Consider the following 230,686-nt stretch of genomic DNA (forward strand, 5'->3'; position numbering starts at 1 on the left):
CGCGACCGGGCCGAAAAACTCCTCCTCGTAGGCCGGCATGCCCGGGGCAACATGATCGAGGATGGTGGCCGGATAGCCTGCATGCGACCCGGGCACCGGTTCGCCGCCCAGCAACACCTTGGCGCCCTTTTCCACGCTGTGTTGCACCTGCTTGTGCAGCTCGTCGCGCAGATCCGCGCGGGCCATGGGCGCCAGTGTGGTGCCCTCCTGCTGCGGGTCGCCGAGCACGCGCTGGGAGGCAGCGGCAACGAAGCGTTCGATGAAGCGATCGGCGATGGCGTCCACCACGATGAAGCGCTTGGCGGCGATGCAGGTCTGCCCGCTGTTGTCGAACCGCGACTGCACGGCGGAGGCGACGGTGTGCTCCAGGTCGGCGTCTTCCAGCACCACGAACGCGTCGCTGCCGCCGAGTTCCATCACGCACTTCTTCAACTGATCGCCCGCATTTGCAGCCAGCGAACGTCCGGCACGTTCGCTGCCGGTCAGCGTCACCGCGGCGATGCGCTCGTCACGCAACACATCTGCAGCCTGGTCGTTGTCGATATGCAGCACATCGAACACGCCGGGCGGAATGCCGGCGGCATCCAGCACCTCCTTCATCGCATCGGCGCAGCGCGGCACATTGCTGGCGTGCTTGAGCAGCGCCACATTGCCGGCCATCAGACCTGGAGCGAGGAAACGGAACGCCTGCCACAACGGAAAATTCCATGGCATCACCGCAAACACGCAGCCCAGTGGCTCGTAGCGCACATAGCTGGACTGCGCCTCGGTCGGGATATCGCGCGGTGCCAGGTAGTCGGCTGCATGTTCGGCGTAATAGGCGCAGCCCTGCGCGCACTTGTCCACCTCGGCCAGCGCCTCGTGGCGCAGCTTGCCCATCTCGGCGGTCATGATGCGCTGCAGGTCGTCGCGCCGCCGGGTCAGCTCTTCGCCGACCCGGCGCAGCAGCGCGCCGCGCTCGGCCAGCGGCAGCGCCGCCCACTGCGGAAATGCCTTGGCGGAAGCAGCCAGACGCGCCTCGATGGCGGCGGCGTCCAGGGTGTGCTGGGTATGTTCGACCTGGCCAGTGGCCGGGTTGACGGTGTCGTAGGACATGACGGTCTCCTGTTACAGGCCCGCCATGCTAGTCGTCGGCAAGTTGCAGCCGCGTCACAACCGCGGCAAATCGCTGCAACGCTGTGTTTACCCACGCCGCGACGCAATGCCGCACCTCCATCGCACCGCTCGCGGATCACTGGCAACCGGAACAACGCTCCCAGCCACGCGAACGAAAGCGTCCCTGCCCTGTCCCGACCGTCCCACCGCACAAAAATGCTCTAGCATTCGGCACTTGGCAGCTTCATCCATTCACGGAAGACCACCACGATGCGCCGGGATCTGATTGTTCTAGTTGTACTTGGCATCGGCGCCTGCCTGCCGGGATGCGCCGTCCTGCAGGACATGCTGCACGGCCCGCGTCCCGGCCCGAACGGATTTGTCACCGTGAGCTGCACCAACACGCTGCCCAATCCCAGCCAACCCTGCGAGGAACAGGCACTGCGGGCCTGCTCGGACACTGCCATCCGCCAATTCGTTACTGCGCACTCGTCGCCGAACATGGTCACGATCTATCCGAGCAAGCAGAAATCCAAGGACGACGGCGACAAGAACGGCAAGAACAGGGACAAGGATCGCGCCGACGAACAACCCAGAGTCGAGCAACAGGGCTACGACATCAGCGCCGAGTATCAGTGCTACCTGACCAAGCCGCAGCCCTGGGACAGCGGGTACACGCCTCCGGCCAGGTAACAGCGGCCCAACCAACTGCCGTGCCCGGCGTCCGGTGGCCGAATCAGGCGTCCGCAATCGGCGTGCAGCCATCGTGGATGTCTGTGGCGTCGGCGTTCGCAGCCGTCTGGCCGCCGCTGGTGGCGATGCATTCGCCCCCCCCCCCATGTTGGTGCCTGCTCAGGAAGCAGCTTGCAGCGCCAGTTGCGCATCGCGCTGGCGGCGTCTTTCGCCACGCGCCAGCAGCCACCAGCCGATCACTGCGGCGATCGACACCGCCAGCACCATCAGCGTGGCAAGTGCGTTGATCTTGGGGCTGATGCCCAGCCGCACCGACGCAAACACCTTGATCGGCAAGGTGGTCGAACTGGGCCCGGCCAGAAAGCTGGCGATCACCACGTCGTCCAGCGACAGCGTGAACGCGAGCAGCCAGCCCGATACCAATGCCGGAGCGATGATCGGCAAGGTGATCAGGAAGAACACCTTCAGCGGTGTCGCGCCCAGATCCATCGCCGCCTCTTCCAGCGAGCGATCCAGTTCCTGCAGGCGCGAGGAAATCACCACCGTGACGAACGAGACGGTGAAGGTGACATGCGCCGCCCAGATCGCCACCGCGCCACGCGGTGCGATCCCGAGGACACCGCCCATCGAAACCAGCAACAACAGGATCGACAGGCCGATGATCACTTCCGGCATCACCAGCGGTGCGGTGATCAATGCACCGAACAGGGTCTTGCCGGGAAAACGCCGCATGCGCACCATCGCCAGCGCCGCCATCGTCCCCAGCACCGTCGATGCACAGGCGGTCCAGAACGCGACTTGCAGGCTGACCCAGGCCGCTTCCAGCAACTGGCGATCGCGCAGCAATTCGCCGTACCAACGCGTGGAAAAGCCACCCCACACCATCGCCAGACGCGAGGCGTTGAACGAGTAGACCATCAGCAACAGGATCGGCAGATACAGAAAGCCGAAGCCCAGCGCGAGCACGCCAGCGCCCAGCAGGCGCGTGCCGGGAGAGGCGCGCATCATGTCAGCCGCCCTTCCAGCTCGCGCTGCTGATAACGGTGGAACAGCACGATCGGCACCAGCAACAGCAGCAACATCACCGTAGCCACCGCCGCGGCCACCGGCCAGTCGCGATTATTGAAGAACTCGCCCCACAGCACGCGGCCGATCATCAAGGTGTCCGGCCCGCCCAGCATTTCCGGAATCACGAATTCGCCCACCGCCGGGATCATCACCAGCATGCAGCCGGCAACGATCCCGTTGCGCGACAGCGGCAAGGTGATGCGCACGAAGGCCTGCCACGGCCGCGCGCCCAGATCGTAGGCGGCTTCGAGCAATCGCTGGTCGTGCTTGACCAGATTGGCGTACAACGGCAACACCATGAACGGCAGATAGCAATACACGATGCCGATGTAGGCGGCCAGCGGCGTGTACAGCAACTGCAAGGGCTGGCGGATCACTCCCAGCGCCAGCAGCGCCTGATTGAGCAGGCCGTTGCCGTCGAGGATGCCGATCCAGGCGTAGACGCGGATCAGGAACGAGGTCCACGACGGCAGCACCACCAGCATCATCGCCACATTGCGCGTGGCCAGTGGCAGACGCGCAATGACATAGGCCATCGGGTAGCCGATCAACAGCGCAAACACGGTCGACAGCGCGGCGATCCTGATCGAACTCGCATACGCCGCCACGTACTGGCTGTCGCGCAGCATGACCAGATAATTGCCCAGATGCAGCTTGAGGCTCACCGCCCCATCGGCCGCAACGGCGAACAGCGGCGTGTACGGCGGCATCGCGGTGGCGCGCTCGGCGAAGGAGATCTTCAGCACGATCAGGAACGGGATCGCAAAGAACACCAGCAGCCACAGATACGGTGCGGCGATCACACCCCAGCGCGCGCCCGGCAATGCGCGAATCAGGCGCCTCATGCGGTGAGTACCACGCCGTCGTCCTCGCCCCAGCTCAGCCAGACGGTGTCGCCCCAGGTCAGCGCTTCGCTGGCCCAACGCTGACGGTTGGCAAAGTTGGCCATCAGCTTGAAACCGCCAGGCAGGCGCACGTGATAGACCGAATGGCTGCCGAAATAGGCGATGTCCTCGATCACGCCCTGCGCCTTGTTGCAGGCCTGGGCCGGCTCGTCCTTGCCGATGACGAGTTTTTCCGGGCGCAGCGCGAACGCCACCGACTGCCCTTCGAAACCGGTGATGCCGTGACCGATCCGGATATTGGCGTCGAAGGCCGGCGCCTTCAGGCCGACGTAGTCGGGTTTGTCCTCGACGATCACGGCGTCGATCAGATTGACCGAGCCGATGAAGTCGGCAGCGAAGCGGTTGGCCGGTTGTTCGTAGATTTCGTCCGGGGTGCCGACCTGCTGGATCCAGCCCTGGTCCATCAACGCGATGCGGGTGGCCATGCTCATGGCCTCTTCCTGATCATGGGTGACCATGACGCAGGTGACGCCGGAGGTCTCGATGATGTTGACCAGTTCCAGCTGCATCTGCGCGCGCAGCTTCTTGTCCAGCGCGCCCATCGGTTCGTCCAGCAGCAGCAGCTTGGGCCGCTTGGCCAGCGAGCGCGCCAACGCCACACGTTGCTGCTGCCCGCCGGACAATTGATGCGGCTTGCGCCTGGCCAGGTTGCCAAGCTGCACCAGCTCCAGCATCTCGCCCACGCGCGCCGCGATCGCCGGCTTGGACAGGGCTTCCTGCTTCAGCCCAAAGGCGATGTTCTGCTCCACGCTCATGTGCGGGAACAGCGCATACGACTGGAACATCATGTTGATCGGACGCTCGTACGGCGGCAACCCGTCGATCGGCTGGCCATCGAGCACGATGCGGCCTTTGGTCGGCCGCTCGAAGCCGGCCAGGCAGCGCAGCAGGGTGGACTTGCCGCTGCCCGAGCCGCCCAGCAGCGCGAAGATCTCGCCCTTGCGGATCTGCAGGCTGACCTCGTCGACCGCGACGACGCCATCGAATTCCTTGCGGACCTCGTTGATGCTCAGATAAGCGTTGTCGCCAGGGGAAAGCGGCGCCACTGCGGCCTCGGTAACTGCCATGGATCCTCTCGATTGCGAAGCGTGGCCTGGCACCGACTGTGCACCTCAGGACGCCGGCGCCGCCAGTGCTTGGTGCGACATCGGCACTCTTCCGTTTGCGCCCAGGCGTATCGTCTGCAGCGAGCTGACGACGACCTGCTACATCGGGTGACCGCCTGCCGGCGCGGGCGCTGCAGCAACACTCTGCCTGCAACGGCAGAGCGACACCCTACCGCGACCGGAGCGCCGACGCCCGCCGCGACGGCTATCGATCAGCGCGGCTCCGGCACCGGCGCGCTCCAGCCCAGACCCAGGCTCTTCTGCAACGCGACGTAGTTCACCAGCAACTGCACCTGTGCCTGTGCGGCGGCGTCCTGCGCGGACAGCTGCTGGCGCTGCACGTCGAGCAGATCGATCGACGAGGTGGCACCGGCATCGCGCCGTTGCTGCATCAAGCCGGCCGAACGCGTGGCCGAGGCTTCGGCCTGCCGCGCCACCACCAGCTGCTTGCGCGCCGAGCCGAAGCGCGCCAATGCCGAATTGGCATCCTGCAACGCAGCCAGCACCGCGCCCTCGTACGCCGCCTCGCGCCCGGCGTTGCCGGCACGCGCCTGCTCCACCTGTGCCTTGGTGCGGCCGAAGTCGAAGATCGACCAGCGCAGCATCGGCACCGCCAGCGTGGTCAAGGCATCGGAATTGAAATCGCTGGGCGAGCCGGCGACCCAGCTCAGGCCGCCCAGCAGGCTCACCTGCGGAAAATACCCGTTCAACGCCTCGCCGATCTGCGCGCTGGAGGCAGCCAGTTCGCGCTCGGCCTTGCGCACATCGGGGCGGCGACGGATCAGGGCGCCGGCATCGTCCACGCGCACCTGGGTGGGCAGCATCGGCAATGGCTGCGGCGCGCTCAACTGCGCGTCCAGCGCGCCGGGCTCGCGCCCCACCATCAGCGCCAGTTGATCCAGCGCTTCCTGCGATTGCATTTCCAGCGGCAGGCGCTGCGCCTGTTGCTGCTGCACTTGCGTGGCGATCTGTTCGACCTGCAGGTCCGAGGCCGCGCCGCGCTCGCGGCGCTGCTGGGTCAGGCGCAGGGTCTGCCCGATCTTGTCCAGGTTCGCATCGGCGATCGCCAGCCGCGCCTGCAAGCCGCGGTAGTTCAGGTACACCTGCCCCACTTCGGCTGCCAGCTGCACCTGCGCATCGGCCAGCTCGGCTTCCGAGGCCTGCGCCTGTGCCAGCGCGCCTTCGGCGGCGCGACGGCGGCGGCCGAAGAAATCCAGCTCCCAGCTGGCGTCGAAACCGGCGCTGTAGATCTGGGTCTTTTCCAGATCCAGCGCCTCGCTACCCTGTGCCGGTGGCTGGCCGTTCTGGCCGTTCTGCAAGCCGCCCAGCGTATCGACGATGGTCTGCGGCGGCTCGGCATACGCATACACCGCGCTGGCGTTGAGCTTGGGCAGACGTTCGGCACGGCGCTGGCTGGCCAGTGCACGGTTGGCACGCAGCCGCGCCTGCGCCGCACGCAGGTTGGGACTGTCGGCCAGGGCCTGGGTGACCAGTTGGGTGAGGGTCGGGTCCTGCAGCTGCTCCCACCAATGATTCAACGGCGCGGCAGCGACCACGTCGGCGCCAGCGGCGCGATGCAGGGCCGGCGCCTGCACCGCCGTGTCGGCCACTGCCGGGGGCTTGGTGTAGTTGGGGCCGAGCATGCAACCGCCGAGCAGGACCACACTCAACGCCGCAGCCAGGGGCATGCGGATCAGGCGCATGGAATCAGTGCATTGCAAGGTGCGCCCCCTTGGGTAATGGCTTGAGCAAAAAGGCCAGCGGAATCGTGCAGACCACGATCACGCCGAAGATCCAGAACAGATCGCTATAGGTCATCACCAGGGCCTGCTGCTGCACCAGGCGCGCCAGCTGCGCGACCGAGCGAATGGCCGCCTCGCCGCCGGCACTGCCCTGCATCTGCGCAGTCAGCCCGGAAAGAAAGTCCTGCGCGCGCGAGGAATTGGCGGTGATCGCGCTGCCGATGGTTTCGGTATGGAAGGTCATGCGGCGCTCCTGGAAGGTGGAGATCAGCGCAAGCCCCACCGAGCCGCCCAGGTTGCGGCCGGCGTTGAACAGGCCCGACGCATCGCCGGCCAGCTCGGGCGGCACAGACGAAATGGCCGCCTGGTTCAACGACATCATCGCCAGCGCCAGGCCGCAGCCCTGCAGCAACTGGCCGGCGACAAAATGCATGCCCACGGTGTCGGCGGTCAGCGACAGATTGGCGAAGCAGGCCGCGGCAAAGCAGATCAGCCCGGCGATCACCAGGATGCGCACGTCCACCACCTCCAGCAGCTTGGGCATCATCGGCATCAACAGCACGGTCGGCAGGCCTGACAGCAGCAGCACGTAGCCGGCCTGCTCGGTGTTGTAGCCGGAGATCACCGCCAGGAACTGCGGAATCATGTACATGACGCCGAACAGGATCATGCCCACCGCCATGATCATGACGAACACCGCGCCGAAACTGCGATGCAGCAGCAGCGACAGGTGGATCACCGGCGGCCGCTTGCGGAACTGGCCCACGACCAGTGCAGCGAATCCGCTGAGCGCGATCACGCTCAGCGCGTTGATCTCGCTGGATTCGAACCAGCGCTCGCGCTGGCCCTCTTCCAGCACCACGGTGAGCCCGCCCAGGCCGGCGGTCAGGCCGTAGATGCCCAGCCAGTCGGCATTGAGCAGGCCGGCCCAGTCGCCTTTTTCATGCTTGAGGCCAAGCAGCAGCAAGGCCACCAGGCCGACGCAGATCGGCACGTTGATGAAGAAGGCGTAGTGCCAGCTGACGTTCTCGGTGAGCCAGCCGCCGAGCAGCGGGCCGATCACCGGGCCCATGATCACGGTCATGCCGAACAGCGCGGTGCCCATCGTTTGTTGGCTCGGCGGTAGCCGCGTCGCAACGATGGTCAGCGCGGTCGGAATCAGCGCACCACCGGCCAGGCCCTGCCCCACGCGGCCGATGATCATCATCGTCAACGAGGTCGACAGCCCGCACACCACCGAAAACGCGGTGAACATCAGCGCGCAGATCAGCAGGAAGTTGCGCAGGCCCAGCGTGCGCACGAACCAGCCGGTCAGCGGGATCATGATGATCTCGGCAACCAGGTACGCGGTGGAGATCCAGGTGCCTTCGGTGCCGCTGGCGCCGACCTCGCCCTGGATGGTGGGCAGCGCCGCGTTGACGATGGAGATGTCCAGCGTCGCCATGAACGAGCCGATGGTGCCGGCCAGCACCGCCAGCCAGGCGCCCGGCTCGGCCTTCTCGCGTTGCGCGCTGCCGCCGGCACGCGGGCCGGTGGCTGCCGTTGCATTCATCGCGCGCGCTCCTGCGCCTGCACGCGATCGGATTCCTCCTCGGCCCGTTGCTTGGCGTCCTTGGCCGAGCGCGTGTCCACGGTGACCTCGACCGACATGCCCGGCACCAGCACCTTGCGCGCCTCGTCGCCGGCCAGCACGCGGATGCGCACCGGCACGCGCTGCACCACCTTGGTGAAGTTGCCGGTGGCATTTTCCGGCGGCAGCAACGCGAACTGCGAGCCGGTGCCCGGCGACAGGCTCTCGACCTTGCCGTGCAGCTTGACGCCCGACAAGGCATCGACCTCGATCTCGGCCGGCTGGCCAGGACGCATCAGGCCGACCTGGGTTTCCTTGAAATTGGCGATCAGATACAGCGATTCCTGCGGCACGATGGTCATGGTGCGGGTGCCAGCCCCGAGGAACTGGCCGACCTGCACGGTCTTGTCGCCGACGCGGCCGTGGATGCGGCTGGTCAGCAAGGTGTCTTCCACCGCCACGCGGGCCTGGTCTGCATCGGCGCTGGCCTGCTTGAGGCCGGCCTGGGCCTGCTCCAGCTGCGCGTTGCTGGCCAGGATCTGGCTCTGCGCGCCCTTGGCCTGTGCCTGCGCGGCCTGGTACTGGGCGCGTGCGCGTTGCAGCTCGTGCTGCAGGCTTTCCTGGTGTTCGTGGGTGTCGGCGCCGGAGGCGGCCAACGGGGCGAAGCGCTTCACTTCGGCCTGGGCGAAGCTCAGGCTTGCCGCTGCCGAGGTGACCTGGCTACGCGCCTGCACCAGCGCCGACTCCTGCCCGGACACATTGGCGGTGGCTGCGGCGATATCGGCCTGGCGCGCGGCGATCGCGGCTTCGGCCTGCTGCAGGGTCGCCTGGTAGGTGCGGTCGTCGATCTGCAGCAGCGGCTGGCCGGCTTCCACGATCTGGTTGTCGCCCACCATCACATTGGTCACGTAGCCGCTGACCCGCGGCGCCACGGCCACCGAGTCGGCCTGCAGGTAGGCATTGTTGGTGTCCTGCATGTAGCGGCCCTTGATCAGGTAATAGGCCAGCCAGATCACCAGCAGCACCACCACCAGCACCCCGACCACGATCAGCGTCCATTTGACCTTTGGGTTCTTCAACGGCGAGGGCTTGGGCGGCTCCTGCTCGTTGTGCGCGCCGGTGCCTTGCGCATCCGCGCCCGAAGGCTGGCCGTCGTTGGACTGCTGGTCGTGGTTGCTCAAGGTGAGGCGTCCTGTGTCGTGGGCGAGGCGCGCGCGACGACGTACCGCATCAGCGGTCCGGCGAAGGCGGCGCAACCATACAATTATTTGAACCGCCCGGTACAGATTGCGTGACGACCGCAGTCAGCGCGCGCTCGGACTTGCAGGCGCACGCCTGGCAAGCGCTCTTACAAACTGGAGGAGCGACTGCGGCGGTCAGCGACCGGTCTTGATCTCGGTCCATAGCCGCGTGTACAGCCGGTCCACCTCCGGCGGATTGATCGCGTAGGTGAACATCTTGGCGGTCACCTCCGGCGGCGGATAGATGGTGGGGTCGTTGCGGATCGCCGCGTCCACCAGCGGCGTGGCGGTGCGCACCGGGTTGGCGTAGTGGATGAAGTTGCTGTTGGCCGCGGCCACGTCGGGCTTCAACAGATAATTGATGAAGGCGTAGGCGTTGTCGGGGTGTTTGGCGTCCTTGGGAATGGCCAGCATGTCGAACCACTGAGGCGCGCCTTCCCTGGGGATCGCATAGGCCACCTTGATGCCGTTGCCGGCTTCCACCGCGCGGTCGCGCGCCTGGATGATGTCGCCCGACCAGCCCACCGCCAGGCAGGTGTTGCCGTTGGCCAGCGAGCTCACGTACTGGCTGGAATGAAAGTTCTGCACGTACGGGCGGATCGTCTTGATCAGCGCGGCAGCCTGCTCGATCTCGGCCGGCACGCTGCTGTGCGGATCCAGGCCCAGATAATTGAGCGCGATCGGAATCAGGTCCGAGGGCGTGTCCAGCAGGGTCACGCCACAGTCCTTCAACCTGGACAGGTTCTCCGGCTTGAATACCAGGTCCCAGCTGTTGGCGGCCTCGGTGTTGCCGAAGATCGCCTTGAGCTTGTCCACGTTGTAGCCGATGCCGGTGGTGCCGATCATGTACGGCACGCCATAGGCGTTGCCCGGGTCCTGCGCGGCAATGCGCCGCATGATGTCCGGGTCCAGATTGGCCAGATTGGGGATCTTGGCCTTGTCCAGCGGCAGGAACACGCCGGCCTGGATCTGCCGGCCGAAGAAGTTCAGCGTGGGCACCACCACGTCGTAATCGCTGCCACCGGCGAGCAGCTTGGTTTCCACCATCTCGTCGCTGTCGAACACGTCGTAGGTGACCTTGATGCCGGTGCTCTTCTCGAACGCGGGAATGGTGTCTTCGGCGATGTAGTCCGAGTAGTTGTAGACGTTGAGCACCTTGGCCCGCGCCTCGGCACCGCCGGGTGCATTGCTGCCACCGCAGGCGGCCAGCAAGGTGGTGGACAGCGTCAGGGCGAGCAGTCGCAGCGTCATGCGGGTCTCCAGGGCAGCGCGATCAGGGCGGGCCGGGATGCGGCCGGTCGAAGGGCCAGCCTACCCATGGTGGTTGTGTTTGCACAGCGCGGCGTGACGGAAACCAACCGTGCGCACCCGCTGGCCGGCGCGGCAGGTGCCGCGATCGCGTCTGCCGGCCGCCGTGGCGGTGGCGCACGACCGGCAAAGCTTGACGTGCGCCGGCAGGCTTAGGCCGCACCGATGCCCAGCGCCTGCGCAGTATCGTCCAGCGCCGCCCAGGCCTTGTCGAACAGCTCATCGACCTGTTCGCAGGCGATGATCAATGGCGGCGACAGCAGCATCGCATCGTAGGTGGCACGCAGGATCAGCCCGCGCCGCAGCGCGAAATCGCGGCACAGCGCACCGACCCGACCGCGTTCGGGGAAATAGACCCCACGCCGGCGTTTGTCCGGCACCAGTTCCAGTGCCCCGACCAGGCCGGCGATACGCGCCTCGCCGACCAGCCGGTGCTCGCCCAGCTCGGCCCAGCGTTGCGCCAGATACGGTGCGATCCGGGTACGCGCGGTGTCCACGATGCCTTCGTCCTGCAGCAGGCGCAGGTTCTCCAGCGCCACCGCCGCGCAGACCGGATGCCCCGCATAGGTGCCGCCGTGCGCGAGCTCGCCGCCCTGCGCCTTGAGCACACCGGCCACGCGATCGTTGAACATCGCCGCCGCCAACGGGATATAGCCGGAGGTGATGCCCTTGGCCAGCGTCATCACGTCGGGCTGGAAGCCGAAATAATCTGCACCGAACCAGGCACCGGTACGCCCGAACCCGCAGATCACCTCGTCGGCCACCAGCAGCACGTCGTAGCGCTTGCAGATGCGCTCGATTTCCGGCCAGTAGCTGCGCGGCGGGATGTACACCCCGATCGCGCCCATGATCGGTTCACCGATGAAGGCCGCCACGTTCTCTGGCCCGAGTTGCAGAATCTTGTCTTCCAGTCGCTTGGCCGCCAGCAAGCCATACTCCTCTGGATCCATCTCCCCGCCATCGCCGAAGTGATACGGCGGCGCGATGTGGTGGATATCCGGAATCGGCAGGCCACCCTGCCTGTGCATGCCGCGCATGCCGCCCAGGCTGGCACCGGCCATGGTGGTGCCGTGATAGCCGTCATGACGGCCGATGAAGATGCGTTTTTCCGGCTGCCCCTGCACCGCCCAGAAATGCCGCACCAGCCGCAGGATGGTGTCGTTGGCCTCCGACCCGGAGTTGGCGAAGAACGCATGGTTCAGATCGCCCGGCGTCAGCTCCGCCAGCTTGGCAGCCAGATGGATGGTGGGCTCGGTGGTGCACTGGAAGAAGCTGTTGTAGTACGCCAGCTGTTCCATCTGGCGCGCCGCCGCTTGTGCTAGCTCCTTGCGCCCGTAGCCGACGTTCACGCACCACAAGCCGCCGAACGCATCCAGCAACTTGTTGCCCTGCGCGTCCCAGACATACACGCCCTCGCCACGGGTCAGGATGCGCGTGCCCTTTTCGGCCAGTGCCGCGTTGTCGTTGAACGGATGCAGGTGATGGGCGGCATCGAGCTGCTGCAAGGTTTCCAACACAGTGGGGTGCACGGCTTGCTCCGGAAGGTCGCTCACGCCAGTGGCGCGAATGCAGTGGCGTTACGAAAGGCAGCTGGGGCAAAACGCATCGGACGCCTGCAGTGCACGTAGGCCTGGACCATGGCCAGACGACCTGCCCTCATCCGCCCTTCGGGCACCTTCTCCCGAGGGGAGAAGGGAGCGGCGCGGCACGCTGCGCCGAGCGCAGACGCCTCACACATTCAACAACAGGAACTCCCGCTCCCACGAACTGATCACGCGGAAGAACGTCTCGTACTCCTTGCGCTTGACCGAGATGTAGGCGCGCACGAAGCGCCGCCCCAGCATCTCCTGCAAGGCCTCGCAGCCTTCCAGACCGTCCAGCGCCTCGCCCAGCGAGCGCGGCAGATCGTAGCCCTGCTCCTTGCCGTTGCTGCTGATCGGCGCGGTCGGTTCGAGCTTCTCGCGGATGCCGAGCAACCCGCAGGCCAGGGTCGCCGCCATCGCCAGGTACGGATTGGCGTCGGAGCCGGCAAAGCGGCTTTCCACCCGCATGTTCTGCGGCACATCGATCGGCACCCGCAGCCCGCAGGTGCGATTGTCGAAACCCCACAGCACATTGCTCGGCGACACCTCGCCGAACATCAGCCGGCGGTAGGAATTGACGTTGGGCGCCAGCAGCCCCATCGCCATCGGAATGTACTTCTGCAGGCCACCAAGATAGTGCGCGAAGGTGTCGCTGAAGCCGCCGTCGCGTTTGCCGCTGAACACGTTCTTGCCGGTGCCGGCATGCAGCAGGCTCTGATGGATATGCATCGCACTGCCCGGCTCGGTCTCCATCGGCTTGGCCAGAAACGTCGCATACACGCCATGCCGCAACGCGGCCTCGCGCATGGTGCGCTTGAACAGGAACACCTGATCGGCGCGCGAGAGCGCATCGGCGTGGGTGAAGTTGACCTCCAGCTGCGCGGCGCCGGATTCGTGGATCAGCGTATCCACGTCCAGTTCCATCGCATCGCAGTAGTCGTACATCAGGTCCAGGATGGGGTCGAACTCGTTGACCGCATCGATCGAATACGACTGCCGCGCAGTCTCCGGCCGACCCGAGCGCCCGGCCGGCGGCAACAACGGAAAGTCCGGGTCGGTGTTCTTCTGCACCAGGAAGAATTCCAGCTCCGGCGCCACCACCGGTTGCAGCTTGGCTTCGGCATAGGCGTCGAGCACGCGCCGCAGCACATTGCGCGGGGCAAGCTCATGCGGCTGGCCGTCCTTGGTATAGCAATCGTGGATGACCTGCGCGGTGGGATCGGCCGCCCACGGCACCATGCGCACGGTGGATGCATCCGGGCGCAGATGCATGTCCGAATCCGATGGCGAGGTCAGCTCGTAGTAATCGTCCGGGAAATCGCCGGTGACGGTGGTGGCGAAGATGCCTTCCGGCAGCCGGGTGCCGTAGTCGTGCGAAAACTTGTCCGCCGGAATGATCTTGCCGCGTGCGTTGCCGGTGATGTCCGGCACCAGGCACTCGACCTCGGTGATGTGGCGGTCCTTGAGCCAGCGGCGCAGCGCGCTCTCGGGCTGCTTGGGCGTGGATGTGCGCGAACGTGTGCGGATCGACATGCAACCTCACTGACCGCGTCGAGCGGCGTATTGGCGACAGGCCTCGCCGAAGGCCTGGAAGATGGCACGGTAGAACGGATGCTGTGTGACACGCCACTCCGGATGCCACTGCACCGCGAGCAGAAAGCCCGGCCCGGGGCCGCGAAAGGCTTCGATCAGGCCATCCGGCGCGGTCGCCTCGATCAGCAGGCCGTCGGCCAGGCGTGCAATGCCCTGCCCGTGCAGCGAGTTCACCGCGACCTGCGCGCTGTCGCTCATGCCAGCCAGCAGGCCGCCGGGATGCAGCTGCACCGGATGCGCCGGGCCGTACTGCGTGTCCAGCGGCATGGCGCGATCTTCGCGGTGATCAAGCAGGCCGGGCACGTCATGCACGCGTTGATGCAGGCGCCCGCCCAGCGCCACATTGACCTCCTGCAGCCCGCGGCAGATCGCCAGCACCGGCAGGCCACGCGCCAGTGCCTGCGGGATCAGCCCCAGGCTGGTGGCATCGCGCGCCGGGTCGTGCGGATTGCCCTCCCAGCTCGGCTCGTCGCTGTAGTGATGCGGCTCGACATTGCTCACCGCACCGGTCAGCAACAGGCCATCCAGGCGATCCAGCCACGCGCGCGCATCCAGCGTGGGCTGCAGGCTCGGCAACAGCACCGGCATCGCCCCGGCTGCGTCCACCACCGCGCGGATGTACTTCTCGCCGGTGGCCAGAAACGGATGCGGCCCTTGCTGGATGCGATCGGTCGGCAACCCGACCAGTGGAACGACAGCCATGCGGATCTCCCGGTTGAACGCGGCTGCATCACGTCTGCGCGCGCCATCAGGCAGGCGCTGGCACTGTACAGGGCACATGTGGCGCGCAGCTGTCGGCTTGCGCATCACCTGCATCGCTCCGACTGCGACGACTTGTCAGCGCGTGGTCGCCACGGGTTGATCGGGTGCGTTGCCGATGCCTGCGAACTTACCGTGCGGCCACCTGCATTGCCAGGGTTCCACACGCGCACAGTTGCGAACGATCACATGCGCTTTGCTAGTCTGAGCGGCGACCTTGCAGGTGGTGCCCATGGTTTCCGAGAACTCCGTCGCGTACTTGCCCGCCACCGATGCCGCCACGCTGGCGCGGATCGATGGCTGCGAAGCGGTCGACCTGCTGCTGCCCGACACCAACGGCGTGCTGCGTGGCAAGCGTGTGACAGCCGAGGTCCTGGGCAAGGTCTATCGCGATGGCGTGTGCCTGCCGATGTCGCTGATCGCTACCGACATCACCGGCAATACCGTCGAGGAAACCGGGCTCGGCTACGCCATCGGTGATGCCGATCGCATCTGCCGGCCGATCGCCGGCTCGCTGCGCCCGGTGCCGTGGGCACCGCGGCCGATGGCGCAGCTGCTGCTGGCGATGCATCAGCCGGACGGCAGCGTGTTCGAGGTCGCGCCGCGCGCGGTCTTGCAGCGCGTGCTGCACGGTTTTGCTGCGCTCGGCCTGACCCCGGTCATTGCGGTGGAACTGGAGTTCTACCTGTTCGATGCGGTGCCCGATGCGCAGGGACGCCCGCAGACGCCACGCGACCCGCAGACCGGTGCACGCAGCGACAGCACCCAGGTGTATTCCTTGCAGGACCTGGACGACCAGCGCACCTTCACCGACGCGGTGACTGACGCCTGTCGCCAGCAAGGCATCCCGGCCGACACCGCCGTGGCCGAGTACGCACCCGGCCAGTTCGAAATCAACCTGCAGCATCGCGCCGAGGCGGTGGCCGCCTGCGACGAGGCGATCCTGCTCAAGCGCACCATCAAGGCGATTGCGCAACAGCAGGGCAAGCTCGCCAGCTTCATGGCCAAGCCGTTTCCCGGCCAGGCCGGCAGCGGCCTGCACCTGCACGTGAGCCTGCTCGATGCCGACGGGCACAACGTGTTTGCCGGCAACGTCGATGTACCCGCCGACCGCCTGCGCCATGCCATCGCCGGCCTGCAGCGGCACGCCGATGCCTCGCTGCTGATGTTCGCGCCGCACGCCAACAGTTACCGCAGGTTCGTCAGCAATGCCTTCGTGCCGCTGGATGCGAGCTGGGGCTTCAACAACCGCACCGTGGCGCTGCGCATCCCGCATAGCGATGCACGCAACACCCGCATCGAGCATCGCATCGCCGGCGCCGATGCCAACCCGTACCTGGCCGCCGCCGCCGTGCTCGCCGCCATGCTGGACGGCCTGCAACATCCCGGCGAGCCCAGCGCGCCAGTCACCGGCAATGCCTATGCGCAAGCGGTCTTTCGGCCGCGCACCTGGCAAGCCGCGGTGGATGCATTCGGCGCCAGCGACTTTGTCGGCGCGCAGTTCGGCAGCCAGTTCCAGCACGTATTCGGCCAGCAGAAACAGCGCGAGCTGCTCGACTACCAGGCGCAGGTGCCCGATCTGGATTACGCCCGGTACCTGCGGATCGTCTGATGGACGGCCCGGCCACATCGCTGCCGCCAACCGATCCGCCGGGTAACGGCTATCCCGACAGCTGGTACGCCCGCAGCACGCCGGCCTTGCCTGAGCAACCATGCCTGCAGGGCGTGCAACGTGCCGATGTCTGCATCCTCGGCGCCGGCTACACCGGCCTCACCGCCGCCCTCGCCCTGGCCGAGGCCGGCTACAAGGTCGTCGTGCTGGAAGCCAGGCGCATCGGCTGGGGCGCCTCCGGGCGCAACGGCGGCCAGGCCATCGTCGGCTACGGCTGCGAGCAGGAAACCCTGGAAGCGCTGGTCGGCGATGCCGACGCGCGGCTGCTGTTCGACTTCTCGCGCGACGGCATGCACCTGCTGCGCGCGCGCATCGACCGCCACGCCATCGCCTGCGACTGGCGCGACGGCCACGCCCATGTGCCGCTGAAGCCGCGCCAGGTGCAGGCCTTGCAGCACGGCATCGTGCGCATGGCCGAGCGCTACGACTACCCGCTGGAATGGTGGGACCGCGCGCGTACGCGGCAGGTGCTGGACAGCCCGCTCTACCTGGGCGCGATGTTCGACCCGGCCAGCGGCCATCTGCATCCGCTGGCCTATGCGCTGGGCCTGGCGCGCGCAGCGCTGGCGGCCGGCGTGCGCATCCACGAGGCCTCGCCGGTCTCCCGGCTGGAGCACGGCGCGCGCGTGACCATGCAGACCGACCAGGGCAGCGTCAGCGCCGAGTTCGGCGTGATCGCCGGCAATGCCCTGCTGCAGGGCATTTCCACGGCGCTGGAGCGCCGCATCATGCCGGTCGGCACCTATGTCGGTGCGACGCCGCCGCTGGGCCAGGCCCGTGCACGCGCGCTGATCGCCAACGACATGGCGGTCGCCGACACCAACTGGGCGCTGGACTACTACCGGCTCAGTGCCGACCACCGGCTGCTGTTCGGCGGACGCGCCAGCTACTCCTCGCGCCCGCCGCACGGCCTGGATCGGTTGATGACCCGGCGCATGCACACGGTCTTCCCGCAACTGCGCGACGTGCCGCTGCAGGCGCTGTGGGGCGGCTACGTGGACATCTCGCGCAATCGCGCCCCGCACTGGGGCCGGCTGGGGCCCAACGTGTATTTCGCCCAGGGATTCTCCGGGCATGGCGTCGCCGCCACCGGCCTGGCCGGCCAGGTCATCGCCGAGGCCATCGCCGGCCAGAGCCGACGGCTGGACGTGTTCGCACGCATTCCGCATCGGCCCTTCCCCGGGGGGCGCCTGCTACGCACGCCGCTGCTGGTGGCGGCGATGAGTTGGTACCGGCTGCGCGATGCGTTGTGGTGAATAGGGCGCCGTCTTGGGCACTTTGAGACGCGGCGCTCAAGTTTTGGCGAGCAGGGCCGTTAGCTGGTATGACGGTTCGATCCGCACGGCCAGCCGATGTCCCCAGGTACCCTACATCGCAATAGTGAAAGCGCAGTCCTGCCGCAACGCGTGTTGCTGGTGGAGAACTCGCGCACTTTCACCAGCATGCTGCGCGAAGCCATCGAGCAACGTGTGGAGCTGCCGGTCACGGTCGTGTCGACGCTGGCGGAAGCCGCCCGTGTATTGGACGAAGAAGACGGCTGGTTTCTGGTCCTGACCGGCCTGGTATTGGTGGATGGCGACCGCGACAAGGTCGTGGAATTCTTCCTCTCGCGCAAGCTGCCCACCGTGGTGGTCAGCGGCGTCTACGACGAGGATCTGCGCCAGCGCGTGCTGCAGCAGCAGATCATCGATTACGTGCTCAAGAACGCGCCCGGCAGCATCGAATATCTGGCCTGGCTGGTGCAACGCCTGGAGCGCAATCGCCGCATCGCCGCGCTGGTGGTGGACGATTCCCTGTCCGCACGGACCTATGCGGCCGCGTTGCTGTCGATGTACGGCTACCGCGTGGTGCTGGCAGCCGACGGTGCGGCCGGCCTGCAGGCGATCGAGCGCGACCCCGGCATCCGCCTGACCATCGTCGACCAGGAAATGCCCGGCATGGAAGGGGTGGAATTCACCCGCCGGCTGCGTGCGATCCGTTCGCGCGACAAGGTCGCGGTGATCGGCATCTCCGGCAACAGCGACTCGTCGCTGATCCCGCGTTTCCTCAAGAACGGTGCCAACGATTTCCTGCGCAAGCCGTTCTCGCGCGAAGAGTTCTTCTGCCGCGTGTCACAGAACGTGGACCAGTTGGAACTGATCGGCACGCTGCAGGACCTGGCCACCCGCGACTTCCTCACCGGCCTGCCCAACCGGCGCTATTTCCTGGAACAAAGCCAGCGGGTAATCCCCACCCTGCTGTCGCAGGAGCAGACGGTCACCGCGGCGATGCTGGACATCGACCACTTCAAGCACATCAACGACACCTGGGGCCACGAAGCCGGCGACCAGGCGCTACGCGCGGTGGCCGCGTCGGTCTCCAGTCATGCGCGGCCGCAGGATCTGGTAGCGCGTTTCGGCGGCGAAGAATTCTGCCTGCTGGTACCGGGGCTGGATGCCGCCAACGCCACCAGCTACTTCGAAACCCTGCGCGAACGCATCAGCGCACTGCGCGTGCGGATCGGCGACGAAACCCTCAGCATGACGGTGAGCATCGGTGTCTGCATCGCTACCGAAGACGGCCAGTCGCTGCACCATCTGCTGGGCGAAGCGGACAAGTACCTCTATCTGGCCAAGGCCGGCGGCCGCAACCAGGTGCGCCTGGCCAGCTGAGCGGCGCAGGTTCGTGCGCTGCACGGCCGGCGGCGCGCCCGACCCGGCGGTATCGCCGGCACACAGAATCGCCCCGCAGCACGCACGCCGCCCGCGCGCCGTGACTGGATTTGATCCAGATCAACGCGTTGGCGATCACGTGCGCCTATCGTGCCCTCACCGTATGGAACAAGGGCGAACGATGGCTTTGCTGGTCTGGCAGGACGACCTCAACACCGGGATCGAGGTCATCGATCACCAACACCGGCGCATCGTGGAAATGATCAATCAGTTGCATGCCGCGCACGCCAGCCTGCAACGCCTGGCAGTGGCCGAGGTGATCGACGAATTGATCGACTACACGCTGTCGCACTTTGCCTTCGAGGAAGAACTGATGGAGGAAGCCGGCTACCCCTTCAGCCTGGCGCACAAGCGCGTGCACGAGGTCTTCGGCAAACGTGTCGGCGAGTACCGGCTGCGGTTCCAGGCCGGCGAAGACGTCTGCGACGAACTCCGCAGCATGCTCTCGCGCTGGTTGTTCAACCATATCCGCGGCGACGACCAGGCCTATGCGCCGCAGGTGATCGCACATCTGGACCAGTTCGCGCGCAGCCACCAGCACGGCAACTGGCTGGGACGCACACTCAAGCGCCTGTTCCGCTAGCGACCGCTCTGCACCTGGGCGCAATCCACCTCAACGATGACGCCGACTCGCGTACGCCTTCAAACGCCAACCGGGCGACGCGATCTGCGGGCCACGATCAACGCCAGCAGGCTCAACACCGCCGCGGCGCCCAGATACTGCCCGACCGCCTGCACGCCATAGCGTGCGGCCAGTTGCGTGGCCACGTACGGCGCCGGTGCCGCCCCCAGGATGCTGGCCAGGTTGAACGACAGCGAGGCCCCGGTGTAGCGCACCTCGGTGGGATACAGCTCGGCCAGCAGCGTGCCGCAGGGGCCGTAGGTCAGGCCCATGAAGAAGAAGCCCAGTGCAAGGAACGCGAGTACCTGCAACGGGTGATTGGCCTGGAACAGTGGCGCGAACGCCAACCCGAACGCGATGATCGCCACACTGGCCAGCATCATCGCCAGCGGCGCGCCATGCCGGTCGCCGAACCTGGCCGACAGCGGGATGCCGATCGCGAAAAACACGATCCCGGCCATCTGCAACAGCAGGAATTGCTCCTTGTCGTAGCCCAGGGTCTTGGTCCCGTAGCCCAGCGCAAACACCGTCATCAGATAGAACAGCACGAAGGTGGCGAATGCGCCCAGCGTGCCGATGATCAGCGCCGGCCAGTGCTGCGAGATCACCGTCCCCAAGGGCAGGCGCACGCGCGTCTTGCGGTCCAGGGCCTTCTGGAAGTCCGGCGTCTCGGTGATGCTCAGGCGCACCCACAGGCCGGTCAGCACCAGCAATGCGCTGGCCAGAAACGGCACCCGCCAGCCCCATTGCATGAACTGCGCATCGTCGAGCAACGCGCCCATGCCGAGAAAGGTGCCGGTGGACAGTAGAAAGCCCAGCGGCGCACCCAGCTGCGGAAACATGCCGTACCACACGCGCTTGCCGGGCGGCGCATTTTCGGTGGCAAGCAGCACGGCCCCGCCCCACTCGCCGCCCAGACCCAGACCCTGGCCAAAGCGGCACAGCGCCAGCAACGCAGGTGCGAACACGCCGATCTGCGCGTAGCTGGGCAGCAAGCCGATCGCCACGGTGGACAGGCCCATCGTCAGCAGCGCCGCCACCAACGTGGCCTTGCGCCCGATCCGGTCGCCGAAATGGCCGAACACTGCCGAGCCCACCGGCCGTGCGATAAAGGCCACCGCAAACGTCGCCAGCGACTGCAGCATCGCCGCACTGCCATCGCCCGCCGGAAAGAACAGCGTCGGAAACACCAGCACCGCAGCGGTGGCGTAGATATAGAAATCGAAAAACTCGATGGTGGTGCCGATCAGACTGGCGAACAGCACGCGCGCAGCGGAATTGCGCGAAGTCACGGCAGGGGTCATGCGAAGCGGATCGTCGGGCAGGCCGTCGATTCTGTCAGATTCAGGGCGACATCACCCGGATGGTTTCTGCCGACAACGATCCGCGCAGCAGACCTCATGCCACGCAGGCGCGCGCCCGGCCTTCCTGCTTGGCCTGGTAGAGCTGGGTATCGGCGTGGGCCAGCACCGTGGCAGGCAACAGTCCCGGCGTCGGCAACATGGATGCGCCGCCGATACTCACGCTGAGCCAGGGACCAACCGACGAGTCGGCATGTGGCAGCCGCAGCTGTGCGATGCGCTGCAGCATCAGCCGTGCCACTTCGCGCACGCCGTCGGAATTGCTGTCGGGCAACAAGGCCACGAATTCCTCCCCGCCATACCGCGCCAGCAGGTCGAGCGGACGGGCCAGGCAGCCGGCCAACTGCTGGGCGACCTCGCGCAGGCAGGCATCTCCGCTCAGGTGGCCGTAATGGTCGTTGTAGCGTTTGAAATGATCGACATCGATCATCAATACCCCGCACGGTCGGTTCTCGCGCTGGCAGTTCTTCCAGGCGAGCTGCAACGCCTCGTCGAAGCGGCGTCGGTTGGCAACGCCGGTCAACCCATCCAGCGAGGCCATGGCGCGCAACAGATCGCTCTGTAACTTCATCACCAGTTGGTTCTGCACCCTTGCACGCACCACCACCGGTTGCATCGGCTTGCTGATGAAATCGGCCGCACCGGCCTGCAAGGCGGTCACTTCCTCCTCCGGGGTGTCCTGGCCGGTGACGAAGATCACCGGGATGTCGGCCGTGGCCGGATCGGCTTTCAGATGGCGACAGACCTGCAGGCCGTCCAGCTCGGGCATCACCACGTCCAGCACCACCAGGTCCGGCGGCTGCTCCCGGCACAGTTGCAGCGCCCGTTGCCCGTCCAGGGCCATGCTCACGTCGCAGTCTTCGCGCAACAGCTCGTTGAGCGCATGAATGTTGATCGGCTGGTCGTCCACGACCAGCACGCGAGGACGCCGGCCGTCGGGCGCGAGGCGGCGATAGGTATCGAACAGGCTCATAGGTGCTCCATCAAATCGTCCAGCGTGCGCAGCGCGGCGTCGAATTGCAGCTGCTGCACCTGTTGGCGGAACTGCAGGTAGCGCGCAGCCTGCGCGCCGGCGATGGCAACCGGCGCCTGCGCCAGCAGGTCCAGCGCGTGAAGGTTGGAGGCACGCAGCATGGGCGCCAGCACGTCCAGGAGGTGCCGCACCGTGTCCGCCGAGCCATCGGCCGGCGCCATTGCGGCGCTGTCGAGTTGGGAGTGGCTGTGGGCCAGCGCATCGCGCAAGGCACGCAGCTCGCCATCGGCCAGTCCCGCCAGCGCGTCCAGCGTCGCCGCCGCCGGCAGGCGGCCGCCACGCGCGTCCTGCTCCAGCGTCGATGCAGCGAGCGCCAGACGATCGGCCCCAAGTGTCGCTGACGTCCCCTTGAGCACATGCGCGGCATCGGCACACGCGGCGGCGTCGTTGTCGGCGAGCGCGGTCTGCAGGCACTCCAGCATTGCGTGACGGTCGGTGTCGAAGGTGTCGAGCATGCGCGCCAACAGCGCGCGATTCTGGCCAAAGCGTGCCAGCACCGCATCCAGCGCGATCGTGTGCGGTGGCGATGCATCCGCCTCGACATCGCCGGTCGCCACTGCGGCGTTGCGACCGCTCAGCCGCAGCAGTGCATCGACCATGCGCTCCAGGTCGATCGGCTTGCCGATGTGCGCATCCATGCCGGCCTCCAGACAGGCACTGACATCGCTGCTGGCGGCATTGGCGGTCATGGCCAGGATCGGCAGTCCGGCAAAGCGCGCATCGGCGCGGATGCGCCGGGTGGCCTCCAGTCCATCCACATGCGGCATCTGCATGTCCATCACCACCACATCGACCCCCGGGCCCTCGCGCAGGCGCTGCAAGCCTTTTTCGCCGTCCTCGGCCAGCGCCACCCAGGCGCCTTCGCCGCGCAGCAGCTCGTCGGCGACCTGACGGTTGAGCGCATTGTCTTCCACCACCAGCACGCGCAGCCCCTGCAGACGCTGCGGGAGCGCAAGCACCGGCACCGGCACCGGCGGCGGGTCGGTGCGCAACGCCTGTTCGATCGCGTCGATCACCTGCCGGGGCGTGACCGGTTTGACCAGATGATCAACGAAGGGGACCTCGCCGTGCCGTTGGGCCTCGGCCAGCAGTTCGCGCTGGTAGGCGGTGAGCATCAGGATCGCCGGCGACACATGACGGCCGCAGCGCTCGCGGATGCAGGTCGCCGCCGCGATCCCGTCCATGCCGGGCAGGCGCCAGTCCATCAGCACCACATCGAAGGGCCGGCCGCTGCCAGCCGCCTCGACCGCGCGCGTCACTGCAGCCTCGCCGGACGCCACCGCCGCCACCGCCCACCCCTGCGCGACCAGACCCTCGGCCAGTACCTCCCGCACCAGGGCACTGTCGTCGACCAGTAACAGGTGCCGGGCTGCATCGCTCCTGCGGACAGGCAACTGCAACGCCGGCGCCTCACACTCCAGCTGCAGGTCGAACCAGAAGCGGCTGCCCTGCCCGGGCGTGCTGTCCACCTGCAGGTTGCCGCCCATCAGGCCGATCAGGCGGCGACTGATCACCAAGCCAAGCCCGGTGCCGCCGAACCGACGGCTGATCGACGTTTCGGCCTGGGTGAAGCTATGGAAAATCCGCTGCTGCTGCTCGGCGCTGATGCCGATCCCGGTGTCTTCCACCGCCACGCGCAGCGTGACCGCCTGCGCGTGGATGGCCAGCAATTCCACCCGCAACAGCACATGGCCGTACTGGGTGAATTTGAGCGCGTTGCCGGCCAGGTTGATGAGTACCTGCTGCAAGCGCAGGCTATCGCCGACCAGGCGGTCGGGAATGCCCTGGTCCAGGTGATAGGCGATTTCGACCTCGGGACGGTGATGGTTGCCCGACAGCACCACCGACAGATCGCGCAGCAACTCCTCCAGCTGGAAGCCATGCGGATCCAGCTGCAGCTTGCCGGCCTCGATCTTGGAGTAATCCAGGATGTCGTTGAGCAGGCCGAGCAGAGAGGTGGCGGCCTTCTGCGCCTTGCCGGCGTAATCGCCCTGGCGCGCATCCAGCCCGGTGCGTTGCAGCAGTTGCAGCATGCCCAGCACCGCGTTCATCGGGGTGCGGATCTCGTGGCTCATGTTGGCCAGGAACGAGGATTTGGCTTCGCTGGCCTCGTCGGCGCGCGCCTTGGCCAGGCGCAACTCCTGTTCGGCCTCCAACTGCGAGGTGATGTCGCGGTTGATGCCGATGACCCGCGTGATACGGCCCTCCGCATCGCGTTCGGTATGCGCTCCGGCCTGGATATGCCGCAGCCGGCCGTCGCTGCGCAACACACGGAATACCGGATCGTAGACGCCGCGCCCTTCCATCGCGGCCTGCAGGCTCTGCTCGGTACGGTCGATATCGTCCGGGTGCACCTTGCAGCGCCAATCGGAGTAGTACAGGCCGCGCTCGGACAGGCTGGGCGGCCACTCGTACATCTCGAACATACGCGCATTGCACTCCAGCGCGTTGGTGCCCGGGATCCAGCTCCAGATCCCCAGTTCCGCGGCATCGGCCGCCATCGCAAGCTGGTCGCGCGCGCGGGTGAGCGCCTGCCGCTGACGGTGCCGCTCGGTGATATCGGCGATCACGCCGACCACCAGACGCTGACCATCCACCCACATCGTGCCCAGGCTGATTTCCACCGGAAACTCGCTGCCGTCCTTGCGCCTGGCCAGCGCCTCGCGGCCATTGTCGATGCCGGTCGGCTGTCCCGCGCCGGACTGGCGATAACGCTCCAGGATGGCGTCGTGACGGCCGGCGTAGGCGTCGGGCATCAGCATGCGCACGTTCTGGCCGATGACGTCGCTGGCCGCATAACCGAACACCCGCTCGCCGGCATTGTTGAACGAACGCACGCCGCCGTAGGTATCGATGGTGATGATGGGGTTGACTGCGGTGTCCAGGATCGCCTGGGTCATCGCGTTGCTGCGCGCGAGCGAGCGTTCGGCCGCCTTGCGTTCGCTGATGTCCAGCGCGATGCCGAGATACCCGGCGATGGCGTTGTCCTCGGAACGGATGGCGGTGACCACCAGACTGACCTGACGGGTGCTGCCGTCGCGGCGCACATATGTCCATTCGTAGGTGTCGGCGCCGTCGCGCTCGGCTTTCTCCACGAATACGCGGAAACCTTCCACGGGCTTGCCCAGCTCCTGGACCAGAACGCGCGCGCGCGCGTCCACCTCCTCGGGCAGATGGAATAGCGCGGCGCTCACGCGGCCGACGACCTCCTCGCCCTGGTAGCCGAGCATGCGCTCGGCTCCGGTATTGAACAGCGTGACCAGGCCATTGGGATCGGTAGCGATGATCGATACCTCCGAGGCCGCACTCAGCACGCCCTCCAGCATCAGCGTGCTGCGCTGCAACTCTGCGGTACGCGCGGCCACCTGGTTTTCCAGGCTCGCGTTGAGCGCCAGGATCTGGGCACGCGCGGCTTTCTGCTCGGAAATGTCGCGCACAGTCTTGGAGGCGCCGATCAGGCGGCCATCGGCGCCACGGATCGGCGAGACACTGACCAGCACGTCCAGCAGGCGGCCGTCGGCGTGCCGACGCACGGTTTCGAAATGCGGGATCTCCTCGCCACGGGAAATCCGCTGCAGCACCGCATGCTCTTCGTGGTGAAGGTGCTCCGGTACGATCAGGTCGAGCAGGCGACGGCCGATGGCCTGCTCGGCGCTATAGCCGAACAACTGTTCGGCGGCGCGGTTCCAGCTATGCACCACGCCTTCGGGTGTCTTGCCGATGATGCCGTCGGCCGAACTCTGCACCACCGCCAGCAGATTGGCCTGGCCGCGCGCGGCCTGACGGCGGCGTTCCAGGCCGCTGCACAGTGCGCCAGCCAGGGCGGACGCCAGCACGCTCAACAGCAGGCCGATGCTCAGCACGCCGCTTACCGGCAAGACCTCCGCCGCTGCTGCGAAGGCCGGGCTCGCCTGCATGTCCAGGCGCCAGCGGCGCCCCATGACCTCGCGTTGCATCCAGGTGCTGGCCACCACGTTCGGCGCGGCGGCGGTGCGATTGCTGTAAAACGGCACCGCCGCCCCGCTGGCATCCACATCGCTCAGGCGCAGCTGCAACCGTTGCGGGTCCAACCGCAGCGCCTGCATTACCTCGGGCATCAGCAGCGGCGTGTAGGTCCAGCCCACCAACCCGTCGCGACGCTGCGCCGGCGTGGGCGGAGTCGCTCCGCTGCGATAGACCGGCAACAGCATCAGGAATGATTGCGATGGGTGGCCGCCGGCCTGTACCAGGGTGATCGGCCCGGTCAACCGTGGCTCGCCGCTCAGCGCCGCCGCCCAGGCGGCGTGGCGCCGGTTGGACTCGGAGGCGATGTCCAAGCCGACCGCCGCAGCGTTGCTCTGCATCGGCTCGATGTACTGGATGACGAAGCGGTCGCCGTGGTGCGCAGTCAGCGTGCGGATCTGGAAATCCGGCTGCCCGGCGGCGCGGGCGGCGGCCACAAAGCGCGCCTGCTCGGCCTCGGGCACGCGGCGGATGACGCCGAAACCGCGTGCGCCGCGAAATTCGCGCGCCAGATCGCGGCTCTGGCTATAGCGCAGCACCTGCGCGCCGCGCAGGCGCTCCTCGGCAGTGAGCACCACCCCACGCATGCCGCGCAGGCCGTACTGATAATGATTGAGCAATTCCTGGATCTGATCGAATGCCGCCTGCGCCGACGCCGCCAGCTGCGCCTGCGCACGGTGCGCATTGACCTGGCGCAGCTCCAGCGCGGTGCCGGCGGTGAGCGTCGCGCCTAACGCGAGTACCGCCACCGCCCAACGCAGCGGTCTGCGGTTGGCAGCCAGCAAACGCATCATCCGTTCCGTCCCCCTTTGATGGATCCGCCATGAGCGCTGCAGCAACATCGCAGCGGCGCGCCTGGCGCACGCCTGTACGGCGTATTCCCCAAATCGGCGCGCCGGCTGCGAACTTGATCGCAACAACAGAAATAATGCGCAGAAAAAGCCGCCAAGCGGACGCGACAGCGATACCGTTCGGGGCCTGGCGGCGCGCCGATAGGGGCGGCACCGGGATGGAGGCATCGGCGTGCACGCGCGAACGATAGAGCCGCCCCCGAACGGGGGCAGCGCATGTCGCAAGGTGCTGCGGCATCGCCAGGGTCCGGCCACGTGGCGCGGGCGCGATCAGCCCATACGCACGGTACTGTCGCAGGCGCCGCCGACCAGCGGGATCGCCGGCCCGACCGCACTCACAGCTGTTCGCGCGCCCGGGCCATCGTGGCGCCGCGTCCGGCCTCGGTCAGCACCGCGAATTGGCGCTCGCCGCGGTCTTCCAGCTGGATCCAGCCCGGACCGGGTTGACCATCCAGACTGGCGTTACCCAACCACGCCAGGGTGCGCAGCAGCACGCTCATGCGCACGCCCAGTTGCTTGCACAGGCGCGCCAGCGACACGCCCTCGGGCGTGTCGGCCAATGCGGCAAGCAGCAGCGCGGTGAGCTGCGGATCAGCGGACAAGCACCGCTCCGATGTCGCGCGGCGCCGCATCGGCGGTTTCGGCGCGGTGCGGCAGCACGATCACCGGAATCGACTTGGAGGTGGGCGTGCGCGCTTCGTCGGCAAAGCTGGACAGCGGCACCAGCGCGTTGGTTTCCGGGTAATACGCCGCCAGGCAGCCGCGCGGAATGTTGTAGTCCACCAGCAGGAAGCGGCGCGCCTCGCGGTGCACACCGTCCTCGCACAGGCTCTCCAGGTCCACCCAGTCGCCGGCCTTCATGTTCAACGCGGCGATATCCGCGCCATTGATGAAGAGCACGCGACGCTCGCCGAACACGCCGCGGTAGCGATCGTCCAGCCCGTAGATGGTGGTGTTGTATTGATCGTGCGAGCGCGTGGTGGCCAGCGTAAACACCATCTGCTCGGTGTGGCTGCGGCGTGCGCGATGAATCGGGTTGTCGGTCGGCACCGCGTGCGGTTTGAACACCGCGCGCTTTTCGGGCGTCACCCACTGGCGATCGCGCGCGGTGTTGGACAGGCGGAAGCCGCCCGGCACCCGCACGCGCTGGTTGAAGTCGGCAAAATCGGGGAACACCTGGGCAATCAGGTCGCGAATGCGGTCGTAGTCGCCCACCAGCCAACGCCAGCGGATCGCGCTGCGCGTACCCAGCGTCGCCTCGGCCAGCCGCGCCACGATCGCCGGCTCGGACAACAGCTCCGGCGAGGCCGGCGGATTGATGCCGGCCGACAGGTGCACCATGCTCATCGAATCTTCCACCGTCACGCCTTGCGAGCCAGCGTCCTGGATGTCGATTTCAGTACGGCCCAGGCATGGCAGGATCAGCGCATCGCGCCCATGCACCAGGTGGCTGCGATTGAGCTTGGTGGTGACATGCACGGTCAATTCGCAATTGCGCAGCGCGCGATGCGTGGCGTCGGTATCCGGCGTGGCGGCGGCAAAATTGCCGCCCATCGCGAAGAACACCTTGCCGCGCCCGTCCAGCATCGCCTCGATCGCACCGACGGTGTCGAAACCGTCTTCGCGCGGTGGCGCGAACCCGAACAGCGTCTGCAACTTGTCCAGAAACGCGGCCGGCGGTTTTTCGTAGATCATCATCGTGCGGTCGCCCTGCACGTTGCTGTGTCCGCGCACCGGGCACACGCCCGCGCCCGGCCGGCCCAGATGGCCGCGCAGCAACAGCAGGTTGGTGATCATGTGGATGGTGGCCACCGAATGCTTGTGCTGGGTGATGCCCATGCCCCAGCAGGCGATCACGCGTTCGGCATTGAGATAGAGTTCGCCGGCCTTGCGCAGCGCCGCTTCGTCCAGCCCGGACTCTTCGACAATGGTGTCCCAAGATTCGCCATGCACCTCGGCAGCGAAAGCGTCGAAGTTGGCGGTGTGGGCGTCGATGAATTCCAGATCCAGCAGCCGTGGCGTGCCCTCGCGCTGGGCCTGTGCGTCGCGCTCGAGCACGTGCTTGATGATGCCCTTGACCGCGGCCAGATCGCCGCCGATCTTGAGCTGGAAATAATCCGAGGCGATGCGGGTGGAGCCGTTGTGCAGCATCTCCAGCTTGTCCTGCGGGTCGGCGAACTTCTCCAGCCCGCGCTCGCGCAACGGATTGAATGCCGCAATCGCCGCGCCGCGCTTGGAGGCCTGACGCAACTCGCCGAGCATGCGCGGGTGATTGGTGCCCGGGTTCTGGCCGAAGATGAAGATCGCATCGGCCAGTTCGAAATCGTGCAGCGACACCGTGCCCTTGCCCACGCCGATCTGCGAACGCAGCGCGGTGCCGGACGGCTCGTGGCACATGTTGGAGCAGTCGGGGAAATTGTTGGTGCCGAATTCGCGCACGAACAACTGATACAGAAAGGCCGCTTCGTTGCTGGTGCGCCCGGAGGTGTAGAAGATCGCCTCGTCCGGCGATGCCAGCCCGTTGAGGTGCCCGGCGATCTGCGCGAAGGCCTCGTCCCAGCTCACCGGCACGTAGTGGCCGGTGGCCGCGTCGTAACGCATCGGCTGGGTCAGCCGGCCCTGCCCTTCCAGCCAGTAGTCGCTGTACTGCGACAGCAGGCTGACGCTGTGCGAGGCGAACAGCTCCGGCCCGGCGCGTCGCGCCGTGGACTCTGCCGCGACGGCCTTGGCGCCGTTCTCGCAGAACTCGAAGGTGGAGGTGTGATCGCGGTCGGGCCAGGCGCAGCCGGGGCAGTCGAAACCGTCCGGCTGGTTGGCGTGCAGCAGCGTCTTGGCGCCCTGCACCGCGATGTCCTGTTCCATCAGGTGCTTGGCAACCGAGCGCAATGCGCCCCAGCCGCCGGCGGGATTGTCGTATTGCTGGATGGTCTTCTTGCTCATGCGGGCTCTCCCACGCCAACGCCCAGATTCAGGCGCTGCGGATGGCTGTAAACGACACAATCGTGATCGCGGGCAAACCCGATCAGGGTCAGTCCCGCACTGTCGGCCAGGCTGATCGCCAGCGCGGTCGGTGCCGAAATCGCTGCGAGCAGCGGGATCCGGGCCTGCGCGGCTTTCATGGCCATTTCGTAACTGGCGCGGCTGGTGACCACCGCAAACCCTTGCGATGCATCGACGCGCTCCCGCGCCAGCGCACCGATCAACTTGTCGAGCGCGTTATGCCGGCCGACGTCTTCGCGCACGTAGCGCACCACACCGTGCACATCGGCCCAACCGGCGGCATGTACCGCGCCGGTCTGCGCGGCGATCGGCTGCTGTGCATGCAGCGCTTCCAGCGCACGCGCCAAGGCCTGCGCATCGATCTGCAACGCCGATTGCAGCAGCGGCGGCACACGCAGCACCGCCTCGATCGATTCGTTGCCGCACACCCCGCAACCGCTGCGGCCATCCAGATTGCGCCGCCGCCGGTCCAGCGCAGCGGCACGTTCGGGCGGGATCTCGATCTGCAGCGAAGCGCCTTCCAGAAACGTCTCCACCGCCACCACCCGTAGATCCTGCGGCTGGTCGACGATGCCCTCGCTCAGCGAGAACCCGAATGCGAAATCCTCCAGGTCTTCCGGCGTGGCCATCATCACCGCGAACGGCACGTCGTTGTAATTGAACGCGACCGGCATTTCGGCCGCCACCATGTCCTGCACCGTGGCGTTGCGGCCGCCGCGGTGGCGGACAACCGTGCGCACCACACTGCCGGCGCGCACGGAACGGGAAGACGGAAGTGTCATCTCATCTCAATGAAACAGCACGAAGGCTTTCTGCAGCGTGACCCAGATGCCCCAGGACATCGGCACGCCCACCGCCAGCCAGGCCAGCGCGACCAGGGCGGGGTTGCCGCCATGCCCGATGCGCGCCATCTGCTCCGGCGGCAGCACCGCCTTGCCGCTGCGGTCGACCTTCTCGTGCGCCAGCTGCTTCTCGCGCGCCAGTTCTTCCGGCGTCATGAAATGACGCGCGGCCACCGGGCGCACCAACAGGTTGCAGATCAGACCGAGCACCAACATGCCGGCGAGGATGTACATGGTGGTGTTGTAGACCTGTGACGGCGGGCTGCCGTGGGCCAGCTGGTACTCGCGCATGTAGCCGACCACCACCGGACCGAGGATGCCGGCGGTGGCCCAGGCGGTCAGCAGGCGGCCGTGGATGGCGCCGACCATCTGGGTGCCGAACAGGTCGGCCAGATATGCCGGGATGGTGGCAAAGCCACCGCCGTACATCGACAGGATGATGCAGAAGATGCCCGCAAACAGCGCGATGCCGCCCACACCGCCGGCCGACGGCGCAGCCGCGTACAGGCAGATGCCCAGCACGAAGAACAGCGTGTAGGTGTTCTTGCGGCCGAGCTTGTCGGACATGCTGGCCCAGAAGAAGCGCCCGCCGATGTTGAACAGGCTGAGCAGGCCGGTGAAGCCGGCCGCGATGGCCGCGATGCTGGCCAGCTGCGCCGTGTCCAGGCTGCCGAAGCCGACATCCACCCCGATCAACCGGCCGCCGAACACTTCCTGCAGCATCGGCGAGGACATGCCGATCACACCGATGCCGGCCGACACGTTCAGGCACAGCACGCCCCACAGCAGCCAGAACTGCGGGATGCCCCAGACCTTGCTGACGTGCACGTGGTTGGCAGTGATCATGGCGTTGTTGCTGGCCACCGGCGCGGTCCAGCCGGCGGGGGTCCAGCCGCTCGGCGGCACGCGGTAGCCGAACGCGCCGGCCATCATGAAGACGAAGTACAGCGCCGCCATCACCAGGAAGGTTTCCAGTACGCCCACCGAGGTCGGCGTGGCGAAGTGACGCATCAGCGCATCGGCCAGCGGGCTGCCGATCATCGCGCCGCCACCGAAGCCCATGATCGCCATGCCGGTCGCCATGCCGCGACGGTCCGGGAACCACTTGATCAGCGTCGACACCGGCGAGATATAACCCAGGCCCAGACCAATGCCGCCGATCACGCCCGAGCCCAGCCACAGCATCCAGATCTGATGGAAGTGGATGCCGGCCGCCGAAATCACCAGGCCACCGCACCAGCACAGCGCCGAGACCACACCGGCCTTGCGCGGGCCGGCACGTTCCAGCCAGCCGCCCCAGATCGCCGCCGAGCAGCCCAGCAGCACGAAGAACAGCGTGTACATCCACTGCAGCTCGCTGATCTTCCAGTCGCAGGTGGTGGCGACCATGCGCGCGAACAGGCCCATGTCGGCCGGGCACGCGATCGCCTCGGTGATGCCCAGCGCCTTGGACAGCGGCAACCAGAACACGCTGAAGCCATAGGCCATGCCGATACACAGGTGGATCGCCAATGCCGCCGGCGGTACCAACCAACGATTGAAGCCCGGACGCGCAACGATGCGCTCCTTGGACAGCAGGCCGGCGTCTGCGCCGTTGGCGCTCGCCACGGTGGACCCTTGTGTCATTCCCGTTCCCCTAAAAAAGTGCGATGAAGTGTGTCCGGAGCGCCCGACAGGATGGCTGCATGCAGGCGGTGTCAGTGGTTCCGAAAACGATTGATGGCTGCGAACGATTGACGTGTTGCGATAAGGGCAGCGGCGACTACCAGGCCCAACTGGCACTCGTCTGGCGCATCATCGGCGATCGTTGAATCTTTGCAATGCTTCGGCGCGCCCCGCAGCCAGTCAAAAACCCGTCATGGCCTGCGCCACAAGGCGTTCCCACAGCTTAGCGGCCGACGTTGCGACTAATTGACTAGTCCATGCGGATCGGCGCATGCGGGTCCGCAAATCGTGCTCGCCGTCGCGCTCGGCCGGGGTGACGGCCGAGGCGCGGTGGCCGTACAGTCGGACGCTTCCCAGCGACGGAGTCCGCCATGCACGACCACCCTCCGCGCGATGGCGCGCACGCGCTGCAGGCACCGGCGCACCTGGACGCGTTCTGGATGCCGTTCACCGCCAACCGCCAGTTCAAGGCGCGCCCGCGCCTGCTGGCCTCCGCTGCCGGCATGTACTACCGCGATGTCGACGGCCGCCAGATCCTGGACGGCACCGCCGGGCTGTGGTGCTGCAATGCCGGCCACGCCCGCGAGCGCATCGTGGCGGCGATCCGTGAGCAGGCCGGCACGCTGGATTTCGCGCCGACCTTCCAGATGGGTTCGCCGCTGCCGTTCGTGCTGGCGCAGCGGCTGGCCGCGATCGCACCGCCCGGCCTGGGCCATGTGTTCTTCACCAACTCCGGCTCGGAGGCGGTCGATAGCGCGATGAAGATCGTGCTGGCCTACCACCGCCTGCGCGGCGAGGGCCAGCGCACCCGCTTCATCGGGCGCGAGAAGGCCTATCACGGGGTCGGCTTCGGCGGCATGTCGATCGGCGGGCTGCCCAACAACCGCAAATGGTTCGGCCCCCTGCTGGCCGGCACCGACCATCTGCGGCATACGCTGGATCTGCAACGCAATGCCTACGCGCGCGGGCTGCCGGCGCATGGCGCCGAACTGGCCGACGATCTGGAACGCCTGATCACCCTGCACGATGCCTCCACCATTGCGGCGGTCTTCGTCGAGCCGGTGTCCGGCTCGGCCGGGGTGATCCTGCCGCCGGAAGGCTATCTGCAGCGGCTGCGCGCCATCTGCGACCGCCACGGCATCGTGCTGGTGTTCGACGAGGTCATCACCGGCTTCGGCCGGGTCGGCGAGGCGTTCGCGGCGCAACGCTTCGGCGTCACGCCGGACCTGATCACCGCCGCCAAGGGGCTGACCAGCGGTAGCGTGCCGATGGGCGCGGTCCTGGTGGCCGATGCGATCCACGCGGCCTTCATGCAGGGGCCGCAGAACGCGATCGAGCTCTTCCACGGCTACACCTATTCCGGCCATCCGCTGGCCTGCGCCGCGGCCATCGCCGCGCTGGACACCTACGCCGAAGAACACCTGTTCGACCGCGCGATCACGCTGGGCCCGCAATGGGAAGACGCGCTGCACAGCCTGCGCGGGCTGCCGCACGTCATCGACATCCGCAACATCGGCCTGATCGGCGCGATCGAGCTGGCGCCACGCGACGGCGCGCCCGGCGCACGCGGCTACGAGGTGTTCGAACGTTGCTTCCACGACGGCGGCCTGCTGGTGCGCGTCACCGGCGATGTCATCGCGCTGTCACCACCGCTGATCGTCACCCCCGAACAGATCGGGCAGATGGTCGAAACGCTGGGCAGGATCCTGCGCAGCACCGCCTGACGACCAGGGCACAGGCGCCCGCGCGTAACGCCCGCACGCGGCGCGGTCAAGCGCGCAAAGCCGGGGCAGGCTCACTACAATGCCGGCCCCGCACTTCCCCGCAGTTGCCGCATGAACATCGTTGTCAAAGAAGAACTCAAGGCCTACATCGACCCGCTGACGCCCGACGAGCACGAGGCGCTGGAACGCAGCCTGCTGGCCGAGGGCTGCCGCGATGCGCTGGTGCTGTGGGGCGACGTGCTGGTGGATGGCCACAACCGCTACGGCATCTGCCAGAAGCACGACCTGCCGTTCCAGACCGTGCAGAACCCGCGCTTCCAGTCGATGCAGGACGTGCAGCTGTGGATGATCGAGCAGCACCTGGGCCGGCGCAGCGTGTCGGACTTCCAGCGCGGCGTGCTGGCGCTGCGCAAGCGCGAGATCCTGGCCGCGCGCCAGCGCAGCCAACGCGACGCCGACGCCGCTGCCGAAGCGCCGGCGGTTGCCGACGTTGAGCAGCCGGCCACCGGCGTCGACCACGACGCCACGCCGGCGGCCACGGACAACGACAGCCCGCCGTGGGAAGAGACCTCCACCCCGGTCAGCCGCGCCGAGCTGGCGCGCGAGGCCCGCCTGAGCAACAACCAGGTGGTGATGATCGAGCGCATCCACAAGCAGGCCGCCCCGGAAGTGGTGCAGGCGGTCAAGGCCGGCGAGATTTCGATCAGCGCCGCCGCTGCCGTGGCCACCTTGTCCGAGGACGAACAGCGCGCCGCCGCGCAGGCCGGCAAGGCCGAACTCAAACAGGCCGCCAAGCGCGTACGCGACGCCAAGCGCAAACCCAAGCCCGACGAGGCCGAAGGCGGCGAAGCCGAACGCCGCGACATGAAAGCCCTGCAACGCCGTGTCAGCGAACTGGAAAACGAAAACGCCGCGCTGCAGGCCAAGGTGACCGCGCTGCAATCGCAGCTGGAGCGCCTGCGCGGCTAAGTGCCGGACGGTGCATCACCGTAGGAGCGCACCCGGGCGCGACGCGGCGTTCCCGGTAACGCGTCGCGCTCAGGCGCGCTCCTACAGGACCGATCGGCTACTACCGCGATCGCCGCAAACACCCGTAGGAGCGCACCCGGGCGCGACATGGCCTTCCCGGTAACCCCATCGCGCTCAGGCGCGCTCCTACAAACCGATCGGCTACTACCGCGATCGCTGCAATTACCCGTAGGAGCGCACCCGGGCGCGACAAGGCGTTCCCGGTAACGCCGTCGCGCTCAGGCGCGCTCCTACCGCGCCGTCACGCCCGGCCGTGGACATGCCGTGCTCCGGCGACTGGGTACACTGCGCAGATGGAACCAAGCGTTAGCACTCCCCGCCCCGTCGATCCCCGTCGTGCCCAGCTGCAGCGCATGAAGCTGTTGGCGGTGGCCCTGCTGCTGGCCATGTTCGCCGGCTTCGTCGTCAGCCACCTGATGGGCGAACAAGGCGTCTGGGCCTGGGTCTCGGCCTTCTGCGAAGCGGCCACGGTCGGCGCACTGGCCGACTGGTTCGCGGTGGTGGCCTTGTTCCGGCGGCCGATGGGCCTGCCGATTCCGCACACCGCCATCCTGCCGCGCGGCAAGGACCGCCTGGCCGACGGCCTGGCGGTATTCGTGCGCGACCAGTTCCTCGCCCCCGAGGCGTTGATGGACAAACTGCGCGTGTTCGACCCGGCCAGCCGCCTCGGCGAATGGCTGGCCAAACCCGAACAGGCGCGCATGCTCGCGCAGATGGCGCGCAGCTGGATGCTGCAGGCGCTGGAACTGCTGGACGAGGCCGCGGTGCGCCGCGCGATCCAGCGCTTCGTGGTCGACCGTCTGCGCAAATGGAATGCCGCCGCCACCGTCGGCGATGTGATGGCGCTGCTCACCACCGATGGCCGGCATCAGAAATTGCTGGACGAGGTGCTGCTGCGCCTGGGCGAGTGGCTGGATCAGGAGCAGGTCAAGACGCGCGCCTCGGCCTTGATCGTGCGTTACGCGCGGCGCGAGTGGCCCAAGCTGGTCGGCACGGTGAACTGGGTCAAGCCGATCGAGGAGATCGGCGACAGCCTGGCCGACCGCATGGCGCGGGCGGCGATCGAGGAGTTGCAGGACATCCTCAAGACCCCCGAGCACCCGATCAGGCTCGACTACGAAGCGTGGCTGCAACGCTACATCGCGCGCCTGCGCGACGAGCCGGCAATGGCCGAGCGCGTGGAGGAGCTCAAGCAACGCGTGATCGAACATCCGGCCTTGCAGGACTACGTGCAAGGCCTGTGGGGCGAGATCCGCGATGCACTGCGCAACGACCTGGCGCGTGAAGAATCGTCGATGGCCGCGCACATGGAGCGCTCCATGCAATCGCTCGGCCAGGCCTTGTCGCAGGATCCCTCGCTGCGCGAAGCGCTCAACCAGCACATGTTGCAGGCCGCCGACAAACTCACCACGCGTCTGCGCGCATCGGTGACCGACCATATCGCGTCGACGATGAAAAGTTGGGACGAACGTCACCTCGTCGAACAATTGGAATTGGGTGTCGGACGCGATCTGCAATACATTCGGTTCAATGGAACGTTGGTGGGCGGACTGATCGGGCTTGCCCTTCACGCATTATCGATCTGGCTGGCGTTCTGATGCATTGGCAATGACGTTGATCGCCCACCGGAAGCACGTGCGGACGCCGGGGAGTTTGCACGGGTTCTGATGATCGTCAGGCGCCACCACGAGACCGACCTCGCCGTCGGCCAGCACACCGGGCACGCAACAGGCAAGGCAAAGGAACAGAAATGCCGAATGGCCGCTGGGATCTGCGCAGAAAATACGGGCGCCGCGCATCGATCGGTGCCCTGCTGATTCTCGCCACAGGTCTGATTGCCGCCATTCTCGCCGGCCTGTCGCTACAGCGACATAACGAGCTCGAGCGCGAGCAGCGTTTCAACTATGTCGTGCGCACGCTGACACGCAACATCAGCGAGCGCATGTATACCTTCGAACACGGGTTGCGCGGCGCACGCGGTGCCTTGATCGGCGCCGGCAAGGATGTCATCAGTCGCGACCGCTTCACCTTGTACAGCCGCTCGCGCGATTACACGCGCGAGTTCCCCGGCGTACTGGGTTACGGCTACATCCATCGCGTTGCGCCCGCCGACGAAGAGGCCTTCCTGCAGGCCGCGCGCGCGGACGGTGCACCGGACATCAAGCGCCGGCCGCTGGCGCCCTGGGACGGCGAGCGTTACATCGTGCTGTATTTCGAACCGGAGTCCTCGGGCAACCGTCCGATCGGTCTGGACATCGCCTCCGATCCGCGTCGACGCGCGGCGGCACTGCAGGCCGCACGCAGCGGCGTGCCGATCATGACCTCGCCGATCTCGCTATCCGGTTATCGCATTCCTAGCGAGAGCGGATTCCTGGTGCTGCTGGCGGTCTATCGCGAGGGCATGCCGCTGCAGACGCCGCAACAGCGCATGGCCGCGACCAGTGGCTGGGTGTATGCGCCCTTCAGCGTCGAGCAGATGGTGCAAAGCACCCTGGGCGAGCGCGACGACGTGGCGCTGGATCTTTCCGACCGGAACGAGCCGACCCACAACTTCTTCCGCAGCGGCACACCTTCCAGCGACAGCGCGCGTCGCCCGCCGGTGATCCAGCAGCTGCAGATCTACGGCCGCACCTGGATCATCACCGCCCACCCCACCGCCAGCTTCCTGGCCTCGCTCAACCAGACCTCGCCATGGCTGACCGGCGGCCTGGTGCTGGGCGTGTCGGTGCTGCTGGCGGCATTGCTGGTGCTGTATTTCAGCAACGGCCTGCGGCGCGAGGAAGTGCTGCGCAAACAGATGGAGCTGGCGGCACTGGTCAGCCACTCCAGCGAGGCCATCGTTGCCGAAACCCCGGACGGACACATCACCCACTGGAATCCCGCTGCCGAAGCGATGTTCGGCTACAGCGCGGACGAGGCGATCGGCCAGAACCTGACGATGCTGCTGTCGCCGCAGCCATATGCGATCCCCGACATCGAGCACGCCGACGAGCACCATTCGGTCGATACCTCGGCGGCGCTGAGCATGCGCCATCGCGATGGGCATCTGGTCCATGTGCTGGCCAGCAAGGCCCCGATCATCGAACGCGATGCCACCCTGAGCGGGCACTCGCATTTCTTCCGCGACATCTCCGAGCGGGTGCGTTCGCATCAGCGCATCGTCGACCTGAATGCATCGCTCGAACACCAGGTCGCCGAACGCACCAGCGAATTGATGAAGTTCTCCGCGCTGCACCGGGCGATCCTGGCACACGCCGGCTTTGCCATCATCGCCACCGACTCCGGCGGCTTTGTCACGCTGTTCAATCGCGCCGCGGAAAAACTGCTGGGCTACAACGCCGACGAGGTGATCGGCCGCCGCAAGGCCGGCCAGTTCATCGAGCAGGAAGAACTGCAGCAGCGCGCGCACCTGCTGTCCGAGCAGACCGGCGCGCCGGTGGCGCATACGCTGGAGGCGATCGCCGCGCTGACCAGCCTGGGCCGCAGCGACACCAGCGAATGGACCTACGTCAGCCACGAAGGCCGCCGCCTGCCGGTGCTGCTGACCCTGAGCACCCTGCGCGACGATAACGACCAGGTGATCGGTTACCTGGGCATGGCGGTGGACCTGACCGAGCAGAAACTGCACGAGAAACAACTGCGCCTGGCGATGGATGCGGCCAAGAGCGCCAACCAGTCCAAGTCCGATTTCCTGGCCAACATGAGCCACGAGATCCGCACGCCGATGAACGCGATCCTGGGCATGCTGTACCTGCTCCAGCGCAGCGAACTGCCCGGTGCCGCGCAGGACATGGTGACCAAGATCGACCGCTCCGCGCGCTCGCTGCTGGAGATCATCAACGACATCCTGGACTTCTCCAAGATCGAGGCCGGGCGCATCGATCTGGAACGCGCACCGTTCGACCTCAATCAACTGTTCGACAACATCGCCGACCTGATGCGTTCCTCGCTCAGCACCAAACCGGTGGAGATGATCGTCGAACCGCTGCCGCGCGACTGCCGCTGGTTGCTCGGCGATGCGCTGCGCATCAACCAGGTACTGGTCAACCTGGTTGGCAACGCGATCAAGTTCACCGAGCAGGGCGAAGTGGTGCTGTCGGTACGGCGTTTCCCCAGCGGCGATCCGAACAAGCTCAAGCTGCTGTTCTCGGTGCGCGACACCGGCATCGGCATTTCCAAGGAAAAGCAGAGCCTGATCTTCTCGCCGTTCCTGCAGGCCGACACCTCCACCAGCCGGCGCTACGGCGGCAGCGGCCTGGGCCTGACCATCAGCCGGCGCCTGATCGAATTGATGGGCGGCGAGCTGGAGGTGGAAAGCGTGCCCGGCCGCGGCAGCGAGTTCTACTTCGTGGTGACGCTGGAAAAATCCGCCCCGCCGCTGGCGCAGCGCGACCTGCCGGCGCTGCCGCCGGAAGCGATGCCGCGGGTGTTGATCGCCGACGACCACGATGCGGCGCTCAACAACCTGGTGCGCATCGCCAGCGAACTCGGCTGGCGCGTGGATGCGGTCGCCAGCGGCCAGGCCGCCCTACAGGCGATCGAGCAGGCCAGCGAGCCCTACGACATCTTCCTGCTCGACTGGCGCATGCCCGATATCGACGGCGTGGCGATCGCGCGGCAGATCCGTGCACGCGCCGTGCCCGGCCCGCATCCGGTGATCGTCATGGTCACCGCCTACGAGCGCCGGCTGCTGGAGCAGCATCCCGAGCAACAGGACCTGGATGCGGTGATGACCAAGCCGGTGACCAGCGCGGCGCTGCACCGGCTGGTGGAGCAACTGGTCCACGAACGCCCCGGCGCGCGGCCGGTGGCGCCCACCTTCGTGGCGCGTCGGCTGGAAGGCGCGCATCTGCTGCTGGTGGACGACAGCGAAATCAACTGCGAAGTGGCGCAGCGCATTCTCGAAGGCGAAGGCGCCATGGTCACGGTCGCCCACGACGGCGAACAGGCCATCAACACGCTGCGGCGTGCGCCGGAGCTGTTCCAGCTGGTGTTGATGGACGTGCAGATGCCGGTGGTCGATGGCTATGAAGCCACGCGGCGGCTGCGGCAGATCCCCGCGCTGGCCAGCCTGCCGGTGATCGCGCTGACTGCCGGCGCCTTTCGCCCGCAACAGGAGAAAGCGCTGGAAGCGGGCATGAACGGTTTCATCGCCAAGCCGTTCAATGTGGAGGAACTGGTCACCGCCATCCGCCACTTCCTGCAGCCGGGTGTACGGCGCATCCCGTCGCTGCCGCACGAGGCCGCTGTGCAGGGCGGCCCCGAGTGGGAACACGCCGACCCGGAGGTGCTGGATGCGGCGCGTGCACGCAGCCTGTGGCGCGAGCGCGAACCGTACGAGCGCTATCTGCTCAAACTGCTGCGCGACAACCCCGACCCGGCCGAGGCCGCAGCCGAGCATCTGCGCCGCAACGAGCTGCCGGCGATCGGTGCGCTGGCGCACAAGCTGCGCGGCGCGGCCGGGTCGCTGGCATTGCCGGCCCTGGCCGGTGCCGCCAGCGACCTGGAAACCCGCATCGAGCAGGGCCACGACATCACCTCGGCGCTGCTCGCACTCAAGGACACCATGCAGCGTACCGCCGCGGCGATCCATGCCTTCCTGCAACACGGCGACAGCGACGCGGAAGCAGGCGATGACGATGCCGCGCTGGACGCGGACAGCGTGCAGATCCTGGAAGCGGCCCTGGGCAGCGACGATGCCGACAGGATCGACCACGCGCTGCTGATCTGCGCGCCGCATCTGCCGCGCAACCTGCAGGAAGCACTGCAGCGTGCGGTGGAAGATTTCGACTTCCGTCGCGCCGAGGCCACCTTGCGCGACTGGCAAGCCACTCACCTGCGCTGACCGCTCACCACGCCGGTGGCAAGGAGTCTCCATGCCGCATCGTCCCCTGCTGTGTGTCGACGATGAATCCAGCAACCTGGCCACCCTGCGCCAGCTGCTGCGCGACGATTTTCCGCTGGTGTTCGCCAAGTCCGGCGGCGAAGCGCTGGAGGCGGTGCTCCGCCACACGCCGGCGTTGATCCTGCTGGATGTCGAGCTGCCCGACATGGACGGCTATGCGGTGGCGCGCACGCTCAAGCAGCAGCCCGCCAGCACGGCCATCCCGATCCTGTTCGTGACCTCGCGCAGCAGCGAGCACGACGAACGTACCGGACTGGAAGCGGGCGCGGCCGATTACGTCAGCAAGCCCTACTCGCCCGCCCTGCTCAAGGCGCGCATCGCCACCCAGTTGAAGCTGGCCGAAAGCGCGCGCCTGGCGCAGCACTATCGCGATGCGATCCATCTGCTCGGTACCGCCGGGCAAGGCCAGGATGCCGACACCGGCGCGCATATCTGGCGCATGGCCGCCTATGCGCAGGTGCTGGCCGAGCAGGTCGGCTGGCCTGCGCAACGGGCGCAGCTGCTGCAGGATGCCGCGCCCCTGCACGACGCCGGCAAGATCGCGGTGCCCGGCAACATCCTGCACAAGCCCGGTGCATTGGACGAACACGAACGCACCGTGGTGCGCCAGCACCCGCAGGTCGGCCACGACCTGCTGCGGCACGGGCGCGGGCCGGTGTTTCAGCTGGCTGCGGAAATCGCGCTGCATCACCACGAATGCTGGGACGGCAGCGGCTATCCCAACGGCCTGGCCGGCGAGGCCATTCCCGAATCGGCGCGCATCGTGGCGGTGGCCGACGTGTTCGACGCGCTGTGCGGGCGGCGCGCCTACAAGGCGCCGTGGACGGTGGACGATGCGATGCGCAAGCTCGACAGCATGGCAGGCAAGCAGCTGGAACCGCGCCTGGTGCAGCAATTTCGCGAGGCGTTGCCGCAGGTCCTGCAGATCATGGATGCCTGGGATAGCGCGGCGCCGGGGACCTGAAGAGCCGGGAATCGGGAATCGGGATTGGGGAATCGGAACGGGCTGAGCAGTTTGCGGGCCGATCGGGCTAGCATTCGCACCCGTCTTGCGGGCTGTACGGCTCTCTCAGGTGGGCTGGTGGTGTTATCGGCCCTGTGATGCGTACGCAGTGTTGCCTGGCGTGTGCTTGAACACGGCTTCGCGCGGGCGGACAATAGCCATGTTGCGCCGCACAACACCGTGCGACGCGGGCCGGTCTGATAGCCATCTGCGCGCCACCGATGCGGCCCCGCAACCGAGAGTCCGATGTCCTCCAGCGTGTCCGAGGCCGGCGTCACGCCGCCGCGTTATCCCGATTACCGCATCATCTCGCTGATCCTGGCCTGCGCCATTTTCATGGAGCAGATGGACGCCACCGTGCTGGCGACCGCGCTGCCGACCCTGGCGCGCGATTTCGGCGTTGCCGCGCCGGCGATGAGCATCGCCATGACCAGCTACCTGCTGGCGCTGGCGGTGCTGATCCCGGCCAGCGGCGCGATCGCCGACCGCTTCGGCCTGCGCCGCGTGTTCGGCGCATCGATCTGGGTGTTCGTCGGCGGCTCGATCCTGTGTTCGCTGGCCGACAGCCTGCCCACCATGGTCGCCGCGCGCGTACTGCAAGGCGCCGGCGGCGCGATGATGGCCCCGCTCGGCCGGCTGATCCTGCTGCGCACGGTGGAGCGCCGTCACCTGGTGTCGGCCATGGCCTGGACGCTGGTGCCGGCCTTCATCGGCCCGATGCTCGGCCCGCCGCTGGGCGGATTTTTCGTCTCGTACCTGGACTGGCGCTGGATCTTCTACATCAACGTGCCGATCGGCATTGCCGGCTTTTTGCTGGTGCGCCGTTTCATCCCGGAAATCCCCACCGAATCGGCGCCGGCACGTTTCGACCTGCGCGGTTTTGTGCTGTGCGGCACCGCGTTGGGCTGCCTGTTGTTCGGCCTGGAAATGGTCAGCCAGCAGGACGGCATCGGTACCGCGAGCTGGCTGCTGGCCATCGGCGGCAGCGCTGCGCTGGGGTATCTGGGGCATGCACGCCACCACCCCGCTCCGCTGCTGGACCTGAGCCTGCTGCGGATCGATTCGTTCCGCTTGTCAGTGATCGGCGGTGCGCTGATGCGCATCACCCAGGGCGCGCATCCATTCCTGCTGCCGCTGCTGTTCCAGATCGGCTTCGGCATGAGTGCTGCACACAGCGGGCGCCTGATCCTGGCCACCGCGCTCGGTGCACTGCTGATGCGCAGCATCACCCCGCAGTTGCTGCGCCGCTTCGGCTATCGCAACAGCCTGATCGGCAACGGTGTGCTCGCCAGCCTGGGCTACATGGTCTGTGCGTTGTTCCGGCCCGACTGGCCGCCGGCGCTGATGTTCGGCCTGCTGCTGTGCTGTGGCGCCTTCATGTCGTTCCAGTTCGCCGCCTACAACACCATCGCCTACGAAAATGTGCCCGCATCGCGCATGAGCCGCGCCAGCAGCCTGTACACCACCTTGCAGCAACTGATGCTCTCGGTCGGCGTATGCGCCGGCGCAATGATCCTCAAGCTGGCGATGCTGGCCGGCGATCACACCCAGCCTGCGCAACGGGATTTTTCGCTGGCGTTCTGCGTGGTCAGCCTGATTTCGCTCAGCGCCACCTGGTGGCATGTGCGTTTCGACAAGGATGCCGGGCAGGAAATGAGCGGGCACCGGGCTTCGAGCGGCTGACCGCAGGGCTGCGTAGCCGGCGCAGCTACATAGCCGTGACTGGAATCGGCGTGCACCGCCCCGGCAACTGCGGTTTCCATGCGACACCCACATCAATTGCCAATTGCTCGCACCGCTTGGTTGACCAGTCTTGCAACGTGTCATGTCCGCCAACTCGCATGACAGCACCTCACAGGCGCCGTCATGCCTGCCATCATCGCGCCTTGTCGTTGTGCCAGGACGCGGCCTCGGCATGCGTCACCAGCAGGAACGCCAGCGGAAAGCCGATCTCGATCGCGACTGCCGCGAAGATGCCGGCGTTGACATGCCCGGCCACCCACTCCGCCACGCCCAGCACTGCCAGCAACAGGCACGCGGTGACAAAGCCCGCAACCACGGCACGGCGCCCTGGCGACGGTGGCGCCGTTCGCACCAGCAGCAGCATGACGCCGATGGCCGCATACAGCGGTGCGGCGCGTCGGCCGAGCACGCCCAGCGCGTCGCTGTCGAAAGCCACGCCCCAATTGGCCAGCATGGCCGCAGGCGCCAGCAGCCAGGCAGCGCCCAACGCGAAGAACGACAACGCCGACAGCGTGGCCAGGTAGCGAAATGCGCGCGATGCGATCGACGCGCTCATGCGTTCATCTCCACGACCATCCGCCCCTGCACCTTCCGCGCCTCGCCGCCAGAGTGGGGCTGATGCAATCCCCGGCCGCTGGTCAGCACCCGGTCTGCAACCGCAATGCCGGCATCGCGGGATGCCTGGACCACACCGGCAAGATCGACGCCAGGAATCAGCGGAATATGGCGAGTGATCGGGCCACCTCTGCTCACCGCCACCGCCGTCGCGTGGTGGTCGTTGCCGGTCGAATACTCGACAGCAACCCTCACCTCGCCCGGCATAAACGCGTCTTCGTTAAACCGGACCAGCCTGGTAACCACCGGCTCGCTGGTCTGAGCGGCAAGCATTGCATCGAAGGTCATTGCCTTCTCCTGTTGGGGTCAAGGCCGCGCGCGACCGCGTCACCACCGACGCATTGGTAACGGCATGCACACTGCAGTCGCTGCGGCTCGTTTGTGCAGCAGTGCAACCCGGCGTGGCGCAGCTGAAACCTGTTGCGCTCATCGCCAGGGCCGGCATTTGCAGTGGTTTGTCGGCCGGGCTTATCCGGCGTGGGATGGCGTCGTGGTCTCGGGTGGCGTCTTCGCATCGAGCTGCAGGTTCTTACGAATCAACGCCTGGAACACACCCGCCGGCGCAAACCGCCGCAGGAACTGCAGCTGTCCGGCGATCTTGCCCGCGGTGTAGCGCACATTGGGCTGCTGCGCGCGCGCCGCCTTCACCACCACGTCGGCGACGACGGAGGGCTCGTCCGCGCTTGCCATTGCCTGCGCCACCACCTGGCCGACCTGGGTACGGACCTGACGGTAGTTTTCCAGTGGCGCATCCGGGGCGAGAGTGTTCGCCTCGAACTGGGTTTTGGTGTAGGCCGGCTCGATTACCGTGACCCGGATTCCGTAGCTGCGCAGCTCGTGGTCCACCGCTTCGGAGTAACCCTCCACCGCGTGCTTGCTGGCCGCGTACAGCGCCGCATACGGCGTGGGCACCAGCCCGATGATCGAGCCGATGTTGATGATGCGGCCACTGCCCTGGCGGCGCATGTGCGGCACCACTGCGCGCGTCATGCGCACGACACCGAGGAAGTTGGTGTCGAGGATGGCCTTGGCCTGCTCGATCGAGCTTTCCTCCGCAGCGGCGGGAGACACACCGAAACCGGCGTTATTGACCAGCAGGTCGATGCGCCCTTCCCGTCGCAGCAGCTCCTGGATCGCGGCGTCGACCGATTCGTCGCTGGTCACATCCAGCGCCAGCAGCGTGAAGGCGCGCTGCCCGGACTGCGCGCCGCGACGGCTGGTGCCGTACACCGTATAGCCGGCGGCAGCCAGCGCGTTGGCAGTTGCTTCGCCGATGCCGGAGGAGGCGCCGGTCACCAGCGCAACAGGGGGTTTGCTTGTCATTGGAATTCCTTGAGTGCAGTGAGTGACAGGGCGGCAGTCGATTGACGATCACGCCGCGACTGGGAAGCGATGCTTGGCTAAAAACGCAGTCCTACCGGTGAAAGCTCGACCACGTGTGTGGCGGATGCACGCCTGTCGGTTAGTTGGACGCCTGCAACGACGACAGGATCTGGTCGCGACACACCGCGATGATTTCGTCGGCCAGTGGCGAATCGTTCGGGCACGACCGCGACAGCACGATGGCGCCGATGGCGTGCGCCATCATGTCCAGGTTGCTGGCGCGCTCCGCTGCTGCCTCGGCGGTGCCGGGCGCAGCGCCGCTGCGGTCGAGCGAGGCCAACAGGTTTTCGACCCCGGTGGCGAACGCCTCGCGCACTTCCTCCGGCTGGCGCGCGGCATCGGCGCCCAGCGCCGCCATCGTGCAACCGGTGGCAAGGCTGTCGCGATGTCCGCGCGACAGATAGAAGTTCACGAAATCCGCCTTGTCCACGTGCTCGGTCTGCGCGGCGATGTTGGCCAGGCCGCAGGCCGCCGATTCGGCCATCAGATCCGCCTTGGAGCGGAACTGCTTGTAGAAGCCGCCGTGGGTGAACCCTGCAGCGGCCATCAGATCGGCGATGCCGATCCCTTCGTAACCGCGCTCGCGAAACAGCACCGAGGCCGTCTCGACGACGTGCGCCCGGTTTGCCTGCGCCTGTGCCTTGGTCACTTTCATCGTTGGGACACTCCGTGCTGGTGCGGGACTGGGTAGAGCGACAGCTTACTTTGATGTCGTTCGTCATCAAAGTGTTGACACTTTAGATTTTGATCGTAATCTTTGTCAACCTCTGATTCCGAGCTCCCCCAATGACCCACCCTTCGCTGTTCGAACCCTATGCACTGGGCGCGCTGACCCTGGCCAACCGCATCGTGATGGCCCCGCTGACCCGCAACCGTGCGGGCGCCGGCCTGGTGCCGAGCGCACTGGCGGCCACCTACTACGCCCAACGCGCCTCGGCCGGCCTGCTGATCACCGAGGCCACCCAGATCTCGCCGCAGGCCCAGGGCTATCAGGACACCCCCAGCCTGTACACGCCCGAGCAGATCGCCGGCTGGCGTGCAGTTACCGACGCTGTACATGCCAAGGGCGGGCGCATCTTCGTGCAGCTGTGGCATGTGGGCCGGGTGTCGCATGTCGACCTGCAGCCGGGCGGCGCCGCACCGGTTGCGCCGTCTGCGATCCCCGCGGCGACCAAGGTGTTCGTCAACAACGGCTTTGCCGATGTCTCCGAACCACGCGCGCTTGCGCTGCACGAACTGCCGGGCATCGTCGACGACTTCCGCCAGGCAGCGGCCAATGCGATTGCCGCCGGCTTCGATGGCGTCGAAATCCACGGCGCCAACGGCTACCTGCTGGAGCAGTTCATCAAGGACGGCGCCAACCAGCGCACCGATGCCTACGGCGGCTCGATCGAAAACCGCGCGCGCCTGTTGCTGGAGGTGGTCGCGGCAGTGAGCAAGCAGATCGGCGCCGATCGCACCGGCGTGCGCATTTCGCCGGTGTCGCCGGCAAGCGGCATTTCCGGCAGCGATCCGCAGCCGCAATACGACTACATCGCCGAACAACTCGATGCGCTGGGCATCGTCTACCTGCACGTGGTCGAAGGTGCGACCGGCGGCCCGCGCGACGCGGCCCCGTTCGACTATGCCGCGCTGCGCAGCAAGTTCACCCGCACCTATCTGGCCAACAACGGCTACGACCTGGAACTGGCCAACGCCCAGTTGCGCGCAGGCAACGTCGACCTGGTGGCCTTCGGCCGCCCGTTCATCAGCAACCCCGATCTTGTCGAACGTCTGCATACCGGCGCAGCGCTGGCGCCGTTGAATCCGGACACGCTCTACGGCGGTGGCGCCGAAGGTTATATCGACTACCCGTCCCTCGCCGGCTGAGGCTGTCTCGCCTGGCGTCTTTCATCCACTGTTATCAAGGAATTCTGTATGTCCACACTTCCCGCTGTCCTCATCACTGGCGCCTCCACCGGTATCGGCGCCGTCTACGCCGAGCGCTTTGCGCAACGTGGCCACCACCTGGTGCTGGTCGCGCGCGACAAGGCCCGCCTGGATGCGCTGGCGGCGCGTCTGCACGCTGCACATGGCGTCAACGTCGACGTACTGCAGGCCGACCTGACCCAGCCCGCCGACCTGGCCGCAGTGGAAGCCCGCCTGCACGATGACGCGCAGATCGGCATCCTGATCAACAACGCCGGCATGGCGCAGTCCGGCGGCATCCTGCAGCAGAACGCCGAGGCAATCGACCGCCTGCTCGCGCTCAATGTCACCGCGTTGACCCGCCTGTCTGCCGCGGTTGCGCCGCGCTTTGCGCAGTCCGGCAGCGGCGCGATCGTCAACCTCGGCTCGGTGGTGGGCTTCGCTCCCGAATTCGGCATGAGCGTCTATGGCGCCACCAAGGCCTTCGTACTGTTCCTGTCGCAGGGGCTGCACCTGGAGCTGGGCCCCAAGGGCGTCTATGTGCAAGCCGTGCTGCCGGCCGGTACGCGCACCGAGATCTGGGGGCGTGCCGGTATCGACGTCAACACGCTCAGCGATCTGATGGACGTGGGCGAACTGGTCGATGCCGCGCTGGTTGGTTTTGATCGCCGCGAACTGGTCACCATCCCGCCACTGCACGTGGCCGAACGTTGGGACGCACTGGATGGCGCGCGCCAGGGGCTGCTGTCTGACATCCGCCAGGCCACCGCCGCCGAGCGCTATCAGCCGGCGGCCTGACCGGCCCGGCGGCGCAACCGCCCGCAGCGCTTGCCACGGTGAGCGCTGCGGGCCTGCGCTGATGTGTCGCGCATTCGCCCTGCTGCATGGATGCGTCGATGCAAACCGCCCACATGGCGATCAGGCGGCAGGCACGCAGTTGCCAGCGCACAGGTGAAGGCGGCCGGGGATCGCATCGCGCCCGGCCACGCATCCGGACAACGACAGCAGTGGACCCGAACCAGATGAAAGCACTCACCTTCAAACGCTATGGCAAATCTCCCGACATCGGCTTCAGCGAGCGCGCCCGCCCGACGCTGCAGCCCGACGAACTGCTGGTCGAGGTGCACGCCGCTGGCGTGAATCCGATCGACAACATGATTCCCACCGGCATCTTCAAACCCGTGGTGAAGTTCGAGCTGCCCGCCACGCTGGGCAGCGACGTGGCCGGGATCGTCATCGATGTCGGCAGCCGCGTCACCCGCTTCAAGCGGGGCGATGCGATTTTTGCCAGCGTGTTCGATCTTGGCCGCGGCACCATCGCCGAGTATGTCGCGGTACCGGAAAGCGCCGCAGCGCTGAAGCCGGCCAATCTGGATTTTGTGCAGGCGGCATCGCTGCCGATGGTCGCGCTCACGTCCTGGCAGGCCCTGAAGGAACGTGCCGACCTGCAGCCCGGCCAGAAGGTGTTCATCCCTGCCGGTTCCGGCGGTATCGGCACCATCGCCATCCAGTTGGCAAAACACCTCGGCGCCACCGTCGGCACCACCACCAGCACCGGCAATGTCGCGCTGGTGAACAGCCTTGGCGCAGACGAGGTAGTCGACTACAGGCAACAGGACTTCGAGACCGTGCTGCGCGGCTACGACATCGCGCTTGGCACGATGCGGGGCGATACGATCGAAAAATCGCTCGCCATCCTCAAGCCCGGCGGCAGGATCGTGTCGCTGGTCGGGCCGCTGGATGCAGCCTTTGCCCGCGCACGCCGGTTGAATGTGGTGCTGCAATTCGTCTTCGCCATGATGAGCCGCAAGATCATCCGTCTGGCGAACAAGCACAACGTCGCCTATTCGTTCCTGTTCGTACGCCCCAATGGCACGCAGCTGGCCAAAATCGGCGAATTGCTCGAAGCCGAACGCATTCGCCCGGTCATCGACAAGGTGTTTGCGTTCGACCAGGCAAAGCAGGCGCTGGAGTATCTGGCGCAAGGCCGCGCCAAGGGCAAGGTGGTCGTCAAGATCAAGTAAGAAGCAGGATGCAGGGCACCCAATCTGCGGCTTGTCTGCAGGGCCCTTGGCGGCATTGTTGCCGCCAAGGAGCCTGCACGGGCGAATTTACGACGTGTCCCACGGGCGGTGAGGGCACCGCACGCTCGACTCACCAGCAAGCGTCGTTTGAGGTGCACAGCAGCAAGCCGAAAGGCGGCTCTTTGATGCAAGACAACGACGTTGCCGTCCGGCTACCGCGAGGATGATGACGAAGCACTTGCTCCGCCATCACCTCGCTGCACACGCTTACATCCCGTGTGCCGCCAGTTGCCCGAGACGCTGCACTGCGACCGACACGGTCGGGTAGTCCAGGGTCTTCTGCTCGGCCACATCGGCGAGCATGGCCAGGGTGAAGCGCAGGCTGGAATCGTCGCGTGCCAGCCAGTTGGCCACCTTGTCCTCGGCACTGCTGCCGGGCAGGGTCAGCACCTGCGCCACCAGTGCGCGTTGATGGGCGGCCAGCTCGTCGCGCAGTACACCACGTGCCACCGCGTGCCAGCGGCCGTTGACCTCCAGCGCGTCGATCTGCTCGAACAACCACGGCAAACGCAGCGCTTCGCCCAGGCGGAAATGCACCTTGGACACGTCCACCGGCTTGAGCTTGCGGGTGCGTGCGGTTTCGATGATGTCGAAGGCCGGTTCCAGATAGCGTAGCTCGGACAACTGCTGCGCCAGCTGCGGCGGTAGGCCCTTGTCCTGCCATTCCTGCACGCTGGCTTCGTACTGCGGGCGCTGCGTATCCGAAAGCACGCCCGAAGCGACACGGATGTCGTTGAACGGGCCGTGGTAACGCTCCACCGCCGCGGTGATGCCCGGCATCTGGCCCGGACGCAACAACAGCCAACGCACGAACGAGCGCTGCAGGCGCCAGATCACTTCCAATGCATCGATCTGCACCGACTCGGGCACCTTGCCGTCCAACGCGTCGATCTGCGTCCACAGCGCGCGTGCATCCAGCGTCTCGCGGCTGATGGTGTAGGCCTTGGCGACCTCGGCGATGCTGCGGCCGGTGTCTTCCTGCATGCGCATCAGGAAGGTGGCGCCCATGCGGTTGATGGTGGTGTTGGTCACCGCGGTGGCGATGATCTCGCGCTTGAGGCGATGACGCTCCATCGCATCGGCGTACTTCTTCTGCAGCGGCTGCGGGAAGTAACGCTGCAATTCCTTGGACAGATACGGGTCTTCGGGAATATCCGATTCCAGCAGCTGCTGGAATGCCACCAGCTTGGAGTACGACAACAGCACCGACAGCTCCGGGCGCGACAAGCCCTGTCCGCGCGCCTTGCGTGCGGACAGTTCGGCATCGGAGGGCAGGAACTCGATCTGCCGATCGAGCAGACCCTGCAATTCCAGCGTGCGGATGAAGTGCTGCTTGGAGCCGAGACGTTTGACGCTCATCCGCTCCATCAGGCTGATCGCCTGGTTCTGGCGGTAGTTGTCCCACAACACCAGGTCGGCCACTTCGTCGGTCATGGACGCGAGCAGCGTGTTGCGCGCGTCGTAGGTGAGCTTCTTGGCCTGCACCATGTCGTTGAGCAGGATCTTGATGTTCACCTCGTGATCGGAGGTGTCCACGCCGGCCGAGTTGTCGATGAAGTCGGTGTTGAGCAGCACCCCGGCCTGCGCGGCCTCGATGCGGCCGAGCTGGGTCAGGCCCAGGTTGCCGCCCTCGCCCACCACCTTGCAGCGCAGCTCGCCACCGTTGACGCGCAGGCCGTTGTTGGCGCGGTCGCCCACATCGGCGTGCGACTCGCTGGACGCCTTGACGTAGGTGCCGATGCCGCCATTCCAGAACAGGTCCACCGGCGCCTTGAGGATGGCGTTCATCAGCTCGTTGGGCGAGAGCTGCTTGACGTCGGATTCCAAGCCCAGGACCTCGCGCACCGGCGCGCTGATGTCGATGGACTTGAGCGTGCGCGGATAGATGCCGCCGCCGGCGCTGATCAGCTTGGCCTCGTAGTCGGCCCAGCTGGAACGCGGCAGCTTGAACAGGCGCTCGCGCTCGGCGAACGAGGCAGCGGCATCCGGATTGGGATCCAGGAAGATATGCCGGTGATCGAACGCGGCCAGCAGGCGGATATGCCGCGACAACAGCATGCCGTTGCCGAACACGTCGCCGGACATGTCGCCGATGCCGACCACGCTGAAGTCCTGGCTCTGGCAGTCGCGCCCCATCGCACGGAAGTGACGCTTGACCGACTCCCACGCACCGCGCGCGGTGATGCCCATGCCCTTGTGGTCGTAACCGACCGAACCGCCGGAAGCGAACGCATCGCCCAGCCAGAAGCCGTGGTCCAGCGCAAGCCCGTTGGCGATGTCGGAGAACGTGGCGGTGCCCTTGTCGGCCGCGACCACCAGGTACGGATCATCCTGGTCGTGACGCACCACTTGCGGCGGCGGCACGATCTTGCCGCCGACGATGTTGTCGGTGATGTCGAGCAGGCTCTGGATGAACAGCTTGTAGCAGGCGATGCCTTCGGCCTGGATCGCATCGCGGTCGCCGCCGACCGGCGAGCGCTTGACGTAGAAACCGCCCTTGGCACCGACCGGCACGATGACGGTGTTCTTGACCATCTGCGCCTTGACCAGGCCCAGCACCTCGGTGCGGAAATCCTCGCGCCGGTCCGACCAGCGCAGGCCGCCACGCGCCACCGCGCCAAAGCGCAGGTGCACGCCTTCCACCCGCGGGCTGTAGACGAAGATCTCGCGGTACGGGCGCGGCTTGGGCAGGTCCGGCACGATCGAAGAATCCAGCTTGAAGCTGATGCAGTGGCCGTGCTTGCCGCTCTTGTCGGTCTGGTAATAGTTGGTGCGCAGCGTGGCGTCGATCACACCGATGAAGCTACGCAGGATGCGGTCCTCGTCCAGGCTGGAGACGCGGTCCATCAGCTTCAGCAGCGTGGCGCGGGTGGCTTCCTGCTGCGCATCGCGGTCGCTGCCGCGCGCCTGCAACACCGGCTCCAGGGCCTTGAGCGTGGCCTCGTCGTCACCGGCCAGCACCGACAGTTCCTCGCGCAGGCGTTCCTGCCCGGCGAAGATCTGCGCCTTGGTCTCGCTGCCGGTGGCCGGATCGAAGCGCGCTTCGAACAGTTCCACCAGCAGGCGCGCCAGCAGCGGGTAACGGGTGAACGTCGCCTCGACATAGGCCTGCGAGAACGGCACCGCGGTCTGCAGCAGATACTTGCAGTAGCCACGCAGCAGCGCGACCTGGCGCCAGTGCAGGCCGGCGGCCAGAATCAGGCGGTTGAAGCCGTCGTTTTCGGCATCGCCGCTCCAGATCCGCTCGAAGGCTTCGCCGAAACCGGCGTCGGCATTGGCAGCGTTGATCTTGCCGGAGGTCGATTCGACCTCGAAATCCTGAATGTAGACCGGCGTCTCGCCGACCTGCAGCCGGTACGGCCGCTCGGAGATCACCCGCAGGCCCATGTTCTCCATCATCGGCATCGCGTCGGACAACGGGATGTCGTCGAGCTGGCGATACAGCTTCAGGCGCAGGCCTTCGCCGGCGTCCAGCCGCACGCCGTCGTCGCGACGGATCTCCTGCAGGCTCAGGTGCAGATCGTCCGGGCCGTCCAGTGCGGCCAGATGCTCGACGTCGGACACCGCCGATTCGATCGACGAGTCCTCGATATAGCCGGCCGGCAGCGCACGCCCGAAGTTGGCGGCCATGCGCAGGCCATTGACCTCGCCATGCCGCGCCACCAGCGCCTCGCGCAGGGCATCGCGCCAGTTGCGCAGCAGATGCGCCAGCCGCGCCTCGAGTTCGGTGGTGTTGAATTCCAGCGCCTCGCCACTCTTGGGCCGCACGATCAGGTGCAGCTGCGCCAGCGGCGACTCGCCCAGCACCACGCTGGAATCGATGTATTCGCCGTGCAGCGCGTCCTTGAGCAAGGCCTCGATGCGCAGCCGCACATCGGTGTTGAAGCGTTCGCGCGGGATGTACACCAGCGCGGAGATGAAGCGGCTGTACTTGTCGCGGCGCAGGAACATGCGGCTGCGCACGCGCTCCTGCAGGCCGAGGATGCCGATCGCGGTGCGATACAGCTCTTCCTCGTTGGACTGGAACAGCTCCTCGCGCGGCAGCGTCTCGAGGATGTGCCGCAACGCCTTGCCGCTGTGGCTGCTCGGGGTCAGCCCGGACTTGCTCATCACGTATTCGTGGCGCTGGCGCACCAGCGGGATTTCCCACGGGCGGCGGTTGTAGGCGCTGGAGGTGAACAGGCCCAGGAAGCGCTGCTCGCCGACGATGCGGCCCTTGGCATCGAATTCCAGGATGCCGATGTAATCCATGTAGCCGACCCGATGCACGCGCGAGCGCGCATTGGTCTTGGTCAGGATCAGCGCATCCTTGAGCTTGGCCGAGGTGTTCAGGCCGTGCGCCGCCAGCGTGGTCACCGGGCGCGCCGGTGAGGTGTCGCGGCCGCGCATCAGGCCCAGGCCGGTTTCTTCCACCGGCGCCAGCACGTCCTGGCCGTCCTGCTTCTCCACGCGGTACTCGCGATAACCGAAGAAGGTGAAGTGATCGGCCGCCGCCCAGCGCAGGAACTCCTGCGCCTCGTGGCGGCTGATGTCGTCCATCGGCAGGCGGCGGGTGGCCAGGTCGTCGGCCAGCATCACCATCTTTTCGCGCATCGACGCCCAGTCGTGCACGATCGCGCGCACCTCGCCCAGCACCTTGCGCACCGCCGCTTCCACCTTGGGCATGTCCTCGGCGGGCTGGCGGTCGATCTCCAGCACCATCAGCGACTCGCTCTTGCCCTCGCCCACCGCGGTCAGCTTGCCGGCCTTGTCGCGCGCAATGCGCAGCACCGGGTGGCCGAGCACGTGCACGCCGATGCCCAGGTCCGACAGCGTCATGCTCACCGAGTCCACCAGGAACGGCATGTCGTCGTTGACGATCTGCAGCAGCGTGTGCGGCGATTCGTAACCGTGGCTCTTCAGGGTCGGGTTGAACACCCGCACGTTGACCGTGCCGGCCTTGCGCGTGCGCGCAAATTCCAGCATGTCCGCCGCCAGGGCCGCCCACTGTTCGGCCGGGTGGTTGGGGAACTCGTCCTCTTCCATGCGCCGGTAGAAGTCGGCGGCGAACAACTGCACCTCGGACTGGCGGGCGGCCGGGTAGCGCTTGCGCAACGCGGCAAACACCGGCTCCAGGGTGACCGCCTGCGGCGCGGTGGCAAGCACGGGGACGGCATGGTCGGCGACCGGTTTGACCGACGTCGTGGACGATTTCGAAGCAGCTTTCTTGGCTGTCATGAGAGCGCTGGGATGCTCGGTGGAAAACCTGAATTGTACCGGCGCCGGATGAAGACGCCTTGCTGCATAGCGCAAAATCCTGGTCGGGCGCCCGCCCCCGGCGCGGCGCAAAAGCACTACCCGACTGCAATTCCTGCAGCGGCGCCGGATTGGCGCCTGCATGGCCAGCCGCCAGACCGCCACAACCGGCAAAGTCCGGCCGGGCGCTTGGGCCACAAGGCGTTGCGCAGACAGAACTGCGACCGTCAAGCCTGTTTAAAAACTAAACTGGACGGTATAGTCTACCGCCATGACCCCCCATTCCCACCGTGCTGCCCGGCGCTCGGACTGCGATCGCCGTATCCATGCGGCTGTGCACGCGCTGCTTGCCGAGCGCGGCATGCGGCTGAGCATGGATGCGGTGGCCGAGCGCGCCGGCTGCTCCAAGCAGACGCTCTATAGTTATTACGGTTGTAAAGAAAACCTGCTGCGCGATGTGCTCCAGGACCATGTGCACCTGGCCACGGTGCCGCTAGGCACCGCCTCGGGCGAGTTGCGCGAGGATCTGCTGGCCTTCGCACTGGCCCACCTTGACCGCCTGAACCGCCCGGATGTGTTACAGACCTGCCGGTTGGTGGAAGCCGAATCGCACCGGTTCCCCGATCAGTCGCAGCAGATCTTCCAGGACGGGGTCGTCGGCATGCAGCAGCGCCTGGCGCAGCGCTTCGAGCAGGCGATGCAGGCCGGCCAGCTGCGCCATGACGATCCGCACTGTATGGCCGAACTGCTGTTGAGCATGATCGTCGGTCTGGATTTCGACCGGCAACGCTTTCAGGTTCCCCACCGCGCCGGCCTTCCCGCCAGGCAGCAGTGGGCGCAATTCGCTGTCGACACCTTCCTGCGCGCATTTGCCGCGGTCGCTGCCACGCCTTCGCTGTCCCCGCTTTCCTTTCTCACTTCAAGACCCTAACGGAGTTCCTCCTGATGATCGCCCCGCTCCGCACATTCGGCCTGGCCTGTGCCATCACCCTGGCGCTGGCTGCCTGCAGCAAGCCCGAACAACAGCAGGCGCCGCCGCCGCCGGAAGTGTCGGTGCTGGAAATGAAGCCGCAGACCCTGCCGCTGGAACGCGACCTGGTCGGCCGGCTGTCGGCGTTCCGCTCGGCCGACGTGCGTGCGCGCGTGGACGGCGTGCTGCTCAAGCGCCTGTACACCGAAGGCACCGACGTCAAGGAAGGCCAGCCGCTGTTCGAGATCGACCCGGCGCCGCTGAAGGCCACGCTGCTGCAGGCGCAAGGCCAGCTGGCCGCCGCCGAGGCGACCTATGCCAATGCCCAGGTCGCCGCCAAGCGCGCGCGCAGCCTGGCCCCGCAGCAATATGTGTCGCGTGCCGACATCGACAACGCCGAAGCCACCGAGCGCTCCTCCGGCGCCAACGTGCAGCAGGCACGCGGCCAGGTCCAGTCCGCCCGCATCCAGCTCGGCTTTGCCAGCGTCACCTCGCCGATCACCGGCCGCGCCGGCATCCAGCGCGTGACCGAAGGTGCGCTGGTGGGCGCCGGTGAGGCGACCCTGCTGACCACGGTCGACCAGATCGACCCGCTGTACGTGAACTTTGCGATGAGCAGCGAAGAGCTCGCCGCCCTGCGCCAGGCCCAGAGCAGCGGCAACGTGCAGCTCAGCGGCGACGGCAAGTCCACCATCAACGTGGAACTGGGCAACGGCACGCAGTACCCGCACCCGGGTACGCTGGATGTGTCGGCGGTGACGGTGGACCCGAGCACCGGTGCGGTGTCGCTGCGCGCGACCCTGCCCAATCCGGAGCAGGCGCTGCTGCCGGGCGCGTTCGTGACCTTCAAGGCCAGCCTTGGCCAGCGAAACAACGCCTACCTGGTGCCGCAGCAGGCCGTGCAGCGCGATGCCACCGGCGCCTACGCGCTGGTGCTGGGCAAGGACGGCAAGGTGGTGCGCAAGAATCTCACCGTCGATGGCCAGCAGAAGGGCCAGTGGATCGTCACCGCGGGCGTGACCCCGGGCGACCAGGTGATCGTCGACGGCGTGCAGAAGGCGAAGGAAGGCCAGCCGGCCAAGGGCGTGCCGTGGGATCCGAACAAGCCGGCGCAGGGCGGCCAGCCCGGCGCACCGGGCGCGGCTCCCGCCGCTGCCCAGGGCGGCGGCGCGCAGGCCGCACCGGCGGCCGACAAGGCCGATGCAGCGGCACCGGCCGCGCAGGAACAGTCCAAGCCGGACGCTGCGGCGCAGCCGGCCGACTCCCAGTCCAAGCAGCAGTAACGGAACCCGGACATGCCTAAGTTTTTCATCGAACACCCTGTCTTTGCCTGGGTGGTGGCGATCCTGATCTCGCTTGCGGGCGTGATCTCGATCCTGAATCTGGGTATCGAGTCGTACCCCACGATCGCCCCGCCGCAGGTCACCGTCACCGCCAACTTCCCCGGCGCCAGCGCTGATACCGCCGAAAAAGCGGTGACCCAGGTCATCGAGCAGCAGCTCACCGGTATCGACCACCTGCTGTACTTCAACTCGTCCTCGGCCGCCAACGGCCGCGTGACCATCACGCTGACCTTCGAAACCGGCACCGACGCGGATATCGCGCAGGTGCAGGTGCAGAACAAGGTGTCGCTGGCCACGCCGCGCCTGCCCTCGGAAGTCACCCAGCAGGGTGTGGTGGTGGCCAAGGCCAACGCCGGCTTCCTGATGGTGGCCGCGTTGCGCTCGGACAACCCGTCGATCAACCGCGACGCGCTCAACGACATCGTCGGCTCGCGCGTGCTCGAGCAGATCTCGCGCGTGCCCGGCGTGGGCAGCACCAACCAGTTCGGCGCCGAGTACGCGATGAACATCTGGTTGAACCCGGAGAAGCTGCAGGGCTACAACCTGTCGGCCACCCAGGTGCTGACCGCGGTGCGCAACCAGAACGTGCAGTTCGCGGCCGGTTCGGTGGGCGCCGACCCGACCCCGGAAGGCATCAGCTTCACCGCCACGGTCTCTGCCGAGGGCCGCTTCAGCTCGCCGGACCAGTTCGAGAACATCATCCTGCGCACCGACAACAACGGTGCCACGGTGCGGTTGAAGGACGTCGCACGGGTCACCGTGGGGCCGAGCAACTACGGCTTCGACACCCAGTACAACGGCAAGCCCACCGGCGCCTTCGGTATCCAGCTGTTGCCGGGCGCCAACGCCCTGAACGTGTCCGAGGCGGTCGGTGCCAAGCTCGACGAGCTGCAGCCGACCTTCCCGCAGGGCGTGACCTGGTTTGCGCCGTACGAATCGACCACCTTCGTGCGCATCTCCATCGAGGAAGTGATCCACACGCTGGTGGAAGCCATCGTGCTGGTGTTCCTGGTGATGCTGCTGTTCCTGCAGAACTTCCGCGCCACCGTGATCCCCACGCTGGTGATTCCGGTCGCGCTGCTGGGCACGTTCTTCGGCATGTACATGATCGGCTTCACCATCAACCAGCTGACGCTGTTTGCGATGGTGCTGGCGATCGGCATCGTGGTCGACGACGCGATCGTGGTGATCGAGAACGTCGAACGCATCATGAGCGAGGAACACCTGGAGCCGAAGGCGGCCACCCAGAAGGCGATGACCCAGATCACCGGCGCGGTGGTGGCCATCACCGTGGTGCTGGCGGCGGTGTTCATCCCCTCCTCGCTGCAACCGGGCGCTTCGGGCGCGATCTACAAGCAGTTCGCACTGACCATCGCCATGTCGATGGGGTTCTCCGCGTTCCTGGCGCTGAGCTTCACCCCGGCGCTGTGCGGCGCGTTCCTCAAGTCGACCCATTCGACCAAGAAGAACTGGATCTACCGCACCTTCGACAAGTACTACGACAAGCTGGCGCATCGCTATGTCGGCGTGGTCGGCCACACCCTCAAGCGCTCGCCGCCGTGGATGATCGTGTTCGTGGTGCTGGTGGTGCTGTGCGGCTTCCTGTTCACCCGCATGCCGGGCAGCTTCCTGCCGGAAGAGGATCAAGGCTTTGCAGTGGCCATCGTGCAGCTGCCGCCGGGCGCGACCAAGATCCGCACCAACGAGGCCTTCGCGCAGATGCGTGCGGTGCTGGAGAAGCAGCCGGCCGTGGAAGGCATGCTGCAGATCGCCGGCTTCAGCTTCCTGGGTTCGGGCGAAAACGTCGGCATGGGCTTCATCCGGCTCAAGCCGTGGGAAGAGCGTGACGTCACTGCCGAGCAGTTGATCCAGCAGCTCAACGGCGCCTTCTACGGCATCAAGGGCGCGCAGATCTTCGTGGTCAACCTGCCCACCGTGCAGGGCCTGGGCCAGTTCGGCGGCTTCGACATGTGGCTGCAGGACCGCTCCGGCGCAGGCCAGCAAGCTTTGACCCAGGCGCGCAACATCGTGCTGGGCAAGGCGGCGGAAAAGCAGGACACCATGGTGGGCGTGCGCCCGAACGGCCTGGAAGACGCGCCGCAGCTGCAGCTGCACGTGGACCGTGTGCAGGCGCAGTCGATGGGCCTGGACGTCAGCGACGTCTACAGCTCGATCCAGCTGATGCTGGCGCCTGTCTACATCAACGACTACTTTTCCGAAGGCCGCATCAAGCGCGTCAACATCCGTGCCGACGACCAGTTCCGTACCGGCCCCGAGTCGCTGCGCAGCTTCTTCAGCCCCAGCGCCACGGCCACCGGTGCCGATGGTCAGCCGGGGATGATTCCGCTGAGCAATGTGGTCAAGGCCGACTGGACCTACGCCTCGCCGGCACTGAACCGCTACAACGGCTATTCGGCGGTGAATATCGTCGGCAACCCGGCGCCGGGCGGCAGCTCCGGCCAGGCGATGACCGCGATGGAGGAGATCGTCAACAACGACCTGCCGCCAGGCTTCGGTTTCGACTGGAGCGGCATGTCGTACCAGGAAATCATTGCCGGTAATGCGGCCACGCTATTGCTGGCGTTGTCGGTGGTGGTGGTGTTCCTGTGCCTGGCCGCGCTCTACGAGAGCTGGTCGATTCCGGTGGCGGTGCTGATGGTGGTGCCGATCGGCGTGCTGGGTGCGATCACCTTCTCGATGCTGCGCGGTCTGCCGAACGATCTGTACTTCAAGATCGGCATGATCACCGTGATCGGCCTGGCGGCCAAGAACGCGATCCTGATCGTGGAGTTCGCGGTGGAGCAGCGTGCGGCGGGCAAGACGCTGCGCGAGGCGACGCTGGAAGCGGCGCATCTGCGCTTCCGCCCAATCCTGATGACCTCGTTCGCGTTCATCCTGGGCGTGCTGCCGCTGGCCATCTCCACCGGTGCCGGCGCCAACTCGCGTCACTCCATCGGTACCGGCGTGATCGGCGGCATGGTGTTCGCCACCGTGCTCGGCGTGATCTTCATCCCGCTGTTCTTCGTGGTGGTGCGCCGCATGCTGGGCGACAAGCTGGACGAACAGTCAAAGGAATACCTGCTCGCGCAGAACGACTCGGGCCCGCATCGTCCGGATCGCTGATCCCGGACATGGCGTAGAACGAAAAGCCCCGGCAGTGCCGGGGCTTTTTTTGGCTGCGCTGCAGTCATGTCTCGTAGGAGCGCACCCGGGCGCGATGAGCTGTACCGGTAACGCCCGTCGCGCCCAGGTGCGCTCCTACGGGGTGGCGGGGATTGGTGACATGGCGTGCTTCGACAGGACCCGCGCAGCGCAATCCGCGACAACCGCCATGCCGTCGTAGGAGCGCACCTGGGCGCGATAGGCCTCACCGGTAACGCCCGTCGCGCCCGGGTGCGCTCCTACGGAGTGGCGGGGATTGGTGACATGGCGTGCTTCGACAGGACCCGCACAGCGCGATCCGCGACAACCGCCATGCCGTCGTAGGAGCGCACCTGGGCGCGATAGGCCTCACCGGTAACGCCCGTCGCGCCCGGGTGCGCTCCTACGGAGTGGCGGGGATTGGTGACATGGCGTGCTTCGACAGGACCCGCGCAGCGCGATCCGCGACAACCGCCATGCCGTCGTAGGAGCGCACCTGGGCGCGATAGGCCTCACCGGTGCCGCCCGTCGCGCCCGGGTGCGCTCCTACGACGAGGGCGGCTAGGTGCGCGGGCGTGCGCCGGTGGAGCCGCGGACCACGCAGCGGCCGGTCATCACCATGCGGCGGATCGGCAGCTGCGGATTGCTCAAACGCTCGAGCAGCAGCGACATCGCCGCGCGGCCCATGTCTTCTACCGGTTGCTCGACCACGGTGATGCCCGGCTCGACCAGGTCGGTCCAGCGCTCGTTGTCGAAGCCGGCCAGGGCCAGGTCGTCGGGGATGCGCAGCCGGGCGGTGCGGGCGGCCTTGAGCGCGCCCATCAACAGCAGGCTGTTACTGGTCACGATGGCGTCGGGGCAGTCAGCGCCGGCCAGCCATTGGCCGACTTCGGCGATCGCCGCTTCGGCGGTGGGCGCCACTTCGCGGTAAGCCGGCGTCAACCCCGGCACCGCCATCGCGGCCAGATAGCCGTTGCGGCGCTCGGTCGCGGTGGTACTGGTGCCGAACAGCCCGCCGATGCGCCGATACCCCTGTGTCTGCAGATGCGCGACCAGCTCGCCCATGGCCGCGGCGTTGTCCAGCACCACGCTGTCGTAGCGGCTGCCGGGGCCGGCGCGGTCCACCAGCACGGTCGGGTAGTCCAGCACCAGCTCGTGCATGCGCCCGACCGTGCTGCGGGTCGGCGCGAAGATCAGCCCGGTGATGCGTTCTTCCTGCATCAATTGCAGGTACAGCGCCTCGCGCTCGGGGTCTTCGTCGGTATTGCACAGGGTCACGCGCATGCCGGCGCGGTAGGCCACCTCCTCCACCGCACGGATCAGCGCGGTGAAGTACGGGTTGCGGATGTCGGCGACGATCACCCCCAGGATGCCGGACTGCTGGGACCGCAGGCGCCGCGCCATCAGGTTGGGCCGGTAGCCGGTCTGGCGCACCGCCGCCTCGACCTTGGCCCGCACCTCCTCGCTGACCGGGCCGGTGCCCAGCGCGCGCGAGACCGTCGATTTGGAAACCCCGGCCACCCGGGCCACGTCATTGATGCTGATACTCACTGGGACCGTTCCCGCTCCATTTGCGCACCTGGGGCCAGGCGCCGTCTCTGGTTCGATGCTAACCCGAAAGCACTACAACGTTTTTGTGCAGCGCACATTGACCTGGAACATGGGAACGTTCCCACTATACTGCCCAGCCCGTCCCCACCCCCGGAGTCCGTCTTGTCCTCTCCGTCGCCAGCCGCCCCCGTCACCCCCGAACTTGTGCGCCTGCGGGCGCATGCCCGCGACAAGGACGACGCCATCGCGCAGGCCGCCCAGTTGCTGGTCGCCGCCGGCTGCGTGGCGCCGGGCTACGACGCCAGCATGCGGCGCCGCGAAGGCCTGGCGAACACCTTCCTCGGCCACGGCCTGGCGATCCCGCACGGCGTCGGCGAAGACCGCCACCTGGTGCGCCGCGACGGCATCGCGGTGCTGCAGTTGCCCGAGGGCGTGGAATGGAACCCGGGCCAGACCACCCGGCTGGTGGTCGGCATCGCCGCCCAGTCCGACACCCACATCACCCTGCTGCGCCGGCTGACCCGCCTGATCCAGGACCCGGCCCAGCTGGAAGCGCTGTTCACCACCGACGACCCCGGCGTGATCGTGGCGGCCTTGACCGGCGACCGCGCACCCGACAGCAGCGCCGCACCGGCCACCGATCTGGCCGAATCCTTCGAATGGACCATCGCCTACCCCAGCGGCCTGCACGCCCGCCCGGCCACGCGTTGGGCCGAGACCGCGCGCGGTTTCTCGGCACGCGCCCAGGTGCGCGCCGGCGACCAGGCCGCCGATGCCAAGAGCCTGGTCGGCCTGCTGCAGCTGGGCCTGCGTGCCGGCGACAGCATCACCGTTTCGGCCGAAGGCACTGATGCGGGTGCGCTGCTCAAGCGCCTGCGCGCAGTGATGGACAGCCTGACCGCGCAGGAAAAGGCCGATGCCGAGCGTGCCGCGCAACGCCGCGCCGCCCCGGTGGCCGGCTGGACGCCGCCGCAGGCGCAGCCGGCCATCGTCGGCATCGGCGCCAGCCCGGGCGTGGCGATCGGCATCGTGCACCGGCTGCGCGCGGCGCAGACCGAGGTGGCCGATCAACCGGTCGGCCTGGGCGATGGCGGCGCGCTGCTGCACGACGCGCTGACCCGCACCCGCCAGCAGCTGGCGGCGATCCAGGACGATACTCAGCGCAGGCTCGGCGCCTCGGACGCGGCGATCTTCAAGGCCCAGGCCGAACTGCTCAACGACACCGACCTGATCACCCGCACCTGCCAGCTGATGGTCGAAGGCCACGGCGTGGCGTGGTCGTGGCATCAGGCGGTGGAACAGATCGCCTCGGGCCTGGCCGCACTCGGCAACCCGGTGCTGGCCGGCCGCGCGGCCGACCTGCGCGACGTCGGCCGCCGCGTGCTGGCCCAGCTCGACCCGGCCGCTGCAGGCGCCGGCCTGACCGACCTGCCCGAGCAGCCCTGCATCCTGCTGGCCGGCGATCTGTCACCGTCGGACACCGCCAACCTGGACACCGCACGCGTGCTCGGCCTGGCCACCGCGCAAGGCGGGCCGACCTCGCATACCGCGATCCTGTCGCGCACGCTCGGCCTGCCGGCGCTGGTCGCGGCCGGCGGCCAACTCATGGATATCGAAGACGGCGTCACCGCCATCATCGACGGCAGCAGCGGGCGGCTGTACATCAACCCGTCCGAGCTGGATCTGGATGCGGCGCGCACGCATATCGCCGAGCAGCAGGCGATCCGCGAGCGCGAGGCCGCGCAGCGCGCATTGCCAGCCGAAACCAGCGACGGCCACCACATCGACATCGGCGCCAACGTCAACCTGCCCGACCAGGTCGCAATGGCGCTGACCCAGGGCGCCGAAGGCGTCGGCCTGATGCGGACCGAATTCCTGTTCCTGGAAAGCGGCAGCACGCCCAGCGAGGACGAGCAGCACGCGACCTACCTGGCGATGGCGCAGGCGCTGGATGGCCGCCCGCTGATCGTGCGCGCGCTGGACATCGGCGGCGACAAGCAGGTGGCGCATCTGGAGCTGCCGCACGAGGAAAACCCGTTCCTGGGCGTCCGCGGCGCGCGTCTGCTGCTGCGTCGCCCGGACCTGCTCGAACCGCAGCTGCGTGCGCTGTACCGCGCCGCCAAGGACGGGGCGCGGCTGTCGATCATGTTTCCGATGATCACCTCGGTGCCGGAGCTGATCACCCTGCGCGCCATCTGCGCGCGCATCCGCGCCGAACTCGACGCGCCGGAGGTGCCGATCGGCATCATGATCGAGGTACCCGCCGCCGCCGCGCAGGCCGACGTGCTGGCGCGCCATGCGGACTTCTTCTCGATCGGCACCAACGACCTGACCCAGTACGTGCTGGCGATCGACCGCCAGAACCCGGAGCTGGCCGCCGAAGCCGACAGCCTGCACCCGGCGGTGCTGCGCATGATCCGCAGCACGATCGAAGGTGCGCGCAAACACGACCGCTGGGTCGGCGTGTGCGGCGGCCTGGCCGGTGATCCGTTCGGCGCCAGCCTGCTGGCCGGCCTGGGCGTGCAGGAACTGTCGATGACGCCCAACGACATCCCGGCGGTGAAGGCACGCCTGCGCGGCACCGCGCTGAGCACGCTGCAACAGCTCGCCGAGCAGGCGCTGAACTGCGAAACCGCTGAACAGGTGCGCGCACTGGAAGCCCAGCGCGAGGGCCAGGCATGAACCTGCACGCCATCACGGTGACGCTGAACCCGGCGATCGACCAGACCATCCAGCTCGACAGCCTGCAGCCGGGTGCGGTGCATCGCGCCAGCAGCGTGCGCAACGATGCCGGCGGCAAGGGCATCAACGTGGCCGCCTGTCTGGCCGACTGGGGCAGCCCGGTCGCCGCGCTCGGTGTGCTCGGGGTCGGCAATGCCGGCGTGTTCGAGGCGCTGTTCCGCGAGCGCGGCATTGCCGATCACTGCCAGCGCGTGGCCGGCGAGACCCGTACCAATCTCAAGCTGGTCGAAGCGCGCAGCAACGACACCACCGACATCAACCTGCCCGGCCTGCGCCTGGGCCAGCCGCACCTGCAGGGCGTGGCCGATCACCTCGCCCCGCTGCTGCGCCCCGGCCTGCCGGTGGTGCTGTCGGGCAGCCTGCCGGCCGGCCTGCCCGACGACAGCTGGGCGCAGCTGCAGGCCCAGGCCAGCGCCGCCGGTGCGCGCGTGCTGCTGGACACCAGTGGCGCGCCGCTGGTGGCCGCACTCGGTGCCGCGCGCCAGGCGCTGCCGTACGCGGTCAAGCCGAACCGCCACGAACTGGAAGCCTGGACCGGCCGCCCGCTGAGCGACCATGCCGCCCTCAGCGCCGCCGCGCACGAACTGATCGCACGCGGCATCCAGCTGGTGGTCATTTCGATGGGGACCGAAGGCGCGCTGTTCGTGCAGCGCGACCAGCGCCTGATCGCGCGTCCGCCGCGCCTGGCGCAGGGCAGCAGCGTGGGCGCCGGTGACGCGATGGTGGCCGGCCTGGCCGCCGCGCTGCTTGGCGAGTCCACCGATCTGGAAAGGTGCGCACGGCTGGCGACCGCGTTCTCGCTCAGCCGGCTGGAAAGCGGCGATGCGCGCCGGCTGAACCCGCAGCAGGTGCGCAAGCTCGCCGGCGAGATCGTCATCGACCCGCTCTCGTAGCAAACGCCCGCGCGAACGCTGGCTGCGCCAGCGCAGCGCGCCGGTGTTTTGCGCAAGACACCACGTATCCCGCCGGCGTTTGCCGGCGACCGAACAACGCAGGAGATTTGCATGTCCTCTTCCATCGTGGTCATCGCCGCTGGCGACCGCAGCACCGAAGCCGTCCTGGCGGCCGAAGCGCTGCGCCGCGCGGCCACCGCCGCAGGGCGCAGCGTGACGATCGAAATCCGCAGCGACCAGGGCGTGCTCGGCGCATTGCCGGGCGAACTGGCCAGCGCCGCCAGCCAGGTGCTGGTGATCGGCGACGCCGATGCCGACACCGCCCGCTTCGGCGACGCGCAGCTGCTGCGCCTGAGCCTGGGCGCGGTACTGGACGACCCGGCCGCCGCGGTGAACCAGCTCGCCGCACCGGCTGCCACCAATGCATCGGCTGCCGCAGCCAGCGCGGGCACCGGCAGCAAGCGCATCGTTGCGATCACCTCCTGCCCTACCGGCATCGCGCACACTTTCATGGCCGCCGAAGGCCTGCAGCAGGCCGCGAAGAAACTCGGCTACCAGATCCGCGTGGAAACCCAGGGCTCGGTCGGCGCGCAGGACGCCCTGACCGACGCGGAAATCCGCGATGCCGACCTGGTGCTGATCGCCGCCGATCGCGAAGTCGACCTGGCCCGTTTCGGCGGCAAGCGCCTGTTCAAGAGCGGCACCAAGCCGGCGATCAACGATGGCCCGGCCTTGATCCAGAAAGCGCTGGCCGAAGCCGGCGTGCACGGCGGCGCGGCGCCGGTCGCAGGCGCCGCCAAGGCCGAAAACACCGGCAACGGCCGCACCGGCGCCTACAAGCACCTGATGACCGGCGTGTCGTTCATGCTGCCCTTCGTCACCGCCGGCGGCCTGTTGATCGCGCTGGCATTCGCGCTCGGCGGCATCTATGCCGGCGACGATGCGCACCAGGGCACGCTGGCCTGGTCGCTGTTCCAGATCGGCGCCAAGGCCGGCTTCACCCTGATGGTGCCCGCGCTGGCCGGTTATATCGCCTACTCCATCGCCGACCGCCCCGGCATCGCGCCCGGCATGATCGGCGGCCTGGTTGCAGCCAACCTCAATGCCGGCTTCCTAGGCGGGATCATCGCCGGCTTCATCGCCGGCTACGGCGTGGCCGCGCTCAACCGCTACATCCGCCTGCCGCGTAACCTGGAAGGACTCAAGCCGGTGCTGATCCTGCCGGTGCTGGGCACGCTGCTGGTCGGGCTGGCGATGATGTACGTGTTCGGCCAGCCGGTGGCCGACCTGCTGGCCTGGCTCACCGCCTGGCTGCGCGGCATGCAGGGCAGCAGCGCGTTGCTGCTGGGCCTGTTGCTTGGCGGCATGATGGCCTTCGACATGGGCGGGCCGGTCAACAAGGCCGCCTATGCGTTCTCCACCGGCCTGATCGCCAGCCAGGTCTACACCCCGATGGCCGCCGCCATGGTCGCCGGCATGACCCCGCCGCTGGGCATCGCGCTCGCCACCTGGGTGTTCCGCAACCGCTTCACCGTGGAAGAGCGCGGCTCGGCCACGGCCGCCGGCGTGCTCGGGCTGGCCTTCGTCACCGAAGGCGCCATCCCGTATGCCGCGCGCGACCCGCTGCGCACCATCCCGGCGCTGGTGATCGGCTCGGCCGTGGCCGGCGCCATCTCGATGACCGCCGGTGCCGAATTGAAGGCACCGCATGGCGGCATCTTCGTGCTGCTGATCCCCAACGCAGTGACCCACCTGCTCAATTACGTGCTGGCCCTGGTGGTCGGCGTGGTGGTCACCGCGGTGGCACTGCGCCTGCTCAAGAAGCCGGTGGCCGACGTGGTCGCCTGACCTTCGGCCACCCCGCCACTGGCGCTTGCCGCCCGCGCATGCGCCACGCCTGATCGCCGCCCCGCTCCACCCCTGACTGGTTTCACCGCTGCGCTGCGCACCCTCGTGCGCGGCCAGCGGCTTGCCCATCCCCTAGCTGTCGCGTTCGCCACCCGGCCACGCCTTCCTTCGTTCGGAGTCCTGCCATGACCGTCCTCGCCCCCCGCCATGCCCGTCCCCGCCTGCTGTGCCTGTCGCTGGCACTGGCGCTGACCCCGCTCGCCCACGCGCAGGATGCCGCCGATGCCTTCAAGCTCAAGCTGGGTTACACCGGCGAAGCCGCCTCGATGATCGATGGCGGCCGCAAGAACGGCGACGCCTATGCCGGCCAGCTGATGGTCGGTACCGACGTCGACATGGACCGCCTGTTCGGCTGGGGCGGCGCCACCGTCAAGCTGTACGTCACCAACCGCCACGGCACCAACCTGGCCAACAGCAGCATCGGCAACAGCACCTCGGTGCAGGAGATCTACGGCGGCCAGGGCACGCGGCTGGCCAACTTCACCCTGCTGCAGAAACTGTTCGACGACCGCCTGGAACTGGAAGCCGGCCGCAGCGTGGCCAACATCCACTTCCTCGGCTCGGACCTGTGCCAGTACTTCCAGGGCAACTCGGCCTGCGGCAACCCCACCTTCGTGTTCCGCACCAGCAATTTCACCTACTGGCCGGTGTCCAGCTGGGCCGCGCATGCCACCGCCTGGGTCACGCCCAAGGTCTACGTGCATGTGGGCGCCTACGAGGTGAACCCGGTGCAGGCCCAGGACGGCCAGCACGGGCTGAAGTGGAGCACCGACGACACCACCGGCGTGGTGGTGCCTTACGCGGTCGGCTACAAGAACAAGGGCGGCGACGGCAGCATGGCCGCGATGTACGAACTGGGCGGCTGGCAGGACAACTCCGACTACACCGACCCGCTGCGCGACCGCAACGGCAACCCGGCCGTGCTCAGCGGCCTGGGCTACGAGAACAAGCAGGGCCGCTCGGGCATGTTCGCCCGCTTCGAACAACAGGTCACCAACCCGGATCCGTCCGGCGCCCGAGGCCTGACCGTGTTCGGCGCCATCCTCAAGAGCACCGGTGGTCAGGCGATCGAGGACCACTTCGTGCAACTGGGCCTGGTGCAGAAAGGTACCTTCGCCAGCCGCCCGCAGGACAACATTGCGTTCGTGATCACCCAGCAGAAATACAGCGACGAAGCCATCGAAAACCTGCGCCTGGCCCGCGCCTCGGCCGGCGGCACCGGCACCCCGGCCGACAACCAGATCATGATGGAGCTGAGCTACGGCATCCAGGTCACCAAGCGCCTGCGCATCGCGCCGAACCTGCATTACGTGATCAACCCCGACCAGTTCAACGAACCGACCCGCACCAACGATCTGAAGAATGCGTTGATTGCGGGCATGCGGATCGACTGGAATCTGTAAGTCCGCGAGGATCGGTGCGTGCGTTGCAGGACGATGCAGCGCACTTACCTAGCTTGGTAGGAGCGCGCCTGAGCGCGATGAGGCATTCCCGATAAAGCCCGGTCGCGCTCAGGCGCGCTCCTACGACGCATTGCACTGCATGGCTGACCTGGTTTCGGCGGGTTTAGCCAGCGCACTTCGCCTTGCTCCGTAGGAGCGCACCCGGGCGCGATGAGGCGTTACCGATAAAGCCTCGTCGCGCTCAGGCGCGCTCCTACGATACGTCGCGTTGCCCTGCTCGATGCGCCAAAACGAAAAAACCGCGCAGCGCGCGGTTTTTTCGTGATCGAAGATCGATGACCAATCAGGGACGACGCGCCAGCGCCTCCACGTCCTTGGCCTTGGGCAGCAGATCCTGCTTGGTGACGGCGAACGGCCCGATGCTCAGCATCGGCACTGCCACGATCACCGAGGAGATCACCACGATCACCGCGCCGATCATGTGCGTCTCGGCCAGGCCTTCCATCGACTCGCCGCCGTAGATGTACAGGGCCAGTGCCGACAGGAAGAACATCACCGCGGTGATCACCGTGCGCGACAACGTCTGGTTGATCGAGCGGTTCAGTACTTCCAGCGGCTCCACCCGCAACGCGCGGAAGTTTTCGCGCACGCGGTCGAACACCACGATGATGTCGTTGATCGCAAAGCCCATCACCGACAACAGGCCGGCCAGCACGGTCAGGTCGAACTCGCGGCCGGTCAGCGACACGAAGGCCACGGTGACCAGCAGGTCGAACAAGGCGGTCAGGCTGGCGACCACGGCGAACTTCCACTCGAAGCGGAAGGCGATGTAGATCAGAAAACCCACCAGCATGAACACCGTGGCGTACACGCCGTTCAAGGCCAGGTCCTTGCCGACCTGCGGGCCGACGAACTCGCCCGGCTGTACGGTGGCGGGATTCTGCGCGGTGCTGACAGCCTTGCGCACTTCTTCGGCGACGGTGGTTGCGGCATCGTCGCGGTTGTTGTGCTGCTCGCGCGCCTGCAGGCGGATCATCACTTCGTTGCCGCCGCGCGCGTTCTGCACCTGGGCGTTCTCGAAGCCGGCCTTGGCCAGCTGCTCGCGCACCTGATCCACGTCCACGGTCTTCTGGAACGAGGTCTGCACCAGCGTGCCGCCGGTGAATTCCAATGCGTAGTTGAAGCCCTTGCCGACGATGACGCCGACCGAGGCCACCGCGATCACCAGCATCAGGATCAGCACCGGCTTGCGCAGGCGCATGAAGTCGATCTTGGTGTCGTTGGGAATGAGATGGAGCGGGAACAATTTCATGGAAAAGATCTTCCGTTTAGACGTTGCGCACCGTCAGGATGCGCAACGCTTGCGAAGGGATTCATCCCCCGCCCCCAGCAGCGCGCTGCGGAGGCAAGGCCGGACTCGCATCTCAGATAGCGACGGTCTTCAGCTTCTTGCGGCGGCCGTAGATCAGCACCGCCAGCGCACGCGACACGGTGATCGCGGTGAACATCGAGGCGAAGATACCGATCATCATGGTCAGCGCGAAGCCCTTCAGCGGGCCGGTGCCGAACGCGTACAAGGCCACCGCCACGATCAGACCGGTGAGGTTGGCGTCCAGGATGGTGCCGCCGGCCTTTTCATAACCGGCCGCAATCGCCGATTTGGCCGGCACGCCCAGTCGCAGCTCCTCGCGGATACGCTCGTTGATCAGCACGTTGGCGTCCACCGACAGGCCCACCGACAGGGCCAGACCGGCAAACCCCGGCAGTGTCATGGTGGCGCCGAACAGCGACATCACCGCCACCACGATCAGCAGGTTGAACAGCAGCGCCACCGAGGTGATCGCGCCGAACACGCGGTAATAGACGGTAAAGAACACCAGTGTGAACAGGAACGAGTAGACCACCGCAGTGACGCCGCGCTCCACGTTCTCTGCGCCCAGGCTCGGGCCGATCACGTATTCCTCAACGAAATCCATCGGTGCGGCCAGCGAGCCGGATTTCAACAACTTGGCCAGGTTCTCCGCTTCGGTCTTTTCCAGACCGGTGGTCTGGAAGTTCTTGCCGAACACGCCGGCGATACGGGTCGGAGACAGCGCCTCTTCCTTGACCCGCACGCTGCGCACTTCCTTGCCGTCGACCATGCTGACGGTGGGAATGCGCTCGATGTAGACCACCGACATCAGCTTGCCGACGTTGGCGCTGGTGTAGTCGAGCATGCGCTGGCCGGCGACGTTGTTGAGCGTCACTGCCACCGCCGGCATGCCGTTCTGGTCGGTGCTGACGCTGGCACTGACCATCTGGTCGCCGGTCACCAGCGCGCGCTTGTTGAGCAGCACCGGCGCGCCGGTATCGCGCACGCGGTAGACCTTGGCTTCGGGCGGGATGCTGCCGCTGCGCACGGCGTCTTCGGCATTGCCTTCGACCACCGCGCGGAACTCCAGCGAGGCGGTGGCGCCGATCAGGCGCTTGGCCTCGGCGGTGTCCTGCAGGCCGGGCAGTTCGACCACGATGCGGTCCTCGCCCTGGCGCTGGATGGTCGGTTCGGACACGCCCAGCGCGTTGACGCGGTTACGCAAGGTGGTGAGGTTCTGCTCGATCGCGCCGCTGGCGATCTGCTTGAGTTCGGCCTCCGGCACCTTGACCGAGATGTTCTGGCCGCTGACGTCGTAGGTCAGGGTCGGCTGCGACTTGGCCAGCGCGGTGCGCGCGGCGTCGACGCTGGCGCCCTCGCTCAGGCTGACCTGGATGCTGTTGTCGCCGCGGCGCTCGACCGAGCGATAGGCGATACGGCCGTCACGCAACGTGGTGCGGATGTCTTCGGCAAAGCCTTCCAGGCGCTTTTCCAGCGCGGCCTTCTGGTCCACCTGCATGGCGAAGTGCACGCCGCCGACCAGGTCCAGGCCCAGCACCATCGGCCGGCCGCCCAGCTTGGCCAGCCAGTCCGGCACGGTCGAGGCCAGATTCAGCGCCACCGTGTAGTTTTCGCCCAGTTGCTGGCGCAGCACGTCGTTGGCGCGGGTCTGTGCCTGCAGGTTGGGCAGGCGCACCATCAGGCTGTCGCCTTCCCGGGTGACGGCCTTCGGCGTGATGCCGGCGGCCTTGAGGTCGGCGTCGATGCGGCTGCGCAAGGCGTCGTCGAGCTGGGCACCGCGGCTGGCGGTGATCTGCACGGACGGGTCCTTCTGGTAGATGTTGGGCAACGCGTACAACGCGCTGACCGCCAGCACCAGCAGGATCAGGAAATACTTCCAGCGAGGAAATTCAAGCATTGCGACAGTCCCGCGCGACACCATCCCGGCGACGCGCCTAGCAGTGAGAACGACTTCAGGCGGCCAACACAACGTCGCCAGCGGTCGTCAGGTGGATGCGGCGGTGCCGCGGAGCAGCGCGCTCAGCGCCGGTTCGCGGCACCGACTGCGCCCACCTGACAGTGGGCGCAGCGGGTTGGTTGCCGCTTAGTTGGCAGACTTCAGCGTGCCCTTGGGCAGCACGTGGCCCACGGCACTCTTCTGTACGCGGATGCGCACGTTGTCGGCCACTTCCACGGTGATGAAGTTGTCGCCGATATCGGTGATCACGCCCGCCACGCCGCCGGAGGTGATGACCTCGTCGCCGCGCGCCAGCTTGTCCAGCAGCGACTTGTGCTCCTTCTGGCGCTTCATCTGCGGGCGGATCATCAGGAAGTACATGACCGCGATCAGGATGATCGGCAGCGCGAAGGTGGACAGGCCGCCCATCGGGCCGGGCGCCGGCGCGCCGCCAGTGGCCTGCGCCTGGGCGACGGGGATCAGGAAATCGAGCAGATTCATTCAGTGCATCCTAGTTTGGGTGCCAGCGCGCCAACCGGCCGCTCGCTATTCAGGTACCGCCGGAGCGGAACAGCCGGGAATTATGCCATGCAGGTTCCAAACCGTCCGCGCAAGGGCGCGGACGGCCGGTCTCAGCTGGTTTCCCCCGGCAACGGCGGCGTGATGGCGCCGCGTGCCGCATAGAAGGACCGCCGGAACTCGGCAAAGGTTCCCGAGGCGATCGCCGCACGCAGGTCGGCCATCAACTTCTCGTAGTACCAGAGGTTGTGCAGGGTGCCCAGCATCGGCGCCAGCATCTCGTTGCAGCGGTCCAGATGGCGCAGGTAGGAACGTGTGTAGCCGCTGCTGCAGGCATGGCAGCCGCAGCCCGGCTCGATGGTGTCCAGGTCGCGCTCGTACTTGGCGTTGCGGATGCGCACGGTGCCGAAGGAGGTGAAGTAATGCCCGTTGCGCGCATTGCGGGTGGGCATCACGCAGTCGAACATGTCCACGCCCCGTGCCACGCCTTCGACCAGGTCCTCCGGCCGGCCCACGCCCATCAGGTAACGCGGGCGGTCGGCCGGCAGGCGCGGATGCAGGTGTTCCAGCATCGCGTTGCGCTCATGCTCCGGCTCGCCCACCGCCAGCCCGCCGATGGCGTAGCCGTCGAACCCGATGCCCTGCAGCCCGTCCAGCGAGCGGCTGCGCAGGTCCGGATGCACCCCGCCCTGCACGATGCCGAACAGCGCCGCGTCGTTGCCCAGCCCGTCATGCGCCTGCCGCGAGCGCTGCGCCCAGCGCAGGCTCAGCTCCATCGAGCGCCGCGCTACCTCTTCGGTGGCCGGGTACGGCGTGCATTCGTCGAAGATCATCACGATGTCCGAATCGAGCACCTTCTGGATCTGCATGCTCTCTTCCGGGCCCAGGAACACCCGCGCACCATCGGTGGGCGAGGCGAAGGTCACGCCCTGCTCGGTGATCTTGCGGCGATGCGCCAGCGAAAACACCTGGAACCCGCCCGAATCGGTGAGGATCGGCCCGTCCCAGCGCGCAAACCCGTGCAACCCGCCGTGATCGCCGATCACATCCAGGCCCGGGCGCAGATACAGGTGGAAGGTATTGCCCAGGATGATCTCCGCACCCAGTGCGCGGATCTGCTCGGGCAGGATGCCCTTGACCGAGCCATAGGTGCCCACCGGCATGAACGCCGGCGTCTCGACGGTGCCACGCGGAAAGGTCAGACGCCCACGCCGGGCATGGCCGTCGGTGGCTTGAAGCTGGAACTGGAGTCGGGACATTGAAAGGCCGGGATTGGAAATTGGGGATTCGGGGTTGGCAAAAGCGAGAAGGCGGCGAGCGGAGTGCTGTTACGAATCCCCACTCCCGACTCCCCAATCCCTGCTCCACAGCAACATCGCATCGCCGTAGGAAAAGAAGCGATAGCGCTGTTCGATGGCGTGTTGATAGGCGGCGAAGATGCGCTCGCGGCCGGCGAAGGCCGAGACCATCATCAGCAGCGTGCTTTCGGGCAGATGGAAGTTGGTGACCATCGCATCGACGCTGCGGATGCGGTAGCCGGGCAGGATGAAGATCTGGGTTTCGCCGGCAAATGGCAGCAGTTCGCCCTCGGGCGCGGCATCGCTGGTGCGCCAGGCACTTTCCAGCGAGCGCACCACCGTGGTTCCCACCGCGATGACGCGGCCGCCGCGGGCCCGGGTGCGGCGCACCTGCTCGACCAGCGCGGCACCGACGTTGAGCCATTCGGTGTGCATCACGTGCTGGTCGAGCGCATCCACGCGCACCGGCTGGAAGGTGCCGGCGCCCACATGCAAGGTGACATGGCCGAACTCCACCCCGCGCTCGCGCAGGCGTGCCAGCAATGCCTCGTCGAAATGCAGCCCGGCGGTGGGCGCGGCGACCGCACCGACCTCGCGCGCGAAAACGGTCTGGTAGCGCTCGCGGTCTTCCACTCCCGGCTCGCGGCGGATGTACGGCGGCAGCGGCAGGCGCCCGGCTTCCAGCAGCCAGTGCTCCAGCGGCGTGGGGATCTCGAAACGCAGCAGATAGAACTCGCCGTCGCGGCCCAGCACCTCGGCCTGGCCGCCGGCGTCCAGCGCGATCCAACTGCCGGCCTTGGGCGACTTGCTGGCGCCGATCTGCACCCGCGCCTCGCGCTCGCCGAGCAGGCGCTCGATCAGGATTTCCACCCGCCCGCCACTGGCCTTTTGCCCGAACAACCGCGCCGGGATCACCCGGGTATCGTTGAAGATCAGCAGATCGCCCGGCTGCAGCAGCTCGGGCAGATCCCGCACCTGCCGGTCGACCAGCGCCTGCGGCGACGGCGGCACCACCAGCAAGCGGCTGGCCGCCCGCTCGGCCAACGGCGCCTGGGCAATCAGCTCGTCGGGCAGCGAATAGTTGAAATCGGACTTCTTCAAGGCCGCAGGATCGGATGGCTGAGGAGCCGGATATTGTAACTGCGGCGGGGATTGGGGATTCGGGATTCGTAAGAGCAGGATCCGCGGACCGGAACGTTTAGGACGCAAGCGGCCCGCTTTTACGAATCCCCAATCCCGAATTCCCAATCCCCGCCTCTCACCGCTCAAACTTCGTTGACAAAATGATCGACGTCGTCGTGCGCTCCACGCCGTCGATCGCGCCGATGGCGTCGGTGAGCACGTCCATCTCGTTGACGCCGCCGACCACGCCCAGGGCGATCAGGTCGTAGGCGCCGCTGACCGAGTGCAGCAGGCGTACCTGCGGGATGTCGCGCAGCGCCTTGACCACGGCCGGCATCTTCTTGGGCAGCACGGTGATCAGGATATGCGCGCGGATGCGGCCCTGTTCGTAGGCGTCGTGGGTGCGCACGGTGTAGCCGCTGATCACGCCGTCGCGTTCGAGTTTTTCGATCCGGCTCTGCACGGTGGTGCGCGACAGCCCGAGCCGGCGCGCAATCTGCGCGGTGGAGGCGCGCGCGTCCTCGCGCAGCAGCGACAGCAGGCGTTCGTCGGAGGGAGTGATTTTCACTTTTGCCCAATTGGTTCGTCGATTCGACGAAAATACCCCACTTCCTGCCCGGATTCACGCTGCCAAACGCCGATCTTCTGCCGATAATAGGAAGGGAACGCCACCTTGCAGGAGATGCGCCATGTCCGTCCTCGCCCCGCTCGCCCCGCTGCGTGCCCACGCCGGCCGCCGCCTGACCGATGGCCTGGACGATGCCAGCATCGTGCGTCTGGCCGCCAACCACCCGGATCTTGCACGCGCCATCGACGCCGCGGCCGCCGAGTACGCGCAGGTGCGCGCGGAGGCCGCCGACCTGCTGGACCTGGACGAAGACGCACAGATCAGTGCGGTGCAGGACGGCTTCATCAATTTCTATGCCGACGATGCGGTGACCCCGTACGTGGCGCTGGCCGCGCGCGGGCCCTGGGTGATCACGCTGAAGGGCGCGGTGCTGTACGACGCCGGCGGCTACGGCATGCTCGGCTTCGGCCACACCCCCGCGCCGGTGCTCGAGGCGATGGCGCGTCCGCAGGTGATGGCCAACGTGATGACGCCGAGCCTGGCGCAGCGCCGGCTCGACCGCGCCCTGCGCGCCGAGATCGGCCATACCCGCGGCGGCTGTCCGTTCGCACGCTTCATGTGTCTCAACTCCGGCTCCGAAGCGGTCGGTCTGGCCGCGCGCATCGTCGATACCAACGCCAAGCTGCACACCGACCCGGGCGCGCGCCACGCTGGTGCCAGCATCAAGCGCGTGGTGGTCAAGGGCAGCTTCCATGGCCGTACCGACCGCCCCGGCCTGTATTCCGATTCCAGCCGCAAGACCTACACCAAGTACCTGGCCAGCTACCGCGACGAAGACTCGGTGATCGCGATCGCGCCGTACGACGTGGCGGCGCTGCAGCGCGCCTTCGACGAGGCCGCACGCAATCACTGGTTCATCGAGGCGGTATTCCTGGAGCCGGTGATGGGCGAAGGCGACCCGGGCCGCGCATTGCCGGCCGCGTTCTATGCCGCGGCGCGCGAACTGACCCGCCTGCATGGCAGCCTGCTGCTGGTGGATTCGATCCAGGCCGGCCTGCGCGCGCACGGCGTGCTGTCGGTGGTGGATTACCCCGGCTTCGAGCAGCTCGACCCGCCGGACCTGGAGACCTATTCCAAGGCGCTCAACGCTGCGCAGTACCCGCTGTCGGTGCTGGCGGTGACCGAACACGCCGCGCAGGTGTACCGCAAGGGCACCTACGGCAACACCATGACCACCAATCCGCGTGCGCTGGATGTCGCCTGCGCCACGCTGGCGTTGTTCACCCCGCAGGTGCGCGAGAACATCCGCACCCGCGGCGCGCAGGCGATCGCCAAGCTGGAAGCACTGCAATCCGAGCTGGGCGGTTTGATCACCAAGGTGCAGGGCACCGGCTTGCTGTTCTCCTGCGAGCTGGCGCCGCAATTCAAGTGCTATGGCGCCGGTTCCACCGAAGAGTGGTTGCGCCATCACGGCGTCAACGTCATCCATGGCGGCGAGAATTCGCTGCGCTTCACCCCGCACTTTGCGATGGGCGAAGACGAACTCGATCTGCTGGTCGGGTTGATCGCGCGTGCACTGAAGGAAGGTCCGCGCCAGGCCCAGGCCGAGGCGGCCTGAGAGCCACCAACCGAACGTGGCGAGCCGTCCTCAGGTGTGAGCGGACGGCGCGCAGAAGCTTCGGTATCCGAGCGGTACCCGCCGAATCCCAGCACCATCCGCGCACACCGCTTGGTGGGCGCCGTGGTGCTGTGAGTCGCTTGAACGCCAGGCGACGCAGGCAGTCCTTGCGCGCCGGGCAGGCGCGCCGCCCCCGAGCTCACCGCGCGCCCTTGCTGTCGCGGCGATGTGCTGCCCAGCCGGTCAGATCGGCACGGCGCTCAGCTTGCGGCGCAGGTAATTGGTCACGGCCCGGCGTGGCGACTTGCCGCGCCAGGACGCCCAGCACAGGTGCGAGCCCACCGCGACGGTGCCGCCACGGTGGCCGAGCCCGAACCAGGTGCGATCCGGATGGAACGCATCGCGCGCCGGGAACACGATGCCGGCAAACTCGCCGGCGTGCGCGTTGTAGAAACGCGTCAAGCCGCGCGGGCCGGAGATCATCGGAATCTGCCGGTGGTCTTCCAGCATCTCGGGCGCATGCGTGGTGAAGATGTGCTCGATGAAGGCGCGCCAGAACGGATGCCCTGCCTCCGAGCCGAACACGGCGTTGCCGATCTTGAACTGCTCGTTGCCGGGCGCGCCCTCTTCGATCGGCAGCACGCACTGCTGTGCCAGTACGTCCGCGTCGAGCGTGCGCAGCAGCTTGTAGTCGGTGTCGAAATAGAACCCGCCGTAGCTGTGCATATAGGCGCAGCGGGCGATGTCGGCCTTCATCACGCCGAAGCGTATCGCCTCGTAGCGGTCGGCGAATTCCGGGAACGCGCGCCGCATCAGTGCGGAGTTGTCGGCGTCGTCCCAGACATGGCAGGTCCAGCCCGGCAGCAGCCGCTGCAGGCGGGCCTGGATCTTGCGCTCTTCCCAGAGCAGGTGCTTGGTCGGCGCAGTGAGATGGAACACGTGGGGGATCATGGGGGCTTCTCGGGGCTGGGGGAACCAGACCTCCATCGAAGCACCGCACCGAAGCCGGCTACCCGGATGGAGCTCCGGTTAGCCGCAACAGTAGTCCCATTATTAGTGTGACGTAATTCACAATTTTAAATGGTTACGCCTGCCGCCGATTCGCGTCATCAATCCAGAACCGAAGTTCGCTCACAGCCTCGTCATCCGGTACGGCGGGTCTCGCAACGCTGCTGTCCTGTGCCTCACTCCCAGCAACGGTCTGCGCGTCCCTTCAGGGTTGCGCTGCGCGGGCAATCGCGCGGTGCGATGCGCCCGGCTTCCTGCTCCACCAGCCGCTTGCCGCCATCGCTGCCGCGCTCCAGCTCGAACGCATCGTAGAGACGTCCGGTGGCGGTGCGCGACTCGTAACGCAACTTCTGGTTGTCGATGCGAAGCACCTGATAGAGCTGGGTGTCTTCGCCGACCGGACGCATGGTCTTGCGCGCCATGTCCGAGAGCCGGTACTGCTTGGGCCCGGCCACCGAGACCACGAACACCGGCGTCGCCTGCCCTGCGTCATCGCCGCGCCGGCCGTAGGTGTGGTCGTGGCCCTGCAGCACCAGATCGACGTTGTGGCGGCGGATCACCGGCAGCACCTGCTCGACCAGCTTCTGGTTCTCGCGATCGGCGCGCGGGGAAAAGAACGGCTGGTGGATCAGCACGATCGACCACGGGTGCGGGTTGTCGGCCAGTACCGTGTCCAGCCACTGCGCCTGTGCCGGGCCGGTGCCCAGATCCAGCACCGAGGTGCCGTCCAGCACGGCGATGCGCACGCCCTGATAGTCGAACCAGTAGCTGGTGCGCGCCGTGGCCGACGGCCCGTTGCGCGGCAGGGCGAAGGTCACCGGCCAGTGGTTGCCGAGCGTGCGCGTGGCCTGCGGGGTGTCCTCGCCCTCTTCGTGATATTCGTGATTGCCCGGCGCCGGTGCCACTGCGGTGCCTTCCAGCAACCAGCGCCCGGCTTCGAACCACTCGGCCCACTCGTTGTCGTCCTGGCCGTCCTTGCCGCTGACCAGGTCGCCGGCAAACAGGGCCAGCCGCGCGTCCGGTGCGCTGCGCCAGGCCTGGCGAATCACCCGCGAGACCAGGCTGAGGTTCTTGTTCTGGGTGTCGCCGAAGTACAGCAGCGTCAGCGGTGTGTCGGCGCTGGCGGCGGTGCGGAAATGATTCCACGCGCCCCAGGTGCGGTTGCCCTGCACGCGGTAGGCGTACAGCGTGTCCGGCTTCAGCCCGTCGATGTCGGCGCGGTGGTGGTGCGAGCTGCCGTTTTCGCTGGCCAGCGTGGCGGTGCTGGCGCGGATACGGCGCGGCGTACCCAGGTCGGGCGAGTCGCCGGCAACCACCAGTTCCAGCCACGGCTGGTCGACGCTGGCATCGGTACGCCAGGCCACCGCGAAACCGGTCGCCGCCGCCTGCGCGGGCGTGGCGACGATGCGGTCCGGGAAGCCATCGGCAACATAGTGGGTGGAGCCCGCCGGCACCTGGGTGTTGGGTTCGGCGGTTTGGGCTTTCTCAGCGGCGAGCGATCGACCGCCCGCCATCGCCACCAGCAACAGCGCTGCAGACAGCGCCGCACGTGCCGCGCTCATGGCGCGCACTCTTTCAGGCGCAGCGTGCGCGCGATATCGCGCCAGTCGAATGCCGCCACCGCCTGGTCGTCATGCAAGGCGTAGAACACCCCGCCCGGAAAGCGCGCATCGCCGCGTTGATCCAGCCACACGCCGTCGGTATTGGCAGTCACCCGGCCAGCGAAGGCACCGACATGCGCCAGGCTCTGGCGATCGAATACCTGGAACACGCTGCGGTCCTTGAACTGATCGGTGGCGATCCAGTAGCCGCTGCCGTCCTTGCACGCAAACAGCGTCATGCCTTCGGCCTGCGCCTTAAACAGGCCGCTGCCAACATTGCGGCCGCGGTAGCGTCCGTCCATGCCGTATTCGCGCAACTGTGTGCCCACGGCGACATCTTCTTCGGCAATCATCAGGCGCGCATGCGCTTCATCGCCGAACACCGACTCGGCAATGCGCACTGCGCCCGCGTCGCTGGTATCGCCGAAGCTCTGCGTCAGCCGCGATTGCCAGCCCTGCCCTGCCTTGTTCAATTGATAGCGACGAAAGCGTTGACCGAGTTCGGCCACCGGCGGCGGCACATCCTTGTTGGCCGGAGACATGTAGTTGTCGCTGACCACCACCTCGTAGCCGCCGTCGTGCTTGCGCACCCACAGGCCGTAGGGTTCGCGCAATTCGTCCTGGCCGAAGCTGGTCAGCGGCTTGAAGTCGGGCAGCGCAAACACCTGCACGCGGCGGTTGTCGCGCTCGACCACGAACACCAGATCGTCGACCACCGAAATCCCGTTCGGGCGATCCAGCTTGCCCAGGGCCTTGCCCTTGCCGCCGACCACGCGCAGGCGCTTGCCGCTATCGCCATCGAACACCACCAGCGCATGCGTGGCCTTGGCGGTGGCGATCAACCAGCGGCGGCCATCGGGCGCACTCCAGCTGGCCGGCGAATCCAGATTGTCGGCCGGGGTCAGCGCGGTGATGAAGGCCTCCGGCACTACTTCATGCGCCACCTTGGCCTCGCTGAGCAAGGGGTCTTTCAGCAATGCCTCGTCGGCTTCGCGGTCGGCCGGTGCGCTGGCGCAGGCGGTCAGCGCCAGCGCGCTGGCGAGCAGCGTGGTGTGGAGTAACGTTGTGTGGAGCCGCGTGCGCGTTGCGATCACAGTGCCACCTTCAGGCCGAGCGCATAGGTGCGGCCGTATTCTTCGTTCTGCAGCGTGCGCGAGGGCACGCCCTGGTACAGCTCCAGCGGTTCGTCCAGCAGGTTCTGCGCTTCCAGATACAGGCTGACATGGCTGTTGAATTGGTAGTTCATGCTGAAATCCAGCTGCGTATGCGGGGCGACATAGATATCGTACGCGCGGCTTTCGCCGATGGTGTCCAGGTACTCGCTGCGGTACACCGCCGCAACCCGCGCACTGAAGCCGTATTTTTCGTAGCCCAGGTGGCCGCTGTAGATGCGCTTGGACGAGCGCGGCAAGGTGAAGTCCTCGCCGGCGCGATCGCTCAGGCCGGGATCGAAGTCGCTGTCCAGCACGGTGGCGCTGGCGCCGACCAGCAGGCCGTTCCAGCCTTCGGGCAGGAAGTCCAGCGCCTGCTGCCAGTTGAATTCGGCGCCACGCACCTTGGCGGTGTCGCCGTTGATCGAGCGCGTGACCTGCAGGTCGGGGAACTCGGCATCGTTGGTGCTGATGGTCTGCACGATGTAGTCGTCGATCGACTTGTTGAACACGCCCAGCGAGATCAGGCCGGTGCTGCCGATGTATTTTTCGAACGACAGGTCCAGGTTGGTGGAGCGATACGGATCGAGATCGGGGTTGCCGACGTTCACCTCGTTGTCGCCGCGATTGATGCTCAAGCGCGGGGAGACATCGCCGAACGCAGGCCGCGACAAGGTCTTGTTGGCGGCAAACCGCAGTACCCAGTCATTGCCGGTGTCGTAGCGCAGATGCAGGCCAGGCAGCACGTTGGTGTAGCTGCTGGAGGCTTCGCGCGGCGTCACCGTGGCGGTGCGGCCGTTCTCGGCCACGTCGACCTGGTTGCCGGTGGCATCGAACTGGGTGTTTTCCACGCGCACACCGGCAATCGCGCGCAGCGCACCGATATCCCAGGTGCCCATCACATAGGTGGCGAACACGTCTTCGGTGGCCTTGTAATCGTCCTGCAGCGATGTCTGCAGATTGCCGCCGACATCCTGCGGGCGCGCACTGTACAGATTGCCGGAGGTGTTCCAGTAACGGCGCATGCCGTCCGAGCCGATGCTTTCGCCCAGGGTACCGCCGCGGTGTTCCGGCGCGGCGGTGGTCCAGTCGCTCAGATCGATCGCCGGCCCGCGACGCAGCTCGCTTTCGTCCACATTGACATCGCGCTCGCGCCAGCGGCCGAGCACACCCATCTTCAGGCTGGAATGCTCGCCGTCGAAGCGCACGTTGATCTGCGCGCTGCGCTCGCTGTCGTCCACCCGCTTGGGCGCAAGCACGAAGCGGTCGAACACGAAATCGTCGTTGCTCTGCCAGCCGTTGTCGGAAAAGCCCAGGCGCGGAATGCCGCTGTTCTGATCGACCGTGGCCGACAGATCGTCGCCGTCATAGTTGAAGCGCGCCTCCATCTCGTCGTTCACGCGCTCGGTAGTCTTGGTGTAGCCCAGCTTGTAATCCACCGTGGCCGCGCTCAGACGGTTTTCACCGCCCACGCTCAAGGCCATGGTGTCCTCCTTCTTGGTGCGGTAGCGCACGCGCTTGGAGATGGAATCGGCCGGCAGATCGGCCACCTCGTAAGTGCCATCGCCATTGGCGCTGACCTGGCCATCGGCCAGGCCGAAGATGGTGCGCTGGCGGGTTTCGGCATCGTCGAAGCGGCTGTACAGCGTGCGCAGGTAATAGCGGTTGTCCGCGTCGGGGCGCCAGTCCAGATTGAGGTTGGCGCCCATGCGGGTGCGCTCGATGAAGTACTTGCGGCGCTGCACCTCGCCGGCGAACAGATCGTCGGCCGCACCGCCGTCGAAGCTGTCGTAGGCCACCTCGGTATTGTCGGATTCGAATTCGCGGTCCTGGTAGTTCACGCCCACTGCGACGCCGAAGGTGCCGTCGAAGATATCGCTGTAGTTGAACGCGCCCTTGGGGCTGGTCTTGCCCGACAGCGACTGGTGGCTGCCTTCGATCGAGCCGCGCAGGGTGCGGCCATCGCGATCGAACGCGGAGGTGGACTCGACCTGGATCGCACCGCCGATGGAATCGCCCGGCATGTCCGGGGTCGGCGACTTGACCACCTTCAGGCGTTCGGTGGAGTCGGACGGAATCACGTCCAGCGGCGCCGAGCGCGTGCCGTCTTCCGGCGTCCCCATGGTCATGCCGTCGATGGTGACGCTGTTGAGCGCCGAATCCAGGCCGCGGATCACCACGAAGCGGCCCTCGCCCTGATCGCGGGTGACGCTGACGCCGGGCAGGCGCTGCAAGGATTCTGCAACATTCTTGTCGGGGTAGCGGCCCATCGCATCGGAGGCCACCGCATCCTGGATCGCATCGGAGCCACGCTTGAGATCGACTGCGCGCACCTGCGATTCCACCTGCGGGCGCACTTCCAGGCGCTCCAGATCGATGGCCGCCGCGCCGGATGCACCGGTGGCAGCTGCCGCACCCTCGGCCGCCTGCGCAAGCGGGCTCCACGCGGCCGCCGCCAACGTCAGCGTGATCGCCAGGCACAGCGGAGTCTTGTTCAACACGGGTGCTTCCCCAATCGGTTAAGAATGGGTGGGCACACTATGTCTACGACGTTTCACTGACATGACATATGCAAGCGCGATCACGCGCAATGTGTGGCGACGCTGCCGCCGGCTGCGGCACACTGTGGGTCTCTCCCGCCTGTCGCTGCCCATGAAAATCGTCGAAGTGCGTCACCCCCTCGTCCAGCACAAGATCGGTCTGCTGCGCGATGCTGCCTTGAGCACCAAGGGCTTCCGCGAACTGGTCACCGAGCTGGGCACGCTGCTGGCCTACGAGGCCACCGCCAATCTGGACACCGAATCGCACGTGCAACCCGGCTGGGCCGGCCCGGTGACCGTGCAGCGGATTGCCGGCGCAAAAATCACCCTGGTGCCGATCCTGCGCGCAGGGTTGGGCATGCTGCCCGGCGTGCTGGCGCTGATCCCGGCCGCGCGCGTGAGCGTGGTCGGCCTGCAGCGCGACGAAGAAACCCTGCAGCCGGTGCCCTACTTCGAACGCCTCACCGGCCGCCTGGAAGAACGCGATGCACTGATCCTGGACCCGATGCTAGCCACCGGCGGCACGCTGATCGCCACCATCGACATGCTCAAGCGCGCCGGCGCGCGGCGGATCAAGGGCATCTTCCTGGTCGCCGCACCGGAAGGCCTCAAGGCACTGGAAGCCGTGCATCCGGACGTGGAGGTCTACACCGCCGCGATCGACGACCACCTCAACGACAAGGGCTACATCCTGCCCGGCCTGGGCGATGCAGGCGACCGCATCTTCGGAACGCGGGTGGAGTGAGTTGCGGTGTCTTCTCGCCCCTCTGCCTGCGGGGCGAGAAGACTCCGCTTGCGCGCCATTGGCGCGCGTGCCTTGAAGCGCCCGCGCCGCAAGCGCGGGCCGGGGGCGCGCAGTGGGGATTGGGGTGAAGGTCCGTCGAGCGAAGCAGTCGGGGAGTCACTTCTGACGGCGCGTGGCGACGCGTTTGTCATTGCCGGCATTGGTAGCTCCCCGGCGGCGCACCCTCATCCGGCGCTACGCGCCACCTTCTCCCGGTGGAAGAAGGAACAGCCGCGGCGTCGTTCGTTGCGTTGAAAAATGCCCACCTCAGCGCGTCGACGCCTCGATCGCCGCACTCACATACACCAGCGGCGCATTCCAGTTGATCGCCACCTCGTTGCTGGCATAGCTGCAGGTGTTGTCCAGGTACGACAGTGCCGGCAGCCTGGAGGGATACGCCACCTTGCAGTCCTTGGCGTCCTGCTGGCCCGGTTGCGGACCACCGGCCAGCCAGCCGGGGACCGGTGCGTCGATGCCGTCGGCCTCGGAGGGGCGATGGTGGATATGCATCGGGCTGCGCAGCCCGACGCCGGTGACGAACGACAAGCCCAACGGATTGCGCCCCAGGATGTAATCCAGCTGCGACTGCGCGGCATCCAGATACGGCCGCTGCCGGGTCAGCCGATAGCCCTGCATCAGCATCATCGCGCGGTTGAGCACCACCGCATTGCTGCCCCACACGAAGTCGGTGTCGGTCATCGCCAGACGCCAGGGCGAGGCCTGCCACTCATCGGCAAGACGCTGCGCCAGGCCGGTGATCTCACCCGCGATGCGTGCGCGATCGGCATGCGGGGTGAGCCGGTCGCGATGTTCGGCCAGCGACATCCAGGCCAGGCCGCCGACGTTGCTCCAGCCCGGCACGCTGGCCGGTACGTTGCGCGCAATCATTGCGTCGTAGAAGCCGTCCTCGCGCGTGCTCACGTACAGCTCGGCCGCGGCCCAGGCGAATTCGTCGTCTACCTGCGCATCGTCATAGCCGCCGGTGCGCACGTCGTCGGGCTGGCGATAGATCACATCCGGGTGTTGCTGCGCCCACGCCCAGGCACTGCGCGCGGCGTTCAACATGCGCGCCGATGCGCCCGGATACTGCTTGTCGAACGGCGCATAGACGCGGCTGGCTGCCGCCATCACTGCGGCGAAATCCAGCGTGGCGGCGGTGGCCTTCATCACCACATAGCGTTGTTGCGTGGCCTGCGCGGGCATCACCAGTCCGTCGAACTGCTTGTCGGTGAGCTTGTGGTACACGCCACCGTCGGCCGGGTCCTGCATGGCCAGCATCCATTCCAGATTCCACCAGGTCTCCTGCAGGATGCCGGGCACGCCGGGCGCATCGTCGGGAATGGTCAGGGCCTGCGCCTTGAACAGCGCCGGGTACTGCTCGTAGGCGGCCAGCAAGGTGTAGGTGCTGATGCCGGAATTGACGATGTACTTGTTGTAGTCGCCGGCGTCGTACCAGCCCTTGGGCGCACTGATCACGCTGTCGGCCGGGCGCGTGGCCGATGCCGCCGAAGGATGGATGCGCACCTGCGTATCCGGATGCCCGGCCGCGCGCGCATACGGCCCGGCGAACTGCGCCGGCAGCGCAGTACTGGCGCGATTGAAATAGAACGCCTTCAGCGATGCGTCGAGCACGGGCCGATACGCGCTGGCCGCGATCGGGAACGGATCGGACGCCGGCTGCCCGTCGATCTTCAACCGGTAGGTACCCGGCGCGCGCAGGCTGGAAAAATCCGCCACCCGCGCCTGCTGGCCGGCCGGCGTCCACAGCGCGGCGGCCTGTAGCTTGCCCTCCAGCACCTGGCGGCCCTGCGCGTCCTCGACCGTGAAACGGTCCGCGGTGGGCGCCGCGCCTTGCGGCAATCCGAGCACCGCAAGCTTGGCCGAACCCGGCAGATAGCCGAGCTGATTGACGTGGATGGCAGCGCCCGTTGCCGCTGCGGCCTGGTCGCCGGTGGTGTCGGCCGCGCAGGCGGCGATGGGCGATGCGATCACCATGCCGGTGAGCAGAGTCTGGAAAATGTTCATGTCGCGATGGTCGCTGCATTGGCGCAGGGCGACAAGTCCAATCCAGGCATAGCCAACCGCGTGGAAATGCATCGCTGCAGTCGCGTGCCTGCATCGATGGTGGCGAGCACCTGCGGCCAACCGCAGCATCGCGCAGGCCATGCCATGGCACGGCGCGGCAGATGCAACGGGCAACACCCGCTGCCTTGCGGCCATGCCTGCCCTCGCCTACGAGGACAGGCACATCTCGATCAGTTAGCCGTCAGCGCGCCGCCGCATCCAGTTGCACCTGCGCCTTGCCCACCGGGTTGCGCGGGTCGCTCCCGCCGGTGAGCACGTTGCTGCGCTTGTCCCATTCCACCGTTTGCAGGTTGCCCCAGACGTGGCTGGAACCGCGGCCGCCCTCGGCGGTATCGCCCGGCAGCTTGAGCGCGTGACCCATCGCCTGCAGCGCCTTGGCGGTCTGTGGCGAGAACGCGTTGCTCTCGGCCTCGATCACGTCCGGCAGCCACTGGTGGTGATAGCGCGGCAAGGCGCTGACCTGCTGCGCGTCCAGGCCGGCGTCGTAGCCCAGGATGCCGAGCAGCACCATGGTGATGATGCGGCTGCCACCCGGCGTGCCGATCACCGCGACCTTGTCGGCCGATTCCATGAAGGTCGGCGTCATCGAGCTGAGCATGCGCTTGCCCGGCTTGGGCGCGTTGGCCGCGTAGCCCATCACGCCGAAGGCATTGGGCGTGCCCGGCTTGAGCGCGAAGTCGTCCATCTCGTCGTTGAGCAGCACGCCGGTGCCCTTGGGGATCAGGCCCGAGCCGTACAGCAGGTTGACGGTCTGGGTGGCGCCGACGCGGTTGCCTTCGCCATCGATGATGGAAAAGTGCGTGGTCTCGTCGTCTTCCAGCGGGGTCGGGTTGCCCGACAGCAGGTCGCTGGGCGTGGCCTTGTCCGGGTTGATCGTGGCGCGCAGGCCTTGTGCGTAATCCTTGCTGGTCAGCACGCGCTGCGGCACGGCGACAAAGTCCGGGTCGCCCAGGAAGAAGGTACGGTCGCGGTAGGCGCGGCGCATCGCTTCCACCACCAGATGGGTACGGTGCGCATCGTCGAGCGTGTCCAGCTCCCAGCCTTCCAGGATCTGCAGCATGGCGGCAAGTGCGATCCCACCGGAGGATGGTGGCGGCGCGGTGGTGATCTTCCAGCCGCGGTAATCGAACTGGATCGGCGTGCGCTGCTTGACCCGGTACCCGGACAGCTCGGCGGCCTTCCACTGCCCGCCGGCCTGCTTGACGCCGGCCAGCAGTTTCTTGGCAGTTTCGCCCTTGTAGAAACCATCGAAGCCCTTGTCGCCGAGCAGCTGCAGGGTATGCGCCAGCTCGGGCTGCTTGAAGATGTCGCCTTCGGCAATCGGCTTGCCGCCGCGCAGATATACCTCACGCGTGCCGGGATAACGCTCCATCACCTCGCGCCGCGAGGCATAGCCCTTGGCCATGCGCGCATACACCGGGAAGCCTTCGCTGGCGATGCGGATCGACGGCGCCAGCGACTGCTTCAGCGGCAGCCGGCCGTGCTTGGTGGCCAGTTCCACCAGCGCTGCCGGCAGCCCGGGAATACCGGCCGACCAGGGACCGTTGACCGAGCGGTCGCGGTCCAGCGCGCCCTGCTTGTCGAGGAACTGCGCCTCGCTGGCCGACTCGGGCGCGGTCTCGCGCGCGTCCAGCATCACGTCCTTGCCGGTCTTGGCATCGTGCAGCAGGAAGAAGCCGCCGCCACCCAGCCCCGAGCTGATCGGCTCGACCACCGCCAGCGTGGACGACACCGCGATCGCCGCATCGAACGCATTGCCGCCCTCGCGCAGGATCTGCAGGCCGGCATCGGTGGCCAGCGCATGACCGCTGGCAATCGCCGCACCGGGCGGGTGCCCCGCCACCGGGGAGGTCGTGGCTGCTGCAGGCTTGGCGCCATCGGCAGCCCAGGCCGGCGGTGCCAGCACCAGGGCCAGCAGCAACAGGCCGCGCGAAGAGAAACGTCGGGAAAAGATGCTCACGGGGCGGGAGGCTCCTGTTCGTACAGTTCGGGGTGGTCGCGCTGCAGCTGCATGAGCTTGGCGAGCAGTTGATCGTGGGTTTCCGGTATTGCCGGATCCGGGTCGATGCATTCGACCGGGCACACCACCACGCATTGCGCTTCGTCGAAATGGCCCACGCACTCGGTGCAACGTGCCGGGTCGATCACGTAGATGGTTTCGCCCATCGAGATGGCCTGGTTCGGGCACGCCGGCTCGCAGACATCGCAGTTGACGCAGAGCTCGTTGATCTTCAGCGACATATCGGCACCACCATGCGATGCGGCGCAGCGCGATGCAACGCCAGGCGCTGGAACGCAACGTACTGCTGGAAGCGGACGCACGGGGCGTAGCGCGGTGCACAGACAACGCCATGCATGTGGCCGGCAACCGGTCCGAGCGGACCGGCGCCGACGGCGTGTGGGATCAGCAGCATGCTGCGATCCCGCACGGCGGCCGGACGCGCCCTCCCGCGCCTCCGGCCTGGTACGGCATTACTTGGCTTCAACGAAGGTGTATTCCACGCCCTTGGGCTGGACGATACCCTGCACCCGCGCATTCTCGGCCGCATTGCCGATGAACAGCACGCGCACACCCTTCATCGAATCGGCCGGCACGTCCTTGAACGCGGCGTCGATCAGGTCGGCCATCTTGGTCGAGGCGGACGAACCGAAGGCCAGCATGTTGCCCGGCTGCACGCCACGCGCGAGTGCGGTCTTGACGCTTTCCAGCTGACGCTCGTAGCTGCCGGCGAACTCGGCATCGGACTCCGGCGGCAAGTAATACAGGAACGGGCTGTTGGTGGTGGTGCCCAGGTTCTGGCCGACCACTTCCTGCAGGTACTTCTTCCAGCCGGCGTTGTCGTCCTTGGCCGGCGCGGTCAGCGCAGCCGGAGCGGCGGCGGCGGTCGGTGCCGGCTCTTCCTTCTTGCAGGCGGTGACGGCCAGAGCAGCGACCGAAGCGAGCACCAGCGCGCGCATTGTGTGTTTCATGAAACTCCTCCCTTTGAAAAGCATATGGTGATGTGACTGCTAGAGAATCAGGCCTGCGCGCGGGACTCGCGCACCTGCCGCAAGGCTTCGACGACCGAAGCCGGAACGAAACCGGACACGTCCCCGCCCAGCCGCGCGATTTCGCGCACCAGCGAGGACGAGATGAAGCTGTATTGCTCGGCCGGGGTAAGGAACAGCGTCTCCACCTCCGGGATCAGATGGCGGTTCATGCTGGCCATCTGGAATTCGTATTCGAAGTCGGACACCGCGCGCAGGCCGCGCAACAGCACCCCGGCGCCCATGTCGCGCACGAAGTGGGCCAGCAGCGTGTCGAAGCCGCGCACTTCCACATTGGCGTGCGCGGCCAGTGCTTCCTGGGCCAGCTCCACGCGGCGCTCCAGCGGCAGGGCCGGGCCCTTGGAGGGGCTGTAGGCCACGCCGACCACCACGCGCTCGAACAACGGCGCGGCACGGTTCACCAGATCGATATGCCCGTTGGTGATCGGGTCGAAGGTACCGGGATAGACGGCGGTGCGGCTATTGGCCACGCTCATACGGAAACTACCGGGGTCGGATCGCCGTTCAGTGTAGCAGCGGCCCGGCGGTACAGCGCATAGCGCACCTGCTGGGTGGCGCCTTCGCGGTGCAGATGCCAGCCGGCCGGCACCTGCGGCGGGACCTCGGCCGGGCCTTCCAGGTACAGCCAGGCGTCGGCGCTCAGGTGCGCGGGCAGGCGTTCCAGCACGCTGGGCCACAGCCCGGCGGCAAACGGCGGGTCGACGAACGCGATGCTGGCCTGCGCCACCGGCGCACGTTCCAGCCAGCGCAGCGCATCCTCCTGCAGCACCTGCACCTGATCGGCCGCATCCAGCCTGGTCACGTGCTGGCGCAAGCGCTGCACCAGGCCAGGGTCGCGCTCGATCAGGGTCGCGTGCGCGGCGCCGCGCGACACCGCCTCCAGGCCCAGCGCACCCGACCCGGCAAACAGGTCCAGCACACGCGCGCCGGGCAGGCGCGGCATCAGCCAGTTGAATACCGTCTCGCGGACGCGGTCGCTGCTCGGGCGCAGGCCGGGCAGGTCCGGCACCGCCAGCTTGGTGTTGCGCCAGCGCCCGCCGACGATGCGCACCTGCCCTTCCGCGCCGCGTGGCGCCGGCCGTGCGGGGCGGCTCATCGCAACACGCCGGGTGCGGGCGAACGGGTGCAGGACGGCGGCAGCGCAAATGGCGACATGACTCAAGGCAGACGGGTTGGCCGGCCATGATACCGCCGCGATCGCCGCAACCACCCTCCCCGATCGCCATGGACGCAGGCCATCTGGCGCACGCCCGCCTTGAAAAATCCCCACGCGGCCTCATCCCCCAGGCCATCGGCCGCGTTGCGGCCTGGGCCACCATGGAGCACGACCCCAATGACCGTTGATACCGACAAGCAGACGCTTGGCTTCCAGACCGAGGTCAAGCAGCTGCTGCAGCTGATGATCCACTCGTTGTACTCGAACAAGGAAATCTTCCTGCGCGAGCTGGTCTCCAATGCCGCCGACGCCGCCGACAAGCTGCGTTTCGAGGCACTGGTGAAGCCGGAGCTGCTGGAAGGCGGCGGCGAGCTGCGCATCCGCGTGGACTACGACAAGGACGCGCGCACCGTCACCATCGACGACAACGGCATCGGCATGAGCCGCGAGGATGCGGTCTCGCATCTGGGCACCATCGCCAAGTCCGGCACCGCCGACTTCCTCAAGCACCTCAGCGGCGACCAAAAGAAGGACGCCAACCTGATCGGCCAGTTCGGCGTGGGCTTCTACAGCGCCTTTATCGTCGCCGACCAGGTCGACGTGTACTCGCGTCGCGCCGGCCTGCCCGCCAACGAGGGCGTGCACTGGTCTTCGCGTGGCGAAGGCGAGTTCGAGGTCGCCAGCGTCGACAAGCCCGAGCGCGGCACCCGCATCGTGCTGCACCTGAAGGACGGCGAAGACAGCTTTGCCGACGGCTGGACGCTGCGCGGCATCCTCAAGAAATACTCCGACCACATCGGCCTGCCGATCGAGATGCGCAAGGAGCACCACGGCGAACAGGCCGACGCGCCCGCCGAGCCGGAGTGGGAAGCGGTCAACCGCGCCAGCGCGCTGTGGACGCGGCCCAAGTCCGAGATCAAGGACGAGGAATACCAGGAGTTCTACAAGCACGTCGCGCATGATGCCGGCAACCCGCTGGCGTGGAGCCACAACAAGGTCGAAGGCAAGCTGGAATACACCTCGCTGCTGTTCGTGCCCGGCCGCGCCCCGTTCGACCTGTATCACCGCGATTCGGCGAAGGGCCTGAAGCTGTACGTGCAGCGCGTTTTCATCATGGACCAGGCCGAGCAGTTCCTGCCGCTGTACCTGCGTTTCATCAAGGGCGTGGTGGATTCGTCCGACCTGTCGCTCAATGTGTCGCGCGAGATCCTGCAGTCCGGCCCGGTGGTCGACTCGATGAAGTCGGCGCTGACCAAGCGCTCGCTGGACATGCTGGAGAAGCTGGCCAAGGACAAGCCGGACGACTATGCAACGTTCTGGCGCAACTTCGGCCAGGCGCTGAAGGAAGGCCCGGCCGAGGATTACGCCAACCGCGAAAAGATCGCCGGCCTGCTGCGCTTCTCCTCCACGCATGACACCACCGGCGCGCAGAGCGTGGGCCTGGCCGATTACGTGGGTCGTCTGGCCGAGGGCCAGGACAAGCTGTACTACCTCACCGGCGAAAGCTACGCGCAGATCAAGGACAGCCCGCACCTGGAAGTCTTCCGCAAGAAAGGCATCGAAGTGCTGCTGCTCACCGACCGCATCGACGAGTGGCTGATGAGCTATCTCACCGAGTTCGACGGCAAGTCGTTCGTGGACGTGGCACGCGGCGACCTGGACCTGGGCAAGCTGGATTCGGAAGAAGACAAGAAGGCGCAGGAAGAAGTCGCCAAATCCAAGGAAGGCCTGGCCTCGCGCATCAAGGCCGCCCTGGGCGACGACGTGGCCGAAGTGCGCGTCTCGCACCGCCTGACCGATTCCCCGGCAATCCTGGCCATCGGCCAGGGCGACTTGGGCCTGCAGATGCGTCAGCTGCTGGAAGCCAGCGGCCAGGCCGTGCCGGAGTCCAAGCCGGTATTCGAATTCAACCCGGCCCACCCGCTGATCGAAAAGCTGGATGCGGAACAGGATATGGACAGGTTTGGCGATTTGAGCCGGGTGCTGTTCGACCAGGCTGCATTGGCAGCGGGCGACAGCCTCAAGGACCCGGCCGGGTATGTGAAGCGGTTGAACAAGTTGTTGTTGGAGTTGTCGGCGTAAGCCTTGCGACACCTTTTGTGACACACCAAGACCGGCGCTTGCGCCGGTCTTTTTTTGCGTCTCTCTTCTGTCGGGCACGCCCGGTGCCTGCGCGCATCGTGCGCGCTACGATCAGGGCGCGGGCAACGTCATCGACGATCTACTGCGACAGCATTCACGCCGACTCCAACACCCAGCATCCGAATGCCGGTCCGGCCGAATAGCCAGTTTCCGGTTCAATACGGATCTGCAGGATGGCGCGGCCGGCGACCGCTGCAGGCAAGGCGTAATCCACGTCGACGAAGTCCAGGCCGCGGTTGCCGTCCAGGCGTTCGTTGGCGATGAGTTCGCCGTCGGCGAGGATGCGGAAGCGGCGGCGGGTTTCGTCGCCCCAGTAGCGTAGGCGCAGGATGCGGGCCTTCACGGTGTTGCGCAGGGTGAAGGCGATGAAGCCGCCGGTGCGGGCGTCGCGGCCGGCACGGCGGCGGTAGCTCAGTGCGTAGGAGCTTTCGCTGTGCAGGCCGTGGGCTTTTTCAGAGGCTTCATCGCCCAGGGCAATGCGGTCCAGTGCGCGCGTGTCCAGCGCCTGTTGTTTCGCGTCTGCTGCGGCCTGTTCGGCTTGATGCTGCTGCCATGCGGCGGCGTCGCGATGCTCCAGGTAGGGCGCGCTGCGGCGATCGAACTGTGCATAGAACGGCGAGAAGCGCCACAGCTGGTCGCCGTGGCGGTAGTCGAACGCGGTCTGGCCTGCCACCGGCTGCAGGCGCTGCAAGACCTCATCGCCGCCGATCAACGCCGGGGTCTTGCCCGACCAGGGTTTTGCGGCAGCGCCCAGGTCGGCCGCCAGCACCAGCGGCCCGCGCAGCACCGAGACCCAGGCCGGGTCGTCCGGCGTGGCTTCCAGGCGCAGCGGCATCTCGAACGACAGCGTGAGCGTGTCGCCCGCCCGCCAGACGCGGGCGATGCGCAGGTAGCCCTCGTTGACGGTGGCATCGACCGGCTGGCCGTTGAGCTGCAGCCTCGGCGACTGCGCCCAGCCAGGCACGCGTAGTGCGAGCATGCGTTGCTCGGCCGGCGCGGCGTCGATGCGTAGGGAGGCGCTGCCCTGCTCCGGCATCGTGCTGCGCAGGGTCATGTCCAGCCCGGCGGCATCGCGCACGCTGGAGGGCACGTAGAGATTGACGTAAACGCCCTGTCCGTCCTGCCAGTAGATGGAATCGCCGAACTGGGCATGCGCCTCCATGCCGCTGCCGACACAGCACCAGAAATCGTCGAACGGCGACGACCAGGCGCGCGCTTCGCCGGCCAGCATCGGTGTCATGTAAGTGAACATGCCGGTGCGCGGATGCTGCTGCGCCAACACGTGGTTGAGCAGCGTGCGCTCGTAGTAATCGAAGAACTCGGCCTGCGGGCCCCATTGGTACAGGTGCCGGGTGAGCTTGAGCATGTTGTAGCTGGCGCAGTGCTCGCAGGTCTGCTCGGTGACAAACTTCGAAATGCTGTCCGGCTGCTGGAAGTACTCGCGGTCGCCATTGCCGCCGATAACGTAGGTGTGGTGGTCGGTGACGGTGTGCCAGAAGAAGCGCGCGGCCGCGCCCGAGGCGGCATCGCCGGTGACCTCGTACTCGCGTGCCAGGCCGATCAGCTTGGGGATGTTGGTATTGGAATGCTGGTGCACCAGTTCGTCGCGCTGGGCGACCAAGGGATCGAGCACGGCGTAATGGTGCAGGCGCTGCGCCAGTGCCAGCCATTGCGCATCGCCGGTCCGCACATGCAGCTCGACGAAGGATTCGTTGAGGCCACCGAATTCGCACGACAGCACCTTCTGCAGCTGCGCGGCGTCGAGCGCGGCGAAGATGCCTTGCAGATAGCCGGCCAGGCCCACCGCCACCTGCAGCGCCTGCGCATTGTCGCAATGCGCGTGCACGTCGAGCAGGCCGGCAAACAACTTGTGCCAGGTGTACAGCGGTGCCCAGCTGCCGTTGAGGTAGAACGGCGCCGGGTCGATCTTGCCGCGCCTGAGTTCATCGAACACCGCGCGCCCGCTTTCGATCTTCCCTGCTGCATTCTTTCGGGTGAAGCCAGCCACATAGCCATCGCCTGCATGCGCCTGGCAGCGTGCCAGCTCTGCGACCAGGTACCCGGCGCGCGTGCGGCATTGCGCATCGCCGGTCTGCGCATGCATCAGTGCCAATGCGCTGAGATAGTGACCGAGCGTATGCCCGGCGATGGTGTCCGCCTCCCAGCCACCGTATGCAGGCGCCTTGGGATCGAGGCCGGCGTACAGCACGAAATTATGCAACAGCCGGTCGGGCTCCAGCCGCATCAGGTAACGACGGTTGGTGTGCAGCGCGTCCAGGAACAACGACGGCGTGAGCCGCACCTGCGCCAGCGGCACTGCGCGGACGCTGCCGGGTTGTGCGGCGCTGGCCTGCGCCGGAAAGCGCAGCAAACCCGCCGCAACCGCCAGGCTGCTCCAGGCCAGAAAACGGCGCCGCGACAGGCTCGGCGCGTGGTCGTTGGGCAACTCGATCGGATACGTCTCGGTCATGGGCTCAGCTTAGCTCCTGTCGGCGCGCACAGACCGCGCGCGCCGTTGCAACAACCGCCTATGCAATCGCGACAACACGCGCGTGCATACGCATGACGCCCACGACCGATGGCATCTGGCCGCACGCCACCGCGACACACCGGCCCGATCAGAACTTCACCGTGGCACGCGCCCAATAGAACCGACCGAGCAGATCGTAGGTGGCCACATCGGTATTGGCGTTACCGACGTTGTTGGAGTAATACAACGGCGGCTGTTTGTTGGCGATATTGTCCACGCCCACTTCGAAGCGCGTGTGCCACGGTTCGACGTTGTAGCCCAGCTGCAGGTTGTTGTAGACGTAGGCGCCGATCTTGCGCACCACCATCGGCTCGCTGGAATCGGCCGACAGGCTCTGGTCCGGATCCGAATTGCCGATGGCGGTGTGCCCCACATAACGGATGCGCCAGGTGGCGCTCCAGTCGTCCAATGCCCAGTTCACCGTGCCCAGCGCACGCCAGCGCGGGAAGTTGCCGTAGGCCTGGGTGTAGCGGCCGACGTTGTGGATGGTGACCGAGCTGGGGTCGGTGGTATCGGGCAGCACGTCGTAACGGGTGAGATAGGTGCCGTTGAGCCCGGCGCTAAGATTGCCCCACGCGGTGGGCGGCGCGCGGTAGGTCAGGTTGAAGTCCATGCCCTTGGCCCACAGCTTGCCCAGGTTGACGGTGGGTTCGGCGATGTAATTGATGGTGCCGTTGCCGTTGCGATGGATCAACGCGCAGAAGGAGCTGGCCGGGTTGGCGAAGCATTGATTGAGCACGGTCTGCGCCGACACCGTGGTGATGGTGTCTTCCAGATCGATGCGCCACCAGTCCGCGCTCAGCGACAGCCCATCGATCCACTGCGGGTCGTACACCAGTCCCACGTCGTAGGACTTGCCGGTTTCCGGCTTGAGCTGGTACCCGGCCACTGCTGCGCCGGACACCTTGCCCGACACCTGGCCATCGGATTGCTGGTAGCTGCCGTCGGTGGGCACATTGGCGCAGGCCACACTATTGCCACCGGTGTAGCCATTGCACGGGTCGTTGACGGTGGCCGCATCGCCGGCCACGCCGGCGTACAGCTCGTTGATGTTGGGCGCGCGGAACACCTCCGACACCGTGCCGCGGATCAGCAGGTTCTCGATCGGGCGATATTCAAGCGAGATCTTGCTGTTGGTCTTGCTGCCGACCGAGCTGAAGTCGGAAAAGCGCGTGCCCAGCGTGATGTTCAAGGCGTTGATGCCGGGCAGATCCTTCAGCAGCGGAAACAACGCTTCGGCATAGGCCTCCTTGACGTCGAAACTGCCGGCCAACGTGGACGAACAGAATTCGATCACCCCGCACAGGCCGTCTTCATCGCCGGTCCATAGCGGGTCGGAGGCGGTGGTCGAACGCTCCTTGCGATAGGAGACACCGGTCGCCAGGCTGACCGTGCCGGCCGGCAGTTCGAACAGCGAACCGTTGGCATTGGCCTCGAATTGCTTGACCGTGTAGACGCTGGTCACGATGGGGTTGACCACCATGCCCTGCAGCGCGGACAGGTTGGCGCTGTCATTGAGGTTGAAGAAGTTCAGCGGTGTGCAGCCGGCGATCGCCGCGCCCGCGCTGCCGCACTTGACCACGCCATCGCCGTCCAGGAACGAGGGGCCGATGGCCTGATTGAACGCGGCATAGTCGAGAAAGCCGTTATTGATCGACTTCTGTTTGACCTTGCCGTAGTTGAAGGTGGCATCCCACTGCCAGGAACTGTCGCCGAAGCGGCCGCGCAAGCCGGGGCTGATCTGGAAGTTGTAGGTGTTGTATTGATAGCTGCGATTGCCCAGCACGGTGGCGCGCGTGTTGAGGTCGTTGTACGAGGTGCCGGTGCTGCGATCGGTGCCGAAGTTCACGCCGAACGGGTTGTAGTAACTCTGCGACGACACCAGGATGTTGTCACCGTTGGCGAAGATCGGGATCGGCGCAATGATCGAGGCGGATTCGGTTTTACTGAACCAGGTGTTGACGTAGCCCTCGACGTTGTCAGTGAAGCGATAGGTGCCCAGCAAAAACGCATTGGTGCGCTTCTGCGGGGTCTGCAACAGGTTGAACGGCTGGTAGTTGTAGGAGTCGGCGCTGGCGTTGTAACAGTGGAAATCGCCCGCGCCGGCGCGACCGCTCACGCCGCTGTTGAGGGTGACGCGCCCGCAGCCGTTGGCTTGCGCAAGCTGCGTGGACTGACCCGAGCCATCGTTGAAATTCACGGTGCCGGTGGGCGTTGCGGACGAACCCTGCTTCACCGGTTGCCCGTTGGTCAACGCAAGCGCGTCCCTGGAATAGTCGCGCGCCGCTGCCGAGACCGGATCGATGTTGTGGTACGACAGGCCGCCGATCAGGCTGCCACGCTCCCAGGTCTTGCCGGTGGTCAGGGTGAAGTTGCGCCGGTTGCCGTCGCCTTCGCTGCTGGTGCCAAAGTCGCTGCTGAACTGCACGCCATCGAACTGGCTGCGCAGGATGAAATTGACCACGCCGCCGATGGCATCGGAGCCATACACCGCGGAGGCACCGTCGCTAAGCACTTCGATGCGCTCGATCATGCTGGACGGAATGGCGTTGACGTCGTTGTAGGCCAGTCGAATACCGTTGACCAGCACCAAGGTGCGCTTGTCGCCCAAACCGCGCAGCGAAATGGCCGAGGCACCGGTGCCGCCGCCGTTGTTGGTATACGGATTGGTGGCGTTGCCGGCGATCGACGGCAGCTCCTGCAGCAGATCGCCCACCGTGGCCTTGCCGGTCGCGGCGATCTGTTCCTGGCTGACCGTGACCACCGGGTTGGCGGTTTCGGTATCCACGCGGCGCAGACGCGAGCCGGTGACGACCACGCTGTCCAGCGTTTGCGGCGCATCACCGCTGCTGCCGGCCTGCTGCGCAGACACCGGTGCGCTGACGCCTGCAGACAGCGCCAGCAGCAACGCGGCGCTGAGCATGCTCGGCACCGGGCGCGTGGGCGTGCCGGAGGTCCGGGAGAAAGGCAACAGCGGCATCGGCATGCAAGGCTCCTGATTCGTATGGCGGACAAACGATGGGCAACACACACCCGTGCCGGCAGACGCCAGCGCAGGGCAAGATGGATGGCAGACGCGCACGCAGCGAAACTTCTCGCCAGCGCTGTGCTGCAGACATGCAGACAACCTGCGACGCGCACGACCACACAGGGTCACGCAGCAGCGCGTGTTGTCAAAAAGGGTGTCGGTTCCGCACCGGAGGCGCCCATGCGCTCCAGTTTCATCAGCTGGTCACAATGTGCCTGTGCGCACGCGCCACGTCTTGTCGCATTTGACGACAGCGCATGCGGAAAACTGCATGGTTCGCAAATGAACCAGCCTGCCTTGACGTTGCACTCTGCAGCAACGTCTGCAGCTGGACACCACGCCTAAGGCGATGGACGGGACACCCGAGGCGATGTATCGCCTGCAACCATGTGCGATGACAGTCGATCTAAAAGATGACAGTCGATCTAGAAATCGAGCACTGCGCATGCATGCAGCAGCGCGGTGACGGCAATCAGCATGCACTGCCCTGCCCGCCATGTTTCAGCGGCCGTGGTCTAGGCACTGCAGTCAAACGGTCGGCCGGCAGACCGGCCTCACGGATCACGGCGCCTGCGTCGTCGCAGCCTGGTCGTGGTTCCAGTCCGGCGTTGGCGCTTGCTGCATCCAGCGCAGGAAGAAATCCAGCAGGCGGCGCTTGCCGTAGTCGCCACCGGCGCCGTGATCGCCGCCGGGCACCACCAGCAGGTCGAAATCCTTGCCCGCCTTGATCAGCCGATCGGCCACCTGCAAGGTGCTGGCCGGATCGACATTCATGTCCATGTCGCCGGTGACCAGCAGCAGGTGTCCTTGCAGGCGCGCGGCGTTTTCCACGTTCGACGATTCGGCGTACCACGGCCCGACCGGCCAGCCCATCCATTGCTCGTTCCACCAGATCTTGTCCATGCGGTTGTCGTGGCAACCGGAATTGGCCACGCCTGCCACATAGAATTCCGGATGGAACAGCAGCGCACCCAAGGCGTTCTGGCCACCGGCCGAGGTGCCGTACACACCGACGCCGCCGTCGGTGGCGTACCACGGGTACCGTGCGGCAGCGGCCTTGTGCCAGGCGATGCGATCCGGCAGGCCCGCATCCTTGAGGTTGCGCCAGGCCACATCGTGGAAGGCGCGCGAGCGATTGTTGGTGCCCATGCCATCGATCTGCGCGACCGCAAATCCCAGTGCGGTCAGCGCTGACATGCGGGTGGTGAACGTCTTGGGCACGAAGGACCCCTGCGGCCCTGCGTAGATGTATTCGATCACTCGGTAACGCTGCTGTGGCTGCATCTGCATTGGGCGCTGGATCACGCCCCAGATCTCGGTCTTGCCATCGCGGCCGGTGGTGTGGAACGGCAACGGTGGCTGCCAGCCGGCGGCCTGCAGACGGCTCAGGTCGGTGCGCTCTACCGTGCGTGCCAGGCTGCCGTCGGCGCTGCGCCGCAGCTCCAGCACCGGGCCCAGGTCCACGCGCGAGTACAGATCCAGATACCATTTGCCGTCCGGCGAATAACTCACCTGGTGATCGGCGGCCGCCGGCGTCAATGCAGTGAGCCCGGTGCCGTCCAGACCGATGCGATAGGCATGGCGGTAGTACGGGTCCTCGCCGGGCTGCATGCCGGAGGCGGTGAAATACAGCTGGCCTGCGGCCTCGTCGAGGTAGTCGAGCTTGCGCACCACCCAGTCGCCCTGCGTGACCTGGCGGATCACCGCACCGCTGTGGCCGTCGTACAGATACACGTGCTCCCAGCCATCGCGCTCGGAGGCCCACAGGATCTGCGCGCCGTCGGCCAGATCGCGCCGCGCATGCTTGCCGCCGTCCTCGTGCGTTCCGCTGAGTTCGGAGTATTCGATGAAGGTGGGCGAGGTCTCTTCGATCAGGGTGCGCGCGTCAGCCGTGCGTGCGTCAACTTCAATCACCCGATACAGCTGGTGCCCGCGCGCGTTGTATTCGAAGGTGAGCGCGCGGCTGTCCTTCCACCAGACCATCTCGCTCAGGCTGAAGGCATTGGGCAGCAACGTCATCGCCACCGGATGCGCGGCGCGCGTGGCGATGTCGAACAACACCGGCTGCATCACCGGCAAGGCATCGCCGGGCTTGGGATAGACCTGCTGGTGCAACTTCGGCTGCAGCTGATCGGCCGGCGCCGATTCGATGTAATAGACCATGCGCGGCGGCGGCGCCTTGACCCGATACGCAGCCAGATGCTGCGAGTCCGGCGACCACACCACGCTGTCGAGTGCGTAGTAATCGTCGGCACTGCCATCGCGGCTGAGCACGCTGCGCTCGCCACCACCGACCGGCGCGATCACCAGATTGGCCTGCTCCACCCAGGCGCGCCAGCGGCCATCCGGCGATAGCTTGGCCTGCCGCTCGCCCTGCTTGAGCGGCAGGCGCATGTCCATCGACTCGGCCTGCACGTCGCGTTCGGGCACGTGCGCGCAGCGATAGCGGGCCAGATCGCACTGCCAGCCCAGCTTCGCCAGCTGAAAGCCCAGGCGCTGCCGGTCCAGGGTGGGTTCCTCCAGCTGCAGTTGCGTGGCGTCGATGGCTTGCGCACCGGCCTGCGTCAGTGCCGCCGCCAGCCGCGCATGATCGAAGGCCAGCGTGTTGCGACCGCTGGCCGCATCCACCAGGCGGTACTCGATGGCCGGCGCCTGATCGGCACGTACCACGCCACGCCGATACACGAAATGCCCTGCATCGATCCATACCGGCGCCGTCGGTTGCCTGTCGACCAGCGACGCATAGTGATCGGCCAGACCGATCGCCTGCGCATACTGCGCCGGTGTGGGCGTGGGCACGGGCGTGGTTGCTACGGATGCAGCCGCTGTGCTTGCCGAGAGCGTCCAGAGTGCGATGCTCAGGCACCATACTGCAACGCTACGCTGCCTGGAGGTCTGGGTGTGATGCAGCAGTGGCTTCATGCGTTTATCCGCGGAGATGGTGTGGTCATGGCTGGCACGGTCATCGCACCAATGGGCCATCACCCGTACCAGGCCTGCACCTTCACCGCCGCTGTGCTGGCGGGCAATGCCACACGATCGGCATGCGGGCCCTGCGCACGCGCCGGCTTGCCGTCGACGAGCACGCGGGTGAGCTTCTTACCCTTGGGCGCACGCAGGCTCAGCCAGGTGTGCCTGGGTGACCGTTCCGGCAGTTGCACCTCGGCATCGATGCGGCGTGCCGCCACGTCGGCGCGCAAGGTCAGCGTGAGCTTGCCCCAGCGTGTGGGCGCTGCGGTGATGCCGATCGCGGCGCCACTGCCCAGCCATGCGCGCGGCAGCGCACGCGCAAGGAACAACTGCTCGCCTGCGCTGTCGTCGCTGACCAGCATCCAGCGCAGCAGCAACGGGATGGTCATCTGCGCAGGGATGCAGAACAGCGGCATGCCACCGGTGATGCCGCTGACCTCGCCGGCGGTCCAGCTGCCGCGGGTATGCACCTGGTAGCGGTGCGCATAGACGAACAACAGATACTCTTCGATGCGATCCAGCCGCAGCAGCTGTTGCGCATAGCCGTAAGAAATGAAGCCGAGCAAATCGCGGCTGCCCGGCTCCGGCGGCGCGATGTTGGCCACCACGCCGATGCTGGTGCCGCCATGGCCGCGCAGGCAATCGATCACCAGGTTGGCCAGGTCGTCGGGCAGCACATCGGCCTGCAGCAATTCCGCATACGCGCGGTGCGGCCATTGCTGCTCGCTGGGCTTTTCCTGCAGCAGCGATTGGCGAAACGTCAGTTTGGTGCCCGGCAACGGGCCGATATACGGCGGCGACAGCTCGCGGCGCACGTTGGCACGCAGACTGGCCTCCAGCCGTGCGCGCAACTGCCTGGCGCGATGCTGCCATTGCGTGGCCAGACCGGCATCGCCACCGAGCGTGCTCCAGACCTGGGCGATGTCTTCCCAGCCGCGTATCGTCAGCGCGCTGTTGGCGTAGTACGGTTTCCACCACAGCGACGGGTCGGGGAACAGGCAGGCATCGGATTCGTTCCAGCCGTGCAGCAGGCCATGGCCATGCGCGTTGTGCGGTAATGCCAGCGCCTGGTCGTGCAGCTCGCACAGCAGCTGCGCGGTGGCGGCGATCTTGGGCAGCAGGCGGCGCAGCCGCGCCGCATCGCCGGTGTAGCGTAGATAGCGCGCCAGCAGCGACAGGGTCAGCCCGAACTGCCCGACCTCCGGCCCGCGCATGTTCGGCAGGCCATCGTCCTGCACGAAGTCGTCGAAGTAGTTGTCCAGTACCGCAGCGGCCTGCGCGAAGCGGCCCCATTCCAGGTTGGCGTAGAACGAGCTGGTAAAGGTGTCCTGGAAACCGTCGTACTCGTTGCCGTAGTAGTCGCGTTCCACCGCGCCGTACTTCGGATAATCGCCACCGGGCCGCACCACCAGCTCGCGCGCGAACGCGAACTGCGCCATGTCGTTCCAGCTGGCATCGGGCAGCTGCGCCTGCACCGTGCCGTCCAGGGCCTGCTGCCAGTACGCGGCGAAATCGATCAACCCCGCGTAGAACTGCTCGGCGGTGGCCGGCTTGCGCGACGGTGCAAACGCGGGATAGCTGTGGGTGTAGTGCACGCCGACGATCTCGCCGCCGCGTACGTGCATCGTGCGATGCCAGGTCTGCACCACGAAGCGATCACTGGCACCCACATCGGCGAACACCAGCACGTCGTACCAGCTATCGGCCTCGCCCTCGCGCCGCATCACCTTGCGTACCGCCGGCATCCAGCCACCCAGCAGGCCTTCTTCGCGCCGTTTGATCAACGCCTCTTCGCCCAACTCGGCGAAGGCGTGTTCCGGCCGCGAGGTGCGACTGCGGCCGTTGGGCAGGATCGGCATGGTGTCCAGGCTTTCGCGCGTGCCGACGAAGGTGGTCCACGGCCAGCGCCCGCCATTGTCGTTGGGGTCGAGCAACGAGGCCGGCGGCGGCGCGACATCGCGCACCTGCGCCTCGTCCGGGTCGCCATCGCGCAGCAGGCGGTCGGCGAGCAGATCTGCCTCGGCCATCGCCACCTCGGCCAGCGACATCCCGAAGTACGGCTTGCCCTCGGCCGGGTAGGCCGGCTCGGTACGTTTGTCCAGGCGCAGCATGCCGCTGTCGGTCCATAGCGTCAGCTGGCCCTGCGGGTTGTCGAGATGCTCGTAGACGGTCCACTGCTGCTGCAGGTGTTCAAAACTGCACAGCTTGCTGCCCACATGCGCGGCCGATGGCAGCGCCTCAAGACGCGGCAGCGCCGGTGGCGGCAACGGCGCCGGGGTGTGCGACGTGCCCGGCAGCGCGAGCGCGGCACCTGCGCCCACCGCCGCGGTTGCCGCCATGCCCTGACGCAAAAAGCTTCTGCGGTCCATCGTCGCGCCCTCGGTTGATCTCATCCACATCCTGCGCGACGGCGCGGCTTGCGTCTTGTGGCAGCTGTCTGGCACGTATGCGGAAATCCGCACACAAGCAGCTGTTGCTGCGCTGCCATCGCAGCAACGGCGCAGCGCCCAGTTGCCGCCCCCTGCCATTTAGCCACGTGACTTTCTGGCCACGCCGGTATCTGCGGTGGCGGCCACACTGGCTGCACAGACGCAGGCGGCACCGTCGCCAGACCGCAACGCAACCCAAGCCCACCCACAAGGAACGTCATGCAGCCATCCCCATCGCGCATTGCGCACAGTGCCCGCGCCGCAGCGTGGTTTTTCGATGCCGGCAGCGCGTCTGCCAGGCGGCTGAAACGTCCGGCGCATCGCTGGCTGTGGCTGGCCTTGATCGTGCCCTGCATCGCGCAGGCGCAGGTGGATCTATCGCAGGTGGATGCCGAGATGGCCGCCCCACGCACCCAGGTGCTGGTGCTTGGCAGCGTGCATCTGTCGCAGTTGCCCAAGGGCAGCGATATCGGTGCAGCACGCCTGCAACCATTGATGGACCGGCTGGCCGCGTACGCGCCCACCATCATCACCACAGAGGACCTGGCGGGCGAAACCTGCGACCTGATGCGGCGCCATCCTGCCGTCTATCTGCCCGAGGACACCACGACCTATTGCCCTGACACCAGCGAGGCGGCGCGTGCCACCGGGCTGGACGTTCCCACCGCTCTCGGCCAGGTCCGTGCAGCGCTCCGCAGCTTGCCCAGTGCGCCCACACCGGCACAGCGTCGTCACCTGGCTGCGCTGTTTCTGGCCTCGGGCGAGCCACCATCTGCGCTGGTGCAATGGCTGCAGCTTGCGCGAGCCGAACAGCGCAGCGGCGATGGCCTGGATGCGGCGCTGGTCGCGCGACTGCGCAGCATGGAACAGCGCCCCAACGAGAGTTACCAGATCGCCGCACGGTTGGCGGCACGCCTTGGCCTGCAGCGCGTCCATCCGGCCGACGATCACACCGGCGACAACGTGGACGTGGCCGACCCGGCGGCGTACGGCAAGGCGATCCAGGCCGCCTGGGACAAGGCCGCGCCGCGGGCGCGCGCCATGCGTGAGCGCGAGGACCAGCTGGCAAGTCAAGGCAAGTTGCTGGAGCTCTATCGCGCGATCAACCTGCCGGCCAGCCAGCAGCTGGCCATCGCGGTGGATTTTCGCGCCGCACTGAGCGAGGGCTCGCCGCAGCGCTACGGCTATCGCTATGTATCCGGCTGGGAGATCCGCAACCTGCGCATGGTGTCCAATGTACGCGCCAGCTTTGCCGACCAACCCGGTGCGAAGGTTCTGGCAGTGGTCGGTGCCATGCACAAGCCCTGGTTCGACAACTGGTTGGGACAGCTGCAGGGCGTGGATATCGTGGATGCGGCGCAGGTGTTGGGCAGTGACGGGCCGTGAGTACAACGCCGTCAGCATGACGCTCCAGGCCAAACGCGAGTCAGTCGAAAGCGCGGTGCCCTCGCCGCTCGCCGGACACGCCCGTGAACCCGCCCGTGGGGGCTCGGTGGCGGCATTGATGCCGCCGCACGGTCCCGCAATCGGCAAGGACATCGCACCCGGGAGCTACGCTAGCGTTGTGAAAAGCGGTCCATCTCGTGGATTCCATCGGCTTGCTGATTTGGGCCGCAACCACATGAACGTTAGCGAATCAGAAGCGCGTCATGCACTGCTTGCACACTGCAAACCGACACTCTCGACTGGCCGTTGGCTGCCCACCGTCGCGGGACCTTACGCGGCATGGATGCCGCGTAAGAGCCTACACGGACGTACTTGCGGCGTGTCCTGCGATGGTGGGCGGGCAACGGCCCTGCGGCCAGCTATCAGACCAACTGCTCCACGCTTGCGCTCTATCCGCACTGCCCTAAAAACCCGCAGCCAAGACAAGCGCACTATCGAGTCGTCTATCGATACTGGCATAAGCAGCAGCCATCAATTCGCTGACTCCACAAAATGCAGAACGTAAATCCGGTTTCAGGTGCAGCCAGATGCGGCATCACGGCGAAGGCCGCGCACCTAATGCACTAGATCGACAACCGGCCTTCGTCAATCCAGGCTCTCAGCTCAGCACATCCAGCAAGCTACCCAGCATCTCGTCGGAGCGCCGCAGCGCAGTGGCGTTGGCCTGGAAGTCGTTGCGTGCCGAGAGGCCTTCGACCAGATCGGTGGCCGGTGCCGATGGATCGGCGTTGGCGTCGACCACGCTGGCTGCCACTCCACCATTGAGCTGCGTGCTGGCTGCAACGGCCTGACGCGGACTGCCGTCCACCGGCTGACGCGCCACATTGCTGGCGGCCACCTGCTGGCGCAGTGCGGCGACCTGCATTCCGGAACTGGCGATGCTACTGATGCTCATGATGGCTCCGGTGCAGAACAGAGAAATAACCAATGACGTTTGTTTACCAACCAATCAACACAATCGTTGCCGGCAGTCGCGCCGCACTGCTGTTGTTCTTACGCCCACCGAGGCGCGTGGCGAGCGTGTCTCGCGAGGTGGAATCAGCTAACAGGCCCGCAATGACGTGTCTACCCACCGATTCCGATCACGCCCACCCCACGGCTACGCAGTCGCCTCACGCAGGCTCAATAGGTGCCTACCCGCACACGCAACACCACAGGCACCTCGCCCGCCGCATCCACCCGTCCGAAGTTGAGCCCGTAGTCAGTCTGGTCGCCGTTGAGCTGTCTTTCGACCTGCCAGCGCCCGTTCACGTAGCGCCCCTGCTCCACCCGCAACAGTTGTCCATGACGGGTATCGGCCGCCTCGCGGAAAAATTCAATCCGCGCGGCCATGCCGGTGACCAGGAACTCCTCCGGACCCAACTGCGCCACCAGCAGCCGGCCGGCGTGGTCGTCGTTGCCGGGCAGGATCGCCGGCGCATCGCCCCACATCGGCGCACCGAACGACACCTTGGCCTGCCAATCGCCGAAGCGCAGCGTGCGTTGCGGCGCGCCGGGCTGTTCGGCCACCGCCTGCAGCCGGCCGTCGAAGGCGGCCTGGGCGATCACGCGCTGCAGCGGGGCCAGCAGCTTGAAGTTGGCGGAGTGTGCAGCGATCGCGTCGCGGTTGGCCTGGCTGTCCTGGTTGCCATCCATGCCGAACACCGAAAAGCCGATCCCGCCCTGCCCCAGCACATGGAACAGATACGGCGCGGTGGCCGCCTCGAAGCCGGTCTCCGAAACCCAGGCCGGGTTATCCGGCCGCGCGTACTGGCCGATGACCTTGGTGTACTCGTTGTAGTCGTTGGTGTAGATATCGGTGCCGATGAAGTCGATCGACGGCGTGGCCGCGCGCCACAGCGCGAACACATTCACCGTCGCACCGCCGGACGGATAATCCATGCCCGGGTAACGCTTGCCCTTGTAGCGCAGCCAGGTGTTGACGTAGAGCGGCAGCGGATAAGCGTGCTTGCCGGCCGCGGCCACCTGTTCGATATACGCCGCCGTCGCATGCGCATTGAAGGCTTCGGCCGCTTCGGCACCGAACAGCTGCTGCCAGCTGCCCTGCGGTTTGCCCAGTTTTAGCGCGATCGCGCCGGGCACCGGTTGCGCGAACGCCGCCTCGCCGGCCGGGCCATGGTCGCGCACCGTGCCGATCGCGCCGGGCTCGTTTTCCACCTGTACCAGGATCACCGTGTGGCGGTCGCCATCGACCTTGCGCAGGTGCTGCATCAATGCGGTGAACGCACGCACATCGGCCTGCACGTTGGCGGCCACATGCGGCGACAGCACATCCACCGGCTCGCCATTGGCATCGCGCATGCGCGGGTAGGTGGCGTCGTCGCGCTTGATCCACTCCGGCACGTAATGCATCTGGCCGTTCTTCCAGCTGCCGAACCACAGCAGGGCCACGCGCAGGCCGCGCTTGCGCGCGCCGGCAATCAAGGCATCCACGTTGGTGGTATCGAAGCGCCCGGGCGCCGACTCGAACTGCTCCCAGTACACCGGCGCTTCCACCGTGTTGGCGTGCAGCGCGACCACCTCGTCCAGCGCCTTGGGCAGCACCGCCGGCCAGGCGCTGGAATTGTGCAGCTGCGCGGCCAGCACGGTGTATGGCGCGCCATCGACGAACAGCGCATGGCGGCCATTCTGGGTAACGAAGCGCGGCAGTTCTTCCGCGCTGGCCAGCAGCGGCACGCAACCGGCCAACATCGCCAGCGACCACAGCAGGGCTGCGATGCGGCCGCGCGGCCGCGGCATCTTCAGGACAAGCAAACGCATCATCGCGCCTCCGACGGTAGTGAATTCCAATGCGGCGTGGGTTCGTCGCGCAGATGGCGCACGAAGAAGTCGTACTGGCGACGCTGCACATAGTCGATCGGCCCGCTGGAGCGGCCTACCGAATGCTCGCCACCAGGCACGTTGAGCAGCTCGAAGTCCTTGCCGGCCTTGATCAGCGCATCGACCACCTGCGCGGTGGAGGCCGGGTCCACATTGCTGTCCTGCTCGCCGACGATCAGCAGCAGATCGCCCTGCAACTTGGCCGCATTGACCACGCCCGAGGCCTGCGCATAACCGGCATCCACCGGCCAGCCCATCCACTGCTCGTTCCAGCTGATCTTGTCCATGCGGTTGTCGTAGCAACCGGCGAACGCCACGCCCACCTTGTAGAAGTCCGGATGGCGTTCGAGCGCACCCAGCGTGCTCTGCCCACCGGCCGAGGCGCCATAGATGCCGACCCGGCCGATGTCGTAGGAAGGGTCCCTGGCCGCCAACGCACGGTGCCAGGCAATGCGATCGGCAAAGCCGGAATCGCCCAGGTTCTTCCACGCCACATCATGAAAGGCCTTGGAGCGGTTGGCGGTACCCATGCCGTCGATCATCACCACGATAAAGCCCAGATCCGCCTGCGCCTGCATGCCGATCTGCTTGTCGCCACCGGAGTGATAGCCGAACGGCCAGAACGTCTTGGGCACAAAGGAATCGTGCGGGCCGGCGTAGATGTTCTCGATCACCGGATACTTCTTGTGCGGGTCGTAATCGCGCGGGCGCACCACCATGCCCCAGATGTCGGTGCGGCCATCGCGGCCCTTGGCCACGAAGGTCTCCGGCGCGCGCCAGCCGGCGGCCAGCAATTTGTCGATCTTGCCCTGTTCCACCTGCTGCAGCAGCCGGCCATCGATGGCGTGCAGCTCCATCACCGGCGGCAGATCCGGGCGCGAGTAGACATCGACGTAATGCCGGCCGTCGTCTGCGATCGCCACATCGTGATCGGCATCGCTGTGGGTCAGCCGGGTCAACCGGCGGCCGTCGAAATCCACGCTGTACAACTGCCGGTAGTACGGGTCCTTGCCCGCATCCATGCCGCTGGCGGTGAACCAGATGCGCCGCTGCGCGTCGTCCACGCGCAGCACATCGCGCACGATCCACGGCCCGTGCGTGAGCTGCCGCTTGAACCTGCCGCTGCGGCCATCGACCAGGTACAGGTGCCGCCAGCCGTCGCGCTCGGAGATCCACAGCAAATCATCGCCGCGCCCATCCACGTCATGGCGGAAACTGCGGTCGGCGTAGACGAAGGTGCGCGCATCTTCGTCGACCGCCACGTGCGCGCGACCGCTCTGCGCATCCACTGCGATCACTCGCATGCGCTGAAAGCCGCGCTGCACGTAGTCGAAACTCACGCTGCGGCCATCGCTGCGCCACTGCAGCGGCGACAGCGCATACGGATTGGCGAACAAGGCGGTGTCCACCTCGCGGCGCCTGCCATCCACGGCGAACAGCACCGGCCGCTCCACATCCACCGCATCGCCGGGCTTGGGATACAACTGGGTGTGGACGACCGGCTGACCACCGCCCGCAGGCGCCGCTTCCACGCGGGTGACGCGGCGGGCCAACCCGGGACGCACGCGATACACCGCCAACCTCTGCGAGTCCGGCGACCAGGCGATGCTTTCCGGGTCGAAGTAATCGTCTGCGCGGCCATCGTCGCTGAGCCGGGTCAGCTGGCCATCGGCAACACGACGCAGCAGCAGGTTCCAGCCATCGGCGAGCGCTTCCCAGCGGCCATCGGGCGAACGGCGCGGCGTGGTGTCGGCTGGCACCGCAGGGTCGCGCACTACACCGAAGCCGCGTGGACGCTGCTGCGCAGCGGCGTCATCGCGGACGCAGCGGTCGTCCGTCAGGCTGCAACGCCAGGGCGCTTCGCCAAGCGCGAAGCGGATCGCCCCGTCGCTGCGCTCGCCGTCCGGCGCATAGGCAAAGCGCTCGAACGGCAACTGCAACGCGGTGTAGGGTGTGCCGGTCGCTGCACTCAATGCCTGCGCCACGCGCAGCTGGTCGAACGCCGGCGTTTTCTGCAGCGTGGCGACATCCATACGGACGAAGGCGAATCCGCCCGGCACCGTCTTGCGGTAATAGAACGTGCCGTTGTCCTGCCATTGCGCCGGCCAGGCCACGTTCTCGGTCAGCGTGCTCCAGTGCGCGCGCAAGCCCAGCGCGCGTTGGTAGTCGGCCACGCTGGGCGCGGCCTGTGCCGCCGTCGACAGCAACACGATGCACGCAGCCACTCCATTCAAGCAGCTACGCAACCAGCGCGAGGCACCCGCGCCGTGGCGCAGCTCACTCGCCATCGTCCTCCTCCAGCGCCAGCTCATCGCCGCGCAAGCCGCTGCGCGCGCCCCAGTGATAGATGAAGAATGCAATCACCGCCACGCTCAAGGTGTCGAACGGATGCGCGATCCAGCCGTGACCGCCGAACGTGCCGGCCCAGGACACTGCCATCACCAGCACGAAGAACACGATCAACCACAGCGATGCGCGCACCTGGCGCAGCAGGCGTGCCCTGCCCTGGCGCGATGGCAGGCGATACAGCACATACAGCACGAACGCGACCACCTGCAGGCCCAGCAACCACGACAAGGTGGGCCAGGTCGACCAGTAGACGATCAAGGCGGCGACGATGAACGACAGCGGCCCCAGCACGGCAAGGCCACGGACGCGGAACGGCCGCGGCAAGTCCGGCGCACTGCGGCGTAATGCGGCTACGGTGACCGGTGCCACTGCGTAGCTCAGCACCAGGGCGGCCGACACCACGCCGATCAGGGTCTCCCACGAGGGGAACGGCAGCGTCCAGAAGATCGACAAGCCCAGGCTCAACCACAATGCCGAACGCGGAATGCCCGATTGCGGATCCACCCGCGTCAGCACCGGCAAGAACCCGCCGCTGCGCGCCCAGCCGTACACCACGCGCGGGGTGGCATTCATGTAGATGTTGCCGGTGCCGCTGGGCGAGACCATCGCATCGCAGATCACCAGCGCAGCCAGCCACGCCATCCCCAACGCCAGCGCGATGTCGTGGTACGGCAGCGCAAACACCTTGTCGATGCCGCTCCAGCCCGGTGCCAGTTGCGTGGCGGGAATGCTGCCCAGAAACGCCAGCTGCAGCAGCACGTAGATCACCGTGGACAAGGCCACCGACAGGATCAGGGCGATCGGGATATTGCGCTGCGGGTCGCGCACCTCGCTGGCCACCGACACGATCGGGGTCAGGCCCAGATAGGCAAAGATGATGCCGCCGGCGGAGATCGCCGCCTCTACCCCGGCCATACCAGAGGGCGCAAACCCGTGCACGCTCAGGTTGCCCGGGTTGAAGTGCTTCATCAGTAGCACGATCACCAGGATCGGCACCAGGAACTTGAAGATGCTGACGATGTTGTTGGCCAACGCGAAGGTCTTGACGCTGAAATAGTTGAGCAGGAAGAACAGCACCAGCAAGGCCAGTTGCACCAGCCAGCCCCACACGCTGGGATGGCTGCCGCCGGGTTGGTTGAGCAGCGGGAACCATGCCGCCGCATACTGGCGCGCCGCTTCCACCTCGATCGCGATCAGGCTGGAAAACGCGATCAGGGTGATGAAGCCGGTCAACGAGCCCAGCAAGGCGCCATGCGAATACTCCGGGTAGCGCACCACGCCACCGGCGCGTGGCAGCGCGGCGCCGAGTTCGCAATACACCAGGCCGAGCAGCAACACCGCGATGCCGCCGAGGATCCACGACAGGATGCCGGCCGGCCCGGCAATGGCAGAGACATGGCTGGCCGAGAACAACCAGCCCGAGCCGAAGATCGAACCCAGCCCGATAAAGGTCAGGTCGGTCAGGCTGAGTCGCTTGTGGAACTTGCCTTGCGTGGTCGCACCGTGTGTGGTCATTGGTCGCCCCGAAGCGTGAATAGCGCGGTTGGTGTTGCGAGGAACGTCGGCTGGTGATGTTCCGGATCAGTCGCTGGCAGCGGCCTTGGCCGCTGCTGCCGCCGACCCGGCAGCATCTTCGGCGGCATACGGCGAGACACCACCGTCGGCGATGAAGCGGTCGATGCGCGCTTCCAGCACCGGCAATGGCACCGAGCCGGTCTGCAGCACCGCATCGTGGAAATGGCGCAGGTCGAATTTTTCGCCCAGGGCGGCTTCGGCCTTGCGCCGCAGCTCCAGGATCTTCAGCTCGCCCAGGTAATACGACAACGCCTGCCCCGGCCAGGCGATGTAGCGGTCCACCTCGGTGGTGACTTCGTGCTCGCTCAAGGCGGTGTTGTCGCGCAGATAGGCCTGCGCCTGCGCGCGCGTCCAGCCCTTGTGGTGGATGCCGGTATCGATCACCAGGCGGCAGGCGCGCCACATCTGGTAGGTGAGATAGCCGAAGCGGTCATAGGGCGTGTCGTACATGCCCATTTCCTGGCCCAGGTACTCCGAATACAGCGCCCAGCCTTCGCCATAGGCAGAAATGTAGGCGTAGCGGCGAAACTCCGGCAGCCCCTGCGCCTCTGCCGCCAGCGGCATCTGCAGCGCGTGGCCGGGCGAGGACTCGTGCAGCGTCAGTGCGGTCAGGTTGTACAGCGGCCGCGACGGCAGGTTGTAGGTGTTGACCAGATAGATGCCCGGGCCACCGCGCCCGCCGGTGTAGAACGGCGCCAGCTCCGGCGGCACCGGTTCGATCGCGAAGCGTCGGCGCGGCAGCCGGCCGATGTAATCGCCCACCTTGGCGTCCACGCGCTTGGCGATCCAGGCGGCCTGCTTGAGCAACTGTTCCGGCGTCTTGGCATAGAACTGCGGGTCGCTGCGCAGGAACTGCAGGAAGGCCGGAAACACCGCCTGCCCGGCCGGTGCCTTGAAGCCGCTGTCGGCGATGGTCTGATCCATCTGCGTGCGCAGCTTGGCCACTTCCTGCAGACCGATCTGGTGGATCTGCTCCGGGCTCAACTCCAGCGTGGTGAATTCGCGGATCTGCGCGCGGTAGTACGCCTGCCCGTCCGGCAAGGCTTCGCCGGCCAGCGTGGCGCGCGCGCGCGGCTGGTACTCGTTGCGGATGAAGTCCAGCAGCTTCGCGTAGGCCGGCAGCACCTGCGTATCGATGGTCTGCACTGCCTGCTGGCGCAATTGCGCCTGCACATCGGCAGGCAGCGTCGCCGGCATCTGCTTGAACGGTGCATAGAACGGATTGGCCTCGCCCTTGGCCTGCACCACGTCGGCGATGGACCCATCGCGCCCGGTCAGCGTGACCTTGGGTTGGCTGAATCCCCGCGCCAGGCCGGCACGCATATTGTCGGTGTGCTCGGCGAAATAGCGCGGGATATCGGCCAGCATCTTCAGATAGCGCCGGTAGTCCTCGCGTGTGCGCAGCTTGGCTTCGGCGCTGAAGCCCAGGTCGCTCCAGAACGCCGAGTCGCTGTTGAACGGCATTTCCCAGGCGCGAAAATGCTGCTGATCCAGCAGCACCAGCAGCTGCTGCCGGTACACCTGGTAGCTCACCTGATCTTCGGCCGGCAACTGCGCTGCCGGAATCGCATCCAGCTCCTTCAACGTCTGTTGCCAGTACGCGGTGCGCAGGTTTTGCGTGGCCACATCGACCTTGGGCAGATGGTCGGACTGCCTGTCCTGCGTGGCCTGGTTGTCTTCATCCACCGCACCGGACAGCTGCGCCTGGCGCCAGCGCCATTCGCGCGTGTACAGCGCCTTGAAGCGTGCCGCTGCACTGTCTTGCGTGCTTGCTGCGGGTGCAGGTGCTGCGGCCTGTGCTTGCGACACGGTGCCGCCCATAGCGGCTGCAATCAATACACTCAATGCGCTCGCGCGCCAGACGCTGTGGGTGCTCATCCGCGTGCCTCCGGCGCCGCCTTGGCTTGCGCGATCCACTGGCGCACGCGCTGCTGCAGCATCGCCAGCGGCATTGCGCCGCCGCCGAGTACCGCATCGTGGAAGGCGCGCACATCGAAGCGATCGCCGAGTTCTTTTTCCGCCTCCGCACGCAGCGCAAGAATCTGCAGCTGCCCCAACTTGTAACCCAACGCCTGGCCCGGCCAGACGATGTAGCGATCGGTTTCGGACTGGATGCTGGGCTCGTCATCGGACGGATGCGCGTGGAAGAAATCCACCATCTGCTGGCGGTTCCAGCGCTTGTAATGCACGCCGGTGTCGAGCACCAGGCGATTGGCGCGCAACAGCTCGCCGGACAGCCGGCCGTAGTCGTTGTACGGGTCCTTGAAGAAACCGATCTCCTTGCCCAGGCGCTCGGCGTACAGCGCCCAGCCTTCGATATAGGCGTTGTAGCCGGCCTGCTGGCGGAACGGCGGCAATGGCAACGTCTGCGCAAGCGAGATCTGCAGGTGATGGCCCGGCACGCCCTCGTGATAGGCGGTGGTTTCGATATTGACCAGCGTGCGGCTGGCGAAGTCGCTGGTGTTGACCTTGACGATGGCCGGCTTGGTGCCTTCCGGATTGCTCTGCCAGTATTCGGCGCCGGGCGCGCTGCGTCGGAATGCCGGCATCGCCTGCACTTCCAGCGGCGTCTTCGGCAGGTGGCCGAACAGCTTGGGCAACTCGGGTTCCATCGCGGCGATGTAATCGCGGTACTGCTGCAGGATCTGCTCGCCGGAGCTGGCGAAGTGGCGCTTGTCGGTATCCACCGCCTTGCGGAAGCTGGCCAGGTCGGCGAAGCCCTGCGCCTTGGCGATCGCCGTCATCTCGCCTTCGATGCGCGCCACTTCCTTCAGGCCGATCTGATGGATCTCCTCCGGCGCCATGTCGGTGGTGGTCTGGGTATGGATGGCATAGCGATAGCGGCGTTCGCCATCGGGCAGCGACCATACCCCTTCTTGCGCACGCCCTTGCGCGGCGTACTCGTCGCGCACGAACGCGGCCAGCTTGGTGTAGGCCGGGCGCACCTGTTGCTCGATCGCGGCCAGCAACTGCGTGCGCAGCGCAGCGCGCTGCTCGGCCGGCACCGCGGCGTCGAGTTTTTTCAGCGGCGAGGCGAACGGGCTCTGCTCGCCGGTCAGCGCGGCGATCTTGTCGATCTGCTCGGGCAGGCGCTCCAGCAGATAACGCGGCTGCACCAGCCCCTCCTTGGCGCCCTGCCGCGACACCGCGATCACCTGGTCGATCACCGTCGGAATCGTCTGCAGGCGCTTGATGTAGTCCTGATAATCCTTGGCGTTCTCGAACGGAAACGCATCGCCGTAACCGGCCAGCCCCAGCTGGATGCCGCCGATCGGCTCCAGCGGCATCGCATAGGTCTTCAGGTCGATGCCTTCCAGCTTGTCGCGCAACTGGCCGAGCATCATCTGCAGGCTGAGCTGGCGCTGCTCGTCCAGCGTCTTGCTGTCGATCGCTTCGAATTGCGTGAGCAGCTCGGCAGTGGCAGTGCGTTCGGCCTGCACGGCCTGAAGCGAATAGTCGCTCCAACGATCGTTGTACCGCTTGTCGCCGATGATGCTGGCGAACTCCGGGTTGTGCTGCAACTGGTACTGCCATTGCTTGTCCAGTAGCGCATCGAAGGCCTTGGCGGCTTGCTCGCCGGTTGCCGCAGCGGTGGCTGCAGCCGCCGTTTCCGCTGCCGGCGGCACCGGCTTGCAGGCTGTGAACAAGGCGGCGGCCAGCAGGCCGATGGCGACGGGACGCAGGTGGTTCATTCAGTTACTCCAAGAGGCAATGGCGGCTGTAGGAGCGCGCCTGAGCGCGACGGCTTTATCGGGACTGCCCGTCGCGCCCGGGCGCGCTCCTACGCGTGCGTGAGCCTGTAACGGCTCATGCAAACGGTTGGTCGATCGCCGGCGACGGCGGCGTAAACCACTGCGCGCCGGTATCGGTGACGTAAAAGTGGTCTTCCAGGCGCACCCCGAACGCACCGGGCACCACGATCATCGGCTCGTTGCTGGCGCACATGCCCGGCTGCAGCGGCTGCGCATTGCCGCGCACCAGATACGGCGCTTCGTGGATCGCCAGGCCGCAGCCATGGCCGGTGCGGTGCGGCAATCCTGGCAAGCGGTAGTCCGGGCCCAGCCCAGCGGCCTCCAGCACGCTGCGCGCGGCCTGGTCCACCGCTTCGCAGGCGAGCCCGGGGCGCATCGCCGCAAAAGCGGCTGCCTGCGCCGCCTGTTCCAGGTCCCAGATGCGCCGTTGCGCGTCGTCGGGCGTGCCGTAGATCCAGGTGCGGGTGATATCGGAGTGGTAGCCCTGCACGGTGCAGCCGGTGTCGATCAGCACCAGCTCGCCTGCGCGCAGGTGCTGCACGCCGGGAATGCCGTGCGGGAATGCGGTGGCATGACCAAACTGCACGATGCAGAAGGTCGAGCCGTTGTCCGCACCCAGCGCGCGATGCGCCTCGTCGATGAAGCGCACCAGCTGGTCGGTGCCGATGCCCTCCTGCGCGATGCCGGCGGCCAGCCGCTGCACCAGCAAGGTCATGTCGCAGGCCTGCTGCATCAGCGCCAGCTCGGCCGATGACTTGCACATGCGGCAGCCGTCGATGATGGCCGCGGCATCGCGGATCGCCGTGCCCAGGTGCGCGCGCAGGCCGGTGTGTATGGCAAAGGCGATGCCCGGATCCAGCGCCAGTGCATGCGCGTGGCGGTCGTCCATCACCTGCACCACCAGTGCGTACGGGTCCTCGTGTTCTTCCCACAGATGTTTGGCGACCGCGATCTTCAGCACCGCATCCAGCGAGCCTTCTTCGAACGCGGGGCAGATCAGCACCGGGTCGCCGTCCAGCGTGAGCAGCAGCGCGACCAGCCGCTCGCTCGCGCCCCAGGGCACGCCGGTGAAATAACGCAGCGACGTGCCAGCGCCGATCAACAGCGCATCCACGCCGTGCGCGCGCATCAGGCGGCGTGCGCGTTCGATGCGCTGGGCGTATTCCTGCGCGGCGATCGGCGCGGCGCGCTGCGTCCACGGCGTCAATTGCGCGCGCGCCTGTTCCAGCGACAGCCCGCCGATCTGGCTGCTCATGCGCCGGCTCCAAGGTCGGCGGTGCTCCATTGCCCATCGACCAGGCGCGCCACGCCACCCGGATTGCGCTGGCGCAGGTCGGCCGGCAGCAAGGCGTCCGGCACCGCGTCGTAGCTGTGCAGGGCGGCGAAGCGGCGGATCGAACCGGGCATGCCCACTGCGGTGAAGCCCGGGTGCCCGGTGCTGGGGAACGGCCCGCCATGATTCTGCGCCGCGCTCACCGCCACGCCGGTCGGCATCTTGCTGTTGATCAAGCGCCCAACCCGCGCCCGCAGCACCGGGGCGATGGCCTGCCAGGCCGCATCGTCGCTGCCATCGTCCGCACGGTACAGGGTGCCGGTGAGGTTGCCTTCGAATGCAGCGGCGATCTGCGTCATCTGCGCCACGTCGCGTGCACGCACCAGCAGGCTCACCGGGCCGAAGGCCTCGGTCTGCAACGCGTGCGGGCTGGTGAGGAAGGCCTGCGCATCCACGCTCAACAAGGTCGGCGCGTAGCGATAGCCGTCTTCGCCGGTATGCCCGCCGGCAAGCAGCGCGGCGCCGGCAGCGCGCAGGGCTGCCACACCGTGTTGCACGCCTTCCACGCCTGCACTGGAAAACAGCACCATCGGCATGGCGGCTTCGAAGTGCGCCGTGGTCGCGGCCACGAATGCATCGCCGGCCTCGCCCTGCGGCACCACCACCACCCCGGGATTGGTGCAGAACTGGCCGCTGCCCAGCGTGCACGAGGAGAAGAATTCCTGCGCCAGCGCCGCGCCGCGTTCGGCCAGTGCGCCCGGCAGCAGGAACACCGGGTTGACGCTGGACAGCTCGGCATAGAACGGCACGCCGGCCGCATCGGCGGCGGCCTTCAGCGCCAGCCCGCCCGCACGGCTGCCGGTGAAGCCGATCGCCCCCAGCCGCGCATCGCCGGCCAGCCGCAGGCCAGTGGCGTTGTCAAAGTGATACAGCAACTGCACCGTCGCAGCCGGCAGGCCCGCCGCAAGCAAGGCTGTGTGCGCAAGCTGCGCCATGCGCTGGCTGGTGGCCGGATGCAGCGGATGCGCCTTGGCGATCACCGGGTTGCGCGCGGCAATGGCCGAGGCGAAATCGCTGCCGGCAATCGCATTGAAGGCGAACGGGAAATTGTTCGGGCCAAACACCACCACCGGCTTGCCGAGTGGCGCCAGATGCGAACGCAGATCGGCAGCGGTGTCGATGATGGGTTGGGTCCAGCTATAGCTGCGCACCGCCTGGGCGGCCTGACGCAACTGCCCGCTGGTGCGCGGCAGCTCGTTGCCACGCAAGCGTGTGGGCGCCGGCAATGCGGTTTCTGCGTGGGCAAGCGCCACCAGGGTGTCGGCATCGGCATCCAGCGCGTCGGCGTAGGCGTCCAGAAACGCCGAAATCTTCTCGACCGGTGCCGCGGCAAGTTCCGCTGCAATCGCTTGCGCTGCCGCAACCGCGGTTTCGACATCATCTGCCCCGCTGACCGGAAACTGCGGCCCGATCGCCTCGCCCGTGCTCGGGTCGGCGGCACGGAAGCTGGCGCTCGCCGCGCGGCTGGGTTGCCACCGGCCGGCCAGCAATACCTCGGCCTGCTGTGCGGGAGGGGATTGGAGCGTCTCGTTCATTGCGGCACCTTCGGTTGCATGAGGACAGATTCTGCGCACTGTGCGGCAGCGGCCGACCAAAAAACGACGAGGATGCCGCGCTGATGCGACATCCTCATCGACCCACCTCGCGCTACGCCGGCCACCGCGTCCGCGCGTGCATCCGTGCGCGGCGCTCATCCGGTGGCGTGCAGCGCGAGCTCATCGTCAGGACAGTGTGGGCGCAGTGGCGATGGCGTGGTCGATGACCTTGAGCGCGGCCTCGCGCTCGGCACCATCGACCACCAGGCGCGGCGCACGCACGCGCTCGCTGCCCAGGCCGACCTTTTCCTGCACCAGTTTGATCAACTGCACGAACTTGGGCACGGTATCCAGGCGCAGCAGCGGCAGGAACCAGTCGTAGAGTTCCTTCGCCGCCGGGTAGCCGCCGTCGCGCGCGAGTTCGAACAGGCGCACCGATTCCTTCGGGTAGGCGTTGACCAGGCCGGCGATCCAGCCCTTGGCACCCATGCTCAGGCCCTCGACGATGGCATCGTCCATGCCCACCAGCAGCGCCAGACGATCGCCCAGCAGCTCCTGCAGCGCGGCGAAGCGGCGCACGTCGCCCGAGGATTCCTTCACTGCCTGCAGGTTGGGGAATTCGGCGGCCAGCTCGGCGATCTGCGCCGGGCCGAAATCGGTCTTGTAGGCCACCGGGTTGTTGTACAGGATCACCGGCAGGTCGGTGGCGGCGATCACCGCGCGCACATGCGCGCCCATCTCGCGCCAGTCGGTGGAGTAGACGTAGGGCGGCAACACCATCAGCCCGCCGCAACCGAGGTCCTTGGCCGCCTTGGCCAGCGCCACTGCCTCACCGGTCGCCAGGCTGGCGATGCCCGGCACCACCGGCACGCGGCCGTTCAATGCGCTAACCAGCGTCTTGAGCACGGCCAGCTTGTCGTCCACGCTCAAGGTGGCCGCTTCGCCCAGCGAGCCCAGCGGCACGATCGCGGTGCAGCCGGCGTCGACCAGTTGATTGGCGTGCTTGGCGAGGAAGTCGTGATCGATCTCGCCGGAGGCGGTGAACGGGGTGGTGATGGCCGGCAGCACGCCATGCCAGAACGCAGCAATACTCATGGATGATTCCCTTGCGAGTCGGAAGTGAACGGGTCGGCCAGCGCCGCGAGGCGGACCGGGAACAACGGCGGCCGGCGGCCGGCGTCGGTGGAAAGCGCGGGCGGGCAGCGCCCAAGCTCGGCGAGCGCGGTGCCGCAGATGCGGCCCTGACAGGCGCCCATGCCGCAGCGCGAAGCGAGCTTGGCATCGCGTGCATCGTTGAAGTTGTCCAGCGCGCCCAGCGGCACGTCTTCGCAGCGGCACACCAGCGTGTCGGGCTGCGCCAGCCTGCGGATGCGTGGATCAAGAGCGAACTGCTGTTGCAGCGCCTCGGCGAACGCACGCGCGGCACGTCGCCGCGGCTGCAGGCGCAGCGCAGCGTCCGGCGCGTCGGCAGCCATGTGCCCGGCCATCGCACCTTCGATCAACGCGCAATCGCGCCCGCCGATGCCGCAGGCCTCGCCGGCTGCAAAGACCTGCCGCACGCTGGTGCGCAGCAGTGCGTCCACATGCAGCTGTTGATGCGCGCCGTACGCGTCCAGCCGGCAACCGAGCAACTGTGCAAGTTCGGTGTTCGGCACCAGGCCATAGCCAACCGCCAACTGATCGCAGGCAACACGCGTGCGGCCGGCCGGCCCTTCGATCTCGATTTCACGCAGTTGCGTGTCGCCGTGTGCGGCAACGACAAAGCTGCCGGCGCGATACGCCACCGCGCGCAATTGCAGACGCAGCGCCACCGCCTGCGCGGCCTTGCCCGGCCAACGCCACAGCTGCAATGCGAACTGCCGCAACGCAGCTGCAGAGGTCTGTTCGTGGATGCCAAGCACCTGCGCGCCATGCCGTTGCAAGGTCGCCGCACTGGCCAGCAGCAGCGGGCCGCTGCCGGCGACCACCACGCGCTTGCCGGCCAACGGCCAGCCCTGTTTGGCCAGCGCCTGCGCCGCGCCGGCGCCGGTGACGCCGGGCAAGGTCCAGCCCGGAAACGGCAGCAGCAATTCGCGCGCGCCGGTGGCCAGCACCAGGGCGGCGTAATGCAGTTGCAGGGAACCGTGCGGGCCATCGGCCAGCAGCCAGCCCGGCTGCGCCAGCAGAATCTGCGTTTGCGTCAGCAGCGTGATCGACGCCGCGCCCTGCACCTGCCGCAACAGCGCGCGCGCATCGGCCGGCGCGCCGTGCCGCACATCGTTGCGCCACACCTGCCCGCCGGCACGCGGCTGCAGGTCGACCACGCCCACCCGCACGCCATGACTGGCCGCTGCCTGCGCCGCCGCCAGGCCGGCCGGGCCGGCGCCGATCACCAGCACATCGAAATGCTGCACGCGCTCAGCCATCGGTGCGTACCTGCATGCCGTCGCGCGCATCCACCAGGCAGGCGCGTTGCTGGCCGACGCCATCGATGCGCACCCTGCATTCGAAACACACGCCCATGCCGCACAACGGCGCGCGCGGCTGGCCGCTGCACGACTGCCGGAACTGCAGCGTCGCCAGCGCCACCGCAGCGGCCACGCTGGCGCCGGCCGGCACCTCGACCGCTTGCGCATCCACGTGCAGGCGCACCGTCGCGCTCATGCGGCTGCACCATGCACGGCGCGCGCCGGGGCGTATGGGCTGGGGTCGATGGCCGGGGTGCGCCCGAGCAGGCTGTCCACGATCACCCGCGCGCTCCCCAGCGCCGTGGTGACACCCAGCCCTTCGTGACCGGCGGCTACCCACACATCGCGCCGGCCGGGCACCGCCCCGAGATACGGGCGCCCGTCCGGCGTGGCCGGGCGCAGCCCGGTCCACACCCGGATCGCCTGCAATTCGCGCAGCACCGGCAGATAGGCGAATGCGCGCTGCAGCATCTGCTGCAACACCGGCAGCGACAGCGCGCGGTCGTGCTCGCCGAACTGGCGCGAGGAGCCGATCAGGATCTGCCCGGTCGGCCGCGGCTGCACATTGAAGGCCACGCTGGTGGCGTCGGCGCCATGCGCCGAATCGGCATAGCCCAGTTCCAGTAGCTGATGCCGGATCAAGCCAGGATGGCGGTCGGTGATGACCAGATGGCCCTTGCGCGGGCGCAGCGCCAGCTCAGGCAACAACTGCGGCAAGGCCACCCCGCTGGCCACCAGCACCGGGCCGGCCAACAGCTGGCCATCGTCCAGACGCACCCCATGCGCCTGCAACTGCTCCACCTTGCGGCCGGCAAACAGCTGCGCGCCCGCCTTGCAGGCCAGGCTCACCAGATGCCGCGCCACCCGCGGCGGATACACCACGGCCTCATCGGGCACGCGCATGCCGCCGGCCAGGCCCGCCACCAGTTGCGGCTCCAGTGCATACAACTGGCTGGCATCGATCGCGTCGGCATGCAGGCCGGCCGCCGCCAGCCGCGCGATCTTGGCCGGCACCGCCGCCAGTTCGCGCGCATCGCGGGCCACCCACAGCGTGCCGCAGCGGCTGAATTCGGCCTCGCTCAGTTGTGCGAAGCGCTCCCACAGCCGCAGCGAATACGCCGACAACGCCAGCTCGGCCGGGTCGTCGTCCATCGCCACCAGGTGCCCCATCGCCGCCGCGGTGGAACCGCCGCCGATCGGCCCCGGCTCGACGATCGCCACGCGCAGCCCTTCGCACGCGGCCGCCTCGGCGCAGGCCGCGCCGACGATGCCCGCGCCCACCACGATCAGGTCGTAGCTGCGTCGCGTGGACGCTGCCGACGGCGCCGCATCGGCGGCCGGCGCGCTGCCAACTCCCTCCGATGCGGGCCGCACTTCGTCCATCAGGCCACGATGCCCCAGGCGAACGGGTCGGCCGGGTCGATCAGCAGCTGCGCGCGCGCGGTGATGTAGGCGTGCCCGCTGATGCGTGGCGCAATGCCGCGCCCGCTCAGGCGATAGCTGCCTTCGAAGGCGCTGCCCAGAATGCCCTGCTGCACCCAGCGCTCGCCTTCGGCCAGCTTGCCGTCGGCGGCCAGGCAGGCCAGCTTGGCGCTGGTGCCGGTGCCGCACGGCGAACGGTCGTAGGCCAGCCCCGGGCACAGCACGAAGTTGCGCGCCACGCCGCTGCCGTCGGGTGCGCTGCCGTTGATTTCGATATGGTCGATCTCGCCACCGGCCTCGCCGGTGATGCCGGCCGCTTCCAGCGCCAGCCGGATCGCCTCGGTATAGGCGGTCAGCTCGCGCTGATGCGCCAGGTCCAGCGCACACGGCGCCTGCCCGGTGATGAAGAACCAGTTGCCGCCCCAGGCCACATCGCCACGCACCGGCCCGTAACCGGGCACGTCCACGTCCACCTCGGTCGCGACGCGATAGCTGTCGACATTGTCGACCGACACCGTGCCGTCTTCGGCCAGTTCCACGCCGACCGTGCCGACCGGCGTCTCAATGCGGTGCTGGCCCGGCGCGATGCGCCCCAGCTCGGCCAACGTGCGCACCACGCCGATGGTGCCGTGCCCGCACATGCCCAGGTAGCCGACGTTGTTGAAGAAGATCACCCCGGTGCAGGCGCTGGGGTCGCGGGCCGGCAGCAGCAAGGCGCCGACCATGGTGTCCGAGCCGCGCGGTTCGCAGGCGATCGCGCTGCGCCACTGGTCGAAATCGCGGCCAAACCGCTCGCGGCATTGCGCCAGATCGCCATCGCCCAGATCGGGGAAGCCGGAGAGGACCACGCGGGTAGGTTCGCCGGCCGTATGGGAGTCGATGACGTCGATGGTGTGCATGGCTCATGCTCCCACTGCCGGCTGGCGGACGACTAGCGTCCAATGCGAGTTGCAAATGCGGAAATCCGCACAATCGACAACCCGCTTCACAGCCCCGCGTTTGCGCTAGGATCAATACAGGGCCGCGCCTTTCGTGCAGCCGTCAATCGTGACCGCCACCATGACGCCGATGGACCTCAACCTTCCCGCGCTGGAAATGCAGACGCTGTTCGATGCGCTGCCGGACGTGGTGTTCTTCATCAAGGACAGCGAGGGCCGCTACACCCATTGCAACCTGACGCTGGTGCGCCGGCTCGGACGCAAACTGCGCAGCGAAATCATCGGCCGCTCGCCACTGGAAGTGTTCCCGCTGCCGCTGGGCGGCAGCTACATGATGCAGGACCGCCGCGTGCTGTGTGGCGAGCTCATCGACAACCAGCTGGAGGTGCATCTGTATCCCAACCGCCTGCCCGGCTGGTGCCTGACCTTCAAGCGCCCGCTGTGCGAGGCCAATGAAGTGATTGGCGTGGTCGGCATTTCGCGCGATCTGGGCCAGCCCGACAGCCGGCACTCGGCGTACGAGCGCCTGAGCCAGGTGATGGATCACATGCAGGCCAACTTCGGCGACAACCTGCGCGTGCAGAGCCTGGCCGACCTGGCCGGCCTGTCGGTGGCGCAGCTGGAACGGCACTTCCGCCGCGTGTTCCAGGTGACCCCGCAGCAACTGCTGACCAAGCTGCGGATCGAATCGGCGATGCGGTTGCTGTACGGCGACGACAGCATCGCCAGCATCGGGCAACGCTGCGGCTTTGCCGACCAGAGCGCATTCGCGCGCCAGTTCAAGGCAACCGTCGGCATGACCCCGCGCGATTACCGTGCGCTCAAGGGGCAGTTGTAGGCGCGCAAACACACGCTGACACACCGCTGGCACAAATGCCGAATTCGGCAGCATTGGCGATACCGGGGCGATGCGGTTTGCGCGGGTCGTTGCACCGCTGTCGCGACGCGCAGGAGGTGGCACAGACAGGGCCGCGCTGAAGGTCGCGTCAAGGCGGCCCCGGGCCCGGATGGTAGACTTTCCGGTTTCCCCTACCGCGTTGCCAATGGCCAGCTTTTTCCGCCGTAACAAGCCCACCACGCCCGACAGCGCGCGTACCTCGCGCTATAGCCTGGAAGAACTGGCAGCCGCATTCCCCACCGCGCCGTCTGCCGCCACCCCGGCATCGCCGGTCGAGGCAATGCCGACTGCCGAACCCGGCACATCGGCCACACCAGCGTCGCCCGCGCCTGCTGCACCGGCACGCAGCGATGCGGTAACGCCGACGCCAGCCATAACGCCGCCGGCCGCGTCACCGGCCGACCAGCTTGCCCGGGACATCGCCGCGCGCACTGGCCAGGCGCAGAGCATTGCTGCAGTCCCCAATGCACCCACGCCGCCGGCCACGCCGGCACCTGCGGCCCTGCAGGCGCTGCCCGATCCGCTTCCGTCTGCCGCGCCGCACGCACCCACGGTAGTGGTGCCGCCACCGGTGGTCGTGCCGCCGCACAGCGCACCCGCGCAGCCGGCAGGCACGCCGGCACCGACGCCTGCGCAAGGCGCCGCGCCCGCAGTCGTACCGTCGACTGCAACACCTGCTGCCACGCCTGCTGTCGTGACACCCGCTGTCGTGACACCTGCCGCCGCAACAGCTGCGCCCACAGTGCAACCGGCCGTCGCCCCGTTGCCCACCGCCGCGCCCGGCGTCGTCGCCCCGGCCGTGATCAGCGCCCCAGTGCCGGCCAGTTCCGACAACGACAGCATCGTCGGCCAGCGCGATGCGCTACCGGCCGCCCCGGCCGGCAAGCCGGGCTGGCGCGACCGTCTGCGCAACAGCAGCTTCGCGCGCAGCTTCGGCGGTCTGTTCTCGCGCAACCCCAAGCTCGACGACGACCTGCTCGACGAGATCGAAACCGCGCTGATCACCGCCGACGTCGGCATCGGCGCGACCACCGCCCTGGTCGAAGGGCTGCGCAAGCGCATGAAGTCGCGCGAGTTCGCCGATGCGCAGGCGATGTTCAAGGCCTTGCGCGCCGATCTGATCGCGCTGCTGCAGCCGGTTTCCAAACCGCTGGTCATCGACCGCTCGGCCAAGCCCTTCGTGGTGCTCACCGTCGGCGTCAACGGCGTCGGCAAGACCACCACCATCGGCAAGCTGGCCAAGCGCTTCAAGGACGACGGCAACAGCCTGATGCTGGCCGCCGGCGACACCTTCCGCGCCGCGGCGGTGGCGCAGCTGCAGGCCTGGGGCGATCGCAACGGCGTGGCCGTGATCGCGCAGGGGCAGAATGCCGACGCCGCCTCGGTGGCGTTCGACGCGCTGCAGGCCGCCAAGGCGCGTGGCACCGAGGTGTTGATCGCCGACACCGCCGGCCGCCTGCACACCCAGACCGGGCTGATGAACGAGCTGGGCAAGATCCGCCGCGTGCTCGGCAAGATTGATGCCGCCGCACCGCACGAGGTGCTGATGGTCATCGACGGCACCACCGGCCAGAACGCCATCTCGCAGCTGCGCCAGTTCCATGCCGCGGTCGGCGTCACCGGCCTGGTCGTCACCAAGCTCGATGGCACCGCCAAGGGCGGCGTGGTGTTCGCACTGGCGCGCGAGTTCAATATCCCGATCCGCTTCGCCGGCATCGGCGAACGCCCGGAAGACCTGCGCGTGTTCGACCCGGTCGCCTTCGTCGACGCCCTGCTGCCGGAAGCACTGGGCAGCTGAGTGGCAGAGGCCTGCCCGCATCTGCAAGCGCTGTGCGCGCAGGCGCTGCAGGCAGGCTGCACGCTACGGGGAGTGTCCGGCGACTGGTCGCGCGCCAGGCGTGTCCTGGAGTTCGCCCAGCCATTGCCGGCGGCGTTGCGCAAGCAGGCGCGGCGCAACGCGGAGCTGGTCCATTACCATGCACCGGCCGCACCGCACTGGCCTGGCGATGAAGGCTTCTTCTGCGACCAATGCCGGGTTGGACTTGCGTTTCCGCTGCACTGATCGGCCTACCGCCATACGCGCACAGCCGGGCGTCATCCGCCCGACGTCATCGCCCCCTTCGCCAGCAGACCTCATGCCAGCCGATCACGCCACTGCCACCACTGACGCCTTTGTCGACCGCCTGCTGCACTGGTTCGACGGCCACGGCCGCCACGACCTGCCCTGGCAACATCCGCGCGCGCCTTACCGGGTGTGGTTGTCGGAAATCATGCTGCAGCAGACCCAGGTTGCGGTGGTCATTCCATATTTCCACAAGTTCGTCGCCCGCTTTCCGACCCTGGCCGACCTGGCCGCAGCCGACAACGACACCGTGATGGCGCACTGGGCCGGGTTGGGCTACTACGCACGCGCACGCAACCTGCATGCCGCAGCCCGGCAGTGCGTCGCCCTGCACGATGGCGAGCTGCCACGCGATGTCGATGCGTTGCTGGCGCTGCCCGGCATCGGCCGCAGCACCGCCGGCGCGATCCTCAGCCAGGCCTGGAACGACCGCTTCGCGATCATGGACGGCAACGTCAAACGCGTGCTGACGCGCTTCCACGGCATTGCCGGCTATCCCGGCCTGCCGGCGATCGAAAAGCAGTTATGGCAACTGGCGACGACGCATGTGGCGCAGGTGCCGGCCGGCCGCCTGGCCGACTACACCCAGGCGCAGATGGATTTCGGCGCCACGCTATGCACACGCGCCAAACCGGCCTGCGTGCTGTGCCCGCTGCAGGACGATTGCGTGGCGCGCCGCGATGGACTGGTGGAGGCACTGCCCACGCCCAAGCCCGGCAAGGCGTTGCCCGGGCGCGAAGCCACCGCCTTGCTGCTGGAAAACGCAGACAGGCAGATCCTGCTGCAGCGCCGCCCGCCGACCGGCATCTGGGCCTCGCTGTGGACGCTGCCGCAGGCCGAGACCGACAGCGGCATGCGCGCATGGTTCGACAAACACATCGATGGCAACTACGACCGCGCCGACGAATTGCCGCTGATCGTGCACACCTTCAGCCATTACCGGCTGCATCTGCAGCCCTTGCGCCTCGGCAAGGTCGCACTGCGCCCGGCGGTACGCGACAATGACGACCTGCGCTGGGTCGCCCGCGCCGATCTCGCATCGCTGGGCTTGCCGGCGCCGATCCGCAAACTGCTCGACGCCCTCTAGGCGCGCACTCAAAGGAATCCGCATGTCCCGTACCGTGTTCTGCCAGTACCAGCAATGCGACACCGAAGGCCTGGATTTTGTGCCGTATCCCGGCGAGCTCGGCCAGCGCGTGTTCGCGCAGATCGGCAAGAGCGCATGGCAGGCCTGGCTGGCGCATCAGACCATGCTGATCAACGAAAACCGGCTGTCGCCGCGCGACCCCAAGCACCGTGCGTTTCTCGAAGCCGAGTTGCAGAAGTTCCTGTTCGAACGCAATGCCGACAAGCCGGATGGCTATGTCGCGCCGATGGGCGAAGAGTAAGCACGTCGGGATTCAGCGCGGCCAACAGACCACTGCGCTCACTGCCGGACAGGCGCGGTCTGTGACCGGGATCGGCGTGCATCACGCATGCCCTCCAGATCCTGCGCCACACTTCCTTCGGGCTGGGCACTGCTGGCCGCGGCTTTAGCCGTTGTCAGACAGGACAGAGCGAGCGCAGCGAAGGACAGGCCTGCAATGCAGCAGCCGCTACACGATCGCAGCGACCATCTGCAGGCGACTTCAGGGCATCGCACCGCCCTGAATCGCACCGCCCGGATGCGTGCGCCTCAACCGACGCCGGTCGGCCCGTCCAGCAGCATACGGATCCGCTTGAGCAGCTCCTTCTGCGTATACGGTTTGTTGACCACGTCGAACTCCGCGCCGCCCACGTCGGTGCGCTGAATGCTGGCATCGGCATAGCCGGTGGTCAGCAGGACCTTGATCCTGGGCAGCATCCGCCGCGCCTCGCGGGCCAGCACCACGCCATTCATGCCACCGGGCATGATCAGATCGGTGAACAGCGCATCCACTTCCGCATGCTGCTCGAGTAACTCGATCGCCTCGCGCCCGCTGGCTGCAGAGAGAATGCGGTAACCGGCGTTTTCCAGGAACATCCTGGCCACCACCGCCACGTCCTGCTTGTCTTCCACCACCAGGATGGTCTCGCTGCCGCCCTTGTCGATGGCACGGCTCTTGACGGCCTGCAGGTCGTTCTCGAACTCGTTGGATGCGGGGAAATACAACCGCACCGTGGTGCCTTCGCCCACTTCGCTGTAGATGCGCACGGTGCCGCCGGACTGCTTGACGAAGCCGTACACCATCGACAGACCCAGGCCTGTGCCCTGCCCCTCGTCCTTGGTGGTAAAGAACGGCTCCATGACGCGGCTGGCCACCTCCGGCGGCATGCCCAAGCCCGTGTCGCTGACGGCAATGCTCACATAGCGACCCGGCGCCAACTGGTGGTGCATGGCCAGATCGTGGCTGGTGATTTCCACGTTCTGGGTCTGCACGGTCACTTCCTTGCGCTCGGACTGCGCCATGGCATCGCGCGCATTGATCAGCACGTTCAACAGCGCCACTTCGGCCTGGGTGGTGTCGATCTGGCAGTTCCACAGCCCCTCTTCCAGCGACTGCCGCAGGCTGATGCCGCCCCCCAGCGTGCGCTCGGCCATGTTGTTCATGCCCGACACCAGGCCATTGAGATTGACTACCCGCCCCCGCAATTTCTGCTTGCGCGAAAACGCCAGCAATTGCTGGGTCAGGGTGGCCGCCTTGGCCGCGGCCGTTGCGGCATGTTCGGCGCTGAAGGCGATGCGTTCGGCATTCCTGGCGGCATCGCCGGAGACCATCATCTGGATCACTTCCAGATGCCCGGACATCACCTGCAGCAGATTATTGAAATCGTGCGCGATGCCGCCGGTCAACTGCCCCAGCGCTTCCATCTTCTGCGCCTGGCGCAAGGCGTCCTCGGCATCGCGGCGACGACTCACGTCCAGCTGCGAACCGAAGAAGTAGACCAGGTTGCCTTGCTCGTCGAACACCGGCGAGACGAACAGCGCGTTCCAGAACGAGGAACCATCCTTGCGGTAATTCAGCACCTCGGTGGCGAATTCGCGGCGTTGCTCGATGGACTCGCGCACGTCCTGCACGCTGGCCGGATCGGTTTCCGGGCCCTGCAGGAAACGGCAGTTGTTGCCGATGATCTCCTCGGACGAATACCCGGTCATCTCCAGGAACGCCCGGTTGGCGAACACGATCGGATTGTCGGGCAGGTGCGGGTCGGTGACCGTCATCGGCATCCGCGTGGTTTCCACCGCGGCAAAAAAGATATCCGAGCGATGCTTCTCCACAGGCAGGCTGCGAGATTCGCTGATATGAGGCGCCCGCAGCTCTCCGTTACCAGGATCGTTCAAGTGCATGTTCTCCGCGGGGCCATTCCCGTGGCGATAGTCTAGTTGGGGCCGGTGAGTTGATTCCTCACATCCATGAGCCTTTCCCGTACGGCCGCGCCCGCCGATGCAACCCGGCGTGCGGCAGGCAGCACGCGCTAATGCGGCGCCACCTTGGAAAACACGTTGATGACCACCGCACCGGCCACGATCAGGCCCATGCCCAGCAGCGCCGGCGCATCCAGCCGTTGTCCGTGCACGGCCAGGCCACCAGCGAAATCAACACGATGCCCGCGCCCGACCACATGGCGTAGGCGATGCCGACCGGGATCACGCGCAGCGTCAGCGCCAGGAAATAGAACGAAATGCCGTAGCCCAGCACGGTGAGCAGCGATGGCCACATGCGCGTGAAGCCTTCGCTCGATTTGAGCGCCGCCGTGGCGGTGACTTCTGCGCAGATCGCGATTGCCAGGAATATCCAGTTCTTCATCGCCGCACCTTGCCCGTGGAATGCGGCGACCATAGCCGCAGGCACCGGCTTGCTTGCAAGCGCGTCGCTGTGCGCCATTGCCTGCGCCGTCGCTTGCTGAAAGCAGGCTAATGAGAGCACGGTGGACCGACACTGGCAGGCAGGAGCATCGGTCGTTTTGCCGTAGCATGCGCAGGCAGCAAGCAGCTCTTGCGCTTCATTCGGCCGTTCTGGCGCCGTTGCGCGCGTCTTTCCAGCCAGCGCAGGCTCTGGCAATCATGCGATGCCACCATGCCGGGCTACCAGACCCAGATTCACGAGTTGACCTTCGGGCAACTGACCTACGTCATCCGCGCACTTGCCGACAAACAGCAATACGCCGATCCGGACGAGAGTGCGGCCGATGCCGGCATCTCCTCGGCGCAGTGGAGCCTGTTCGGGCAGGTCTGGCCTGCCGGCCAGCTACTGGCAGAAGCAATGGCAACGCGCCCGATCGAAGGCCGGCGCATTCTCGAACTCGGCTGCGGCCTGGGGCTGGCCAGCCTGGTGTTGCGCCGGCGCGGCGCCGACGTGGTCGCCAGCGATCATCACCCGCTGGCAGAGGTGTTCCTGGCGTACAACGCCGCACTCAACTCCCTGGACTCGGTGCCGTATCGCCGGCTCGACTGGGATGCTGGCGCGCTGAACATGGGCCAGTTCGACATGATCATCGCCAGCGACGTGCTGTACGAAACCCGCCACGCCACCATGTTGGCCAGCCTCATTCCCGCGCTGGCCAGGCCTTCGTGCGAGATCGTCATCAGCGATCCGGGCCGCGGCAACGCCAACGCGCTCTCGCGCATGCTGGCGGACATCGGGTTTTCGTTGGTCGCCGGCGAACGCCAGGCCGCAGCGCAGGTGGCCAAGGCGCCGCGCCTGTTCGTCTACCGGCGCAACATGGACAACTGGTGGCCCGCAGAGGGTTAAGTGCCCCTGCCGCGTGACTCGGGTGCAGACGTATCGGCAGACAGCGCGATCGGCCTGCACGGATCGGCCTTGCGCTTCTGGCGCCCGCTCATGCGCATCGGCGGAGCCTGGCGCCGCAGAGCGGGCGCCAAGTCGTCAGAGCCGGTATTCCTTCGGGTCCAGAAACTCGGCAAGACAGGAACCCACGCGCAGTGCCTGCTCGCGCGCATCGCCGCGGTATTCGCCCTGCCCTGCGCCTTCGATCGTGGCGATCGGCGAAGGATGGTCGCGGTGATACACAAACGCCGTCGACGACCACTGCGTCTGCCCAGGGGCCTGACTTTCCATCGTTTCCACGCGGAACTCACCGCAGTAGCCGTGAATCAACGTGCGTCGAAGTGTTCTGTGCGTCATGCCCGGAAGTATCGCCACGCGCAGTTGAAGACCACGTGGAAAACCACCGCTGCAGGCGCCAGGTCTGCCGGCAAACGCAACAAGTCCATCCGCAGCAGTCGCCGCAACGTGGCATCGACAAAACAAGGAAGAGAGTTTGCACATCCGGCGATTGCCGGGACGCCTTGCGAACGAAGGCGTGGAAATGGTGGCCGAGGACGGAATCGAACCGCCGACACGGGGATTTTCAATCCCCTGCTCTACCAACTGAGCTACTCGGCCACTATCGCAACATGCTGCCTGCGTTGCGAGGACGCGCATCATAGCGAGCAGGCGCAGTTTGAGCAAGCGTTGCGATGAACTTTGTTGCGGGCCGGCGCGGCGACCGCGCTTTCCTGCATCGGTTCACACCGCGCGGAAGACGGCATGGCCTAGCCTGCGCAGATCCCGAGGAGAGTGTCATGCGCCTGCCCTGCCTGCTGTTGTCGTTCGCCTTGCTGCTGCCGTTGATGGCCGCGGCCCAACAGCCGGTACGCGCAGTGCCGCAACTGGACATCTCCCGCTATGCCGGGCAATGGCATGAAATCGCGCACCTGCCGGTGTCGTTCCAGAAGAAGTGCCGCAGCGACATCACCGCCAGCTACACCTTGCGCGACGACGGACTGATCGGCGTGCGCAATGGCTGCCGTACCGCCGATGGCACCATGGCGCAGGCCGAGGGAGTGGCGAAACCGGTCGCCGGCCACGCCGGGCAGTTGCAGGTGCGCTTTGCGCCGGAATGGTTGAGTTGGTTGCCGCTGGTCTGGGCGGACTACTGGGTGATCGCCCTCGACCCTGACTATCAGTGGGCGGTGGTCGGCGAGCCGGATCGCAAATACCTGTGGATCCTGTCGCGCTCGCCACAGATGCCGCGCGCGCAGCTCGAGCAGCTCAAGGCGCAGGCCACGCAGATGGGCTATGACCTGTCGCCGCTGATCGTGGCTGCGCCCTTGCGTTGACGCCAGCAGCCTGAACGCAGGCGGTGCCACGTGATGTGCCGCAACGCCTGCATACGGACACGCCGCAAGGCAGCAAGGCAGCGTCCGTACTGCGTAGTATTCTTGGCGCCGCCTTACACCCGCCAAGGACCTCAGTACATGCGTCGTGCCTACCGTCTCCTGATTGTGTCGCTGGCCTGCGGCCTGCTGCTGAGCGCCTGCGGCGGTGCGGTCCGCCGCGTGTCCGAGCCAGCCGCCAGCATCCAGCAACTGACCGTGCGTGCCGATGGCTCCTGGTCGGTCGATCTGCGGCTGCAGAACTACAGCAGCATCCCGATGCAGTTCGAGCGCGTGGCGCTGGAGATTTCCGCCGGCGATCAGCTGGCCGGCAAGCTCGACCAGAGCGTCGGTATCTCGATCGGCCCGGAAACTGCCGACGTGGTGACCGTCAGCGTGCAGCCGACCTCGCTGGGCCGACTCACCGTGGCCGATGTACTCGCCGGCGGCCGCTCGCTGCCTTACTCGCTCAAGGGCACGGTGTGGGCGACGCCGCAGGACAAGAAGCAGCGCGATTTCAGCGTCGAGTCGCGCAACACGCTCAGCCCGGCCCCCGGCCTCAACGGCGTGCTGCGCTGACGCGCACGCCTTCCCGCACTCGTTTGAAGGATCCCGCATGAGCAGCTACACCGCCCCGCTGACCGATTTCCGCTTTGCCCTGCACGACGTGCTCGGCGCGCAGGCCCTGTTCGCCCGGCTCGGCTATGCCGACGCCAGCACCGACATCATCGACGCCGTGCTCGAGGAAGCCGGCCGCTTCACCGCGCAGGTGCTGGCGCCGCTCAACAGCATCGGCGACGAAATCGGCTGTGCCTTCGACAAGAGCACCCATGCGGTGACCACCCCACCCGGCTTCCGTGCGGCCTACGACCAGTTCGTGGAAGGCGGCTGGAACGGGCTCACTGCCGAGACGCAGTTCGGTGGCCAGGGCATGCCGCACACGCTGGGCGTGCCGTTGAGCGAAATGATCAATGCCGCCAACCTGGCCTGGGGCAACTTTCCGCTGCTGTCGCACGGCGCGATGGAAGCGCTGCGCCAGCACGGCGAAATCTGGCAGCAGGATGTCTTCCTCAAGCCACTGATCGACGGCCGCTGGACCGGCACCATGTGCCTGACCGAGCCGCATTGCGGCACCGACCTGGGCCTGCTCAAGACCCGCGCCGAGCCCAACGCCGACGGCAGCTATGCCATCACCGGCACCAAGATCTTCATCACCGCCGGCGAGCACGACCTCACCGACAACATCGTGCATCTGGTGCTGGCCAAGTTGCCGGACGCACCGGCCGGCGCCAAGGGCATCTCGCTGTTCGTCACCCCCAAGTTCAAGGTGGACCGCGACGGCAACGTGGGTGAACGCAATGCGCTGCACTGCGGCTCGATCGAGCACAAGATGGGCATCAAGGGCTCGGTGACCTGCGTGATGAACTTCGAAGGCGCGCAAGGCTATCTGGTCGGCCAGCCGCACAAGGGCCTGCAGGCCATGTTTACGATGATGAATACCGCGCGCCTGAGTGTGGGTCTGCAGGGCATCGGCCTGTCCGAGCGTGCGTATCAGAACGCGCTGCGCTACACCCGCGAGCGCCTGCAGTCGCGCGCGCTCAGCGGTGCCAAATTCCCCGACAAGCCGGCCGACCCGATCATCGTGCACCCGGACGTGCGCCGCATGCTGCTGACCATCAAGTCGCTGACCGAAGGCAGCCGCCTGCTCGCGCTGCACGCCGCCAGCCTGGTCGATGTGGCCCACCGCGGCACCACCGAGCAGGAACGCGCCGATGCCGAGACCCTGGTGAGCTTCCTCACCCCGATCTCCAAGGCCTGCCAGACCGAGTGGTCGATCGAGAACACCTACCACGCGCTGCAGTGCTTCGGCGGCCATGGCTATATCCGCGAATACGGCATGGAGCAGCTGGCCCGCGACGCACGCATCACCACCATCTACGAAGGCACCACCGGCATCCAGGCGCTGGACCTGATCGGCCGCAAGACCGCTGCCAGCCAGGCGGCGGGACTCAAGCTGTTCCTGGCCGATGTCGAACACTTCGCCAATGCGCAGGAAGGCAATGCCGCGCTGGCCGAGTTCATCAAGCCGCTGCGCGACAAGTGCAGCGAGTGGGCGATGCTGACCCGCGACGTGCTCGATCGCGCCGCCCGCAACCCGGACGAACTCGGTGCCGCCAGCTACGACTACCTGTTCTATTCCGGCTATGTGGTGCTGGCGTACTGGTGGGCGCGTAGCGTGGCCGCTGCCGATGCTTCCGCGCACAGCGAGGAGTTCAAGCGCGCCAAGCGCGAAACCGCCCGCTTCTACTTCGCACGCATGTTGCCGCGCACGCTGACCCATGCCGCCACCATCCGCAGCGGCGCAGCGCCGTTGATGACGCTGGAAGCGGAGTTGTTCGGCGAAGCCTGAGCAAGCGTCATCATCGCGGCGGGCTGCCGCCGTCGTAGGAGCGGACCTGGCCGCGATGAGGCGGTACCGATCGGCAAGATGTCGCGCCCGGGTGCGCGCCTACGGCAACACCGCAGGATTCCGCCGCGGTCGTAGGAGCGGACCTGGCCGCGACGAGGCAGTACCGATCGGCAAGACCTCGCGCCCGGGTGCGCGCCTACGGCAACACCGCAGGATTCCGCCGCCGTCGTAGGAGCGGACCTGGCCGCGACGAGGCACTACCGATCGGCGAGACGTCGCGCCCAGGTGCGCTCCTACGGCAACACCGCAGGATTCCGCCGCGGTCGTAGGAGCGGACCTGGCCGCGACGAGGCAGTACCGATCGGCAAGACCTTGCGCCCGGGTGCGCGCCTACGGCAACACCGCAGGATTCCGCCGCGGTCGTAGGAGCGGACCTGGCCGCGACGAGGCAGTACCGATCGGCAAGACCTCGCGCCCGGGTGCGCGCCTACGGCAACACCGCAGGATTCCGCCGCGGTCGTAGGAGCGGACCTGGCCGCGACGAGGCGGTACCGACCGGCAGGACGTCGCGCCCGGGTGCGCTCCTACGGCAACATCCCAGGATTTCCGCCGCCTTCGTAGGAGCGGACCTGGCCGCGACGAGGCAGTGCCGATCGGCGAGACGTCGCGCCCGGGTGCGCTCCTACACGGCTAAGCAAGGCCTGCAAGGCGTCAGAAGATGGTTGCGCAGCGTGGCGGCCGGGGCGGCTGCGCGGAGACGTGCCGACCGATGATTGCAAGACGCACACCAAAGCCATTCGCTGCGATACACAAACTGTCAACGATCGGGTATAAGCTGTTTTCCCGATGGAGACAGACACGCACGCAGGTGATGTGATCTTCCCCGGAGGCTCTTCTGCTCCGGTCGCGGGCAGCGCTGTCGCTGCGATCCAGCAACTTCCCACCTTGCGCCTGCTGTCGCTCGATGCGCATGGCCGCGTGCTGGACTGGATCAATTGGCAGGATGCAGCCTGTCTGTACGCACGCGATGCGGTGTCCTGGACGCTGGGCGAGCCCTGCATGCAGATCCATGGCGGCATCTCGCGCCTGACCGGCGAGCGCAGCGTGATGGAACTGCATCCCATCATCGCCGCACGCGGGCACGCGCGTTCGCGTGCGCTGGACCCGACGCCGACCCTCAGCAACACCGCCCTGTTCGCGCGCGACGCGCAGCTGTGCATGTATTGCGGCCAGCACTTCAGTCGCCCGCAGCTGACCCGCGATCACGTCATGCCGGTCTCCAAGGGCGGCCGCGACAGCTGGGAAAACGTGGTCACCGCCTGCTTCCAGTGCAACTCGCGCAAGGCCAACCGGACGCCACAGCAGGCGCATATGCCGTTGCTGGCCGTGCCGTACCGGCCGAGCTGGATCGAACATCTGATCCTGTCCAACCGCAACATCCTCTCCGACCAGATGGCGTTCCTGCGCGCGCAGTTGCCCAAGCGCTCGAAACTGTCGCTGTAGTCCGCCATGCCGGCTCGGTGTGATGTTGCGAGCGCCAAATACGACCGTTGGCAATGGCCGATCGAGAGAAAGGCATCATCGACGGTGTCGAGCGATCCGCTCACGACGGCGCATTGCCTCGCATGGCCTCGTACCCGTTCTCCCCTGTGCACCGGCTTCACCCGCGAGCCATACGACGGCCAGGCAACCCTGACCTATCCCCCACGCCGCTGACCCAGGTGCGGCAGATTGCCGCAGCCCTTGGAACCCGGCACGCGCGCCTGCGCTGCCGGCGGGCTCGGCCATCACTTCCCGCTGACAGCTGAACCGGTTTGCTTGCCGGGCCTTCGCATGGGGAGGACAATACGGCTTCAGAACATTGACACGATGATGATCGACTCCACCCGCTATCCGCGCCTGTCCCGCATCCAGACCCCCGACGATCTGCGCACTTTCGACGAGGCCGATCTGACCGCGATCGCCGAAGAGCTGCGCGCCTACCTCATCGAATCGGTGGGCAAGAGCGGCGGGCATTTCGCGGCCGGGCTGGGCGTGATCGAGCTCACCGTCGCCCTGCACTACCTGTATCAGACCCCGGTCGATCAGCTGGTGTGGGATGTGGGCCATCAGACCTATCCGCACAAGATCCTCACCGGCCGTCGCGACCAGATCCATACGGTCAAGCAAAAGGACGGCGTGGCGCCGTTCCCCAAGCGCGAAGAGAGCGTCTACGACACCTTCGGCGTCGGGCATTCCTCGACTTCGATCTCGGCCGCGCTGGGCATGGCGATCGCCGCGCAGCGCAACGGCGACGAGCGCAAGGTGGTGGCGGTGATCGGCGACGGCGCGATGACCGCCGGCATGGTCTACGAGGCGCTCAACCACGCCGGCGGCATGGACCCGGAGCCGAACCTGCTGGTGATCCTCAACGACAACCGCATGTCGATCTCCGAAGCGGTCGGCGGGCTGACCAAGATGCTGGGGCGTGCCAGCGGCAGCCGCACCCTCAACGCCATCCGCGAGGGCGGCAAGAAGATCCTCGGCGACAAGAAGAACAACCCCACCGCGCGCTTCGTGCGGCGTTGGGAAGAACACTGGAAGGGCATGTTCGTGCCGTCCACGCTGTTCGAGGAAATGGGCTTCCACTACACCGGCCCGATCGACGGCCACGACCTGCCCGGCCTGGTCGGCGCACTGAAGACTCTGAAGACGCTCAAGGGCCCTCAGCTGCTGCACGTGATCACCACCAAGGGCAAGGGCTACGAACTGGCCGAAGGCGACCAGATCGGATACCACGCGGTGGGCCCGTTCGATCCGAGCAAGGGCCTGGTCGCCAAGGCCGGCGCCAAGAAGCCGACCTATACCGATGTCTTCAGCGACTGGGTCTGCGACATGGCCGCGGCCGAACCCAGGTTGCTGGTGATCACCCCGGCGATGCGCGAGGGCTCGGGCCTGGTGCGTTTCAGCAAGGAATATCCGCAGCGCTATTTCGACGTGGCGATCGCCGAGCAACACGCGGTGACGCTGGCCGCCGGGATGGCGACCCAGGGCGCCAAACCGGTGGTGGCGATCTACTCCACCTTCCTGCAGCGCGGCTACGACCAGCTGGTGCACGACGTGGCGGTGCAGAAGCTCGATGTGCTGTTCGCGATCGACCGCGGCGGCGTGGTCGGCCCGGATGGCGCCACCCACGCCGGCAACCTGGACCTGAGCTTCCTGCGCTGCGTCCCGCACATGGTGGTGATGGCGCCGGCCGACGAGGCCGAATGCCGGCAGATGCTGACCACCGGCGTGCATTACGAAGGCCCGGCGGCAGTGCGTTACCCGCGCGGCACCGGCCCGGGCAGCGCACTCGATGCATCGCTCACCAGCCTGCCGATCGGCAAGGCACAGCTGCGTCACAGCGGCACACGTATCGCCCTGCTGGGTTTCGGCGCAAGCGTGGATGCCGCAGAAGCGGTCGGCCGCGAACTCGGCCTGACCGTGGTCAACATGCGCTTTGTCAAACCGCTCGATAAAGCCATGCTGCTGGAACTGGCCAAGAGCCACGAAGGCTTCGTCACCATCGAAGACAACGTCGTTGCCGGCGGCGCCGGCTCGGGCGTGGCCGAGCTGCTCAACGCCGAAGCGGTCACCATGCCGATGCTGCACCTGGGCCTGCCGGACAGCTTCCAGCACCACGCCAGCCGCGAAGACCTGCTGGCCGAGGCCGGCATCGACCAGGCCGGCATCCGCGCTGCGGTGCTCAAGCGCTGGCCGCAGCTGATGGCAGGCAAGCCGCCCGCGTTGAATGCCGCTGCAGGCTGAGGCCTGCGCGGGTCACACATGGCGGCAGTTGCGGCAGGCGGTTGCAGAATCGCCTGCCCGTGCCGGCAATGACGGATGCCGCATGCTGACGCCGATGCGTTGACCCGCAACACGACCGATCCCGCGCGATGACGCACTAGACCTGCGGCACCGCCCCGGTGCGTGCAAACGCCTCCACCAGCCGCAGGATGCGCGCCTGCGCATCGATGTCATGCAGCTCCGTCTGCAATCTGCGCACGCCTACTGGCAGCTCGGTGGCAGCGAGTGCCTCGCGCAACAGCGCAGGCAGGCCGTCCAGCTCGCGCAGCCACCACGACGCACCTGCGCGCTGCAGGCGCGCGGCATGGTCGAACTGATCGTAATCCAGCGGGTAGACGATCGACGGCAAGCCTGCGGCCAGGCAGGCATACAGGATGCCGGCACCGCCATGGTGGACCACCAGCTCGTAGCGATGCAGCTGCTGTGCGTAGTCCACGTACGGCAGGCGCTGGTAGTTGCCGTGCGTCTGCGCTGGCGGCGCGGCGCTATCGCCATCGCTGAAGTGGAAGATCACCTGTGGAAACTGCAGCGCCACCGCACGCAGCACCTGGTCCATCCGCTGCTTGACCCATTGCAGATGTGTGCCCAGCGTCACCAGCACATGCCGACGACCGGGGACGAACTGCGGCGTCGCAACCGCCGCGGGCGGCGTGCACAGCTGCGGCCCGACGAAGCGCACCGCCGCCGGCCAGCGCCGTGCCAACTCGAACGACGGCAGCCCCAGGGCCAGGATGCAGTGCGGCGAATACACCGCCTCGCTGCGATCGCTGCGATAGATCGCCGGCAATCCGGATGCGCGCATCTGACGGCGGTAGCACAGGTGCAGGCTCCGTTTGAAGCCGCGCGTCAACCGCCGCGCCATCGCCTGCCAGATCCGCTGCGCTGCCGTGGATGGCGGAAGCAGGCCGCCGAAATACGCCGGAGGCCCGTCGCCGGTTTCGATAACGCATGGCGACGGCATGCTGGTCCACCAGGCGATGCCCATCGCCTGTGCTGCCAGCCCCGCGCTGGGCAGGGTGAAATCGGCGATCACCAGGTCCGGCCTCCGCTCGCGCCAGCGCTGCCGTACCGCATCGCCCACCCGCGCCATCAGGCCAAGCGCGCTGTGCAACTGTCGGCGCAGCCGCAAGGGATTGTGGCCTACCGCATGCGGTGGATTGGCGATATCGAGCAACTGCCGGTCGGCTTGTGCATCCAGCACGCTGACCGCGCTCAGTCCGCATGCACGGATGCGCGCCAGTGCCGCCGGCGTGCTGATGACCTGGACATCGTGATGTGGCGCCAGCTGCCGGGCGATCGCCAGGATCGGATGCAGATGCCCGCTATACGGCGGCGCGATCAGATCAATGCGCATGTTCCCTCCCCTGCACTGCCCGCTCGACCTGCGCGATGAAGGCCTGACACTCGGCCAGCACTGTCGCATCGCACAGATAATGCAGATGCCCGCAGGCAGGCATCAGATCGGGCGCACCGGCGAACAGCGCGCGCGAGATCCAGTCGCCGCTGCCCTGGACGACGCGCAGCTGCCCGAACATGCCAGGCGCATTGCACACCGGGCCATAGGCGAACACCGCAAGACGCGTGCGCAGCGCCTGCGGCAGCCGTAAGGCTGTCAGCAGCTGCAGGCCACAACTGCCGGCCAATAGTACCGTCGTCGGCACCTGGTCCAGCAGCGCCACCACGCGCATGCGATCCGCATCGGCAACGCGTGCGGCGCGCGCGGCCAGATACTGGCGCGCGTTGGACACGCTGGCGCGCCACAGCGGCATGTGCCGGTGCGGTGGACTATCAAGGCGATACGGATAATTGCAGTCGATCAGCCGCCGGCCCGGGCCTTGCAGCTGCTCCAGAAAATGCCGTTGCTGCATGCTCAATGCGCAACTCTCCGGATCGCTTTGCCCGGTGAGGAAGGCGATCTGCAGGGTGGCGCTGTCAGTCCGCACGAAAGCGCCCATCCGGCAACACGCGATAACGCCGGGTGCGCCAGCGGATCGTGCGCACCAGCGCCGCATGCAGCAGATGCAGCGGCTGCAGGCACTCCGCGACAACCGACAGCAGCGGACGGTGGCGAACCGCACCGCTCACCCGCCATTGCACCAGGCACAGCAGCAGCGCACGCAGCAGCACGGTGCCCAGCACCCAGGCCAGCGCCGGCCAGCTCGCCTGCACGCAGGCACAGGCCAGCAAGGCCAGCAGCAGCATCGGCGGCAGCCCCTGCAGCACGCCGATCGCCGAACGCACGCCCACGCTCTGCCGACGCAGCAGGAGCGACGCGAACAGCATCCATCGATGCATCTGGCGTGCGTAGCTGGCCAGATCCGGCATCGCGGTGCGCATCGCCACCGGCGCGACGGATTGGCGGAGTCGCCCGCCGCGCTCACGCACCAAGGTGGCGACGGCCAGATCGTCGGTGAGCTGCTGCAGTAACGCGGCAAACCCGCCCCAGGCACGCAGTTGCTCGGTACGCGCGGCATAGCACATGCCGTTGATGGTCAGCGGCGCGGCGAACGGCAACCAGCCCAGATAGGTCAGCGCCGCATTGTTGTTGACGAACTGCGACAGCAGCCGGCCTGGCAGCGTGGCGCTGTCCTGGTAGTACGGCAGCGCGGTGACCATATCGGCGTCGGTCAGATCCTGCAGCAGGCGCACGAGCGCGCTGGCGCTCAGCTGTGCATCGTCGTCGAGGATCAGGCTGATCGGCGCGCGCACATGCGCCAGCGCGTGCTCGAGCTTCCAGGCCTTGGGGTTGATGCCGGCTGGCGCGGCCGGCACCCGCATGCGCTGGATGCGTGCATGCGGATGCAGCGCGACCAAGGCATCGGCAACGCTATTTCCCGGGATGTCGTCTGCATCCAGCAACCAGACAAACTGCGCGTCCGGCAGCGCTTGCAGGTTGGCCGCAAGGACCTGCTGCAAATGCGCATCGCCCCCCAGCACCGGCTGCAGGATCGCCACCTCGGCCTGGGTTGTGGTGGCGCCACTCGCTGGCAGTGTGCGCGCACCACGCAGCACCCACAGCACTGCAGCCGTCTTGACCATCAGCACCGCCAGGTAGGCAGCTGCCACTATCGGAACGACTACGCCCACTGCGCCGCCTGCCAACGCACGAATGCCTCGATGCCTTGTTCCAGACTGACGCTGGGCGGCCCGAGATCGGCGAGCGTGCGGCGTGGGTCGAAGGTCTTGGAATAGGCAAATGCACCCACGCCGAAGCGCGTGATCGGTGGCTCGCCGCGCAGGCGCAGCACGCGATACGCCGCCTCCACCACGCTGGCCATGCGCAGTGCGGTGGCGATGCGCACCTCGCGTCGCGGCAGCGGCAGCTGCAGGCGCGTGAGCAGGTCCAACAGCAACTGCTGCAGATCCACCGGCTGCGCATTGGTGAGGTTGTAGGCCGGCTGCAACTGCGGCGCGGTCGCCGCGCGATAGAGGTAATCACACAGCGTATCGATGTAGATCAGGTCGCCGATCACCGGCTGCGTCTGGCCGACGAAGCGCGGCAGCGCACCCTTGCGCGCAGCGGCAATCACGCGCGGGAACAGCACCGTGTCTCCCGGCCCGAACACCGCACGCGGGCGCAGCACGGATTTGTCGCCCGGATACTGCTGCAGCAGCGTTTCGCCAAGGTATTTGGTCTGCGCGTAGGTGTTGACGAACGCCGGCCCGATCGGGCTGTCCTCGCTGAGCTCGTATTGATGCTCCTCGCGATAGAACACCGAACTGGACGATACATACAGCAGACGCGGGCAGCCATGGCGCTTGCAGAAGTCGATGACGTTGGCAGTGGCCTGGACGTTGTGCAACTGGAACTGCGCGCGCGTGCCCCACGGCGAGGCCAATGCCGCAGCGTGGATCACCACATCCGGCTGCCACTGCAACGAGAACGGCTGGCTCAGATCGATACGATGGTAGTTGGGCAGATCGCTGGCGCGGCGACCGATGCCGTGGATCTCCACACCCGGCTGCGCCTGGAAACGTCGCAGGAAGGAACCACCGACAAAGCCGGATGCACCGGTCACGAGAATACGCAGGCTCATCGCCACTCCGGTTGATAACGGTCAAGACTGGGTTGGCAATGCGACGGCAGGATGGCCAACTCCGGGTGTGCATGCGACAGCGCGTGCAGCTGCTGCACGGTGCGCCGGAACGCGCGCCAATCATGCATCAACAAACGTGTGGGCCAGGCAGGCCACTGCAGTGCAGACCAGGTCGCCGACGACCACACCGCGTCGGCGCACAGCAACACCTCGCGGTCGTGTTGATCGCGCAACCACAGGCCCATCTGCCCGGGCACGTGCCCGGGCAACGGCACGGCCAGCACGCTGCCGTCCTCGAACAGATCGTAGGCCGCGCCCAGACCTTGCCAGGCGCCGGTCAGCGCACGCAACGGTGCTTGCTCGGCAAACTGCAGGCGTCGATCGAAATCCTCGGGGAGCAGCTGCGGCAACAAGGCACGCCGCAGTCCGCCGAGGCGCGAACAACTGCGCAGCTGTTGATAGTCGGCACGCAGGCACAGGAAGCGCGCGTTGGGCAGATCGCGCAGACCGCCGACATGATCGGCATGGAAGTGCGAAATCAGGCACCAGGCGATCTCCTCCAGCTGCACGCCACGGCGTGCCAGCTGTGCGCCCAGCGTTTCGTGCGCGGGCAGGTGCACCGGCGTGGTCCAGCGATACAGGCGCTCGGGCCAGGGATCGGTCGCGCGGAAAAAATGCTCGGCATACCCGGTGTCGTACAACAGCGCGCCGCGCTGCGGATGCCGGATCAGCACGCTCAACGCGGGGAATTCCACCGCATGCCAGTGGCCGTCCGCACGCACCATGCGCTCGCAATGGCGGCAGTGGCCGATGCGCAGCAACTCGAGCGACACGCGCGGCGGCATCAGGGCGCGACCTGGTCGGAACATGCGCACACGCCCTAGTACCGCAACACCATGCCGCCGATCGCCAGCCCGGCACCGGTGCCGAGCAGCGCAACCAGATCGCCACGCTGCATGCGCTGTTCGATCCGGGCGTGATGCAAGGCATGCGGCAGCGAGGCGGCGACCTGGTTGCCAGTGCCCTGCAGGATGCGAATCACCTGATCGGGGCGCAGCCCCAGCGCCTGCGCCACATGATCCAGACCGCCACCGGAGGCCTGGTGCGGGACCAGGCAGCGCAACGCTGCCGTGGTGGTGCCGGCCTCGCCCAGCAACCGTTCCCAGAATGCAGGCAGATGGCGCGCGGCGAACCGGTAGGCACCGCGCCCATCCATGCTGAAGCTGCGCAAGGCATCAGGCGACTGTTCTTCGCCGCGCGGATAGCGGGTGCCGCCGCCGCGAATGCGGCACAGCTCCGCGCCGTCGCCGTAACTGGACAGGCGGCTGGACAGCAGTGCCGAGCCGTCATCGGCAGCGCTATGCCCCACGACTACCGCGGCCGCGCCATCGCCAAACAGGCCGGCGGTGGCCGGCGTCGATGCATCCAGCCCGCCCGACGCCACCTCGCTGGAAACGATCAACACGCACCGGTAGCGCCCGAGCGCCAACGCGTTCGCGGCCATGTCCAGCGCCACCAGAAAGCTCAGGCAGGTCGCATTGACGTCGAAGGCCGGAATGCCCGAATCGCCCAGCCCGAGCGCGCGCTGGATCAGCACCGCCTGGCAGGGAATCGGCTGCTCCATGACGCTGCAGGCCGAGATCAGGCAATCGATCTGACCGGGGTCGATGCCCGCGCTTGCCAGCGCCTGGGTCGCCGCCGCCGCACCCATCGACGAAGCCGTCTCGCCCTCGCCCACGTAATGGCGCGTGGCCACTCCCGAGCGCGCGAAGGTGGTGCCTGCCGGCAGCTGCCAGCGTTGATCCAGCTGTTGCGAGGTCACCTCCGTGGCGGGGACATGGCGCCCGGTGCCCAGAATGCGCAGCGGCAATGCGTTCAACACGGAGGTCTCGTTGGACAAGGCGCGCAGCATACCGTGGCTGGCGTGGGCCGAGCCGATCGATCGCCGAAGCGCGCAATGCGCATCGCCCGCCTGCGAGGACGGCGATCGGTCAGTCGATCGCCACCTCGTTCCAGACCACAACCGCCGGGCAGTCGTGCCGACGTGTCAGGGCGCTTCCACCGCGTATCCCAGCGCCTGCAAGCGCGCCAGATAGCCATCGGCTGCGGTCAGCCGGCTGATCGGCAGCACCGCGAAGGTGCTGCGATTGCGTTGCAGCGCGGTGGTGGCGATGCTCAGCCAGTGCTCGCGCATGCGCCGTTCCAGATCGTCGATGCCGCGCTTCCTGGCGGCGCCGGAACTGGCCATGGCGCTCATGCAGGCGGCCTGGGGATCCTCGCGTGGCAACTGGCGCAGTGCCTCGATATCGCCCACCGACCAGGCGTTGGCGCGCTCGACCATCGTGGGCAGGTCGCGCTCGACGGTGACCAGGATGCTGCGGAAGCACGCGGTGTCGTCCATGCCGCCGGCGCGGAACTCCTTGATGGCCTGGCGCGGGTCAGCGATCTTGTAATCCAGCGCGGTGGGGGTCGGCTTGATCCCGGCGCGCTTGGCGGCACGCTCCACCACCGACCAGATCACCGGCGAGCGCGCCAGGCCGGAGCGCTTGATCGCCGCCTGATACAACTCGCCGGCGGCAAGCATCGGGCGCTTGCGCTCCACCCCACGGTCGCTGCCGAGATAGCGTGCCTTGGCAACCGACCAGCGCGCATACAGATCGGCCGGCAGCAGCTCGCGCAGTTCGCGGCCGTCCTCGTTCTTCATCGCCTTCATCGCCGAGGGCAACAGGGTCAGTTTGCCGAAGAACCCCATGTCCGCATCGATCTGGACGGTTGGGGCCATCAGCACCTGCTGCGACTGGCCGATGATCGTCTCCACCTCGGCCGACTGCCACTGCAGCCGCTTCGGCAGCGGCGACACGGTGCCCAGGATCCACAGCACATGATCGCCCTTGCTGACCTTCCACAGGCCTGGGCCGGGCTGCACGCCGCGCACCACCATCGCTTCCAGATCGACCACGGCCGGCGGCGATGGCGCGGCTGGCTGCGGCTTCGTTCCATCGCTGGCCGACGCCAGCAATGACACCAGCATCATTCCCACGCCCCACCCCGCCCGCTGGCCTCGCATCACGTCTCGCCCCCTGTGTGAGAACGCGGACACTACGCCAAGCCGGCCATGGCCGCGTTAGGGAAATGTTCGCCGCCGCAGCCGCAGATGGCTCAGCGTGGATCCAGGCTGGCCAGGTGCGCAGCCAGCGGCGAGGCGCCGTCGAGCAGCGCGAATCCTTCCCAGACGAATCCCGGCGAGACCGTGCAGCCCACCAGGGTGAAATCGCCAAGCGACCGCGCCGCCTGCCAGCACCCTGCCGGCACCACGTGCATCGGCTCACCGCGCTCGGCAGCATCCAGGATCAGGCGTTGCAGCTGTCCGCTGGCCTCGTCGTAGATCGACAACTCCAGCGCATCGCCCTGCTGCCAATGCCAGCTTTCTTCCGCATCGACGCGATGCCAGGCGCTGCATTCGCCGGCAGCGAGCAGGAAGCGGATGGCGGTCAACGCCGGGCGCGGTTGACCGCCCTCGCTCACCTGGCGCGCGGACGCGTACACGCGACGGAAATGCCCGCCCTCGGGATGCGGAGCGAGTTCGAGCGAATGGATCAAGCTGGCGGCGATCGGATGCATGCCTACATGCTAAGCCAGCCAACGCCGCGCATGCATCACGGCAGGTGCTTGCCCGCACGCAGGCAGGTGCGGAAGAACACCAGCAGATCCCAGCTATAGCGCTTGAGCAGACGACGCGGCTCGTTGAGCAGCCGGTACATCCATTCCATATGCAGCCGCCGTACCCAATCCGGCGCACGCTTGGCGGTGCCGGACAGGAAATCCAGCAACGCGCCGACCCCGAACACCAGCGGCACGTTCAAGGCGTGGCTGTGATCCAGGATCCAGCGCTCCTGCAGCGGGTTGCCGAAGGCCACCAGCAGCACATCGGCGCCCGAGCGATTGATGCGCTCGGCCAGGCCCTCGCCGGCGGCGGCAAATTCGCCGTAGCCGTCGCACATGCCGACCACCTGCTGGCCCAGGGTTCCAGTCAAGGTCGCGGCAGCGGTCTTGCCCACGCCCGGACGACCGCCGAGCAGGAAGAACTTGAGCGGCTGCGCGGCCTCGCGACACAGATACGGAATCAGGTCGGTGCCATTGAGGTTGCCGGCAAAGCGGCGGCCATGGATCAGGCGTGCTGCCAGATCCATGCCGATGCCGTCATTGACGATGCGCACGCTGGGCTCGCGCATCCGCAGACGTAGTGCCTGGCATTGCACGATGAAATTGGTGTTGGCGAAAAACACCCGGCGTGGTTGCCGGGCGGCCAATGCGTGAAACAATTCCAGTGCAAACGCTTCCTGCGTGGTGGAGAGCACCGGAAATCCGCCGAGCGGAATCACCACGCCCTGCGGCATCGCCGTGTTGGCGGTTGCTGTCGTCTCCGTATCCACCTGCCGGCCGTGCATCATCGAATCACCAAAGGTCGTAAGGAAACGCGGCCAGCAGCCCGGCCTGCAGTTTCTCCAGGTCAAAATCGCCGTTACCGCCAAGCTTCAGGCACTCTTCCACGCTGTTGCCCGAGTGCCACTGCATGCGTCCGGTGCCGTTGTAGTAGTCGTCGTACTTGAAACGATCCTCGCCGTTGCCCCAATCCAGGTACACCGCCGGAATCCCGTACGCTTCGGCAAGAATCAGCCCGTGCAGCGAACTGCTGATCACCAACTCGGCGCCCAGCAACGCACTCATGAAGGTTGCAGGTTTGACGTTGGGAAATACCAGATGGTCCGCATACGCGCTGTACTTCTCGACCGGCTCGTTGAAATGCGGAACGATGGCAAAGGGGCGCTTGTTTGCCGTTCCCAGCGCATCGGCAGGGAAAAACATTGGTGTCAGCAGACCGGGGTCGCCATAGACTTCCGGTACCGCGATCCCGCGATCGAGCAGGAATTGACGCGTCTTCGGACCACGTACTGCACGCACATCGAGCGTGCTGAAGGTATTTCGCTCCGCAGGAATCTTGCCGTTGATGCCGCTGCCCCAGACGGTGTCGCCGTCCTTGGCAAAATGCAGCACCGACCCGATGGCGATCAGCTTCTTGCTGAGATCACGCTTCTCGATCAGCGTCTTGTCCTGCAAGGAGAGCACACAGGACACAATCACCTTGGACAGATGATCGCCCATGTTGACGCCAGCGTTCTTCGGCTGCCACCAGAACAAAGCACGGCGTTCCGCATGTTCGATCCATTTCTGCAGCAAAGCATTGGCCATAACGAGCAGTCTCCTTCTAAAGTTGGGTGCGCCACATCAGTGCGAGAGCGCGGCCTCCGAAGAAGCACGCACCGCTGCGCCATCTTGCTGCGGGTACAAACGGGTTTCCGGATACGCACCTGGATTCAGTACGCGGTCGGTGGTGTCGGACCAATTCAGGCATTGGCGGTAACGCACGCGCGGTGCTTCCAGCGCGCGACTGATGGCCGCAATGACCGACTCACCGTTGCCGGGAGTGTAGCCGAAACGCGATTGATACGGCCCCACGACGGCATTCGGACACACCGCAGGCAGGCCGAAGAAATCGTATTGCAGCAACTTCATCGAACTATCGGCCAGATACACCGGCACCTGCTCGGATGCGTACGGCGCGATCCCGAAACGGGCGTGCTTGATGTAGCCGATGGTCTCGGCGTGCTTCATCTCGCCATAGACGACCACGTTGTCGCCATAGCCGGGATGCCGGCCCATGCCCGAGCCGATCACATGGAACGTGACCTGCGGGAACGCCTTGCTGGCAACCACGAAGAAGTCCGGATCGAACAACATCGAGCCCACCGCGACCGCATGGATGCCCTCGCCGTACGGCGACGGGTCGCCCAGCTGATCCAGGTTGTGATCCACACCGTGACCGACGTGATACACGTTATCGCGACTTGCCACTTCCTCCGCCATTGCCGGCGACACCAATGCGATCACATCCAGCGTCGGTGCAACCCGATCGAACTCGCGCTCGATATAGGACGCGACATTGATTGTGCTCAGGCCGTCGGAAGCACGATAGACCAGCTTCGCTGCCGGATTGACGCGCTTGGCCAGCTCGATGAAGGCCACCGCGATACCGCTTTCGAACACGATCACGTCCGCCTCGCGCATCCAGTCCAGCAACTGGCGTGGCGGATGCGCGGCATACCAGCGGAACATCGCATCTTCGACAGAACGCAGCCAGGCACGACGCGTGTTGAACGGATGCACCGTCGTGCGCCACAGGTAGCAGTCCACGCCCTTGTGCGACACCACGGTGTTTGCGGTGTCGTCCAGCGGCAGCCGCATGTCGCCCTTCATGCGCGATAGGCGGCTGTAGCGCAGCGAGAAAAACCGCGTGGTGCCGCGCAGCGCGAGTTGATCGGTGATGAAGTGGATATTGGCGCGCCGTGGCGTGCGGTAATCGTGGGCGGACAAGACCAGATAGCAAGGCCGGCGAATGCCGGAAGCGGCGGCGGGTGTATCGCTCATGGGCCGTGTCCTATGAATGAGTGGGAGAAAGCATGCAAGAACGCAGGCGAAGACGATGTCGATCTCATTGGCGTGCCTTGGCCTGCCTCAGCAACTTGCGGATGTTGAGAATGGCAATGACGTCGCGACGGAACGCCGGCCAGATCGCCAACGCCAGCAGACAGACCGCCGCCATCGTGGCCGCACCAACGGCCAGCTGCTGCCACAGCGGGCCACCGACGGTGATGGATGCGTAGTACGCGCACACGCCCGCCACGCCGTACGCGGTCATCGCGCGCACCGCATTGGTGAACAGTGCAGCCACCGGTGCGTCGGAGATCTTGCCGACCCAGACCAGCGACAACGGCCAGGTCACCAGCAGCCCGAATGAATAACCGATCGCCACGCCCATCGCGCCCCAGCGCGAGCCGACGAAGATGCAGCCGATCAGCACGATGCGGCTGACCAGCGAGAACAGCAACTGCGCGCGCATCAGGCCCCTGGCAAGGAACACCCAGTAGGTTGCATAGGACGCAGTCTGGAAAATACCGCCCAGCGTCAGCACCTGGAACAGGGGCACCGCCTCGCGCCACTGCTCGCCGAGCACCAGCACGATCAGCGGCATGGCCAGCGCGCAGGCGAAGGCGAACAGCGCAACGATCAGATGCACCATCACCGTTTGCCCGCGCAGCAGGAAGGCGCTGAAGCGTTCGCGGTCGTCCTGCAGCTGCGACAACACCGGCAACGCCACGCTGGTGGCCGGCGCGTTGATCTGATTCAACGGCATCATCAACAGCTGAAACGCACGGTTGTACAGGCCCAGTGCGTCCGGGCCGGTGCGCCAACCGATGATGACCTGGCCAACGTTGCGGCTGGCATAGCCCAGCAACTGCGCGGCCATCAGGTTCCAGCCGAAGCTCATGAAGTCGCGCATCGGCGCCGAGCGTTGGTATCCGCCCGGCAACCAGCGTGCACAGCTCGCCGCGATGATGAAATTGACCACCGCCTGCACCACCTGCTGCACCACCAGCGCCCAATAGCCCCAGCCCAGCAAGGCGGCAGCGACGGCCGCGCCCAGGCCCAGCACCTGCGATCCCACATCGCTGAGCGCGACCTGGCCAAATCGCAGCCCGCGGCTCAGATGCGCGCGGTACTGCGTGGTCATGCCGTTGATCAGGAAGGTCACCGCCAGCGCCTGGGAGATCGTCACCAGCGCCGGCTCCTTGTAGAAGTTGGCGATCACATGGGCAGAGGCGTAGACCATCACCGACAGCGACAAGCCGATGCCGCTGTTGATCCAGAACAGGTTGTCGCGCTGCTCGCGGCTGACATGCTTGGCCTGCACGGCAGCGGCAGACAGGCCAAAGTCACGCAGGATCTCGGCCGCACCGACAATCGCGGTGACCATCGCCATCAGGCCGTAATCGTAAGGCGTCAGCAGGCGCGCCAGCAGGATGATGCCGCCGAACTGCACGACCATCTTGGCCGACTGGCCGATCATGGTCACCGCTGCCCCACCGGCGGCGCGCGAACCGAGGCTGCGCTGTGGCGGCGGCGTGGGGGAATTCATCGTTGGGATCTCTGCGGTCACAGCGCGGCGTCTCCATCCTTGCCGAGCGCTTCCAGGTAGGTGCGGTAATGCAGCTGTCCGATCCGTGGCCAGTCACGTTGCGAGAGATCCGGCGCCGGGCCGCGCGGCGCGGCACGCACCTGGTCCAGCATGCCGGTCAGCAGCGCCGCATCGAATTCGCCTTCGTAGAGAAACACCCAGCCCGGCCCCACTTCTTCGGCAATCGCCGCATTGGATTCGCTCCACGGTGCCAGCACCGGGCGCGCCAGCGACAACGCCAGCAACAAGGTGCCGGAGTTGTGCATCTGCCGGTACGGCAGCACCACCAACTCGGCCTCGCTGACTTCGCGTGCGAGCACCGGCTCTTCGACATAAGCCAGCAAGGCACTCACACGCGGATCCTGCGCGCAGGCCTCCTCCACCAGGCTGCGCATCTGCGGCGTGGCCGGGTTGCCGACGATACGCAGCTTCAGGCGCGGATCGTCGACCTGACGCATCACCTCCAGCAGCGTTTCCACGCCCTTGTACGGGCGGATCAGACCGAAATGCAGCAGCCGCCCCGGAACCGGCGTGCCTTGCGGCATCTTTGCAAACCACTCGCGATAATGGCCGTGCAGGATGGTGTCGGTGAATGGCGGTCGCGGCGGCGTGGTCGCGTTGATGCGGATCCAGCGACGCGTCAGCCGATCGATCCAGCGCAACAGGCCGCGCTCGCGCCAGCCGCGATCCTCGTGCGGTGCCAGGTTGTGCAAGGTGCGCACCACCGGCGTGCCGGTCAGCTGCAGCTTGAGCAGCAACAGCGCCGCACACATCTGCTTGGCCAGGGTGCCGATCGCGCTGGGATGGCGCAGCAGATATTCCGGCCAATGCAGATGCAGCACGTCGTAGCGCGACAGCAGCGCATCGCGCATCGAAAAGAAGCGCGGCTGCACTGCAGCGGGCAGCGATGCGTAAAGCTGGGTCAGGTACGGATTGGTGCTGGCATTGGGCTTCTCGGTGGAGAACAGCACGGTGACCTGCGGCTGCGCGGACGCACGCGCACTCGCTGCCGATGCAGGCGCGCTCATCGCACTGCCTCCTGGGTACGGCGGGTGCCCAACGCGGTGTGGTATTCGTCGACGTAGCGCCCGACCACATGCTTCCAGTCGTAGCGGCTCACGTACGCCATCGACGCTGCACGACGCGTATCGAAATCGGCATCCGCCTGCAGCGCTAGCGTCTGTACCTGCTCTGCGGCCGCATCGATCCGGTCGCGGTTGACGATCACGCCCTGCCCCGATTCGCTGGCAAGACGCACGAACGGCGGGATGTCGCTGAGGATCGGAATCAGGCCGGCACTCATCGCCTCGACCGCAGCGATGCCGAAGCCTTCATGGCGCGACAGGCAGACGAAGAACTGCGCCTGCTGCATCAGGCTGCGCAACTGTTCCTGCGACGGCGACATGCTGAGCTGGACCTTGTCCTGCAAGCCCCGCTCGGCGATCGCCTTGCGCAGGTCGGCCTCGTTCAAATCGTATTCGCGCCCGGCAATGATCAGGCGCCACTGCGGATCGCGCTGCAGTACCGCCTGCAGCAGCTCCAAGGTTTCGATCAGGCCCTTGTTCACCGACCAGCGGCCGAAATACATCATGGTCCGTCCCGGCGTCGCTGCGCCCTGCGCTGCGTATTTCTCCACGTCCACGCCGTTTTCGATCACCCGCAAGCGCGCCGGCGACACCACCTTGGCGAACAGCTCGCCGTCGTTCTCGCTGGTGGCGATCAGCCGCGCATACGCCAATGCAGAAGTGCGGGTGAGCGTTTGAAACCATAGCTGCTTCATCCGCGAGGCATACGCAGTGTGGAAGAAGCCGCCGTGCGTGGACACCACCATCGGCTTGCCATGCAGCGGTTTGGTCAGCGCCAGATAGTCGTAGAAAAAATCGATGCCATGCAGATGCACCAGATCGGCCGAGCGGATCGCGCTCAGCACGGACGGCGCCAACGGGTAACGCGACGAGCCGCGATAACCGATGCGTCGGATCGGCAAGCCCTGATACGTCTCCTGCTGCGCAAGCTGCGCGCCCGGATCGGTAAACACCCGATCCAGGGTCACGACCTCCACCGTATCGGCACTGGTGGCCTGGTGTTGACGGGCCACATTGAGAACGACTTCCTCCATGCCTCCGATCGAAGGATGGAATTGGCGGACGACATGCACCACTTTCATTACGCCAATCTCCTGTGCCAGCGACGCAGACACATCTGCATGCTCGGCTGATCATTCTGGAAGCTCGTCATTTGCGTTTCAATCCCAACATCCATGGTGCAACGCGCACCAGCACCGCGCGCATTGGCACACTGACCGCGACAGCGAACGCGCTCAGGCCCATCGCCCAGGCCGGTGTGCCGATCAGGCTGCGAGCGATCACACCCGTTCGTGCCACCACACTGGTGAGCACCAGAAACACCAATGTGTGCGTGCACAGGATCAGCAAGGTATTGCCACCGATCCACTGCAGCCAACGCCACTGTCGAACGAAATACGCCACGCACAAGGTCATCGCGGTGCCCAGCAGGCTGACCAGCAGGAACACCGCAGCGGAATGCCCGAACTGCAGATTGTTCACATCCACTTGCCCGTTCCATCCGGCCAGCCACCACCACGCTGCTGCCAGCACCGGCAGTGCCAATGCCCATGCCGAGGCGCCAAGCGCGCGCAGTGCATCGGCGTAGCGCGATAGCCATCCGCCCACGGCGATGAAGAACAGCGCGACAGGCAATACATCCAGCGCCAACGGAAGCCGCAGGTGCAACGACGGAAACCAGCCCGCCCATGCCAAGGCGAACAACAGACTGACTGCCGCCAGGGCCGCCGTCGTCAGGCGCGTGCGCAAGGCGATGTAGGCCAGCGTGGTGACGAACAAGGCAGGCAGGAACCACAACGCCGGAAGCACGTACAGACGCGTGCCGTTGGCCCAGAACAGGCCGATAAACGGATCCCACCACGGCAGCACATGCGATGGATGCGCCGCGCGGCTGGTCACTCCCATCAGTAGCCAGCAGGCGTAGGCCACCAGGAAAAACGCGACATAGGGAACCAGCAACGTGCGCGCCAACTTCGCAATCGTCGCCACCGTCATTGCGCGGTGGCCGAAGCGCTCGCCGACCCAGCCGGACAACACGAAAAACAGCGGCACATGAAAACTGTAGGCGAACAACTTGTAGGCGGCCGGCATGCCGTTGGCATGCCCCAGCACCACCAGGACGATCGCCAGCGCCTTTGCTGCATCGATCTGCCAATCGCGGGTCAATGCAGGCGCCGGCGCAGCCTTGGCACCCAGGCCGCCGTGCCGGGCCGCGTTGGAATACGGTGCGGTGGTCATGGCGCAGCGCCGCTCATGCCGCCACCGGGCGGGCACCCAGGGTCCACGGCGCAAAACGCATCAGCAACCAGCGCAGCGGCACGCACGCGAGCAGCGTAAACACCGTCACGAACACTGCCCAGCCCAGGCCCGGGCGCGAGGCAGCGAATCCGCCGGCCAGCGCCGCAACACCGGAGAGCACGAAGAACACCAGCATATGGGTGCACAGGATCAGCAAGGTATTGCGGCCGATCCACTGTATCCAGGCCCAGCCCTGCACCAACCGTGCGGCACAGATCACCATCAGTGAGCCAAGTACTGCGCTGACCAAAAACCCGACGTGGTTGCGGCCAAACTCCAGCATGTTGACGTCGATGCGGCCATTACGATCGGCCAGCCAGGCCACCGGCAACGCCAGCAGTACCGTCGCCAGCGCGCTCACCGGCAAGGAGCTCGGCAGACGTGCGGAAACATGGATCAGCAAGGCGCCCAGCGCGTAGAAGCACAGCGACACCGGTAGAACGTCCAGGCCAAAAAAAAGCCGGACCTGTTGGCCCGGAAACCAGCGCATCCAGCACCAGGCCAGGATCAACGACGCCACCGCGATCACCACCGGCGACAGCCAGCGGCGCAGCACCACATAGCTCAGCACCGTCACCAGCATCACCGGCAGGAACCATAGCGGGGGCTGCACATACAGATCGGGGCCGATCCCGGTGAACATCGCCACGATCGGCTCCCACCACGGATGGCTGCCCCAGCGCGCCGCCTTCTCACCGATATTGCGCGTCAGCAACCAGTACGCGTAGCCGAGCAGATAGAACGTCACGTACGGCAGCAGCAGACTGCGTGCCTGCTTGCTGATGGTCTGCGGCAGGCCGGTGGTCCGCGACGCATAGCCCGCCGCCAGCCAGCCGGACACCATGAAGAACAGCGGCACGTGGAAGCTGTAGGCAAACAACGTCATCGCATGCGGCACGCCCTTGGCGTGGCAGAACACCACCAACAGGATCGCCAGGGCCTTGGTGGCATCGATACGCGGGTCGCGGCTGCGCCCGCCGGTGGCAACGGACGCACCGACGACCGGTGCCACCGGCTGTGGTGCTTGCGTTGCCGCCACACTCATCGTGTGCCTCCCGCGGGCAGTGGCAATCGCGCATCCTCGTCGGCCGGATCCTGTCTGGGCAGCTGCGTAGCGCTGGCAGCAGACCAGGTCGGCCGCATGTGCCACAGGCAGCCACACACAAACCACCACAATGCCGACGTCTTGATCGAGAAGTAGCCGTTGGACACCAGCAGGCTCAGCGCGAACGCAAAGATCGCCAGGTTCTTGAACAACTGCCCTTCCTTGCTCGGCATCAACAACAGGAACGAATACGACAGCAGGAAGGCGAGCACGCCGACGATCGACTGCGATGCGATGAAGTAGGCAATGCCGCTGTCGAAGTAACGGTACGCCTGCGCAAAATCCAGGCCCATCCACGAGTTGAAGGACAGGTTGTTCATCGAATTGACGGTGAAGAAGATCCGGCCCATCGTGTTGTCCTGATAGGCCGTGATCCCGGTGATCCACACCAACAGCCACGCCGTCATGATCACGAGCAGGAAGACCAGGAACGCCAGCCGTTGATCCAGGCGTTTCAACAGCGGCGACAGCAGCACCATCAGTACGCAGGTGCCCGCCGCAAGTCGGCCGTCGGAGGCCACGACCATGAAACCGATCAAACCGACCGACAGGATCAGCATCGCCGGCCGCATCCAGCGCCAGAACACCAGCACGATCGCGGTAAAGAAGCAGATGTAATTACCCATCGTCACCGGCTCGATGAACATCGAGGAGGCGCGGGGAAGATTGGAGCCCGGCAGGAAGTTGCGCTCGCCCGGTCGCGTGGCGCTGACGAACAGGTTGCTGTCTTCGTTCCAGAACCCTTCCGCGCTCATGCCGCGCGCGTTGACGAAGAAGCTCTTCGGGTTGACCAGATCGCCATAGGCGCTGGGCATCGCCAGTTCGAACGCCGCAACCAACGACACGATGATGGTCATGCGCACGAACAGCTTGGGCACCGACCCGGTATAAGCCGAACCAAGCACCACGAACGCAAACACCACCAGCGCGTCGCGGAAGAACTTCGGATCGATCTGCCAGTTCACCAGGAAGCGCACGAACATCAAGGTGACGATCAGCCCCAGGCCGCTGATGATCAATGCAATGCGCTTGCGGCTCATCGAACCCAGGCCGAGCAGGAAACACGCGGCGTAGACCATGAACTCCACTGCGTAAGTGATCACCGGACGTACGGTGAACACGTTCGCGTTGATCAGCGCCAGCAGCAGGTTGTAACCGACGCCGACCAGCAGCGTCAGCTCGATCAGCAGGTTGTGCCAGCGAACGCGGGCCTCGTCGCTCATTCGGATCAGCATGCAGACGCCTGCTTGAAAGGGGCGGCTGCGATGCAGCCGCCCGCGGCGCTCGGCGCGCCAGGTCGCACACTCCCCGCCATCATCAGTACGCGGTCTTCTGTCCGAGCACACGCACTGCGGTCAGCACGATGATGCGAATATCCAGCCACAGCGACCAACGACGGATGTAGTCCAGGTCGTACTGGATGCGCTTCTTCATCGTACGCAGCTCCGGGGTTTCGCCACGGAATCCATTGACCTGCGCCCAACCGGTGATGCCCGGCTTGACGTAATGGCGCTGCATGTAGTGATTGATCAGCTTTTCGTAATGGGTGTTGTGCTGCGCGGCATGCGGGCGCGGCCCCACGATCGACATGCTGCCACCAAGCACGTTGAAGATCTGCGGCAACTCGTCCAGGCTGCTGCGGCGCAGGAACGCACCGAAACGGGTGATACGGGTGTCGTTCTTGGTCGCCTGCTGGATGGTGGTGCCATGGTCGTCATGCACACGCATCGAGCGGAACTTGAACATGTAGAACTCGCGCCCACCCAGGCCATGGCGACGCTGGCGGAAGAACACCGGCCCCGGCGAGCTCATCTTCACACCAACCGCAATCGCAGCCATCAACGGCCACAGGCCCATCAGCGCAACCACGGCCAGGATCTTGTCCTGCAGCGCCTTGGCGACCACGAAGTAGTTGTCGCGGTCCACACCGCCCTGGCGCAGGTTGATCACCGGCACGTTGCCGATCTGCTCGCCGGACTGGTTCAACAGACCGAAGTCGAACAGGTCCGGCACCAGCTTCACGTTGATCGGATAGCGATCCAGGCGCTGCAGCAACTGCTTGATATGGTCACGTTCGCCCAGCGGCAGCGAGATCCACACCTGCTCGACCTGGTTGTCCTTCAGGTACTCGATCAGCGCGTCCGGATCGCCCAGGCACGGCAGCGACTGACGCTGCTCGGTCACGGCGATGTCGTAAGGTGTGCGGAAATAACCGACCAGGTTCATGCCGACCCAGGGGTTGCGGCTGAGGTAGTGATTGATCTTCATCACCGGGTGGCGCAGACCGACCACCACCACCCGCTGCACATCCACACCCTGGGTGCGCAGGTGATTCAGGAAGCCGCGCAGCACCGTGCGGGCCGCCACCAGCGAGGCCAGCCCACCGACGAACCACAGGCCGATCCAGCCGCGCGAGACCTGCTCGCCAACCTGCACGATCAGCGCATGTACCGCGAACAGCGCAAACACGCCGCCGAATGCACCGCCCAGCACCATCAGCTCGCTCAACAGCCCGCGACCGCGCCAGCTGCGATACAGCGGGAACAGCGCAAAGCAGATCACCGAGTACAACAGCGTGGTGGCGATGGCGACCCGGTACGGTGCCGCAGGCACCCAGGAACCGAAGACGATGCGATAGGCGATCAGCCCGGAAACCACGACCATGGTGAGGTCGAAGACGCGCAGGACCAGATCGGCCGCAGCCGAATACTTGGACAACAATCGCGGCGAGGATGTGGTGTAAGTCGCGCTACTCAAGTCTGCCAAAAGCATGGGGATGTCCTCCAAACTCGATACGGCGCATGCGGGGGAACATACGAAACGCACGCGAGCTTTCAATCATCTCCGTCGGGCGATCACCGCGGTAATACCTACCGACCCCAGATCGCACGACAGCCCTTTGTTTCAACAGAGACAAACTTTCAAACGAAGGAGCCCGAAACATACGGGATCCAACCTTTTCCACGCTGAATCAGTTGTCACTTCAATTAACCATCGTTGTGCAACACGACAATGTCAGTCCAACCGCGTCTGCGCTGCCGTGCCACGCAGGAAGTAGCGCACCAGTGCCACAGCCACACCCAGGAATACGCCAAAGATGAAGCCCAAAGCGAGGTTCAATTTGAGTTTCGGCGAAGTCTTAGACGTAGGCACGTCTGCGGTATCGATGATGGTCACGTTGTTGGCGCCGACGTTGCTCGCCACACCGATCTCCTTGTAGCGCTGCAGGAGCGCATCGTAGAGCTGGCGGTTGGTATCGACGTCGCGCTTGAGCATGTTGTAGCGGATGCTGCGGCTCTGCAGATCGAGCTCATCGTTACGCAATCCGGCGATGCGTTGGTTGAGCAGCTGCTCCTGATGCACCGACGCGTCGTAGGTCGCCTTCAGCGACTGGCGGATATTGAGGACCTCGCCATTGATCTGGCGACGCGACTCTTCGATCTGCGCTTTCAGACGCTGCATTTCCGGATAGTCCGGCTTGAAGGTCGACAGCTTCTGCTGATATTCGGTGTTCAAGCGGATCTGCTCGCCGCGCAGGCTCTGGATCAGCGGATTGCTCAGCACTTGCGACAGCGACATCGCGTCACCGCTGCTGACCTGACGCCAGGCTGCCTCGGCCTTGATGCGGGCGTCCTGCGCCGATGCCAGCATCGCATTGAGGTCGCTGAGGTTCTGCGCCGGAAGCGATGGCTTGTCGTCGCCCACCGACACGATCTGCTCGTCGGTGGAATAGGAGACCAGATTCTTCTCCGAATCCTCCACCTTGTCGCGCAACTGCTCCAGGCGCTCGGCCAGGAACTTGGTCGCGAACGAGGATGCCTTGATGCGGCGTTCCTGCGTGCTGACGATGAAGACCTTGGTATAGGTGTTGGCGATCTTGGCAGCCAGCACCGGGTCCGGCGAATCGTAGTTGACGTAGACCAGGCGCGAATTGAGGATCGGCTCGACCACCAGCCCGGCCAGCAGCGTATCGGTCAGGCTGCGCTCGATGATGGCCTGGCGCGAGTCGACCGACTTGCCGGCTTCCGGATTCTTGGCAGCAGCCTTTTCCAGCGCTTCGTCGACCTGCTGCTTGAACGCCGGCTCCTGATCGAGCTTGGCTTCGCGGATTACCGCACGGGCCAGCGAGCGGCTCTGCAGCAGCTGGTACTGGGTCTGGTAGAAATCGCGATCTTGCGGCGATTCCACCGGCATCAGGTTGTCGACATTCACCACGTTGAGCGAGTCGCGCTCGATCTGCAGCGTGCTGGTGGCGCGGTACTTTTCCGGCATCAGCAGGGTGACGCCAAACGCCAGTGCCACTGCCCCGACGGTGATCAGAATGATCAACCAGCGCTGTGAGACCAGCGCGCGCCAGTAGTCGAGCAAGCCAACGTCGGCCAGCTCGAGATGCCCATGACGATGAGACGGGGAAGAACGATTGTCTGAATTCATACTCATCGGTAAGCGCGCCACACCATCACAAGGGGGGTCAGTTCCAGCATGGTGCGCAGCCAGACGCGTGCGTCGGAGCGGTACACCACAACGATGTCGCCGCCGTAGATCTCAGGGTCCGGGTTGGCCCCCTTCTCGATCTGGGTCAGATCGAATCTGGCGATCATCTTTTGACCGTTGACGGTGCGAAACACGATGACGTTGCCGCGGCTGGCCACGGTGCTGACGCCCTTGGCCTGCGCGATGGCCTGCTGCAGGGTCAGGTTGGCGCCGATCACCGGATAGATGCCCGGCTCGTCGACCGCACCGGTCACCGTGACTCGGCGACCATTGGATTCCTGCACGAACACCGACACCTGCGGCTGCTGCAGATAACCGGCGGCGTAGCGTTCTGCCACCAGCTTTTCCAGCTCGCCGACACCCAGGCCGGCTGCCTTGACGTCGCCGATCAACGGCAGCGAGATGTGGCCGTTCTGATCGATGCGGACCTGCCGTTCCAGATCGTCGACCTGGAACACCTTGAACAACAGCAAGTCGCCTGGGGCAAGTCGATACTCCGGTTGCACGGCGGACATCGCGAGCGGATCCGGAAGCGGCAGCGAATCGGCCATCTTCGGACCGGTGCTGCATGCGCCCAGTGCCATCGAGCAGATCAACGCCAGGCTGAGGCCTTGGCAAAATCGTCCGATCAGTTTTTTCATGCGTGTGGCTGGCTGCCTCGGTTGGGTGGGACAGGACCTCGCGCAGCATTCAACCGGCCAACACGCCAGCAAGAACGTACGACAGAGAAATTCATCCCAAGACGCTTGGGATCACGACAGGTGTGACGTGTTGCAGTGCACTATGGCATAGAACCAACGCATCGCAAGACGCTGCTCGCCATTTTTTTGACGGCGTTGGCCTATTGATTCAAGTTCGTCGTTGCGGCGTTAACAAAACGTGATCCAAGTACGAATCCGCCGCCAATGATTTGGAGCATTTTCGGGGACTTAGCGACATTGCGTGACCCAGGTCCATAGCGAACAGAACCGCAAACAAACGGGCTCGGCCAGGCATTTCATGCTGCTGTGCAGTATGCCGATGGACATATCGTGTCAGGCGCATGACAGACCGCCGATCGCATTGTGCGGCGCAACAAAAAAGCCCATGTCCGTGAAGACATGGGCTCCGTGTTTGGTCGGGGTAGCCGGATTCGAACCGACGACCACTAGTCCCCCAGACTAGTGCGCTACCAGGCTGCGCTATACCCCGAAGATGTTGCGTCCGCCGCGAGGGCGGCCTGCGATTATAGCGGCTTTGTGAAACGTTTTCCTAGCGGCGCAGCAGTTGCAGAACCTCTTCCAGCTCCATGCGCACCTGTTTGATGATCTGGTTGCTCAGCGCCGACTCGCTCTTGGCGCCATCGCCTTCAAGACGCAGGCGTGCGCCGCCGATGGTGTAACCCTGCTCGTACAGCAGGCCACGGATCTGGCGCACCATCAGCACGTCGTGGCGCTGGTAGTAGCGCCGGTTGCCGCGCCGCTTGACCGGTTCCAGGCTCGGAAACTCGGTTTCCCAATAGCGCAGCACATGCGGCTTGACGTCGCACAGCTCGCTGACTTCGCCGATGGTGAAGTAGCGCTTGGCCGGGATTGGCGGTAGTTCGCGATTACTGCCCGGATCCAGCATAAGCCTCCACCCGCTCCTTGAGCTTCTGGCCCGGACGGAAGGTCACCACCGTGCGGGCCGAGATCGGAATTTCCTCGCCGGTCTTGGGATTGCGACCGGGCCGTTGATTCTTGCGCCGCAGATCGAAGTTGCCGAAACCGGATAACTTCACCTGACGGCCCTGCTCCAGCGCATCGCGCAGCACATCGAAGAACGCGTCGACAAATTCCTTTGCCTCGCGCTTGTTCAGACCGACCTCGTCGAACAGACGTTCGGCCATCTCCGCTTTCGTCAATGCCATGCCAATCCCCTGGTTACCGCCTCAACTCCGGATCCGGGCGCGGTGTTCGCGCTCGATCACGGCCACCACATCGGCAACGACTGCGTCGACGTCCCGGTCGGTGAGAGTGCGCGAGTTATCCTGCAAAATCAAGCCCATAGCCAGACTCTTGAAACCTGGCTCGACCCCCTGCCCGACGTAGCGGTCGAACAGCTGCACCTCGCGCAACAACGGTCCGACGGTGGTGCGCACGCTGCTCGACAGCGCCGCCCAGCTCACCTCTTCCGGGACCAGGAAGGCCAGATCGCGACGCACCGAGGGGAACCGCGACAGCTCGCCGGCACGCGGCAGCGCACGCTTGACCAACGCCGTCAGCTGCAGTTCGAACGCGATCACATCCACGTCGATGTCCAATGCCTTGGCCAGGCGCGGATGCACCTGCCCGATCCAGCCGATGCACACGCCATCGCGATGGATGTCGGCCGAGCGCCCCGGATGCCCGAAGGGCTGGGCAGAGGGCTGGAACTCCAGCACCGCGCCACTGGCCGCGGCCAGCGCCATCAGGTCGCCCTTCAGATCGTGGAAGTCCACCTTGCGCGCGGGCTCGCCCCACTGCAGCGCCAGGGCATCGCCGCACACGGCCGCGGCGACATGCTGCGACTCCTGCGGGGCGGCGCCGGCATCGGACGCGGCCGCGAACACCTTGCCCAGCTCGAACAGGCGCACCCGCCCGGCCTGGCGGGCGGCATTGCGGCCCAGCGTCGCCACCAGGCCCGGCAACAGGCGCGGACGCATGATCGCCAGCTCGGCGCTGAGCGGATTGGCCAACGGCACCAGGCCGTCGGTCAGCTGCCAGCGCTCCAGCAAGGTAGCGTCGACGAAGGCGTAATTGATGGTTTCCTGCAGCTCGCGCGCCACCAGCTGGCGCCGCACGCTGAGCTCATCGAGCTGGGTTTCGCTCGGCATCGCAATCCGGCTTGCGCCGCCCGGCAGCGTGGTCGGCACGCGGTCGTACCCGTGGATACGCGCCAGTTCCTCGATCAGATCCTCTTCGATGGCGATATCGAAGCGACGGCTCGGCGCCATCACCTGCCAGCCTTCGGCAACCGCCTCCAGCTGCATGCCAAGCGCACCCAGAATGCGCACGACTTCGGCATCGTCGATCTGGATACCAAGCACGCGCGCGATCCGCGCACGCCGCAGCAGGATGCGCGCCGGCTGCGGCAGATGCTCCGGCAATTGCGCATGCACCACCGGGCCCGGCGTACCACCGGCCAGTTCCAGCACCAGCCGCGTCGCCACTTCGATCGCTTGAGGCGGCAATGCCGGATCCACACCACGCTCGAAGCGATGACCGGCATCGGTATGCAGACCGAACTTGCGGCCACGCCCCATGATCGCCGCAGGATCGAAGTACGCCGACTCCAGGAACACGCTGCGCGTGGTGTCGGTGACGCGGGTATCCAGGCCGCCCATCAGGCCGGCCAATGCGACCGGGCGGTCGGCATCGGTGATAGTCAGGAAGCTGTCGTCCAGCGTGACCTGACGCCCGTCCAGCAATGCCAGCTGCTCGCCGCTGCGCGAATGGCGCACGCCGATCGGACCTTGCAGGGTGTCCAGATCGAACGCATGCATCGGCTGGCCAAGTTCCAGCATCACGTACTGGGTGATGTCCACCAGCAGCGAGACCGGACGCACGCCGCTGCGACGCAGCCGCTCGGCCAGCCACACCGGCGTTTTTGCGGCCGGGTCGATACCTTCGATCACCCGTCCGCAATAGCGCGGCGCAGCGTTGCCGGCATGCAATTCCACCGCCAGCGTGCGCGTGGACACCGGCGCCACCGCACCGGCTTCAAAGGCCACCACTGTGCTGGCGCAGGCGGCCGCCACATCGAAGGCGATGCCGCGCACGCTGAAGCAGTCGGCGCGATTGGGCGTCAGCTTGATCTCGATGCTGGCATCGGGCAGCCCCAGATACTCGGCCAGCGCCTGACCCACCGGCGCATCGTCGGGCAGCTCGAACAGGCCGGACGCATCGCTGTCCAGCCCCAGTTCCTTGGCCGAGCACAGCATGCCGTTGGACGCCACCCCGCGCAGCTTGGCCGCTGTGATGGTGAGCGCGCCGATCTGCGCACCGACCAGCGCCAGCGGTGCCACCAGACCGGCACGCGCATTGGGCGCGCCACACACGATCTGCAGCAACTCGCCCTGCCCTGCGTCGACACTGCAGACCTGCAGACGATCGGCTTCCGGATGACGCACCGCCTCGACGATACGCGCCACCACCACCTGCCCCAGCGCCTCGCCCAGTGGCGTGACCTCTTCGACCTCCAGACCGATCGCCGTCAGCGTCGCGGCAAGCTCGTCGCGGCTCGCCTGGATGGGAACGTGGCTGCGCAGCCAATTTTCAGAGAATTTCATGAGGAGCCGGGATTGGGGATTCGGGATTGGGGATTAGCTAAAACGCGTCGACGGAGTCTGGGGCGGACCGGGGCGCCGTTGCGAATCCCCAATCCCGAATCCCCCATCCCCGCCGTCAGGCGAACTGCCTGAGAAAACGCACGTCGTTTTCGAAGAATGCGCGCAGGTCGTTGACGCCGTAGCGCAGCATCGCAAAGCGCTCCACGCCCAGGCCGAACGCGAAGCCGGTGTAGCGCTCCGGGTCGATGCCGACGCTGCGCAGCACGTTGGGGTGCACCATGCCGCAGCCGAGCACTTCCAGCCAGCGCGTGCTGCCGTCCGGCTGCTGCCAGGCGATGTCCACTTCCGCGCCCGGTTCCACGAACGGGAAATAGCTGGGGCGGAAGCGCATCTCGAAATCGCGTTCGAAGAACGCCCGCACGAACTCGGACAAGGTGCCCTTGAGATCGGCGAAGTTGGAGTGTTCGTCGACCAGCAGGCCTTCGACCTGATGGAACATCGGCGAATGGGTCTGGTCCGAATCGGAGCGGTACACCTTGCCGGCCGCGATCATGCGCAGCGGCGGTCTGTGCGCATCCATGTAACGCACCTGCACGCCGGAGGTGTGGGTGCGCAACAGGCGGCCATCACCGAAATAGAACGTGTCGTGCATTGCGCGCGCCGGATGGTGCGGCGGAAAGTTCAGGGCTTCGAAGTTGTGCCAGTCGTCCTCGATCTCCGGACCATCGGACAACTCATAGCCCAGGCGCGCAAAGATCTCGACGATGCGCTCGAGCGTGCGCGTAACCGGGTGCAATCCACCGCGTTCGCTGCGACGCCCCGGCAAGGTGACATCGATCCGCTCCCCGGCCAGACGTGCATCCAGCGCGGCGTTTTCCAGCGTGTGCTTGCGCTCGGACAACGCCGCGGTCAGCGCATCGCGCGACAGGTTGATCGCTTCGCCAGCGGCCTTTCGCTGATCGGCCGGCAGCGTGCCGAGCTGCTTGAGCTGGGCGGTGATGCTGCCGCTCTTGCCGAGCAATGCGACGCGCAAGGCTTCCAGTTGGTCCGGCGTCTGCGCGGCGGCGACATCGGCCAGCGCACGCTCGGTCAGGGATTGAATCTCACTCATTGCACTCGCGCCTCAACTGCGTCTACCGAACGGTGTTTCCGGATGCACCGGAACGCATTGCCACTCAAATCTGGTCTGGCCCGGCATCCAGTCAGCGATGCCGGCCATCTAAAAACGCAAAAGGGGAAGGACTCGCGCCCTTCCCCCTGCATATCTGCTTGCCCTCGCCGGAGGCCTGCACACGAATGCGCAAGCTCCCTCGAGAAACTACCCTCCAAAAGTCCGCACATGGATGTGCGGGCTCTTGCAGAGGGACCTGCATTTACGCCGCCAGCGCGCCCTTGGCCTTCTCCGCCAGCGCGGCAAAGCCGGCGGCGTCGTGCACGGCGATATCAGCCAGCATCTTGCGGTCCAGGGTGATGCCAGCCTTGAGCAGGCCATTCATGAAACGGCTGTAGCTCAAGCCGTTGATGCGGGCAGCCGCATTGATGCGGGTGATCCACAACGAACGGAAGTTACGCTTCTTCTGCTTGCGGCCAATGTAGGCGTACTGCTGCGCCTTGATGACTGCCTGCTTGGCAACGCGGAAGACCTTGCGGCGAGCGTTGTAGTAACCCTTCGCCAGGGTCAGAATTTTCTTGTGGCGGCGACGCGCCTGTACGCCACGCTTTACTCGTGCCATGGGTCAGTCCTCAGAGGTAGGGAAGCATACGATCGAGACGGCCAGCGTCCTCGGCACGGACGTGGTTCGTCTGCCGCAGGTTGCGCTTCCGCTTGGTCGCTTTCTTCGTGAGGATATGGCTACGGTTTGCGTGGCCGCACTTGTACTTGCCGGAGGCGGTCTTGCGGAAACGCTTGGCCGCCGCCCGGTTGGTCTTGATCTTGGGCATTGCAATGTCCTTGATGGTGTTTTGTCACTGACCCGGGCGGCAGTCTTGCGACCACGCTTTCCATCCTTGCCCTTGCCTGCTTGTAAGTCCTTGATCGAACACGATCCGGACAGGTCCTGTACCGCTTGCGCGGCGCCCCGGCAAAACCGGGCCGCGCAGTATGCCCGTTGCCGGGAATTCTTGCAAATGGATGCTGTCGCCGGCCAGAGCGGGCCCGTCGGGCCCGCTCTGGCGCGGGATCAGATCTTCTTCTTCGGCGCGATCATCATGACCATCTGGCGCCCTTCCAGGCGCGGACGCGACTCGATGACGATGTCGTCGCCCAGGTCGGCCTCGATCCGGGACGCCATCTCGCGCCCCAGCTCCTGGTGGCTCATTTCACGGCCACGGAAGCGGATATTGACCTTGACCTTGTCGCCCTCTTCCAGGAAGCGGCGCATGTTGCGCAGCTTGATCTGGTAGTCGCCCTCGTCGGTGACCGGACGGAACTTGAGTTCCTTGATCTCGACCTGCTTGGTCTTCTTCTTGGCCTCGTTGGCCTTTTTCTGCTGCTCGAACTTGAACTTGCCGAAATCCATGATCTTGCAGACCGGCGGATCGGCCTGCGGCTGGATTTCGACCAGATCCAGGCCTTCTTCCTCGGCCTTGGCGAGCGCTTCGTCGCGCGACAACACGCCGACCATCTCACCGTCACTGCCGATCACGCGGACGCGCGGCACACGGATTTCTTGGTTCTTGCGGTTCTGTTTGTTGTCAGGGGTACTGATATTGCAATCTCCCAGGGGAATCGAACCGGCGCATCCGGATCATCCAGACCGGCCGGGGTTGGCTCACGCTGCCTGCTCTGCCTGCAGACGTTCGATGAAGGCCGAGACCGTCATGGTCCCGAGGTCCTCTCCCGAGCGTGTCCGCACGGCGACGGCACCGTTTTCCTTCTCGCGGTCACCGACGACGAGCAGATAAGGCACGCGTTGCAGCGTATGCTCGCGAATCTTATATCCGATCTTCTCGTTACGCAAATCGGCGCTCACACGGAAGCCTTGATTTGCAAGGGTTTTCCGAACCGAGTCGACATAGTCTGCCTGGGCGTCGGTGATATTTGCGACAACGACCTGGACCGGGGCGAGCCAGGCGGGGAAGGCGCCGGCGTGGTGTTCGATCAAGATGCCGATGAAACGCTCCATCGAGCCGACGATCGCCCGGTGCAGCATGACCGGATGCTTCTTCTGGCTGTGCTCGTCCACGTACTCGGCGCCGAGGCGGCCCGGCATCATGAAGTCGACCTGCATGGTGCCCAGCTGCCAGGTACGGCCGATCGCGTCCTTGAGGTGGTACTCGATCTTGGGGCCGTAGAAGGCGCCCTCGCCCGGCAGCTCCTGCCACTCCACCCCGCAGACGCCCAGCGCGCTGCGCAGCGCGGCTTCGGCCTTGTCCCAGGTGACGTCGTCGCCCAGGCGCTTTTCCGGACGCAGCGCGATCTTGATCTCGATGTCCTCAAAGCCGAACGCGGTGTAGACCGCCAGTGCCTGCTGATGGAACGCGGTGACTTCGGCTTCGATCTGCGATTCCAGGCAGAACACGTGCCCGTCGTCCTGGGTGAAGCCGCGCACGCGCAGGATGCCGTGCAGCGCGCCCGAGGGCTCGTTGCGGTGGCAGGCGCCGAACTCGCCGTAGCGGATCGGCAGGTCGCGGTAGCTGTGCAGGCCCTGGTTGAACACCTGCACGTGACCCGGGCAATTCATTGGCTTGACCGCATAGGTGCGCTTCTCCGACTCGGTGAAGAACATCGCATCCTGGTAGTTGTCCCAGTGGCCGGATTTCTGCCACAGCGACACGTCCAGGATCTGCGGGCAGCGCACTTCGCCGTAGCCGCTGTCGCGATAGACCTTGCGCATGTACTGCTCGACCACCTGCCACAGCGACCAGCCCTTGGGATGCCAGAACACCAGGCCCGGCGCCTCTTCCTGCAGATGGAACAGGTCCTGCTGCTTGCCGATGCGGCGATGGTCGCGCTTGTCGGCTTCTTCCATGCGCAGGATGTAGGCGTCCAGCTGCTTCTTGTCGGCCCAGGCGGTGCCGTAGATGCGCTGCAGCTGCTCGTTCTTGGCATCGCCGCGCCAGTAGGCGCCGGAAATACGGGTCAGCTTGAAGGCCTTGAGGAAGCGCGTGTTGGGCACGTGCGGGCCGCGGCACATGTCCACGTATTCCTGGTGGTAGTACAGGCCCATCGCGGTGATGTCGTCGGACATGTCCTCGATCAGGCGCAGCTTGTACTCCTCGCCGCGCTGGGCGAACACCTCGATCACCTCGGCGCGCGGGGTGACCTTCTTGATCACGTCGTAGTCCTGCGCGATCAATTCCTGCATGCGCTGCTCGATCGCGGCCATGTCGTCCGGCGTGAACGGGCGTTCGCTGTAGATGTCGTAGTAGAAGCCTTCGGCGATGACCGGGCCGATCACCATCTTGACCTCCGGGTACAGCTGCTTGACCGCATGCCCGACCAGATGCGCGCAGGAGTGGCGGATGATCTCCACGCCTTCGGCGTCCTTGGCGGTGATGATGCGCAGGCTGGCATCGTGATCGATGACGTCGCTGGCATCGACCAGCTGGCCGTCGACCTGGCCGGCAATGGTGGCCTTGGCCAGGCCGGCGCCGATCGACTGGGCGACCTGCATCACCGAGACGGGGGATTCGAATTCGCGGCGGCTGCCGTCGGGGAGCGTGATGTTGATCATGGGCAAGAATGAGGTCTGTGCTGGCTGCAGCGCGGCGGCTGCAAGGGAGATCTGCCCGCTACGGGACAGGCTCGGATAAGGGTATGGCGAGAGGTGGGGCGGAACGAACGCGGCGCGGGCGCCCTGCGGACTGGCGCGGCCGGAATCAGCGGTGGGCGGTGGTAGTGCTCATGTCGCACGCTGGGCCGGCGCGGGGCGCGGGCCACCTTCTCGCAAGGGGTCTTGGAAGCGAATGGTAAACCAATCAGCCCGCTGTTGCGCATGCCGGCACGGGGCCGGCGGGCGCGTGGCATGATGCCGGCCACCTGTGCTGCCAGTGCCGACCATGACCATCAAGGGTAAAGCCACCTCGCTGGATATCGCCTACCTGGCCGGCGTGTCGCAGCCGACCGTGTCGCGCGCGCTGCGCGGCAGCCCGATGGTCAACGAAGAAACCCGCAAGCGCATCCTGCGCATCGCTAAGGAATTGAACTACAAGGTCGACAAGAACGCCTCGTCGCTGCGGCTGCGCAATGCCGGCACGCTGGCACTGCTGTTCTTCGAAGACCCCACCGCCGACGATTCGCTGATCAACCCGTTCTTCCATTCGATGCTGGGCTCGATCACCCGCGCCTGCGCGCTGCAGGGTTACGACCTGCTGGTGTCGTTCCAGCAGCTGTCCAAGGACTGGCAGGCAGATTACGAAGACAGCAACAAGGCCGACGGCATCATCCTGCTCGGCTACGGCGATTATCAGCAGTCGCGCCAGCGGCTGCAGTTGCTGGTCGAACAAGGTACCCACTTCGTGCGCTGGGGCGCGGCGCTGCCGGGGCAGCCGGGCATCTCGATCGGCAGCGACAATTACCAGGGCGGGCTGGATATCACCGAGCATCTGCTGGCGCAGGGCTGCCGCCGCATCGCCTTTCTCGGCCACGCGTCCAACCACTATCCCGAGTTCGAAGAGCGCTACCGCGGCTACGTGGCTGCGCTGAATCAGCAGGGTTTGGTGGCCGATCGCGCGCTGCAGTTCGACGCGATCACCACCGAGTCGTCCGGCCATGCCGCGTGCCTGGCGCTGCTCGACAGCGGCAAGGCATTCGATGCGGTGTGCGCGGCCAGCGACCTGATTGCGATCGGCGCAATGCGCGCCTTGCGCGAGCGCGGCCTGCGGGTGCCGCAGGATGTGGCGGTGAGCGGCTTCGACGATATCGCATTGGCGGCGTCGGTGGCGCCGGCGCTGTCGACGGTGCAGCAGGACACCAAGCAGGCCGGCACGCTCCTGGTGGAAAGCCTGGTGGCGCTGATCCGCGGCGAAGCGGCGCAGAGCCGCACGATTCCGGTGAAGCTGGCGCTGCGTGATTCCTCGCGCAGCAGTGGGCTGCAGCCACCGCTGGGCTGGAGACCGTCCGGATCGGAGACCGGCGAGGCGGTGCTTGGCCGGGCCGCTGATGGGGCTGTCAGGCGTTGAATCGGGAATCGGGAATCGTTAGAGCATACGTGACGGGCTGCGCGGGGTCGGCCGCAGCCATTGACGCCTCGTAGGAGCGCACCCGGGCGCGACGGGGCGTTCCCGGCAACGCCCATCGCGCCCGGGTGCGCTCCTACCTGTTGCGGGCGGCCCCGTGCTGTCGCGGCCCGCAGCGTGACCAGGATCGAAATCAGCGTCGGCCGGATTTGGGATTTGGGATTCGTTGGAGCGTGCGCGACAGCCCGCGATGTGATGCCTCGTAGGAGCGCACCCGGGCGCGACGGGGCATTACCGGCAACGCCCCGTCGCGCCCGGGTGCGCTCCTACCGGTTGCGGGCGTCGCGCGCGGCTTGCTCGGCCATCTGCGCGTCGAGCTGCCTGCGCAAGGCCGGGTCGGTGATCGGCGCGTCCGACAGCAGCACCCGCACCCCATGCGCGGGCACCGCCGCCAGCAGCCGACGCTGCACCGGCACCTGCTCGCCACTCATCGCGTCGCGCCAGGTGCCGGGCTGCAGAAAACGCGTCACCTTGATGTTCGCCGCCGCATCGCCCTTGTTGAGCAGCACCAACGCCGTCTGGCTGGCGCCCGCATGCTGATAGACCCGCAAAAATGCCGCGTGCTCCCCGCGTAGCAGCGCATCCACCTGCACGCCGCGTTGCAATGCCGGGGTATCGCGACGCAGCCGCGCGATCTGCTGCAACGGGCCGAAAATCGGGCTGTGCGGTGCAGTGCGGATGCGCTCGGCACCGAAGTAATTGCGGTTGCCTGCATGTTCGGCGCGCCCGCGCATGAAGCCGGTCTCCGAGCCGTAATAGATCACCGGGATACCGCGCGCGGTAAACAGCCAGTTGTGCGCGTCGATGAAGCCGGTGTCGCTGGCATCCAGGCGCGCCATGTCGTGATTGTCGTAGAAGCTCATCAGCTCGTACGGATTGGCATACGGCCCCTGACGCAGAAACAGCGGCGCGGCAAGCTTCTCGAACCCGGCCTGCTCATGCCCGAAGACAGCGGACAGTTGCTGCTTCAACGGGAAATCCAGCACGCTGACGCCGGCATTGCGCGCCCAGGTATGCCCGGCAATCTTGTTGGCGTCGTAATCGAAGGCTTCGCCGAACATGAAGAACCCCGGACGTTTTTCGCGGATGCGCGCAACGAAGGCATGCCAGAAACGGTCGGGCATCCAGCCGATGGTGTCGATACGGAACGCGTCGGCGCCCTGCTCCATCCACTGCAGATACGCGCCAGCCAGATAATCGAGCACGGCGGGATTGTTTTCGTTGAGATCGGACAACTCGGCCAGGCCGCCGCCGGTGTTGTAGAACGCGTGCAGCGGAACGTGCTGCGGATCCAGCTGCGCCGGTGGCAGATTCTGGTGATCGGCGACCAGTCGGCCATCGGCGTCGTACAGCTTGCCGAAGCCCGGCTGCGCCACCGGCATGCTGTAGGCCGGCGAGCCGTGATTGCCCACGATATCCAGCACTACCTTCAAGCGGTTGGCATGCATGGCGCGGGTGAAGCCGGCAAAGTCCAGGCCCGGACTGGGCAGATGCTCGTCGAGCTTGTAGAAATTCACGCCCCAGTAGCCGTGATAGCCGGTCTTGCCGTGGTCGCTGAGTGTACTGCCGCAGCTGATCGGCTTGCCGCCGGTGAAGGCCTCATCGGGATTGTCGACAATCGGCGTGATCCACACCGCGCCAAAGCCCATGTCGCGGATGTAGTCGGCATGTTCGACGATGCCCTTGAAGTCGCCCCCCAGGTAACCGATGTTGTCGCCGACTCCATCTGCGCAAGGCGTCGGCACATCGAACGTGCGATGCGCACCGCCCTGGTCGCGCTGGTCGTTGCCGGGGTCGCCATTGACGAAACGGTCGGTCACCACGAAATACACCGCGTCGGCAGCGAACGGCTCCAGCGTGCCGTAGTAATCGCCGGGTGCAGCCGCCGCGCTCGCTGCTCCTGCAGATACGATCAATCCAGCCATCATCACCTGCCGCATCACTGCCCTCCCGAGGCCATTGGAACCCGCACCACGCACACACCGGCAATGAGCAAACTGGCGCCACCGATGGCCAGCGCATGGATCGGCTGACCGCCCAGCCAGACGCGCAGCACGAAGCCCAGTGCGCTGGCCGCGACCAGCTGCGGAATCACGATGAAGAAATTGAAGATGCCCATGTACACGCCCATCTTGGCGGCGGGCACGCTGTCGGACAGCAAGGCATAGGGCAGCGACAGGATCGAGGCCCAGGCAAAGCCGACACCCAGCATAGACAGCAGCAGCCACTGCGGGTCGCGGATCACCAGCATCGACAACAGCCCGGCCGCACCCAGCCACAGGTTGCACAGATGACTCCAGCGCAGGCCGATCGCACGCACCAGCAGTGGAATGACCAATGCCGCCAACGCCGCAAAGCCGTTGTAGGCGCCGAACAACACGCCCACCCAGTTCGCGCCCTCGTTATAGGCCGCCGATGCGGTGTCCTTGGCACCAAAGTGCACCTGGGTGACTGCGGCGGTGGTGTAAATCCACATCGCAAACAGCGCGAACCAGGAGAAGAACTGCACCCAGGCCAGGCGTCGCATCGTCAGCGGCATGCTGCGCACGTCCTGCACGATCGCCACCAGCATGCCGGTCGATGGCAGCACGCGCGCCAACGCAAGCAGCGCACCGTAGGCGATGCACAGGCCGGCCAGCACGTAGAGCATGCGGTCGCCGTGCTGCCAGGCGATCGCAGCGGCGAGCAGCACACCGATGCCGCACCAGAGCACGCTCGCACGCTGCGGTGGCAAGGTGCCGGCGACCGCTGCAGCCGCTACAGGCGGATGCGCATCGTCGAAACTGGCCAGCTGCTGCGGGCTGTATTCGCGCGTGCGCAGCACCGTCCAGCTGATCGACAGGAACAGCACCGCGGCACCGAGGTAGAAGGCGTAGCGCACGCTGTCGGGCAACTGCCCCGGCGGCGCGGTATTGGCCACGCCCCAATGCGTGAGCAACCACGGCAGGAAACTCGCCACAATCGCGCCGACCCCGATGAAGAAGCTCTGCATCGCATAGCCGGTGGGCCGCTGCGCCGGTGGCAGTTGATCGCCGACCAGGGCGCGGAATGGCTCCATCGAGATGTTGATCGATGCATCGAGCACCCACAACGTGCCGGCGGCAATCCACAGCATCGGCGCGTTGGGCATCACCAGCAAGGCCAGTGTGGTGAATACCGCGCCGACCATGAAATACGGACGTCGGCGCCCCCATGGCGTCCAGGTGCGGTCGGACAGGTAGCCGATGATGGGCTGCACGATCAGACCGGTGAGCGGTGCGGCGATCCACAGACCGGGCACATCGTCGACCTGCGCCCCCAGGGTCTGGAAGATGCGGCTGGCGTTGGCGTTCTGCAGCGCGAAGCCGAACTGGATACCGAGAAAGCCGAAACACATGTTCCAGATCTGCCAGAAACTCAGGCGTGGCTTGGCGGTCATTGCGCAGCCTCCGTGCTCGCTGCGAGGCCGACCAGCAGCGCACTCACCTGCGCGGTGTTGACCACGCCATCGCGACCACCGCGGCCGCCGTTGTACTGCGCAAAATGCGCGAGTGCGCTCATGTTGAAGCCATCTTCCAGCCGGAACCTGCACTGCTGCCCGGCCACCACAGTGAAGCTGACCTGCGTGGACAGCTGCTCGCCCACGCTATGCGGCATCACCACGACCTGCGACTGCGTCGCCTGCCCCGGGCATTCCAGCAGCAGCCGCTTGACCGCCGCAGTGACGCCGGTATTGATCGGCCCGTTGGGGTTGCGATAACGCAGCGATACGCGATGCTGGCCCGCGCGCGTGGCAGTCCAAACCCAGGCCTCGCTGCCCGGGACTTCCTGCAACGGGCCGAGCGTCAATGCGGGACTGTGCAGCGACTCCAGGCCATCGGCGCGACGGGTCAGGCTGAGCACGTGCAGCCGGCCGTCCTCGCGCAGGTCCCAGTGCTGCGTGGCGTCCAACGCATGCCCATCCATGTACAGCGTCGTCCCAGCCGGAATCACGATGCGATGGCCGTCGCCCTGCCGTTGCGCGACGGGCGCCTCCGGCGTGCTGGGTGCGAACACCTGGCCTGGCTGCGGCGGGGCGGTGGTATCGGCCTTGCGACCGATCAGATGCACCAACGTGGTCTGGCCTTGTTGCTCGACCTTCCCCGCCACCAGCAACTCACCCGCACTCGCCGTCGGCCGCTGCAGCACATAGCGTCGGGCGCCCTGTTCAAGCACGATCTGCTGGCGATCGCCAAACAACAACGGCACCAACGTACGCGGCAGTTTCGGCGTCACACTGCCATCGGCACCAATGCCGAACACGCCTTCCAGCACCGCGGAGAGATAGCCGGCAACCGACCACAACTGGCGCGGCGAATTCACCACCGGGCCACTGCGGGGCCCCTCCTCCACATGCACCGCCAGGCTCTGCATCTCGTAGTTTTCCATGTTGGAGCCAGCCAGCGCGCTGCCGCGCATCAACGACTGCAGCTCCAGCGCAATGCGCGGCGCGTCGTCCAGCTGGCGTGCGGCGCGTAACGCGTACGCACTGACGAAGGGCCAGACGGCGCGATTGTGATAAATCGGCTGTTCGGCGTCCTGCGGCCACACCACCGGGCTGCCGCCGGCAACCAGCGGATACCCGCGCAGCGCGGCACGCGCACGCTCCTTCGGAAACACCTCGGCCAGCACGCCAAGCGACACGCCGAGCAGATCGACCTTGGCATAGCGCACCGGATGCGCCGCATTGCCCAGATAGCTCACATACTGATTGCTGGGCGCATCCCAGAAGCGCGTGGCGATGGCCTGACGCAGCGCATCGGCCCACTGGGCGTACCTGGACGCACGCGCATCGCCATGCTGGCGCGCCAGCTGCTCGGCCAGGCGCAGGGCCTGGTAGTGCAGCACGTTGGTGGACAGGGCGAAGGACTCGGCAATGAAGCGCACATCCTGGCGCGTCCACTCCGGATAGGTCTGCTCGCGCCAATCCAGAAACGAGGTTTCGCCGCGGTAGAGGCCGATCTGCGCATCGAAGACCGCGTCACGATCCTGCGCGAGCGTGGCCTGCAACGCTTCCCAGACGTCTTCAGCGAACGCCTTGTCATCCAGCAGGCCGCGCGCGGCAAGAAACCACACCACGCGGTCGCTGCTGATCGGCCAGCTGCCACCGGAGCCGGTGTCCTGCGCAACAAACACCCCTGGCGTCTGCCCGTCGCGCGCCGCCGACAGCTTGAAGCGCAGCGCATTGCGCGCGCGCTCCGGCTCCAGCCGCGCCAACGCCAGATCGGCGGCGAAGCTGACATCGCGCGTCCATACGTAAGGCCAGCGCTCACCGGTTTCGAAACACGCGCAAGGCACCGGCTTGCCGTCGTTGAAGGCCGGATCGCGGATCGCCTCGACGCGGTCGTCGGCCATTTCCTGCTGCGCCATGGCGAACAGGGCGTCGAACAACGGACTGGCGGTATGGGTGCGCATCGGCTGCGGCCCGATGCGGCGCTCGCCCTGCGGCCAGCGCAGCACGAAACCGCCGTCTTCGAGCGCCTGCGCTTGCGCATGGCGGCCCTGGAACTCCAGCTCATCGGCCAACACCGGCGAGCTTGCCGCAACGCCGAGCGTTGCAGCCATGCAGATCATCTTCAGCATCGAAGCGGCCAGACGGCTTGCACCGTCGGCCTCCCTCCCTCGTTGCACGCGTTGTAGTGCGCGGCACTGGCGTGCCACGGGCGCGGACCCTCCCAGGTGCCGTGACGCCATGGTAGACGCGCGCTCAGCGGTTCCGCATCAATGCATACGTATTCATGGCAATGGCCGCAGTGCAGCATGGCCCATCCACGCCACAGCGCTGCATAGTCGCCGCTGACGCAACGGCCGCCTTGGGAGGGGATATGCCGCTGGTTTCACATCGCGTGCGTTCGATAGCGCGCGCCGCACGCAGTGCGCGACTGCTTGTCCTGTTGCTTGGCAGTCTTGCGGGCATCGCGCAGGCCGAGCGCATCGCCATCAGTGCCGATTCGCCCGGCAACGTCCTGCAGGTCACGCTGGAAGTGGACGGCGGCACGCCCTATTACCGCGTGCAACGCCTGGGCCAGCCGGTGCTGGAACGCTCGCGTCTGGGTTTCCAGTTGCGCGACGGCCGGCTGGACCGCGGCCTGGTCGTCCTCTCGCAAGCACGCCAAGCCCATGACGATACCTGGGAACAACCCTGGGGCGAGACGCGCCTGGTGCGCAACCACTACAACGAACTAAGCGTCAGCCTGGGCGAGCGCAGCGGCGCGCAACGCCGCTTCGATGTGATCTTGCGCGTGTACGACGATGGCATCGGCCTGCGCTATCACTTTCCCGAGCAGGCGAGATTGCGCGAAGCCATCATCGACGAGGAAGTCACCGAATTCGCCATCGCGCAACCCTCCGAGGCATGGTGGATTCCGGCAGGCGAGCCGATCCACTACGAATACCTGTATCAGCGCACGCCGTTGAACCAGGTCGCGCTGGCACATACGCCGCTCACCTTGCGCACCGAGAGCGGGCTGCATGTCGCGCTGCATGAAGCGGCGCTGGTCGATTACGCCGGCATGTGGCTGCGCCGCACCGAAGGCCGGCGCCTGCGCGCGCAGCTGTCGCCCGCCGCCGAAGGCTGGAAGGTGCGGCGCAAGCTGCCGTTCGATACGCCGTGGCGCACGCTGCAGATCGCCGACCAGGCCACCGGGCTGGTGGAATCCAACCTGATCCTCAACCTCAACGCGCCCAACGCCCTGGGCGATGTGAGCTGGGTCAAGCCATCCAAATACGTCGGGGTGTGGTGGTCCATGCATCTCAACCAGCAGACCTGGGCGACCGGGCCGACACACGGCGCCACCACTGCCAACACCAAGCGCTATATCGACTTCGCTGCGGCACACGGCTTTCGTGGCGTGTTGGTGGAAGGCTGGAATCCGGGCTGGGACGGCGAATGGTTCGGCAACGGCGGCAGTTTCGATTTCACCCGGCCGACACCGGATTTCGACCTGCCCGCGCTGAGCAAATACGCCGCCGGCAAGGGCGTGCATCTGATCGGCCATCATGAAACGGGGTGCGCAGTGGATCATTACGAAGACCAGATTGCCGAAGCGATGGACCTGTACGCCCGGTTCGGCGTGGACTCGGTCAAGACCGGCTATGTCTGCGACGACGGCCAGGTGGAACGTCGTAACCCGGCAGGCGGCACACCGCTGCGCGAATGGCACGACGGCCAATGGATGGCACGCCATCATCTGCGCGTGGTGCAGGAAGCTGCCGCGCGCCACCTCGCAGTCAATGCGCACGAACCGATCAAGGACACTGGCCTGCGCCGCACCTATCCCAACTGGATCTCGCGCGAGGGCGCGCGTGGCATGGAATACAACGCCTGGGGCCAGCCACCGAATCCGCCCGAGCACGAGGTCAACCTGGTGTTCACCCGCCTGCTCGCCGGGCCGATGGATTACACGCCCGGCATCCTCAGCCTGAAAGGCCGCAACGGCCAGGCGATTCCCAGCACGCTTGCGCGCCAGCTGGCGCTGTACGTGACGCTTTACAGCCCGATCCAGATGGCCGCCGATCTGCCCGAGCATTATCTGCAGCACCGCGATGCCTTCCGCTTCATCGAGGACGTGGCGGTGGATTGGGATCAGACCCGCGCCTTGAATGGCGAAGTCGGCGACTACGTCACCATCGCGCGCAAGGATCGGCATAGCCGCGACTGGTTCCTGGGCAGCATCACCGACGAGCATGGCCGGCTGCTGCAGGTGCCGCTCGGATTCCTTGAGCCGGGCGTGCGCTACACCGCGCAGATCTATCGCGACGGCGACGGTGCGGACTATGTCAGCAACCCATTCGCCTTTGTCAGCGAACAACGCCAGGTCAGCAGTGCCGATACGCTGGAGCTGCGTCTTGCGCCAGGTGGTGGGCAGGCGATTCGCTTCGTGCCGGTGGATGGCAGGCGCTGATTTGGTCGCAACGGGCTGAAGAGCCCTCCAACGCGACCGAGTGCATCACGCAACGGCACCGCAACCGCTGCAGATTGCGCATTGGCGTTGCCTCACGACAGGCCAGGAGCGTACCGCGCCGCAGCAAAGCCGGCGTGGAATCGATTCCAGCGCAATCAGCCGGAGTGAATACGTATGCAGTGCCCGTTTGCACCCAGGTGCCGTGTCTACCATACGTCGCAGTCGTAACGTCCGTCGTGGCGCGCGATGCAATGCATCCAGGCGTCTGCCGGATCGAAAAATCAAAGAACAACATGTACCTGGGAGGGGAAAATGTTGAAGCACAAGCGCTCTGCGCTGAGTATCGCCCTGGCCGTTGCCATGGCACCGACGTTGGCCGCCGCGCAATCGGCAACGCCGGCGCAAGCAACCGACACCGAACAAACCGCCGGCGCGGTGACCGACTTGGACAAGGTCCAGGTCACCGGCCTGCGCCGCGCGATCGAAGGTGCCATCTCGGTAAAGCGGGATTCGACCTCGATCGTGGAAGCCATTTCGGCCGAAGATATCGGCCGGCTGCCCGACGTCAGCATCGCCGAATCGCTCGCGCGCCTGCCTGGCCTGGCGGCGCAACGTGTGGCCGGTCGCGCACAGGTCATCAGCGTGCGCGGGCTGTCGCCGGACTTCTCCACCACCCTGCTCAACGGCCGCGAAGTGGTCAGCACCGGCGATAACCGCAGCGTGGAATTCGACCAGTACCCGTCCGAACTGGTCAGCGGTGTCACCGTCTACAAGACGCCCGACGCCGGCCTGGTTGGCCAGGGCCTGTCCGGCACCGTCGACATGCAGACTGCGCGCCCGCTCAGCTACAACGAGCGGGTGATCGCCATCGGTGGCCGTTACCAACGCAATTCGCTGGGCAAGGCCGCCAACGTCGATCCGTACGGCAACCGCTTCAATGTCAGCTACATCGACCAGTTCGCCGACCGCACCATCGGCCTGACCATCGGCTACGCACACACCGACATGCCGATCCAGGAAAACCAGGTCGGCTTGTACGAACCATGGCAGCCGGTCAACGCACAGCGCCCGCGCCCCGGCGTGGCCGACGGCGTGTATTTTTCCGACGGCATCAAGGCATTGCGCCGCACCGGCAACCAGAAGCGCGACGGCGTCATGGCCACCTTGCAATACCGCCCGTCCAATGCCTGGACCAGCACGCTCGACGCCTTCCACACCAAGGCCGAGCAGATCGACACCGCCAACCAGTTCGAGCTCAACCTGAGCAACTACAACGGTGGCTACACGCCGGGCCTGAACATCAGCAACGTGCGCGTCAACGACAGCAACAGCTTCACCGGCGGCGACGCCAGTGGCGTCTATCCGCTGGTCCGCGGCATGTACAACAAGCGCGAAGACACCATCGATGCGTTCGGCTGGAACAACGAGATCACTGCCGGTGCGGTCAAGATCACTGCCGATCTCAATTACTCCAAGGCCACGCGCGACGAACTGAACCTGGAAAACAATCTCCAGCGTGCGCCGATGCCGCAGCTGGATACCGTCGGCGTATCGGTTGTCGGCAACGGTTTCTCCCAGCTTGCGCCCGGAATGGATTACTCCAATCCCGATCAGCTGTTTCTGACCAACACCATCTACGGGTCCGGCTACGGCAAGGTGCCGAGCGTGGAAGATGTGCTCAAGGGCGCACGCCTGCAGGCCAGCTTCCCGATGCCCGAAGCGCTGAGCTGGTTCTCGGATCTGGATGTGGGCGTCAACTACGCCAATCGTGAAAAACAGAAAACCCAGCCGGAAGGCAACATCACCCTTGGCGCGCAGGGCGAATCCACCATCGCATCGGACCTGCAATACGCGCCGGTCAACCTGGGCTTTGCCGGCATCGGTGCCCTGCCCGCCTGGAACGTCCCGGCGGTGGTCTCGCGTTACATGCTGTTCAATCCCAGCGACGATGCCTCGTTCCTGGTGTCCAAGGCCTGGACCGTGGAAGAAAAGATCACCACCGCCTGGCTGCGCGCCAATCTCGATACCGAATGGGGCGATGTGGGCGTGCGCGGCAATATCGGCGTGCAGCTGCAGAGCGCCGACCAATCCTCGCGCGCAAATTATTGGGACGCGTCGCAGCCGGCAGGCAGTGAAGTGCGCCCGATCGACGACGGCAAGACCTATCGCGACTGGCTGCCCAGCCTGAATCTGGCCTTCCAGTTCCCGTACGAACAGACACTGCGCTTTGCGATGGCAAAGCAGGTCGCACGCCCACGCGTGGATCAGCTGCGCGCCTCGCTGGAATTCGGCGTCGACACCTCCACAGGCCGCCCCGGCGCCAGCGGCGGTAACCCGATGCTGGACCCCTGGCGCGCCAACGCCATCGACCTTTCCTACGAAAAGTATTTCGCCGAGCGCGCCTACGTGGCCGCCGCGTTTTTCTACAAGGACCTGAAGAGCTACATCTACACCCAGAGCCGCGACAACTACGACTTCTCCGCGCTGGTGGCCGGCTATGTGCCGCCGCCGGGCTCTGCACCGGTACTGACCACCGGCACCTTCAGCGCCCCGTTCAACGGCAAGGGCGGCACCCTGCGCGGCGTCGAACTCACCGCTTCGCTGCCGCTGGATCTGGTCTTCGCTCCCTTGGAAGGTTTCGGCATCCAGGCCAGCGCCACCTTCAACGACAGCGACGTCAAGATCCGCGACCCGGAAAGTGCTTCCAGCGTCGGTGACGGCGAAATCAGCCTGCCCGGCCTGTCCGAACGCGTCTACAACCTCACCGCCTACTACGAGCACAAGGGCTTCGAAGCACGCGTCAGCCAGCGCCGCCGCTCGGACTTCATCGGCGAGATCGGCAACTTCAACGGCAACCGCACGCTGCGCTACGTGGTCGGCGAAAACATCACCGATGCGCAGATCAGCTACAGCTTCAACGACAGCAGCGATCTTGCCGGCCTGACCTTGCTGCTGCAGGCCAGTAACCTCAGCAACTCGCCCTACCGCACCTATGCCGAAACCAAGGACCGTCCGCTGGAATACATCGAATGGGGCCGCACCTTCGTGCTGGGCGTCAACTACAAGTTCTGATGAGCTGTGAACTGCAAACGATGCGCTGATTGGCGACATCTTTGTCTGTGGCCACATCGCTAACTGCGGCTACGCTACCTACGTGACAACCGGCGCATCACCTGGCTGGCCGGCCCCGGTGCCAGCCCTCTCCACCGGGACACCAAAGCCCCTCTCCCGCCGGGAGAGGGGTTGGGGTGAGGGTTCGGCACAAGCGCAACGCGCGCCAATCAAGCAGGGCCAGTTCTGCTCTGTCGGGCTCCATGGGCCGTCATTCAAGATGCGGCCTCTAACTAAAAGAACCGAATGCTCTCCTGATCAAAACGACAACATTGACCAAAGAAAACCCGCCGATGTGACACCGGCGGGTTTTCTTTTGATCCAAGATTTTCAAAATCCAAGCTTGCATTGCCCTTCGCAAAGCGCACAGGATCGACCGCCACCTGCGCATCAGCACCTCCCTGCGCATAGCATTCGCCTGTCGCACCGGAACGGGGCCAATCTCCCGACACCATCAGCGCCTGCCTGCACCAACACGAATCCAAGCCGTTGCTGCAAGGCCGCCGGCGACGCTGACGTCCTCGCAGTCCATTGCCATCCACATGCAGCCTTTTAGTCAAACCACCCCCGACTGGCATGGAGAACAGCACACCCTGCCTCATCCAGAGAGCAAGGACCTGATCGACTGGGAATAGCCGCACAGCTGGCGTAACGCTATAAATGCTTGGCAAACCAAGCAATCGTCACTAAAAAAAAGCGAGGCATTCCCCTAAGGAATGCCTCGCTGCGTTCCAGACAATCACGCACAGACAGCTAGCTGGCGCGACACACCGTCAGCGAACTTCGATCGCACAAACCACTGCATGCCCGGCCAAGCGCAGGCGGTCATGTTCGATGGCTCCGCGCCCCACGCCGGGCACATCGACCTGCTTCCACGCGCCAGCCGGCAGCCCAAGCTCGGCTGCATCGGCCGACAGATTGAATGCCAGCAACATCACCTGGCCGGCGTGCTCGCGCCGGAACATCAGCACAGGTTCGGCGGTGTCGTAGAACGTGATCGCGCCCTCGCGCAACGCAGGCTCGCCCCTGCGCCAAGCCAGGAACTGTCGCACCGCACTGAGCACGGACACCGGATCGTCCTGCTGCACGCTCACCGCAGCCGCACGATGCTCCTCAGCCAGCGGCAACCACGGCTTGCCGCTGCTGAACCCTGCCGACGGCGCATCCGTCCATGGCATCGGCGTGCGGCAGCCATCGCGACCCTTGAAGGTTGGCCAGAAGGTGATGCCATACGGATCACGCAGATCCTCGAACGCCACATCCGCCTCGCCCAGGCCCAGCTCCTCGCCCTGGTACAGGCAGATCGAGCCACGCAGCGAACACAGCATTGCAACCACCATCCGCGCAAACGTCGGCGATGCATCGGCCCCACCCCAGCGTGTCACCGCGCGCACCACGTCGTGGTTGGAAATGGCCCAACATGGCCAACCTTCCAACATCGTGGCTTCGAGCCGGCTCACCGTCTCGCGGATATAAGCAGCACTGTAGTCCTGCACCAGCAGCTCGAAGCTGTAGCCCATATGCAGGCGGCCATGAGCGGTGTACTCGGCAGTGGTCGCCAGCGAGTCCTCCGACGAGATCTCGCCAAGGCTCACTGCATTCGGATAAAGATCCAACAGCCCGCGCAAGCGCTCGAGGAACGCTAGATTTTCCGGCTGCGTGTTGTTGAAATAGTGGTACTGATACGCGTAAGGGTTGTCGGCACTGAACCCGCGCCCCACCCGCTTGTCGGCCGGCTTGGCCGGATTGTCTCGCAGCTGCGCATCGTGGAAGCAGAAGTTGATCGCATCCAGGCGGAACCCATCCACCCCGCGATCCAGCCAGAAGCGTACGTTATCCAGCGTCGCCTGCTGCACCTCGGCGTTGTGAAAGTTGAGATCCGGCTGATCCACCAGGAAGTTGTGCAGGTAATACTGTTCACGCCGCGGCTCCCATTGCCACGCCACCCCACCAAACAGCGACAACCAGTTGTTCGGCGGCGTCCCGTCCTCACGCGGATCGGCCCACACGTACCAATCCGCCTTTGCGTTGGTCCGGTCCTGCCTGCTCTCCTGGAACCACGCATGCGCGATCGAGGTGTGGCTCAGCACCTGGTCGATCATCACCTTCAAGCCAAGGCCGTGCGCCTTGTCGAGCAGGCGATCGAAGTCATCCAGCGTCCCGAACAGCGGATCCACTGCACGGTAGTCCGCGATGTCGTAGCCGAAATCGGCCATCGGCGACTTGAAGAACGGCGAAATCCAGATCGCATCCACGCCCAACCCGGCGATGTAGTCGAGTTTGGCGATGATGCCGGGCAGATCGCCCACCCCATCGCCATTGGAATCCAGAAAACTGCGCGGATAAATCTGATAGATGACGGCCCCGCGCCACCATGGTGTCTGCGACATGTACGCCCCTCCCGGGCCAATGGGGGTACATAGATAAGCACCCAGCCAATAGCGTTAGGGTAGCGGCGTAACAGACCCAGAGCGTGCCTGTGCATACGTATTCATGAGCAGCCACATGTGTAACGACTCAGCGGCTTTTTGCTCGGGTCACACAGTTAATGAAGCGTCGTATGCGGCATAGGGGCATCGTCTGCGCTCCCTGAATATAGACATATTCCGCACGCCGAACGATATGTACGAGCAACCAAGCAATGGTTCACCAGCCACAATAAACGGATCGCCTCATAAGGACTATCAGAGTCACCGTCTGCGTGATCACCGAGCTGATCCCGTCGGTCAGCGTCCAGTACAACTGCGGATAGCCTTTGGCCATTCTCGTGGCCGATCCGATAATCAATGCTGCCCGCAGTGCCGTCACCACCAAGCCCATTGCCGCTTCGCGCGACTGGCCGGTGACGATGCGGTAGCCCTGGATAAAAATCCAAAGCGTCAGCATCACCATACCGAGCCAAGTAGCGGTCCGCTGCAACAACTCCCACTGAAAAATCGCGATCTCGTAGCGCAGGTCGCAGGAAATAGAGCCAAGGCGGACTTCCTGACCGCCTTGGCGATTTACCAGATTACTGAAGCGCAACGACCAACACGCACGACTTACATGGACATCGAGCGCGAAGCAGTTTCCTGGGTCTGCACCTGGGTGGCCTGACGCTGGCTTTCCTCGGCCGCTTGCCGGCTGCTGTTTTCCAACGGCTGATTCTGCGCTTGGTTACGATCCACAAAAACCCGCTGCATTGCCGGGTCGGTCATTTCGCCTTGCACTGCGAAGAAGCCGTCGCCGCTCTTATTGGGCACCACATGGTCGATGCGCTGGAGACCGCTGACCTTGGACTCGAACACGATTTGGCCGGCTGCCTTCTCAAGTTCTTTGCGATTGGCAAACCCGCCACGTTCCCCCAGCGCTTCGAGCTTGCTCACTGCGCCGTTATACATCGCGTTGTCGGGATGGCGCGGGTCAGACAACAAGGGGCTGGATGCTGCCTGTGCCGGCGCAGCAGGCGCGGCCGTGTGCTCAGGTTGCTTGGGTGTCGCCTGGGTCAACGCCTTGGCCAAAGCGGCCTGGGTCTGCTGACCTGCGACGCCATCTATCTGCAACCCGTGCTCGCGCTGGAATTGCTCGACTGCATACTTTGTGTTGCCGCCGAAATCGCCATCCGCGTGCAGGGGTTTGCCATCGCGACCAACGGCGCCAAGCTGAGCAAGCTGGCCTTGAAGCTGCTTCACTTGCTCGCCGCGCTCGCCTTGTTCTAGTTTGCCGTCATGCGATGCATCGCGCTTCGGCTGCTGAGGCACAGCAGAGGTATTTGTATGCATGGCATGCGAACGGCCCGGCTGCATGTATTGATCCATTCCATCACGATTACGTGTGATGTCGTGCATGTAGTCATAGTTGCTGGTGCCGTTTCTGTCGCTGATGACCCGCCCGCCAGTGACAGCTTCCCGCGCACCACCGTAGCCTGAGATATGGCGGGCTTTCAGAAAGCCTGCCACCTTGGCTGGATCATCACCTTCGTCCAACACGCCATTGCGAATCGCTTGGCTATAAGCCTTGTCGCTGTTGATCTTGAACGCACCATCCTGCAATGCGGCCGATGACTTGTATTGCTCAAGGCTGAACCCGTTCTTCCAGTTAGAGGAGTCCTCAAGAAAACGCGTCATACCACCGCTACTCGCCCACTTCCATTCCGCACCACGGACCTTTTGCGGATCGAAACCGGCATCGGTCATTGCATCGTTGAGCTTGGCACGATCTACATATTCGGCATCGGCCAACCAGCCTGCCCCTGCTTGATAACGACCGACGTAACCCTGTTTATTAGTAATCTGCAAATCGCCGCCATTACTCTCGGTCATGACGGTCGATGCAATCAGACGACGCGTCATTGCGTCATCGAGGCCCACGATGTTGCCTTGATCGTAGCTTTGAGCGGTGGCCGCCGCTTTTTCTCGTCTATCAGCCGTGATGCATGTCCCCTGGACATGACGATTAGGAAAAACACCAGCCTTCTACCGGTGTCCGGGGATGACCGTTTCAAGACTCTTTACATCGCAGCGCTTGAATTCTTTTTTGTGGTTTGGTTCTTATAAAAACGAACGTTGTCGAACCTGGTCCACGCGTTTCTGTACCATCGTCCAGATAGGCCTCTACAAATGCCTCACCTGCATCAAGACCGATCTCATAGAACTTAGACTGCAATGGATCGGGCCCACCATCATCGTCTCCCCAACACTTTTCTGCGATCAATCGCACCGATATAGCCGCCGGCAACTGGCGCTTCAAGACTTCGGCATACTCTGGACTGGCGTAAAACTTCTTTACTGCAATGGATCGCACACTCTGCGCATCGCCATTGAGCATGATGCCTGACTCGCCTTCATTGGCTTGCTTCGGCGCGACCTCAGCACCCTGGCCTCCATCCGGCACATCTACCGCGCCGAATCCATCGAGCATTAAGGTCCCGCTGCGATACTGCGCACTCTCTGGATCTGTGCTATCGGAATTGGATTTTGGGGAGATATCGCGCCACTGCACACCGGGAACTGAATCAAAGATCGCCCAAGGCGTGCCGTTCTTGGCAACAAGTAACGAAACAACTTGGTAAAGTGATGTCATTCGTTCGGCTCCTTCTGAACTTTTGGTCTGAGACACAGTTGTACTTTGGCTTCCTTGCAAATTTTGCTGTTTTTCAAGAGGCATAACAGCCACTTTTTCTGTGGCAGCTTCTTGCTTACATGCTGCAAGAAGCAAAAATCCGATGAGCATCAAACCGCAGGTTAGATTTCTTGTAATTTTTATCAAAAAATCTCACTTAAATAAAATACATTCAACTCAATGCTGTATTTCAGCATTATTTAAGAACCACCCTAGCGCAACCTGAAGACAAATAAATCACTCACTTCCATAGCCACATGATAAATTAGTCCTTCCTTCCATCTCTGTCGCAGACATTTTATTCCCAGCCGCAGCAGACTAGATATCTCCAACAGAAAACAGCCACCACAGTCAATTACCCAACTAAAACTTCTCAAAAATAGGTCGAGTGCACTCAGCAAGTGTTACTTTACACACGCCAGCGAAACTTTTTTCGCATTTTTCAGTAGCCAAGCTTGCTGCTTTCTCTTTCGCCGGTGCGATAGCAATGCCTGCCTGACCAGACGAGGAAACTGCAGTAGAAATGCATTGATTATTAAAAGTTTCAAAAACTTGGCAACTTCCAGCTCCAAAAGATTCGCAGCGACTAATAGCCTCTGCCTCAGCGTTATCCCTCTCAATTTTTCCAGCGGAAAACCCCATGTCCCCAGAGGAGTTCTTAGCCAAGGCCCCCCATGTTTTTATCCACCTACCGGTAGGCTGAGGCGGAGCTGGATTAGCCCTTGATGTGCCTGAATCAGGTCCACATTGGGGGCTTCCAGGCGCAACGCCGCTTGGGCAGGCAGTCTGCGCAAAAGTTGCGAAGGGAAAGCCACAGCAAATAGCAATTGATATACGAAGAAATTTGCGCATCAGGTTTGAATCAAGCATTAGCTTTTCCTAAACGCCCATCGCTTTGGGGATTCTCTTGTTGCGGAACTCCTGCCACTCGGCCACCTAGCTGCCCCGTAGTAGCGGTTTTGGTCTCGCTTCTGGGAGCCGGCTCCGCCGGCTGATAAGGCCGCCCAGCACCCGGCTCCTGATTGGCCCGGTCCAACTGTCCCAGCGCCGAATACGCCGTGAACTGACCCAGTGTGCCCTGGAAGAAGGCGGCGGCCATCGGCGGTGCGGTGACGATCAAGGTTGTCATGACCAAACCTAGTCCTCCTTGTTGCAATGCCATGCTGCTGATGCCCTCGCCACTGTTTCCTGGGAATGCGTACTTGGCAAGGAATGCGACAGCCACTGCGCCGATCACCTTCGTTGCCAGGCTCACCGTGAAGCTCAGCACCGACAACGAAAACACCATACCTAACCCATATAGCAGCCACTTGCTGAACAACGACTTGGTCGCCTGGAACAGCAGGCACATGATGAACAAGGGACCGAAGCCCACAAACAGCGCCATACCGATCTTGTTCAACAGCAGCAGCGAGCCGCCCACCACGCCCGGACCGGCCATCCCCACCCCGGTGAACCAGCGCGCACGCGTCTTCTCGTCGTCTCGCTGCTGGTTGCCTGCAGTCTGCATCTGATCGATGCTCATCATCGCAATCTGCATCAAGCCCAAATTCTTGTCGATCGCATCGTAGGCTCTTTTAGAGTCCCCCTTCACCACCTTGGTGATGGCCTGGCTAACACCATCAGTCAGCGTCCAGTAAAGCCTCGACGAGCCTTGCGCCATGCTCGTCGCCACAGCAATGATCAGCGCCGCACGCAGCGCCGTCACCACCAGACACATCGCCGCATCGCGCGACTGGAAGGTCACGATGCTGTAGCCCTGGAGAAAAATCCAAAGCGTCAGTACCATCAATGACACCATACCTACCCAGGCCGTGGTGCGTTGTAACAACTCCCACTGCAAGATCGCAATATCATCGCGCAGGTTGTTGCAAGTAGAACCAAGGCGAGCATTCCTGACCGCCTTGGCGATTTGCCAGCTCGCTGAAGTGCAACGACCAACACGCCCGACTTACATGGACATCGAGCGCGAAGCAGTTTCCTGGGTTTGCACCTGGGTAGCCTGACGCTGGCTTTCCTCGGCCGCTTGCCTGCTGCTGTTTTCCAACGGCTGATTCTGCGCTTGGTTGCGATCCACAAAAACCCGCTGCATTGCCGGGTCGGTCATCTCGCCCTGCACTGCGAAGAAGCCGTCACCGCTCTTACTGGGCACCACATGGTCGATGCGTTGCAAACCACTGACTTTGGACTCGAACACGATTTGGCCTGCTGTCTGCTCGAGTTCCTTGCGGTTGGCAAAACCGCCACGCTCGCCCAGCGCTTCCAGCTTGTTGATTGCACCGTTATACATCGCGTTGTCGGGATGGCGCGGGTCAGACAACAAGGGGCTGGAGGCTGCCTGTGCCGGCGCAGCAGGCGCGGCCGTATGCTCAGGTTGCTTGGATGTCCCCTGGGTCAACGCCTTAGCCAAAGCGGCCTGGGTCTGCTGACCTGCGACGCCGTCTATCTGCAACCCTTGCTGGCGCTGGAATTGCTCGACCGCATATTTTGTGTTGCCGCCGAAGTCGCCATCAGCGTGCAGCGGTTTGCCATCGCGACCAACAGCGCCGAGTTGCGCAAGTTTGCCTTGCAACTGCTTCACTTGTTCGCCGCGCTCGCCTTGCTCCAATTTGCCGTCCTGTGCAGCATCGCGTTTGTGCTGTTGGGTTTGTGCAAGCTGCTGGGGAGCCTGTGAATTGATTTGCCTCCATGCCTGCTCAGGCGTTACGCCGCTTTCGATTGCCTGACGATATGACTGCCGCATCGCGTTCAGAGCATTCTCTGTCTCTGCACTGGTAATCGATGCATGATTTGAGCCACCTGGCTTGTCGTAATAGCTTTTCCCAGTATCTGGGTCAGCGATGCTTGCCCATTCCTGTGCGAGCGCATTTTGCGCACCATTCAAGGACGAGCCGGGTGCATCAGTAATATAATTGCGAACTGCGGACTTCTTGTGAGTAATCAGATAGTCTGAAAACACTTGATCCTGGAGGTCTGGCGTAAACGCCGCAGACCGTTCCAGACCCAATTTATTTACAGCATCATTCATCGTGGAAGGGATGACCTGGTAGCGCCCTACTGCAAAAAGTCGCTCTTGGTCGCCCCTAGACAACGCTTGCGCATCCATGACGTCACCCACAGTCATAGACGAAAAATCTACAGGCCCTGTACTCCCACGGATGTGTTCACGCCCATCCGCCCCGATGTAAGTACCCCGGTTATAGGCATTGTAATTAGTACGGCCGGATTCACCGCGCTGAATCAAATCTGCCAAGGGACTACTCATATCTAGCACCTCCTGTGAAATTAACAAAAATCCAATCAGTCAGCTTTAGTCGACACATCCCACCAAGAAACGAAAAGCCTCGATTTATCGCCCTCTACCAGCCCATCTTGAATTTCGCCGTAAGTGGAAACCTTCAACACTTGACGACCGTCGACGCTGGAAAATTCCGTTATACAATGCCCGTCGCCGCTACAGACATTCAACTCTGGCAACTCATCGCAAATAGCACATCGCTTTGGCTCTTTGGAGCACACACCTTCGAAGTCATCGCCAACCACGTTTTTTTTGCATTCAGCACTTACAACTGGTTTCCAGTTACCGTCAATAACTTTTTTCCGAAGATCGCCGTAGGACATGCCCTCTTTGAATTCGGTCGACAATTTAGAAATCTCAACAGATTCTACTGATGCTTTTTTTTCTTGGCTAGAAACTTCAGTTAAAACCTGGGCTTTACTCAGATCTTGACCGGCAATTACTGCATTGCTGGGAGCCGAATGGCTTTGTGGTGCGTTTCCTTGGCTGCAAGAGCTAAGAATCAATAGCGCAACCACTATTCCAGTAAAACTTATATGTCTTGAGAACCTAACCATATAAACCCAAAATGGAAAAATCAAAAATAATGGAAATCTAATTTTCAATTAAAATCAATTTTTAATGTCAATTAAAATTAGTATTTTTTAAAAATTGGCTTCGTGCAGTCTTTATATATCACCGAACAACCGGCACCACCATTTTCTCGACACGTGTTAAGTGCATTACGCGATGCAATTGAGATATTGGCAGCTGAGGAAACGCCGCTCGCTGAAGTACCAGATGCAGAGGATGCCATTGCAACACACTGGTTGAAATAGGTAAAAGTAACGTAGCAGCCTTTAAAGCCGGCAGATTTACATTGATCTATAGCATCTTCTTCTGCAGACTCTTTTGACGTTTGCTCCAATGAAGCCCATGCCTGAGACGTTTCTCTTGAGTTGACAATTGCCCCCCAAGTCTTTATCCACTCTCCTGTAGGCTGAGGAGGGGGAAGCGGAATTTCACCTCTCGATGTACCAGAATCTGGCCCGCATTGTGGGCTTCCAGGAGCCACACCGTTAGGGCAAGCCGTTTGTGCATAGGCATTGTTCGCAAGAAACAAAAAAACAAAAAGTAAATAGCGCATTAATCCTCCAAAGGATCAATTAGGAGCCCTGATTACTATTAGCAGCACCACGTGAACCAGCATTAGCCACAGGAGCATTTAATTCACCACCCGCTCTAGTATTAACTTGCGCTGTATGTTGCACTTTATCGTTAACTTGACTATTTTCACGTTGAGGCTCAGCCGGTTGATAAGGCCGCCCAGCACCCGGCTCCTGATTGGCTCGATCCAACTGCCCCAGTGCCGAGTACGCCGTGAACTGACCCAATGTGCCCTGGAAGAAGGCGGCGGCCATCGGCGGTGCGGTGACGATCAAGGTTGTCATGACCAAACCTAGTCCTCCTTGTTGCAATGCCATGCTGCTGATGCCCTCGCCACTGTTTCCTGGGAATGCGTACTTGGCAAGGAATGCGACAGCCACTGCGCCGATCACCTTGGTTGCCAGGCTCACCGTGAAGCTCAGCACCGACAACGAAAACACCATACCTAACCCATATAGCAGCCACTTGCTGAACAACGACTTCGTCGCCTGGAACAACAGGCACATGATGAACAAGGGACCGAAGCCCACAAACAGCGCCATACCGATCTTGTTCAACAGCAGCAGTGAGCCCCCCACCACGCCCGGACCGGCCATCCCCACCCCGGTGAACCAGCGCGCACGCGTCTTCTCGTCGTCTCGCTGTTGGTTGCCTGCAGTCTGGATCTGATCGATGCTCATCATCGCAATCTGCATCAAGCCCAAATTCTTGTCGATCGCATCGTAGGGACTTTCCGAGTCCCCGGTCACCACTTGGGTGATGGACTGGCTAACACCATCAGTCAGCGTCCAGTACAGTTTCGACGAACCTTCGGCCATGCTCGTCGCCAGACCGATGATCAGCGAGGCGCGCAACGCAGTCACTACCAACCCCATGGCCGCCTCGCGGGACTGGCCGGTCACGATGCGGTACCCCTGGAACATGACCCACAGCGTCAATACCGTTAGGGACACAATGCCAATCAAGGCCGAAGTGCGCTGCAGTAGCGTCCACTGAAAAATATCGATCTCGTCGCGCAGGAAATCGTTGATCAGCGAGAAGAACGCGTAATTACCAAGACTGCTCAGAAAATCCATATGTCACCACATTCCACTGGACGGCCAGGCCGTGGAGCACTCGCTGCTCCGGGTTCGATTACACCTGCGACGGCACGCGCATCCTGCGCGTGCCGAGATCTCACTTGCCCAAATCTAATGGCTCCATATCACGAGGTCTGTCGGATCTGACCGAATCCAACGCCGCCTTCATGGCGACCCCGGCGACCACCGACTTGCCAAACTCGCCCAAGGTGTTGCCCAGACTCTCGAAGAAGCTGCCGATGCCTCCTTGGCTAGAGGGATCCCCGGAGGGCGCCTTCTTGCCCCGCATCGCCGCCCATGCCTGCGCATCCTGTTGCTTGGTCAAGAAGCCCAGCCGCGTTTGATACGCAAACATCGCCGATTCCATTTGCTGGCGATCGATGTCCATCAGTGTCTTCAGTGCGATCAGCTTGTTAGTATTGTCCTCCAACTTACCGAGTTCAGTGTCTTTGATCTCTGCGCGCTCTTGTTCGATCTTGCGCAAGCGTTCAAGACGCTTTTTGGTGATGTCGTACATCGCCACCATATAGTTGTACTGCGAATTGCGCGTGCGCTGAATCAGCTCGCACCCTTCTTTCTGCTGGGTCGCCACCGGCGTCCCCGCCGTGGTGCTTGAACAATCGGCAATCCCGTAGTCATCCGGCACCACCTTGATCTCTTCCTTGGGTTTGTCGACTTCTGTCCCGCTGTCCTTGTCTTTGGGCTTTTTGCCGAGCTTCAGTGAATTCTGGATCTCTTTTACTTTGGTGTTGAGGTCTTTATCGACGACTTCCCACTGCGCACTCGCGGCTCCGGCCATGCAGAACAGCACCAGCCCCATGAACACGCAAGAAAGATGTCTGAACTTGGTTGCCATGATGTTTTTGCCTCCTGACACAGATGAAGTTGATGCGTGGAAAGTGTGCTGCCGATGATGAGGACTACGCATCTTCGGCCTCCTTGTCTTTGACGGCTTTGCGCTTGCCTGAACCCTTGCGGTTGGCATAGAAGTCCTCCAGCCACTGCTCCGGAGTTAGTTGGTCAACGCTCACGCCTAACTTGTCGGCCTTCCGCGACAGAATCTGATGCATGATCTCGATGTTGTCGGTCGAGGACGAAATGACCGACAGTGCATCGTCCATCCCACGCAGGTTGAGCTGGCACACCGCAGAGGCGTGGCCTTGCTTGACCAGGAAGCAGCGCGAGCGCTCGTCGAGCGAGACCACCACCTGATACTCGGCATCGGTCAGCTTGAGGCCTTCGATGTAATCGTCGCGGCTGGCGTTGGGGTTGGGCAGCAGCACCATCGTGGCGGTCTGCTCGATCAGTGCCGCAGCGATGTCGCTGGCCAGGGCGTCTTCTGGGCTTTGCGTGGCGAATATGCCCAGGCCGTTTTGTTTACGGATGGTCTTCTGCTTGTTCTTGGCGAACTCCTTCAGGCCGCCCTTGCCGTCCAGGATCTTCCAGAATTCGTCCATCACGTAGATCAGCGGACGCCCGTCGATCAGCGCCTCCAGGCGGTGCAGCAGATAGTTGATCACCGGCACGCGCACTTCCGCGTTGTCGATCACGTCGGTGTAGTCGAAGCCGATGATCGATGCGCGCGTCAGGTCGATGGTGTCCACCGGGTTATCGAACACCCAGCCCAGCGAATTGCCGGCGGTCCAACGACGCAGGCGCGCATACAGCCCGTCGTCGCCCATGTTGGGCAGGCTCTTGCGGAAGTTGCTCATGCTGCGCAGATGCATCGGCGTGTCCAGCATGCCTTCCACCGCGCGGTAGATGTCTTCCTCCTCGCGGGCGCTGTACTCGGCCTTGCCACCGAGCACCTTGATCAGCTCAGCAAGGAATTGAGTATTGGCCTCATTGCGCTCGCACTGGAACGGGTTAAAGCCGGTCGGGGAGCCATTCTCCAGCGCCAAGTAGTTCCCGCCACAGGCACGTACGAAGATCTCCGCTCCGCGATCCTTGTCGAAGAAGAAGATCGTCGGGATCGGATCGAATTTCTGCACCTGACTCAACAGGAAGTTGATCAGCGCCGTCTTGCCGGTACCGGACTTGCCGATGACCATCGTATTGCCGATCGCCTTCTCACCCAGGGAGTTCTCGGCCGGGTGCGTCGCATGGAAATTGAAATAATACGGCTGGCCGTTAGTAGTCTGCAGGGTGGTGACGCAATCGCCCCAAGGATTGTTGTGCTGTTTGCCCTGGGCAAAGTTATGCAACGGCGACAGACCGAGGAAGTTGAGCGAACTCAAGTTGGCGATACGCGTGCGGAAGCGCCAGTTGCCCGGCAGCTGCGCATAGAACGAAGAGGCGATCGCCAGATCTTCCTTAGCTGAGACGAAACCAGCATTGGAGAGCTCTGCGCGCGTCGTTGCGATCTGCCTTGCCAACTTCTCTTGGCTGTCGGCATACACCGCCAGGGTGAAGTGGTACTCGCCCAATACAAAATTGCCGGAGGCCACGTCATCCATCGCCAGGTCCAGGTCGCGGATCTGACTGGAGGATTTGTCGCCCGACGAAATCATCATGCCCTTGGTGCGTTCCAGCACCTTCAGTGCATCGTGGCGACCGACCGGGCTGAACGAATGCGTCATCACATACTCGAAATCGAGATACTTCAGGCCATTGAGAATGCCGGGATAGGTTCCGTCGGCATACTCCTTGACATTGAGAATCGCACCGAAATGATTGATGCCGTCCGGCGTGCGAATGACGAAATCGCCGGTCTTGTTGGCAAACATGTGCTTGCTGACGGGTAGATACGCTGGCACTGGGGCTTGCAGCACCGGAACAGGCTCGTCGATCCGGTTGAGCAGGTAGCCGAGAAACTCAAGCGTCTCGGAAAACACCACACCATTCTTGGCCTCATACATGCCAAGCCGGTAAGGTGAATAATCCTTCAGTACCGCCTCGACGTTAGTGGCCAACTCGACGATCTTGGAGATAGCCTGCTCTTCCTCGGCGCGGATTTTGTCAGGATTTACAGATTTTTCGACCAGGCGCCGCCCCGTCACCACCGGGCGATAGATCATGCTGAAGTACAACTCGTTCTGCATGATTTTTTGCGAGGATAGCGCCGCGTAATACTCGTCGGACAGCGTCTGATTGAACGATTGCTTGAAACGCCCGCCGGTGCCGATCCTGCGCCTGCGGCGCACATCGTGGACCCAGAATGCGACGTTGGCGAAGTCCGGGGCGCGCAGTGTCTGCAACAGGCGATTGAAGGTGTTGTGCCGTTGCTCGAGCTCGAACTCATCGCGCCCCACGAACGGCAAGCCAGCCAGGTGCCAGATCAACAGATAGTCGCCGGCGGTCGTCTTGACGACCGACGGCGCCACGTGTGACGAGACGGAAACGAATGCGCTGATCGGGCTGTCTGGGCTGAACATGGTCTTACCAATTTAAGAAGGAAAGCATCACACCAAGGACCATCGAAAACGCCAACCCCACGCGGATTTCGCACGTGGGGTTGGTTGTACGGTTCACATGCTTATCGCGGTTTACCCTGAGAACCTTTGCGATATTCGTTGGGGCTGAATACCCACATTCCAGAGTAACGCTGGAGGTTTCGAGCACGCATGCGGAACAGCCAGCGCAATCCAAGCAACCTGAAAATCATCTCGTCACGCTTGGCCATCTGTTGCATGGCAAAGATGATGACGGGGATGGTAAACAGGTACCAAAGATTGATATACATCCCCAGCAGCAAGCCACCGCCCGCACCGATGAAGAAAGGGATATACGGCACCCCCAGAAACATCGCCGGACGGGTACAGCCGCGGAAGAGAACGTCTTTATGCATAGTGCTGAACGATCTGAATCAACGCGCCAACTCCCTCACAACTGTTGCCATCACCACCCTCCTTGTTCTGAAGAATCATATTGGCGATCTGGCCAGCTGCGCCAATCAGAACACCACCGATAAGGATCGGGGAAACCTCGGAAATGCGCTTGTGCGCGAAAGCAATCTGATAGCCAGCCACGATGACGGCGATGGTGACGACAGCGATCGAGCCCATGTTCAGCAGCTTGGTCACATTGTTCAGGAATCCGCAGACGCGGGTATCCGTGCCGCCGAGGTCATTCGTCGCACCAGCACCGCCCGCCGCCAGCAACAACGAGGTGAACAGCAGCGCCTTCACTGCCTGCGTGCCGACCATCTTGGCATCCGCAACTGTCTTCTTGTCGATTTCAAACTTCATGTCTAACTCCTTGGGAACAGAGGGGGTCCAGCAGCCATAATCCTTGGCGATCTTCCATCCTAAAAAACAAATGCACTATCTGTTTGCGGAGCCGCCTGTGGTACACGCGGCACGGAGACGGGGTTTACGGGTTGTTCGGTCTGCGTCGAGGCTTGCGGCGCGACAGCGGGCAACGCTACCCCACGCCCTTGGCCCGTTGGCTTTATCACATACAACTCGTTCTCCGCTGCTGGGGCCACGGGGGTGGCGCGACTTGGCAGAGAGTAAGGTGCTGAAGGTGCCGATAGCATAGGCCCCGATGGTGAAGCCACCGTGTTGCCCGTTCCGGCTAGATCCTGAATACGACGCGCCACGATCGCATCTGCCAATTCGGCGGCTGCCTGCTTGAGCGGATTGGCAGGCCGTAACTGCACCTGGCGCGTCGGCACGACCGCGATGGGCTCGGCTCCAGAGGATGCTACCGACTGACGAATGGATGCATAGATCTTTTGGACATAACCATGCTTGAAGCCGGTCTCGAAGTTGCCGGAGTAGTAACAGCTGAACGACTTGCCCCAATTGGCGCCGGAGCGTGAATGGCACTCCGCCAGAATCCTCGAAGCAGCGACCAGATTGGGGCATTTATCGAATGCCATCTCATAACTGGTGAGTCCGTACTTCTGCAGATTGTAGCGATTGACCTGGCCCAGTCCGAGGGAGAAGTTGTAGCCCTTCTGCTCCAGCATCTTGGCAGTGGCCACTGCCTCGGCCAACCCCCGCGGCTCACGCACCAACCGCCCGCCAACCACACCGATGGCATACGGATTGCGCGACGACTCGACACGGACAACGTGCTGCATCACCTCGCCAGGAACAGCAAGTCCAGTGCACCCCATCAGTTCCATGCCAGGCAACATGTCATTACTCCTTGCAAAACCGAACCAGCCCCAACCAAAGGATTGACCTTTCAACCACCGCGCAATGTTCTCAGGGGGTCGAAATCGATTCCCGTGATGAAGCGCCGCCCGGCATGAGCCTTGATGTGAACGACGATGTCGATGGTCATTCTCAGCAAGCGCTTGATCACTTCGAATTCTAGACCGGAGCCTTCGTTCGATGCCTTCACCATCAACGCCAACTGGTCCCACGTCTGCTCGACACTTCCGGCGTGGCAGCTGGTAATAGAACCCGGATGCCCGGATGCGCAGTTACGAATGAAGTAGAACGACTCATCACCACGCAGCTCGGCCAGGATGATGCGATCCGGCTTCATGCGCAAACAGGCTTCCATGCAGCTTTTAGCTGTCACGTTACTGCTGCTCTGCCCGCCCTTCGAGTACAGCAGGTGCACGGAATTGGGCTGACTGATGAACAGTTCCCGAGCGTCCTCGATCGTCACTAGGCGCTCTTCGCTCGGAATATGATTGACGAGCGCCTTCATGAAGGTGGTCTTGCCGCTACCTGTCGCCCCGGCGACGACCACGTTCTTCTTATAGAGCACGCACTTTTTGAAGAATTCTGCGTAATCGCGCTTGCGGCGCAACTCCAGCAATTCTTGATCGTGATCGCTGACATCTGCCGATTGCTCAAGCACCTCGTCAAAGAACCCGTCGTGCTTGTATTGCTCGAGCGATTTGGTGTGCTTGGACGGAAGCCGGATGGTGATGGACACCTTGCCTGCATCGCACGCGGGCGGCATGACAAACTGCGCACGCTGCCCTGTAGGAAACGTCAGCGAAACCACGGGATCCGCATCGGTAATGCGCTGCCCGGTGTTGCTTTCGTTCACCACCGCGGTGCAGAACTGGCGGGCGCGGTCATATGTCAAGGATGGCACGTCTACCCGCTGCCACCCGTGGATCGTTTCAAGATACAGCTCGCCAGGCCGATTGATGCAGATTTCAGTCACGTCAGGCGAATTCAGGTAGTCCAGGATGCCCAGCACCGAGTACTGGTAATCCAGGAAATCATTCGAAATGCGCGCCGTCGGGGAATCATCGATCGTCATGGCAGGCTTTTCATTCACTTCGGCAGGACCGCCGAGAAATCGACGTCCTTGGCAACATAAACGTTCAATACGGTGCCCTGATTGATCGTCAAGGTTGCCGGACGACGCCCAGACTTTTCCACAGCCTGCTCGGCGAGCTGCTGGATGCTGCGAGCAGTATTACTCTCGAAGGGCTGCTGAGTGACGATTCCGCTGCCAACACCGATTGTGGTCGTTTCTGGACCATATTCAGCAGCTGCATACTTGAATGCATCGCTCAACAAGCTGATGAACAGCGCCGACGCAATCTTGTTGCCCCAATGCGCGCTGTAATCACCCGGATGGCCGGCGCTGCCGAGCGTGTCGATACCAGGGCCGACCAGCGTGACATCCAGCCCGGTCGGCGTGGTGACGCGATCCCAAACGACCTGCAGGCGCCTGGTCGTCGGCTCTCCGGCGCCGTACTGGCCTAGCATCTTCGAACCCTTCGGCAAGAGCAGGTTATGACCGTTGATCGAGTACACCGGCTCGGTCACGATGCACGAGGTGTAGCCACCGAAGTCGGAAATGATCCGGGTCTCCAGGATGCAACGGATGTAGGTGCCACGTACCAACAAGCCATCCGGGTTGCTGATCGGCTTAGCCAGCGTAACAGGACTTTCTTCTTGGCCAGGTGCGGGCTGAGCGCCCGTTTGCCCGGGCATGCCGGCGCCGTTTGCGGCAGATTCGGCAAGGATACGGCGCTCCAGCAAGGTCGGGCCGCGCTGACGCTCCGGCGCTGAGCTGCCCTCTTCGCTGTCGTCAGTCGGCATTGGCGGCAGGGGCGGCAAGCTGGGTTGCTGGGCAAGTGGAACTGGCGCTTCCTCCACCGGCGCAGTCATGTTCTGCGGCAACGCTGGCGCAACCACCGTCTCCGTACGCTGTTTAGGCGGGGGAGAATCGTTTCCGCTTTGTGTCGCCAGCCAGAAGATGACGAGAATCAACAAGGCCGCAATGGCAGCCAGAAACACCAGCGCCTTACGATTCAGACGCTTGATGTCGCTGGAACGCAACACTGGTTCATTGGCGTCGAGGTCCGGCTCGGCACCTGCCTGCTGACGCGCAAAGTAAGGATTGTTGCGCTCGTTGTACTCACCGTTGCGCAGTTCTTCCCCGCCATTGTTTGGGGAGCGCTCATCAGGGCTGTTTGGAATATTCGAGTTCACTTTTGCTTGTTCCTTCGCAGACCGACGACGTTATCGCCATGGCGAACCACCAGGAAAGGGTAAGTCCCGTGCACGATCAGGGTGTTGCCCTCCACTGTGGTATTGACGAGAAAATCCTCCGCGTGTTCCTTTTCGCGGGCAAAAACTGCTGGGAAGTTCCCGGTCGGAAACCGCGTCAAATCCATATTGATATAGGTGAACTTGCCGTCGTCATAGACGCGGCTTGGAATAAGCCAGGACTTCTTGGCACGTGTCGCATAGTCGTAGTCGTAGTAATAACGCCGATCCTTCAAAATCTTGGCATTCAACAACGGGCCTTTCTTTGCCGCATCCGCGTCTTCGACATTATTGAAGCTTGTGTCCTTCGGGTAGGTGAACACGACCTTGTATTGAACTCCAGCCTGCTTCGCCTGCTCGAGGCGCTGCCAATCTGTTGCAACTACCTTGAGCTCAAGAATGTAGGAATGCGTTGCCGTACGAATCATCATGTTCGTATCGACATCGACATTTTTGGGCTTGAGATAAAAAACATTCTCGCGCCGCGTCAGCTCCCAACCACCAGTAAAGCCTGTGCTGTAATCCAGGATCTTTTCGTTCGGGCTTAGCTCGACCTGAGTGGTAATGCCAAGGCCGGTGCGTACCTGGTAGATGCGATCCGGAGCATACTCATACTCCTGAACCACTTGAGCGGCAGCCGAGAAAGCACATATTGCAAGTGGCAGTGCTGAAAATAACGCAGCGCTGTACCGATTAAAAAGTTTCATCGACCACTCGCTCCATTGACATTGTTCTGCATCCCCTGGGGTTGAATCGCGGGCTGCGCCGCGGGCTGAGCTGCCGGCTGCATTTGATCGGGAAACGCAGGCTGCACCTGCTGTTGAGGCACGCCACCCTGCGGAAGTACTCCCTGCTGCAATGGGACGCCCCCCTGCTGAACTGCACCAGACGCGTTTGCCGCGCCAGGATCGATCATGCCAGTACCAGCCTGCTGCGCCGTTGGCTGAGGCTGGGGGTTGATCACAGCGCCACCGGCAGGAGCAGCTGGCAACGAGGAGTAATCGTTGTCTACCCGATAATCAGTTACTCGGAAGCCTAAAGGATTTTCGACTCGCAGGCTGTCATTCATCTCCAGATTATCTTGGTAGACAAATCCCATCGTCGCAATCTTGTTATCAAGCAACGTAGAGACCGTCGAATTCTTGTCGTACACAGTACGTTGAAAACGTACGGTTGCCCCTTTGTAGGGCTGTCCTTTTCCGCCAATCAACGTAATACTCAGAATATTGATACGGATGGCACGCAGCTTTCCGTATGTATTCAAGGGCCGTAACGGATTATTGGCGGAGTGCAGCGCCCGATACTCATTCACAACGTTCGTGGAGCCCATTGCCGACACAGTATTCCAGTCGCGCTGACCGATGATGGTAAGGTCGAATGATTCGCGAGCAATAATGAACCGGGCAATATTGCTGCGCGCTAACGCCTCACTAGTACTGATCGTCCGCCCACCAAAGTTCGCCTCGAGTTTTGCAATCGTGCTGGTTCCCGAGTAGGCATCCGCCATTACCAAGTACGGAACCTTCTCTTTCAGCGGCAGCATGTAGTAGTAGCCGCCGGCCGTCATGACGGTAATGAGCATGGAAACGGTCGCTACCATCCATGCACGCTTTTCGCTGCGGCGCGCGAGATCGGCGATGCTCACCTCGTAGTTCACCGCTTTCTGGACGGCCGCACCCACTTGGGCAGACCCGTCCTTTTCACTGACCTTCTTACGCAACATGTCTAGATCCGTCACCGTAAGGCCTTGTCAGGCCTGAAACTATCGCCGCGACGAGCGCGGGCACATGGGAGGCTTGAGCTCAGTCACCGACCGAATGCCGTTAGCATCGGATCAGCGGTTCAGCTCTTAGAGCTTGGCTCCAGACGATACCGGCACCGGCTGTACCAGCAGCTTGTTGGCAGAGACCGAGACCGAGACACCTTGCGCTGCGTAGACCGCGCTCAGCTCGGTGGCGGCTTGCTGCACGCTGGTGGTGCTGATATTGGAAACCGGGGCGATCAGGGTGTAGTCCGAAGGCAGGTTGTAGGACAGCTGCATGTTGGAATCCGCGGCCCACCGCTCCAGCATCGTCTTCAACGTGCCGTCCATCGGCGTAGCCTGATACGTGTAGGAGGTGTAGAGCGGAATTTCGGTAGGGGCTTCGTCAAAGTGATTGACGTGCTTCCAACGTCCACCAAAATCGGGAGCAGGCTTGGTCGCGCAGGCACCGACCAACGCAGCGACCACCAAGACCAGCGACAGCTTGGACACATACATCGGATTCACTCTGACTTCTCCAACTCATGAGATTTCGGGCTTAAGACGGACAGCACAACAGCTCCGCTCACCCTGGGGCGGCGGAGTGAATCTGTCTTTGATGACTCGCTTGAGCGGACATGCCTGGCCGACCCAGCACACATAGGCAGGTCAGCACCACGCCACGCAATCGATAAAAATGAATACGCCGAAGAACCATCCATAGCCTTACTCCTGTACGACCCCGTCCGGCGCCGCCCCTCTTAACAAAAAATCAACACCGCGCAAATTCTGGGTAACTTTGCCCTTAACGAACACATGAGTCAAGAATTACCGGCGCCCCTTCGCAGCCATTGTGCGACGACCATCACAACCTGATGGAAAGCGTTTTCACGTCTGTCTTGGGCAGCAGGCGTGCAGTGAAATAGCGGTCTTCGTAGTAGCGGATCTTGTCGCATTTCACCGGATGCGGGATGCCTTCGTACAGGAAGACCTCCTTCTCGTTGCCCATCGCCTTCAGCTCCTGCGGCAACATGAGCGCACGCCGCTCCTCGGAAATACTCCGGGTGGTTTCCCTGCCGCGTGTGACGTTCTTCTTCTTGATGGTGGTGTAGCCCAACATCTCGGAGTAGTCGTTCGCATCCTGCTGCTCGCGCGGCGCGTAGAGGATCTGCAGCGCATGGTTGGTGATGATGGTGCGCGACAGATCCTTGCCATAGGTGGCGTCCAGCTGCGCCATGCTCTGAATGATCGGCAGCAGGCGAAGGTTGTAACCCGCCATATAGGCTACCGCGGTGGCAATGATGTCCACTTTGCCGATCGAGGTGAATTCGTCCATCAACAGCAAGCATTGATACTTGAGTTCCGGGTTGGATTTCGGGAGCTCGCGGGTATTGAGGTTGATGATCTGACTGAAGAGCAAGTTGATGATGAGCCGGCTTTCGGCCAGCTTGTTGGGCTGGATGCCGATGTAGATCGTCATCTTCTTCTTGCGCAGGTCGGTGAGCAGGAAGTCGTCCGCGCTTGTTGCCGCATCCAGGACCGGGTTGATCCACGCGTTGAGCGGCTCCTTCAGGGTTCCCATGATGGACGCAAAGGTCTCATCGGCCTGTGACAGCATGTTGGCAAACGCCGAGCGCGCATTGCTGCTGAGGAATCTGCGCTCGGACAGTGACTTGAGGTATTTCTTGAGGTCTGTGCCATCCCCGGACGAGAGTCGATAGATGCCGCCAAGCGTGGGAGCCCCTGCCCCGCCCGGGAAGCCGAGCGACAACTCTTCGTCCTGGTTTTCGAACAGATACAGGGCGAACGCCATGAACGCGTTACGTGCCTGACTGACCCAGAACTTCTGGTCATCCGACCCGTCCGGATACAGCATCGCGGCAATGCTCATCAGATCCGACACACGAAAGGCGGGGTCGCTGGATACGTAGGTCAGCGGATTCCAGCGATGCGTACGACGGTCTTCGGCGAAGGGATTGAAGAGGAACACCTCATGCCCCTGACTGGCCCGCCAGCCGCTGGTGAGGTCGAAGTTCTCCTGCTTGATGTCCAGGACCACTACCGATTCCTGGTACTCCAGCAGGTTGGGAATGACCACGCCGACGCCCTTACCGGAGCGCGTTGGCGCGGCGAGGATCACGAACTGTTGCCCGCTCAGCCGTACAAGCTTGCCGTTGAACTTGCCCACCACGATGCCGTTGCCGCTCGGCTTGAACAAACCGTGCTTGGAAAGGTCTGCCGCTCCGGCAAAGCGCGCGTCGCCATGCAGCGCCCGCGCCTTCGGCTTGAGCAGGAGCACGACCGTGATGGCCCAGATGATCCCGGGCAGACCAAAGCCGAGAATGCCGGACATCTTGATCTTGGTTGCGTAAGGCGCTACTTCCGGCAAGCCCAACGCCTTGACGTAGCGGTAGTAGGTATCCCACGCGTACAGCGCGGTATCGAGCCGCAACAACAGAAGCGTCAGATATCCGGACAGGAAATATCCAACAAGCAATGTCACCACGGTGGCGATTGCAATTAGTTTGGCTTTGGACACGCGGCCCTACTCCTTGGCTTACTTCTCGACGGCACTCAGCGACGAACGACGGGTCTGTGATCGAGCAGATCCGACTTGCGTCCGCCACTCTCGCTCTCGACGAGCGAGTCAATCCAGACTCTGGCTTGATCCAGGGAAAGATCCGGCGTGATCCGGGTTCCGGCATCCGTCACCACGGCATAGGCCACCACAGCGTCGGGCGCATAGGTGTCTTCCCGGGTGATTGCCACGACACGGTACCCGCCCCTGGTCAGCACGGTGTGCTGATACTCGTCCATCGCCAGCCTTCCTTTTCGTCAGCGCGGAGGCGATGCTAAAGCAAGACGTGTGATGGAGAAAGCGGTTTCGGTGAAGCCGACACAACCGCGCGCGCATTCGACGCCAGGCGCGGATCGGGATGGGTCAGCGCCGGCGGAATTCCGTCAGCACTTGATGTGCTTTCTTAGCCACACACGCGCCTGGCACTAAAAAACCTGCTCGCCGCTTCGGGGAAAGGGTGACCAGCGCTGAGACGAAATGGCACGCTGAGCGGAAGCTTGGCCTGACGCCAGGGCCTCGTTCGCAGGGGCGAAAGAGTGCCCAGCTTGCTAGCCAACCGTTCCGCCGCCCGCAATACCCGACTGCTGCACGAAATTCGTCCAACACGCCTGGGCGATACACAGAAGGAAGTGAAAGCGATTGTCGAAGACCAAATACAGGACACGCGGAAGCTGCAGGAGCTGCTGCGTAAATCACTTCGGGATCCGCAGCAGCAGTCGCTGCCGATGTTGAAGCCACTCAAGTCGCCATGCTGCTGGACTTGGAGTGGTGGGCGGTACAGGGTTCGAACCTGTGACCCCTACCATGTCAAGGTAGTGCTCTACCGCTGAGCTAACCGCCCGTTTCCTGCGTCAGCATTGCGCTATGCAGGGCGCGCATTCTAGCGCAGGGTTTGGATCACCACAAGCCCTCCCTGCGCTCTAACTTTCGTGCTGTCGCCCTGCCCTACGCCAGGCTGGCAGCTTTGAGTTTCTGGATCTGGTCGCGAATCTGCGCGGCCGCCTCGAACTCCAGGTCCTTGGCGTGCTGGTACATCTGCTGCTCCAGGCTCTTGAGCTTGCCGGCGATCTGGGCAGGCCCCATCGCGCGGTAATCGGGCATTTCCTCCGCCACCTGACGCGACTTCGAGCGCCCCTTGCCTGCCTTCTTCTCGGCGGCATCCTCGCGCGCACCTTCCATGATGTCGGAGATCGGACGCGCCACCGACTTGGGCGTGATGCCATGCTCCAGGTTGTACTCGACCTGCTTCTCGCGGCGCCGGTCAGTCTCGTCGATCGCGGCCTGCATCGAACGCGTGATCTTGTCGGCATACAGAATGGCCTTGCCGCGCAGGTTGCGCGCTGCGCGGCCGATGGTCTGAATCAGCGAGCCGGTCGAACGCAGGAAGCCCTCCTTGTCCGCATCCAGGATCGCCACCAGCGACACTTCCGGCATATCCAGACCTTCGCGTAACAGATTGATGCCGACCAGCACGTCGAACTTGCCCAAGCGCAGGTCGCGGATGATCTCCACGCGCTCCACCGTGTCGATATCCGAATGCAGATAGCGCACCCGGATACCGTGCTCGCCGAGGTACTCGGTGAGGTTCTCGGACATGCGCTTGGTCAGCGTCGTCACCAACACGCGGTCGCCAAGCTTGATGCGCTCCTGGATTTCGGACATCAGGTCGTCCACCTGCGTTCCGACAGGACGAATCTCGACCACCGGATCGATCAGGCCAGTTGGCCGCACCACCAACTCGGTGATTTCGCCCGCAGACTCGCGCAACTCGTATGGACCCGGTGTGGCCGACACGTAGATGCTACGCGGCGAACGTGCCTCCCATTCCTCGAAACGCAATGGCCGGTTGTCCAGTGCCGATGGCAGCCGAAAACCGAACTCCACCAGCGTTTCCTTACGCGAGCGGTCGCCTTTGTACATCGCGCCGATCTGCGGAATGGTCACGTGCGACTCGTCGATGACCAGCAGCGCGTCCGGTGGCAAGTAGTCGAACAGCGTCGGCGGCGGCTCGCCGGGCGCCTTGCCGGTGAGATGCCGCGAGTAGTTTTCGATACCGTTGCAGAAGCCGACCTCGGCCATCATTTCCAGATCGAACTGGGTGCGCTGCGCCAGGCGCTGCGCTTCGACCAGCTTGTTCTGCGAATACAGTTGCTCCAACCGTTCCTTCAATTCTTCCTTGATCGTGTCCACCGCGCTCAACGTGCGCTCGCGCGTGGTCGCGTAATGCGTCTTGGGGTACACGGTGTAGCGCTGCAGCTTGCGCAGCGTTTCGCCGGTCAACGGATCGAACAGCGTCAGCCGCTCGATGTCGCCATCGAACAACTCGATCCGCAACGCCTCGGTGTCGGATTCGGCCGGGAACACGTCCAGCACTTCGCCGCGCACGCGGAACGCGCCGCGTGTCAGCTCGAATTCGTTGCGGGTGTACTGCAGATCGGTGAGATGGCGGATCAACTGACGTTGATCGATGTGCTCGCCCACCGACAGGATCAAGCGCAGCGACAGATAGTCTTCCGGCGCACCCAGGCCGTAGATCGCCGACACTGTGGCCACCACCAGTGAGTCGCGACGCGACAGCAGGGTCTTGGTCGCCGACAGACGCATCTGCTCGATGTGCTCGTTGATCGAACTGTCCTTCTCGATGAAGGTGTCCGACGATGGCACGTAGGCCTCGGGCTGGTAGTAGTCGTAGTAGCTGACGAAGTACTCAACCGCGTTGTGCGGAAAGAACGACTTGAACTCACCGTACAGCTGCGCCGCCAGCGTCTTGTTCGGCGCCATCACCAGGGTCGGTTTCTGCACCTGCTGGATCACGTTGGCAATGGTGTAGGTCTTGCCGGAGCCGGTCACGCCCAGCAAGGTCTGCTTGGCCAGACCGGCCTCGAAGCTGGCCACCAGCTTCTCGATGGCGGCAGGCTGATCGCCGGCTGGGGAGTACGGGGATACGAGCTGAAAACGGTCGGTCATGGAGCGCTACCTTCAAACGACCCATGAGTATAGCGGCGAGGGATGATAGCGATGTTTGCGGTTTCCCTACGCTTCGTCTCGCATATGACCGATCCCGCCGCAACTGCTGGAGGCCGATCCTTGAGCAATTGAAGACAGGAGCCAAACCATGCGCAGGAGGCACCCTCAAACCGGGTTCAGCCTTGTCGAAAGCACGCTTGCCGTAGCGGTGCTTGCAGTAGTGACCGCTATTGCATTGCCGTCTCTCACGGAAATCCACCAGCGGTATCAGGTGCGGGCTGCCGCCGCCGAACTCTCTATGCATCTCGCCTTGGCCAGATCAACATCGATCACACGTGGCAGCGTCGTTGCGATGTGCCCAAGCGTCCTCACAGAGAGCTGTCTGACAAGCGACGATTGGAGCCATGGCTGGCTGGTCTATGCAGACCCTGATGGAAATCGTAAGCCAGACCATTCCAACGACATCCTCGCAGCGGTCGCGACGCAAGCTGGCTCAACTCTCAGCATCCGCACCTCCAGCGGCCGCACACAGGTGCGCTACGCTCCGCTAGGCGCTACGCAGGGGACCAACGTCACCTTCAACATCTGTCGTAGCGGTGAGCTGGACACCCAGGTGATTGTCAATATGGCTGGCCGGCTACGCATGCGGCGGCCACTTGTGGCGCATCCCTGCCCTTCATGAGACGACTCCTTGATGGGGGGGTTGCGCATGCGACTTCGCCTCCCTATAATTTGCCTCCCCGCCCGAATAGCTCAGCCGGTTAGAGCACTTGACTGTTAATCAGGGGGTCGTTGGTTCGAGTCCAACTTCGGGCGCCAAAATTAAAAAAGACCTCGTCAGAGGTCTTTTTTTTGTTCGTCAATAGTTCAAATACTTGCGAGCGCGTGCGGGCAAATGCGCCCCGTCTTGGAGTTCGGTCGCATAAAGGCGGCCGTTATTGGACCGCCAGCAGCTGCCACTGGTCATTCCGTCAGAAACATTCCGACGCGCTTCCGGTGCCTGAGGTAGTGCGCACACCTTTTTGATCGATCGACAACGTCGCGCACGTCGGGTCCTTCTGCTTTGAGGTCGGTGTCGCAGTCAGCGTAAAAGTCGTGGCTGCGGGAGTTCCTGAAGAAAGCGTATAGAAATTAGAGATATCACTACTGCATGACCCCATACTTCCGCCTACATAAGTCATTTTGGTCGTGTAGTAACGCTCCATCGTCTGCGCACCCTCCTGAAGACAGGTGGCTGCGGCCGAGCGGCGGGATTTAATGACAGACGACCGATAACTGGCTAGGGCGATCGCACTGAGAATACCTACAATCACAACCGCGATCATCAGCTCCATCAGACTAAAGCCAAACGAATGGCGCGGACCTATTTGAGATTTCAAGCGAGTGACTCTGTACATAATCAGTTCCTGATAATCTCGCGCCATGACACGCGTCCGGCGTTGCGGTTATCTGCAATGTTGAGGCCGCCCAAATTTCCGCTGGAACCACCGACAACAATCTTGCCACGCATGATATTTGATAGTGTCGGCATGCCTACACCTAAGTTGACTGAGCCCACGGCCACGTCACCCACTTTTTCGTCCTTGAAATTCCCATCGCCATTTAGATCGAAGAAGGAGTCGGTACTGCTAGACCCTGTAAACGCGTCCAATGCATTGATATAGCCAGTACCATCTGCCTGACATGCACTTGCGGTCGGAATAATACTGCTCACCACCAGCGTTCTGTTGAGCAGCTGTGCCTCCGTAACAATACGCTCCCCCTCCAGAGTGGAGGAGCTGCCAGTTGTTGCGGCCGGCTTTACAAGATCGATGTACCACCCCTTCGAGCCCGCTGGCAATACCGAGTTAGCCTCAAACCCGCGCACTGGAAATCCACTTTGCGTACCGGTCACCGTAATCGAGCGGGCTGTCAATTCGCTGCGCGCCAAAATAGTATTACTAGTTGAGTTACTCTTATCGATAATCCCATACAAACTTTGCCCGCTCTTGTCAGTCATATCACCGGTCGTCATGAACCGACCCGTGCCAAAGAATAGCCAGATGTCATATGTATTTGGGTTCAACGCAACCGTCATAGTGGCTGAGATCGGCTGTGCAGTGCTCGTCGTACCGACTGGATAGGACGACGTGAATAACGGCTTACCAGAATTGGCAACACCCCAGCTGGTAGAGGTAGCACCAGAAATATCGAACTTCCAAACATTGCCGAGCACGTCGCCTGCGTAAACGTAGTCTACAGTACCGCTCGCATCTGTATCCCAACCCGTCGCTCCCGAGAGACCATTAGGGGCTCCGGATGAGCCAACACCAGTGCTAATTTGCTTTATTAGCGCGCCGGTCTCCAAGTTATAGATTAGCAGTACGGCTTGATCGTTCTTACTATTGATACCGTTCGCGACAACAAGCGCAGTCGTACCGTCATTAAGTTTGGCAATAAATGGACGCGCCTGGACGAGACCGATGTTACCTGCTTCAAGATCGGCGGCCGCCCCATAGCGTTCCCACTTCACATTGCTCGCAGAAAAGTCAGCCGGTGTAGTAACGTCCAACACATAAATGCCCTTACCCCCTTTGCCTAGCGCACCAACCAATAGCGTCTTGTTAGGTGTCTGCGCACGGGTGGATAGTACAACCGGGCCATCGACGAAATAGCGGTGGCTGTAGGTCGGAGCGCTTAGGCTTCCTAAATCCGAGAAATTAATTGCAGAAGGAACATACGCAAATTGCTCGACGCCGGTCGTTGCATTGAAAGCGTGCAACATGCCGTCGTTCGCACCCACATAAACAGTATTGTTGTCGCTCGAATACGCGGGCGAAGAGCTGACAATGTCACCTAACAACGAAGTACGGTTGCGCAACGCACCGCCGTTTACGATCTCCTTGCTGCGATCGCCGGCAAGATAGGCCGCGTTGTCCGCACCAGAGACCGCTGGAGTCGTCGTGCGCTCTAGAGCAAGCGTCTGCGTGGCGGTTGGAAACGCAACGCCCGCTAGACCGCTCCAAGTAAAAATTTTTCGATTGTTCGCCGTTATGCCCTGGGATGCACTCCAACTTGCCGTGGACGACACATTTTGATTAACCACCGGATAAGCCTTGAGCTCACCGGTCCAGATTCCCGACAGATAACTTGCCATGAATACTATCGTACCGCCGTCAAGGCTCGTTGACGTCGCAGATACATTTGAGAATGAACCGGCCCGCTGAGTGATGGTCGAAAGCGCTGCAGTCAGACCGATTTTGAATGCATTGGGGTCAGCCGCCGACAGAAAGGTACCGCGCCCGTTAACTGAAGCGTGCCACAAGTCGTCCAGGCGGGCCAAGATGTCAGCATTGCCCGTGTCGCCAGTCTTCGGATCTGGCCAACTCTTCGTACCGGCAGTCAGATCCGGCAGATCCGTCCTTGGGTTCAATACACCACGTGCACCAATTGCGATCGCGAACGTGACCATGTGTTGCCAAAAAGCAGGGTCTGCATTTGTGGTCGGAACGATGTTATCGAGATCCGAACGCAAGTCGGTCTTCCAGTACTGCATGGCAACGTCGGCCAGGGTGTTGGAGTAAGTATCCGAATAAGGCTTGCTCGCCGTGTAGCCGTACGGAGCTGGCAAGCCATTTGGGCCACTATAGGTCACACCATTTGTTCCATCCTGATCGCCTGGCTTTGCACTAGTAGTTCCGTTCCAGTAGCCATCAGTCGTCATGATTGCGAAATTCTGACGGCATGCGTATTGGTCATTGCCGGCTTCCGGGCCGTAGGGACCGGTCGAGGCCGAACTTTGAAAGTATTTCCCGGTAGTATCCAATGCGTCCAGCAGCGGAGTACCATTATATCCTGATGCATTATAAAGACGGCTATACCAATTGGTACGCGCACTTGTCGCCGCCGCCCCACCCGATGCCGCGCGATCCATGAACAAGCCCTGATTTCCATCATTCACAGGGATATCAAGATTGTTACGCGACCAGATAGTTCTGAAGCCGACACGTACATTGGCCCCGAGATCACTAAAGGCCTGCCCTGCTCCCGCCTTCGCTGCTTTGATACGTGTCCGGTGATAAGAAAACCATGTTGCATAGTTCGTCGCCTCAGCAGCCGCAGTCCTCCCGGTAGGCGTTACTGCCGTGCAATTAATCCAAGCGTTGCTCGATGCATTGGCGCTTGTATCGCAACGGTTATCCTGATAGATGGTTGCATCAAGGGAATAGTTTGCTGTACCGCCAGCTGTTCCGCGCGAAACCCGTACGACATATGTAGCGCTTGAGGATGGCGTCACACTACAAGTTCCGGACTGGCTGGCTGTTACAGTTTGAGTGCAATCAGCTGCAATATTTGCAGCGCTTGCAGCGTTCTTGACTGTCAGTGTTACCTGCTGGCGATTTAACGAAGTAGCAACGACAGTCAAAACTCCATTTGCAGGCACATTCACATTATAGGTGTCTGTTTGATTTCTTGAAACAGAATCCGAAACTGGAAAACCAGCTGGCGTCGAATTAGTACCAGCAGCTCCATATTCACTACGGATAACCGTATTAGCGTCATTTATCTGATAACGATAATAGTTATTCGCATTTGACAAATAGTTGGGCGAGGTATTCCCCACATTCTTTGGAGCATAAAATATTTGCACTCCACCACAGACCTGCACATTTGTGCCTGTGCCATCGGCCTTGCTATTTTGATCGAATTTTCCGCAACTTGCAGAATTAGCAAGATCAATGGAAGTACCGCTAGCCTTATTGAAATCGCCGTAGACAGCGTTGTACGACGTTCCTCCGGTCATTAACACTCCCGCCGCTGTCAACCAAGGCTGATAGTTCGTTGCGGGATTGTAAAAAACAGTGTTTCCAATATATGTATTGTCAGTGATGTCGAGAGCATCGTCCGTACTGCAGGCACCCCCATCAGATGCACGTCGGCAGATCGTGGGAAAATCCGGATTTGCAAGATCCCCGAACGCCATCGAACCCGAGTCGTCCAGTATGAACATGATGTTCGGCGGAACACGACTGGCCGTCGTCAAGGGGTCAGTCGGCAGCGTGATTCCCGCATTGGCAGGCACCGACAGCAGCGTTGCCAGCATTGAAAGCATGGGTACGCGAAGTGCCTTACGCAGCACATCAAGACGCCGACGGAACGGAATTTTTGAAATGTTCATGGTCAGCCTTACTGCTTGATGTAATTAGTCTGGAGCAGGACCTGGGAGCGCCCTGCCCCCTCACTCACGGCGGTGATGCGATACCTCGGCGCCAGACACAATGCGGGTATCGGAGAGATGCGGTCGCATGCCGGCCATGTTGGTGCGTCGCCCATATATTCGATGATGTACTGCGGGGCTGCTGTAGAGTCCACGGTCAGCGATGCGGTACGCCAACCAACGCGGCTGGCCACCAACCAGCGATCGGCATCGCTTGCGACCGGCGTTGCGCAAATGCCGTCGTTACAACCGCTACTGGGTATCGTCAAGGTTGCAGCGGCTTTGATGCGACCTTCCGCCTCCCGCACAGCGCCCTCCACGGCCTGAAAGCTTCTGCCGCGATCGACCAGATTCGATGCCATCCGCTCCTCAAGAACTGTACTGCGCAATACTGCCAAGCCCAGTAGGGTCATGATCAACAAAAGCAGGAGCACAACAATGAGCGAGACACCGTCCTGCCCTTGGTGGTCAAGAGTCTTCATGCATTGCGATTCCGAAGAGCTATCACGTGACTAAGGGTGCGGCTGATTGGTTCACCAGCAGGCCCGACACGGGTTTTATCCAGCATTTCAAGGCGCACACTTACCGCGACCACAGAAGACCAATCAGAGATGGCAGTAGCGTCCACATAAGACGATGCCCCCTTCGTCAAATACTGTAATTGCATGTCGTTGACGCCTTCCAATACCTCGTCGTTACGCTGACCCAGCGCATCACCGGAATACACCATCTGAGATTGGTACAATGATCTTGTACCGCTTGCATTTGTTCCGATAAACCAACGCGCAGCATGTAAATTGGCAACTACAGAGCCCGGCGCGACAAATGCGAATTGCGAGCCGCCACATACCGGCATGGCCAACCCTGTTGAACAGTTGCCGGGCGAAACGCCCGAAACCGCATGGGTGATGGTAGAGCCACCAACACCACTGACTTGAAAAATAGCCGATTGCCGGGCATTACAAGCGACTACAACGTCACCAACATTAATTCCTGTGGCTGCGGCGGTCATATTGAGGGTAAACGTTGCGGCACCGATATCGTCGGAAGAGATCGTGGCCACTTCGTAACCGGATCCCAGGATTTGCAGCGCATCGGTTCCCGCAACCCGTGTACCGGTTGCGGTCCCATTGGCGGGCGAGCCTGATGAGAACGCCCCTTCCACCCCGGTGATGCCTGAGTTCCAGGTATCGATATTGGTATACCAATTATCGGCTTTGCTTTTGAGAACATTGGCAATTGGAACCGTATTTACACACGGATTACCTGATGCTTCGCGCACATCGCGTGCCATCAGCTCAAATGCCGTCCGCACATTTTCCTGAACGCGCCCCAAGCTTTCGGTGGCGCTGTAGGTCCGTCGATTGGCTATAAAAATACCTATCGCAGCACCGACCACCAGTAATCCCAAAACCAGTGCAATCATCAATTCGATCAGAGTCACGCCGCGCATGCGTGATCGGGATGGACGTGCGCGCTTCATGAGCTTCATAGACGAGTCTTAATGGAAAACTGCTGAGTTGCGCTACCGTCTTTAGCCCGGCTGTCATCCCAGCTCACCACTGCCTCGCAGGCGGCGGCGCTGCAGGTGATCTTGCCGCACGCAGTGGAGTTGATCGAGGCCTTCAATCCTTGCAACCAATTACTGATGTCTTTGGAAACCAAATTGGAACCGGTAGGCGCAGCGCAAGAGGTCTGGTCATAACCACCTGACGTCGCAACCGCTAAATTTGCGCGCATCGAGTCAAATATCGTGTAGGCCTGGATCACAGCCTGGCTACGCTCCAGTGAGCTTTGACTATTGCGCAGTGCGGTTGCCTGCATTGCAGCGATACCCAGCATGCCAACGCCCAGGATTACGACGGAAATCAATACCTCGATCAAACCAATGCCAGACATGGACTTACGCTTGATGATCTTCATTTCATCCCTATATCGTAGTCGGCGTATTTGCAGGGGCGGCGCATTTTACGTCGCTTGCACCCGTACGGACGGCTGCACGGCTACCGCTGACGATCACCACCACACGCACGTTCTCGGGCGGTTTGTTCGTGGTCAGGCAAGAACTGACCGCAGCGACCAGCAGCGCGCCTGTCGAATCGCGTGCAAGCCCATCAGCACGAAATTCGACTGCGTTCCCATTGCTGACAATGGCTGAACTGGCCTGGATAAGCAGCGGTGCTTTCGCAGTCCCAACTCGCAACACCTCGTTAGTGGACTTGACCATTACGATCCACTGGTTCCAGGAACCGCTACCGCAGCTGGAAGCATCGCTACTCGGGCAGATCAGGACGGTCTGGTTGCGTTGCACGGCTTCGGACCGGGCCAACTGCATGGCTGCCAATACCTCGTTGGCCGAGGCGGTAAGCCGGCTGCTGTTGATCAATCCAGTGAAACTCGGGATGGCAATTGCCGCCACAATCGCAAGGACGGCGACGGTGACCATCAATTCAATCAGGCTAAAGCCCAGGCAATAAGCCAGACGAGCCCTGCCGCGCAGGTTGCATTGCAACGACTGCATTGTTCTTCCTATTAACATTCCCCGACGCAACGCTAGCGGCTGAACGCCAGAGGCGCAATCGATGACCGATGGGCGGCAAGCCCGAGGGTGCGAACGGAGCTCCCCAGCGCCTCCACAATCCAGGCATTATGGGTCACACCGGTTCCTGGACGACGAGCCTCAATGCCCAACCCCTCGCATGTAGCGCAGCCACTAGATACTCTGCGCCAAGCGCCGGTGATCGTTTGGACGTTGCTTGCCGGAGAGGGAGTCGCCGCCATCCTTGCGCTCGCACCGGCCCTGGACGGAAATCGGTGGGTTTATTTCGGCCTTGCTTCGCTAGCGATTCAGTGGGTCGCATTGTTGACCTTGACCTGTCTATATGGGCTACGTCGGCACCTGGCCGATCTCAAGCCTCTGCAAGTCGCCACGCTCTCTTTGGGACTGATGCTTGCCTGCACGTGGGCGGTCTGCGGCGCGACGTGGGCAGCACTTCACGAGACCTGGAATATGCATCCCCGCGAATGGGGACTGACCTTCTTGCGCACCACTGGGATTGCCTTGACGGTGGGAGTTCTAGGGGTACTGGCGTTTCACAATCACTGGCAGGCGAGACTGTTGGCGCTAGAAGCGAAGCAAGCGCAACTGGATGCATTGCGCGCGCGCATCCGCCCCCACTTTCTCTTCAATACGCTCAACACCGGCGCAGCCCTCATCCACGTCCAACCCGAGCAGGCAGAGCGGCTCCTACTGGACTTATCGGACTTGTTCAGAGCAGCCATGAGCAACTCGGACCATATCAGTCTGAGCGAAGAACTCGCATTGGCAAGACGTTATTTGGAAATCGAGGAAATGCGATTGGGACGGCGGCTCACCATCAACTGGCAAATTCCTCCAGTGCTTCCCGACGTCCAAGTCCCTACACTTTCCATACAACCCCTGGTCGAGAATGCCGTCCGTCATGGCATCGAGCCCAGCATCGACGGTGGCTGCATCTCGCTGAAAGTGCTTTTGGAAGGTGAGCGGGTAAGGATCGAAATCGTCAATCCGTTGCCATCGGCTCAAGACTACACTAGCCGCGGCCATCAGCTGGGTCTCGCGGCGGTAAAGGCAAGACTAGAGACGTTCGTTAGCGGGCAGGCCTATCTTACGACCGAACGTGCCGATGGAACTTTTATCAGCACGCTGGATCTGCCGCTAGCCTGACCTAAAGGCGGCGCTAAATCAGGTCACCACCCGATAGCAAGGCCGGTAGTCCCCCGAAATCTTCATCCGGCGCTGCTCGACGAAGCCGCGCAGCAGTTCGTCCAAGGCCTGCATGATGTCCGGGTCGCCGTGGATTTCGAACGGGCCGAATTCCTCGATGCGGCGCATGCCGTCTTCCTTAACATTGCCGGCGACGATGCCGGAGAAGGCACGCCGCAGGTCGGCGGCCAGCGCGGGCGCTGGGCGGCCGTGGTGCAGGTCGAGGGCGGCCATGGCCTCGTGGCTGGGTTCGAACGGCTGCTGGTACTCGAGCGGGATGTGGACGGACCAGTTGAAGTAGTACGAATCCTTCTGTTCCTTGCGGTGCGCGCGCACGTCGTGGATGCCTTCGGCCATGCGACGCGCCACGGCAACCGGGTCGCCGACGATGATCTCGTAGCGGGAAGCGACAGCTTCGCCCAGGGTGAGCCGGATGAAGCGGTCGATCTGCTCGAAATACGGCGCGGCAATGGTCGGGCCGGTCAGGATCAGCGGGAACGGCAGGTCGGCGTTCTCTTCGCGCAGCAGGATGCCGAGCAGGTAGAGGATTTCCTCTGCCGTGCCGACGCCGCCCGGAAACACCAGGATGCCGTGGCCGATGCGGACGAAGGCTTCCAGGCGCTTCTCGATGTCCGGCATGATCACCAGGTGGTTGACGATCGGGTTCGGCGACTCGGCGGCGATGATGCCCGGCTCGGTCACGCCGATGTAGCGCGTGTGATGCTTGCGCTGCTTGGCGTGCGCGATGGTGGCGCCCTTCATCGGGCCCTTCATCGCGCCCGGGCCGCAGCCGGTGCAGATGTCCAGCCCCCGCAGGCCCAGCTCGTAGCCCACCTGTTTGGTGTAGAGGTATTCGTCGCGCGAGATGGAGTGGCCACCCCAGCACACGACCAGGTTCGGGTCCGACGGCTGCAGGATGCGCGCATTGCGCAGCTGCCCGAACACCGCGTTGGTGATGCCTTCGCTGGTATCCAGATCCCCGCGCTGGGCTTCCAGTTCGATTGCCATGTAGGCCAGGTCGCGCACCACGGCGAACAGCAGCTCGGCCACGCCCCGGATGATCTCGCCATCGACGAAGGCCATCGCCGGTGCGTTGCTTAGATCGATGCGGATGCCGCGGTCCTGCTGGTTCACCTGGATATCGAAATCCGGATACAGGTCGCGCGCGGCGCGCGGGTCGTCCGACGCGCTGCCGCTGGTGAGCACGGCCAGCGCGCAGCGGCGCAACAGCTCGTGCATGCCACCGCTGGAGGCATCACGCAGACGCGCAACTTCCGCCTTGGACAACACGTCCAGGCCACCGCGCGGGTAGATCCGCGCATCCACCACCGGCAGCGCCCGTGCTGCCGTACTGCTGAGTTCCATAGCTTGCTCCTGTCGTATCTCAGAACTTTAGCGTACTCACCCGCACAAAAGAAAACGGCCGGGAGAACCCGGCCGTTTCTGCAAGCTTCGAACCACTAGCCAGCTTTAGAACTGGTAGCGGAAGCCCAGCTGCAGTGCCCAGCGGGAGATGCCCTTGTCGTCGTAGACAGTGGACAAGTCCGGCTCATTGAAGCGGTACACGTATTTGCCGGTTGCAGCATCGATACCGCCGTACTCCACAACACCCTTGAAGCCAGGGAATCCGTACTCATCCACGCGGCCCCACTTCTTATTAAGCAGGTTACCGACATTCATGATGTCGACCCATATCTGCGCCTTATTGCCGTCGAAGAAGCCCGGCAGTTCCTGCTCGATATGCAGATCGAACTGATTTACCCAGGAATTGCGAACGGCGTTGCGGCCAGCCAACTGCCCTTGGTGCGAAGACAGATACTGATTGTTGCTTACGTAGTTCCAGAAAGCATTCTCTTCAGCTGCACTTCCGAACAACACATCGCCACGGCCGTTCGGAATGTAAAGCAGGTCATTGGCACGACCGTCACCATTGGCATCGTTATCGAACGTATAGCTATACGGACGACCGCTGCGACCCTGATAAATCAGGCCAAGTTTGGTTGCGTAGTCGCCGAAGAAGTTGTGCTTCCACTGCAGAGTGCCGAGGATGCTGTCCTTGATCTCATAAGCGGACGTGGCGTTGACTTCTTCATTAGCCTGGAAGGTCGCTACATTCAACAGCTGAGAGCCCGAGGTAGAGCTGGTCAGACCGCTGACCTCCTTCGCGTTTGAGTAGGTGTAAGCGAGGCTCCACGACCAGTCGCTGTCGTTGAAAGGTTTATTCAAACCGACGGTGAAGCTCTGCGTACCGCCCTGGTCGGTTGGACGCGCAATAATTGCGTCGTTGAAGCCCTGATTACTGTTGGCGCGTGTCAGTGCGTTGCCGGTGAAGCGACCAAGGTTATCCCAGCTCGCCCGGTTACGACCAACCGCGTTCCAGTAGATCTGACGACCATCCTGTCCAACCGCAGTCGGCGTGCCAAGATTGAGTTGCTGGTAGTAGATTGCCTCGTTGACCTTGGTGACCACACCTTCCAACGATCCGATGATGCCGTACCACGGCAACTCGGTGTCGAATGCCAAGTTAGCTTTCCAGACCGATGGCTGCCCGAGATCCTTGTCGACAAAGTCGACCGATTGAGTCGCTCCGCCGGTACCAGTTGGCTGGTTGTTGATATCGGGAGTGAAACGAATACCGCCAGCGGCGATCTCGTTCGCGTTGCGGAAATTGTAATCCGTGTAAGCCAGGCCGGTATTGGAGAACGGATTGGACAGCCACACCGACGCCGCCGCACCCTGGAACAGGCCCACGCCACCGCGCAACTGGGTCGGCCGCTCGGCATCAAACGTGTAATTGAAGCCAAAGCGCGGCTGCCAGAGGTCGTTACCGTCGAGCGTCGCGTCGTTACGCACGCCGAAGGCATTGAATGCAGCCTGATTGAACTGCGGGCTGTCCGGAACCATCTGCTTGTCGTAGCGCAAGCCAAAGGTCAACGTCAGGTTGTTGTTGACAGCCCAGCTGTCCTGAACGAACAGGCCAAGGTTGCGCAGGCCCCACTTCGCTGCGATGTCATCGATACTGCCGGTGTTCGAGGACGAATAGCGATAAGACACTGGCCGATTGGCGCGGTAAGCAGCAATCGAATCAAAGTTGTAAGAACCGAAAACGCGTGGACCAAACAAGTTGAAAATATCGTTGTCTTCGTAGTCGAAGCCGAATTTGACTGTGTGGTCGTTAAGGAACAGGTTGCCAGCAAAGAATGCGTTCCATGTTTCGGTACGCAACTCGTTCGCCTGCGTATTTGCCTCGGTTCCCAGATTGACTGAGTTTGCGCCCACACGGACATTGATCGCCGGCAGCTGAGACGCTGCGGTACGTACTGCCGCGTAATCGCGATAAGACACCTTAGCCTCAGTGGAGAAGGTATCGGTCCAGTCGCTGAAAAGCTGTGCCGTGTAGGTTTCCAGCTCGAAGTCACGCACGTAGTGGTACGAATTCAGAGCCAACGAACTCGTGCTGAAACCATTGAGATTGGCAGTGCTTTGCTCGGACTTACCGTAACGGAATGAACCGCGATGCTTATCGCTGATATTCCAATCCAGCTTGAAGCCCTTTTCTTCAGAGTCGGAATCCAATGCCGGCAACGTCAACGTGCCCGGATCAAAACCGTACACATTGCGCGAGATGTCGGCGATCTCGTCGACCTGCGCCTGCGTGATGTTGACCGTGTTGCTCGCACCAGAGCCTGTCGGACCAAAACCGCTGTTACCGGTGAAAACGCCTTTGCCTTTGTACTTTTCGTAATTCGCAAAAAAGAACAACTTGTCTTTGACCACTGGACCACCCAGCGTCAGGCCGTAAGTCGATTCGCGATCGAACAACTGGGGCCGAATATCGTTCTCGTTCTTGCCCGACCAGTCGTTCTCGCGATAGGTTCCATAGACCGAGCCATGGAACTCGTTGGTGCCCGACTTGGTTACAGCGTTGATCACGCCACCGGTGCCGCCACTGATCGTGACGTCGTAATTGGCCACGTCCACCGAGATCTCATCGATGACGTCCATCGAGAACGGCTGGCGCGGAGTCGGCAGGCTGTTGGATTCCAGGCCGAAAGCGTCGTTAGTGCTGATGCCGTCGACGCGGATCGCGTTGTAGCGCGGGTTCTGGCCGGCGATGGAGATTTCGTTGCGCGCCTTGTCGGTCTGCGCGACGCGCGGATCCAGACGCACGTAGTCCTGCAGGTTGCGGTTGATCGACGGCAGCGACTCGATTTCTTCGCGGGTCACGTTGGTGCCGGTGCCCATCTTGTTGGCGCTGAAGATCGCTGAGCCGTAGTTGCCTGCGATCGCCTGCACGGCACCGAGCGTGGCCAGATCGCCACCCAGGGCTGCATCAACCTGATTGACCTTGTCCAAATTCAAGTACACGCCTTCACGCGTGGTGTTGCCCGCGCCGGAAGCGGTAATGGTGATCGTGTAAGGCCCACCCACACGCAGGCCGCGCGCGTTGTAGCGTCCGCTGGCATCGGTGGTGGCGCGGCTGACCGTGCCCGATTCGACGTGGGTGATCGTCACTTCGGCATTCGGCACCGGTTGACCGGCGCTGCTGGTCACCAAGCCAGCGACGCCGGCAGAGGTGCTCTGGGCGAACACGGGGGCGGCGGCGAGTGCGGCAACAAGGCCAAGCGTCAGCTTGGACATGCGGAGACAGCGGGGGTGGGTCATTTCGGTAGCCTCGATACAGGTTGGGCAGTGACAAAAAGGCGCAGTCAGCCCAACCGTTCCCGGGGGTGGGCTGCCGATGATCTGGGGTCCCTTGCCGCGCGGCTGGTTGCTGCCGCAACGGTTAACAACAGATTAACACGCTAAGGCCTGATTGTGACGGCGGCGTGACAAAGTTCGCGCGGTGCAACATGAACTTCGCATGTGAAGGCCTAAACGCCAGGTTGCGCAAAGTCGCGCGGCATTTGCGACTGGCGTCGCGCTATCGAGCTGGCCTGTCGCAAACCGGCAACGTTTGGCCTGAAAACGCAGCGCTGGCTATCGGCCGCCATCCCGCGCTGTGGTCGCCAGACACCGCCAGCCGCTCATGCCACGGGTCGGCGACGCGGCTTCAAAGCCCGCCAGGCATCCAACAAGCCGTCCCCATGCCACGCACCCTGCCCGCCCATCGCCAACTGGACTCAGATCGACACCGGCAGCTTGAAATAAGTGCCAAGGCCGTCCAGAAACATCTGCACCGAAATGGCCACCAGCAACATCCCCATCAGGCGCTCGATCGCGGTCAGTGCGCGATGACCGAGCAGTTTGTACAACAGCGGGGCCGAGGCCAGGATGGTGGAAGCACCGATCCAGGCGATCATCAGCGCCAGGCTCCAATCCCATAACCGGGTGGGCTCATTGCTGCCCATCAGCATCACTGCGGCCATGCCGGACGGGCCGGCCACCAGCGGGATCGCCAGCGGCACGATGAAGGGCTCGCCGTCGGGGATCTCGCCCATCAGGCCTTCCGGGCGCGGGAAGATCATGCGGATGCCGATCAGGAACAGCACGATGCCGCCGGCGATCGCCACCGATTCCTGGCGCAGATGCATCAGCTCCAGCGCGTACTTGCCGCCCCACAGGAACGCCATCAGCACGAACAGGGCGATCAGCAACTCGCGCGCGAGCACGAAGCGCTGGCGCTTGGGCGGCAGCGGCTTGAGCACACTGAGAAACACCGGAATGTTGCCCAGCGGGTCGAGGATCAGAAACAGCAGCAGTGCCGCCGACAGAATGGTCATGCGGAAGGACTCCAGATCGCGCCGCGGTGCGCGCCACCGGCCGTTGACAACAAGGTGACGCAGGCGGCGGCATAGCGCGTGGGGTCCAGCGCTTCGCTGTCTTCCTGATGGGTGAAGGCGCGCGCGCGCAAGGCGGTGCGCATCGGGCCGGGCTGCAATCCGCTGATGCGGACCGGGCCGGCGACGGTTTCGTGATGCAGGCTGGCGAGCAGGCCACGCTGTGCATGCTGGGCAGCGCCATAGGCACCCCAGTACGCCTGGCCAACACGTGCCGGGTCATCGACGACGAAGACCACCGCCGCATCGCCTTGCTGCCGCAACAGCGGCAGGCAGGCCTGGGTCAACCAGGCGCGCGCGGTGAGGTTGATATGGAGGTTGCGTGCGAAGTCGGCAGGCGCCGCGAGTTCGGCCGGGGTCAAGCCGGCGAAATCGGCGGCGCATTGCAGCAGGCCGTGCAGGCCACCGAGCTCGGACTGCAGCCGCTGCGCGAGCGTGGCGTAGTCGTCCGGCGTGGCGCCGGCCAGATCCAGCGGATACAGCAACGGCTCCGGACCCCGCGTGGCGACCGCGTCGTAGATGCGCTCCAGCGGGCGCAGCTTGCGGCCGAGCAACACCACGGTCGCACCGGCGGATGCGCACGCCTGCGCCGCCGCGCTCCCCAGCCCGCCGGCTGCACCGGTGATCAGCACCACGCGGCCGGCAAGTGCCGCCGCGTCGGGCCGGGCCTGCGCCAGACTCACGGCTGGTAGGCCTCGCTGACGATGCGCTTGAGCTCGCCGGCTTCGAACAGTTCCAGCGTGATGTCGCAACCGCCGATCAGCTCGCCGTGGATGAACAGCTGCGGGAAGGTCGGCCAGTTGGAATAGCGCGGCAGATTGGCGCGCACTTCGGGCTCTTCCAGCACATTGACCGTGCGCAACTGATCGGCGCCGGCAGCCACCAGGGCCTGCACGGCGCGGCTGGAAAAACCGCACATCGGAAATTGCGGGGTGCCTTTCATGAACAGCACGATCGGGTGTTGTTCGACTTCGGCCTGGATCCGTTCCATCACCGGCATTGGACTCTCCTGACTGGGAGCGGCAGGCCCGACCGCCGGGTCGGATAGACTTCCGCAAAGGCGCGCATTGTAAGCCTTCAGCGCGACCTGTCGCCGCACTCCCTTCGCTGCCCTTGCCATCATGCCGATCGAACACCTTGCACTGCCCTACTCCCGCGTCGCCCTGGAGCCGCATCTGTCTGCCGCCACATTGGAGGCGCACCACGGCGTCTGTCACCGCAGCGAGGTCGATCGGCTCAATGCGCGCATCGAAGGCAGCGAGTTCGCCGAGCTGAAGCTGGAAGACATCATCGCGCAGGCGCAGGGCACGCTATTCCATCTGGCTGCGCAGGTGTGGAACCACAATTTCTATTGGCAGTGCCTGCGCCCGCGCGGCGGCGGTGAGCCGCTGGGCCGGCTGGCCGACCGCATCGCCAAATCGTTCGGCGACTTCGTGCATTTCAAGCAGGAATTCAACCGCGTCGCCCTGGGCAGCTTCGGCTCGGGCTGGGTGTGGCTGGTGCAGCGCCCGGATGGCGCACTGGCGATCGTCGCCACGCCGAATGCGTCCACGCCGCTCACCGGGCCGGACACCCCGCTGCTCACCTGCGACCTCTGGGAGCACGCCTATTACCTGGATTACCGGCAGGACCGCGCGCAGTACCTGGACGCGTTCTGGAAGCTGATCAACTGGGAGTTCGTGGCCAGCCGGTTGGGTTAGCCGCTTGCGCCGTTGCAACAGGTCAACGATCAGGTGACCTGCTGCAACAGCGTCCGGCGGCGTCGCGCACTGCGTGCATCTTCGCCACGGACCTGCGCATCGGCGAGGCCAGCAGTGCCACCGATGGCTCTGCGAATCACCCTTCGCTCAAACGCGCGAGCACCGGTCCGACCTGGGCATCACGCTGCAGCGCGGCGCCTGCGTCGCTCAAGGCCTGAGCAAGCAGCTGCGGCGTCTCGGCGCGCAGTGTGGCATGGCCGACCTTGCGGCCCTCGCGCGATTGCTTGCCGTAGTCGTGCCAATGCCCACCGGGCACCGCCAAAAATGCAGTCGCGTCCGGCATCGCGCCCAGCCAGTTGAGCATGCAGGCATGCCCGCGCATCGCGGTACTGCCGAGCGGCAGACCGAGCACGGCGCGCACATGATTTTCGAACTGTGAGGTCTCGGCACCCTCGATGGTCCAATGCCCGGAGTTGTGCACGCGCGGCGCCATCTCGTTGGCGAGCAACTGGCCATCGCGTACGAACAGTTCCAGCGCGAACACGCCGACGTAGTCCAGACGCTCGGCGACCGCACGCGCATGCGTCTCTGCCGCAGCCTGCAAGCCGGCATCCACACGCGCCGGCGCAAGACTGGCCGAGAGCACGCCGTCCACATGCCAGTTCTCGGTCAGCGGCCAGGCGCGGAATTCGCCATCGCGCCCACGCACCGCCACCACGCTGACCTCGCGCTCGAACGGCACGAAGGCCTCCACGATCAGCCCGACCTTCGCCGCCTGCGCGCCGAGCGCGTCCCACGCGGCATCGGCATCGGCCAGCGTCTTGATGCGGAACTGGCCCTTGCCGTCGTAGCCGAAGCGACGTGTCTTGAGCACGCACGGCGTGCCGATACGGGCCAATGCAGCGTCGAGCCCTGCACGGTCGTCGATGGCGGCGAACTCGGGCACCGGAATGCCGAGCTCGCGGAACAGGGTTTTTTCGCTGAGCCGGTCCTGCGCCACCGCCAACGCGGCAGCGCTGGGAAACACCGGCACCTGCGCAGCCAACTGCTGCGCGCCGGCGGCCGGCACGTTTTCGAAATCGAAGGTGATCACATCCACCTGTGCGGCGAATGCGGCAAGCGCGGCGGTGTCGTCGAAGGCGCCCGCCTGCAGCGGCGCCACCTGCCCTGCGCAGGCATCGATGGCCGGGTCGAACACCGCAAACCGCAAGCCCAGCGGCGCACCGGCCAACACCAGCATGCGGGCCAACTGGCCGCCACCCAGAATGCCGACCGTGGTCATTGGCGCGGGTCGTCGCTGGCCATGACATCGTCGGTCTGCCTGGCGCGGAACTGCGCCAGTGCCTGACCGATCTGCGCCTGCTCCGGCGCCAGCATCGCAGCGGCGAACAAGGCCGCATTGGCCGCGCCGGCATTGCCGATCGCAAACGTCGCCACAGGAATACCGGCCGGCATCTGCACGATCGACAGCAACGAATCCATGCCGTTGAGCGCCTTGGACTGTACCGGCACACCGAGCACCGGCACCGCCGTCTTGGCCGCCAGCATGCCCGGCAGATGCGCCGCGCCACCGGCGCCGGCAATGATCGCGCGCAGACCGCGTGCGCCAGCCTGCTCTGCATAGCTGAACAACACGTCCGGTGTGCGGTGCGCCGAGACCACCTTGACTTCGTAAGGCACGCCCAGCGCATCGAGCTTCTGAGCTGCGTGTTGCATGGTTTCCCAATCGGAACGGGAACCCATCACGATGCCGACCAGCGGCGCGGAGTGGTTGGAGGTCATGGCCCTGCCCTGCGGTAAAGACGTATTCTAGCCATCTTCCACGCAAGACAAGACTTCGATGGATCGCAAACTGCTCGACCTGCTGTGCTCGCCCGATACCCGCCAGCCGCTCTCGCTGCTCGACGGCAAGGGCCTGGAGGCACTCAACACCGCCATCGCCGGCGGAACCCTGCAGCGTGCCGACGGCACCGCGCAGACACAGCCACTGCGCGAGGCGCTGATCACGCGCGACCGCAAGCAGATCTTCCGCGTCGACGACGGCATTCCGGTGCTGCTGGCCGAAGAAGCCATCGGCACTGCGCAGATCGCCGACTTCCCCGAAAAGTGAATCCTTCTGTTCGCACCATCGTGCCGGAGGCGCCACCGGCCGCGCTGGTGGAGGCCGATGTGGCGCGCGCGCTGGCCGAGGACATCGGCAGCGGCGATGTGACCGCGGCGCTTTTGCCCGATCAGCCAGACAGCGCATACCTGCTGTGCAAGCAGGACGCCGTGATCGCCGGGCGGCCGTGGTTCGACGCCACGCACCGCGCGCTCGATCCGCAGGTGCGGATCGACTGGCAGGTGCACGAAGGCCAGCACGTCGCCGCCGGCACGGTGCTGGCGCTGCTGCATGGCCGCAGCCGCAGCCTGGTCAGCGCCGAGCGCACCTCGCTCAATTTCATGCAGACGCTGTCGGCCACTGCGACCACCACCGCTGCATACGTGGCTGCCGTGGCCGGCACCGGCACGCGCATCCTGGACACGCGCAAGACGCTGCCCGGCCTGCGCGCCGCGCAGAAATACGCGGTGCGCTGCGGTGGCGGCGACAATCACCGTATCGGCCTGTTCGACACGGTGATGCTCAAGGAAAACCATATCCGCGCCGCCGGCTCGCTGAGCGCCGCCGTGCATGCCGCTCGTGCGCAGCAACCGCAGTTGCCGCTGGTGGTGGAGGTGGAAACGCTGGAGCAGCTGCACGAGGCCTTGCAGGTCGGTTGCACGCGCATCCTGATCGACGATTTCGACCCGGCGATGCGTCGCGACGCGGTGCGCATCGTTGCCGCCCTGCCGCGCGAACAACGCATCCCTCTGGAAGTCTCCGGCAGCGTGGATCTTGCCGGCATTGCCGCCATTGCAGCCGATGGGGTGGATTGCATCTCCATCGGCGGGCTCACCAAGCACGTGCAGGCGGTCGATCTGTCGCTCAAACTCGGCCCACCGCCGCGCTGATTTCACGCGTGCCCGCAGCCGGCTCTGTCAGCCTGCTGCGATTGTTCTGTGCAGGATCTGCGATGACTGTAAAACCTTGGCCGTGGCTCTGTCTGGTGTTGGCCGCATGGGGCGGCACCGCAGCCGCCGCGGAAGTCTGCGATGTACCGCCGCGCTTCGGCACCAGCCCTGCAGCAATCGCCATCGTGCGCAGCGCCTGCAACGAGCATCGCCTGTGGCAGCATCCGTTTATCGATGCCAAGGGCCGTCTGGCCAGCCTGGGCGTGACCGAGGCCGAATCGGGCTATCTGGCCGACCACGGCGTGGTCGCCTGGCAACGCGTGGCCGGCTACTGGCGCGACAGCGGCACGCTGGCATCGATGGGCGGCCGCCCCGGCGCATCGAGTTGCGCGGCACTGGATGGCACGCGCTACACCGCCAGCGATTGCCGCGCGTTCCTGATCGACAACCCATGGTCGGCCGCCTTCATCTCCTGGGTGATGACGCAGGCCGGACTGAGCGGTTTCCACCGCTCTGCACGCCATCTGGATTACATCCGCAGCGCCTACAACGATGGCACAAGCGGCCCGTACCAGTTCACCGACCCGGCGGTGGAGAAACCCGCCCCCGGCGATCTGCTGTGCCTGCTGCGCGGGCGCAGCGCTGCGCTCGGCTACGCCGGCCTCAAGGCCGGGCTTGGCGGCAGCGCGCCGATGCCGTGGCAATCGCATTGCGACGTGGTGATCGCCGCCAACGTCGGTGGCGATCGCACCCTGTACCTGATCGGCGGCAATGTGTTCAACACGGTGATGATGCGCAAGATGCCGCTGGACCGCGCCGGCCGCGTGGTGTTGCCGACACCGCAATCCGACGCCAGCCAGGACCAGAGCGAGGACGGCATGGGCATCGCCAGCGAGTGCACGCCGGCACACGAAGAACTCTGCGATTTCAATCGACGCGACTGGGCGGCTCTGTTGAAGCTGCGCCCGGATGCGGTGATGACGGCGCCACCACCGGTCGAACCGCTGCCTTCGCCAACCACCTTACCGACCACGATGCCACCGGGTTTCCCGCGCGTGGTGCCGCCGCGTCCGGAAACACAGCCCGCGCCGACACAGCAGCCGGGGTAAGCAAGGCTCAAAACCCCGCTCCCATCCGGAGAGGGGTTGGGGTGAGGGCACGAAGGCGAAGCCCTGGCCAAGGTTCAACCGCGCGAGGCTTCGTCCGTACCCTCATCTGTCCCTGCGGGGCACCTTCTCCCGCAGGAGAAGGATCAAGTCAGGCGCCCTTGCCGAACACCCAACAAAAAAGCGGGCCGAAGCCCGCTTTTTCGTGACGCATCAACCAGCGGCGATTACTCGGCCGACGGCGGAACGCCCTCGCCTTCTTCCACTGCCTTGATCGACAGACGGATACGGCCCTGCTTGTCCACTTCCAGCACCTTGACGCGGACCAGATCGCCTTCCTTCAGCTTGTCGCCGACCTTTTCCACGCGCTCGCTGGAGATCTGCGAGACGTGCACCAGGCCGTCCTTGCCCGGCAGGATGGTGACGAACGCACCGAAGTCCATGATCTTGGCGACCTTGCCTTCGTAGATGCGGCCCGGCTCCACGTCGGAGGTGATCTGCTCGATGCGCGACTTCGCAGCTTGCGCGGCAATCGCATTGACCGAGGCGATGATGATCGTGCCGTCGTCCTGGATGTCGATCTGCGTACCGGTTTCCTTGGTGATGGCCTGGATGGTCGAGCCGCCCTTGCCGATCACTTCGCGGATCTTGTCCGGGTGGATCTTGATGGTCAGCAAGCGCGGCGCGTAGTCGCTCAATTCCTGACGCGGGGTGGTCAGCGCATGCGCCATCTCGCCGAGGATGTGCAGACGGCCGGCCTTGGCCTGCTGCAATGCCTGCTTCATGATTTCTTCGGTGATGCCTTCGATCTTGATGTCCATCTGCAACGCGGACACGCCTTCGGAAGTGCCGGCCACCTTGAAGTCCATGTCGCCGAGGTGGTCTTCGTCACCCAGGATGTCCGACAGCACGACGAAGTCGTTGCCTTCCTTGACCAGGCCCATCGCGATACCCGCGACCGGCGCCTTGATCGGCACACCGGCGTCCATCAGCGCCAGCGAGCTGCCGCAGACCGATGCCATCGAGGACGAACCGTTGGACTCGGTGATTTCCGAGACCACGCGGATGGTGTACGGGAATTCTTCCAGGCTCGGCATCACCGCCAGCACGCCGCGCTTGGCCAGGCGACCGTGGCCGATTTCGCGACGCTTCGGCGCGCCGAAACGACCGCACTCGCCCACCGAGTAAGGAGGGAAGTTGTAATGGAACAGGAAGTTCTCTTTGTACTCGCCCGAGACGGCGTCGATGACCTGACCGTCGCGTGCGGTGCCGAGCGTGGTGATCACGATCGCCTGGGTCTCGCCGCGGGTGAACAGCGCCGAACCGTGGGTACGCGGCAGCACGCCGGCCTTGGCGCTGATCGGACGTACGGTATCCAGTGCACGGCCGTCGATGCGCACCTTGGTGCTCAGCACCGAGCCGCGCATGGTCTGGTATTCCAGCTCGCCGAATTCCTTGGACAGGTCACCGGCAGCCCAGCCTTCGACCGTGGCGCGCGGTGCCAGCGCACCCAGCACGTCCTTCTTGATCGCCGAAATCGCGTCGCGGCGCTGCAGCTTGTCGCGCACCTGGAACGCCGACGCGAGCTGGTCGCCCACCGCTTCCTTCAGCGCAGCGATTATGCTGTCGTTCTTGGCCGGAGCCACCCAGTCGGACGGCTTGGTGCCGGCTTCGACGGTCAGCTCGTTGATGATGTTGATGACCTTCTGCATCTCGCGATGGCCGAACGTCACCGCGCCCAGCATCACTTCTTCCGATAGCAGCTCGGCTTCGGACTCGACCATCAGCACCGCATTGGCGGTACCGGCCACGACCAGCTCCAGCTGCGAATCCTTCAGCTCGGTCACGGTCGGGTTGAGGATGTATTCGCCATTCTTGTAACCGACCTTCGCCGCAGCGATCGGGCCGTTGAACGGGGTGCCGGCCAGCGACAGCGCGGCCGATGCGCCGATCAGCGCGGCGATATCGCCGTCGATGTCCGGGTTCATCGACATCACGGTGGCGATGATCTGCACTTCGTTCTTGTAGTCCTCCGGGAACAGCGGACGGATCGGGCGATCGATCAGGCGCGAGATCAACGTTTCCTTCTCGGTCGCACGTCCTTCGCGCTTGAAGAAGCCGCCCGGGATGCGGCCGCCGGCGTAGAACTTCTCCTGATAATCAACCGTCAGAGGAAAGAAGTCCTGCCCTTCGCGCGCGCTCTTGGCGGCGACGGCGGTGACCAGCAGTACGGTGTCGTCGAACTTGACGATGACGGCGCCGCCTGCCTGGCGAGCGATTTCGCCCGTCTCCAGGGTGACGGTGTGCTTGCCGTACTGGAAGGTTTTGGTGATTTTTGCCACGGAGGTTTTTTCCCTTAGGTGTTGCTGTCTTCGTTGGACCGTCGTCGACCCATGCCGAGAACGGGCGGCCGGGAGGCTCCGGCCCATGAACTGCATGCTGCAGATAACGTGATGCGAATGACCAAAACAAAGCCGCGGCGCATCGCTGCGCCGCGGCGGTGTGACTCGATTAGCGGCGCAGGCCGAGCTTCTCGATCAAGGACTTGTAACGCTCGTTGTCCTTCTTCTTCAGGTAGTCGAGCAGGCTGCGGCGACGGTTGACCATCTGCAGCAGGCCACGACGGCTGTGGTGATCCTTCTTGTGGGTCTTGAAGTGACCAGTCAGCAGCTCGATGCGCGCGGTCAGCAGGGCGACCTGCACTTCCGGCGAACCGGTGTCCTGGGCGCTGCGCTTGTTGTCTTCAATAACTTTCTGGGTGTCGACGGACATGATGTTTACTCGATAGATGCGTGGTCGGCAGGAACGTGCATGACGCACCGCCGGACTCGCCGTTTGCTAGGGATGAGCGCGCTTGGCGCTGGAGGTGCCCCGATCGGGGCCGCAAAATTGTAACGTCGTGCGGGCCCGGGAACAAGTTGACTAAACCTTAACAAGCCCCTACTTCGTTCAGTCCATTGAACAATCGCTGCGGCGACAAACGCCCCTCCGCGTCCACCAGGCCTAGCCCTGAGGGGATCCCGTCGGGTCCGAACACGGCCACCTGGCCGGTCGGGAATGCAGGATCGCGCAGACGCTGACCCATGCGAAAACGCGCCGCATGCGACGCATCGAGCACGATCCGCGCAAAATCGGCCAGTCCGGCCTCGATCGGCAGCAATAGCTCCTGCGCGTCGGTGCCCGCTTCCAGGGCTGCCGACAGCGCTTCCAGCGTGATCATCTGCGGCGCGCGAAACGGCTCCACCCAGAGCCGGCGCAGCGAGGCGATATGCGCACCGCAGCCAAGCACCTCGCCCAGATCGCGCGCCAGGCTGCGGATATAGGTGCCCGAGCCGCAGGTCACACGCAA

The 230,686-nt window shown here is 64.8% G+C and carries 172 protein-coding genes, 4 tRNA genes and 2 pseudogenes (2 of these 178 running past the window's edge); 45 read left to right on the forward strand and 133 right to left on the reverse strand.

The features are described from left to right. A protein-coding gene (locus ACCQ04_RS12055; RefSeq protein WP_102254325.1) for an NAD-dependent succinate-semialdehyde dehydrogenase crosses the window boundary here: on the reverse strand, positions 1–1,095 show its 5' portion. The gene continues 270 nt to the left of window position 1, outside the view; only the first 1,095 of its 1,365 coding nucleotides appear in the window; it begins with the start codon at positions 1,093–1,095; its stop codon lies beyond the left edge, outside the window. A 270-nt stretch (positions 1,096–1,365) separates the two neighbouring features. Between ACCQ04_RS12055 and ACCQ04_RS12060 the strand changes: the two genes are divergently transcribed. After that, complete coding sequence (locus ACCQ04_RS12060) at positions 1,366–1,788, forward strand: hypothetical protein (RefSeq protein ID WP_104589850.1); 423 nt, start codon at positions 1,366–1,368, stop codon at positions 1,786–1,788. Between the two features lie 159 nt (positions 1,789–1,947). On the opposite strand, the gene ACCQ04_RS12065 is transcribed toward ACCQ04_RS12060, so the two are convergent. The 10 genes from ACCQ04_RS12065 to ACCQ04_RS12110 all read right to left on the reverse strand — a co-directional run bounded on the left by ACCQ04_RS12065 (position 1,948) and on the right by ACCQ04_RS12110 (position 14,606). Continuing rightward, the gene (locus ACCQ04_RS12065; RefSeq protein WP_126966054.1) at positions 1,948–2,796 is read right to left on the reverse strand and encodes an ABC transporter permease subunit; all 849 of its coding nucleotides are present in this window, start codon (positions 2,794–2,796) and stop codon (positions 1,948–1,950) included. After that, positions 2,793–3,701: an ABC transporter permease subunit gene (locus tag ACCQ04_RS12070; RefSeq protein WP_024940504.1), complete on the reverse strand. Its 909-nt coding sequence runs from the start codon at positions 3,699–3,701 to the stop codon at positions 2,793–2,795. The genes ACCQ04_RS12065 and ACCQ04_RS12070 overlap by 4 nt, the downstream gene beginning before the upstream one ends. Continuing rightward, positions 3,698–4,828, reverse strand: a complete 1,131-nt coding sequence (locus ACCQ04_RS12075; RefSeq protein ID WP_226427667.1) for an ABC transporter ATP-binding protein — start codon at positions 4,826–4,828, stop codon at positions 3,698–3,700. Before ACCQ04_RS12075 ends, ACCQ04_RS12070 begins: the two co-directional genes overlap by 4 nt. Positions 4,829–5,079: 251 nt before the next feature. After that, complete coding sequence (locus tag ACCQ04_RS12080; protein ID WP_039526823.1) at positions 5,080–6,570, reverse strand: efflux transporter outer membrane subunit; 1,491 nt, start codon at positions 6,568–6,570, stop codon at positions 5,080–5,082. A gap of 4 nt (positions 6,571–6,574) precedes the next feature. After that, complete coding sequence (locus ACCQ04_RS12085; RefSeq protein ID WP_024940507.1) at positions 6,575–8,161, reverse strand: MDR family MFS transporter; 1,587 nt, start codon at positions 8,159–8,161, stop codon at positions 6,575–6,577. Further along, the gene (locus ACCQ04_RS12090; RefSeq protein WP_226427666.1) at positions 8,158–9,360 is read right to left on the reverse strand and encodes an HlyD family secretion protein; all 1,203 of its coding nucleotides are present in this window, start codon (positions 9,358–9,360) and stop codon (positions 8,158–8,160) included. The genes ACCQ04_RS12085 and ACCQ04_RS12090 overlap by 4 nt, the downstream gene beginning before the upstream one ends. A 195-nt stretch (positions 9,361–9,555) precedes the next feature. Continuing rightward, positions 9,556–10,671: a polyamine ABC transporter substrate-binding protein gene (locus ACCQ04_RS12095; protein WP_226427665.1), complete on the reverse strand. Its 1,116-nt coding sequence runs from the start codon at positions 10,669–10,671 to the stop codon at positions 9,556–9,558. 209 nt (positions 10,672–10,880) lie between these two features. Further along, positions 10,881–12,257 carry an aspartate aminotransferase family protein gene (locus tag ACCQ04_RS12100; RefSeq protein ID WP_226427664.1) on the reverse strand — a complete coding sequence of 459 codons (1,377 nt, stop codon included), beginning with the start codon at positions 12,255–12,257 and terminating at the stop codon, positions 10,881–10,883. Between the two features lie 201 nt (positions 12,258–12,458). Next, on the reverse strand, positions 12,459–13,844 hold the full coding sequence (locus tag ACCQ04_RS12105) for a glutamine synthetase family protein (RefSeq protein WP_065031616.1): 1,386 nt from the start codon (positions 13,842–13,844) through the stop codon (positions 12,459–12,461). Between the two features lie 6 nt (positions 13,845–13,850). Then, positions 13,851–14,606 (reverse strand): gamma-glutamyl-gamma-aminobutyrate hydrolase family protein, encoded by a 756-nt coding sequence (locus tag ACCQ04_RS12110; RefSeq protein ID WP_039523002.1) that lies wholly within the window; start codon positions 14,604–14,606, stop codon positions 13,851–13,853. 289 nt (positions 14,607–14,895) lie between these two features. On the opposite strand from ACCQ04_RS12110, the gene ACCQ04_RS12115 reads away from it, so the two are divergent. From ACCQ04_RS12115 to ACCQ04_RS12130, 4 genes are all read left to right on the forward strand, one after another. Then, entirely contained in the window at positions 14,896–16,275 is a 1,380-nt protein-coding gene (locus ACCQ04_RS12115; protein ID WP_226427663.1) for a glutamine synthetase family protein, read from the forward strand. Then, positions 16,275–17,591, forward strand: coding sequence for an NAD(P)/FAD-dependent oxidoreductase (locus tag ACCQ04_RS12120; RefSeq protein WP_226427662.1), 1,317 nt, complete (start codon positions 16,275–16,277; stop codon positions 17,589–17,591). The genes ACCQ04_RS12115 and ACCQ04_RS12120 overlap by 1 nt, the downstream gene beginning before the upstream one ends. A gap of 96 nt (positions 17,592–17,687) precedes the next feature. After that, on the forward strand, positions 17,688–18,986 hold the full coding sequence (locus ACCQ04_RS12125) for a diguanylate cyclase (RefSeq protein ID WP_039512053.1): 1,299 nt from the start codon (positions 17,688–17,690) through the stop codon (positions 18,984–18,986). Positions 18,987–19,167: 181 nt separating this feature from the next. Next, positions 19,168–19,629, forward strand: a complete 462-nt coding sequence (locus ACCQ04_RS12130; RefSeq protein ID WP_039526813.1) for a bacteriohemerythrin — start codon at positions 19,168–19,170, stop codon at positions 19,627–19,629. A 59-nt stretch (positions 19,630–19,688) separates the two neighbouring features. Here the strand turns inward: ACCQ04_RS12130 and ACCQ04_RS12135 are convergent, their stop codons facing one another. From ACCQ04_RS12135 to ACCQ04_RS12165, 7 genes are all read right to left on the reverse strand, one after another. Then, the gene (locus tag ACCQ04_RS12135; protein ID WP_226427661.1) at positions 19,689–20,972 is read right to left on the reverse strand and encodes an MFS transporter; all 1,284 of its coding nucleotides are present in this window, start codon (positions 20,970–20,972) and stop codon (positions 19,689–19,691) included. Positions 20,973–21,066: 94 nt separating this feature from the next. After that, entirely contained in the window at positions 21,067–22,002 is a 936-nt protein-coding gene (locus ACCQ04_RS12140) for a diguanylate cyclase domain-containing protein (protein ID WP_046343110.1), read from the reverse strand. After that, positions 21,999–26,858, reverse strand: a complete 4,860-nt coding sequence (locus ACCQ04_RS12145) for a PAS domain S-box protein (RefSeq protein ID WP_372358530.1) — start codon at positions 26,856–26,858, stop codon at positions 21,999–22,001. The genes ACCQ04_RS12140 and ACCQ04_RS12145 overlap by 4 nt, the downstream gene beginning before the upstream one ends. Positions 26,859–27,250: 392 nt before the next feature. Continuing rightward, on the reverse strand, positions 27,251–27,517 hold the full coding sequence (locus ACCQ04_RS12150; protein ID WP_046343115.1) for a hypothetical protein: 267 nt from the start codon (positions 27,515–27,517) through the stop codon (positions 27,251–27,253). Continuing rightward, a complete protein-coding gene (locus tag ACCQ04_RS12155) occupies positions 27,507–29,855 on the reverse strand; it encodes an FdhF/YdeP family oxidoreductase (RefSeq protein WP_226427659.1) in 2,349 nt (782 codons plus the stop codon). Before ACCQ04_RS12155 ends, ACCQ04_RS12150 begins: the two co-directional genes overlap by 11 nt. Continuing rightward, complete coding sequence (fdhD, locus tag ACCQ04_RS12160; protein WP_226427658.1) at positions 29,852–30,697, reverse strand: formate dehydrogenase accessory sulfurtransferase FdhD; 846 nt, start codon at positions 30,695–30,697, stop codon at positions 29,852–29,854. Before fdhD ends, ACCQ04_RS12155 begins: the two co-directional genes overlap by 4 nt. Before the next feature lie 6 nt (positions 30,698–30,703). Continuing rightward, positions 30,704–32,383 (reverse strand): OFA family MFS transporter, encoded by a 1,680-nt coding sequence (locus tag ACCQ04_RS12165; protein ID WP_047125188.1) that lies wholly within the window; start codon positions 32,381–32,383, stop codon positions 30,704–30,706. Positions 32,384–32,793: 410 nt separating this feature from the next. Between ACCQ04_RS12165 and aptA the strand changes: the two genes are divergently transcribed. The 6 genes from aptA to ACCQ04_RS12195 all read left to right on the forward strand — a co-directional run bounded on the left by aptA (position 32,794) and on the right by ACCQ04_RS12195 (position 43,766). Further along, complete coding sequence (gene aptA, locus ACCQ04_RS12170) at positions 32,794–34,146, forward strand: omega-aminotransferase AptA (protein ID WP_102256709.1); 1,353 nt, start codon at positions 32,794–32,796, stop codon at positions 34,144–34,146. A gap of 111 nt (positions 34,147–34,257) precedes the next feature. Next, positions 34,258–35,115 carry a plasmid replication/partition related protein gene (locus ACCQ04_RS12175; protein WP_065031624.1) on the forward strand — a complete coding sequence of 286 codons (858 nt, stop codon included), beginning with the start codon at positions 34,258–34,260 and terminating at the stop codon, positions 35,113–35,115. 353 nt (positions 35,116–35,468) lie between these two features. Then, positions 35,469–36,773: a DUF445 domain-containing protein gene (locus ACCQ04_RS12180; protein WP_024940197.1), complete on the forward strand. Its 1,305-nt coding sequence runs from the start codon at positions 35,469–35,471 to the stop codon at positions 36,771–36,773. A gap of 152 nt (positions 36,774–36,925) precedes the next feature. Continuing rightward, positions 36,926–41,020, forward strand: a complete 4,095-nt coding sequence (locus ACCQ04_RS12185) for a CHASE domain-containing hybrid sensor histidine kinase/response regulator (RefSeq protein WP_226427657.1) — start codon at positions 36,926–36,928, stop codon at positions 41,018–41,020. A 31-nt stretch (positions 41,021–41,051) separates the two neighbouring features. Continuing rightward, entirely contained in the window at positions 41,052–42,044 is a 993-nt protein-coding gene (locus tag ACCQ04_RS12190; RefSeq protein WP_046343123.1) for an HD-GYP domain-containing protein, read from the forward strand. A 285-nt stretch (positions 42,045–42,329) separates the two neighbouring features. Continuing rightward, the gene (locus ACCQ04_RS12195) at positions 42,330–43,766 is read left to right on the forward strand and encodes a DHA2 family efflux MFS transporter permease subunit (RefSeq protein ID WP_184613686.1); all 1,437 of its coding nucleotides are present in this window, start codon (positions 42,330–42,332) and stop codon (positions 43,764–43,766) included. Positions 43,767–43,959: 193 nt separating this feature from the next. Here the strand turns inward: ACCQ04_RS12195 and ACCQ04_RS12200 are convergent, their stop codons facing one another. The 4 genes from ACCQ04_RS12200 to ACCQ04_RS12215 form a co-directional block, all read right to left on the reverse strand. Next, positions 43,960–44,382 carry a hypothetical protein gene (locus tag ACCQ04_RS12200; protein WP_226427656.1) on the reverse strand — a complete coding sequence of 141 codons (423 nt, stop codon included), beginning with the start codon at positions 44,380–44,382 and terminating at the stop codon, positions 43,960–43,962. Further along, positions 44,379–44,729, reverse strand: coding sequence for an MDR/zinc-dependent alcohol dehydrogenase-like family protein (locus ACCQ04_RS12205; protein ID WP_226427655.1), 351 nt, complete (start codon positions 44,727–44,729; stop codon positions 44,379–44,381). Before ACCQ04_RS12205 ends, ACCQ04_RS12200 begins: the two co-directional genes overlap by 4 nt. Before the next feature lie 180 nt (positions 44,730–44,909). Further along, on the reverse strand, positions 44,910–45,764 hold the full coding sequence (locus tag ACCQ04_RS12210; RefSeq protein ID WP_184456171.1) for an oxidoreductase: 855 nt from the start codon (positions 45,762–45,764) through the stop codon (positions 44,910–44,912). A 139-nt stretch (positions 45,765–45,903) separates the two neighbouring features. Next, complete coding sequence (locus ACCQ04_RS12215; protein WP_024940190.1) at positions 45,904–46,479, reverse strand: TetR/AcrR family transcriptional regulator; 576 nt, start codon at positions 46,477–46,479, stop codon at positions 45,904–45,906. Between the two features lie 131 nt (positions 46,480–46,610). Here ACCQ04_RS12215 and ACCQ04_RS12220 point away from each other — a divergent pair, with 131 nt between their 5' ends. The 3 genes from ACCQ04_RS12220 to ACCQ04_RS12230 all read left to right on the forward strand — a co-directional run bounded on the left by ACCQ04_RS12220 (position 46,611) and on the right by ACCQ04_RS12230 (position 49,756). After that, entirely contained in the window at positions 46,611–47,693 is a 1,083-nt protein-coding gene (locus ACCQ04_RS12220) for an alkene reductase (protein WP_226427654.1), read from the forward strand. A gap of 48 nt (positions 47,694–47,741) precedes the next feature. Further along, positions 47,742–48,530, forward strand: coding sequence for an SDR family NAD(P)-dependent oxidoreductase (locus ACCQ04_RS12225; RefSeq protein WP_179465665.1), 789 nt, complete (start codon positions 47,742–47,744; stop codon positions 48,528–48,530). A gap of 86 nt (positions 48,531–48,616) precedes the next feature. Then, positions 48,617–49,756: an NADP-dependent oxidoreductase gene (locus tag ACCQ04_RS12230; RefSeq protein ID WP_345778032.1), complete on the forward strand. Its 1,140-nt coding sequence runs from the start codon at positions 48,617–48,619 to the stop codon at positions 49,754–49,756. Between the two features lie 267 nt (positions 49,757–50,023). Here ACCQ04_RS12230 and ACCQ04_RS12235 read toward each other — a convergent pair whose 3' ends face one another. Beyond that, entirely contained in the window at positions 50,024–55,033 is a 5,010-nt protein-coding gene (locus tag ACCQ04_RS12235; RefSeq protein ID WP_104576080.1) for an NAD-glutamate dehydrogenase, read from the reverse strand. 289 nt (positions 55,034–55,322) lie between these two features. Between ACCQ04_RS12235 and ACCQ04_RS12240 the strand changes: the two genes are divergently transcribed. The 3 genes from ACCQ04_RS12240 to ACCQ04_RS12250 are packed head-to-tail and all read left to right on the forward strand — an operon-like array spanning position 55,323 to position 60,487. Beyond that, positions 55,323–55,982: a TetR/AcrR family transcriptional regulator gene (locus ACCQ04_RS12240; protein ID WP_046343139.1), complete on the forward strand. Its 660-nt coding sequence runs from the start codon at positions 55,323–55,325 to the stop codon at positions 55,980–55,982. 14 nt (positions 55,983–55,996) lie between these two features. Beyond that, positions 55,997–57,304, forward strand: coding sequence for an efflux RND transporter periplasmic adaptor subunit (locus tag ACCQ04_RS12245; RefSeq protein ID WP_226427653.1), 1,308 nt, complete (start codon positions 55,997–55,999; stop codon positions 57,302–57,304). Between the two features lie 12 nt (positions 57,305–57,316). Further along, positions 57,317–60,487, forward strand: coding sequence for a multidrug efflux RND transporter permease subunit (locus ACCQ04_RS12250; RefSeq protein ID WP_065031636.1), 3,171 nt, complete (start codon positions 57,317–57,319; stop codon positions 60,485–60,487). Between the two features lie 579 nt (positions 60,488–61,066). Here ACCQ04_RS12250 and ACCQ04_RS12255 read toward each other — a convergent pair. Then, positions 61,067–62,056, reverse strand: a complete 990-nt coding sequence (locus tag ACCQ04_RS12255; protein ID WP_226427652.1) for a LacI family DNA-binding transcriptional regulator — start codon at positions 62,054–62,056, stop codon at positions 61,067–61,069. A 162-nt stretch (positions 62,057–62,218) separates the two neighbouring features. On the opposite strand from ACCQ04_RS12255, the gene ptsP reads away from it, so the two are divergent. The 4 genes from ptsP (at position 62,219) to ACCQ04_RS12275 (ending at position 69,002) form a co-directional block, all read left to right on the forward strand. Beyond that, entirely contained in the window at positions 62,219–64,738 is a 2,520-nt protein-coding gene (gene ptsP / locus ACCQ04_RS12260; RefSeq protein ID WP_154832193.1) for a phosphoenolpyruvate--protein phosphotransferase, read from the forward strand. Continuing rightward, positions 64,735–65,691, forward strand: coding sequence for a 1-phosphofructokinase (gene pfkB, locus ACCQ04_RS12265; RefSeq protein ID WP_226427651.1), 957 nt, complete (start codon positions 64,735–64,737; stop codon positions 65,689–65,691). Before ptsP ends, pfkB begins: the two co-directional genes overlap by 4 nt. A 111-nt stretch (positions 65,692–65,802) precedes the next feature. Continuing rightward, positions 65,803–67,539, forward strand: coding sequence for a PTS fructose transporter subunit IIC (locus ACCQ04_RS12270; protein WP_104568308.1), 1,737 nt, complete (start codon positions 65,803–65,805; stop codon positions 67,537–67,539). A 185-nt stretch (positions 67,540–67,724) separates the two neighbouring features. Beyond that, entirely contained in the window at positions 67,725–69,002 is a 1,278-nt protein-coding gene (locus ACCQ04_RS12275) for a carbohydrate porin (RefSeq protein WP_016904598.1), read from the forward strand. Positions 69,003–69,345: 343 nt separating this feature from the next. On the opposite strand, the gene secF is transcribed toward ACCQ04_RS12275, so the two are convergent. From secF to ACCQ04_RS12305, 6 genes are all read right to left on the reverse strand, one after another. Next, positions 69,346–70,314, reverse strand: a complete 969-nt coding sequence (secF, locus tag ACCQ04_RS12280) for a protein translocase subunit SecF (protein WP_016903296.1) — start codon at positions 70,312–70,314, stop codon at positions 69,346–69,348. Positions 70,315–70,426: 112 nt separating this feature from the next. Further along, complete coding sequence (gene secD, locus ACCQ04_RS12285; RefSeq protein ID WP_226427650.1) at positions 70,427–72,271, reverse strand: protein translocase subunit SecD; 1,845 nt, start codon at positions 72,269–72,271, stop codon at positions 70,427–70,429. Positions 72,272–72,457: 186 nt separating this feature from the next. Then, positions 72,458–72,811, reverse strand: coding sequence for a preprotein translocase subunit YajC (gene yajC / locus ACCQ04_RS12290; protein WP_016903294.1), 354 nt, complete (start codon positions 72,809–72,811; stop codon positions 72,458–72,460). Between the two features lie 131 nt (positions 72,812–72,942). Next, complete coding sequence (tgt, locus tag ACCQ04_RS12295) at positions 72,943–74,088, reverse strand: tRNA guanosine(34) transglycosylase Tgt (protein WP_016903293.1); 1,146 nt, start codon at positions 74,086–74,088, stop codon at positions 72,943–72,945. Between the two features lie 69 nt (positions 74,089–74,157). Beyond that, positions 74,158–75,228: a tRNA preQ1(34) S-adenosylmethionine ribosyltransferase-isomerase QueA gene (gene queA / locus ACCQ04_RS12300; RefSeq protein ID WP_154832196.1), complete on the reverse strand. Its 1,071-nt coding sequence runs from the start codon at positions 75,226–75,228 to the stop codon at positions 74,158–74,160. A gap of 157 nt (positions 75,229–75,385) precedes the next feature. Then, positions 75,386–75,817 (reverse strand): Lrp/AsnC family transcriptional regulator, encoded by a 432-nt coding sequence (locus ACCQ04_RS12305; protein WP_016903291.1) that lies wholly within the window; start codon positions 75,815–75,817, stop codon positions 75,386–75,388. Positions 75,818–75,938: 121 nt separating this feature from the next. On the opposite strand from ACCQ04_RS12305, the gene ACCQ04_RS12310 reads away from it, so the two are divergent. Next, positions 75,939–77,435, forward strand: a complete 1,497-nt coding sequence (locus tag ACCQ04_RS12310) for an aminotransferase class III-fold pyridoxal phosphate-dependent enzyme (protein ID WP_226427649.1) — start codon at positions 75,939–75,941, stop codon at positions 77,433–77,435. A gap of 243 nt (positions 77,436–77,678) precedes the next feature. On the opposite strand, the gene ACCQ04_RS12315 is transcribed toward ACCQ04_RS12310, so the two are convergent. The 4 genes from ACCQ04_RS12315 to ACCQ04_RS12330 all read right to left on the reverse strand — a co-directional run bounded on the left by ACCQ04_RS12315 (position 77,679) and on the right by ACCQ04_RS12330 (position 83,696). Then, entirely contained in the window at positions 77,679–78,386 is a 708-nt protein-coding gene (locus ACCQ04_RS12315; protein WP_226427648.1) for a glycosyltransferase family 32 protein, read from the reverse strand. 233 nt (positions 78,387–78,619) lie between these two features. Then, positions 78,620–80,005, reverse strand: coding sequence for a purple acid phosphatase family protein (locus ACCQ04_RS12320; protein ID WP_226427647.1), 1,386 nt, complete (start codon positions 80,003–80,005; stop codon positions 78,620–78,622). Then, a complete protein-coding gene (locus tag ACCQ04_RS12325) occupies positions 80,002–81,138 on the reverse strand; it encodes a phytase (RefSeq protein WP_372358531.1) in 1,137 nt (378 codons plus the stop codon). Before ACCQ04_RS12325 ends, ACCQ04_RS12320 begins: the two co-directional genes overlap by 4 nt. After that, positions 81,135–83,696, reverse strand: coding sequence for a TonB-dependent receptor (locus ACCQ04_RS12330; RefSeq protein WP_226427646.1), 2,562 nt, complete (start codon positions 83,694–83,696; stop codon positions 81,135–81,137). Before ACCQ04_RS12330 ends, ACCQ04_RS12325 begins: the two co-directional genes overlap by 4 nt. 151 nt (positions 83,697–83,847) lie before the next feature. On the opposite strand from ACCQ04_RS12330, the gene upp reads away from it, so the two are divergent. Next, positions 83,848–84,480: a uracil phosphoribosyltransferase gene (gene upp, locus ACCQ04_RS12335; RefSeq protein ID WP_024940024.1), complete on the forward strand. Its 633-nt coding sequence runs from the start codon at positions 83,848–83,850 to the stop codon at positions 84,478–84,480. A gap of 306 nt (positions 84,481–84,786) precedes the next feature. Here the strand turns inward: upp and ACCQ04_RS12340 are convergent, their stop codons facing one another. The 6 genes from ACCQ04_RS12340 to rsmD form a co-directional block, all read right to left on the reverse strand. After that, a complete protein-coding gene (locus ACCQ04_RS12340; RefSeq protein ID WP_226427645.1) occupies positions 84,787–86,544 on the reverse strand; it encodes a glycoside hydrolase family 9 protein in 1,758 nt (585 codons plus the stop codon). Positions 86,545–86,785: 241 nt separating this feature from the next. Continuing rightward, a complete protein-coding gene (gene ggt / locus ACCQ04_RS12345; RefSeq protein ID WP_054593027.1) occupies positions 86,786–88,564 on the reverse strand; it encodes a gamma-glutamyltransferase in 1,779 nt (592 codons plus the stop codon). After that, positions 88,561–88,845, reverse strand: coding sequence for a YfhL family 4Fe-4S dicluster ferredoxin (locus ACCQ04_RS12350; protein ID WP_003489796.1), 285 nt, complete (start codon positions 88,843–88,845; stop codon positions 88,561–88,563). Before ACCQ04_RS12350 ends, ggt begins: the two co-directional genes overlap by 4 nt. A 231-nt stretch (positions 88,846–89,076) precedes the next feature. Then, a complete protein-coding gene (locus ACCQ04_RS12355; RefSeq protein WP_039516474.1) occupies positions 89,077–89,574 on the reverse strand; it encodes a hypothetical protein in 498 nt (165 codons plus the stop codon). A 47-nt stretch (positions 89,575–89,621) separates the two neighbouring features. Further along, the gene (gene coaD, locus ACCQ04_RS12360; protein ID WP_016903280.1) at positions 89,622–90,128 is read right to left on the reverse strand and encodes a pantetheine-phosphate adenylyltransferase; all 507 of its coding nucleotides are present in this window, start codon (positions 90,126–90,128) and stop codon (positions 89,622–89,624) included. Continuing rightward, positions 90,125–90,814: a 16S rRNA (guanine(966)-N(2))-methyltransferase RsmD gene (gene rsmD, locus ACCQ04_RS12365; protein WP_180970553.1), complete on the reverse strand. Its 690-nt coding sequence runs from the start codon at positions 90,812–90,814 to the stop codon at positions 90,125–90,127. Before rsmD ends, coaD begins: the two co-directional genes overlap by 4 nt. 171 nt (positions 90,815–90,985) lie before the next feature. On the opposite strand from rsmD, the gene htpG reads away from it, so the two are divergent. After that, a complete protein-coding gene (htpG, locus tag ACCQ04_RS12370; RefSeq protein ID WP_104552592.1) occupies positions 90,986–92,890 on the forward strand; it encodes a molecular chaperone HtpG in 1,905 nt (634 codons plus the stop codon). A gap of 154 nt (positions 92,891–93,044) precedes the next feature. On the opposite strand, the gene ACCQ04_RS12375 is transcribed toward htpG, so the two are convergent. From ACCQ04_RS12375 to ACCQ04_RS12390, 4 genes are all read right to left on the reverse strand, one after another. Then, positions 93,045–95,420, reverse strand: coding sequence for a glycoside hydrolase family 127 protein (locus ACCQ04_RS12375; RefSeq protein ID WP_226427644.1), 2,376 nt, complete (start codon positions 95,418–95,420; stop codon positions 93,045–93,047). A 148-nt stretch (positions 95,421–95,568) separates the two neighbouring features. Further along, on the reverse strand, positions 95,569–98,466 hold the full coding sequence (locus ACCQ04_RS12380; protein ID WP_226427643.1) for a TonB-dependent receptor domain-containing protein: 2,898 nt from the start codon (positions 98,464–98,466) through the stop codon (positions 95,569–95,571). A 603-nt stretch (positions 98,467–99,069) separates the two neighbouring features. Beyond that, positions 99,070–101,430 (reverse strand): S9 family peptidase, encoded by a 2,361-nt coding sequence (locus ACCQ04_RS12385; protein WP_226427642.1) that lies wholly within the window; start codon positions 101,428–101,430, stop codon positions 99,070–99,072. A 59-nt stretch (positions 101,431–101,489) separates the two neighbouring features. Further along, positions 101,490–103,847: a glucosidase family protein gene (locus tag ACCQ04_RS12390; protein WP_226427641.1), complete on the reverse strand. Its 2,358-nt coding sequence runs from the start codon at positions 103,845–103,847 to the stop codon at positions 101,490–101,492. A 279-nt stretch (positions 103,848–104,126) separates the two neighbouring features. On the opposite strand from ACCQ04_RS12390, the gene ACCQ04_RS12395 reads away from it, so the two are divergent. Beyond that, positions 104,127–105,293, forward strand: a complete 1,167-nt coding sequence (locus ACCQ04_RS12395) for a DUF5694 domain-containing protein (RefSeq protein WP_226427640.1) — start codon at positions 104,127–104,129, stop codon at positions 105,291–105,293. Between the two features lie 658 nt (positions 105,294–105,951). On the opposite strand, the gene ACCQ04_RS12400 is transcribed toward ACCQ04_RS12395, so the two are convergent. The 13 genes from ACCQ04_RS12400 to ACCQ04_RS12460 form a co-directional block, all read right to left on the reverse strand. After that, on the reverse strand, positions 105,952–106,248 hold the full coding sequence (locus tag ACCQ04_RS12400) for a flagellar basal body rod protein FlgC (RefSeq protein WP_024940013.1): 297 nt from the start codon (positions 106,246–106,248) through the stop codon (positions 105,952–105,954). Between the two features lie 227 nt (positions 106,249–106,475). Continuing rightward, a complete protein-coding gene (locus ACCQ04_RS12405) occupies positions 106,476–108,113 on the reverse strand; it encodes a DUF5597 domain-containing protein (protein WP_372358532.1) in 1,638 nt (545 codons plus the stop codon). Further along, a complete protein-coding gene (locus ACCQ04_RS12410) occupies positions 108,113–110,461 on the reverse strand; it encodes a S9 family peptidase (RefSeq protein ID WP_226427638.1) in 2,349 nt (782 codons plus the stop codon). Before ACCQ04_RS12410 ends, ACCQ04_RS12405 begins: the two co-directional genes overlap by 1 nt. Beyond that, positions 110,451–112,037 carry an APC family permease gene (locus ACCQ04_RS12415; RefSeq protein ID WP_226427637.1) on the reverse strand — a complete coding sequence of 529 codons (1,587 nt, stop codon included), beginning with the start codon at positions 112,035–112,037 and terminating at the stop codon, positions 110,451–110,453. The genes ACCQ04_RS12410 and ACCQ04_RS12415 overlap by 11 nt, the downstream gene beginning before the upstream one ends. A 66-nt stretch (positions 112,038–112,103) precedes the next feature. Continuing rightward, positions 112,104–113,975, reverse strand: coding sequence for a DUF885 domain-containing protein (locus ACCQ04_RS12420; protein WP_226427636.1), 1,872 nt, complete (start codon positions 113,973–113,975; stop codon positions 112,104–112,106). Further along, complete coding sequence (locus ACCQ04_RS12425) at positions 113,972–115,789, reverse strand: DUF885 domain-containing protein (RefSeq protein WP_226427635.1); 1,818 nt, start codon at positions 115,787–115,789, stop codon at positions 113,972–113,974. The genes ACCQ04_RS12420 and ACCQ04_RS12425 overlap by 4 nt, the downstream gene beginning before the upstream one ends. Positions 115,790–115,904: 115 nt before the next feature. After that, a complete protein-coding gene (locus tag ACCQ04_RS12430) occupies positions 115,905–117,104 on the reverse strand; it encodes a M24 family metallopeptidase (protein ID WP_226427634.1) in 1,200 nt (399 codons plus the stop codon). Then, positions 117,101–118,717: an aldehyde dehydrogenase family protein gene (locus ACCQ04_RS12435; RefSeq protein WP_226427633.1), complete on the reverse strand. Its 1,617-nt coding sequence runs from the start codon at positions 118,715–118,717 to the stop codon at positions 117,101–117,103. Before ACCQ04_RS12435 ends, ACCQ04_RS12430 begins: the two co-directional genes overlap by 4 nt. 186 nt (positions 118,718–118,903) lie before the next feature. Beyond that, entirely contained in the window at positions 118,904–119,812 is a 909-nt protein-coding gene (locus ACCQ04_RS12440) for a dihydrodipicolinate synthase family protein (protein WP_065031659.1), read from the reverse strand. After that, positions 119,809–121,122: an NAD(P)/FAD-dependent oxidoreductase gene (locus ACCQ04_RS12445; RefSeq protein ID WP_226427632.1), complete on the reverse strand. Its 1,314-nt coding sequence runs from the start codon at positions 121,120–121,122 to the stop codon at positions 119,809–119,811. Before ACCQ04_RS12445 ends, ACCQ04_RS12440 begins: the two co-directional genes overlap by 4 nt. Then, positions 121,115–121,360 (reverse strand): 2Fe-2S iron-sulfur cluster-binding protein, encoded by a 246-nt coding sequence (locus ACCQ04_RS12450; protein WP_054592583.1) that lies wholly within the window; start codon positions 121,358–121,360, stop codon positions 121,115–121,117. The genes ACCQ04_RS12445 and ACCQ04_RS12450 overlap by 8 nt, the downstream gene beginning before the upstream one ends. Further along, on the reverse strand, positions 121,357–122,547 hold the full coding sequence (locus ACCQ04_RS12455) for an NAD(P)/FAD-dependent oxidoreductase (RefSeq protein WP_104576040.1): 1,191 nt from the start codon (positions 122,545–122,547) through the stop codon (positions 121,357–121,359). The genes ACCQ04_RS12450 and ACCQ04_RS12455 overlap by 4 nt, the downstream gene beginning before the upstream one ends. After that, positions 122,547–123,485 (reverse strand): proline racemase family protein, encoded by a 939-nt coding sequence (locus tag ACCQ04_RS12460; RefSeq protein ID WP_024937897.1) that lies wholly within the window; start codon positions 123,483–123,485, stop codon positions 122,547–122,549. The genes ACCQ04_RS12455 and ACCQ04_RS12460 overlap by 1 nt, the downstream gene beginning before the upstream one ends. Before the next feature lie 160 nt (positions 123,486–123,645). Here ACCQ04_RS12460 and ACCQ04_RS12465 point away from each other — a divergent pair, with 160 nt between their 5' ends. From ACCQ04_RS12465 to ACCQ04_RS12480, 4 genes are all read left to right on the forward strand, one after another. Continuing rightward, complete coding sequence (locus ACCQ04_RS12465) at positions 123,646–124,362, forward strand: AraC family transcriptional regulator (protein ID WP_024937898.1); 717 nt, start codon at positions 123,646–123,648, stop codon at positions 124,360–124,362. A gap of 205 nt (positions 124,363–124,567) precedes the next feature. Then, on the forward strand, positions 124,568–126,220 hold the full coding sequence (gene ftsY, locus ACCQ04_RS12470) for a signal recognition particle-docking protein FtsY (protein WP_226427631.1): 1,653 nt from the start codon (positions 124,568–124,570) through the stop codon (positions 126,218–126,220). A gap of 337 nt (positions 126,221–126,557) precedes the next feature. Continuing rightward, positions 126,558–127,631, forward strand: a complete 1,074-nt coding sequence (mutY, locus tag ACCQ04_RS12475) for an A/G-specific adenine glycosylase (protein WP_226427630.1) — start codon at positions 126,558–126,560, stop codon at positions 127,629–127,631. Between the two features lie 22 nt (positions 127,632–127,653). Continuing rightward, a complete protein-coding gene (locus ACCQ04_RS12480; protein WP_104622843.1) occupies positions 127,654–127,932 on the forward strand; it encodes an oxidative damage protection protein in 279 nt (92 codons plus the stop codon). Positions 127,933–128,219: 287 nt separating this feature from the next. Here the strand turns inward: ACCQ04_RS12480 and ACCQ04_RS12485 are convergent, their stop codons facing one another. Together ACCQ04_RS12485 and ACCQ04_RS12490 are read right to left on the reverse strand one after the other, a co-directional pair. Then, positions 128,220–129,845, reverse strand: coding sequence for a hybrid sensor histidine kinase/response regulator (locus ACCQ04_RS12485; RefSeq protein ID WP_054592577.1), 1,626 nt, complete (start codon positions 129,843–129,845; stop codon positions 128,220–128,222). Between the two features lie 134 nt (positions 129,846–129,979). Then, positions 129,980–130,311: pseudogene (locus ACCQ04_RS12490) on the reverse strand (SMR family transporter). Positions 130,312–130,581: 270 nt separating this feature from the next. Here ACCQ04_RS12490 and ACCQ04_RS12495 point away from each other — a divergent pair. After that, entirely contained in the window at positions 130,582–131,256 is a 675-nt protein-coding gene (locus ACCQ04_RS12495; RefSeq protein ID WP_046343203.1) for a class I SAM-dependent methyltransferase, read from the forward strand. A 135-nt stretch (positions 131,257–131,391) separates the two neighbouring features. Here ACCQ04_RS12495 and ACCQ04_RS12500 read toward each other — a convergent pair whose 3' ends face one another. Both ACCQ04_RS12500 and ACCQ04_RS12505 read right to left on the reverse strand, forming a co-directional pair. Next, positions 131,392–131,583 carry a hypothetical protein gene (locus ACCQ04_RS12500; RefSeq protein ID WP_080931335.1) on the reverse strand — a complete coding sequence of 64 codons (192 nt, stop codon included), beginning with the start codon at positions 131,581–131,583 and terminating at the stop codon, positions 131,392–131,394. 251 nt (positions 131,584–131,834) lie between these two features. After that, positions 131,835–131,910 (reverse strand) — tRNA-Phe (locus tag ACCQ04_RS12505). Between the two features lie 179 nt (positions 131,911–132,089). Here ACCQ04_RS12505 and ACCQ04_RS12510 point away from each other — a divergent pair. From ACCQ04_RS12510 to dxs, 5 genes are all read left to right on the forward strand, one after another. Beyond that, positions 132,090–132,626, forward strand: coding sequence for a lipocalin family protein (locus ACCQ04_RS12510; RefSeq protein WP_104554132.1), 537 nt, complete (start codon positions 132,090–132,092; stop codon positions 132,624–132,626). Positions 132,627–132,764: 138 nt separating this feature from the next. Beyond that, positions 132,765–133,241, forward strand: coding sequence for an LEA/WHy family protein (locus ACCQ04_RS12515; protein WP_039522095.1), 477 nt, complete (start codon positions 132,765–132,767; stop codon positions 133,239–133,241). Positions 133,242–133,278: 37 nt separating this feature from the next. Further along, positions 133,279–135,072: an acyl-CoA dehydrogenase C-terminal domain-containing protein gene (locus ACCQ04_RS12520; RefSeq protein ID WP_226427629.1), complete on the forward strand. Its 1,794-nt coding sequence runs from the start codon at positions 133,279–133,281 to the stop codon at positions 135,070–135,072. 846 nt (positions 135,073–135,918) lie between these two features. After that, positions 135,919–136,575: an HNH endonuclease gene (locus ACCQ04_RS12525; protein ID WP_104554130.1), complete on the forward strand. Its 657-nt coding sequence runs from the start codon at positions 135,919–135,921 to the stop codon at positions 136,573–136,575. 369 nt (positions 136,576–136,944) lie between these two features. Continuing rightward, positions 136,945–138,861, forward strand: a complete 1,917-nt coding sequence (gene dxs / locus ACCQ04_RS12530) for a 1-deoxy-D-xylulose-5-phosphate synthase (RefSeq protein ID WP_065031735.1) — start codon at positions 136,945–136,947, stop codon at positions 138,859–138,861. 136 nt (positions 138,862–138,997) lie between these two features. Here dxs and ACCQ04_RS12535 read toward each other — a convergent pair whose 3' ends face one another. The 29 genes from ACCQ04_RS12535 to thrS form a co-directional block, all read right to left on the reverse strand. Further along, positions 138,998–140,254: a glycosyltransferase gene (locus ACCQ04_RS12535; RefSeq protein WP_226427628.1), complete on the reverse strand. Its 1,257-nt coding sequence runs from the start codon at positions 140,252–140,254 to the stop codon at positions 138,998–139,000. Then, positions 140,244–140,855, reverse strand: coding sequence for a hypothetical protein (locus ACCQ04_RS12540; protein ID WP_104554128.1), 612 nt, complete (start codon positions 140,853–140,855; stop codon positions 140,244–140,246). Before ACCQ04_RS12540 ends, ACCQ04_RS12535 begins: the two co-directional genes overlap by 11 nt. After that, positions 140,833–141,987 (reverse strand): glycosyltransferase, encoded by a 1,155-nt coding sequence (locus ACCQ04_RS12545; RefSeq protein ID WP_104554378.1) that lies wholly within the window; start codon positions 141,985–141,987, stop codon positions 140,833–140,835. Before ACCQ04_RS12545 ends, ACCQ04_RS12540 begins: the two co-directional genes overlap by 23 nt. Then, positions 141,978–142,937, reverse strand: a complete 960-nt coding sequence (locus tag ACCQ04_RS12550; RefSeq protein ID WP_226427627.1) for an NAD-dependent epimerase/dehydratase family protein — start codon at positions 142,935–142,937, stop codon at positions 141,978–141,980. Before ACCQ04_RS12550 ends, ACCQ04_RS12545 begins: the two co-directional genes overlap by 10 nt. After that, on the reverse strand, positions 142,934–143,782 hold the full coding sequence (locus ACCQ04_RS12555) for an MBL fold metallo-hydrolase (protein ID WP_047125132.1): 849 nt from the start codon (positions 143,780–143,782) through the stop codon (positions 142,934–142,936). Before ACCQ04_RS12555 ends, ACCQ04_RS12550 begins: the two co-directional genes overlap by 4 nt. A gap of 35 nt (positions 143,783–143,817) precedes the next feature. After that, the gene (locus ACCQ04_RS12560) at positions 143,818–144,849 is read right to left on the reverse strand and encodes a 3-oxoacyl-[acyl-carrier-protein] synthase III C-terminal domain-containing protein (RefSeq protein ID WP_186810809.1); all 1,032 of its coding nucleotides are present in this window, start codon (positions 144,847–144,849) and stop codon (positions 143,818–143,820) included. A gap of 135 nt (positions 144,850–144,984) precedes the next feature. Next, a complete protein-coding gene (locus ACCQ04_RS12565; protein ID WP_024937918.1) occupies positions 144,985–146,004 on the reverse strand; it encodes a TraB/GumN family protein in 1,020 nt (339 codons plus the stop codon). 92 nt (positions 146,005–146,096) lie between these two features. Then, entirely contained in the window at positions 146,097–146,558 is a 462-nt protein-coding gene (locus tag ACCQ04_RS12570; RefSeq protein ID WP_226427626.1) for a cupin domain-containing protein, read from the reverse strand. Between the two features lie 35 nt (positions 146,559–146,593). Continuing rightward, complete coding sequence (locus tag ACCQ04_RS12575) at positions 146,594–147,388, reverse strand: WecB/TagA/CpsF family glycosyltransferase (protein WP_161961052.1); 795 nt, start codon at positions 147,386–147,388, stop codon at positions 146,594–146,596. A 4-nt stretch (positions 147,389–147,392) separates the two neighbouring features. Beyond that, positions 147,393–148,187 (reverse strand): polysaccharide pyruvyl transferase family protein, encoded by a 795-nt coding sequence (locus ACCQ04_RS12580; protein WP_039522111.1) that lies wholly within the window; start codon positions 148,185–148,187, stop codon positions 147,393–147,395. Positions 148,188–148,223: 36 nt separating this feature from the next. Next, entirely contained in the window at positions 148,224–149,423 is a 1,200-nt protein-coding gene (locus tag ACCQ04_RS12585; RefSeq protein WP_226427625.1) for a GumK N-terminal domain-containing glycosyltransferase, read from the reverse strand. A gap of 64 nt (positions 149,424–149,487) precedes the next feature. After that, on the reverse strand, positions 149,488–150,972 hold the full coding sequence (locus tag ACCQ04_RS12590) for a lipopolysaccharide biosynthesis protein (RefSeq protein ID WP_104542483.1): 1,485 nt from the start codon (positions 150,970–150,972) through the stop codon (positions 149,488–149,490). A 17-nt stretch (positions 150,973–150,989) separates the two neighbouring features. Further along, positions 150,990–152,039: a glycosyltransferase gene (locus ACCQ04_RS12595; protein ID WP_226427624.1), complete on the reverse strand. Its 1,050-nt coding sequence runs from the start codon at positions 152,037–152,039 to the stop codon at positions 150,990–150,992. Next, positions 152,036–153,178 (reverse strand): glycosyltransferase family 4 protein, encoded by a 1,143-nt coding sequence (locus tag ACCQ04_RS12600; RefSeq protein WP_226427623.1) that lies wholly within the window; start codon positions 153,176–153,178, stop codon positions 152,036–152,038. Before ACCQ04_RS12600 ends, ACCQ04_RS12595 begins: the two co-directional genes overlap by 4 nt. A 67-nt stretch (positions 153,179–153,245) precedes the next feature. Beyond that, positions 153,246–154,334, reverse strand: a complete 1,089-nt coding sequence (locus ACCQ04_RS12605) for an acyltransferase family protein (RefSeq protein ID WP_255618604.1) — start codon at positions 154,332–154,334, stop codon at positions 153,246–153,248. 13 nt (positions 154,335–154,347) lie between these two features. After that, positions 154,348–155,439: an acyltransferase family protein gene (locus ACCQ04_RS12610; protein WP_372358533.1), complete on the reverse strand. Its 1,092-nt coding sequence runs from the start codon at positions 155,437–155,439 to the stop codon at positions 154,348–154,350. After that, positions 155,436–156,722 (reverse strand): polysaccharide biosynthesis protein GumE, encoded by a 1,287-nt coding sequence (locus ACCQ04_RS12615; protein WP_180968686.1) that lies wholly within the window; start codon positions 156,720–156,722, stop codon positions 155,436–155,438. Before ACCQ04_RS12615 ends, ACCQ04_RS12610 begins: the two co-directional genes overlap by 4 nt. A 94-nt stretch (positions 156,723–156,816) precedes the next feature. Beyond that, complete coding sequence (locus ACCQ04_RS12620; RefSeq protein ID WP_024937929.1) at positions 156,817–158,271, reverse strand: undecaprenyl-phosphate glucose phosphotransferase; 1,455 nt, start codon at positions 158,269–158,271, stop codon at positions 156,817–156,819. A gap of 243 nt (positions 158,272–158,514) precedes the next feature. Then, the gene (locus tag ACCQ04_RS12625) at positions 158,515–159,954 is read right to left on the reverse strand and encodes a GumC family protein (protein WP_226427621.1); all 1,440 of its coding nucleotides are present in this window, start codon (positions 159,952–159,954) and stop codon (positions 158,515–158,517) included. Continuing rightward, entirely contained in the window at positions 159,936–160,634 is a 699-nt protein-coding gene (locus ACCQ04_RS12630) for a polysaccharide biosynthesis/export family protein (RefSeq protein WP_016903310.1), read from the reverse strand. The genes ACCQ04_RS12625 and ACCQ04_RS12630 overlap by 19 nt, the downstream gene beginning before the upstream one ends. Before the next feature lie 473 nt (positions 160,635–161,107). Further along, a tRNA-Pro gene (locus ACCQ04_RS12635) sits at positions 161,108–161,184 on the reverse strand. 60 nt (positions 161,185–161,244) lie between these two features. Continuing rightward, entirely contained in the window at positions 161,245–161,601 is a 357-nt protein-coding gene (locus ACCQ04_RS12640; protein ID WP_005995911.1) for a MerR family transcriptional regulator, read from the reverse strand. Next, positions 161,582–161,881 carry an integration host factor subunit alpha gene (locus ACCQ04_RS12645; RefSeq protein ID WP_002811076.1) on the reverse strand — a complete coding sequence of 100 codons (300 nt, stop codon included), beginning with the start codon at positions 161,879–161,881 and terminating at the stop codon, positions 161,582–161,584. The genes ACCQ04_RS12640 and ACCQ04_RS12645 overlap by 20 nt, the downstream gene beginning before the upstream one ends. A gap of 21 nt (positions 161,882–161,902) precedes the next feature. After that, on the reverse strand, positions 161,903–164,281 hold the full coding sequence (gene pheT / locus ACCQ04_RS12650) for a phenylalanine--tRNA ligase subunit beta (protein WP_226427620.1): 2,379 nt from the start codon (positions 164,279–164,281) through the stop codon (positions 161,903–161,905). A gap of 115 nt (positions 164,282–164,396) precedes the next feature. Then, positions 164,397–165,392: a phenylalanine--tRNA ligase subunit alpha gene (pheS, locus tag ACCQ04_RS12655; protein WP_102251757.1), complete on the reverse strand. Its 996-nt coding sequence runs from the start codon at positions 165,390–165,392 to the stop codon at positions 164,397–164,399. A 262-nt stretch (positions 165,393–165,654) separates the two neighbouring features. After that, positions 165,655–166,014 carry a 50S ribosomal protein L20 gene (gene rplT, locus ACCQ04_RS12660; protein WP_226427619.1) on the reverse strand — a complete coding sequence of 120 codons (360 nt, stop codon included), beginning with the start codon at positions 166,012–166,014 and terminating at the stop codon, positions 165,655–165,657. Between the two features lie 10 nt (positions 166,015–166,024). Then, the gene (gene rpmI, locus ACCQ04_RS12665; protein ID WP_002811096.1) at positions 166,025–166,222 is read right to left on the reverse strand and encodes a 50S ribosomal protein L35; all 198 of its coding nucleotides are present in this window, start codon (positions 166,220–166,222) and stop codon (positions 166,025–166,027) included. 239 nt (positions 166,223–166,461) lie between these two features. Further along, positions 166,462–167,004 (reverse strand): translation initiation factor IF-3, encoded by a 543-nt coding sequence (gene infC, locus ACCQ04_RS12670; protein ID WP_080591364.1) that lies wholly within the window; start codon positions 167,002–167,004, stop codon positions 166,462–166,464. A gap of 48 nt (positions 167,005–167,052) precedes the next feature. Further along, complete coding sequence (gene thrS, locus ACCQ04_RS12675) at positions 167,053–168,957, reverse strand: threonine--tRNA ligase (protein WP_046343264.1); 1,905 nt, start codon at positions 168,955–168,957, stop codon at positions 167,053–167,055. Between the two features lie 325 nt (positions 168,958–169,282). Here thrS and ACCQ04_RS12680 point away from each other — a divergent pair, with 325 nt between their 5' ends. Further along, on the forward strand, positions 169,283–170,404 hold the full coding sequence (locus tag ACCQ04_RS12680) for a LacI family DNA-binding transcriptional regulator (protein WP_179465570.1): 1,122 nt from the start codon (positions 169,283–169,285) through the stop codon (positions 170,402–170,404). Positions 170,405–170,727: 323 nt separating this feature from the next. Here ACCQ04_RS12680 and ACCQ04_RS12685 read toward each other — a convergent pair whose 3' ends face one another. From ACCQ04_RS12685 to ACCQ04_RS12695, 3 genes are read right to left on the reverse strand one after another with little or no spacing between them, the layout of a single operon-like run. Beyond that, complete coding sequence (locus ACCQ04_RS12685; protein WP_226427736.1) at positions 170,728–172,389, reverse strand: alpha-amylase family glycosyl hydrolase; 1,662 nt, start codon at positions 172,387–172,389, stop codon at positions 170,728–170,730. A gap of 11 nt (positions 172,390–172,400) precedes the next feature. Continuing rightward, a complete protein-coding gene (locus ACCQ04_RS12690) occupies positions 172,401–173,879 on the reverse strand; it encodes an MFS transporter (protein WP_211920307.1) in 1,479 nt (492 codons plus the stop codon). Continuing rightward, entirely contained in the window at positions 173,876–176,062 is a 2,187-nt protein-coding gene (locus ACCQ04_RS12695; RefSeq protein ID WP_226427618.1) for an alpha-L-rhamnosidase-related protein, read from the reverse strand. Before ACCQ04_RS12695 ends, ACCQ04_RS12690 begins: the two co-directional genes overlap by 4 nt. A gap of 242 nt (positions 176,063–176,304) precedes the next feature. On the opposite strand from ACCQ04_RS12695, the gene ACCQ04_RS12700 reads away from it, so the two are divergent. Both ACCQ04_RS12700 and ACCQ04_RS12705 read left to right on the forward strand, forming a co-directional pair. Continuing rightward, positions 176,305–178,383 carry a glycoside hydrolase family 97 protein gene (locus tag ACCQ04_RS12700; RefSeq protein ID WP_226427617.1) on the forward strand — a complete coding sequence of 693 codons (2,079 nt, stop codon included), beginning with the start codon at positions 176,305–176,307 and terminating at the stop codon, positions 178,381–178,383. Between the two features lie 312 nt (positions 178,384–178,695). Continuing rightward, on the forward strand, positions 178,696–181,455 hold the full coding sequence (locus ACCQ04_RS12705) for a TonB-dependent receptor (RefSeq protein ID WP_184378604.1): 2,760 nt from the start codon (positions 178,696–178,698) through the stop codon (positions 181,453–181,455). A gap of 812 nt (positions 181,456–182,267) precedes the next feature. On the opposite strand, the gene ACCQ04_RS12710 is transcribed toward ACCQ04_RS12705, so the two are convergent. The 24 genes and pseudogenes from ACCQ04_RS12710 to uvrB form a co-directional block, all read right to left on the reverse strand. Beyond that, entirely contained in the window at positions 182,268–183,884 is a 1,617-nt protein-coding gene (locus tag ACCQ04_RS12710) for an alpha-glucosidase (protein ID WP_226427616.1), read from the reverse strand. Between the two features lie 298 nt (positions 183,885–184,182). Beyond that, positions 184,183–184,503, reverse strand: a pseudogene (locus ACCQ04_RS12715) (hypothetical protein); the annotation flags it as partial. A gap of 32 nt (positions 184,504–184,535) precedes the next feature. Further along, positions 184,536–185,825, reverse strand: coding sequence for an XVIPCD domain-containing protein (locus ACCQ04_RS12720; RefSeq protein ID WP_226427615.1), 1,290 nt, complete (start codon positions 185,823–185,825; stop codon positions 184,536–184,538). A 148-nt stretch (positions 185,826–185,973) separates the two neighbouring features. Next, the gene (locus tag ACCQ04_RS12725) at positions 185,974–186,705 is read right to left on the reverse strand and encodes a hypothetical protein (protein ID WP_226427614.1); all 732 of its coding nucleotides are present in this window, start codon (positions 186,703–186,705) and stop codon (positions 185,974–185,976) included. Between the two features lie 252 nt (positions 186,706–186,957). Next, a complete protein-coding gene (locus tag ACCQ04_RS12730; protein WP_372358535.1) occupies positions 186,958–187,260 on the reverse strand; it encodes a DUF4189 domain-containing protein in 303 nt (100 codons plus the stop codon). 196 nt (positions 187,261–187,456) lie between these two features. Next, positions 187,457–188,506 (reverse strand): TrbL/VirB6 family protein, encoded by a 1,050-nt coding sequence (locus ACCQ04_RS12735; RefSeq protein ID WP_345778034.1) that lies wholly within the window; start codon positions 188,504–188,506, stop codon positions 187,457–187,459. A 39-nt stretch (positions 188,507–188,545) separates the two neighbouring features. After that, entirely contained in the window at positions 188,546–189,859 is a 1,314-nt protein-coding gene (locus ACCQ04_RS12740; protein ID WP_226427612.1) for a peptidoglycan-binding domain-containing protein, read from the reverse strand. A gap of 35 nt (positions 189,860–189,894) precedes the next feature. Further along, the gene (locus ACCQ04_RS12745) at positions 189,895–190,497 is read right to left on the reverse strand and encodes a hypothetical protein (protein WP_144410789.1); all 603 of its coding nucleotides are present in this window, start codon (positions 190,495–190,497) and stop codon (positions 189,895–189,897) included. A 29-nt stretch (positions 190,498–190,526) separates the two neighbouring features. Continuing rightward, positions 190,527–191,018 (reverse strand): DUF4189 domain-containing protein, encoded by a 492-nt coding sequence (locus ACCQ04_RS12750; RefSeq protein ID WP_046343283.1) that lies wholly within the window; start codon positions 191,016–191,018, stop codon positions 190,527–190,529. A 19-nt stretch (positions 191,019–191,037) separates the two neighbouring features. Beyond that, the gene (locus ACCQ04_RS12755) at positions 191,038–192,114 is read right to left on the reverse strand and encodes a TrbL/VirB6 family protein (protein WP_046343285.1); all 1,077 of its coding nucleotides are present in this window, start codon (positions 192,112–192,114) and stop codon (positions 191,038–191,040) included. Between the two features lie 100 nt (positions 192,115–192,214). After that, positions 192,215–192,937, reverse strand: coding sequence for a hypothetical protein (locus ACCQ04_RS12760; protein ID WP_226427734.1), 723 nt, complete (start codon positions 192,935–192,937; stop codon positions 192,215–192,217). 100 nt (positions 192,938–193,037) lie between these two features. Beyond that, positions 193,038–195,491 (reverse strand): VirB4 family type IV secretion/conjugal transfer ATPase, encoded by a 2,454-nt coding sequence (locus ACCQ04_RS12765; RefSeq protein WP_226427611.1) that lies wholly within the window; start codon positions 195,489–195,491, stop codon positions 193,038–193,040. Positions 195,492–195,592: 101 nt separating this feature from the next. Continuing rightward, positions 195,593–195,904, reverse strand: a complete 312-nt coding sequence (locus tag ACCQ04_RS12770) for a VirB3 family type IV secretion system protein (protein WP_046343289.1) — start codon at positions 195,902–195,904, stop codon at positions 195,593–195,595. Next, positions 195,897–196,304, reverse strand: a complete 408-nt coding sequence (locus ACCQ04_RS12775) for a TrbC/VirB2 family protein (protein ID WP_046343291.1) — start codon at positions 196,302–196,304, stop codon at positions 195,897–195,899. The genes ACCQ04_RS12770 and ACCQ04_RS12775 overlap by 8 nt, the downstream gene beginning before the upstream one ends. Before the next feature lie 59 nt (positions 196,305–196,363). Beyond that, positions 196,364–197,188 (reverse strand): lytic transglycosylase domain-containing protein, encoded by an 825-nt coding sequence (locus ACCQ04_RS12780; protein ID WP_226427733.1) that lies wholly within the window; start codon positions 197,186–197,188, stop codon positions 196,364–196,366. Positions 197,189–197,250: 62 nt separating this feature from the next. After that, positions 197,251–198,291, reverse strand: coding sequence for a P-type DNA transfer ATPase VirB11 (gene virB11 / locus ACCQ04_RS12785; protein WP_186810813.1), 1,041 nt, complete (start codon positions 198,289–198,291; stop codon positions 197,251–197,253). A 14-nt stretch (positions 198,292–198,305) separates the two neighbouring features. Further along, a complete protein-coding gene (locus ACCQ04_RS12790; protein WP_046343296.1) occupies positions 198,306–199,475 on the reverse strand; it encodes a TraB/TrbI/VirB10 family type IV secretion system protein in 1,170 nt (389 codons plus the stop codon). Beyond that, positions 199,472–200,239 carry a TrbG/VirB9 family P-type conjugative transfer protein gene (locus ACCQ04_RS12795; RefSeq protein WP_154832247.1) on the reverse strand — a complete coding sequence of 256 codons (768 nt, stop codon included), beginning with the start codon at positions 200,237–200,239 and terminating at the stop codon, positions 199,472–199,474. The genes ACCQ04_RS12790 and ACCQ04_RS12795 overlap by 4 nt, the downstream gene beginning before the upstream one ends. Next, positions 200,236–201,255, reverse strand: coding sequence for a VirB8 family type IV secretion system protein (locus ACCQ04_RS12800; protein ID WP_166770834.1), 1,020 nt, complete (start codon positions 201,253–201,255; stop codon positions 200,236–200,238). The genes ACCQ04_RS12795 and ACCQ04_RS12800 overlap by 4 nt, the downstream gene beginning before the upstream one ends. A gap of 126 nt (positions 201,256–201,381) precedes the next feature. Further along, positions 201,382–201,792, reverse strand: coding sequence for a TcpQ domain-containing protein (locus ACCQ04_RS12805; RefSeq protein WP_024937947.1), 411 nt, complete (start codon positions 201,790–201,792; stop codon positions 201,382–201,384). 346 nt (positions 201,793–202,138) lie between these two features. Continuing rightward, positions 202,139–203,812 carry a type IV secretory system conjugative DNA transfer family protein gene (locus ACCQ04_RS12810; protein ID WP_102581440.1) on the reverse strand — a complete coding sequence of 558 codons (1,674 nt, stop codon included), beginning with the start codon at positions 203,810–203,812 and terminating at the stop codon, positions 202,139–202,141. 35 nt (positions 203,813–203,847) lie between these two features. Continuing rightward, positions 203,848–204,090 (reverse strand): hypothetical protein, encoded by a 243-nt coding sequence (locus ACCQ04_RS12815; RefSeq protein WP_024937949.1) that lies wholly within the window; start codon positions 204,088–204,090, stop codon positions 203,848–203,850. Between the two features lie 527 nt (positions 204,091–204,617). Then, positions 204,618–204,692: transfer RNA gene (locus ACCQ04_RS12820), tRNA-Val, on the reverse strand. Between the two features lie 104 nt (positions 204,693–204,796). After that, entirely contained in the window at positions 204,797–206,818 is a 2,022-nt protein-coding gene (gene uvrB, locus ACCQ04_RS12825; RefSeq protein WP_024937950.1) for an excinuclease ABC subunit UvrB, read from the reverse strand. 148 nt (positions 206,819–206,966) lie between these two features. Here uvrB and ACCQ04_RS12830 point away from each other — a divergent pair, with 148 nt between their 5' ends. Both ACCQ04_RS12830 and ACCQ04_RS12835 read left to right on the forward strand, forming a co-directional pair. Next, a complete protein-coding gene (locus tag ACCQ04_RS12830) occupies positions 206,967–207,500 on the forward strand; it encodes a GspH/FimT family pseudopilin (RefSeq protein ID WP_226427610.1) in 534 nt (177 codons plus the stop codon). Positions 207,501–207,560: 60 nt separating this feature from the next. Beyond that, a tRNA-Asn gene (locus tag ACCQ04_RS12835) sits at positions 207,561–207,637 on the forward strand. Between the two features lie 152 nt (positions 207,638–207,789). On the opposite strand, the gene ACCQ04_RS12840 is transcribed toward ACCQ04_RS12835, so the two are convergent. From ACCQ04_RS12840 to ACCQ04_RS12865, 6 genes are read right to left on the reverse strand one after another with little or no spacing between them, the layout of a single operon-like run. Next, positions 207,790–208,242, reverse strand: coding sequence for a type IV pilin protein (locus ACCQ04_RS12840; RefSeq protein WP_506191508.1), 453 nt, complete (start codon positions 208,240–208,242; stop codon positions 207,790–207,792). Further along, complete coding sequence (locus tag ACCQ04_RS12845) at positions 208,218–211,976, reverse strand: pilus assembly protein (RefSeq protein WP_226427609.1); 3,759 nt, start codon at positions 211,974–211,976, stop codon at positions 208,218–208,220. The genes ACCQ04_RS12840 and ACCQ04_RS12845 overlap by 25 nt, the downstream gene beginning before the upstream one ends. Positions 211,977–211,984: 8 nt before the next feature. Further along, positions 211,985–212,497 carry a pilus assembly PilX family protein gene (locus ACCQ04_RS12850; RefSeq protein ID WP_226427608.1) on the reverse strand — a complete coding sequence of 171 codons (513 nt, stop codon included), beginning with the start codon at positions 212,495–212,497 and terminating at the stop codon, positions 211,985–211,987. Further along, positions 212,494–213,507, reverse strand: a complete 1,014-nt coding sequence (locus ACCQ04_RS12855; RefSeq protein ID WP_372358537.1) for a PilW family protein — start codon at positions 213,505–213,507, stop codon at positions 212,494–212,496. Before ACCQ04_RS12855 ends, ACCQ04_RS12850 begins: the two co-directional genes overlap by 4 nt. Then, positions 213,504–213,938 (reverse strand): type IV pilus modification protein PilV, encoded by a 435-nt coding sequence (pilV, locus tag ACCQ04_RS12860; RefSeq protein ID WP_039512157.1) that lies wholly within the window; start codon positions 213,936–213,938, stop codon positions 213,504–213,506. Before pilV ends, ACCQ04_RS12855 begins: the two co-directional genes overlap by 4 nt. A gap of 7 nt (positions 213,939–213,945) precedes the next feature. Then, positions 213,946–214,536 (reverse strand): GspH/FimT family pseudopilin, encoded by a 591-nt coding sequence (locus ACCQ04_RS12865; RefSeq protein ID WP_226427607.1) that lies wholly within the window; start codon positions 214,534–214,536, stop codon positions 213,946–213,948. Positions 214,537–214,698: 162 nt separating this feature from the next. Between ACCQ04_RS12865 and ACCQ04_RS12870 the strand changes: the two genes are divergently transcribed. After that, positions 214,699–215,721 carry a sensor histidine kinase gene (locus ACCQ04_RS12870; RefSeq protein ID WP_175430076.1) on the forward strand — a complete coding sequence of 341 codons (1,023 nt, stop codon included), beginning with the start codon at positions 214,699–214,701 and terminating at the stop codon, positions 215,719–215,721. A gap of 18 nt (positions 215,722–215,739) precedes the next feature. Here the strand turns inward: ACCQ04_RS12870 and ppnN are convergent, their stop codons facing one another. From ppnN to grxD, 5 genes are all read right to left on the reverse strand, one after another. After that, complete coding sequence (gene ppnN / locus ACCQ04_RS12875) at positions 215,740–217,125, reverse strand: nucleotide 5'-monophosphate nucleosidase PpnN (RefSeq protein WP_016901083.1); 1,386 nt, start codon at positions 217,123–217,125, stop codon at positions 215,740–215,742. Positions 217,126–217,230: 105 nt separating this feature from the next. Continuing rightward, complete coding sequence (locus ACCQ04_RS12880; protein WP_372358538.1) at positions 217,231–220,425, reverse strand: TonB-dependent receptor; 3,195 nt, start codon at positions 220,423–220,425, stop codon at positions 217,231–217,233. Positions 220,426–220,883: 458 nt separating this feature from the next. Next, complete coding sequence (locus ACCQ04_RS12885) at positions 220,884–221,483, reverse strand: YhgN family NAAT transporter (protein ID WP_006450537.1); 600 nt, start codon at positions 221,481–221,483, stop codon at positions 220,884–220,886. Then, the gene (locus tag ACCQ04_RS12890; RefSeq protein ID WP_226427605.1) at positions 221,480–222,223 is read right to left on the reverse strand and encodes an SDR family NAD(P)-dependent oxidoreductase; all 744 of its coding nucleotides are present in this window, start codon (positions 222,221–222,223) and stop codon (positions 221,480–221,482) included. Before ACCQ04_RS12890 ends, ACCQ04_RS12885 begins: the two co-directional genes overlap by 4 nt. Beyond that, on the reverse strand, positions 222,220–222,540 hold the full coding sequence (gene grxD, locus ACCQ04_RS12895; protein ID WP_006450539.1) for a Grx4 family monothiol glutaredoxin: 321 nt from the start codon (positions 222,538–222,540) through the stop codon (positions 222,220–222,222). Before grxD ends, ACCQ04_RS12890 begins: the two co-directional genes overlap by 4 nt. A gap of 121 nt (positions 222,541–222,661) precedes the next feature. Between grxD and ACCQ04_RS12900 the strand changes: the two genes are divergently transcribed. Continuing rightward, positions 222,662–223,240 (forward strand): superoxide dismutase, encoded by a 579-nt coding sequence (locus ACCQ04_RS12900; protein WP_226427604.1) that lies wholly within the window; start codon positions 222,662–222,664, stop codon positions 223,238–223,240. A 136-nt stretch (positions 223,241–223,376) separates the two neighbouring features. Here ACCQ04_RS12900 and ACCQ04_RS12905 read toward each other — a convergent pair whose 3' ends face one another. Both ACCQ04_RS12905 and purE read right to left on the reverse strand, forming a co-directional pair. Further along, a complete protein-coding gene (locus ACCQ04_RS12905; protein WP_166770821.1) occupies positions 223,377–224,522 on the reverse strand; it encodes a 5-(carboxyamino)imidazole ribonucleotide synthase in 1,146 nt (381 codons plus the stop codon). Further along, positions 224,519–225,022, reverse strand: coding sequence for a 5-(carboxyamino)imidazole ribonucleotide mutase (gene purE, locus ACCQ04_RS12910; RefSeq protein ID WP_039510673.1), 504 nt, complete (start codon positions 225,020–225,022; stop codon positions 224,519–224,521). Before purE ends, ACCQ04_RS12905 begins: the two co-directional genes overlap by 4 nt. Positions 225,023–225,080: 58 nt before the next feature. Between purE and ACCQ04_RS12915 the strand changes: the two genes are divergently transcribed. The 3 genes from ACCQ04_RS12915 (at position 225,081) to ACCQ04_RS12925 (ending at position 227,340) form a co-directional block, all read left to right on the forward strand. After that, complete coding sequence (locus ACCQ04_RS12915) at positions 225,081–225,350, forward strand: Trm112 family protein (RefSeq protein ID WP_024937963.1); 270 nt, start codon at positions 225,081–225,083, stop codon at positions 225,348–225,350. Further along, positions 225,347–226,231, forward strand: a complete 885-nt coding sequence (gene nadC / locus ACCQ04_RS12920; RefSeq protein ID WP_226427603.1) for a carboxylating nicotinate-nucleotide diphosphorylase — start codon at positions 225,347–225,349, stop codon at positions 226,229–226,231. Before ACCQ04_RS12915 ends, nadC begins: the two co-directional genes overlap by 4 nt. Positions 226,232–226,293: 62 nt before the next feature. Further along, positions 226,294–227,340 (forward strand): DUF2272 domain-containing protein, encoded by a 1,047-nt coding sequence (locus tag ACCQ04_RS12925; protein WP_226427602.1) that lies wholly within the window; start codon positions 226,294–226,296, stop codon positions 227,338–227,340. Between the two features lie 224 nt (positions 227,341–227,564). Here ACCQ04_RS12925 and pnp read toward each other — a convergent pair whose 3' ends face one another. The 3 genes from pnp to truB all read right to left on the reverse strand — a co-directional run. Then, positions 227,565–229,679 (reverse strand): polyribonucleotide nucleotidyltransferase, encoded by a 2,115-nt coding sequence (gene pnp, locus ACCQ04_RS12930; RefSeq protein WP_226427601.1) that lies wholly within the window; start codon positions 229,677–229,679, stop codon positions 227,565–227,567. Positions 229,680–229,848: 169 nt separating this feature from the next. Next, positions 229,849–230,109: a 30S ribosomal protein S15 gene (gene rpsO / locus ACCQ04_RS12935; RefSeq protein WP_003485583.1), complete on the reverse strand. Its 261-nt coding sequence runs from the start codon at positions 230,107–230,109 to the stop codon at positions 229,849–229,851. A gap of 157 nt (positions 230,110–230,266) precedes the next feature. After that, positions 230,267–230,686 carry the final stretch of a tRNA pseudouridine(55) synthase TruB gene (gene truB / locus ACCQ04_RS12940; protein ID WP_226427600.1) on the reverse strand. 507 nt of this gene lie beyond the right edge of the window, so only the last 420 of its 927 coding nucleotides appear in the window; the start codon falls outside the window, past its right edge; its stop codon occupies positions 230,267–230,269.

Origin of the sequence: Xanthomonas sp. NCPPB 2866, assembly GCF_041475745.2 — a bacterium.
Classification (GTDB): domain Bacteria; phylum Pseudomonadota; class Gammaproteobacteria; order Xanthomonadales; family Xanthomonadaceae; genus Xanthomonas; species Xanthomonas arboricola.

Bases quoted from the DNA above. Each gene is read 5' to 3' on its own strand.
- ACCQ04_RS12060 (WP_104589850.1), top strand. From the start codon at position 1,366: ATGCGCCGGGATCTGATTGTTCTAGTTGTACTTGGCATCGGCGCCTGC.
- ACCQ04_RS12065 (WP_126966054.1), bottom strand. From the start codon at position 2,796: ATGATGCGCGCCTCTCCCGGCACGCGCCTGCTGGGCGCTGGCGTGCTC.
- ACCQ04_RS12070 (WP_024940504.1), bottom strand. From the start codon at position 3,701: ATGAGGCGCCTGATTCGCGCATTGCCGGGCGCGCGCTGGGGTGTGATC.
- ACCQ04_RS12075 (WP_226427667.1), bottom strand. From the start codon at position 4,828: ATGGCAGTTACCGAGGCCGCAGTGGCGCCGCTTTCCCCTGGCGACAAC.
- ACCQ04_RS12080 (WP_039526823.1), bottom strand. From the start codon at position 6,570: ATGCGCCTGATCCGCATGCCCCTGGCTGCGGCGTTGAGTGTGGTCCTG.
- ACCQ04_RS12085 (WP_024940507.1), bottom strand. From the start codon at position 8,161: ATGAATGCAACGGCAGCCACCGGCCCGCGTGCCGGCGGCAGCGCGCAA.
- ACCQ04_RS12095 (WP_226427665.1), bottom strand. From the start codon at position 10,671: ATGACGCTGCGACTGCTCGCCCTGACGCTGTCCACCACCTTGCTGGCC.
- ACCQ04_RS12105 (WP_065031616.1), bottom strand. From the start codon at position 13,844: ATGTCGATCCGCACACGTTCGCGCACATCCACGCCCAAGCAGCCCGAG.
- ACCQ04_RS12110 (WP_039523002.1), bottom strand. From the start codon at position 14,606: ATGGCTGTCGTTCCACTGGTCGGGTTGCCGACCGATCGCATCCAGCAA.
- ACCQ04_RS12115 (WP_226427663.1), top strand. From the start codon at position 14,896: ATGGTTTCCGAGAACTCCGTCGCGTACTTGCCCGCCACCGATGCCGCC.
- ACCQ04_RS12120 (WP_226427662.1), top strand. From the start codon at position 16,275: ATGGACGGCCCGGCCACATCGCTGCCGCCAACCGATCCGCCGGGTAAC.
- ACCQ04_RS12125 (WP_039512053.1), top strand. From the start codon at position 17,688: ATGTCCCCAGGTACCCTACATCGCAATAGTGAAAGCGCAGTCCTGCCG.
- ACCQ04_RS12130 (WP_039526813.1), top strand. From the start codon at position 19,168: ATGGCTTTGCTGGTCTGGCAGGACGACCTCAACACCGGGATCGAGGTC.
- ACCQ04_RS12135 (WP_226427661.1), bottom strand. From the start codon at position 20,972: ATGACCCCTGCCGTGACTTCGCGCAATTCCGCTGCGCGCGTGCTGTTC.
- ACCQ04_RS12140 (WP_046343110.1), bottom strand. From the start codon at position 22,002: ATGAGCCTGTTCGATACCTATCGCCGCCTCGCGCCCGACGGCCGGCGT.
- ACCQ04_RS12145 (WP_372358530.1), bottom strand. From the start codon at position 26,858: ATGATGCGTTTGCTGGCTGCCAACCGCAGACCGCTGCGTTGGGCGGTG.
- ACCQ04_RS12155 (WP_226427659.1), bottom strand. From the start codon at position 29,855: ATGAGCAAGAAGACCATCCAGCAATACGACAATCCCGCCGGCGGCTGG.
- fdhD (WP_226427658.1), bottom strand. From the start codon at position 30,697: ATGACACTTCCGTCTTCCCGTTCCGTGCGCGCCGGCAGTGTGGTGCGC.
- ACCQ04_RS12165 (WP_047125188.1), bottom strand. From the start codon at position 32,383: ATGACACAAGGGTCCACCGTGGCGAGCGCCAACGGCGCAGACGCCGGC.
- aptA (WP_102256709.1), top strand. From the start codon at position 32,794: ATGCACGACCACCCTCCGCGCGATGGCGCGCACGCGCTGCAGGCACCG.
- ACCQ04_RS12175 (WP_065031624.1), top strand. From the start codon at position 34,258: ATGAACATCGTTGTCAAAGAAGAACTCAAGGCCTACATCGACCCGCTG.
- ACCQ04_RS12180 (WP_024940197.1), top strand. From the start codon at position 35,469: ATGGAACCAAGCGTTAGCACTCCCCGCCCCGTCGATCCCCGTCGTGCC.
- ACCQ04_RS12185 (WP_226427657.1), top strand. From the start codon at position 36,926: ATGCCGAATGGCCGCTGGGATCTGCGCAGAAAATACGGGCGCCGCGCA.
- ACCQ04_RS12190 (WP_046343123.1), top strand. From the start codon at position 41,052: ATGCCGCATCGTCCCCTGCTGTGTGTCGACGATGAATCCAGCAACCTG.
- ACCQ04_RS12195 (WP_184613686.1), top strand. From the start codon at position 42,330: ATGTCCTCCAGCGTGTCCGAGGCCGGCGTCACGCCGCCGCGTTATCCC.
- ACCQ04_RS12200 (WP_226427656.1), bottom strand. From the start codon at position 44,382: ATGAGCGCGTCGATCGCATCGCGCGCATTTCGCTACCTGGCCACGCTG.
- ACCQ04_RS12205 (WP_226427655.1), bottom strand. From the start codon at position 44,729: ATGACCTTCGATGCAATGCTTGCCGCTCAGACCAGCGAGCCGGTGGTT.
- ACCQ04_RS12210 (WP_184456171.1), bottom strand. From the start codon at position 45,764: ATGACAAGCAAACCCCCTGTTGCGCTGGTGACCGGCGCCTCCTCCGGC.
- ACCQ04_RS12215 (WP_024940190.1), bottom strand. From the start codon at position 46,479: ATGAAAGTGACCAAGGCACAGGCGCAGGCAAACCGGGCGCACGTCGTC.
- ACCQ04_RS12220 (WP_226427654.1), top strand. From the start codon at position 46,611: ATGACCCACCCTTCGCTGTTCGAACCCTATGCACTGGGCGCGCTGACC.
- ACCQ04_RS12225 (WP_179465665.1), top strand. From the start codon at position 47,742: ATGTCCACACTTCCCGCTGTCCTCATCACTGGCGCCTCCACCGGTATC.
- ACCQ04_RS12230 (WP_345778032.1), top strand. From the start codon at position 48,617: ATGGATGCGTCGATGCAAACCGCCCACATGGCGATCAGGCGGCAGGCA.
- ACCQ04_RS12235 (WP_104576080.1), bottom strand. From the start codon at position 55,033: ATGACAGCCAAGAAAGCTGCTTCGAAATCGTCCACGACGTCGGTCAAA.
- ACCQ04_RS12240 (WP_046343139.1), top strand. From the start codon at position 55,323: ATGACCCCCCATTCCCACCGTGCTGCCCGGCGCTCGGACTGCGATCGC.
- ACCQ04_RS12245 (WP_226427653.1), top strand. From the start codon at position 55,997: ATGATCGCCCCGCTCCGCACATTCGGCCTGGCCTGTGCCATCACCCTG.
- ACCQ04_RS12250 (WP_065031636.1), top strand. From the start codon at position 57,317: ATGCCTAAGTTTTTCATCGAACACCCTGTCTTTGCCTGGGTGGTGGCG.
- pfkB (WP_226427651.1), top strand. From the start codon at position 64,735: ATGAACCTGCACGCCATCACGGTGACGCTGAACCCGGCGATCGACCAG.
- ACCQ04_RS12270 (WP_104568308.1), top strand. From the start codon at position 65,803: ATGTCCTCTTCCATCGTGGTCATCGCCGCTGGCGACCGCAGCACCGAA.
- ACCQ04_RS12275 (WP_016904598.1), top strand. From the start codon at position 67,725: ATGACCGTCCTCGCCCCCCGCCATGCCCGTCCCCGCCTGCTGTGCCTG.
- secF (WP_016903296.1), bottom strand. From the start codon at position 70,314: ATGAAATTGTTCCCGCTCCATCTCATTCCCAACGACACCAAGATCGAC.
- secD (WP_226427650.1), bottom strand. From the start codon at position 72,271: ATGCTTGAATTTCCTCGCTGGAAGTATTTCCTGATCCTGCTGGTGCTG.
- yajC (WP_016903294.1), bottom strand. From the start codon at position 72,811: ATGAATCTGCTCGATTTCCTGATCCCCGTCGCCCAGGCGCAGGCCACT.
- tgt (WP_016903293.1), bottom strand. From the start codon at position 74,088: ATGTCCCGACTCCAGTTCCAGCTTCAAGCCACCGACGGCCATGCCCGG.
- ACCQ04_RS12310 (WP_226427649.1), top strand. From the start codon at position 75,939: ATGTCCGTCCTCGCCCCGCTCGCCCCGCTGCGTGCCCACGCCGGCCGC.
- ACCQ04_RS12315 (WP_226427648.1), bottom strand. From the start codon at position 78,386: ATGATCCCCCACGTGTTCCATCTCACTGCGCCGACCAAGCACCTGCTC.
- ACCQ04_RS12320 (WP_226427647.1), bottom strand. From the start codon at position 80,005: ATGAGCGCGGCACGTGCGGCGCTGTCTGCAGCGCTGTTGCTGGTGGCG.
- upp (WP_024940024.1), top strand. From the start codon at position 83,848: ATGAAAATCGTCGAAGTGCGTCACCCCCTCGTCCAGCACAAGATCGGT.
- ACCQ04_RS12340 (WP_226427645.1), bottom strand. From the start codon at position 86,544: ATGAACATTTTCCAGACTCTGCTCACCGGCATGGTGATCGCATCGCCC.
- ACCQ04_RS12350 (WP_003489796.1), bottom strand. From the start codon at position 88,845: ATGTCGCTGAAGATCAACGAGCTCTGCGTCAACTGCGATGTCTGCGAG.
- ACCQ04_RS12355 (WP_039516474.1), bottom strand. From the start codon at position 89,574: ATGAAACACACAATGCGCGCGCTGGTGCTCGCTTCGGTCGCTGCTCTG.
- coaD (WP_016903280.1), bottom strand. From the start codon at position 90,128: ATGAGCGTGGCCAATAGCCGCACCGCCGTCTATCCCGGTACCTTCGAC.
- htpG (WP_104552592.1), top strand. From the start codon at position 90,986: ATGACCGTTGATACCGACAAGCAGACGCTTGGCTTCCAGACCGAGGTC.
- ACCQ04_RS12375 (WP_226427644.1), bottom strand. From the start codon at position 95,420: ATGACCGAGACGTATCCGATCGAGTTGCCCAACGACCACGCGCCGAGC.
- ACCQ04_RS12380 (WP_226427643.1), bottom strand. From the start codon at position 98,466: ATGCCGATGCCGCTGTTGCCTTTCTCCCGGACCTCCGGCACGCCCACG.
- ACCQ04_RS12385 (WP_226427642.1), bottom strand. From the start codon at position 101,430: ATGAAGCCACTGCTGCATCACACCCAGACCTCCAGGCAGCGTAGCGTT.
- ACCQ04_RS12390 (WP_226427641.1), bottom strand. From the start codon at position 103,847: ATGGACCGCAGAAGCTTTTTGCGTCAGGGCATGGCGGCAACCGCGGCG.
- ACCQ04_RS12395 (WP_226427640.1), top strand. From the start codon at position 104,127: ATGCAGCCATCCCCATCGCGCATTGCGCACAGTGCCCGCGCCGCAGCG.
- ACCQ04_RS12400 (WP_024940013.1), bottom strand. From the start codon at position 106,248: ATGAGCATCAGTAGCATCGCCAGTTCCGGAATGCAGGTCGCCGCACTG.
- ACCQ04_RS12405 (WP_372358532.1), bottom strand. From the start codon at position 108,113: ATGCGTTTGCTTGTCCTGAAGATGCCGCGGCCGCGCGGCCGCATCGCA.
- ACCQ04_RS12410 (WP_226427638.1), bottom strand. From the start codon at position 110,461: ATGGCGAGTGAGCTGCGCCACGGCGCGGGTGCCTCGCGCTGGTTGCGT.
- ACCQ04_RS12415 (WP_226427637.1), bottom strand. From the start codon at position 112,037: ATGACCACACACGGTGCGACCACGCAAGGCAAGTTCCACAAGCGACTC.
- ACCQ04_RS12420 (WP_226427636.1), bottom strand. From the start codon at position 113,975: ATGAGCACCCACAGCGTCTGGCGCGCGAGCGCATTGAGTGTATTGATT.
- ACCQ04_RS12425 (WP_226427635.1), bottom strand. From the start codon at position 115,789: ATGAACCACCTGCGTCCCGTCGCCATCGGCCTGCTGGCCGCCGCCTTG.
- ACCQ04_RS12430 (WP_226427634.1), bottom strand. From the start codon at position 117,104: ATGAGCAGCCAGATCGGCGGGCTGTCGCTGGAACAGGCGCGCGCGCAA.
- ACCQ04_RS12435 (WP_226427633.1), bottom strand. From the start codon at position 118,717: ATGAACGAGACGCTCCAATCCCCTCCCGCACAGCAGGCCGAGGTATTG.
- ACCQ04_RS12440 (WP_065031659.1), bottom strand. From the start codon at position 119,812: ATGAGTATTGCTGCGTTCTGGCATGGCGTGCTGCCGGCCATCACCACC.
- ACCQ04_RS12445 (WP_226427632.1), bottom strand. From the start codon at position 121,122: ATGGCTGAGCGCGTGCAGCATTTCGATGTGCTGGTGATCGGCGCCGGC.
- ACCQ04_RS12450 (WP_054592583.1), bottom strand. From the start codon at position 121,360: ATGAGCGCGACGGTGCGCCTGCACGTGGATGCGCAAGCGGTCGAGGTG.
- ACCQ04_RS12455 (WP_104576040.1), bottom strand. From the start codon at position 122,547: ATGGACGAAGTGCGGCCCGCATCGGAGGGAGTTGGCAGCGCGCCGGCC.
- ACCQ04_RS12460 (WP_024937897.1), bottom strand. From the start codon at position 123,485: ATGCACACCATCGACGTCATCGACTCCCATACGGCCGGCGAACCTACC.
- ACCQ04_RS12465 (WP_024937898.1), top strand. From the start codon at position 123,646: ATGACGCCGATGGACCTCAACCTTCCCGCGCTGGAAATGCAGACGCTG.
- ftsY (WP_226427631.1), top strand. From the start codon at position 124,568: ATGGCCAGCTTTTTCCGCCGTAACAAGCCCACCACGCCCGACAGCGCG.
- mutY (WP_226427630.1), top strand. From the start codon at position 126,558: ATGCCAGCCGATCACGCCACTGCCACCACTGACGCCTTTGTCGACCGC.
- ACCQ04_RS12480 (WP_104622843.1), top strand. From the start codon at position 127,654: ATGTCCCGTACCGTGTTCTGCCAGTACCAGCAATGCGACACCGAAGGC.
- ACCQ04_RS12495 (WP_046343203.1), top strand. From the start codon at position 130,582: ATGCCGGGCTACCAGACCCAGATTCACGAGTTGACCTTCGGGCAACTG.
- ACCQ04_RS12500 (WP_080931335.1), bottom strand. From the start codon at position 131,583: ATGGAAAGTCAGGCCCCTGGGCAGACGCAGTGGTCGTCGACGGCGTTT.
- ACCQ04_RS12510 (WP_104554132.1), top strand. From the start codon at position 132,090: ATGCGCCTGCCCTGCCTGCTGTTGTCGTTCGCCTTGCTGCTGCCGTTG.
- ACCQ04_RS12515 (WP_039522095.1), top strand. From the start codon at position 132,765: ATGCGTCGTGCCTACCGTCTCCTGATTGTGTCGCTGGCCTGCGGCCTG.
- ACCQ04_RS12520 (WP_226427629.1), top strand. From the start codon at position 133,279: ATGAGCAGCTACACCGCCCCGCTGACCGATTTCCGCTTTGCCCTGCAC.
- ACCQ04_RS12525 (WP_104554130.1), top strand. From the start codon at position 135,919: ATGGAGACAGACACGCACGCAGGTGATGTGATCTTCCCCGGAGGCTCT.
- dxs (WP_065031735.1), top strand. From the start codon at position 136,945: ATGATCGACTCCACCCGCTATCCGCGCCTGTCCCGCATCCAGACCCCC.
- ACCQ04_RS12535 (WP_226427628.1), bottom strand. From the start codon at position 140,254: ATGCGCATTGATCTGATCGCGCCGCCGTATAGCGGGCATCTGCATCCG.
- ACCQ04_RS12540 (WP_104554128.1), bottom strand. From the start codon at position 140,855: ATGGGCGCTTTCGTGCGGACTGACAGCGCCACCCTGCAGATCGCCTTC.
- ACCQ04_RS12550 (WP_226427627.1), bottom strand. From the start codon at position 142,937: ATGAGCCTGCGTATTCTCGTGACCGGTGCATCCGGCTTTGTCGGTGGT.
- ACCQ04_RS12555 (WP_047125132.1), bottom strand. From the start codon at position 143,782: ATGCCGCCGCGCGTGTCGCTCGAGTTGCTGCGCATCGGCCACTGCCGC.
- ACCQ04_RS12560 (WP_186810809.1), bottom strand. From the start codon at position 144,849: ATGCTGCGCGCCTTGTCCAACGAGACCTCCGTGTTGAACGCATTGCCG.
- ACCQ04_RS12565 (WP_024937918.1), bottom strand. From the start codon at position 146,004: ATGCGAGGCCAGCGGGCGGGGTGGGGCGTGGGAATGATGCTGGTGTCA.
- ACCQ04_RS12570 (WP_226427626.1), bottom strand. From the start codon at position 146,558: ATGCATCCGATCGCCGCCAGCTTGATCCATTCGCTCGAACTCGCTCCG.
- ACCQ04_RS12575 (WP_161961052.1), bottom strand. From the start codon at position 147,388: ATGATGCACGGCCGGCAGGTGGATACGGAGACGACAGCAACCGCCAAC.
- ACCQ04_RS12580 (WP_039522111.1), bottom strand. From the start codon at position 148,187: ATGGCCAATGCTTTGCTGCAGAAATGGATCGAACATGCGGAACGCCGT.
- ACCQ04_RS12585 (WP_226427625.1), bottom strand. From the start codon at position 149,423: ATGAGCGATACACCCGCCGCCGCTTCCGGCATTCGCCGGCCTTGCTAT.
- ACCQ04_RS12590 (WP_104542483.1), bottom strand. From the start codon at position 150,972: ATGAATTCCCCCACGCCGCCGCCACAGCGCAGCCTCGGTTCGCGCGCC.
- ACCQ04_RS12595 (WP_226427624.1), bottom strand. From the start codon at position 152,039: ATGAGCGCGCCTGCATCGGCAGCGAGTGCGCGTGCGTCCGCGCAGCCG.
- ACCQ04_RS12600 (WP_226427623.1), bottom strand. From the start codon at position 153,178: ATGAAAGTGGTGCATGTCGTCCGCCAATTCCATCCTTCGATCGGAGGC.
- ACCQ04_RS12605 (WP_255618604.1), bottom strand. From the start codon at position 154,334: ATGACCACCGCACCGTATTCCAACGCGGCCCGGCACGGCGGCCTGGGT.
- ACCQ04_RS12610 (WP_372358533.1), bottom strand. From the start codon at position 155,439: ATGAGTGTGGCGGCAACGCAAGCACCACAGCCGGTGGCACCGGTCGTC.
- ACCQ04_RS12615 (WP_180968686.1), bottom strand. From the start codon at position 156,722: ATGAGCGACGAGGCCCGCGTTCGCTGGCACAACCTGCTGATCGAGCTG.
- ACCQ04_RS12620 (WP_024937929.1), bottom strand. From the start codon at position 158,271: ATGCTTTTGGCAGACTTGAGTAGCGCGACTTACACCACATCCTCGCCG.
- ACCQ04_RS12630 (WP_016903310.1), bottom strand. From the start codon at position 160,634: ATGAAAAAACTGATCGGACGATTTTGCCAAGGCCTCAGCCTGGCGTTG.
- ACCQ04_RS12640 (WP_005995911.1), bottom strand. From the start codon at position 161,601: ATGCTGGATCCGGGCAGTAATCGCGAACTACCGCCAATCCCGGCCAAG.
- ACCQ04_RS12645 (WP_002811076.1), bottom strand. From the start codon at position 161,881: ATGGCATTGACGAAAGCGGAGATGGCCGAACGTCTGTTCGACGAGGTC.
- pheT (WP_226427620.1), bottom strand. From the start codon at position 164,281: ATGAAATTCTCTGAAAATTGGCTGCGCAGCCACGTTCCCATCCAGGCG.
- pheS (WP_102251757.1), bottom strand. From the start codon at position 165,392: ATGAGTGAGATTCAATCCCTGACCGAGCGTGCGCTGGCCGATGTCGCC.
- rplT (WP_226427619.1), bottom strand. From the start codon at position 166,014: ATGGCACGAGTAAAGCGTGGCGTACAGGCGCGTCGCCGCCACAAGAAA.
- rpmI (WP_002811096.1), bottom strand. From the start codon at position 166,222: ATGCCCAAGATCAAGACCAACCGGGCGGCGGCCAAGCGTTTCCGCAAG.
- thrS (WP_046343264.1), bottom strand. From the start codon at position 168,957: ATGATCAACATCACGCTCCCCGACGGCAGCCGCCGCGAATTCGAATCC.
- ACCQ04_RS12680 (WP_179465570.1), top strand. From the start codon at position 169,283: ATGACCATCAAGGGTAAAGCCACCTCGCTGGATATCGCCTACCTGGCC.
- ACCQ04_RS12685 (WP_226427736.1), bottom strand. From the start codon at position 172,389: ATGATGGCTGGATTGATCGTATCTGCAGGAGCAGCGAGCGCGGCGGCT.
- ACCQ04_RS12690 (WP_211920307.1), bottom strand. From the start codon at position 173,879: ATGACCGCCAAGCCACGCCTGAGTTTCTGGCAGATCTGGAACATGTGT.
- ACCQ04_RS12695 (WP_226427618.1), bottom strand. From the start codon at position 176,062: ATGCTGAAGATGATCTGCATGGCTGCAACGCTCGGCGTTGCGGCAAGC.
- ACCQ04_RS12700 (WP_226427617.1), top strand. From the start codon at position 176,305: ATGCCGCTGGTTTCACATCGCGTGCGTTCGATAGCGCGCGCCGCACGC.
- ACCQ04_RS12705 (WP_184378604.1), top strand. From the start codon at position 178,696: ATGTTGAAGCACAAGCGCTCTGCGCTGAGTATCGCCCTGGCCGTTGCC.
- ACCQ04_RS12710 (WP_226427616.1), bottom strand. From the start codon at position 183,884: ATGTCGCAGACACCATGGTGGCGCGGGGCCGTCATCTATCAGATTTAT.
- ACCQ04_RS12720 (WP_226427615.1), bottom strand. From the start codon at position 185,825: ATGACGCGTCGTCTGATTGCATCGACCGTCATGACCGAGAGTAATGGC.
- ACCQ04_RS12725 (WP_226427614.1), bottom strand. From the start codon at position 186,705: ATGCTCATCGGATTTTTGCTTCTTGCAGCATGTAAGCAAGAAGCTGCC.
- ACCQ04_RS12740 (WP_226427612.1), bottom strand. From the start codon at position 189,859: ATGAGTAGTCCCTTGGCAGATTTGATTCAGCGCGGTGAATCCGGCCGT.
- ACCQ04_RS12750 (WP_046343283.1), bottom strand. From the start codon at position 191,018: ATGCGCTATTTACTTTTTGTTTTTTTGTTTCTTGCGAACAATGCCTAT.
- ACCQ04_RS12755 (WP_046343285.1), bottom strand. From the start codon at position 192,114: ATGGATTTTCTGAGCAGTCTTGGTAATTACGCGTTCTTCTCGCTGATC.
- ACCQ04_RS12760 (WP_226427734.1), bottom strand. From the start codon at position 192,937: ATGGGGCTGGTGCTGTTCTGCATGGCCGGAGCCGCGAGTGCGCAGTGG.
- ACCQ04_RS12765 (WP_226427611.1), bottom strand. From the start codon at position 195,491: ATGTTCAGCCCAGACAGCCCGATCAGCGCATTCGTTTCCGTCTCGTCA.
- ACCQ04_RS12770 (WP_046343289.1), bottom strand. From the start codon at position 195,904: ATGCATAAAGACGTTCTCTTCCGCGGCTGTACCCGTCCGGCGATGTTT.
- ACCQ04_RS12775 (WP_046343291.1), bottom strand. From the start codon at position 196,304: ATGAAGTTTGAAATCGACAAGAAGACAGTTGCGGATGCCAAGATGGTC.
- ACCQ04_RS12780 (WP_226427733.1), bottom strand. From the start codon at position 197,188: ATGGAACTGATGGGGTGCACTGGACTTGCTGTTCCTGGCGAGGTGATG.
- virB11 (WP_186810813.1), bottom strand. From the start codon at position 198,291: ATGACGATCGATGATTCCCCGACGGCGCGCATTTCGAATGATTTCCTG.
- ACCQ04_RS12795 (WP_154832247.1), bottom strand. From the start codon at position 200,239: ATGAAACTTTTTAATCGGTACAGCGCTGCGTTATTTTCAGCACTGCCA.
- ACCQ04_RS12800 (WP_166770834.1), bottom strand. From the start codon at position 201,255: ATGTTGCGTAAGAAGGTCAGTGAAAAGGACGGGTCTGCCCAAGTGGGT.
- ACCQ04_RS12805 (WP_024937947.1), bottom strand. From the start codon at position 201,792: ATGTATGTGTCCAAGCTGTCGCTGGTCTTGGTGGTCGCTGCGTTGGTC.
- ACCQ04_RS12815 (WP_024937949.1), bottom strand. From the start codon at position 204,090: ATGGACGAGTATCAGCACACCGTGCTGACCAGGGGCGGGTACCGTGTC.
- uvrB (WP_024937950.1), bottom strand. From the start codon at position 206,818: ATGACCGACCGTTTTCAGCTCGTATCCCCGTACTCCCCAGCCGGCGAT.
- ACCQ04_RS12830 (WP_226427610.1), top strand. From the start codon at position 206,967: ATGCGCAGGAGGCACCCTCAAACCGGGTTCAGCCTTGTCGAAAGCACG.
- ACCQ04_RS12840 (WP_506191508.1), bottom strand. From the start codon at position 208,242: ATGGCGCGAGATTATCAGGAACTGATTATGTACAGAGTCACTCGCTTG.
- ACCQ04_RS12845 (WP_226427609.1), bottom strand. From the start codon at position 211,976: ATGAACATTTCAAAAATTCCGTTCCGTCGGCGTCTTGATGTGCTGCGT.
- ACCQ04_RS12850 (WP_226427608.1), bottom strand. From the start codon at position 212,497: ATGAAGACTCTTGACCACCAAGGGCAGGACGGTGTCTCGCTCATTGTT.
- ACCQ04_RS12855 (WP_372358537.1), bottom strand. From the start codon at position 213,507: ATGAAGCTCATGAAGCGCGCACGTCCATCCCGATCACGCATGCGCGGC.
- pilV (WP_039512157.1), bottom strand. From the start codon at position 213,938: ATGAAGATCATCAAGCGTAAGTCCATGTCTGGCATTGGTTTGATCGAG.
- ACCQ04_RS12865 (WP_226427607.1), bottom strand. From the start codon at position 214,536: ATGCAGTCGTTGCAATGCAACCTGCGCGGCAGGGCTCGTCTGGCTTAT.
- ACCQ04_RS12870 (WP_175430076.1), top strand. From the start codon at position 214,699: ATGCCCAACCCCTCGCATGTAGCGCAGCCACTAGATACTCTGCGCCAA.
- ppnN (WP_016901083.1), bottom strand. From the start codon at position 217,125: ATGGAACTCAGCAGTACGGCAGCACGGGCGCTGCCGGTGGTGGATGCG.
- ACCQ04_RS12880 (WP_372358538.1), bottom strand. From the start codon at position 220,425: ATGACCCACCCCCGCTGTCTCCGCATGTCCAAGCTGACGCTTGGCCTT.
- ACCQ04_RS12885 (WP_006450537.1), bottom strand. From the start codon at position 221,483: ATGACCATTCTGTCGGCGGCACTGCTGCTGTTTCTGATCCTCGACCCG.
- grxD (WP_006450539.1), bottom strand. From the start codon at position 222,540: ATGCCGGTGATGGAACGGATCCAGGCCGAAGTCGAACAACACCCGATC.
- ACCQ04_RS12900 (WP_226427604.1), top strand. From the start codon at position 222,662: ATGCCGATCGAACACCTTGCACTGCCCTACTCCCGCGTCGCCCTGGAG.
- ACCQ04_RS12905 (WP_166770821.1), bottom strand. From the start codon at position 224,522: ATGACCACGGTCGGCATTCTGGGTGGCGGCCAGTTGGCCCGCATGCTG.
- purE (WP_039510673.1), bottom strand. From the start codon at position 225,022: ATGACCTCCAACCACTCCGCGCCGCTGGTCGGCATCGTGATGGGTTCC.
- ACCQ04_RS12915 (WP_024937963.1), top strand. From the start codon at position 225,081: ATGGATCGCAAACTGCTCGACCTGCTGTGCTCGCCCGATACCCGCCAG.
- ACCQ04_RS12925 (WP_226427602.1), top strand. From the start codon at position 226,294: ATGACTGTAAAACCTTGGCCGTGGCTCTGTCTGGTGTTGGCCGCATGG.
- rpsO (WP_003485583.1), bottom strand. From the start codon at position 230,109: ATGTCCGTCGACACCCAGAAAGTTATTGAAGACAACAAGCGCAGCGCC.